This window comes from Chryseobacterium sp. RLHN22, from assembly GCF_051011795.1.
In the GTDB taxonomy this organism is placed as follows: domain Bacteria; phylum Bacteroidota; class Bacteroidia; order Flavobacteriales; family Weeksellaceae; genus Chryseobacterium; species Chryseobacterium zhengzhouense.
Genome location: NZ_JBPCHW010000005.1, coordinates 57537 through 258966, shown reverse-complemented (window position 1 = coordinate 258966; position 201430 = coordinate 57537). Strand labels below are relative to the sequence as shown.

Here is a 201430-nt window from a genome sequence, read left to right as displayed (position 1 = left end):
AGAAATAAAACAATACATCACTTATTACAACAACGACAGAATACGATTAAATCTAAATGGAAAGAGCCCGGTACAGTACCGAACTCTTTTCTTTAATAATTTTGTCTAAACTTTTGGGTGCAGTCTACTTTTAAAGCGAGAGTTTTGTATTTTAATTTTTAACGATTTGTGCATCCTGATCGACGATTGTTTTACCGTTTTGATCGATTACAACCAATGTATAAGGAGCTTTTTTGGCTGAAGCAGTAAGATAGTTTCTCCAAACCTGATAAATAGTTCCGTTGTTATTGAATTCAAAATGATAATTTCCTCCCGAGCCATCGGGAATTAATTCTCCGTTGCTGATAATCATAGCCGGTTTTGCAGTGATTTTCGTATTTGCTCCCCAAGATTGATACAGGTAGTTTCCGTTGGGTTGTTTGTCGATTCTTACCTTAAATTTTTTTGTTTTGATAATGACGGTTTTAGGAACGTTTTGAAAATATACGGTTCCGTTGTCTTTGATTGGGTTTGGTTTTAAATCATTAGCTGAAACCAATGAAAACTGAGCAATACATAAAGTTCCTAATAATAATTTCTTAATCATTTTTTATTTGTTTTTAAATTATAAAAGGACGAATCAAATTTAAAGCCAATAATAATATTTAAAATCTTTTTTAGCTAAAAATAAATGCTTAATAAGCTTTAATTTCAGCCTCCATCTCAACCTCAAAATTCTGTGTGTAATGTGCAAAAGCCTCTTCTAAGCTATTAAATTTACCTTTAAATTCATCAATATTACAGTCCTGAAGAATATTTCCTTTGTGAATAAGAATGACACGCGTACAGAGCGCCTCAACTTCCTGCATGATATGAGTAGAAAGTAAAACCGTTTTTTCTTGACCAATTTCCTTCACCACATTCCTGATTTCAAGAATTTGGTTAGGGTCTAATCCGTTGGTAGGCTCATCTAAAATCAACAAATCCGGCTGATGAATAATCGCCTGAGCTAAACCAACTCTTTGCTTGTAACCTTTAGAAAGCTGGCCTATCTTTTTTGATTTTTCAGGAGTAATTCCGACCAGTTCTATAACCTCATCAACTCTTGACTGTGCAATTTTGTGGATATTGGCTACAAACTGAAGGTATTCTTTCACATACATTTCCAGATAAAGAGGATTGTTTTCGGGAAGAAAACCAATTTTCTTTTTGCTCTCAATTTCGTTTTCGGTAATATTCTTTCCGTTGAAAATAATTTCACCGTTATCAATTTTCAAAGCACCGACAATCGATTTCATTAAGGTCGATTTCCCTGCTCCATTCGGACCTAACAGACCTATAATCTCATTTTTTTCAATCGAAATATTAATATTGTTAAGAGCGGTTTGCTCACCAAACATCTTTGTTAAATTATTTACCTGAAGAGACATAATACAATGAAATATTTTCACAAAAATAGAAATAAAAAAACTCATTCAATAAGAATGAGTTGCGATATCTTGAAAAAACAGAAATTATCTTCTTTTTTTTGTTGTTTTGGATGGAGTTTTTGTTGAAGCAGGAGTCTGATTTTGGTTATATTGAGTCTGAACTGCCGTACTGTTTACAGGATTTACAGGTGTTTGTTTTACTGCTGCTTTATAAAGAGCCGCTTTCTGAGTTCCGATTCCAAAAATTTTGTCGATCTGCTTTTTATTTAAAAACTGGGATTTGCCAACATATTTCTTATTCTTGTTGATATACTGAATAAACTGTACAGTGGGCTGTCCGTAATTTCTTTCGTATTGAAGTTCGATAATGTCATTAGGAAGCTCAAGAGAGATGTTTCCTGCAGGCTGATCTATAAATCCATCGGTAATCATTTTGTAAAGCTCCTGTACATCACCATTCACATCATTGAAAGAGAAAGATCTGAATGTATTCAGATTACTCGTATTAATATCCTGATAATTGAAGGTAAATTTATTGTCTTTTTTATATAATCCGACAGAATTATCTTTTCCGATTTCTATTAAAGTTTCATTTTTCAGGACTTTAATCTGCCCAAAGGCAGTCATTCCGAAAAAACAGGTAAAGAGTAAAATTATCTTTCTCATGTGATTTTTTGTTTAATACTTTGGTTGGTAATGCTAATTTACAGATAAAAATAACACACACCAATTTTTTTATTGAGGCAAAAATAATGTTTTTTTTCAATTTGCATTTTTGATCGTTATGCTTGCCGTAACATCATTATGTTTAAAATTTAATACAAAAACGATATGTTTAGAAGTAAAATGACACTGTTAATCATTTATAATTGGCAGTTATTTAAGGTTTTTCAGTTAATAAGCTTCTGACTTACAAGCGCAATTTCTGATCCGGAATTAATATATATGTTATTTGTTATTAATAAATTGATTTTTAATGAATTATAAATAAGTATCCTATAATATCTTTACATTTTCAATTTTAATAAAAATTTAATGTAGAAAAAGTGAAATAGCTGGGGAAGCAAACAATAAATAACTACAGTCAAAAAATTATTTTAACTAAAGTGAGATTCCAATATTTCTTATACGTGTCTTTTTTTGTTCATTATCAATCAATTGTAAATTTTTGTTGTTAATTCAAAGTTTTATTTTATCTTTATTATGTGAATAATTTTACAATTAGTAACTATAATTTAATTATTTAAAAAAAACAAACAATGATGAATTTAAAACCAATTTTTCTGGTATCTGCATTGATGCTCTCTGCCTGCAATTTTCTATCGGCAAAAGCCAAAATCCCTATTGGCGAAAGAGAAGCACTCACAAAAGTTTATGACCTTCCCAATACCGAAGAATACAAACTTAACAATGGGAACTATCTCGATCTTGCCACCCTCCATAAAGAATTTAATATCGCTTATATCCTCCCGTTATATGTCATTGAAGAACCAAAATTAGTAGGTTATGATGAAAAAACGGATGAGTTCTATAATATTCCGGATAAGGAAATGGATGCGATTTTAGCCTCTCAAAAGCTCAAAAAAGATGACCTCAATAAACTTCCTTTTTATACAAGATATGGTGGAAAGCTGGTGGCATTGCTTCTTATTGCTTTTATGATCTGGGGCGTAATTCCTTCGAAGAAAAAAAGAGTAGAACCTACGAAAATATAAATTTAAAACACAAAAACTATGAGTACAATTTTTTTTATTATCGGATTTATGGTGCTTTTTTATGGCGGCGTGATGTATTTTATGTACGCTAAAAAGCAAAAAATGAAACAAACTCTGCAGAGTACAGATTTCAAATCAGAGTTTCAACGGGCAGAAACTTACAAATCCAATTTTCTGAACGGCGATTACAGTTATCTGAAAACCCAGATGAACGGAAAACCTATTGATGCATTCAATTTTGCAAACCTTGAATATTCCGGCGCAACTGCCATCAAAGACGGGATGAAAGATTCTTTGAAAAGTATGGCGACTTTGGGAACGGTAAGATACCAAACCGTTCAGACTCCGAAATATTTGATTTTGAGTAATGATGAACTTCATCTTTTGGATACCGATACTGATGGCGATATCAGCAATCATTTGGTGTTTGACAGTCATAGGCTTTCACAATCGAGCCTGGTGGAAATTCCGCAGCAAGGAACAATGAAAGCTTTTGCAAAACAGAAAGGTGATACGGTAAAAGCGTACAAAATCTCTTTAGCGACGGATGATAAACCGATAGAGCTGATTTTGTTTTCGGCGCTTGTTTTTACCCACGTGAATACGGCAAGCAATATGCTGTCGATGGATATGCAGAAAGTGGTACAGGAAAACGTCATCGCTAATGATTTCCTCAAAAAACTGGGTGACAAATATCCAAATCTGAAAGTTGATGTTCCTATTTTGAATTAATTGCAACAATAAAAATCTTATAAAAACGTGTAAACAATTCAATCCTGTTTATGCGTTTTTATCTTAAGAAATCAAAGTTTCAGCTGATTTGAATTTTTAAGAATTAACTTTTATAAATGAGAATTTTACCTTTACTGAAGAACTCAACGTTTTACTTTCTTGTCATTTTTGCAGGAACGTTTTTACAGGTTTATTGGGCAATGGGATTTTTGTCGGACAAACTTTCATCCAGTTGTTTGGATTGTAGTTTTGCTTTGGATACATTATTTATTTCTTTATTTTCAGCCATTTTTCTCAGTCTGATTTTTATCTTGATTTCAAGAATTAAGAATCTCTGTTTAAAACTAATTCCGGAATTTTTACTGTTTACCTCTTTATGGTTTTTTATAGATTATTCAGATTTTGTAGAAAGAGAATCGTCGTGGAGCACTTATCTTTTTAATGAGGAAATTCACGAAACTTTAAATCACAGTTTCTTCCCGATTTTAATAATGTCTGTTCTTGTAATTTTTATAATTAATTATCGATCAATTCTCAAAAGAAATGAAACAAGCTGATTATATTCACCTTCTGAAAATCATTGCGATTCTGGTGTTGTTCATTTCCATTCCGGCTTTACTGTTCTATCTTGGAATTGTCGTTCCTGAATACTGCGCTTGTGACAAAACGATGTATGAAGGCCAAAAAGGAGTTGATATTTGGGGCGATATAGTCTATTGCGATGGGGAAAGTCAGGATTTTGCTGAGTCATTTTTCCAGCTTTTTACGATTGTTCTTTTGGGCTGTTTGGCTCTTCTGGCTTTTATTCGCTTCTTAATTTATAGAATTAAAAAAAATAACAAATGAGAAAAATAATACTGACCTTTATTTTATTGAGTTTTTCATTTCTGTTCAAAGCGCAAAATACTTCTGAAGCAGACATCTGGAGTGGTAGTTACGCCGTTTATTCGGTGAAAGATGATAAAACAGCTTTAGATACATTAGTGATTGCAAAAACCAAAGATGTAAAACCCGAAAATGTTCCTTCCAGATTTGAGGTTGATTTGAAAAGATGGACAGTTATTTCCAAAAAAGATAAAAGGGGAGACTCAGAAGTGGTTCGCCGGTTTATTTTTAATCCTGAAGATAAGGATGATGAATACAAAGAATTCGGTTGGACAAGGCTTTATCAGGAAGGAAAAATGAACTGTATCGATGGCGGTCATTTTTTCATTTGTCAGACAAAACCAGATACAACGGTAGATTTTCAGAAAGAAGGAACATTTTTAACCAAAACAGGGTTTTTCGGAGTTTGGCTGCATTTTGGATTGGTAGAATTGAAAAAACTTAATTAAAAACTCAAACCAATGAAATCAAAAACACTTATAACCATTCTACTGACAGGAGTTATATTTTTTGCTTTAGGCTTTTTCGGTAAAGACTTTTATCAAAAAAAACAAAAGATTGAGGTTCCGGCTTCAAAAACTCCGGTAGAAAATCCCAAACAAACAGTTGATAAAAAAACTAATCAGAATACCGATTTTTCTAAAATACTCAAAGGCAAATTCATTCTAAAAGGAGCAGATTACGCGGGATTCGATTTCGTAGACAACCAAACGATTACCTGGACCAACGAAATGTTTCCGATGGATCCCGATACGATGCGGGTGAAATGGATTGATGAAAGAACTTTTGTGGCAACTTTTACCCAAAAAGTCAACGATGATTGTCCGCCGGCCAATTGGATCAGGAAAATAGAATCTTACGACGGTTACCAGTTGGTTATCAGGAATTATTGGACGGGTTGGGGAGAATCACCCGATACATCGGAAGTTTTTTACAAAGAAAATTAATTCCTGAAACGATTTCGTGATGTATTAATTCTAAACCACAACGAATATTTTAAATTGTTATTTCTAAGCTTACAAAAACCCTGAAAATGAAAAACTATCTATTCCTAATTATAATATTTTTCAGTCTGAATATTAAGGCTCAAGATCTGAGAGAAGAAATCAAACTAAAAAGCTCTTATTTCAAAGTCTATGATATCAATTCCAATGAAAAAGATTCTGATGTTACCAAATATCAGATCATCGATTCCAAAGGCAACAAATTGGAACACATTGCCAGAATTTTCGATAAGAAGCTGAACAAAGAAACATTTCTTGGGATTTACAGAAAAAACGATTCTGAAATTCATTTTATAGAATTCAATCAGACCCAAGAAACGTCGACGCTGGACCATTATGTTTATATTCCTGATGTGAACGGGAAATTGGTTTTAGCCAAAAAAGAAATCGGCTTAAAGGATTATCCGGCAGATTTGCCTCCAAAATTTAAAAACAATAAACCGATTCATCCGGAATTTGTTGGTGGCGATGCAGAACTGAACAAGTGGGTTGAGAAAAATATCGCACCAATTCTGAAAAAAGAATTGGCTACGAAAGATTTTGTTCTTACTCTGGAAATCGATGAGAACGGAACAGCAACTTTACAGAATCTGTCATTACTTTCATTAAAAAACGAAACCGAAAAAGCCTTGATTGCAAAAATCGGCGAAATGCCCAAATGGAATACGACTGTTCAAGGTTATAAAGTGACTGGTGTGGTTTATGTTCCGGTTTCTAAGCCTTAATGACTAAATATCTGTTTATGAAAATGTCAGGATATTTCACACTCACTTGGCTGATCATTATGATCGTCAGTTTTCTGGTTTCAAGATTGTTGCTCATCGATTATTTAGGATTAAGCGATGATGACAATGTGTCGTGGCTGGATATTTTTTCAGGCATTACCTTTGTGTTTACCTTAAGATTTGTCTTTTTCCTGACTTTATCTTCCATTACTATTTTCCTGAATTTATTTAAAAAAATCCGAAGCAATTGGTTCCTGTCATTGCTGACTTATTTGTTGATTCCGGTTGGTACTTTTCTGTCGATAGTTTTTGGGGATATTTTCGAGGAATCTTTCAAGTACGAGAATCTAAAGTCGGGTTTTAAATTTGCAGCTTGTGTGGTTTTACCTCATCTGACGATTAGTTTACTTTGCTTTCTGCATTTTAGGAGGCTGATGCAAAAAGTAAAACTGTATTAGCGATGACCATTTTGTTTCTTATTATATTAATTCCGCTTTTGGCCGGAGCTTGGTACGGAATAGATAATCTGGTAAAGCAAATAATGAAGGAAAAATACAATATCAACATTACATTAGTGTCATTTGTCGTTGCGGTCCCTGTTTTATTTGTAATATTCGTTTATATTTTATTTGCTTTGGCATTGATGTCGGGAGCTGAATTTAAAGATTGAAAATTATTGATATGAAAAAATTAATTGCTGTTTCTCTTTGTGTTATCACGATGGTCATCTGCGGATTTTTAATTGTAAAAAAGTTAGATTCCCTTGATATTGCATCCAATAAAACCGATTGGTATGTGATGGATTCTATTCGTAAAATAGAAGAGCGAACCGATATTGACGATTGTGAAAAGAAAATTCTGAAAAAAGAAATTCAGACAAAAAGACAAAATGAAAAAGATAATTCAGGTATTGCTTTTGAAACTCAGATATATGCTTTCGGAATCATTATGATACAGATTATCCTGCTGTTTTTCATCATAATGATGCCTTCTGAGAACCACAAAAAATTGAACTAATAAAAAAAGAAATGATTAAAACCTTTATATTGAACTTGTTCTTAAAGTGTTCAGTTATTAATTTTTACCTGATCGATTCGTTCAGAAATGATGATGATTTTCTGGCGGTACTTTTAATAATGGGTGCATTTTTTTGTCTGTTTGCCGTTATTATTGGTGTTGCTTTGGTATTGATATTTTTCGCAATTTTATTAGTGTTAATCAGCGGAGGATTGATTTCTGCATCAGTTTTGGTAGGTCTGCAGCAAAAGTCTGTGAGTAAAGGCTTCAAAACACTTTTCTTATCATCATCAATATTGGGTACAATTATTATTTCGGTAATTTTCTTTTGGTTTCTAAATAAGATTGAACATTGGTGGAGTAGTGATATTTCGATTTTTGCAGGAATTGTTTTCGGATTGATTTCCGGCTGGATTTTGGGTATAATAGTTTTTACAGCCGCTAAAAAAATGGTATTATTTCTGAAAATTAAATACGATAAAAAATTTAACCGAAACATAGAAGAGGTCAATAATGATTTAATTGATTTTAAAGATGAAAAATAACCCAATATTCATTATAACGATTTTGCTTTTTGCTTTTTTAAGCTGTCAGCAAAAGAATGAAATGAAAACTGAAGATTCACGATATCAGGAAAAAAAAGATTGCATCTGTCAGGAAGATTTAAAATCAAACGATGGAGTTTTGGCGTATCATCCCGTTTTGGTAAAGAAAAAAGATGGGGATTATCTGCAATTTCAGTGTGCATCGATGATGAGAATGTATATGGCAGATGAGAATGGAAACGAATTTGAGAAAAACAAAGTGGACTGTATATCTTCAGAAAAACTGGAATTGAAACTGAATAAATATTTTGTTTATTACATACCGACTGCAGACGAAAACGATAAGCCGCAATCAGAATCTTCCAGGCAAATATTTTTTGATCGGTTGAAAAAACAAAAAGACAGATTTTACCAATTAAGCTTATCAGATCAGAGACAAATCACCAATATCAATGATTTCTATTATGAATCTGATTAAAATAACGTTACCAAGATTGAAGTATCCAGATATGGCGGAAAGTTCGGAATAAATATGACATTAACAATAACCGCGGATTCGGTTAAATATTCTTCAATGAACATTCAACTGGTGTCAATATTTCTAAAAGCAAAGCAAACACGTATAAAATTGGGACGAGATTACTCACAGTTTTTTACCAGAAGATTTTTCCAAACTAAAAAACGGAAAAAGCAGACAGCCGACGGATGGAGTAGATGTGAAATTCACTATCATAACCAAGACAAAAACATACAGTGTAGTGAATTCTGAAGACGATACTTCTCATCATAAGATCAAGAACTTTTAAGGTTTTGAATGAATATGAGAAGGAAATTGGTTCTTCAGAAAAATAGCCAATTTTATAATTCCACAAACCAAATCTCAAACCGGCTTCCCTGTTCCAAAGGTTTATAATTCAAGTAGCCTTTATGGGCTTCGATAATACTTTTACTGAGCGTTAAACCAATTCCGGAACCATTGCTTCTTGTCGTGAAAAACGGAAGGAAAATTTTATACTGAATTTCCTTTTGGATTCCGGTTCCATTATCTTCCACACTTAGAATGATACGTTTGTTGTGAGTTTTGATTTCGGTTTTAATTGTTCTTTCAACATTATCGGAAACAGCGTAAATAGCGTTGAGATAAAGATTAATTAAACATCTTTCAATCATCTTTTCATCAGCAGAAATCAGATGATTTTCCAATGAATTGATAATGGTGATATGTTTTTTTTCAAATTCAGGCTTAAGAAAATTGAGTGAAGATTCTACAATATTAGATATAGAAATTGTTTTAAAAACAGGTTTCGGAAGTTCGGCAACCTGACGGTAATCATCCACAAAACTCAGTAATTGTTTTGATTTTGAATTGATAATCATCAGACTTTCCTTCATATCCTGCTGATCTTCCTTTTCGATAATTTCCTGATTGGCAATGTATTCAAGATTCTGAATCAGACTGTTAACAGGCGTTAAAGTATTCAGAAGTTCGTGGGAAATTACTTTCATCAGGTTATTCCAGGCTAATTTTTCTTTTTGTTCAATAATTTTCTGAACCGATTCTAAACTGATGATGCAAAAGCGGTTTTTTACATTCTGAACTTTTTTCGTCCTTAATGAAAACGATTGTTTTGTATTTTCATTAATCGAAATATCAAAAAATTCCTGAGAGTTTTCGTAATTCGTTTGTTTGATGATTTGGTAGAAATCGGGCGCTTTATTTTCGTAAAGATTCCACGAATTATACTTCGGGATTTCTAAAATTTCAAGAAAAATAGGATTCACATAAAAAACTTCCCAATCATCATTTTTCATTGACAAAATCATCAAACCTATTTCGAGTTGATTCAAAATTTCCTCATACAATAGTTGGTAAGATGATAACGAAAGATGCTCTTCTTTACTTTGATAATACAATTTCACAGCATTATCAACCAGACCGTTTTCCTCAGTTTTTGGAAACAATGAAAAATCCTTTTTCTGAATCGCCAAAAGCAGTTTTTCTGTTTTCTGGATGTAAGACAAAGCCGAGGCCTGCGCCAAAATAATGCAGACCAAACCGACCAATGAAAACAAAACGCAATTGATCCATTTATTTTGAGAATAAAAATCAAAAGCAAAAATTCCGCTGACAATCGAAAGCAGAATAAATATCAGCCAAAAAAACTGTTGTTTTTTCATAGTTTTTTATAAATATACTTTCCTTAAAGTTCTTAATTTCAATAAACTTGTTTATTCTTATTTAAACATTAAGAAATGAAGGAGTCATTGATTCTAAATTTAAGAATTGATAAATCAATTTGATTAAGAATTTTAAGTTGAAATATTTTACTTAACTTCTAAATGTTTTAAAATTAAAGCTCAAATTTCTCCATTCTTCTGTATAACGCCGCTCTCGACAATCCCAGATCTTCCGCCGCCAGAGAAATATTTCCACGGTGTTTCTTCAATGCTTTTTTAATCAGGATTTCTTCCATTTCTTCGATGTTCAGATTCACGATTGTATTTTCTGATTCTTCATCTTGTGGCATCAGCAATTTAAGATTTTTCTCGTTGGAAAGAATTACGCTTCGTTCGATGCAATGGTCGAGCTCACGGATGTTTCCAGGCCAGGAGTAATGGGTTAATTCAGAAATTAAATTCTCATTTAAAGCCAAATCAGGTTTGTGATATTTCTGTTTGTATTTTTCTAAAAAATAATCAGCTAAAGTTGAAATATCTTCAATTCGCTCTCTCAGACTCGGAATATTCAATTCAACCGTATTGATTCTGTAATACAAATCCTTTCGGAAACGGTTTTCAGCAACGGCTTTTTTGAGGTTTTCATTGGTTGCAAAAATGAATCTCACATCCAACAAACGTTCTTTGCTTTCTCCGATTCTCGAAAGTTTTCTGTTTTGAATCAAACTCAACAATTTAGTTTGGAGATGAAGCGGAAGATTTCCGATCTCATCAAGAAAAACGGTTCCGTTTTCGGCATTTTCGATTTTTCCGGCATAATCCTGATGCGCATCCGTAAACGCACCTTTTTTATAACCGAATAATTCCGATTCAAAAAGATTTTCCGAAAGACTTCCCAAATCGATATGAACAAAAGGCTGATTCTTCCTTTCCGACAATTCGTGAATGTGTTCTGCCAAAACATATTTTCCGGTTCCGTTTTCTCCCAAAAGCAAAACATTGGCATCGGTTGCAGAAACCCGTTCAATTTGGTCCATTACTTCCTGCATTGCCGGAGATTGGGTTTCCAATTGATATTGATTGGTTTTGATGCTGACATTTTCCCATTGATTCAGCTTCTTATTTTTTCGGGAAATATCGACAGCCAAATTTACGGAAGCGTAGAGTTTTTCGTTATTCCAAGGTTTTAGAATAAAATCGGAAGCACCATTTTTCAGGGCTTCAACGGCTAATTCCACTTCACCGTAAGCCGTCATCAAGATAATCGGAAGCTGAGGTTCCAAAGTTTTAATTTCCTGCATCCAATACAATCCGTCCTGTCCGTTTTCAAAACCTTTCCGGAAATTCATATCCAGAAGGACCGCATCCACTTGCTGTTCGGATAAAAATTTCAGAATATTTTTAGGCTGACTGAGACAGCTCACTTCCGTAAAAAACTTTTTGAGCCAGACTCTCGCCGAAAACAAAATATCTTCGTCATCATCCACAATTAAAATATGGGCTTCTTTTTTTCGCATTTTTTGATTTAAATTTTGGCTAAAGCCTTTTTGTTTTGTCCACTTTTTAAATGGGCTAAAGCCCATTCCTATTGATATTAATGCTAATTATTTTTTAAGCATTAATATTATATTTGTTTAAAAAAATCGAATTCTCGTGCCAGTGGAACGACAATTTTAATTTCTACATAACGTCAATTGTGTATCCGGTGGCGACACTATTTCCTATTTTCTATAGATTGTCGTGCCAGTGGAACGACAATTAAGTTATCAATTTTTCCCTAAAATAAAATGATTTATCACTTATAATTCATCATTTATAATTAATATGTCCGTTTCCGTACAAAAAGTGTCCGATAATGAACAGTTTTAAAATTAATAAAATTATATTTAATCACATTTACAGAGTGTTACAAGATTATAAATTTATGGCATTCACATTGTGTAATTATCTGTAAGTAAAACAGTTATCTAAATATGGATACGAAAATAGTAAAAAAGAAATCTAAACTAAAATTTGTCTCAATTATCATCGCATCTGCATTAGCGGTTTCGGTTTTCGGATGGTATTTTTTGAATCAGAAAAAAACGTATAATGTAAAATTAGAAGATATTACGATTGATGAAGTGACGAATGGAAAATTCGAAGATATGTTGATGGTAACTGCACAGACGCAATCTCTTAATTCTTCTCTTGTGAATGTTTTGGAAGGTGGCGCGGTAAAAGAAATTTTTGCGGAGGACGGACAAATGCTGACAAAAGGACAACCCATCGCAAGAGTTTACAATCCGAATACAGAATTTAACTATCTGAATCAGGAAACGGGAATTATGCAGCAGATCAGCCAGATGAGAAGTTCGCTTTTAGAATTAAAGAATCAGGAATTCAGTCAGGATAAAGAATTATTGCAGTCTCAGAATGATTATAATACGGCGTTGCAGACTTTTAATCTTCAGAAAAGATTGTACGATGCGGAAATCGGAAAGAAAACCGATTATGATATTGCTTTACAAAATCTGAATTATCAGAAAGACAGAAAACAAATTGTTGAAAAAGGAGCTTCTAATGAGAAAACTTCGAGAAATGCCCAGTTTGCGGCGATTAATAATTCCATTAATCAGATGGAAAAAAGCTTGAATATTCTTCGCTCCAACAAAAATAATTTCCTCATAATGTCGCCGGCTTCGGGAAGGTTGTCGTCATTCAATATTTCTCTCGGACAAAATCTGACAAGTGGTGAAAGCATCGGGAAAATAGATTTGATGGGCGGTTACAAGTTGGTCGCAAAAGTGGATGAATATTATATTAATAAATTAACTACAGGAATCAAAGGAACGCTTGACAACAACGGAAAAGAATATGAAGTTATCATCACGAAGATTCTTCCGGAAGTGAAAGACGGACAGTTTTCTGTGGAACTGAATTTCATTGATGCAAAAATTTCAACCCTGAAAATCGGGATGACTTTCGGCGTGAAACTGAAATTGTCTGCCGATACGCAAAGTATGATGATTCCGAAAGGGAATTTCTACAAAGACACGAATGGAAAATGGATTTTTGTAGTGAAAAATAACAAAGCTGAAAAGCGAAACATCAGTCTCGGAAGAGAAAATCCTCTGTATTATGAAGTGGTTTCCGGACTGAAGCAAGGCGAGTCTGTCATTACTTCGGATTATTCTGAATTGAAAAAATATGAATTATTAGATATTCAAAAATAAAAAAATATGATCATAATTAAAAAACTTTTGGGCTTAAGTATGCTGATGATTTCAATACTGAGTTTCTCACAGGAAAAATTAATGCCGAAAGTAGATGAGAGGATAGAAATTGTAAGTCTTGTTTTCCGGTTGGCGGGCGCGGATGAGTACACTCAAGATGATAATAAAAAATATGTGGTGGATATTAATACGTATTTTGATCGTCATAAAAATTCAGAAATTGTCGAGTTTATCCAGAAAAACAGAAATAACGGTTTGGGTTATGATGCGGTAATATCCATGGCTCTTCATCTGTCATTTGAAAACGGAAAATTCAGCTTAATTAAAGAAAAAGAAAATTCGTTGGATAAAAGATGGGAACAGGTTGATATCAGGCAGTTTGTTTCTTTACTGAATCGGTTTTATAAACAGTCTGGCTTCCAAAAGTTCTTCAAAGATCATTCAGAAGATTATAAAAAGGCAGAAAAAGAATATGAAAACTCTATCCTGTCTGATTTCAATCAGGGTTGGTTTTCTAAATTTTATGGAAAAGATGCAGATGAAGAATACAAGATTATTTTAGGATACGGAAATGGAGATACCAATTATGGAATTAAAACTCATCCTGAAAAACAGAACACAATTGTAAATGCAGTTATAGGGGTATCAAATTTCGATAAAGAAGGAAATGCAAGTTTTGAAAAAAGCAAATATCAACCTTTGCTGATTCATGAGTTCAACCATTCTTTTGTAAATTATATATTGGAACTGAATGGTAATAGATCTAAACTGGAAAATTCGGCTCAAAAACTTTACAAATTAATAGAAAATGAACTGAAAGATCAGGCTTACGGCGACTGGGAAACTATGATTAACGAAAGCATTGTGAGAGCCGTGGTGATTCGTTATATGATTGATAATCATTATTCTCAAAAAGATATTGAGACAGAAGTTTCTGCACAGGAAAAAAGAAAATTTTTGTGGATTAAAGAATTGGTAAATTTGCTGGCAACCTACGAAAACAACAGAAAACAATATCCTACATTGGAAAGTTTCTATCCCGAAATCATTGCTTTCTATAATGAGATTTCTCCTAAAATGCAGATGTTTATCCCAAAAGTTTTGTCAGTTTTCCCTGAAATTAGAGATAAAAATGACGTTAATTCTTCAATAAAAGAAATCACTATTAATTTTGATCAGGAAATGACAGGAAATGGTTCTTCTTTCTCAATGGGAAGCCTGGGTAAAGAACATTTTCCATTGAAAAAATTTGATGGGTATATCAATGAAAATAAAGGCATCAAACTTCAGGTGGAAATGAAACCCAACACAGAATATGAATTTGTGATAAATGGAGATAAATTTATTTCAAAAGATGGCTATCCGCTACAGAAAACCATTATAAAATTCAAAACAAAATAGAAAACAAGCTTTTAATCTAAAAACAATACTCAGATATGAAAACTCTAACATTATTATTTTGGGTAACTTTTATAGTGTTTCCACTGACATGTTTTTCGGCACAAAAACAGACTGCCAATATTTCTCAAACAGAAACAAAAACGATTTATTTAGAACATTTTGATTCGATAGATTCTGAAATGGTATTTGATATAGAAGTGGTAAAATCTAACGAAGAAAAGGCGGTTATTAAAAGTAACTATATTGATTTTGTGGAAATAAGCGTGGAAAATAAAGTCCTGAAGATTGATTACAAAAGAGGACAATCTATGGAGAATGTGGATGCCAAAATTGTAGTTTATGCGAAAAATCTAACATCGGTAACTGCAAAAACAGCTTCTGTAGTAAGAATTAAAGACAACTTTACGATTGAAAAGTTTGATGTAGAAAGCGCGGGAAAAATTTTCGGAGATTCTAATGCAAAAAAAATCCTTATCACAGCACAATCTGCGGGTGCTGTTAAGGGAACAATGAATACTGAAAGTCTTATTCTAAATACCAGATCCGGAAGTACGGTAGATATCCAGGGAAAAATCGCTAAAGCAATCATCAGTTCCGAACAGGCATCTAAAATTACGGCTACAAAAGCTGATATTCATGAAGCAATTGTAACGGCTGGGTCGGCTTCCTCTGTTCATCTAAGTATATCCAAAGAACTGACCGCTTCTGCAAGTTCATTAGCTAAAATCAGATATAAAACATTGTCAGGAATTAAATTTTCTGCAAGCAGAAGTTCTAGAGGAACAATCGATTCTATTTAAAAGAATAAACTATAAACTTAGAAAACTCAGATTAAAATGAAGACCTTGAAGATGATTAATAAAAGCATTTTGACTTTGATGATGTTTTTATTGGCTATGAATCTGAAATCTCAATCAAAAGTGGATGTGGAATTCAATCCCAATATCGCCACGTATTCCATTGTTGAATATCTTGTAGCGAAGCATCAGGGAAGGCTTTTCTACATCGACGGGAAAGCGGACATCGGTCATTTACCTTTGGCAGATTTGGCGAACAGGGAAATGGAAAAATATGATAATTCGAAAATTATCAAAGCGATGCAGGATTATCTCCAGGTTGCCGGTCAGCAACAGGATTTGACTTATCAGGTTTTACTGAAGCACAATATTTTTCCGGCAAAAGGCTACGCTTACCAGATTGAGGAAAATGATAATGCGAAGAAAAAAGCAGTGGAGAACTTCGCCGAACAGTTGAGAGAGTTTTATATCGAAAGAAATCTGGGAAAATTCTTCAAAGACCAAAACCGTTTTTTAGAAGGCGCAAAAAATGAAGTGAGAAAAAATATTCCGGCTGGCTATATGGCTAAAATGGAGCAATACTATGGCGAGAAGTTTCTTGCTTACAGATTCTGGATTAATCCGTTGGATATTATGCCTAATATTCCGGTCTTCTGGCACGGCAACGGCCCAATGATTAAGTCTGACAAAGGACAGATTGCCAATATGATCAGCAGTCCTTATCTTCCGCTGGAAAAGAAAAATAATATCAGGGATTATAAAGAATTTGGTTTCAATCATCCGGAAACGCTCAACTTTTTAATCACGCACGAGTTCGGTCATTCGTTTGTCAACCAGCATTTGGGCCCATATGAAGACAGGATTAACAAGAGCAGTAATCTGATGTCTGAGGCTCTTGTTGATAAGATGGCGATGCACGGTTATTCTTACTGGCCGTCTTGTGTTGCCGAGCATATCGTGAGAACAGGAGAAATCCGAATTGCGTTGGCTGATGGCAATCAGAAATTGGCTGAAAGCTTACGAAAACAACATATGAATGACTATTCCTTTGTTCTGATTCCTGAATTTGAAAAGAAAATGGAAGTATATGAAAACAACCGTAAAAAATATCAATCGTTTAAAGATTTTGTTCCTGAATTACTAAATGTTTTGGATGAAACCAGTGTCGAAAAAGTGAGAACAAAATTGGGTTTATCTAATGTAAAATACGAAGTGAATTTAACGGTAAATGTTCTCGAAAACAGCGGTGATGTTTATATTACAGGTAATCAGTCAAGCATCGGGAATTGGAATCCTAACGTCATTAAACTTAATAAAACCAGTGAAACAAGCAGACAAATTACATTCAAAACTTATCCTGATTTGAAATTCAAATTAACCAAAGGAAGCTGGGAAACCGAAGGGAAAATCGACGGGATCGAAGAAGGGAAAGACGTTTCTTTGTCACTGGATAAAAATACAAGTCTGAATTACACGGTGAAAAACTGGAAACAATAATTAAACAATCAATAAACTAAAATGCAAAATCGATTATTGTTTTTAATCACAGTCATTATAGGTCTTTTTGTTAAAGGACAAAGTATTGACTTTAAATGGGAAAAAGATTCTATTAACGGGAAATTGGTTGATAAAATCGCAATGAGCGTGCCTTTCACTATTGAAAACAAAACGTATCGGTTTCAATTTGATTTAGGCGCCAATACGACTTTAATCTATGATAAATGCTTTGAAAAAACAGAGTTTATTAAGAATAAGAAAGTAGATGAAGCAATGGAAGCAGCCGGACACAAAGTTTTCACTGTTGATCATCAGAATTTCAGTGTTGGAAAATTAAAAATTGAGAATTTTAAACTTAACGGGCTTTTGAACTTCGAACAGGAGGAAGCTTGTGGTGTCGTAGGAGCAGATTTGTTTCAAAATAAATATCTGATTATTGATTTTCCTAACCAAAAAATAACTGTAAGCGAACAATTAAAAACCACTAAAAAAATTGATTTTGTTGGCATCAAGATTATCAATAACAAACCGATTCTTCCTTTAGAGATTGATGGCAAAGTGTGTCATTTTCAATATGATACGGGCGCAAGTATTTTTCCAATGGTTTCTTATAAAAAGAATTTTCAAAACTTAATTGATTCATCCAAAATTATTGAAAACTTTAATATCAGAAATTTTAACAATCCTCTGGTTGTAAAAGCAATAGAAACCAATAAAAATGTGATCATCGGAAAATCGGCATTCAGTACCAAAGAGTTTTGGTTTACAGACGAAGATTACTTTTCCTTTGAACAACAGGGGCTCGACGGAGTAATGGGAAATGTTTTTTTCCTCGATAAAACGATAGTCATTGACTTTAAAAATAAAAAATTCGGAATCATAATTTAAAAAATATACTACAATGATAAACATTCAAAACCTTTCAAAAGTCTATAAAACAGAAGATGTTCAAACCAATGCGCTTAACAATGTAAGCCTGCAAATCAAAGAAGGCGAATTCGTTGCGATAATGGGACCTTCAGGTTGTGGAAAATCGACTTTTCTTAATATTCTTGGACTTTTGGATAGCGCTTCTTCAGGTTCTTATCAATTTGAATCGGTTGAAACCATTGGAACTTCTGAGAAGAAAAAATCAGAGATCAGAAAGAAGAACATCGGGTTCATTTTCCAGAATTTTAATCTGATTGATGAACTGACAGTTTACGAAAACATCGAATTACCATTAATTTACAACGGTGTTTCCTCCTCAGAAAGAAAAAGAAGAGTGGAAGAGATTATGGAGAAAATCAACATTGCTCACAGGGCAAAACATTATCCACAGCAGCTTTCTGGAGGTCAGCAACAGAGAGCAGCGGTTGCAAGAGCTTTGGTGACTAGACCAAAATTAATTCTGGCCGATGAGCCAACAGGAAACCTCGACAGCTCCAACGGAAATGAAGTAATGAATCTCCTTGCAGAACTTCACAGAGAAGGTTCTACGATTGCAATGGTAACGCACTCGTCTTACGATGCAGGCTACGCTTCCAGAATCGTGAATATGAAAGATGGTGAAATTTTCTCCGAAGAACACTCTTCTCAAAGAAAAGATGTTTTCGAAAAAGCAGACGCAAAAAACTTCGAATAATTGTTAAATAAGGATGTCTGATGATGGATGTTAGGTGAAAAATTTCCGACATCCAGCATCCTTCCTGCAACAAAAAAATAATTATGTTTAAAAATTGGCTCAAAATTGCCTTCATCAATTATAAAAAGAACTGGTTGTCTACCATCATTAATTTGTTTGGTTTAACCATCGGTTTGACAGGATTTATGCTCATCCTAATGCACTGGAATGACGAAGAATCCTTTGAAAAGTGGAATCCGAAAAAGGATGACATCTATTATTTCCAGACTTATTACAAAAAAGATAATGTTTATGGAGGTGCTATCTCAATTCCTTTGGCAGAAAATGCATTGAAACGAATCTCGGAAGTCGAAGATTATGTTTTGATGAACGGTTCTGATATGGCCTACAAAATGACCACCAAACATACGACGGCTTATCAGAAAGGCGGGATGTCGGTCTCAGAGAATTTTTTCAACTTGTTCCCATTCAAATTAGTTGCCGGGAGTTATAAAGACGTTCTCAAAAATGATAACAACATTGCTATTTCTAATGTTGTGGCAAAGAATCTTTTCGGAAAAACAGATGTTGCAGGCGAAACGATAAAAATTAACACCACAGATTATATTGTTACAGCAGTCTATGAACTGCCGGCCGGAAACAGCCAGATGAAGCCTGATTTTGTGTATAAACCTGCTGAGCAAATCAAAAATGATAAAGAAGCTTGGGGAAACTTCAATTATGCCAGCTTTTTTTTACTGAAGAAAGGTGCTGATCCTAGAAGCTTTGAGAAAAAATTCCTGGATATTATTATGCTTCGGGCAAAAATAAACTCTAAAGGTTCCGGAATGACACCTCAGCAGTTTATTGATACTTACGGACCGACAGATACATTGCTAACTCCGCTTGATAAGATAAAACTGCATTCAGAATCTACCTGGTTCGGGAAACCGGATTTCAAATCGTTGATGATTCTGTTTACTTTATCCGTTCTGATTGTGATTTTATCGGCCATTAATTTTATTAACCTTAAAACAGCGCAGGCTTCTCAACGTGCGAAAGAAATTGGGGTTAGAAAAGCGATTGGAAGTACAAAATCCAGTCTGGTTCTGCAATTTTTGATGGAAACTTTCCTGATTTGTTTTGCATCTTATCTTTTATCATTAGCGCTCACAGAAATTCTTTTGCCAAGTCTTAATAAGTTTTATAACAAGGAAATTGTGATGAACGACTGGCATATTTACTTCTATTCATTGGTGATGGTGGTTTTGGTTACGGTAATTTCCGGTCTTATTCCTGCTTTATATTTATCCAATTTCAAAGCCATAGAAACTCTGAAAGGAAACTTTGCAAGAAGCAGAAACGGCGTTTGGCTCAGAAACGGAATCCTGACTTTGCAATTAATCATTTCGTCATTCTTTATCATCGGTGGATTGATTGTCAACCAGCAGGTAAAACATATGATGAACAAAGATTTAGGTTTCAATGGAAATCAGATTTTTCAGATAAATTTCAATGAATTCAATAACGGGAAACCTTGGCTGAAATATGAAAGACTGAGAACAGAAATGGCTAAAATACCGGGTGTAGAAAGTATTTCTTTTTCAGAAGCGCCTCCGGGAAGCAATAATCAAAGCAGTTCTAATATGGATTATCTGAATACCAGTATTCAGGCTCGCCACGGTTCTATAGACTACAATTATCTTCAGTTTATGAATGTTAAACTTCTGAAAGGACGTTTTCTAAATCCTAAATTATCATCAGATACAATTGACAATGCATTGGTTAATGAAGCATTTTTGAGAAAGTTCGGATGGACCAATGAGCAGGCAATGAAAAGGGAAGTCAGACCGGGATTCGATAACAAACCTTATCATATCATAGGAATTGTGAAAGATTTCAACATCAGAAGTTTGAAAAGCGAAGTAGAGCCGATGATATTCTTCCACTACAGAGAAACCGAATGGAAAAGGTACAATGTAAGTAATATTCAATTAAAATTAAAAGCAGACGATATCGACGGAACTGTTAAAAGATTGAAAACCTATTGGCAGAATAATGTAGAACCGGGTTATCCGTTTGATTCTTATTTTATTGATAAGCAATTTGCCAAAACTTTTGAAACTTATCAGAAACAGCAGACACTTTTCACCATCCTGAACGCAATGGTTTTGATGGTAGCTTTATTAGGATTATTCGCTTTGTCTTCATTAATGATTGAGCAGAAACTGAAAGATGTGGCGATTAGAAAAACACTGGGCGCATCAGACGGAACTTTAATTTTTGGTTTGACGAAACAATTTCTTTGGATTACGTTAATTGCAGTTCTAATAAGTATTCCGATCAGTTATTATCTGATGAACGAATGGTTGAAAGATTTTGCCTACCGAATCGATATGCCGGTTTTACCATTCATTCTGAGTATGATTTTATTATTGATCCTGACGTTTGCTGTTGTGAGCATCAAAGCTTATCAGGCAACGAAAGTGAATTTAGTTAAATATTTGAAATACGAATAAAGATGGAAGCTAGAAGATAGATGCTGGAAGTTTTTCCATATAATAATTAACATCCATCTTCCCTCATCCATCTTCCAACCTAAAAACGAAACTATGCTAAACAACTGGCTCAAAATAGCATTCATCAATTACAAAAAAAACTGGCTTTCCACCATCATTAATTTATTTGGATTAACGATTGGACTGACAGGATTTATGCTCATCCTGATGCATTGGAATGATGAGGAATCTTTTGAAAGATGGAATCCAAAGAAAGATAGCATCTATTCATTTCAGTCATATAGTAAAAAAGAAAACTCTTATGGAAACAATATTTCCATACCGATAGCAAAGCACTCAAAAGAAGTTATACCGGAAGTTCAGGATTATGTTTTACTTAAAAGCTCTGGAATGGGCTTTAAGATGACCACTAAATATAAAACTGCTTATCAGGATGATGGAATGAATGTTTCGGATAATTTTTTTGATTTTTTTCCCTTTAAATTAATTTCTGGGACTTATAAAAATGCATTGAAAGATGGTAATGTAATTGCCCTATCTACAACTGCGGCCAAAAATCTCTTTGGCAAAACCAACGTTGCGGGAGAAACATTGAAGTTTAATGATAAAAGCTTTATTGTTACAGCAGTTTATGAATTGCCGAAAGAAAACAGCCAGATAAAACCTGAGTTTTTGCTTACGCCTGTAGAACAAATGAAGAATGACGAAAATGAATGGGGAAACTTCAATTACGGTTGTTTTTTTATGTTAAAAAAAAATGCAGATCCTAATGTTGTTCAACAAAAAATTGTAAAAGAAGTTTTCGAATACAAAGCTAAAGTAAACGCTGGAGGTTCTGGCATTACACCACAAAAATATTTAGAATTATATGGTCCCAATAATTGTTTGCTTACACCTCTTGATAAAATAAAGCTGCACGCAAAGGCTTCGTGGTTTGGTAATCCAGATTTGAAAACCTTGATGATTCTTTTTATACTCTCGGTTTTAATAGTTGTTTTATCAGCGATCAATTTTATTAATCTTAAAACAGCTCAGGCTTCTCAAAGAGCAAAAGAAATTGGAGTAAGAAAAGCAATTGGAAGTACAAAATCTAACCTTGTTTTACAGTTTTTACTGGAGACTTTTGTAATCTGTATAGCTTCTTATCTGCTTTCATTGGCCTTAACAGAGCTTCTTTTACCAAGCTTCAATAAGTTTTATGATAAAGAAATGAAGATGGATGACTGGAACATCTATTTTTATTCTTTTGCAATGGTAATAATAGTAACCTTAATTTCAGGCTTGATACCGGCAATGTATCTGTCAAATTTCAAAGCGATAGAAACACTAAAAGGAAACTTTGCAAGAAGCAGACATGGAGTTTGGTTAAGAAACGGAATTTTGACTTTACAATTGATTATTTCTTCATTCTTCATCATTGGCGGACTAATTATCAATCAACAAGTGAAATACATGATGAATAAAGATCTTGGGTACAGTGGAAAGCAGATTATGATGATCAGTTTTAATGAAGAAAATTCAAAACCTTGGCTAAAATATGAAAGGCTTAAAACTGAAATGAAAAAAATAGAGGGTGTTGTAGATATTTCATATGGAGAAGCTGTTCCCGGAAGTGGAAGAAGCAATGATTCAAATATTGATTATATGGATAAAAGCATACAGGCTCAGCACGGTTCTATGGATTATAATTACCTCCAGTTTATTAATGTAAAACTAAAAAAAGGTCGCTGGCTGAATCCGAATCTCGCATCTGATACGATAAGTAATGTTCTGGTGAATGAAGCTTTCGTAAGAAAATTCGGTTGGAGTGATGACGAGGCTTTGAAGAATGTTTTTCATCCAGGATTTGATTATGATAAAAACTATCATATTGTAGGTATTGTAAATGATTTTAATATCAGAAATCTAAAATCGCAGATAGAACCGGTTGTGTTTTTTCATTATAAAGAAACCGAATGGAAAAGATATGATGTCTATAATATTCAGCTAAAATTAAAAACCGACAATATTGATGATACAGTAAAAAGAATACAAACTTATTGGCAAAATAATGTAGAACCAGGTTATCCTGTAGATTATTACTTTATAGATAAACAATTTGCAAAAACTTTTAAAACCTATCAGAAGCAACGAACGCTTTTTACTATTTTGAATGCAATGGTTTTAATGGTGGCTTTATTGGGATTATTCGCATTATCTTCATTAATAATCGAGCAAAAATTAAAAGATGTAGCCATTAAAAAAACTTTAGGTGCTTCAGACAGAACTTTGATTATAGGGTTAACGAAACAATTTCTCTGGATTACTTTTACAGCAGTTATTGTGAGTGTTCCAATCAGTTATTATCTGATGAATGAATGGCTGAAAGATTTTGCCTATCGAATTGATATGCCGGTTTTACCTTTCATTCTGAGCATGATTTCATTATTGATCTTGACTTTTGCAGTTGTAAGCATAAAAGCCTACCAAGCTACAAAAGTGAGTCTTGTGAAATACCTGAAATACGAATAAAATTCCTCCTCTGGAGTGTGTTGAAAGTTCAAAAGAATTTTTTACGGATGGTCTATACAATCATCAAATAATTAAAAAAATGAAAAAAATATTCTTCATATTCATCATCAATCTTTTTCCTGCTCAGCAAACATGGACGCTCAAAGAATGTCTTGATTATGCCTCGGCAAATCATCCGCTTATAAAACAGGCAACAGTAAACATTCAGAAAAGCGACCACCAGATCGCAGCGTCAAAAGGTATGTTGCTTCCGTCAGTAAATGCAGGGGTGAACCATAGTTACAGTTTCGGTTCATCCATTAATCAATCCAATAATCAGAGAGAAGCGCTCAATACACAATATGATCAGATTTTTGCTCAGGCAAATGTTGAATTGTTTAACTGGAGAAATTATTTAAATATTTCTTTGTCTAAGCTTAATAAAACAACAAATACTTATAAGCTGAAACAGGCTCAGAATGAAGTGAAACTGAATGTTGTACAGACCTTTTTTGCTTATCAGAACAGCAAAAGCTGGCTTGAAGTTCTTCAGACACAAATTTCAGGAATCGAAGAACAGATCAGGCGAACAGAAAAAGAAGTCGAGATCGGAAACCGTCCTAAAAGCGATATTTACGATATCAAAGCAAACTTGGGAACATTACAGGAACAGTGGGTTTCTGCAAAAAATCAGCGTGATTTGGCCAAAATCAATCTCCTTAATGCTTTGAATATGAGAGATGATTCAATTGATTTTGTGATGACTGAAGAAAATTTACTGACTGAAAATTTTTCAGATTCGGGATTTACTCAGAAGCTTATAGAAAATAACCCTGCTTATAAAACCATACTCGCAGAAATTCAGGTAAAGGAAAAAAGTATCAGTGTTGAAAGATCTGCTTATTTACCTACATTAACGGGAAATTACAGTTGGTCCACTTTTTATAATCGGTTCTTAGGAAATAATCAAATGGTAAATACCAATTTTTCGGATCAGTTTAGCCAAAATAAAAATCAATCGGTTTCATTTGGGCTTAATATTCCGATATTTAACAGGTTTCAGATTAAAAATAATGTAGAAATAGCAAAACTGAATGTTATCAATTCAAATTACGATAAAGATTTAATCGTCAATGATCTTACAAAATCCATCAATTCAATAAAAGCTCAGTATCTCAATGCTCAGGAAAAATTCAATCTTTTAGAACTCAATTTCGAAAACCAGAGATTATCATTTCAAAAATCTGAAGAAAAATACAAAGAAGGTCTAATGGATGCCTACACTTTTTTTATTGTACGAAATAACTGGCTACAAGCAAATTTTAATCTTATCAACAGCAAAAATGACGTAATGCAGCAGACAGAATTGTTAAAGATTTTGCAAAATGGGTTTTAAAGATTGATTTACTTTCATAGAAAAAATAATGTTTCTTTACAAATAATGATGTTCATTAAAGTAAACTAACTTTATATCCGAATATAAAAAACAATTTCGCAACTTTACTTTTACAAAATTTTCCAACTACAGTTAAAATTGTGATTTTGAATATTAATAAAGGAGAATCAAGAGTGATTTTATTCAACTCTTCGGTAAAATCTGATTCGGATTGTCATTTTCTCCACAGGAATTTAGCTTAAAAGGCGATGGTTCTTTGCTGAAAATATTGTTCTATATGTAAATTAAACTATGCATTACACAAAAATAAAGCCTTGCAGGGAATTAGAACCTTTTATTCATTTCTATTGGGAATTGAAAGGAAATGAGACGGAGAAACAGTGGGAGCGCGTTTTCCCGGATGGCTGTGCTGGTGTACTCATCAATTTAGGGAATACATGCTTGACGGATAACGGTTCATTTTCAATGGAATTTGGAAAAACGTATGTCGTAGGTGCCATGAATTCTTTCAAGGACAGCATTATTGATAGGGATACTCATTTACTGGGTGTGTGTCTAAAACCTGCAACATTTGCCAATTTCTATCATTATGCTTCACAAAATGAATTAACAAACGATACTGTTGAATTTGAAAAATCCAATTCTTTTAATATCGATAAAACATTTAATAATCCATTCAATTATTTTGATCAATTCTTTTCAGATAGGCTAAAGAGCAAAAATATCAGGCTGCAGTCCACACTTGAAAATATACATTCAACAAACGGAAAGCTAAGCATTGATGAGGTGGCTAAAAGAAATTTTACAACAGTAAGACAGCTTGAACGGAATTTTAAAAAGCTGATCGGATTATCACCCAAAGAATATTCAAATATTATCCGTTTTCAGCATGCTTTGCATTTGATTAAAAATTCAGACCAAAACCGGAACTTATTGGATATTGCATTTGAATGTGGTTATTATGATCATTCGCATCTTAGTAATGACATCAAGCGAAATACCGGACTTACACCATCCTTACTTTAATTTGTCGCATTTTTACAAAGTACAGGTAGTTGAGTAAAAGTAAATTTGCACAAATAATAAAATTAAATCAATGCGAAAATTATCACTTTTCATTGCTATGAGTTTAGATGGCTACATAGCAAAACCAAACGATGACCTGAGTTTTTTGAAAATTGTAGAAAAAGAAGGGGAAGATTACGGTTACGCGGACTTTACTTCCCAAATTGATACGGTAATAATCGGCAGAAAAACCTATGATTATGTACTTAAAGAAATAGGCCCATCTCATTATGACAATGGTCAGCGGGATGTTTACGTTATCACAAGAACCGAAAGACCAAAAGTGGGCAGAACGACTTTCTATACAGGAGATATAAAAGAATTAGTCACACATTTAAAGTCTGAAAAAGGAAAAAATATATATTGTGACGGTGGTGCTGAAATTATAAATGAACTACTGAAGCATCATCTGATCGACGAGTTTACAATTTCGGTGATTCCGATTTTATTAGGTGGCGGAACAAGGCTTTTTAAAGATGGAAGACCGGAACAGGCGCTTGAATTCATTACGGCAAAAACATTTGAAACAGGATTGGTACAGCTGAAGTATGAACGAAGAAAGTAATTAGTTTTCTAAGGGTGAAAATTCCACAGAAATGTAAAATTTTTAAGAATTTAATATATATTTAAGTATCTAAAATTTTGTATATGCTTAAAGACTTTGAATTTTATCTTTTCTTGGTTTTCTTAATTACGATGCTTATCATGCTGGCCAATAAGATTAAAGTTGCATATCCGGTTTTACTGGTGTTGGCAGGACTTGTTATAAGTTTTATTCCCGGAGTACCACCCATTAAGATAGAACCCGAATTATTATTTATCATTTTTTTGCCCCCGCTATTGTATGAAGCGGCATGGTCAACCTCGTGGAAGGAGCTTTGGCGATGGCGCAGGATTATCTTCAGCTTTGCTTTCGTAGTGGTTTTCTTTACCGCACTCTCAGTTGCTGTTTTTGCCAATTATTTTATTCCTGGATTTTCTCTGGCTCTTGGTTTTTTGCTAGGGGGGATTGTTTCGCCGCCGGATGCAGTGAGCGCCGGAGCAATTTTAAAGTTTGTAAAAGTTCCGAAAAGATTGGCTTCCATTCTGGAAGGTGAAAGTTTGCTGAATGATGCTTCTTCTTTGATCATTTTCCGGTTTGCGATGATTGCTGCTGCAACCGGACAGTTTGTCTGGCATGAAGCGGCCGGAAGCTTTGTATGGATGTGCTTCGGAGGTTTGGGAATAGGACTTGGGATTGCATATGTTTTTTTGAAAATGCATAAAATATTGCCTACTGATCCAAATATAGATATACTGCTGACCTTTATTGCACCATTCTCTATGTATCTGGCGGCGGAACAGCTTCATGCATCCGGAGTTCTGGCAGTGGTTACTGGAGGACTATTTCTTTCTTACCGCAGTCATGATTTTTTAAGCAGTGCGTCGCGAATACGTACGGTAACCGTTTGGGAAAGTTTTTGTTTCCTGTTGAACGGGATTGTTTTCATGCTGATCGGTTTAGACCTGCCGGAAATTGTTTCAGGCTTGGGCGAAACAGATATTTACACTGCCATCGGTTACGGAATTGCAGTTACCGTAGTGCTTATTATTGTCAGGATTTTAGCAGGGTATGGGGCACTCATTACAACCTTAGTGATGAGAAATTTCATTACTGTTGCCGATCCGCAATCACCTGGGTGGCAAACGCCTTTAATTATTGGATGGACCGGAATGAGAGGGGTGGTGTCTTTAGCGGCGGCGCTTTCCATTCCCTTGACTTTAGATGACGGCTCTCCGTTCCCACAAAGAAATATGATCCTTTTCATTACTTTTATCGTGATTCTGTTGACGCTGCTTTTACAGGGGCTTACACTTCCTTTTTTACTTAAAAGATTTCCGCCGGTAGATAGGGATTTTATAAGAAGTGCAAAAGAAATCGATTATGAAATTCTAAACAATCTGGCAAAAGTAGCTATTGATAAAATCCGAAGTGACTATGCAGACAAAATAGAAAGTTTTCCGGCGTTGAAAGATCAATTGCAGAAATACGAAAACCAGTTGAGCAGTTCTGAAATCATTCTGAATTATGAGGAATACAGACGTATTTATATTGACATACTCGACGCTCAAAGAAGCTGGCTTATCAATAAAAACCGTGAAGAGCTTTTACTGGATGAAAATATTATCAGAAAACATCTGAGATTATTGGATTTGCAGGAGGAAAGATTGAATATGAAAGGTTAATTTCGTTGAAATATTATTTTAACTTTTTGAATAAAAAAGAGTCCGTCTCACCACTCGTGAACGGACTTTTTTTGATATTGTCGATCCTTATTTTCAGAGAAAAGTTTTCTGATAAACGATTCTCAGACTTATACCATCAGGTTTTAGAAATACATTTTTGTGTATTTTATTCTGTCACTTTTAAGTGCTGGATTTTTCCGTCCGCAATTTCAAAATGAAATTTTAAAATAATCGGACTGCCCGGAAATGTTCCTGAAATTTTTGCTGACAAAATATTTTTTTTCTCCTCATAATCTACCGGCTCCATTGTGGCTTTATAATCTTTGTTGGATTTGTCGATCCATTGTTCGATTTCTTTTCTCCCTGTATGGGTTTTGCCTTCATCAAAAACTACGGCTGTTTCTGCAAAACATTGTGCATAAGCAGCACTATCAAAATTATTCTGTGTTTTTACTAACTCGCTGATTACATTTGGTAAGTTCATATTTTCTATTTTTTTAATGATTATTAAATGGTTGGTACTGTTCCGCCATCGATTACATATTCTGTTCCTGTTAAATAGCTGGCTCTTGGTGAAACCAAAAAGCCTACAAATTCGGCAACTTCGGCAGGTTCAGCAGGTCTTCCGAAAGGAATTCCTCCCAATGCATCCATTACGCCCTGTTGCGCTTCTTCTACCGTACTGTTCGAATTTCTTGCAATTTCGCCCAGCCAGGCTTCCGATGCTGTTGTATTGATCCAGCCTGGAGAAACCGCCAATACACGAACACCTTTAGGAGTAACTTCGTTTGATAAGCTTTTGCTGTAGTTTCTCAGTGCTGCTTTTGCGGCTGCATAAGGTAAAGTAGAATCGTATAGAGGCAGTTTACCTTGGATAGAAGCGATGTGAATAATAACACCCGTTTTTCGCTCGATCATTTGCGGTAAAAATCCCCTGTCTAGCCGAACCGGAGCCAAAAGATTAGCCTGTAGCGTTGATTCCCAATCTTGATCATTAAGCACGGCAAACCCGCCTGCAGGAGTAGATGATCCACCAAGGTTGTTAACCAAAATATCCAGTCTTCCGTAGCCCGAAAGCACTTCGCTGATTACTTTTTGGGTACCTTCTGCTGTACTCAGATCGGATGCAATGAAATGAAGATTACTGTTCTCTTGTTCAGGGGTATTTCTTGCGGTAATAATAACCGTTGCGCCAGCTTGTAGCAGTCTGTCTGCAATGGCTTTTCCTGCTCCTTTTGTACCTCCTGTTACCAATGCAATTTTGCCGGATAACTCATTGTTGTAATTAAATTGTTCCATTTTTTAGATTTGTTTATAGGACAAAATTGAGGTATAAAAACAGTTCATACAAGTACGGAGTTACGATTCAGATAGGGATAAATTATTCCCCTATTGTACAAATCGGAACATACGCTTACTTTTACATTATGTATGAGAGAAAAATAATTCCGAATCTGAATTGTGGTCTTGACCTAATCGGTGAAGTGCTGTACGGCAAATGGAAAATCCGTCTTCTTTGGTTTATTTATCAGGGACATAAAAGACCAAGCGAATTGCAGCGTAAAATTCCGGATGCATCACGAAGAGTTTTAAATATCCAGCTAAAAGAGTTGGAAGACCACGAGTTGGTTACGAAGAAAATTTACCCTGTCGTACCCCCAAAAGTAGAATATAGCTTAACTGAGTTTGGTGAAAGCCTGATCCCAGTTGTAGGAGCTTTGGGACAGTGGGGAGATCAGCATGAAGAACGGTTAAGAACCTTAATTTTAAAAAGAATTCAGGGATTGGTGGATCCGGAGGAAGATTAAAGGTTTTGTATTCCGGTAAAATTATTTCCGTTCCAATAGTTCCCAAATTTTCAGAAAATTCCTAATGAAGTGATAAATGACTTCATGGTTAGTATAAGTTTTTATAATTTAAAGAAATCATTCAGCAGTTACCAGTTTACAAATATGAATTTTTCCTGCCACGGGAGCTTCACGAGACCTATTCCCCAATCTAGTTTTTCTAATAAAATATCCTGTGTTTTTCGTTCCACAGTCAGGGTGTAGTCATGATCAGTAATAATTAACTTACCAGAACGCTGGAAAAATTCGTTTTGTAACAGGGCGACTGATGATTTTTTCATAGGTGCCCAATTGTGTTGAACACTTTCTATTACATTTTTAGCTTGTGTTTTATGTTTGCTCGAAAGTTTAATATGTTTGTTAATGGTTTTATTCACAGGAATATTACATAAGAATTTTTCGAAAGTCATTTCATACTCCGGAGCGTTTGTTTTTCCGGTAGCAATATAATGTAGCAAATGGGCACATAATTCAGGATCAATAAGTTGTTGGGTTTTGGGGTGAAGAAGCTGACAATGTTCAAAAAAAATTTTAATAAACGGATGTATTAAAATAAGTCCTGCGTTTTGAACATATTGCCCCTCGTTTTTAATTAAATCCTCATCACGCATGTTTAATTTGGCCTCTGTATCCTTTTGGGAAGTTGTTACGATCAAAATTTCTTCGTTCTTAGAGGCATTTTCTGAATTTTTTTTGATGATTTCTATAATTTCATTTTTATTAATAAAAGGGAATATCTCAACTATTGTTTTCACATTCTGATGATTCTTTTTTGCCTTTGAGAAAACAGCTGAAGCTGATTCTGCATTTGCTATTTGTTGTAGAAGATATTCCCTGATATTGCTATTTGATGAGCTTACATACTTTGATAAGACATTCAAAATTAAACGCCACATAATGATTCTTTCATTATGGCTCAGTTTAGATATGGGATGCGTAATACTGTCTCCCAAATTGATTTTTAACTCCTTATTTTTTAAAATTACCAGACATAATTGTGCGATCTGCTCGTTCGAAAGTTGATGGATAATCCGATCCTGAACATTTGGTTTAGATAAAATCGGGATGATGCTTTCTTGTAAGTCGTTTACCATAATGAGAGTGTCGAATACTTTTGGTTCTAAAAAAGCAATATGTTTTTCATCAGAATTCCACCATGGGGTATGTCCTTTTTCCAGAAAATAGATAAAAGTTTGAACTAATTTTTTTTGATGGTCAATCAGATATGCTTTAGAATCATGTTCTGTTTCTTCTGAAGTGTCAATTGATTTTGTAATTTCTTCAATTTCTTCTTTAAAGAGTTGAGTGATTTTCTCTTTTAACTCTGCATCTAACGAGCTGTTTTTTACATCCAGATTCAGTGCTAACCGGGGAATTTGCAAGATATGATTATCTAATTTGTAATCTAAAGCATTGATATACTTTTCTATTTCCGGAAAAACATCCATAGACAAAAAGCTATTAATATCTTCTTTTATACTAAATGCTTTTTCTTTATTGTTTACTGTAATTTCGATAAAAACTTTCTGAATGATATGATTCTGCTTCACACTAAATAGGATTAATTATAAAAAATAAGGTTATTAAATTGTTTAATTTTAATCAAACTCTCCTCCCCAAAAACCGGCAGGGCAAAGACTTAACGTTGATCTTTGTTTTGCGCTCAATCTGCATCCGCAACCTCTTACAAACCCATCTTTCGGATGATCTGCAACTTCCAGCGTATTGGGATTAAGCCATTTCATAGCATTACAATTATTACCATTTTTTAAAGGACATGCATTGCAGATTTCTTCTCTTATAGAGAAAACATACTCTTCACTTTGGCTGGCCATACCCATTTTTGAGCGTAATTCATTAAAGTGACCGTCAATGATTTCATTTCGTTTACTAAAAAGTTTTTTGATATTCATGTGATAAAGTTTTAAATTCTTGGACAAAATTAAGCGAACAAAAGACGTTTTTTATAATTATGAGGCGGTTGTATTCAGTCTTTGCAGTAAAAGAGAAAATTATTTTTCTGATGATCCGGATTTGTAATTTTTAAAGCTTATTTAACCGCATTTAGATAGACATATTAAGAAATGATATTTGCTTTTAAATATCACTAGTTTTAGATTTAATATTATTTTTATTTAAGTTTTTCTTTTTATGTGTGCTTTTAAATATTTGATTTTTAATTTATTGTGGTTTGTTTGTTTTTGTTTTTTCAATTATTAGTGAAAATTTTGTTTACTGCAAAGACAGGTTTGAGCCCCCGAAATATTTGTCTTTTGGTTGAGAACGATTGTATGTTTGCAGCATAACAATTAAGAACAGAATTATGATAAAAGAAGTATTGACCGTTTTAAAAGATCAACTGAATGATTCAGAAGGTTTAGAGGATATTGCTGTTGTTGATGACATAGCAAAACATGATGACGACACTTCAGGCTTGGGTGATAAGGTAGTCATTACCTTGCTAAACGTTGAAGAAGAATCAACATTAAAAAACAGATCAAGATATAATAAGGTTCCGGTAAGCGAAAATTCAACTCAATATGAAATAAAAATGGAGAGTCCGCCAGCTTATTTAAATCTATATGTGATGATCTCTGCAAACAGAGCCACCTATGAAAATGCTTTAATCAATATTTCAAAAGTTATTGAGGTGTTTCAGACCAACAGTGTACTGGAATATTCTGATCCGGCAGGTAATAAAGAAAATGACTTTAAATTCAGAATTGAACTGCATTCTATCCCTTTTGAACAGTTAAGCTATGTCTGGGGATTATTGGGCGGAAAAGTGATGCCTTCGGTTTTATATAAAATCAGTGTAATCAAAATTTCGGCTAAGGATGCTACTTCTATTGAATTAATTAATGACGTTAATATTCAAAGCATTAAAGTTAATTAACGATAAAAAATAAAAACTAATAACCATTTTTTCAAATTTTAAATCATGCCAAATCCAACAACCCCGGGTGTTTCAGTAGAGGAATTTACAAAGCTTCCCTATTCAATAGCCTTAGCGGATACCGCAATGCCAGTATTTATTGGGTATACAGAGTTAATTCCTGATGATTATGATATTAATGATAATCATAATGAAAAACTTAAAATCAGTTCTCTTTTAGAATATGAAGACAAGTTTGGAAAAGCAAAAAAGGAAAATATTCGGTTAAGAGACAGCAGAGATGGAGGAGTAGCCCTTGTAACTCCGGAAGCACAATTTCTAATGTATTATTCGCTGCAGATGTATTTTGCCAATGGCGGCGGTCCCTGCTATATTGTTTCTGTAGGAACTTATGCTTCAACTTTGGCTGGAGTGCAGCTATCTTCATTGAAAACCGGACTGGATAAAACCGAAACCCTAAAAGCTATTAAAGATCCAATTCTTATTGTGTTCCCCGATGCAGTATCGTTAAGCGAGCCCAGTTTTTACGAACTCTATAATTATACAATAGGAAAATTGGGGACGAAAAACAGGTTTGCCATTTTAGATACCTATGAAGGAAATTCTGTAATTACATCAAATGATCTTAATACCATTGGCCATTTTAGAGCCGGAATTCTCAATCCGACAAATCAGGCAGCAGCTTACTTCCCTCATTTAAAAACGATTTTGAATTATGCTTTTGATGAGGACGAGTTACCTATTGTACATACTGGTTTACAGGAAGAAGCACAAGATAGCACAATTTTTTATAAAGAAGAGATTGCTGCTTTGGATGAGTTAAAAAACTTAGCAGTCGATGAAGTTTCGGGTGAATCAGCAAACGGATTTATACTTGCCGATTTATTGGATCAGGCTATTGTAATTGCTGAAGAAGTAAATGAAACAGCTGACACGAAAAATGCTTTAACAGAGGCAATTAATGACGCAAAAGCCGTATTAAATGAGCTATATGACGCAACAATAGATGATTTTATTGTACCTGAAGATTTAGACGAAAATGCACCACTTTTTAGCAGAGGTTTTAATGCATTAAAAACAGCAATTCTGAATACAGAAGATAGGCTTGGGAGTGCAAATGGTTTAACATTGAAAAGCTTACAGACATCCGATTCTTTATTGTACAATCAGGTAAAAGAAGCCATTAAATCCTTAAAAGTTATTTTACCGCCATCATCAGCAATAGCAGGAATATATGGTAGAGTAGACAGTATTAGAGGAGTGTGGAAAGCTCCGGCAAATGTAAGCCTTAATTATGTAATTGCACCTACAGAAAAAGTTTCTGATCAGGAACAAGCAGATTTAAACATCCATTCTTCAGGAAAGTCTATCAATGCAATCAGGACTTTTGTCGGAAAAGGCAATCTAATCTGGGGAGCCAGAACCCTGGATGGAAAGGATAAAAAAGATGATGGAAATGACAATGAATGGAAATATATACATGTACGTCGCTATTATAATATGATTAAACAATCGATCAGCGAAGCACTTGTAAAATTTATTGACGAACCCAATATTCCCCAAACATGGCTTAGAGCAAAAACAATGTTGGAAAACTTTCTTAATCAGCAATGGATGGATGGTGCATTGGCAGGAAGTACGCCGAAAGAAGCCTACGAAGTAAAAGTTTACGGAACCAAAGATCCTATTACTGGAAATATTACCAATCCGATGAATGTGGAAATCAAAATAGCATTAATGCGCCCTGCAGAGTTTATCATCCTGAATTTCTCACACCAATTACAACAATCATAAAAGTAATAAACGAATAAAATACTTGAAGTTTTATTTCGAGATATAATATTAATTTAAAAATTTTAACAAATGAATTACAAAACCCCTGGAGTCTATGTGGAGGAGAAGGAAACATTTCCGCCTTCCGTAGCGCAAGTTGAAACAGCTATTCCTGCTTTTATCGGGTATACAGGAAAAGGTCAAAAAAACAAACCAACAAAAATAGCTTCGATGTTGGAGTACGAAGCTCTTTTTGGAAAAGCAAACCCTGAAGACTTCTTAATTGATGTATCAGGCGATTCCGTTACTGGATATTCAGTTGAGGCTAATATAACACCCAGCCCTTTTAAAATGTATTATGCTATGCAAATGTATTTTGCTAATGGAGGTGGAACATGTTATATCGTTTCAGTGGGACAGGAAAACAACTACTATTCAACAGTAAATTTTAATGAACTAATTGAAGGTCTTGATACTTTAAAGAAAGAAGATGAACCAACTCTTATAGTTTTCCCGGATGCTGAAGCTTTAGGATCAAATGCCAACATTTTATATAAATATGCTTTAGAGCAAGCGAGAGATTTAAAAAACAGATTCGTTATTTTGGATGTCAATTATCAAAATGATTGGAGTGAAGTTGGAGAGTTTAGAGCTATGTTAAATAGTGGCGAACATTTAAAATATGGAGCTGCTTATTTTCCAAAATTAGAAACAGTTTTAAGTTATAATTATGATGCAGAAACCATTATGGTTTTAGGTACTGCGTTAGATGATTTAAAATATTCAGATTCAGAATTATATAGCAAAGTTAAAAAAGCAATTGAATCTCAACCCGTAATATTAGGTCCATCATCAGCAATAGCAGGAGTTTACGCAAAAGTAGACAGTACTTTCGGAGTATGGAAAGCACCTGCAAATGTTGGGCTTAACTATGTGGTAGCACCTAAGATAAAAGTTTCTGATAGAGAACAAGATGTGCTTAATGTAGATGAAACAGGAGGAAAGTCTATCAATGTTATCAGAAATTTTACAGGAAAAGGTCCACTAGTTTGGGGAGCAAGAACGTTGGATGGAAATAGTAATGAATGGAGATATATCTCTGTACGTCGTTTCTTCAATATGGTGGAAGAATCGGTGAAAAAAGCGACAGAACGTTTCGTTTTCGAACCGAATACAGCCAATACATGGATCCGCGTACAGACTATGATCGAGAATTTCCTGAATCAGCAGTGGCAGGACGGAGCTTTGGCAGGAAGCAAGCCTGAAGAAGCGTATTATGTGAGTGTCGGTTTAAACAAAACTATGTCTGCACAGGATGTTCTGGAAGGAAGAATGAACATTGAAATCGGTATGGCAGCAGTACGTCCGGCGGAATTTATTGTCCTTCGTTTTTCACACAAATTACAGGAAGCATAAATAAATTAATAATAAATATACATACATTATGAGTACATATCCATTAGTAAAGTTTGCCTTTGAAGTAGATTGGGGTGGAACAAAAGTAGGATTTCAGGAGGTAAGTGGATTAAATTCCGAAGCCGCTTTAATCGAATACAGACACGGGGCAAGTCCGGATTTCAGCAAGATTAAAATGCCGGGCTTGAAAACTTTCAGCAACATTACTTTAAAAAGAGGAACTTTCAAAAGTGATAACGAATTTTTTGAATGGTTTCAGACGATTCAGCTCAACACAGTAGAGAGAAGATCGATTACAATCTCTCTTCTAGACGAAAATGGAGAGCCTGCAGTAACATGGAAAATAAAAAATGCATTCGTTCTTAAATTGAATTCAACCGATCTAAAAGCAGAAGGAAATGAAGTTGCCATTGAAACACTGGAAATTGCACACGAAGGATTAACGATCGAAAATAACTAATTATTAACTTAAAAATTAAAAAAAATGAATTACAAAACACCTGGAGTCTACGTAGAGGAAGTTGCAAAATTCCCACCCTCTGTAGCACAAGTAGAAACGGCTATTCCTGCTTTTATCGGATATACAGCAGAAGGACCAAAAAATGAACCGACAAGAATTTCTTCAATGTTGGAATACGAAACACTTTTTGGAAAAGCAAATGCAGAAACTTTTACAGTCACTGTAAATACTGATAATTCAGTTGGAGCCACTGTAGTTCCAAGTGGTTTCAAAATGTATTATGCTATGCAAATGTATTTTGCTAATGGTGGAGGACCATGTTATATTGTTTCTGTAGGAAATTATTTGTCTGCAGTGGAATTGGATGATCTGGAAGATGGTCTTGTTACTTTAGAAAGAGAAGATGAACCAACTCTTATTGTTTTCCCGGATGCTGAAGCTTTAGCGAATGAAGCGTATAGGTTATACGAAAAAGCTTTAGATCAGGCAGAATTATTAAAAGACAGATTTGTTATTATGGATGTGGTTGGAGATGTTGATGAATTTAAAGATATAACAGGACCTTCTGCAGGACCAAGCGGAGAGCGTTTAAAATACGGCGCTGTTTATTATCCAAAATTAGAAACTGTTCTAAGTTACAATTATGATGCTTCAACAGTGCAGGGCGTTAATTTAACTACATTGAAAACTTCAAATTCAGAATTATACAACAAAGTTAAAAAAGCAATTGAATCTACGCCAGTAGTACTAATACCATCATCAGCAATAGCAGGAGTTTATGCAAAAGTAGACAGCACTTCCGGAGTATTTAAAGCACCTGCAAATGTTGGGCTTAACTATGTTGTAGCACCTAAGGTGAAAATTTCTCATGAAGAGCAAATGACGTATAATGTAAATCCAACAGGAAAATCAATTAACGCCATTAGAACTTTTACTGGAAAAGGAAGTTTGGTTTGGGGAGCAAGAACCTTGGACGGAAACAGCAATGAATGGAGATATATCTCTGTACGTCGTTTCTTCAATATGGTGGAAGAATCGGTGAAAAAAGCGACAGAACGTTTCGTTTTCGAACCGAATACGGCCAATACGTGGATCCGCGTACAGACTATGATAGAGAATTTCCTGAACCAGCAGTGGCAGGACGGAGCTTTGGCAGGAAGCAAGCCTGAAGAAGCGTATTACGTAAGTGTAGGTTTAAACAAAACCATGTCTGCACAGGATATCCTGGAAGGAAGAATGAATATCGAAATTGGTATGGCAGCAGTGCGTCCGGCTGAATTTATTGTCCTTCGTTTTTCACACAAATTACAGGAAGCATAAAATAAATCAATAACATAAATATACATACATTATGAGTACATATCCATTAGTAAAGTTTGCCTTTGAAGTAGATTGGGGCGGAACAAAAGTAGGATTCCAGGAAGTGAGCGGATTAAATGCTGAAGCTGCTTTGATTGAATACAGACACGGAGCAAGTCCGGACTTCAGCAAGATTAAAATGCCGGGATTGAAAACATACAGCAATCTTACATTGAAGAGAGGAACTTTCAAGGGGGATAACGAATTTTTTGAATGGTTTCAGACGATTCAATTGAATACAGTAGAGAGAAGATCCATTACAATTTCTCTTTTGGATGAGAATGGAGAGCCTGCAGTAACCTGGAAAGTAAAAAATGCATTCGTTCTTAAAGTGAATTCAACAGATCTGAAAGCAGAAGGAAATGAAGTTGCCATTGAGACACTGGAAATTGCACACGAAGGATTAACTATCGAAAATAACTAATCATGGCTCTTTTATATCCTCCAACCAGTTTCTCTTTTATTGTTAATGGGATCTCGACAACAGAGGGTATTGACTCCAGATTTCAATCGATCTCCGGTTTATCAACAGAAATTCCAACTGAAGAATATGCCGAAGGAGGCGAAAACAGATTTACTCATCAGCTTCCTTTGAGACCAAAATATCCTAATTTAGTTCTTAAACGTGGATTGATCGTAAGTTCCGGATTGATCAGCTGGTGCAGAAATGCGATGGAAAACTTCGAGTTTGAACCCAGAGATCTGATCATTACCCTTTCGGGAGGTCTGCAATCTACAGCACCTTTAATGGTTTGGAATGTAGTTGGAGCGTATCCTGTAAAATGGGAAGTATCAGAATTCAACGCAGAAGAAAGCAAACTTGCTATTGAAACCATAGAACTGAAATACAGATATTTCACAATACCCTCATCATTAGCAAGCTTAGGCTTGTAATTTCTAAATCTAATCTAAGCACGAAAAGTGTGTTAGTTTTCAGATAACATTCAGCAAAACTTTTCAGATAAATAACAAGAGATTGGTCTATAGTAAGACTGAACGCACTTTTCATGTGCTTAGATTTTTTAAAATAAATATGTTAAATCATTGGTTATTAGTGTTTTTGGATATTAATAATTGATAAAAAAACAAACGAAATGCCAATAGAAATAAAAGAGCTTCACATTAAAATAAATGTGGATGAAAAAGCAGCAGCAACAACAAATGCAACATCAGTTGATGAAGCAAAAATTATGCGGGCAATTAGTGAAAGTGTAGAACAAATGTCAAATATTGAAAAACGTAAAAAAGAAAGATAATGGCAAAGTTAATGATAGATACGTATAAAGATAATAGTTTTTCACCTACTGCTTTGATTAAGGCTAATGCTTTTACAGCAACTATTAACCCTACAAGTTTTTCAATAGCGTATAAAACATTTCAAAATACAGAGCAAGCTGCAGGAACATCGAATACGAATACAAAATATGAAAAGTCACTTGCTCCAAGTTTACAGATCGAATTTTTATTTGATGATACGGGCGTAACCGATAGTAATCCTGGAAATACACTTGTAAATAAGCTGAAAAAGCTAAAAAAAGCAAGTAAAAGTATAACTGAAGAAAATACAGTAACACAGCAAATTACAGACTTTTATGCAGCAACAGGAAAGTTTATAGGGAATATACATAAACCTAGCAATGTAATCCTTCGATGGGGTTCAAGTTTGGCTTCAGGTGCAAGTTCTAACTCTGCCTACGAATTTAAAGGTATACTTACTGACCTGACGATGGAATACAAGTTATTTGATAGTGAAGGGAAACCTTTAAGAGTAGTAGCAAAAGCAACATTTAGTGAATCTATTAGTCCGGAGCTAATGAAGACCATAGATAATACGAACTCTCCGGATCTTACTCATAAAAGAACAGTCCAGGACGGAGATACATTGCCCTTAATGACCGAAAGAATTTACGGAGATTCTAAATACTATCTGGAGGTAGCTAAAGCAAATGGTCTTATCAATTTCAGACAGTTAAAACCAGGGAGTGAGCTATACTTTCCACCAATAGAAAAAACATCATAAAATGAACAACAGTGGATATATAAAAACGGCTAAAACCCCGGACTTAATAACTTTTAAAGTGATGTCCGGAGGTACCGAATTGCCGGGTAAATATGGAGTTAAAAGTATTGTTGTAGAAAAAGAAGTCAACAGAATTCCATATGCCCGCATCGTTATTTTAGATGGAAGCGTACCAGAACAGGATTTTAAGCTAAGTAATGAAGAACTGTTAATTCCCGGAAAAGAAATTGAAATTACAGCAGGATATCACTCTGAAGAAGAAACCATTTTTAAAGGAGTTGTTGTAAAACATAATATAAAAGTTAGAAGTGGCTTTTCTTACCTCATTATCGAATGCAGAGATAAAGCTGTGAAAATGACTTTGGGAAGAAAAAGCAAATATTTCTACGACAGCAAAGACAGTGATATTATCGAAGAACTGATTGGTAATAGCGGTGCAACTGCCGATGTTGAAGCTACTTCAAATTCACATAAAGAATTGGTTCAGTATCAGGCTTCTGATTGGGATTTTATGTTAACCAGAGCACAGGCAAACGGTAAATTGTGTTTTGTTGATGACGGAACGGTGAAAATAGCGAAACCCGATTTTAGTGGAAAAGAAGTGGAAACCGTTGTTTACGGATCCTCAGTACACGAATTTGACGGTGAAATTGACGCAAGAGATCAATTCAACAAAATTACAGCTAAAAGCTGGAGCTATACCGATCAGGAACTGACAAAAGTGGAAGCTCAGAATCCGGCTATTAATCTGAATGGAAATCTTTCATCCGGAGATTTAGCGAAAGTTTTCGGAATTGAAGATCTTCAGCTTAAACACGGCGGAAATCTTACTCAAAACGAATTACAAGATTGGAGTGATGCAAAAGCAACCTTTCAGCAATTGGCTAAAACAAGAGGAAGAGTAAAATTTCAGGGAATTCCTTCTGTGAAGCCGGGAGTATCTTTAACGCTACAAGGAGTAGGAAACCGATTTAATGGAAAAATTTATGTTACAGGTGTTCGTCACGAAATAGCTGAAGGAAATTGGCTGGTTGATGCACAATTCGGACTTTCTCCAACATGGTTTTCAGAAACTTATGATATAAGCGAGATACCGGGCTCAGGAATTATTCCCTCCATAAACGGATTGCATATCGGTATTGTATCACAATTAGAATCGGATCCGGATGGTGAAGACAGGATTTTAGTACAAATCCCAATCATCAATAACGAAGAGGAAGGAATTTGGGCAAGAGTTGCTACACTGGATGCCGGAGAAAACAGAGGATCATTTTTCAGGCCGGAAATCGGTGATGAGGTCATTATCGGTTTCATTAATGATGATCCTAATGATGCTGTGGTACTTGGAATGTTAAACAGCAGTACCAAGCCTGCTCCAATTGTAGCTTCTGACGATAATCACGAAAAAGGATTTGTTACCCGAAGCGAAATGAAAATGATCTTTAATGACGACAAAATCTCTTACACCCTTGAAACACCAAAAGGAAAAAAAGTGATCCTGGACGAAGATGCAGACATCATTAAAATAGAAGATGAACATTCCAATATCCTTACGCTTAATAAAGACGGCATTAGTATAGAAAGTGGGAAAGACATCAAGATGAAAGCAAAAGGTGACATTAAGATGGAAGGAACTAATATCAGTATCAAAGCAAGTGCTCAGTTGAAAGCAGAAGGAAGCTCTGGTTCGGAACTTAAATCCGGGGCTGTAACCATAGTAAAGGGATCTCAGGTAAAAATTAATTAATCATGAAACCGGCAGCAAGAATTACAGATATGCATACCTGTCCTATGGTGACAGGAAATGTTCCGCACGTAGGTGGCCCAATAATTCCCGCAGGAGAACCGACTGTATTAATCGGTGGAAAACCCGCAGCCAGAGTAGGAGATAAAGCAGTATGTACAGGTCCGCCAGATACTATTGCATCGGGATCTTCAAGTGTAATGATAGGCGGAAAACCTGCCGCAAGAATGGGGGATTCCACTGCTCATGGAGGCGTAATAAGCGCAGGTGAACCTACTGTTTTAATAGGTGGATAATAAGAGAAAGGTTTTATATGATAATAGCCGCCATTTAAATAAACATCAATAATAAAACGGTTAGAACAAACCAAACTCTATGCTACAGATGCAAGATGTTATAACTAAATATAATACAAAATAACGTATGAAATCGCTATGGTTAAGTCTAAATATACGAAATATGAAGGGTAAGCGATTGTATATGACCTTGAAAAGAATAAATATCTACATATGAAAATAAATACAGATTTTTTAGGAATAGGCTGGAGTTTTCCGCCTGAGTTTAATGAAACTGAAGGAAAACTGGCAATGACTACCGATGTGGAAGACATCAATAATAGTCTTATGATTTTATTATCAACACGACCAGGTGAACGTGTAATGTTCCCAAATTACGGATGTGACTTGCAGGAAATGCTTTTTAAACCTCTGGACTTAACGCTGATCACTCAGATGAAAGGAATTGTTGAGCGTGCAATTTTATATCATGAACCTAGAATAAACATTTTGAGTATTGATATTGATACCCAGGATGAGCTTGAAGGAGAGGTTCTAATAACAGTTGACTACGAAGTAAGAAATACGAATACAAGAAGCAATATGGTTTTTCCTTTCTACAAAGGAGAAGCAACAGAAATATAATGAATTACGGAATGTCTGTAGCCATTTTAAATACGACCAAACACTACAATAAGTATTGCATCTGACCATAGAAAGATAAATATAAAACAAATGAAAAAAACAGATACATTTTCACATTATCGTGAAGGAAAATCACAAATGCAGCGCTTTTTAGCAGAATTAGATCCGGGTAATCTTGAATTACACGATTTCGATTTGTTTGATTGGCTATTATTTGCAAACAATTTTGCGAAGCGTGTAAACTATTTTGATAAAGATGATAATACAACACCAAAAGGAAACTGGGGAAACTTTTTCTTGGGTGATGATGATACTGATACTATACCACGTAGAGAGAGTGTTGAGTATAAAAGTATGAAAAAACAGGTTGCAGATCTTATGTCACAGTTTGAACAAGACAGCAACTTGACTCCTCATTTAACATTATTTGTTTGCTTTTTAAAATTATTAGATTTCTCTAAAAAAGCCTTTAATAATTTAACGAAAAGGCATTTGGATTTCTATTATAATGAAATACTTCAAATTGAAAAAAATGATGCTAAATCAGATAAAGTCTATGTCATTTTTGAATTGGCCAAAAAAGCAATTCAGGAGAAAATTCCGACCGGTACATTGCTGGATGGTGATAAAGACGCTGGTGGAAAAAAACGTGTTTACAAAACAGGCGAGGAGCTTATTGCCAATCAGGCAAAAGTAGTTGAAGTAAAAAGTTTTTTAAACGACGTAAAAGAAAGGGAGCTGAAAATGGCTCCGATCGCAAATTCTTCCGATGGTTTGGGTGATAAATTACCTGAAGAGAGCAATTATTGGTGGCCTTTTGGATATAACGCTAATGAAACAATTGCTGATAAAAAATCTATCTACAAAGAACTTCCAAAAGCTAAACTGGGCTTTTCGGTGGCATCATCATTATTTGATTTAAAAGAAGGTGAAAGAACAGTTACTCTTAAAATTGATTTTAAGAAAAATTCAACACAAAGACTGCAAAAACTTCCGGAGGGATATATTGAAAACACTATCAAAGTGCTTTGTAGTGGCGAAAAAGAATGGTTATCCGGAATTCCTTTAAAATGTAACAGAAAGGAAGAAGACAGATTAGAACTTTCTTTCACATTACCCAAAGATTTTCCCGCGGTGGTAAAATACAATAAGGAAGTACTTTTAGAAACATTCCAGACCAATTTCCCTGTTGTAAGGTTTATGATTGAAGGAGAAAAATACTACGATGTCTACGAAGCTCTTTCGGATACACTGGTAAAAAATATAGAAATATCGGTTGATGTAAAAGGAGTAAAATCGATTCAGATCGAAAACGACAACGGGGCATTAAATTCAGAAAAGCCTTATTATCCGTTCACGGCACAACCCATTAAAGGATCTAATTTTTTTATTAAATGCCCTGAAATGTTTTCTAAAAGATGGCAGAATGCAGACATTACCATCAACTGGAAGAATACTCCGGATTCTATAAAAGATTTATACTCCGGATATATCATTCAACCCAACCAAAACATCAGTTTACAGGAGTTTGAAGGGCTGGAAAACACATCAATTGTAAGCTCTGATAGTTATTTTAAAGCAGATACAGCTTTACTGGATAAAGAAATATGGCATACGAAAGCTAATGATATTGATTTATTTAAAAAAATAGAGAACGGTTATCAAACTCAGTTTTCTATCAATAATGTAAGTGATGAGTCGGGAACAAGTGAGGTGATCAGATTGACGCTGAACCAGTCGTCATTACATGACGTGTATCCCAAATTGTACACTTTGGCATTATCTGCCGGTTCTAATAGTAAGAAAAAGATTCCAAACGAACCTTATATTCCTTTTGCTGAAGATATTGAGCTGAATTACAGTGCAAAAGAAGATGCTTATTCATATTTAAACGAAGATTCCGAAGGTGAGGCTTCAAAAAGTAAAGAAGTGCAATTGTATCATGAAGATGCATTCGGGCAATACGAAAAAGAAGTTAAAATACAGAATATTGTTCCGATACACGAAAATGGAGGTGAGTTATACATCGGTCTTGAAGCGAAAACACAAACGACAGTTTCTCTCCTAATTCAGATGTTGGAAGGAAGTGAAAATCCTTTAGCCGATACTTTCCAGAACAAAGAGTTTATAGAATGGAGCATTCTTTCAAAAAATACATGGATTGATCTGTCAAAGGATATGTTACAGAATGAGACCAGAAGATTCCTGGAATCCGGTATCGTAAAGTTTAAAATTTCCAAAGATATCGATACCAACCATACAAGATTTACCGACGGATTGGTTTGGGTAAGAGCCAGAACGAAAAGAAGTTACGATGCAGTATGTAAAATTCAGGGAATTTATACTCAGGCAGTTTTGGCAACGTTCCAGAACCAGAACAATGATCTGTCTCATTTAAATGATGGATTAGCCGCAAAAACCATTGCTAAACTCATTACAAGAGTTCCTCAGGTAAAATCTGTTAACCAGCCTTACAATTCGTTTGGCGGTAAATACAAAGAAACAGATCCTGAGTTTTACAGACGTGTAAGTGAAAGATTGAGGCATAAGCACAGAGCCATTACCCAATGGGATTACGAGCATTTGGTTTTACAGGAATTTCCGGAGGTTTTTAAAGTAAAATGCTTAAACCATACTTCTGAAAAATCTTATATGGATCCGGGTTTTGTAACCTTGATGGTGGTGCCGAATATTAAAAATAAAAATGCTTTTGATGTTTACCAGCCAAGAGTGAGCAGAGCTACCCTGAATAAAATTCAAAACTATGTAAACGAATTAAATACAATGCATGTTGATGCTCAGGTAATTAATCCAAATTATAAAGAAGCAAAAGTAGAGGCGAAGGTGAAATTCTTCGAACAGTATGATGAAACATTTTACCTGAAACAATTAGATGAAGATATTAAAAAATATATCTCTCCTTGGGCTTTTACAGACACTAAAGATATTGATTTTAATGTGGTATTGAATGTTAATCAGCTCGTTACCTACTTAGAGCAGCTACATTACGTAGATTATATTGACGAAGTGAAAATAAAGGTTAATGATGAGCTGCAAAAACAGGCTTTGATAGAAGTAGATCCAAAATCAATCTTGGTATCATCTAAACAGCATAACGTGAGTATTACAAATCAGGTATGTATTTAATAATAAACAGAAGAAAACATAATCATGTCAGAAAATAAGCATATTAGTATATCAAAAAATATAGAAACTGAAGATCAGACAGATTTTCACTTTCTACGAAAAACAGGTATTGAATACATAGAAAAGTTAGGAGGAAAGCTCTGGACCGATTATAATTCTCATGATCCTGGTATTACCACTCTGGAAGTTTTAAGTTATGCCATCACAGATCTTGGGATGAGAATGAATCTGAATATGGAAGATATCCTGTCTTCTGATGAAGAAGAGAAAGATATTCATACACAGTTTTTAAAAGCTACTGAGATTCTGCCTTCAAAACCATTAACCGAGCTTGACTATAGAAAATTATTTATCGATATCAACATGATTTCAGGACATAAAAGGCCAATCCGTAATTGCTGGCTGGTTCCTAAAACTGAAACATTATATGTTGATTGCGAAACCGGAAATCTTGACTTTAAACCTATCGGAAAAAAGACAAAAGATTTTAAGGTAAAAGGAATGTATGATCTTTATGTAGATTATGCTGAAGATATTGATGCAAAAGGAGGATGCGAAAAATCTAATATCAATACCAAAATATTAGACCGTTATCATGCTAACAGAAGTCTTTGTGAAGATTTGGCAGAAATTAAAGAAGTTGAAACCCAGAAAGTTGCTGTATGTGCCCGTATCGGACTTGTAAATAAAGCTGATGAAGAACTGGTGCATGCTAAAGTAACCAGAGCAATCAATAATTATTTATCTCCGGAGGTTCATTTTTATTCACTGAAGCAAATGCTTGATAAAGGTTTAACTACAGATCAAATCTTTGAAGGACCTCTTTTGGATAACGGTTTTATCGATACTGAAGAACTCAGAAATAGCCAGTTAAGAAGAGAAGTTCGTCTTTCAGATATCATTAGTGAAATAATGAAAATTGATGGCATTAAAGAAATTCATGAAATTTCTATTGCTGGTTGTGATAGTGTAGTAAAACAAAACAACGATTGGTTGATCTGTATTGAAAAAGGCAGAAAACCGGAATTGTGTGATCTAAGTTCTTTCAGCTATAGCAAAGGTTCCCTGCCATTAAATATTAATGACCAAAAAGTTAAGAATTATCTGGAAAATCTTAAAAGAGAAGAAGAAATTCTTAGAGAAGATGCAAGACAGAATAAAGAACTGGCTTTACCACAGGGAACGTCTTATGACATAGCCAATTATGCGACTATTTTGAATGAATTTCCGGATACTTATGGAGTAGGAATATCAGGAATTATAGGAAATCAGAATCCTGAAAGAGAAGCATTGGCAAAACAATTAAAAGGTTATTTATTATTTTTTGATCAGATTCTTGCCGGTTACTTCAAACACCTGGAAAAAATAAAAGAAGTATTAAGTGTGAATGGTGATTTAAAGAGAACTTACTTTACACAAGCTCTTAAAAATATTAAAGGTTTTGATGAACTGGTTTCTGATTATGATACCACTAATGACGATAAGCTTACGGATTCTTTATACGAAGAACTTGATAATAGTGTAGAACGAAGAAATGAAGTTTTAGATCATTTAATTTCCCGTTTTGCCGAAACATTCAGTGATTATACTTTCTTAATGAAATCGCTGTATGGAAATTCAGCCGATGAAATTGTTTTAAGTAATAAAGAGAGTTTCTTAAATGAGTATCAGTCATTAAGTAAGGATAGAGGATTAGGTTATAATTACACATTGTTTTCAGATTCAGATATTTGGAACACCAATAATATTTCCGGGGCTCAGAAAAGAATTGCCCGTTTGTTGGGACTTAAAGATTATACGCAAAGAAGTTTGTCTCAATCACCGGTATCCATTATTGAAACTCAGGATATTAATGGAAAAAGTACATACACCTGGAAGGTAAAAGATAAAGGTGGCAATATTGTTTTATCGTCTGTGAATGCTTACAAAATTGAGTATAATGCAAATAAAAATCTGAATGATGCAATTTATCAAACGATTCAGGTAGATCAGGAAGACCTTAAAAATGCATTAAACAGATTAAATGAAGAAGAACTTGAAGATACATTAAAGCAATTAAGAGATTGTGAAAATAATTTCTGTTTAATTGGAAATATAAAAATTCGTGTTTCATTGGGAGGTAACTTCTATCTTGAGATTGTAGATGATCCTGTAAAGCAAAACGTAATCGCTACCCATAAAAAAACAAATCCTTATTCAACACTCAAAGAATTGAAGGCAGGAATTGTGAAATTGGTTGATTATCTGAAATATGAGTTTACGGAAGAAGGTATTTTCCTTGTTGAGCATCTATTGTTAAAACCAACAGCTAAAGATTACAAACTCATGGGTGGGATCGGCTGTATGTCTATTGGTGAAACTTTTAGAGTGGCTTATGATCTTCAGGCAGACTCATCTGTCAAAGATCCGATAAAATATTCGGAAGCCTTTATGAACTCTTGTGAAGATTGCGAAATAGATGTTTATGATCCTTATTCTTTCAGAGTAAGTGTTGTTCTTCCGGGCTTTGCATATCGTTTTCAGGATCCTGATTTCAGACGTTATGCAGAAACAGTGATCAGACAAGAAATTCCGGCTCATGTTTTAGCAAAAATTTGCTGGGTTGGGGATCGTATGAGCGAGACAGAAATAGCTCAGGACGACTTGTCGAAATTCGAAGTTGCGTTCAAAAAATACCTTTCAGATAAAGCAAAAAACAATACTGCTGAGTTAGGAAGCAGCATTCATGAACTTGTCTTGGCTCTTACTTATTTAAACAATATTTATCGACCTGGAAGGCTTCTGGATTGTGCCGCAGAAGAGGATGACGACACAGACGGAAAAATCATAATAGGACAATCGAACTTATCAAAAAAAATTGAAAAATAATGAATACTAAATTAGACAAAGTAACAACCCAATATAGAAAGTTCAACGATAATCAAGCGTTAACAGAAGGGCAACTAAACGAATTTTTAGACTATTTTGAAGATCAGGACAGGTTATCAAGAACCCGTTTGAGCGGGGTAGGTATAGTGTGTGGTTTTAAATCTTCATATGTAGATTTAATTTTACAGCCTGAAGCTAATCTGGAGGAGAAAGCTGGAAGTATAGAGCTTGATTTTAATCTTGATACTATTGAAATCACGCAAGGCTCCGGAGTTACCACAGACGGAGATTTAATAACATTACGTCAAAAAGGAGCCGCATCATCAGAGGTTACTGTAGATTTTGGTGTTAAAAATTATAAATATTATAGAGAATATACTGATGAAATCGGTTACAAACATTTTCGTATTAATGGTCAGCAAATACCTCTTTTAGAAGTAATCACACAACAGGAATATGAAGATTTAGGTGCGAATGCTGGAGATTTCAAACCCTTAGCTGACATTCGTGATACTGTATATAACAAAGTGATCATTCTGTATTTAGAAAGTTATTCTAATGACGAAAACCCCTGTCAGGATGCAGACTGTGATCATGTCGGATCTGAGCAGGTGTCCAATCTTAAAGTGCTTTTAGCAGATTCTTCCTCTGTTTCGGAACTTATGGCGAATGGCGATGCCAAAGACAGTATTTATACAGCTCATAATGTCTATGAAGAACTTTTTGATAAATTACCTAAAATAGAAGCTAAAAGAGTTATTTTGGATGCTACTATTGTAAATGCGCCCCAACTAAAAATTAAATTTCAGGAAGCGAATGCTGTTGCAAGAAATTTAAGTAATGGTTTTGAAGCTATTGCGCGTACTCTCGGAGTAAATATGAATTTCGGAGGGCAAACACTCTTTGATAAGCTGAATTTTTTATTGGATGGTAGAGCGTCCAGATTAGAAGATTATCAATACCGATATGATTTATTAAAGGACCTGATTGATACTTACAACGAAATAAAAGCATTGCTATTGCATTTGAATGCTGAATGCTGTCCAAGCATAACTTCGTTCCCTAAACACCTTATGTTAGGTGCTGTTGGAGCAAAACTGGAATTAGGAGAACGTATCGATTTCCGTCACAATTTTTATAACTCGCCAATAACTACGAATGACGATGAAAATTACGAAAGAGTAATTATGCTTGCCAATCGTTTTATTCAGAAAATAAACGGGTTTCAATCCTATATCGGAGCTATTAAGATTACGCCTTCCAATCTCAATGTAAGGTTGGGTGAAAAAGCAATTCCGTATTACTATAATGTAGATAAACCATTATTGAATCAGTGGAACTTTGAAAAAACTAAAACCGATAGAGAAAAATATAATCTAAGTTATCATACAGCCAATTTAGCAGATGATGATTTCGTCCAGGATCCATTGAATTATAATATCGATAACAATGACTTTTACAGAATTGAAGGACATTTAGGATTGCCTTATAAAACAGCATTACAAAACATCACAGATCTTAAAGTAAAATACGGATTGGCTTTTGATGTTATCGCATTGGTTTTGCATAAAGAGGAAAAGCCTGGTGGAGAGGTTCCAAAAGAAAAAACAGTATCTATTGACGAGCTCAGAAAACAGTTGGTATCTATTTCCAGCGATATCAGTAACCGAAAAGTTGATTCCCAAAATACTTTACTCAACATCTCCAGATTAGACGAGAAATTAAGATTGTTAAACAAGGCTGAATTCGCAAAAGAAGTGCCATCAGAAGGTGTTAATGTTGTAAAACAGGATCCTAGAAAAGATGATGTAGTAAGCGAACTGTTAAGTGAATTTTTAGAGAGAAAATCAGGATTAGAGCATGTAGCCGGTGTAGAGCCGGGTGGAACTTTTGTCCTAATTTATGAAAATGAAACAAAAAATCAGATTCTTGCAGATTTCTCATTACCGTATCTGTGCTGCTCTAAAAAAGAGCCGGTATTCTTAATATTACCGGATAGCAAACTGTGTCAGAAAGATGCTCCGATGGCTATGACGGTTGTTCCGGAAAACGGAGAGGTAAAAGCATTTGTAAATGGTGTTCAGATACCTGTAATTACACAATCCGGAGGTCAGAACTTCTTTAATCCTGGTTTGGTTAATTCAAATTACTTGGATCAGACCATTACGTTTACTGTTAATGACGATGCTGTAGAAGCTCAGATGACTGTACATAAAAATCCGGAAATAACGTCTGTAACTGCAGGTAATGTAACTTATGAAGCTCCTACAACAAATCCAGATACCACAAATCCTGATGCAAAAGTTGAATTTGATGTGGTTGGAAATCTTACAGGTCTTACGTTTACTTGGAATTTTGACGATGGTAGCCAGATTATTCATAACGAAGCGCCAACTAATAAGAAAACTCATGTGTACAAACTGATTGCAGGGCAAGAAGATACTTTCAACCCGACACTTACGGTAACTAATGTTAACGGATGTAGTACAGTTTATAGATTAGCGCCATTAACATTAACCGGACAGTCTACCATTGCTTGTTTAACTGGGATGAGAATTCTTGTTCAGTATATACATGCGAAAGAAGGAGGAAATCATACTTGTAATAATGCTACATTTAATTTAAAAGGAAACGGATTAATCATAGGTGGCAGTGCAAATGGAAATGTTTTCTTAAGTAATACAGGAGGATCTAATGATAAAAAGAATTTCCCTCATGGGTATCCACAAAATTATACAGGATATGACAGAGCGAGTGAAATTATTATTAATCAGGATGAGGCACAGCAAATTGCGGCATTATCACCGGACGGGTTTATTTCATTCTCTCTTGAATGTGCATTGAATAATTGTCATACAGGTGTTGCCTGGACTCAGATATTCCTTGCTGATAGTCTGGTTCCGATTTATGATGGTTATCCGCAGAATAATTTCCTATCAATTAACCCTTGTACAGGCGACACAAGAAAATAATTCAAGAAAGGAGAAACAGTTTAATAATCACTCCATAGACGGAAATACTGTCTGTGGAGTGTATTAAATGACCTTAAGAATCATTAAAAAATTAATAATAATGAAGAATCAATTAAGTAATATAACGGTCCAATACCGCAAGTTTAGTAAAGGGCAATATATAGATAATATTCAGTTCAATGAGTTTTTAGATTTCTTTGAAGATCAGGATCGTTTGTCTAGAGTAATGTTACAGGGGGTAGGTATTGTTTGTGGACTCAAACCAAAACTTATTTATGTAGATAATCAATTAAATAAAATACAGCTTTCTCAGGGAGCAGCTCTTACAACTGATGGAGATTTGCTAACATTAAATAAAACAAGTGAGGTAAGTAAGGAGCTGTATGTAAGTGATTTAAAAACAATTAAGATTGAAAGTAAAGATTATACACATTTTAAAGAATATGATAATTCTAAAGTAGAATATCCGGCATTTAAGGTTGGAAGTGCTGATCAGATTGAGCTTTGGGAACTGGCAACAAGTGAAGAAGCGGGTTCTGATTTTCAACTTATCGATAGCCTTTCAAATTTAGAAGAAAAATATTTATTACTGTATTTAGAAAGCGACGAAAAAGAGATTAAACCTTGCAGAGGAGTTGACTGCGACAATCATGGAATTCAACAGATTCGAAACCTTAAAGTATTAGTTACTACAGCGGCAGGAATTGAACATATTCTTGAAAGCGATCAGATCCATCCTCATCCTTTGTTTATAGATGGGGTAATGGGGGCCGCCAATCAGGAGCGAGTAATTGTGGAGCGACTTATTTTAGAAAAAGGAGTCGACGCACAGTTTTTCTCTTCAGACCTGCAAGAAATGTACAAGGTTGCTCTGGAAAAAAATGGGTATGGTGATATTGTTTTTAAAAAAATCAATGAAATTGCTAAGCTAATAGGAGTGTCAACTGTTGACTATCAAAGTTTCAGAAATTTAATTGAAGAATGTCTTGCTCAAAAAACGGGTTTTCAGTATGCTTATGATGTAATGAAAGATTTAAACGAAACCTATTCTGAAATCATAAAATTACTTCCTAAAGCATTTGCCAAGTGTTTTCCTGATTTGGTTTCTTTTCCTAAACATGTAATGCTTGGAAAATTAGTATCAGATAAGCAATTAGATTCTACAAGACACCAATTTTATAATTCGCCTGTTTTAGATGATGATAAAGCGACGCAAAGAGTCAGAGTATTAATTGATCGTTTTAAACAGCAGGTACAAAATTTCAGGTATTCGAATGGTTTTGAAAATGAGGTGAAAATTAAAATTACTTCGTCGCAGAAATTATCTCCTTTAAGCAATAAAGCGATTCCTTTTTATTATGAGACTACAGAAGAGTTTTTAAAAACCTGGAATTTTGATAAAACAAGCAATCGGTCAATTCTTGATAATGTAAGATACGACACAGCATTTTTACCTTCAGACCAAAGGGTACAAGGACCTGTAAATTTTAGTGTAGATAAAAGCTCATTCTATAATATAGAAGGTCATCAGGGAATGGATTACAGAATGGCTTTTGATCATATAAAAGACATCAGAGATAAGCATCAGCTGGGATTTGATATTATGCTTTTGTCTTTAGATAAATTGGTGAATAACAAAGATCTGTCAAAAGCTTATTTCAATGAATATTTAGAAAAGCATCCGGGGCTTGAACATAAACGCGGAGTTGAACGTGGAGGTACTTTTGTAATGGTGTATGAGAATATAGATGCAGAAACAAAAGTTGTCGCAGATTTTTCGCTTCCGTATATCTGTTGTACTCCAAAAACTGAAGTTAAATTAAGCTTACCAAGTACTGTTATTTGTGCTGAAGCGCATCGTATACCGTTTACTGTAATTCCTGTGAATGGTGAAGTTGTAGCGAGTGTTGGTGCGGGTGTGGAGATAGATAACGGACAGTATTTCTTTAATCCAAAATTGGTGGATAAAAGTTTACATGGTCAGGAAATTACCTTTACTGTAAATGGAAAACCTACAAACTGCAGAATAAAAGTTATTCCACAACCGGAGGTGAACATAGCTGTTGATTTTGTCTTTTATCCTGAAGGAGAGTCAGTAGCAACAACGGTAAAGATGCTTGTTACAGATAAAAACTTTAAAGATTATACCTATAGCTGGGATTTCTGGGATAATGGAAGCTTCATTACGCAGAATCCGGATGCAAACGGTTATGTTTATTATACCTATTATAATCTGGTGCCAACGAGGATTCCGACAATAAAAGTGAAAGTGAGTGGCAACGGATGTACTCAGGATGTTGCCATAAGAGATTGGTACAAAGCTCAGGTTCAGTTAAGTTTGCCGGCAGCTGTTATTTGTTCTGAATCACCTTCTATACCTTTTACAGTTTCTCCTGTTGGGGGAGTTGTGAAAGCCAGTGTCGGTGGAGGTGTGGAAATGGATAATAATGGAAAGTATCATTTTAATCCGCAATTGGTAGACGCGAGTTTACATAATCAGGTCATTAATTTTACTGTAGACGACCAGCCAACCAACTGCAGTATTAAGGTTATCACGCAGCCGGAGGTTAAGGTTAAAGTGGTTTCTGTTGATTATCCGAGTGGCGGTTCAGGTACGACAACAATCAACCTTAATTTTTTTGAAGGTTATGTTAAAGATTATACCTATAGTGGAAATTTTGCAGGTATTTGGGAAAGTATAAGACCAGATGATAAAGGTAATGTGAGCTATACTTTCACTAATCTGGATCCGAAAAATATTCCGGTAATAAAAATAAGAGTAAGCAACAATGGCTGTGATCAGGAAATTTCTATAATTAATGATTGGTACAATCCGCCGGCTCCAACAGTGATGATAGATAATATCAACTTTTTAAGGGATAACTGTTGTGAAGGTATTATTCCTGTTGTTAAAGCAGAAATTACAGGTCCTTCAGAAGCTGTTCCGTTGTCTGCTAGGGAATTTGTATTAGTTGGGAAAGGTGATGGGCCTTCGACACTTATTTATTCATGGGTTAAGATAAAAGGTCCGACAGTAACACTTTCCGGAGCCAATGACTCTAATCTAAAGGTTACAAATTTAGTTGTTGGAGATTATACATTCCAGCTTACGGTTCTTCATGTTCAAAGCGGTGTATTTGCTAAAGCTGAAATAGCCGTGGAGGTAAAGGAGAAATAATCAGTACTGTAAAAAGGGATGGTTTTATGATTGTAAGATCATCCCTTCAACATCAATAAAATATAATAACAACAAAAATATAATAGAATGGCAGCAGCGGCAAAATGCAACATTTCATTTCAGATATATTATACATCCTCTATACCAACAACGGGAGCGACTGCATTGCTTGAATATAGAATTAAAAACTCAACAGATCCGTATATTCAGTATAATATAACTTCGGTGCCCGCAAGTGGAGGATTGATAAGTGTTCCAAACTTTCCGGCTTCCGGTGAGTATGAATATAAACTAAGGTTAACTGCAAATGGAGTATCTGCTAATCAGACAGGTTCTTTTGTGGTGGGAGAGTGTAGTCCTCCATCATGTGAAACTCCTAAAATTGATAAAGTGTATTTGGGAGAGAAAGACCAAATAATAATGGACTATTCAACAGATCCGCAAAATCTTTATGCGGTAGAATATCAGATAGCAACAGATGATAAATTTACTAATATTATTCACGTAAGGGTAATTATGGGAAGTGATTACAAGCCAACAGAATATATTGAAATGAATGATGGAACTATTGTTAATAAGACTACTTATTTCATCAGAGTAAGAAGACATTGTTCATCATCTGTAGTTTCACCTTGGTCGGGCTTCGTTGAGTTTCAATCCGGAGAATGGAGAAATTTATTAGAATCCTTCTGGTTAGCTCATGGTGATGATCTAAGCCCGGATATTTGTAACGGATTAGAAAATTACGCATGGAAGACAAATGTAACTTTAAGTACACCTGAACCAAAGTCAGGAAGTTTAATTTATCTGACTAACGGTATGTTGGCAACACGGGAAAACATAAGAATTCTTGGGCAGGGTGTACCAGGCAGATTCACAGATAACGGAATTGGATGGATCAGGTTTTCAAATATCACTCCAAGTGTGGTTTATATTGTAGATCCAAAAACAGCTCAAATATTGAATGTTGAATCCCAGTTAGAGTGTCCGACACCTTGATTTACTTATCTGAAAAGAACTGATAAAATCCTCAGTTTTGAGGATTTTATTTAATCAGTATTTCTTTTATCGTCTGTTATTTTTACGTCTCGTACTTATAATATTGAAGAGCTTTGCAACGTCTTTCAGATGGATTTCGAAATCTTCATAATATTCATTTAAAGAGTGAAGGGTAATAATGCCTTTTTCAACATCATGATTAATGATTCGCTTTACCAGAATCCCTTTTTCTTTGTGAACGATCACAAAATCCCATTTATCATAGTGTAGTTTACTTAGCCAATAATCCTGTCTGATATTTCTGCATAATATGATGTCACCTTCCAGATAACTTTCGTAAGATCCGTTGTCCATGCTGTCTCCTTTCACTTCAAAACACATGTACTCGCCCCGGTGCTCCACATCATCCGTAAAAGGAATGGTAGGTAAGCTTTCTATATATTCTTCATCCGCAAAATTATGCAGATATCCGGCTTGTGCATACTGATTGGCAAGCGGAACATTCATGATCTTTAAATCTGAAAAAACGACAGGAGAAGCGCCGTCTTTACGCTTTTTTTCCTGCTCCTGAAGTAAATTGTTTACAAAGTAAGCAGTGGTTTCAGGGATCTTTCGTTCGCCTTTTTCCCAGTATTGTACGGCTCTGGTTCCAACTCCTATAGATTCTGCTATTTCAGACTGCTTCATGTTCAGCTTTTTTCTGATTTCTTTGAATTCTAAATGGTTCATTTTGATATGTTTAGAGTTTTAAATAAAAATAAATATGAAAAAAATCATTTTTTATTTTTAAAACACGAACATTGTTCGTATATTTGTCCTGTTGATAAAGTTGAACAATACAAAGATACATATTTATATGGAATGAAAAACTATTTTTTTTAATGTTTATATAGGACTAAACACTAAATAATCTTTTTAAAATTAATAGTTTGATGTGTTTTTTGTAGGCTTGGTGCGGCTTTTAACAGATTTTTAAATAGGGTAAGAATAAATAAAATACGACAATATTTTTTATAATAGATGTGTGAAAATTGCGTTTCAATGATTTTTAAAATGTAATTTGTTCGTTTTTATTTGTTTGTAAAATTTAGAATCCGTTTATCAGCCGAAAATAAAGCAGTCGATCTAGCTGTTTATCTTTCTGAAAATATAATACTGCTAAGTTAGTGTATAAAATATCGATTCATTATACCTGACTATAGATTAGAAACATTCAGATTAAACAGAAGTTGAAAAAAACTTTATCAATTATAGAATCATTTAAAACCCAAACACAATGTTATATCCACCATTCCTACAGAAAAATTACCGACTCAGCAGATATTGAAATAAATTCATCTTGCTGGAAGGTAAATCCTGAAATCAGGAAGTCGTCAGCTTTCTCTTGCAAATACGGAAGTTTGGCTTCTTGAAAATCAAAATTAAACGACGGTCAGATCTCTGTTTAAAGGCTTAAAAATAAGTCTTGAGGATTTTTATTGACTTAACCTAACTGAAAAAAATAAGAATCTGAACACTTGTCTGAGAAAAAAACAAACCTTTTAACATATAAAAATTAACCAAACATGAAACGAAGCAAAGATTTAGTAGAAAAAAGAAAAGATTTTGTCATTGATTATGTAAAGCGTAATCAAAACAAACAGATGAAAGTAATTGTAACAGAATTAATGGAAATGCTGTTCCTCTCCGAAAGAACGATTTACAATATTATTCAGGGCTAAAAACAGAATGAAATGAGAACCGGAAAAATTAAACTGAAGAGAAAGCAGCAATTAAAAAAATTAGAAGCCATGAAAGAAAAAAGAATAAAAAAAATAAAAAAGAACAGAGCAAGACGGCGCATCCCGGTAAGAGACATCAGTGATGTGATCGATGAATTAGCTTACCTAAATGAAGATGAAAACATTCTGAAAAGCATCAGATTTTTAGATGATATGTACATTCTGGATATGGAATAACAGCATCTGAAAATTAAAAACCAAAACTTTTAACCAGGAAATAATAAATAATGAATTTAGATAGTATAAAAGCACTCTTCATCGGAACAGCAATAGCGTTTTCGGGTGGATTACTAAGGGTGCTTATTTCCATACAGAACAAAGAAAAAAAACAGCCGTGGGAACACTTTATCACATTGCTGATTGTGGTAATTGTAGGCTTTACCATGAGCTATTTAATGAACAGAGCTGAGCTGCACGACAAATGGTACTCTACAGGAGTACTGTTTGTTCTGGGCTATGGTTATGATAAGTTTTTAAAAATGATCACCAATAATCTTCCAAGCTGGATTGATACATCGGTGAGTCTTTTTATTGAAACCAGATATGGGGTAAAAACAGAAAGGCATTTTGATAAGGACGATGAGAAGAAAGATGATCTAATCGAATAAAAATAGATTATGAGAAATTCTTTACTGCAGCTAAAGAATCCATCATCCAAAAAACAAGTAATTCTCCTCAAAAAGAATGAATTTTAAACCTTGAAAACCTGAAAACTCAAATAAACGAGAAATAAAAACTACAAGTGGTTCAGCATTACCTGTTTCTTGTCACTTAGTTGAATAACCACTTCTAATTACTCATTTCTTTTAAAAAAATCTGCCGTTCCCGGTTTGATTTTCACTTCAGCAGGTAGATATAAAGCACAACAAGACGAGTTGTGCTTTATATACCTTTTAAAATAATATGTAATTTAAAAAATACCAAGTCAATGAAAGCAGCAAAACCTGTAGAAATAGACAATAAATCCCACCAAAATCAGCTCAAAAAGCAAAAGGAGAAAGAGCCTGTGGTTGTTCATCAATCTGAGGAAGAAGTGGGTATGCAAATGCAAAAACCGACCAACCCGACTATGTTGAACGGATCAGTAAATCCTAATGGTAACTTAAACCTTAATGGTGGTACCATTGCGGGTGCTCATGATTTACAAAATATTTATGGACAGGGAGCAGAAAAAAATTATGGAAAACTCCAGGAGAGTTTGACACAAACTGGCGATCTCAATAATCCCGAGACAAAAGAGATTGAAAAAGGCTATATGACAACCTTAAATGTTGATCAGGCACGGAATTATAATGATCTTAAATCGGGAACTTATTTACCAAAGACGATGCAGGAGCAGGCAATGGTTCGTCAACAAAGTAAAAAGATTGAAGAAACAAATCCTGATGTAAAACCTTCCCACAAAAAAGGAATACCGATGAAATCTGATGTTGCAGATGTGGATCAAGCTCAATTAATTAGTGATAAAGCAGGAGCTGCAGATATTGAAGATAAAGTATCACCAAATGCAAATAGCAATCCTGAATTTACGGCATTAAGCGGAAAAATTGGCAGTACGGCTAAGCAGCAAAGACAGCATGAGCCATCAAGCAAAGCAACAAACGATGCGCAGGCTGCAGCTCCATCACCAAGCAACGAGCGCCAAAGTTTGGCACAGGCGAGCCAGGTAAATTTCATGGGTACAAAAGAAGCAGGAATGTTCAAAAAAGAAGATTTCAAAGCTTTGTTGAGTGAGAAAATACATAATATTGAGCTTCCAGCCAATGAAAAGGAAGCGGATGAGTTCGAAAAACACAACAATATAAACGAAGTCAATCAAAAAGCAGTCGGCGACGTGAAGAAGGAAAAGGATGTCGCAGCATATGATATTGCTTCCGCAACTGCAGCAAAACCGGATATTACAGCACATCCTGAGCGTAAAGCTGCAAAAATGCCGACACCGAATATTGGTAAAGCTCCTTCTACTCCAAATGCTGCTAAAGCGATGCCTGTAAAAAGAACTGTGGCAAGCGTAGAACAACCTATTAAGGAGCAAACCGCAAGTATCGACAGCGAAATGAAAGCGAATGGAGTAACCGATAAGATGTTGGAAAATTCCAATGAACCATCATTTACAGATGCTCTAGACCAAAAGAATAAAGCAAAAACGCAAAGTATTGAAGCAACTCAGCAGTTTAGAGACAATGAAGCGAAGGAGCTGTCAAAAACCCGTAATGATGCACAGGCACAAGCAGTAAATCATATTAGCGGGATGCATGGCGCAAGAAAAGGTGGATTAGGCAATGTACATGGTGATCAAAAACAAACTTCATCTAAAGACAGCCAAAAACGAAAAGAAATTGCCGATCATATTAATGGGATTTATGTCAGCTCAAAAGCAGATGTAAACAACATTTTAAAGAATTTGGATACATCGGTGGCAAAACAATTTGATGATGGGAGTAAGGAAGCTAAGAGAAGATTTGAAGATCATGTTGAGAAAGAAATGAGTGCTTATAAACGCAGACGTTATGGAGAGGCGTATGCAAAACATGGTGCTTTGGTTACAGCTGCAACATGGTTGTGGGATAAACTCACCAGCTTACCTGATGAAGTCAATCAATACTTTGAAAGTGGTAAAAAACAGTACATTAAAATCATGGATGGTCATATTGATAAAATTGCCGGTCATGTTACCACCCAGCTTAATGCTGCCAAAACCAGAATTGTCAAAGGCAAAAAAGATGTAAAGACTTATGTTAACAGTTTATCTCCGAGCTTAAGGAAAATCGGGAAGGATGCTATTGCAGATATTCAAAGCAAATTCAATGCATTGGAAGAAAGCGTAAACAGTAAAAAAGATGCCTTAATTGATGTATTGGCTAAAAAATATGCCGACAATATTGCAAGTATTGATACCCGAATTGCAGATCTTAAAGCACAAAACAGCGGATTAATAAACAAAGCCCTTGATGTGCTAAAAACAAGTGTGTTCGCTATTATTATCGAAATTAAAAATACGTTGACCAATTTATTGTCCGGTGTTATCAGTGCAATTCAGGCGATTATTATGGATCCGATTGGATTCTTCAAAAACCTTATTGCCGGAGTTTCGCAAGGGTTTACCAATTTCGGAGCCAATATCTGGACGCACCTTAAAACAGGTTTCTTTGGATGGTTAACCGGGGCAATGAAAGGTATTTCTTTAACAATGCCGGAGGATGTATTCTCATTAAAAGGAGTTTTCTCCATTACTTCGCAGGTGCTTGGTTTAACATGGGGTGGAATCAGAGCCATCGGAGCCAGAGTAATAGGTGAACCTGTCATGAAAGTTCTTGAAACCGCTTCCGAGAAAGGTCTTGAAATCGTACAGGTTGTCCGTAAAGACGGTGCAGCCGGACTTTGGGAATATCTGAAAGATCAGTTTGCCGACCTTAAAACAACGGTGATGGATGCCATTATGGATATTGTTCAAACGCAGGTGATTCAGGCGGGAATCAAATGGGTGATGGGATTGCTTACTCCAGTTGGCGCATTTATAAAAGCAGCAATGGCAATTATAGATGTGGTGAAATTCTTCATCCAGCGTGCAGCGCAGATTATGGAACTGGTAAAAGCATTTACCGATAGTATCAAAGCAATTGCGAGCGGAAATGTAGGCGCTGTAGCCAAATCAATAGAAAATGCATTGGGAAGAGCGGTTCCTGTACTGATTGGCTTTTTAGCTTCTTTATTAGGAATTGGCGGATTGGCAGACAAAGTATTGGGCGTTATCCGAAAAATACGTCAGCGTATTGAGAATGCGATTGTGAAGTTCTGGAATTTTATTAAAGGAAAGGCTAAAAAACTACTTGGGAAAATTGGTTTTGGAAGCAAAAAGGAAGCTATTAAGGATAGTAAAGCAAAAGAAATTGAAAATGACCCTAATAAAGATTGGGATGATATTCAAATACCTTTTGAAGGAGAAGATCATCACAGACATACATTATATTTCCAAAACAGAGGAGGTCAAACGGTATTGATGGTAGCAAGTACACCTACTTCATTTACTGACTTTATTGAAAGTATAAAGCCTAGGAATGAAGATGATCATACAAAAGATGCTAAAACTAATGCCATATCTATAGCGGCAAAGATTGATGCACGTAAAAAAGAGAGAACTGGTGGAGTTAAAGAAAATGAGCAAAAGAAAAAAGAGGATATTGCAAAAATGACTAGAGATCTTTCTAAACATGTTGCGATACTCTTTGGTACGGATAAAGAGGGCGGACTTCCGGATTCTATTATCAAACATATGTCAAAGAGTATAGGGGGTGGTGTTTTGGCGACAGCAATGGGAGCTTCTCCTCTTACAAGAAAGGGAATTGAAGGTAGTGACCCTGAAGAGACTAATAATGTATATGATGATTTATTTTACAGAAAAGAAGGCAAGAGAGCTTATTATGTAAGAGGGCATTTGCTAAATGAACACATGCACGGGGAAGGTATATTGACTAACTTGACTCCATTGTCACAAAAAGGAAATAGTAACCACTTGCGTGTGGCAGAAGAACCTATAAAAACGGCTGTTTTGGGAGGAGCTATTGTTGACTATTTCTTAACTGTAAATTATGGACGTTCTGTGCCGAATGTTACAGATGATCAACTTGAAGAAGCGGGCTTTGAAAGTGAAAGAGATAAAAAAATTATACGTAAGATACGTGATGCTGAAAAATTTGTGCCACAAGGTTTAGCGTTAAAATCGAGTTATCTCAAAAAAGAAGGTGGTAAGTATGTAAAAGATAAAGAATTGCTTAACAAAAACTCGATTATCAATCCTGTTGATTTAGAACTGAAAAATTATAAAATTGATAGTGATAGACAGATACAGGTGAGTGTTAAAGATAGTACACCGGAAGAAATAAAAGATAACACAAATTTAAATTTGGCTCAAGCTACGATTATGCATAAAGCAGCAAATTTAGTTTCTAATTTAAACAGATTTTCACAAATAATTCCTAAATTGTCAGAGGTTACTAATGATGATATAATGATTGAGTATCTGACAGGTTTGATTGAAAATAAGCAATATGGTAATAAGCTAAAACTAAAAAAGTAAAACAAAATTAAAATAATGGAACATCAATTCAATCTTTATTTAGTACATTATATTCTGCAGTCTAAAAAAAATAAAAGAGTAGCAGGAACTAATCTTAAAGCTCCAGGAAATTTAAAAACCAATTTACCAGAGCTCAGCCAATTGGATGCGGTACATAAAGGAATAGAAGACTTTTACAAAAATGAATCAGATGGTTACAGTTTTGAATGGTGGAGTGATAAAGATAATGGGATAGGGGGAAAATTAGAATTTGCCTCTAGTAAATATTTGTTTGCTGATGCAGGCTTATATGATGGTGAAGGAGATGAGGAACTTAAATATTTTCATCCTCTAGATTATCCAACTCCTGAGTCTTTTGTCGGATTTATTATAATGCCCGATGATACCATATATGAATCATTGTATTATATGAGTGTAAGCGATTATGAATTAAATAATTTAGATTTGGACTATGAAGGCTACACTCAAATGGCACTTGAAGCTCGCATATTCAATCACTGGCAACGAGTTTTATTATATTATATGGATGGAGAAGGTATCGGTTCTGTAGAAACAGAAACCTTCAAAACAGAGATGCCAAAAATATTCCCCGATTGGACATGGGAAAATTTCATTGCTAAATTTGAAAGTTTGAGGCTTTCTAATAAAAACAAATAAGTTAAAAAACGGTATAGCGAAGTTTCTATCTTTTAGAAGCTTCCCCCCGCTGCCGCACGAATCCTTTCGTGTGGCATTTTTATTTTTCAGACTTTCTTAAAAGTTTTTATCTTTATGAAAACATAATTGATGAGTTGTAATTATAATTTCTACAATACTGAAAGATTATATTTCATAAGTTTTAGATTGGGTGTAAGTTTTAAAGAGCTTTAATCATATTTTTGTTTTTAGAATGTTTGATTTATAATAGTAACCACACGATGCAATCGTGCGGCAGCGGGGGGCCAAGTCTTATGAAGAGTTTTTATCAGAATATAATAATGAGAATAATTATCATCCTGAAGACCCTAAAGAAAATATGAGTCACAGACAGGAATAAATAACAAATTAAAATATAATAATTTATGGAAATTGAATTACAAAGAAAATTAGCAGCGATGATTCAGGCTGATAAAGACATTAATGATGTTATTAAAACGCTTGATGAATATCAGACTGAAATAGATTTGGTTGGTGGAACACCATTAAATCATGCGGTTAATTATAAAAGAAATGAAATAATTAAGTATTTAATTTATAGAGATGCAAATGTTAATGCTTTGTTTGAAAAAAATTATTCTCCTTTAATGTCAGCAATTGATGGAAAGAATATGGAAATAGTAAAATTGTTATTAGAAAAAGGTGCCAATGTTAATCTAAAGGACAAATATGGGAATGATGCATTATTTAAAGCTGTAGATACTCTTAACCTTGATTTAATAAAATTACTTATAGAAGCGGGATCTAATCCTTTTATTGGAGATAATCCTGAAAATTATAGTGCTTACGATTCAGCGAAGGATATTGGTGCTGATGAAATAGTTAGATATTTTGATAGTTTAAAGTAAATTCCCCACAAAGCAATATTTTATAATTACATAACAAGCAAGCCTTCTACTCAAAAGTTTCCCCCCGCTGCCGCACGAATCCTTTCGTGTGGCTTTTTTTCTAAACACTTTCTCAAAAAGTTTTTATCTTTATAAAAACATGAAATCTCTCCAAAACCATTTACAATGAATGAGGAAAATATACTCTGACTTTTGAAAAAAGAAAGGTTTTTGTGTTATAAAACTTATTATCTTTAGACAACAATGTAAAATATAACTAATACTAAAAAAATACCCGTATAAAATAATCGACTCCAAAATTGTAAACCATGAAAAAAAAACTATTCATTTGCACTCTTCTATTCAGTTTTTCCTTCATAAGCGCTCAAACTATTGAATCAGGAAGTCATAATACGACAGGTTACATCAAAAGCGATGGAACAATTGAAAACAGCAGTCATTCCACAGTAGGATATATCAAAACTGATGGCACGATAGAAAACAAAAGCTACAGAACAATTGGTTATATCAAAAGCGATGGCACTATTGAAAACAAGAGTCATTCTACCGTTGGTTATGTTAAAAAAGATGGAACGGTAGAAAATAGCAGCCATTCCACCATTGGTTATATTAAAGATGATGGAACGGTCGAAAACAGCAGCCATAGTACGATTGGTTATGCGAGAGGAGTTAAAAAAGAATGGGTAGCGGTGGCTTTTTTCTTCTTTAAGCTTGATTAAGTATATCGAGGGAAGATTCTCGTTAAAATATATAAGTCAAAACAAAGGCTCGGATTTTTATAATCCGAGCCTTTGTTTTTGGATGAATGTGAATATATATAAAATATCCAACGTGATCAAATAGTTGCTTCGGCGGTTTATTCTAGTTACTGCAACTACAGGATCTAGAAGATAAAAAGCTTTAATAAGAAAGAAAAAAGAGTGAATTTTGAGCTTTAAAATAAAAGGCTATTACCAGGCTGTTTGGAAATAACCTTCAATTCAAGGATTTGAGCTTGGAATGCTGAATGAGAAAAAAATGCCGATGCAAGTTTTCAGATAAAATTTTGGAAAACAAATCAATGTTGTAAACATGAACATTAATCCACTACTTCACTGATGACAGGACAGAACAGTACCTATTGGGATGGTGGTCAATACTTAAGAAATCAGAAATATAAGAATTGAATGCAACTATTATATATAAGAAAAATAATAAGCAAAATGTTTTAAAAATAATTACACATAATTACAGATTAAAATTTTCAGGAGCTACTGCAACTACAGAATAGTGAAGTCAAAAAACTTTTATAATAGGAAAAAAAGAAAGAATTTTGAACCATTAAATAATCAACCAAATCCTATTACTATAAATTATCTGGAGATCGTATGACGACTTCATAAGTCAGATCATAACTATTCATAACACTTCAATCATTTCTTTTAAAAGTGAAATTGACTTCTTAAAAGTAGAATTCCGATGAGAGGAAACTTTCTTAAGACAGCTGCAACAGCAATTGGGTAAGGTTTTCCAAAGCGAGCCATTTTTCAGTTGAAGTAACTTTCAGTGAGCAATCAATGGATTTTTAAAAATTTAAACCTCAGATAATAAGTGAGTTATTTAGATTCTAGAAATAAACAGAATACAAATATTATGGAAGAAATAAACAAATTAACCGAAAGAGAGAAATTAAAAACCTATTTTGAAACAGGTAAATATCCCACACAAATTCAGTTTGCAGAACTGATAGATTCTTTAAGGCATAAAGGCGATGCCCTAAGTTATAAAGACATCGTAAATATTGCTAATAGGTTAGAAACTTTGGATAGTAGAACTATTGAATACTATTCCTATGGTATCGAAGATTTAAAATTTCCGATAGTTATAAGTCAGAATGATGCAGACGATTTAGTAATTGAGGTGGGAAATAATGAAGGGGCGTTTAAAACACAAAAAATATTTGGTAACGCCCCATTTATTATTACAGCAAAAGAATTTCCTGTAGAAATATTAGGAAGTAATGAATATTATACCTTGAATTACTATAGTTATGATAACATTACAGGTTCTTCTTCAGAATTACAAAGAATATTTGGAAATAATCTTCCTACAATTCCAGATGGATTTGAAATTGGAACGATAGAAGGTGAACAATCTGGCTTGAATGTTTATAAACAAGACATGGGTCAACAAGTATATATCTTAAATACAGATATTCAATTTATTAATAAAACAGAGGTTGAGATTCAATATAAAGCACACTCAGGCTATTGGAGTAGCAGTTACACAAATAAAGATATGATGACAGATCATTATAATTTAGCGGATTATCTTAATTTTATTTTTAGAGCTGATCTTCGGAATATTGAACGGTCTATAGAATGTAAAGTCTTTAATACATATAATGAAGAACTTTTGATGACGGTACACTTAAAACCAATGGAAAATAACACTCAAGCCTGGGGTGACAAATTGGTGGAGAAAATCAGAAATATTAGAATCGAATGTGATTATCAATAAACCAGGAAATGTACTGTATGATATAATGTGATTCCTAATTATAAAAGGTATTATACTCCAAAAAGCTGTAAAAAAAGATTTTACTAAACAGCATTTTACTATTCGGAAAACAAAATCGTCATAGCAAAGGCCAGCAATTTCTCATTTGTAGTATTCTCATTCATATCCAATTATTAACCTGCACAAGAAGCTTAAAACAATAAAAAATGAGATTTAAGTTTAAACAATAGTCGTAAAAATAGCATAAGTGAAAACATTAATACCATGGAAAAAAGTAAATTAACAACAAGAGAAGAATTAAAAACCTATTATAAAACAGGAAAATATCCCACACAAACTCAGTTTGCAGAACTGATAGATTCTTTAAGACATAAAGATGATGCTTTTAGTCATAGAGATATTGTAAATATTGCGAATAGGTTGGAAGCTTTGGATAGTAGAGATATTCAATACTATATTTATGACGTTGGAGATCAAAAATTTCCTATAGTTATAAGCTCACAGGATGCAGAAGACTTAGTGATAGAATTGATGGATACCACCAATAGTACTGGAAAGTTAAAAATCTTTGGTAAGACACCTTTTAGCATTAAAACAAAAGAATTTCCAGCAGAAGGATTGGGAACAAACGAATACTATCGCTTTATTTCTTATATAGATTCCGTTTCTGTTAATAGAATGTTCGGAAATAATTTGCCTACAATTCCTGAAGGGCTTGAACTTGGAACATATAAAGGTGTAGACTTTTTCTGTAATATAAGGAAGATTGAAGTGGATCGGCAGATTAACATCGTAAATACAAATATTAAGTTCGTTAATAAAACAGAAGCAGCAATTCAATATAGGATAGAGGCAGACTATTGGGCGAATGGATACACAGCTAAGGATATCATTACAGATCATTATGACATTGGGGATAGTTTGTATTTCTATTTTACAGCAGATCTACAGAAAATCGATCGGAATATAGAATGCAAGATCTATAATGCAGATATTGATCAGTTTTTGATGACGGCCACGTTATTGGCAGGACAAGATAATAAGGAAGTTGGGGGGAATGGTGAAGCCAAACAAACCAGAAATATTAGAATAGAATGCGATTATCAGCAAAATACATAAATTACAACCATAAATACATGGCATAATACAATCCTTAACAATAAATATTATGCTTCTTCAAGATAAAATTACAAAACTACATTTAAAATTTATACTGGTGTTTAATTAACCAATGATCTCATGAATCGGTAAAAAGATTCTCCTGTGAATGATGAAATATTTCAAAAAACAAAATCATTACAGCAAATACAGATAGTAGTTTCAATCTGTAATCCATATCCAAATCATCATTTTTTCATTAAAATAAAATTTTCAATACATGACAGATTTAGAAACAATATTAAGTTGGTTTCAGACTGGCGATATGGGGGAGAAGCAGGAGACGATTAATTATCGATTTATAAAAAATAAATAAAAATAATTTCAGTAAAATCAAAACAAAATACTCCAGTTACCGGCATCTTACAGAGGAACTGTAGCAATGGAAACTGATATGATTATCAGACCTAAAGAAAAAACTTGTAAATGAAAATTATTGATACCTGTACAAGAACTGTAATGAATTACTTTTATTTAGGATAAAATAAATTTCAGCTTAACCAAATCTCAATAGTATAATAGAGTTTTCGAAGCTTATTTCCCTTCTTGCTTCATCATCAAATTATCAATTTTAAATACCAAATTTTCAAGACATGACAGACTTAGAAACAATATTAAGTTGGTTTCAAACCGGCGATATACCTACAGAAGAAGAATTTCGACAGACGCTTTCTTCTTTTAGACACAAAAACACTAAAATTCCAATTTCAGAAGTTGATAAACTGGAATCATTATTAAACAGTAAACTTAACGTCAGTGATATTCCTGATAATATGGCCTTAGTAGATAAAGGCCAGCCGAAAGGTGTTTTTAATAAAGAACAGATTACGGCAATGACGATGATGCTTTCCGATTACGTTAAAGACGGAAAAATCAGAGCTGATAAAATTGAAAAATTGGGCCTTACTGATGCAAATGATATGATTAAAGCTATGAGTTTAGCTACAGATGCTCAAAAAGATGAGTGGAGAATAGCACAACGTAAAGCTAATGAAACTTATAATCTTAACCAGCCAAGAATAGATTTTATCAATCCCCCAATTATAGATAAAACAAAAACATTTGTACAGTATGTAAGCTTAATTGGTCTTAATATGTTTCTTCCACCAGCCTCTTTAATTTATGTATATAGAAAAGCTGATGATACTCTGTATAAAACCATTACCAATTTTCAAGTATATCAAAGCCAAGCTGGTATTGTAACATTCGCAGAAGATTTTTCAACATGGTATGAGGGGGAATACTATTTTGTTATTTACAATGCTGCAAGTAATTTAACATCCATACCAGACACCAATAAAATTTTAATTTTATCTGAAAATGTAGACAATCTGCCTATTCCTAATCTTACCTACACTTGTAGCAATCCTGATGTTATTATTACGGGGAATTCTACAGCCGCTTATGAACAGCCTTTTGTTCTTAAATCTGTTGAACCTATTATTACTGAACAAGAATTAACAGAAGGTGTAGGAGTTGAAATATCTTTTAACTATGCAGGTTGGTCTTGGGGAAGATACCCTTCTAGATTTAGTATTGGTTTGTGCCAATATGACAAGACTATTAATGATACTGTAATCGATTTGGGGGTTACTGCTTTACCTGTAAATAGACTTTCATCGGTACCTAACTTTATTGAAAATGGAACATCTTTAATGGGAGATACTCCGAAAACAGATAAAAATTTCAAACTTTATATTGGAGTGAAAAATGGAATTTGTACAATTTTTTGTTCAGAATTATCTTTTATTGTTACTCTTAATTACGGGTATATAAGCGATTTATTCTTAAAAGTTAGTTTGATTGATGGCTCTAATGCAAATGATGGCGGAAGGTTAGCATTGATGGGTATAACAAAAAAAATGAAATTATAATAACTAACTATATAGACCTTGTTTTTAAAATATTGGAGTTTTCGTGTATATACATTAAAATTTCTACGTGGAAATATAATGATTTGCTATTTTCAAGAGTAACTAACGGTTCCGTGAAAAACAGAATACTGTTCTTTAAAAAGTAGGAATTCTACTACAAAAAAACTTTTTTAAACAACTGCAACAGCAGCTTTCGTTAATACTTTCCAATATCATTTAACGATACTTAATGGATGTTGAAAATAATATCCAAGAAACAATTGTTTTCCTAAAACATCAAAAAATACTAACAAACAAAAACCAATGCAACCAGAACAGATACAAAAACTATTTACTCATTTAGGAGAAGTTATAACATGGCGCATCAACAATCCATCAGAAAACTTTGATGAAGCACCGGATTTAAAAAAAAGTGATTACGAAGGTTTTCAGCTAGGCAATTATATTTCCAAGAAGAATCTTTCCCATCCGGAACTTATTATTCTGTTGATGGCTCTATTACCTCGTTTAGATCCTTCTCTGCTGAAACGTATTTTTTTAGAATTTCCAAGTAGTGCGCTGTTTGATTATTGTTCAACCAATGATAACGGAAGGCTTTTTTATCCGACAATTCAGGCTGTTCAATATGTTTTAGGTGGAGAAAGTATTTCAGAACGTTTAAAGGCATTGGATTATTTCAATCCAGACTCAGTTTTAATGAAAGAAGAGCTCATTATTTTTCAAAGTTCAGCTCAGGAGTATGTGTCAATGAATGGTCAATTAAGTGTTCATCAGGAAGCTTTTAATACGATTGTTTTAGGAGTAGAATCATTACCAAAAATGAGCAATGATTTTCCGGCAGAATTATTACATACCGGTAGATCCTGGAATGATTTGATACTTCCTCAAATTACATTAGACGAACTTCAAAGTATTGAAGCCTGGTACAACAGCAGCCGAATTCTTATGGAAGATTGGGATATGCAGAAAAAACTTAAACCGGGTTTCAGAGTGCTGTTTTACGGAGAACCGGGAACCGGAAAAACTCTTGCAGCGAGTCTTTTAGGAAAATATACTCAGCGTCCTGTTTTCAGGGTTGATGTTTCTATGTTGGTTTCAAAATACATCGGGGAAACAGAAAAACAGTTGGCAAAATTATTCGATAAAGCGGAAAATAAAAACTGGATTCTGTTTTTTGATGAAGCTGATGCTATTTTCGGAAAACGAACTTCTGTAAAAGATGCTCATGATAAATATGCCAATCAGGAAGTTTCTTATTTGTTACAGAGAATAGAAACGTTTTCAGGACTTATTATTTTGGCATCCAATTTTAAAAATAATATGGACAAAGCCTTTACGCGACGTTTTCATAGCTGCATCAAATTTAATAATCCAAAACATGAGGAGCGCCTGCGTATTTGGCAACAAAATTTACCAGTGCAACTGCAGCTTGAAGGGATTAATTTAGACCAAATTGCCAAACGATATGAGCTAACCGGCTCTAATATTATGAATATAATTCAGGATGTGAGTTTAAAAACAATAGCATTAAATAATCCTGATTACAAAGTAAATTTAGACATGCTTTTAGAAAGTATCAAAAAAGAGTATGTGAAGGAAGACAAAATATTTACATAAAAAACTTGGACTTCAGTTATCTCTTAAAAACAGTCGGAAGCTCTGTTAGTCTATAATTTATGAAGATTGCAATAACTTAATGAAGTCACTATTCTAAAAAAATAAAATTGTAAAAAGTTGTTTTTTTATAAACACAATAACTTCTCTCTTCCGGCTTCCTAATTTAATAATTTCAAAAAATAAAGCTTATGAAAGCAAAAATTCTGCTGCTGATATTATTCAGCGGTCTCATATTGTGTTGCCGAAGTAAACATAAAATTACAACAACTTATAGTGAAAACAAAAAAGAAACTGAAACTGTAAAAGTTGATTCTTTTAGTTTACAAAACGTGAAATCTACACAGAATAACTCTGTTGATGCATTTTTAAAGGAAAAGAAAAATGAAACATCCGGAGAAATATTAATCACAGGAAAATCTGATCCATCCAATCCTTTTATTTTTCATAATGTTATCGGAAACGACACCATTCAAAGTATTTCCATTATCGGAAATGCAGAATATGCAATCAGTAATTATTATGCAAAGGCTGATAATGCAAAGTCGCATGTTGTAAAAAAAGAATTTGCAAATATCATTCAGGATTCAGCTCAGAAAACTATTTCAAAAAAAATATCCAATGAAGTCACATCCGAAGTGAAGCAACAAACAAAAGAGATTAAAGCAAAAGGCTTTCAGGCAGGAAGCTGGGTTGTAATTACAATTGTTGTGACCTTTTTAATATTCATCTTTTTCACCTACAAATACTTTAAGAAATGAAAACATCACAAAAAGGAATCAACCTGATTTTATCATTCGAAGGTTTCAGCGCCAAGCCTTATCTGGATTCAGCAGGGATTCCGACAATTGGCTACGGGAATACTTACTATCCGGGTGGCAAAAAAGTAACGATGAAAGATCCTTCAATCAGCAAGGAAAAAGGAATTGAATTATTTTCATCTGTTTTACCCGTTTATGAAAAAATTGTGAACAGTAAAATTAAAGTAAATCTTACTCAAAACCAATTTGATGCTCTTGTATCGCATACTTATAATACCGGAGGATCTGATACTTTATTTTCTCTAATCAACAAAAAAGCAAATCCCGAAGTTATAAAAGACTGGTTCATTTCAAGATATATTACTGCAGGAGGTAAAGTTTTGAATGGCTTAATCAGGCGTAGAAAAGCTGAAGCTGATTTGTTTTTTTCAAAATAAGACTTTTATGCGCTTTCCAATATTTATACTTGAAATAGGAAGTGAAAGAGAAAATTTAATTCAATGAGGCTTTCTTGTAAATCACTCATAAGCAAAGGTAAAATGAGGCAAGTGATATTCTAAAAAAATTAAATCAAAAATAACTAATGACAAAGAAACTCAAACAAAACCTCAAATGATCATGAAAGTACCATTAACAACAATATTTAGCTGGTTTGAAAAGGGTGATATCCCCACAGAATATCAATTTCGGCAGACCTTTTCTTCATTCCGTCATTTAGATGATGAAATCGAAATGGATGATGTGAAGGGTTTAAATGAAGCTTTTCAAAAAACGCTGTCTACCATAGCTTTTACAGATCATCTGGAAGATGAGAGTGCGCATAATTCAGTTTTGGCAAAGCTTAATGCGTCCAATCTTACCGATGTTAATGTAGATGAATGGAGGGAAAAATTAAAAATCAAATTAACAGCTACGATAGACGGAGAAGGTGAGCCCGGAAACGTCTTTACGAAAGAGCAGATCGGGGAAATCGTGAATATATTTCAGGCAAAAGATGATGAAATGCTTGAACGTATTGCGAGAATTAACGAATTACTGACCTCTGATGATGTAAATCTTGATGAGCTTCAGGAAATCGTAGACTATATAAAAGAAAACAGGGAGCAGATAGAATTGCTTAAAGAGGCTGTTATCAACAGTTCAGATGATAAAATAAGTCTTGTTGGAAGTTATTCAAACTGGGGACCTGTCACTTACCAAAATCAGTTCAATGATTTGGTGTATGATAAAATTAAAACGATCGAAGATGACACCAGTTCCGAAAAAAACAAATATGAAGAGAGAATTAGGGGAGACTCTAAAATAGAACATAATCTTGATACATTAAGTTTTGTGATCGATGCCTATGACACGGTTACCATGTTTACAATACCCCTTAAGGTGAGAAGAATTGACACCAATACTATTGAAGTGCTGTTTGATTCTGTACCACCCAATATAATTCAGTTAACAATTAAAAAAATATAATTATGGACATTAAATACGCTTATTACAGTAGTTCCGTAGGATACAAAATCGAAGGAAAAACAGACAATGATATTTTAACCGCAGGAGGGGGTACAAGATCAATCAATTCTTTTTGGCATGACGGAAACTTAAATCCGCTGGATTATGTACCCAAAACCCGAACGTTAACAATTAACGGTACAGCTTATGATTTGTCAGCAAACAGATCATTTACAACACCGGACACAATTACACGTCTGAAAGGTGGTGCATCAGGATCTTTGGTATCCGGGGATGTTACCCTTGCAGCAGGTTCTAACGTGACGATTAATCAAACCGGGAATACCATCACATTAGCTGCTACAGATACAACGTACAGTGCAGGTAATGGTTTGACATTGACAGGAACTTCATTTTCCTTGTCAGTCACCACTTTAGGTACAGGAAATGTGGTTACAGGAATTACTCAGACGGTTAACGGAATAACGGTGAATCTTGCCTCTATGCCTACTTCAGCGGATTTGGCTAATTATATCCAATTATCTCAAAAAGGTGCGGCAAACGGAGTTGCTACGTTGGATGGAGCAGGGCAGGTTCCGGCATCCCAACTGCCATCGTATGTGGATGACGTTTTGGAAGGATATTATAAAGCTGCTGACGGAAAATTTTATAAAGAAGCAGCATATACCAACCTTATTGCCGGTGAGACAGGAAAGATTTATGTGTCTCTTGATAATAACAAAACCTACCGATGGACCGGGTCAACGTTCGTCTATATCACTTCAGGAGCTGTAGATTCTGTAAATGGATTGACAGGTGTTGTCGTTTTAAACAAATCTCACGTAGGTTTAAGCAATGTTGATAATACGGCAGACGCCGCGAAAAATGTTCTTTCCGCAACAAAATGGACTACGGCCCAGACCATTACGCTTTCCGGAGTTACCGCAACGGCACAAACCATTGATGGTTCCGGAAGTGTGACCATCCCTATTACTGCAGTTCCTGCAACACTTTTAACGGGAACCGCAGCAATCAATACAACCGGATCGGCGGCAAAACTGACAACACCGAGAACAATTTCGGCTACAGGTGACGCTTCGTGGACGACAACCTTTGACGGTTCGGTAAACGTTACCTCAGCATTAACATTGGCTGCAACAGGAGTAACTGCGGGAACTTATGATCAGGTTACAGTTGATGCTAAAGGTAGAGTTATTGCCGGAAGTAGTACTTTAAAATCGTACACGACTGCTATTTCCGGAACGGCAAGTATAGCGCACAATTTAGGAACTAGAAATGTAGATGTTGTAATGTATGATACTGTAACATTTTACAAAATTGAAGGCAGGATAAAATTAACCGATCCGAATAAAATAGATATTGAATTTGATTCTGCTTTACCTAATACTGTATCAGTAACAGTAACCCGTAAAGATATTTAACATGGACATAAAATACGCATATTATAATACCTCTAAAGGCTACAGGGTATTGGGCGGTACAGCCGTCCACTTTTTAAAGGCTGATGGTTCTTTAGATGGTACAGAGTATATTGATAAAACTTCATTCCAGGATATAACAGGTATTAAATCATTTACTACCTATTTAGGTGGAGATGTAGGGAATAACAGATTATGGGTAAGATCTAGCGATGGTTCAAACCCTGCAATGTCATTTACTAAAGATGGTGTAGATAATGCACAGTTATCATTTAGTGGATATGAATTTCAATTTATAAATACAAATAGTACAGGATATTTTCCAGTTAAAGCAAATGGATATACAAAGAATGGTTCATCTGATTCATATTTACTTACGGGAGGAGGAGGCCATAAATTAATCTCTGACTTTGCTTTAGCTGGTAATTTATCAGGATATGTTACGTTATCTACAGAACAAAATATTAATTCTCAGAAAACATTTTTAACAGGATATGATACTTATACACCAGATGGTTTATTTGATGTTAATGCAAAGCCATTAAGAACAACTACTCCATCAAGCAATAGAATTCTATTAGGTTATAAAGATTATGGCGGAGGTCAGTATTATCCAAGAATGGGATTTAAAAATGACCCAACTTTATTTAATTGGAGTTTAGGCCCTCTAGGTAATGATTTTGTTATAGGAATTAATAATGATGGTACAGAAACATTTAAGATAAGACCTAGTGGTGCTATATCTAAAAACCAGAATAATACTCAGATATTTAATAGAGTTTATCAAGGTTATTATGACTTTGGAACTAATCAAGGTATTTTGGCTATTAAGATGCCACAAGCTTCCCTTGACCAAGCTATGTTTAGTATTGACATTAATATCTATGGATATCAAAATAAATATGTAGGAAAAATAAATGTATCTTTTTATAAATATGTTTCTGGAACAATCATAAATGAAGGTTCTGTAGCTTTATTAGATGTAACAGATAACTTTCCTACAGATATAGTAAGAGTAGGTATTGGGACTGATGGCTATGTTAGTATTCTGTTAGGAAATCCTAATACAGTTTGGGAAGGTTATTTTTCATTTGAGGTTGCAAGAGTTCAGGTTCAATATGGTAACTGGTATCAAGACTGGAGTTTAGGTTGGTCTCATGCAATAGAATCAGATTTAAATCAATATAGTGGTTCTAATAAATTAATTGATTTACCTGTTCATAGAGTAGCTACAATAAGTAATTTGAATAGTTATGTGAAGAAATCAGGAGATACTATGACAGGCCAATTAAATGCTCTTACAATTTCTGCTCAGAATGCTACTGATAAACTTATTTATGATAACATAGAAAACTATGGCTCACCATTAACTATTAATGCAAATGCAAGTTTAGGAATATATTTACAAGCTAATGGTAATAACATGTTTTATGTTGGACCTTCTTATTCTGAATTCTTTAATGACCTGTATATAACATCAGGAAGAGTTATTTCTAATTATAATACTAATTCTAATCAATGGGGAAGAGCATATACTCATGGTTTAGTTGATAGAGGAGTTGCTTTTGTATCTAATGTTGACGCTAATAATTTAGCTAATGAGACAGGAATCACTTCAATAGAAACAGGGAATGGTTCAGGAAATACCAATTTTCCTTTTTATGGTTATGGGAATTTTCTGAAAATGTCAAGTAGATCATTTACGTCTGAATTTGTTCATCAAAATGACGGGAATTTATATCATAGGAACTGGTATTTAGCTGGTAATCCAAATGATTATCCTTTTAGAAAAATTTGGGACGATATAAATTTAGAAGACTATCATCAATATGGTTTAGGTAAACTCTATTTAGAATCTTTGGCTGATGCTGATACATACTCTGGAAGAAATACAGGATTTTATTCTCTGAATGTTTCCTTACATGCACCATTTCAATATGGTACAGTTCTGAAAATGATGAGAGATGGTAATGAAGGCGGAGAAATTGCAGTTTCAACTTATGGTGGTCAATTTGCTTTTAGAGAATATGTAGGTGGAACTTACTCACAATGGTATTATACATGGCATACAGGGAATTTTAATCCGGCACAGTATGTTACACAAACTTCTTTAAATACACAGTTAGCTAATTATGCAACATTGAATGGAGTACAGACCTTTACTAATACTAACACATTTACACAAAGTCCTGTTATTCCAAATGGTACTTTAGGAACTCATGCGGTTAATTTAAAGCAGCTTAATGATAAAGCAGATAGAAATGGTTCTAATGCAACTGATACCTGGGCTAATGCAGCTAAGATGTTAGTTACTAACCCATATATTCCAGGTAGAACGATGAATGGTTCAGGTACTGCATATCTTAATGAAGCTACCTATGGTGATGTACATGGTTTTTTAAATAGTAGTGGAACTGCCCAAGGAAATCCTACAGATAATTGGTTCCATAGAATTAAAATGCTTCACAGTAATTCTAGTGGTTACTTCACTGAAATTGGAGTACAAATGACAGGTGGTAACTCTATGCACTATAGAAGATATGAAAATGGTACTGATTATGGTTGGGTTCAAGTTTGGGATAAAGAGAATCTTTCTCAAGCAAATATTAATAACTGGAATATAGCTTATGGTTGGGGTAATCATGCTAATGCAGGATATGCAACTGGAACATGGGTTAATACTAATTTTATTCCTAAGTCACATCCTGTATATAATATAACTCAGGCAAATATTAATTCATGGAATGCAGCAGCATCAGGAAGCTCTCATACACATTCCAATTTGTTTTATATAAATAATATTGATCAATGGCTAGGAGTAGGTCAAGCACCAAGATTTAACAGTGTTTTTTTAATGGATGCCTTTGGGTATGGCCAATTAGTTCTTGGAGAAGGGAATATAGGAGGAGAGTCAGGATTAGTTGATATAAGTAATAAAAGGTTTTATGCTGGTAGAATAAATGAATATCTTAAATATGGTTCATCAATTGACGGGTTTGAAGGATTAAATATTCATTTTGATGCACAGTTACTTGGTATAGGAAGAGAGTTAGGTAACCACGAAGACAAAGTTCAATTAGCAGGAGATCTATCAGTAGATACTATTGATATTAATCACAATTCTAGGCAGTTGATCCTTAATCCTCTGTACAATACAGATGGAGATGTAAGACATTCAAGAAATGCTCATATTTATATTGTAACAAGAAATGCTGTAAGCTTACCAGACAAACCAATATTAGGACAAAGAATTGAGATCTTTAATGATAGTGACAGTGGTATAGAAGTAACTCATAGTAATGTAGGGACAATGTTTAAGATTCCTGGTTTTTGTAAAGTAACAGGTATAGCGGCTAATAAAGGATTCAGATTTGATGCAGAACCAGTTTATACAAAGCAATATGATATCTAAATTAAGAAGTATGTAAGTACTGTTTTTTAACTTTTGCTAAAAATCATAAAGAAGTAAAAATAGTATAAGAGACAGACGAGATTTAGTAATGAGTAGATTGAATCAAATAATTATTTATCAGAAAAATACTGGATACTCCAACTACAGAATAGGAGGCCAAAAAACTATTATGATAACTAAACAAGCTTGAACTCTGAAGAGTTATACTAAGACTCGTTTAGCAATAATAGTATGATAAAGAGGAATGAAATTGAAAATTAATGAGGAATTAGATTAAATTTCTTAGTCAAATTATTTTAACAAAAGCCCCAGTAAGAAGACAAAAGTTTTCTCACTGTGGCTTTGTATTATTTTAGTATATCATACTACAGCCTTTAAAATAATCTGTTACCTTACACAAAAAAAACGCTCTTGTTAAATGATATCTCCGATGTACATTAAGGTGGCAAGATAGTTGTAATTGTTTACAGATCAAATTACAAACTATGAAAATTCATTTAGATGAAGATCTTTCGATCGATAACACGGCAAAGTCTGATTTTTACACAGACGTTCTCAAAGGATTAAAGCAAAATCCCAAAAAATTATCTTCAAAATATTTTTACGATAAGCAAGGCGATAAATTATTTCAGAAAATAATGGATATGCCGGAATATTACCTTACCAATTGTGAGCTTGATATTTTTAAGAATAAAAGTAACGAGATCACTCAAAATCTACAGTTGGAAAACCAGCCATTTGATGTTATTGAATTAGGTTCTGGAGATGCTACCAAATCAAAACATTTACTGAATTTTTTAAAGAAAAATAGTTTTGATTTTAATTATATGCCGATAGATATATCCGGAAATATACTTCATGAATTACAAAAAGATTTGGCGACCGAAATGCCCGATCTTACAGTTATTCCTTTAGAAGGTGAGTATTTTGAAATGCTTGATAAGGTATCCGGAATTTCTACAAGAAAAAAAGTGGTGCTTTTTCTGGGAGCGAATATTGGTAATATGACTAAAAAAGAGGCATTGCAGTTTTGTGCAAAAATAAGAAGCAGACTTAATGCCGGAGATGTACTGTTAATCGGCTTTGATCTTAAAAAAAATCCTCACACTATACTTAACGCTTATAATGATCCGGCTGGAATCACAGCTGCATTCAACCTTAATTTACTTACAAGAATCAACCGCGAGCTCGATGCAGATTTTAATATTGAAAATTTCAGGCATTATCAAAGCTACGAGCCTGATTCAGGAGCCTGCAGAAGTTTTTTAGTTAGTTTACAAGCTCAGACTGTAAACATTTGTGATGAGAAAATTTTATTTGATGAAAATGAGCTTATTGATATGGAGGTTTCTCAGAAATATTCAATTGAAGAAATTGCGAAAATGGGGCAGTCTGCTGGATTTCATGTTGTTGAAAATATTTATGACTCCAAAAAATGGTTTGTTGATTCAATCTGGCATGTTATATAAATGATTCCAAAAATGAAAGAAAGTTCAAAACATACAATCGAAGAAAATACAGACTATTGGCTTCGTCGTTATCATGATATACGGAAACAGTCAGAGCATATCTGTGAGCCTTTACAGACCGAAGATTACGTTGTGCAGCCTGTGGTTGATGTAAGTCCTCCCAAATGGCATCTGGGACATTCGACTTGGTTTTTCGAAACATTCATTCTGGTACCCAATTATTACGGTTATAAAGTTTTTGACCCGCAATACAATTTCGTTTTCAACAGTTACTACGAAACAATAGGAGCCCGCGTAATCCGCACTGACAGAGGCAATTTAAGCCGTCCTTCAGTATCTGAAATTTATGAATACCGAAGATATGTAGATGAAAAAATGACTGAATTTTTACAGGGTGACTTTTTCAGGCCTGAACATACTGAATTATTAGAGTTAGGCCTTAATCATGAACAGCAACATCAGGAATTGTTGGTAACAGATATCAAATTTATTTTAGGACATAACCCTCTTTTTCCGGCGTATAGAAAAGAATCTTTTTTAAAAAGTTCAACCGCTTCAGAGGAAATTAAAATGCTTAAATTTTCAGAAGGTGTCTATGAAATAGGTTTTCAGGGTAAAGGTTTCTGTTTTGATAATGAACTGGGAAGGCACAAGGTTTATCTGAATGAATTTGAAATAGCAGATCGTCCCGTTACGAACAGAGAATATCTGGAATTTATAAAGTCGGGAGGGTATCATGATTTTAAATATTGGCATGCTGAAGGCTGGGATTGGGTGAAAAATACAAAAGCTGAATCTCCGTTGTATTGGCATAATATCGATGATATCTGGATGATCTACACTTTAGAAGGACTCAAGGAAATCAACTTGGATGATCTTCTTTGCCATATTAATTTTTTCGAAGCCTCTGCTTTTGCTGCTTGGAAGGGGATGAGATTACCAACAGAAGCAGAATGGGAAGTCGCCTCCGGTCTTCTAAACTGGGGAAAAAGATGGGAGTGGACCAACTCAGCATATTTGGCTTACCCGGGTTATAAAAGAGCATCCGGAGCAGTGGGAGAGTATAATGGAAAGTTTATGATTAATCAGATGGTTCTGAGAGGTGCATCTGAAGCTACTCCGGAAGGACACAGCAGAAATACGTACCGCAATTTCTTTCCTGCAAATTTACAATGGCAGTTTACAGGCATTAGACTGGCAAAATAGATTATGGTAACGATAAACCATTATTTTATTGTAGATTTGGAAAAGTGATCACAGGTACGAAATATAGTAAAAGAATTTTCCATTTAGTTTTTATCGGGCTGATTGTTTTTTCACTTACTCCATGTAAAGTGAAAGAATATTGGCTATCAATCATACAATGGGAGTATTCTAAACCGTTGAACAGGTCACAAACTACTGCTTCAGGGTCGTTTTGCCAGTATTCAGCAATAGATTCTTATCATCAGATCACTAATAAACGGCAAAAAAGGGATATTGATTCCCGGAATTCTTCCACAAATAAGGTTCTGTTTAGAAGGATCTTTTCTGAACCGATCTTTTCAGCCGTAATAATCTTCTCGGGCAACAGTCCGCCATTGTATATTTTATACAGACGTTTAAAGCTTCATATGTAATGGTTTGAAATTCATACTATTCATATATAAACGTTTAAAACAAAATTACATGAGATTACATAATACAGGTTCAGCAAATTCTGCCGGACTCTTCACATTGTCTTTACGCTGGGTTATAGGATGGACCTATTTTTCAGCATTTTGGAGGAGATTAGTTCTTGAAAACAAGCTTATTCCGGACGAGGCAGGATATATTGGTGAAAAATTCAATCACTTCCTTCCTAATGCTTTAGGAATAAAACCGGTTATTGAATATCTTGTTTCTAATCCTGATCTGCTGCAGATATCTATGATTTCCTTTACCATAATAGAAGCTGTTTTGGGACTGTTTCTTATTTTAGGGCTATATACCCGATTGGTCAGTATAGGAATAATAATGCTGGCTACAGGAATTCTTTTGGGATCTGGCTGGTTGGGGACAACATGTCTTGACGAATGGCAGATCGGTGTTCTCGGTATTGCCGGAGGCTTTACATTGTTTTTAAGTGGAAGCGATGATTTTTCTGTAGATAATTATCTTTATCATAAAGGTATTTTCAAAACTAAAATGGATAATCTTTGCCGTTTAGATTCAATCATAATGCCAAGAATCTATAACCGCACATTTATTCTGATTTCCTCTATTGCTATTTTTAGCATTACGTTATTTACCAATCAATATTTTCACGGGGGTGTTTTCGGGAAACTTCACAATAAATCTGTAAAGCCCAAGATAGAAATATCAAATATTCGTTATCATGACGATGAGGTTGTTTTTCAGCTGTTCAGAACAGAAGGAGCAGATGTTTACGGATCTTTTTTGATAAAAATTGAAATACTTGATCAGTATGGAAATACCGTTAAGATAATAGATCAAAAGGAGCTTTCAAACCTTCCTGAAAATAAGATCCGTAATTATTATATTGCTAAAATCAAATCGGGAAAGCATAGTTTAGTCCTACCACTTGGAGCAAAGGCAGATCTGTCGATTGATACACATGGATTAGTTATTGAAGATAATTATTCCATAAAATTAACTGATATCAGCGGCATTGAATGGCAGGAAAAGATAAATATATAAAAATCTCAATTCTTCATAAAGCAAAGTTTAACGACTTTGCTTTTTTTATCCTATCAAAAATACGCAGATTATCTTAAGAAATATATTTCGATACTTTGATATTTGTTTTATAAAAAAGTGGGTAACCAAATTGTTTACAATGCCCTTGGATAGGCACGCAAAAGGTTATTAATGCTACAAAATTAAGGGATTGGAAGACTGATAAAAATCATGCTACTACAGCGACATAAAATTAATCATATTAAAATACGATTAAAAAATTGATCAATAATATGCTATCTAAATGATTTTGTGTACTTTTGTGCTGAAATTAAAACTGAATGAAAAATTGTAAACCATTCTTTCAGCATCTTTCCCGAGATGTTGTAAAGTATTCGTGCGCTTCTCTGCCGCCTCCGCTCCCTAATGACTTTTTTATTTCAAAATGTTACACAGTTTCGTGAATGTTTAAACTCTGTCATTTTTGAAATGATATTTTAAAAACCTATTGGCTTTTTAGAATATAACAACACAAATCTTAACCAATAAATCTCATAACCCAAAACAGGTTATGGCAATTCAGCATGTACCCCATGAAAAATTTATGTCAACCCAAAAGAAGGATGAGCCTCAAATTATGCTTAGCCTTGCTTGTTTCCCTATTGTGCAATAATTATTTATTTGCAGATGGTTCGAAAGACCTTTATCCAAACGGAAAACCAGGATATCGTGCCTATCTTAGATCTAGCTTAACAGCCGATACTGAACGATGGCCTTTTCCTACAACCGGAACCCACTATGTTTATGCAAAAGCAGGTGAGCGAATTACTCTGGCTTCAAGTGCCCAGCTCGGTGGGAATGCAAAAATTATGATGTATAGTCCGTCAGGTGCAGTTGTTGTAGATAATAATAATGCGGGTCAGATCCCAAGTAGAGATCAGGAAAAAAACGGTCCTAAATTACTGGGCGAAAGCTCAACTACTAAATATACTCCTATATATTATCAAGTGCCTAGCGGAGGTACGGGTATCTATCGTGTAGAATTTCTGGCAAGAGGTATTACAATTCCCAGTACCACTGTTCTTGCAGATGCAGCCTGGACGCAAAACAGTTCGGCCGGTATCTTTGCATGGGATATATCGGTTATCAACACAACGAATACAGGATTTATCGGTGGTCGTGTTTATGCTAATTTGCTTAATATGAGCAACGGAAACCAAAATCCAAGCTCCAATGGATTCTATGGAATTGTATATGGATTGACGGACGATGGTTTTATTTACAGAATTAATAATAATGGTAATAACGGGTTGTATTTTTCCTTTTTTATCAACAATAACGGGTTTACAAATTCTAGCGGAGTATCGGTTTATAAGAGTTTAAGTATTACAAACCTGTCTAGCAGTGATGTGCATGATCCGAGATCTGCCGATATCTCAAACTCCACAACGCAGCAGATTACACATAAAATCTTTTATACACTTCCTTCTTCAGATCTTCCTGAAGCAAGTACTGGTGCAGTTCCCGGAAACAGCACCTGGTTGAGAAAAGTACCCATTGTACCCGTAGTGACCCAATTAAATACACAAGGTGTTGAAGGTACAAACGGACAGATTAGCTCGAAAGGTGGTTACATTAAATTTAACTCAAACAGACCTGCAAAATATACAATCATCATTAGAAGCAGTACAACTCCTGCATCTTTTACTGAGAGAGTTTTACTGGGATTTGCCAACGCAAATGCCAATAGCATATTATGGGATGGAAAAGATGGGGCAGGTCAACCTCTTCCGGAAGGAACTCATCAGGCAGATGTTTCAGTTCAGTTACAGGGAGCAGAGGTACACTTCCCTTATATTGATATGGAATACAACAAAAACGGAACTATTATTGAGCTGTTAAATAAAGATAATCTTTCTCAGGTTGCTTCAAGTATTGTTTACTGGAACGATACCGATATTCCCAATGTTACCAACGGTAGCAATTCTTCACCAAAAAACAATTCTCATTTGCCGCCTGTAAATAGCGCAGGCCTAGACAGTAATATTAATGGTCATATTTGGGGGGTAAATGGTACAGGAACCGGAGATCAGTTTGGTGATTTAAGATCAATGGATACCTGGGCATTTGTAAAAGGTCCTATTGAAACACAGCCTCTACCTATTGTTACACGTATTGCAGATCTTAAAATTTCTCAGGTTGTAGCAGATAAAACGGCTATTGTTCCGGGAGATGTTGTCACTTTTTATGTAAAAGCTAAAAACGACGGACCAAGTGCAGTTACCGGAGCAAAATTTAGCTTTACACTTCCTGTTGGGTTTAATCCTCAATCAGTTGTATTTGATGGCAAAGGCTGTGGAACTGAGTCGGTAGCTATTACTTATAATGCTTCCACAAGAACCTATACGTCATCTGTTGATCTTCCCAACGGTTGTGAAATCGGTTATACCATAAAACTAAACGTAACGACAGGAGTAAATTCCGGAAACCAAAATTTTATAGCCGGTATTTTACGTCCTAATGACGTAACAGACCCTGATGCAACAAATCCTGATCCTACAGTACCGCCTACGGATGCACAAGCTGAATGTACTAACAATGGCGTGGGAGGAACTTGTAATAATATCAAGAGTTTATTGCTTTCCTATACGGCAGCAGCAGTATGTACAGAACAAGTAGGAGGTGAAAACTTTACAGCTACAGGAGGTGCTTCCAAAACATTTGTTCAGCCTGCAACGAATTACGGATTTGTATTGGATGTATATTCTCTTGACAATTCCTTTAACATGACTGTAAATGGGGTGAAAATCGCATCATCGGAGATAGAATTTCAGTCGGGTGCAGTTCCGGGAATTAATATTCGTTTTGCTGATGGCGATCAGTATGAAGCCAATACACCTTTGATCTACAATTATTCAGGATCAGCAGCAGCGCCGCTAATAAGAGTAGTGATAAGTCCTACAGGTACTGTCTCGATGTATGGAAGTAAAACGGCAGGTGGTGCACTTTTCCCGCTTGAGCTGTTCAACGGTAACTCATTTAATACTATACCATGGAATACGTCGTCAGGTAACACAATTACTATCAGTCAGGTTGTTATAGGAGCTACCAATATTACCGGTAGAGGTTACGGACAAAATATTGTTCAGTGTGCATGCTACAATCTTCCGAATACAACGACCACTGGTATTGCTGCACGGCACGGTATTACACTTCTTAACAGAGCGGGGTCTTCTGAAGGAAATTGGCCGATGATCAGAACCGGGGCACATACTGTTTTAGAGTCTAATACTAAAGGCTTCGTAATTACGAGAGTTCCTACATCGGGTCTTTCGGCGATTACTCAGCCTGTTGACGGAATGATGGTATACGATACCACTGCGAAATGTCTTAAAATCTATACAGTAGACACTTCTGTTCCTGCCAATACAGGATGGTCATGTTTTTCTACACCTGCATGTCCTTAAAATATAAAATGGATTTGGGTTTATTATTTAAAGATCAAACAATAAAAATTAAGAAATGAAAAAAATATGTATAGCTGTGTGTATAACAGTATTCGCGATATTCAATGCTCAGATTGTGATTGGTGATGCTGTTGGTACAGCGCCTGCAAATCAGAAGGCTTCAGTACTTTTAGAGTTTGCGGCAGGACAAAATAAAGGATTGGTGCTTCCTTATGTAAGAACAATGCCGACTACACCTACAGAAGGAACTATTGTACTGGATGCAACTTCAGGAACAGGGGCAAGAGTAAAATATTTTAATGGCTCATGGACCGATCTTAGCGGACAGGACGGAAATATAACCTCTGCTTTAGCTTCCCAACCTACAGCTTCCCAGACGGCAGAAGTTGCCGGAGCAAAAGCAATTATAGGTAGCGCTACTACCAGTGCAGATGGTGTGTTGGTTCTCGAATCTTCATCAAAGGCAATGGTTTTACCAACCGTGGAAGATGTACAGAATATTGTAAGCCCTGCACCGGGTATGATGGTATACGTGAATAAAGCAGGTGCAAAAAGATTAGCAGTATTTAATGGTACTGTATGGAGTTTTTGGAGAGCTACTCCAAATTAAAACAATGTATGGTTTTTTAATGTTTAAGGGGAATATCTCTTTAGAATAGTCTACTATAAATGAAAAGCGTTCCGAAATTTCCGGAATGCTTTTTATTTGTACTAATTTGAAAATTTTACTTTCCCCATTTCTTTTTCCATTTTTTCTATCATTTTTTCGGCATTACCGTTGGTTCCGCCAAGAATGATTGCTTTTTTATAACTCTCTAATGCTAAATCGTATTGCTTATCTGTAAAATAAGCCTCTCCCAAACTATCCAAGTTAAAATATTTGAGGTTTAATGAATTTTATTCATCAGCAGAAATTACCTTTTAGGGATGTAGCTGTTCGTCCATAATATCATCATTATTGCCTGTGTAAGAATTCCATATAATTAATATGATTGAAAATTTAGTTAAATAAAATCTTTGATACTCATATCAAAAATTATTAATAAATTGAGACTGTTTGTTGTAATGTTTACGATATTTATGAAAACTGCAATCATACTATACGGGAAATCGAAACTATGATGATATGGAGGCACATAACTTAATGTGAATACATAACTATCAGAAAAAATTAAGATTAATGCTATCCATTTAGAAGACTTTTCAGATAAAACTTATAAAAGGATTGCATAGTTATAGCAAAAATATAAGAAAATTAAAATGAATAAAAAATAATTGCTGCGAATAAGGCGTTCTCATCGTTTCGGTGGTCGCTTTGTGGTTTATTTAGGCTGTTGAAGTGCAATCAGAAGTTCATTTCAATTGAACTTTAGCTATAATATCAGCTTTGCGCTTGAGATTTTCAACACGAATTAATGACCAGCTAAACAGACACCATATTTAAAAATGAAAGTCGAGAATTTAAAAGCATTTGACGGACAACATTGCGAAACAACAGCAACCGGAACATTGTTGAGACAACTTGGAATTGAACTTTCAGAACCAATGTTGTTCGGACTTGGGCAAGGATTGGGTTTTATTTTCTGGAATATGAAAACAATGGATTTTCCATTTGTTGGCGGGAGAATAAAGCCGGATTTATTAACTGAAAATATTGCCAGAAATCTAAACCTTGAGCTGAGAGTGAAAGAGACTTCATCAACTCAAAAAGCCTGGGATAATGTAAAAAAACTGATTGATAATGGACAAGTTGTCGGCTTAAAATTAGATTGTTTTCATCTAGAATATTTTTCACGTCCATTTCATTTTGCAGGACATTATACAGCACTTTATGGTTACGACAACGATGATGCTTTCCTGGTAGATACCAAACAACAAGGCGGATTAGTAAAAACGAGCTTGAAAAGTCTGGCATTGGCAAGAGCAGAAAAAGGACCTATGTCATCTAAAAATTTGTATTATACTTTGCACAAAACAGATAAAGAATATGACCTAAAGACGGCGATAATTACGGCAATTAAAAATAATGCAACAGAATATATACATCCACCCATTACAAATATCGGTTACAAAGGAATATATAAAACCAGCTCTGAAATTGTCAAGTGGTTTAAGACAAGTAAAGACGTTGAAAACGACTTTAAAACATCCGCAATGCTTATGGAAAAAGCAGGAACAGGTGGTGCATTATTCAGAAATCTGTATCGTGATTTTTTAAAAGAAAGTTACGACTTGCTAAAACTTGACAAATTAAAGGAAGGACATGAAGCGTTTCTTGAGATAGCGGAACTTTGGACATCAGTTTCTCAACTCTTCGAAAAAGTAGGTGAAACAAAAGACTTTAAATATATTCAACAGGCATCGGAAATTTTAAAAGCAATATCGGACAAAGAAAAGAAGACAATGGAAATATTGGCAACAATATAGTCTAAAGTATGCGATTGCAGATGTAATAGAGCTTTTTAGTTAAAATTAATGGAAAATCTTCGGTATTGAGTGTTAAAGATATCTTCATACTGATAATTAGTTAGTTAATAATAATGAAAATTTTGGTCATGTCAGATAATGTTATTAGATTTGACGGTAATGATATTTGTTAGCACAATCAATTTTGAATAACAATATTTATTGCAATCCCTTTAAATCATCCAAATCATGAAAAAGCAAATCTTTATCGCTGCGTTGTCTTTGGGAGCAATCTCCTTAGGAACCGATCTGGTTCTGGCACAAAATTCTGAACAGGTTAGTAAATCAGTAAATATTATTTTATCAGACGTTATTGCAATGGACTTAGGTTCTGCTGCTTCAGAAGGCTCTGTAGATTTTAATTATGGGAGCACAAAAGATTATAATTCATCAAAAAATGTAACTGTTCCCAACAGTTTAGTCATCATTTCCTCCAAAAATTTTGATGTAAAAGTAAAATCTGAGGGTACACATTTTGTTAGTGGTGCAAATCTAATTCCGGTAGATGTTTTACAGGTAAAAGCAATACCGGGTGGAAGTGTAGTGGGAACCATGAATGAAGTCACTTTATCTACAGCTGATCAGGTGCTGGTAAGTAATGCAAATTCAGGTGCCAAACAGTCTTTAAATATTACCTACTCTATTTCAGCCGAAAAAGCATCAAAAGTACTTTTGGGAAAACCACAGGGAACTTATACACAAAAAGTAACTTATACTGCCACTGCATTATAAACAACACTAATTTTTTCAAAAGAAAATCCCTCAATATGAAAGTGTTGAGGGATTTTCTTTTTACCCGGACGAATAATCCTTGTAGTTATTTTACTACATGAACTTCCAATTTCAACTACAAAGAAACTTTTATCACCACCGTAGATTTGCAGTATACAAAACAACAATTAATAACAATAAATTAAATATTACTGCCATGACAAAACAAATCGTAATCACAGCCTTAACTATCGGAGCAATCATATTAGGAACTAATAATGTTCAGGCTCAAAATACAACTGCAACTACAACGGTAAACATTACCCTGAATGATGTAATATCTATCGACGCAGGAAGTACAGCCATTGGTAATACGGTTGACTTCAACTATGCTACTGCAGCAGACTACAACTCTGATCAAACCATTACCAAAGCAAATTCTCTTAAAGTAACTTCAACGAAGAACTTTAACGTTAAAGTAAAAGCAGGAGGTGCTAATTTCTTAAACGGAACAAATACAATTCCTGTGAATGTTTTAACAATCAAAGCAGCTGCCGCTGCCGGAACAATGGGCGGAACAAAAACAGCTGTCGTTTTATCTGCAACAGATCAGAATTTAGTGACAAATGCCCCTCTTGGAAGCGCTTTAACATTGAATTTAGATTATGCGATTCCTGCCGTAAAATCATCATCTTCTGATATCTTAGGTAAACCGGCCGGAACTTATACGCAGACAGTTACATATACTGCAACAGCTTTATAAATAAATTTTTTTCATATTAATATTTTGTGATTTGGTGTTTCGAAGGCTTCCTCAGGAGGCCTTTGATTTTGTATGTATTGTACCGATCAATAAAATTCAAAACCTGAGAATAAGTATATAAATAACAGAAATTTATATACGCCTTCAACGCTTAGAAAGTTTGAGGGATTTTCTTTTTACCCAGACAGATAATCCTTGTAGTTATTTTACTACATGAATATCCAATTTCAACTACAAAGAAAGCTTCCTGGCCGCTGTAGATTTGCAGTATACAAAACAACAATTAAATAACAATAAAATTAAATATTACTGCCATGACAAAACAGATCGTAATCACAGCCTTAACTATCGGAGCAATCATATTAGGAACTAATAATGTTCAGGCTCAAAACACAACTGCAACAACTACGGTAAACATTACCCTGAATGATGTAATATCTATCGATGCGGGAAGTACTGCAATCGGTAATACGGTTGACTTCAACTATGCCACTGCAGCAGACTACAACTCTGATCAAACTATTACTAAAGCAAATTCTTTGAAAGTTACTTCAACGAAGAACTTTAACGTTAAAGTAAAAGCAGGAGGTGCTAATTTCTTAAACGGAACAAATACAATTCCTGTGAATGTTTTAACAATCAAAGCCGCTGCCGCTGCCGGAACAATGGGCGGAACAAAAACGGCTGTCGTTTTATCTGCAACAGATCAGAATTTAGTGACAAATGCTCCTCTGGGAAGCGCTTTAACATTGAATTTGGATTATACGATTCCTGCCGTAAAATCATCATCTTCTGATATTTTAGGTAAACCGGCAGGAACTTATACGCAGACTGTTACTTATACAGCAACAGCTTTATAAATTATTTTTTTCATATTAATATTTTGTGATTTGGTGTTTCGAAGGCTTCCTCAGGAGGCCTTTGATTTTGTATGTATTGTACCGATCAATAAATTCAAAACCTGAGAATAGGTATAGAAATAACAGAAATTTATATACGCCTTCAACGCTTAGAAAGTGTTGAGGGATTTTCTTTTTAACCAGACGGATAATCCTTGTAGTTATTTTACTACATGAACTTCCAATTTCAACTACAGAGAAACCTTCCTGGCCGCTGTAGATTTGCAGTATACAAAAGAACAATTAAATAACAATAAAATTAAATATTACTGCCATGACAAAACAAATCGTAATCACAGCTTTAACTATCGGAGCAATTATATTAGGAACTAACAATGTTCAAGCTCAAAATACAACAGCAACTACAACGGTAAACATTACCCTGAATGATGTAATATCTATCGACGCAGGAAGTACAGCCATTGGTAATACGGTTGACTTCAACTATGCTACTGCAGCAGACTACAACTCTGATCAAACCATTACCAAAGCAAATTCTCTTAAAGTTACTTCAACGAAGAACTTTAACGTTAAAGTAAAAGCAGGAGGTGCTAATTTCTTAAACGGAACAAATACAATTCCTGTGAATGTTTTAACAATCAAAGCCGCTGCCGCTGCCGGAACAATGGGCGGAACAAAAACGGCTGTCGTTTTATCTGCAACAGATCAGAATTTAGTGACAAATGCTCCTCTTGGAAGCGCTTTAACATTGAATTTAGATTATACAATTCCTGCCGTAAAATCATCATCTTCTGATATTTTAGGTAAACCGGCCGGAACTTATACGCAGACTGTTACTTATACTGCGACTGCTTTATAATAAAATTTTTAGTTTGTAAAGGTTCCTTTTGCTATGTTTTCAGTAGTTTTGGGAATCTTTATTATTAAACTGTTTACACCATGCACAAGCTTATTCATCTTTTCATTTTCTTTATTCTCACAGGCTCTTCCTCACTTCTGGCGCAAAGTATCTCTATGTCACCTACACGTCTGTTTTTCACAGGTAATCCGGGAGAAAAAGTGACAAAGACAGTCACACTTCAAAACAGTTCAGATAAGGATTATGTTTTTAATCTCAACTATAAAGATTGGATTAGAGAGGAAGATGGAAATAAGGTTTATCTTGATGCAGGCAGTTCAAAAACTTCTAATGCCTCTTGGGTGTCTACCTTAGAAAACGCTGTAACAGTTCCTGCGAAAAGTACGAAGGAGATTGTAATAACCATGCAGATTCCGGCAAACGCTTCAAAGTCTGCTGTTACCAACAGTATGCTGTTTTTCACTCAGCTTCCTCAGCAGGCAGATAAGGCACGTATTCAGAATGGTATTGGTATTATCACCTTATTTGAAGTGGGACTTCACATCTTTTATACACCGCCTGGAAACCAGACAAAAAGTTTGGATATTACCAATATATCAGAGGTGAATAATGAGAAAGCAGCAAACAGAAAAGTCGCAGTAAGCATCCATAATGATGGAAATACCATCAATGATGCGACTGTTGAGTTTGAACTGACCAATACCGACAACGGTCAGGAAATAAAATTACCGGCAATTTCCATCTCCATGCTTCCGGATACCAACCAAACCGTTCAATTTTCTTTACCCGAGAACCTTTCAGGAAACTTTCTTGGAGTGGCTATTATCAAAATGGCAGGGTCCAATGATTTACGAGTAGGAGAAAAAAACTTTAAATTTTAAAATTAAGTCTTGAAACCACAAAATGGAATACTGATATCAATCTTAAGAAGAACAATCTTATTTTTTGCAATTGTTCTTCTGCATGTGTCGTTGGCTTTTGCGCAGGAAAAGAAGGATATAGAAATTCATTTTGAAAATAACAGTGTAGCTGTTGAGAAAGGTTCTACTTTTACTAATTTCCTGGTCATTGAGAATAAAAGTTCTGAAGAAATTACAATTCAGAATATCATTCCTCAGGAAAAATATCCGGGATTGCTTTTTTATCCTAAAGGCGACTTTACTTTACGTGCTGGTCAGTCTAAAAACCTTCCTGTGAAACTGATCGCCAATGTAGATTTTATGAAACTGAGATCCAATGAGATCCAATTCCAGGTTTCGTACACCAGTCCAACGGTCACTAAAACTGAAAGCACCTCGTTCTTCGTTAATAAAGAGGATAACAAAAACATTGCAATTTATACGGCTACATACGAAAATTTCATTAATCCTGCTGTACCCGAATCCTCAATTCTGCTGATTGTAGAAAACCAAAGCTATAGCAAACGAACCGTTAAGATTGATTTACAGTCAATTCCTGATGGTCTGGAAATGATGCCAAAACAACAAACCTTATCTCTGGAAGGTTTAGAAAAACAAACAATTGAGATTAAAATCAGAGTCAGAAAACAGAACACACTTTATCCTGAATTTAATATTAATGCAACCGCCACGGACCTGCTTGATAATAAAACAGTGGGAAGTAACACACTTTATTTAGTCATTTTATCGCACAACAGACAAATTGCTCGGGGAAACGAAACGGTAAGCGGAAGTAATTTTGCGGAATTGAGCTATAATGAAAACAGCTCGGGATTCAATTTTCTTCAATTGAGGGGAAACACAACATTTCGTGTGAATGAAAATTTGAAATCACGTTTCAATATAGGTGCGGATTACTATCATGAAGACGGTCTTTATAATCTATATGACACTTGGCTGGAACTGGAGAGAAAAAATACAGTGTTACGGGTGGGAAATGTTAACAGTAACGATTACGATTACCCGGTTTTCGGAAGGGGCGGGAAAGTTTCTACTAAATTTGGTGAAAATAATCAGGTTGAAATTCTTGCACTGGAAAATAATTATAACCTGTACGGTACTTATTTCCAACAAGCAAAAGGATCTACCATAGTGGGTGCAAAATATGGTTTTGGCAATTCTAAAAACTTAAATGGTAAAGTCTCATATTTATTCGACCATGATCCGCGCTTTAACGTAGATACACAGGTGGCGAATGCAACGGTATCATTATTAATTAACACTAAAAACATAATCCGTACGGAGGTGGGTCTGAGCCAAGAAAAAGGCCTTGTGAACAAAGATGAGAACGCAGGAGCTTCTATGGGAGCCAATTACGAGGGAAAATTTGGGAAATGGGATATACAATCTGTGAATTCATTTGCCACGAAAAGTTATGCGGGAATTAAAAGGGGAACTTTTTTTTCAAATCAAAGAATCAGCCGACAGTTTTCCGAATCTCAACGTGCTTTTATTCAATATCAGAATTCGCAGATAGATCCCGAGTTTCTGAGCTTCCAGAGTGCACCCATCCAATCTGGGAATACTGCAAATCTGCGCTATTATTTCAACAGTACAGAAGCTTTGGGGTCAGGCTACCAGTTTTCTTTAAAAAAATGGAATTTCCTACTGTCTCCGAAAGTCGAAAAACAAAAAACAGCCAATTTTTACACGTCGCATGAACTTTTTTCCTACCGAATGGAAGCAAACATAAGCACAACATTTGGTGCTCATGGATTGAACTGGACGGCGGAATATTCTTATTCAAAAGAGAACAATAAGGCCGATTGGTTCAATAGCCTGAGAACAACATTGTCTTATAGGTATAAATCTTTCTCCCTCAACGGCACAGCACAATGGAACGCAATTAATGTATTTGATTTAAATTCTTATTACGATGTAGACCGTAATTTTGCCAACTATAATGTGTACGCATCATATAATTTTCAGATGCTTCATAATAATCTTATTGGATCTTTTACGGCCGGAACTTACTATTCAGAACTTTATAAAAATTTAAACAGCAACATCAGTGGCAATCTGGAATATAAAATTTCGCCTTCATGGTCTGCCACAGGTTATTTTAATTTTTCGGGATATAAATCTACGTCTGCTTACGCAAGCAGTGGTAATTTTTACCAGTTCAGATTGGGGATTAAAAGATCTTTTACCGCAGCAACGGCTCTCGGAAATCATAAAGTGACGTTCCAGTTATTTGAAGATAAGAATTATAATGGACTTCTTGAAGCAGGCGAGTCGGTTCTTGCGAATGAAATTGTGAAACTGGACAATTTTGTTGCAATGACAGATAAGAACGGTAAAGTAGTTTTTCAGAATGTACCTGAAGGTATTTACACACTGAAGGTAAACGAAAGTGCGGGTGCCCGATTGATGATAGATCCTGTCATTATGGTAAATAACAATATCAACCGCAAAGTGAGCCTTGTAAAAAACATCAGGGTAAGTGGGAAATTAAAAGAGATTAGACAAGCTTACGATGAGGTGGAAACAGATGTAACCGGAATAGTAGTGTATGCCAAGAGTGAAGATGGCGTGATCTACACAGCTGTGGTAAACCAGAAAAATGAGTTTGAGTTTTTCCTGAAAGACGGAAAATATGACCTCTATATTGAAAATGACAAATATAGCTATATACAGCCCACCCAAACTATTCAGGTGGCAAAAGAAGGGTATCCAGAAACCGTGATTTTTGAGTATAAGAAGAAAGACACCACTATAAAGGTGAAAAAGTTTTAAATTTAAAAGGTATGAAAACGATGAGGAATTTTTTAATTGGAATTTGTACCGTGTTCTGCGGATCTACAGTCATAAAAGCTCAGGATGTGTATCTGTCAATTCCTGAAAATAACATTTTTAACAGGAGTGAATTTACTTCTGTACCTACAAGGGTAATGACAAACGCCAACAGAACAAATTGGGATTATGCATTTTTGGGATTTGGTCCAACAGCTCCTACATTTACCTCTGTGTCCGGACCTAATTTTACTCATTCTTCTTCCTCATTTACTTTACCTGGTTCCACTCTTCTATGGCAGTTAGAAAGTATGGGCGGACAGTTGCCGGCTACCGGAATTTCAGGATATTTGCCGGGCTTTCAGGCGTTCAGTACAAGTGCTATAAAATGGTATGAACCGCCAACTTCCATTCTTTTTGGAGGGGGATTCAATCGTGGAAATATCAATTTTACATTTAAAATTCCTGCCTCGCAGTTTGCTGCCAATGCCTTTCGAGCCGGGAATTACACCATGGATATCAGTCAAAATTATAATGATTTTGCACCGCGTAATTTTAAAACAATTTTAGTTATTCCTTCATCTATCAGATGGCTCACAACGTCTTTAACGAAGTACATCGAAATATCTTCTTTGAATGATTACCGGATAACAGGAACAAAGGTTTTCAGTCTGGATAATACGGAAATTGCGAATACGGTCGATTTTAATTTTTGGGCGAAAGCTGCCTCCGCAAATATTCAGTTCACTTCTTCGAAAGGTGTCCCAGGAACCAGAAGTATAGCAAGCATTAAACTAGGTAGTAATGGTTCCGCGCTTATGACCAAAGCTTTATCTGCCAATTTTCAGAATTTTTCAGCGGCTAATTTCAATGTTGTAGCTGGGAACAGAACCAACTTCACCCCAGAACTATATGTTTCTGCGGAAGATTTTAAGAACAATTTTTTTGAAGCCGGAACTTATACTTTTGAATTGAACCTTAATGCCATAAGTGCAGATAATTCAATTAACAGTTTGCAAAATACAGCTGTTCAGTTAAAGGTGCTTCCTCGGTCGGAGATTACCATTCCTAGTTCCGGTAGAAATGTAAACTTCAATTTTAATACAGCTGCCCAGTATACCAATGGCCAGTCACAAATGATTCCAAACCAAATCATATTGTCCAATAACGAAAATTTTGAAATGTATGTAAAATCGGACGAAAATTATTTTAAGAAAGGCGGTTTGCAGACCAATATCAATTCCAATATACTACAAATTGGCGTGGATGGAAGTTCTGTAGATATTCCCTTATCCAAAACTCCGCAAAAAATACTTTTTAACGGAACCCCGGTTTTGGACCGGGAGCTGAACGTAAGATATACCATTCCACCTGCAGGTGCTCAAAGTCTGGTAGGAAAGGAAAATACGACTTACTCTATCAATGTTTATTATAGTTTTACTGCAATTTAACAATACTAACCTTTTACAATTGAAATCAATGACGGAAGAAGAATTTTATAGATCAATTTGATTCGAAAACATATTGTGATGTTTTCAAATTATCATTAAGATTCCAAATGTCCAACTTATAACTTCGTAGTAAGAGTACACTATGAAGAATAGTTCTATGTCTTCTTTTTTAGTCATTCTTCTTGCAAGCCTCATTTTATGCATGATCAGACTTCTCTTTATTAATTTAAATTTCACATAAAATTATTTATGAGTGAAAATAAAAGCCAAATCAGATAAAATATTCAATAACTAATTAGTACGAAAAAATTTCCAACTGCCGGATATATGCTGTTAATACACTTTTTATTACGACATGTTTAATAGATTCATTTCTATAACTTTGTCCGTCGAAGTAAATGCTATAGCTGCTAAAAAAACAAAAAGAAGGTTTCTGATCCTATTTTACTCAATATTCATGTCTTCATCGATGTGGTACTAAAACAAAAAAATAGTCTTGGAAAAGACAATCGAATTACCTATTATTGCACCAACGGCAAGGTCTCTTCTTTGTGAGAAAGAAAATTGTCTGCAAGTCTGAAGATAAGACATTTTAATCAACCGTTACTATAACAAATACTATGATGAGTAAACTATGTTAAAAAAATACGATAGTAGATTTTTTAAGCATTAATACTAAGCGTATGAATGACTATATTAACGAACTACAATTAAAAATCGAGAGACTGGAAAGTGAAATTAATTTCAAGAACGGACTGATCTCAATATTGTCTCATGATTCAAAAGAACTGTTTGGGAATTTTCTGTGGCTTGTGGAAGCTTTGGAGCAGAAGATGATAAACAATGAAGATTTTTATAAGTTATTGCCACAGGTAAAAAGCGATGCCCAGAAGAATCTGCAAACCGTTCAGGACAGCGTTGCATGGCTAAAAACACAATATGGGGACTTTAAGGTAACCCCCGGGAAAATTAAGGTAATTGATCTTTTTTACTGTTTACAAGAAAAATATGCTGCTCAGTTACAAGAAAAAAATCTTAAATTTCATTTTAAAGGAGATTCTGACGCATTTCTTGAGACCGATCGGATACTGCTCGAATATGTATTAGACAAAATTTTTAATAATGCAGTGAAGTACTCTTTTCATGGGCAAGATATCTACCTGCAGGTAGCGACAGAAGGTGATCAGGTGATAATTTCTGTGATTGACTCCGGAACGGGAATAAATGAAAAGTACCTATCAGCAATTTACACCTATGGTAACCCAATATTCAAAGGGACTGCCGGCGAGAAAGGAGTAGGATTAAGTTTGAAAATTGTTAAAAATTTTGTATCATTGATGCATGGAAACATCCAAATCATTTCCGCTGAAAATGCAGGCACTACGGTTTCCATCTTTTTAAGTAAATTTAGTGAGTAATGGCTTCAAAAGTAAACGTTCGTATTATTGTAGCAGACGATCACGGCATCGTAAGGATGGGTTTGATACAAACTATTAAACGACTCTTACCTGCTGCAACAGTTTCAGAAGTTGAGGATTATAAATCTCTTTATAAAGCAGTTCTGAAAGAAGAATTTGATCTGGCCATTATGGACGTCAATATGCCTAATGGTTCTGTTCAGGAGGCGATCGATTACATTAAAATACACCAGCCTAATTTACGAATTCTCATTTTTTCTTCTCAGGATGAAGAGTTGTACGCAATACGTTATCTGAAGATGGGCGCCGGTGGCTATTTAAGTAAACAAAGTTCGTCATCAGTAATTGAGACTGCTTTGAGGGCGATGCTTAATACCGGCCGATATGCCAGTGACATCGTAAAAGAAGCAATGTTTTTAGGATCCTTAACCGGCACAACAAAAGACTCACCTTTTGAATCACTATCAGACCGCGAATTGCAAATTGCCAATAAGATTGCAGAAGGTCTTCCCCTTAAAGAAATTTCTAATCAACTTAATCTCCATTCATCGACAATCAGTACCTACAAAAACAGGCTGTTCGAAAAGTTGAATATAAAATCCGTACCTGAATTGGTGGAGATTCTTAGGCTGTACAATTAATAAACGTTCTGTTCACAAAATTTGAATACAATTCAATGAAATGAAGGGACACGCTGCTTTTCTATTCACCTTTAGATTATGTATTTTAAATGGTTATAGATTTCAAATAAAAAATTCGAACCATAAAATATCAAGCTGTGAAAGTTTAATAAATAATTTGTTATGCCTATAAAAAAAGAGAGACAACTATCAAATAGTTGTCTCCTTAAGTGACCTTGACGAGCGCCTATTCAAACTCTTTTGTCGATGATTTAATTCGTTTGAGCCAAATTAAAAAGGATTTAGCAATTCTTAATTTAGAATTTAGTTTTTTATAGTTGTTATTTTTTTGCAAGATGATTTTAAACATTTGAAGCAATCGAAATGGGAATCGCTTGACTTCATTTTACTTCGATTGGTTCCCCTTTTTGTCATAAGGATTTTAAGATCAGTATTTAATTTTTATATAGTTAATAGGATTTATACAAAGATGAAACTTGGTACATTAAAATATATTGGTGCCAATTTTTATAATTCTTGTTTAATACAATTTTAATTTATTATAAACGAGCGTTATGAATATTAAATTAATAGTTGTCTTCAACTTTCTTTTAAATATGTTATCATCTAAATTTTTATCAAATAGAGTTTCATGCTTTGTGATTATCTTAGTTATATTATTTGAGTAATTTTTATATATTGAAACAACTAATAATCTAACTAATTATCATGGAAAATAATCTAAGTTATTACTGCGTTGGCTTTACCTGGACAGGATCAACACCCCAAAATAAGTTACCTGAATTTCTTAATGAGGGAATGTGGGGTAGTGGTCATGTAGACCGATATCATGCGCTTGTCAAAACAATTAAAATAGGCTCAAAAATCGCAGCAAAAACTACGTTTACAAAAAAAATTGACGAAAGAAGAATTTCTATATTAAAGATCCATGCTGTTGGAATCGTAACTCATAACAGTGGCGATGGAATGTGGCTAGGAGTAGATTGGGAAAGTTCTTTTGAACCAATTGAAATTCTGAATAAGGGAAGCTACAGATCCACGATTTCTAAAATTAATGATATAGAATTGATCAGAGAAATATTTGGTGATTCGGAACTTGTGGTCAAAGAGAGAGAAATTCCATTCTATTTACAATCAAAAGGAAGTACTGATGAAAGTCTATATCCATGTTTTAAATTAAATAGAGATGACTGGGATGATTACGGTTATAAAACTCAATATAAAATTTCCTATCATGAAGATAGTAAGTCCGGTATTCAAATTGGCACGGCGAAGTTCTTCAATAAAAATGAAGACATAGGTGATCTTCCAGAAGTCTTCACTAAATTAGAAGATTTTTATTGCTCTTTGGGACAAGATAACAGATATTATCTGAACCTAAGAGAAAAACTTGATAAAAGAGTATCTGATTATTATTTGGACGCTGTAAATGACCTCGCCATTAATAAAGGGATGCGTGATGAATTTGAACATACTTCAGGATTTAAGGATTCGTTGATGAGAAGCAGTGAGGCTCAAAAAGCCTTTCGAGAAGGTGGGTATGTTTTTAGGGGTGAGAAGATGAAAAATACTTTTGATTTCGAATTTACGACGCAGATTGGAAAGGCCTTAACTCCACACAGTATAAATTTTGATTTTACTGAAAAGGGGAACCTACCTTTCCGCATAAAGGTTTTAATCGGAAAAAACGGTACTGGTAAGACCCATTATCTAGCAAGACTAGCCAGTACTTTGAGTGGTTATCGTGCTGAGGGTGAATTTAATACGAAATTAATGCCTGCTTTCAGCCGTGTTATAACAATATCCTATAGCTTATTTGATAATTTCCCACGACCTGAAAAAACAAAAGGGTTTAGTTATTATTACTGTGGTTTTAGAGGAGGAAAGGGTTTTCTGACACCTAAACAAATGAATAGCCGATTTATAAAGGCTATGCGTGTTTTAGAAACTTCGAGTAGACTAAACCATTTTGGTCGTTATTTGTCTGATATTCTCAATGAAGAATTAGTTTCGGAAATTCTTGATGAGGATTTTTTGGAACTGAAAGATAAATCTTTTTCGTTATTTGACGTGAGTGATTATTCAAAGTTTAGTTCGGGGCAATTGATTATGATTTTAGTTCTTGCTGAACTTACTGCATATATTACAGAAAACTCTCTTATTCTGATTGACGAACCTGAGACGCATCTACACCCCAATAGTATATCACTGTTCATAAATGTCATTAATAAGATATTAAATAGGTATGAATCTTTTGCAATCATTGCAACACATTCACCCCAGATTGTACAAGAGGTACCAGCTAAAGATATTGTGGTGGTTGAAAGACACGGTAATGTATCAAGTACAAGGTCAGTAGGACTTGAAACATTTGGAGAAAACCTTAACTCGATTACGCAACGGATTTTTCATACAATCAACAGTGATGAATATTATCGAACTTTTCTAAGTAATCTTTCGAGAAGTAAATCATATGATTCGATTATAAAATCATTCGAAAAATATAGTCAACCTTTGAGCCTCAATACAAAAATGTTTTTACAGTCCAAGTATGAAGAATCTGATACCATTAACTAGAAAAATAAGTTATTGGGACAATATTGTGAACTCAATGAACTTGGTAAATAGGACACCGCTTCAAAACATCCGTTCTTCAGTTGCTCAACGATTTGAAGTCTATAAACGTTACAGTTTGCCCAATACGCTTTCACAGATACCCGCATCGACTTATGCAGGAACGCTCTCAGCAAGTTTAAAAAGCTGTTATGACAGTGGTTCAATTGGAATTGAATTATTAAAGCAGAAGGTACGTGATAGGCAACTGGATATCTTTAAGGGTGAATGTCAATATTGTAATATGGGTGAACCTCTTACAATTGATCATTATCTTCCACGTTTCTATTTTCCCGAGTTTTCAGCTCTGTCAATAAACTTGATACCTTGTTGTGCTACCTGCAACAATAAGAAGGGTGAAGAATGGCTTGTGGGAGGAAGTAGAAAGATTATAAACTATTATTATGATGAGCTTCCGAATACAGAATACTTAGTTTGCAAAATTGTATTCAGAAGAGGAGTGGCAAAAGCTCGATTTTCACTTGATACCAGTGCGATTGGCAATGAGATGGCAGCTGTTATTGATAATCACTTTGAGACCCTTGGACTTTTGGACCGCTACACTGACAGGAGTGGAGGAGAGATTACAGAAGTACTTGATGCGATCATACAAAGGGTTGGATCGAAGACATTGCTTGATATGAGGAATGAATTGATTGCTGATGCCAACGACCTGAAGAATAGAAGGGGAGATAATTACTGGCGTGCGATCCTTAAGATTGCACTTGCAAATTCTGATAGATTTCTCAGAGATGTCGGGTTTCGTTAAAATAATATATAAGTAAAGAAATGGAGTCAAGCTACAAATAGTTCAGTCTCAAAAAATGTAGAATACTGAAACAGATACAGAAAAAATCATAAAGGATTTCAATATAAAAGTTTATGTAAAGTGGTTTTTAGGTTGTTGAACTGAGACTTTTGAGACTTTATAATGAGTGGGGGATATATGTTTTTTTTAATATATGCCCGTTGAGACTTTTTTATTTAAATAAAAGACTTGTATGTGGAGCTATTTTAATACTCATACTATAAGGCTATATTAGAATTACAATACTTAGTTTCAAAAAACTACAATAAGTCAAAAGAAAGAAAAAGCTCTAACCTTAATGAGATTTCGAACACTTAAGAATTGCAGATTACAAGCCGGTTGTGGTGCTTTCAGACTGTTTTTTCAAACAGACTAAGTATTTTACATGTAAAATATCGAATATTAATTGTCAGATTACAAAAATTTGATAAATAGATATTTATGGAAAAAAAAGAGACAACTAATAAATAGTTGTCTCGTTAAGTGATTGACTATGAGGACTATATTTGATTTCAGTATAGGAATGTTTGTAGTGTACAGCTCAATATTATGCAGATAACTTCACTTATTAAAAACAGAAAAACTCCAATCATCAAAAATATGAAAGCCAAGAACGGTAAAAACTTCAGTGCATTTTTAGTACTGAAAGATGATTGCAAAACAATATTTGAATTTCCTGATACCTAAAATTTATGCCATCAGTACAGATCATATTTATTAGAATAGTTTATTTAACATAGTTTGGTTTTTAAATCCCCAATTATTCTGTTCTCGCTAGAAATAAAATATGATCCACTAATTTCCAGCATTCCGACATAGTCTTCTCTAAATGTTCTTCCTCCAATAATCTGTTTTTCGCCAAGTACAGTCCATAATACCTTCAGTTTATTTTCGCTCAGATATTCTAAAAACGCGTTCTTTCTAATTAAAAAAAATGATCTTGAATTATCATGATATACATTTGTGTCGAAACAAACTAATTCATTTTTTACATCTGCAAATACACCTTCTCTGTCTGAATATTGTAACTTCATTCCATTAAACAATTGAATACTTGGTTTTAAGAAACTGATTGTATTTTCTTTTGATTTATCAAACTCTTCCTCCCATCTGTAATTTTCAACTGGAACAATTACCGATGTAATGAATTCTCCTGTTTTTTTATCATTGACATATCTTTCTTGTTCTCCTCCATAATATTCAGTTCTGAAATATTCATAGGCTGGTGACCAATAATATTCGCGATTAAAAATTTCATATCTATCTCTGCTTTCAGGCATCCATCTGCCCATAAAATCTTGTTTTTCAGACCAATGTTGAAAATTGTCAAATTCCTCTTCTTTAACAATATAACTTCTTATTTGAAACCACAAACGTTTGTGAGCATAATTCCATTTTTCTTCTCCAATTTTTTTGGGTTCTGCCCATTCGGGATATCCTTCAAGAACTAACCATTCTTCATTATCATTATCAACAACACATATCATATTTTCTCCAGATGGCAAATCATCATTTGTTTTAACCCAGTCAGAATTAGAGTAATCCCAGTTGAATTCATTTTTGCTAGACCACCAAAAATCTGACACGATATCTTCATCAAAAGACGCCGTATCTTTTATAAGAATTGTTGGATCAATATCTCTAATATATGGACTCCAAGGGCCTTGATATTCTTCTTCCTTATCAGAGTCAGATCCCCATTCTTCATGTTTTTTAAAATTATCAGAAACCCGTGCAATCATTTCATACAATGCCAACCATTGGTATTTTTTACCGATTCTTTCATTTGGAATTGAGTCTCTTCCTCTACCGGATCCAATTTCACTATCAAAGTCTCCATGTTTTTTTGGATCGTATCCGTATTTTTCGAAGATCCATTTGATTGCTAAATTGCTTAAGGCATTTGAACTAACGTTCCAACTGCGTAAGGCACTTTGAAAAGTATATCGCCCAAAGTCGCCATAAGAATGTCTACCATGTTCAACACCCATGGACATCAAAATGGCAGTATTGCCCCATTTTTCTTTTCCCCAGTAACCTTCTTCTTTAGGATCAAATTCGTTATCTATTGCTTCATCAGTGGGAAATTCTTCTTCAAAATCACTTTCGTAAGGAGGTCTTATTTTGTCCACATTAATGTGGAGATTTGGTTCAAGATAGAGCGTATACTCTATGACTCCTCTTGCATAGTCTCTTAATAATGCATGGGGGTATATTTCTCCATCTTTATTAAAGATTGTTTCAAATATATATTCACTTAATTCCTTAAGAATTTCTTTTTGATTCGTTCTCAGTGCGCAACCATAGGCAACAGCAAAAAGCCTTTCATAAACCGAAGGGTCGTTTACTTTTTCAAACATCTTTAAGATTTCTAACAAAACATGCAATCTGTTTTGTAATAAACTTACTAATGCTTTTGTAGCGCAATCTCTCAATTGTCTATTAGTTGATGTGTGAAACCAAGCTAATGTGATGCCAGCTAATTTAATAGATTCATCTGAAATATAATCTCTGTCAGTTTCGTTCCAAGCCCAATCAATTAACCTTTTTACTGCCGAATCGTCATCATATTTATATTTTAAAATCTCAGTCCATTGTGCATCTCTATCTGCCATTGAAAAGCTCATTAAATGTTCGTGCAGTGAGTAAGCGTTGAAATAGTGTTCGGGTATAGAAGATACAGATAAAATAGTTTCCCAAAATAAGTTAGAAGTACCTTCATAATTAAAAACAAAATTATTTACGTAATCTCTAGATCGTTCGTCAATAGTATTCATTTTTCTCCATAATAGACTCTCTACAAAAGATTCAATGATAGAATAATTATCTTTTAAATGAGGAACAAATTCATAAAATTCCTTTTCTGTTTTTTCGGGTATCTGTATTGAGAAAGCGTCTATCAGACCTTGATTATAATACAAATCATTTTCTTCTTTGACATATTTAAAAAGGTTTCCTCCGTCTTTAAATTCTAATTCTGAATCAGGGTATTTTGTAAGTAAATACTTACAAAATAAATGGTCTTCAAATCTTTCGTAAGCTAAGTAAATACCCTCCTCGTACTCACCTTTTTGTTTCCAAAATAAATTTTTAGAAAATATGCCTTCGGAAATGAGTTCATCAAGGAAGGTTCCTTTTTTTGATATATATTTCGATACGGTGTCCTCAATTAATTCAATTGCCTTCTCGTAAGCTACATATTTTATATCATTATCAATTTTATATTGAATAATTGCAGAAATTGATTTGTCAACTAAATTCAGTCCATTTGAATACTCAAACCTTTTTGGTGTTGCTAGTACTTCATTTACGTTTTTTACAAAAAAATCAATTATTGAAGTTATACCTTGAATTCCTTCGGGGATTTTATTTTGCCCTGACTTATATATTCCCTCACAAAAGAGCTTTAGAAATAATGGATTTTGAAATTCGGGGTGTAAAAGAGGAACATTTGGTAGCTGTATGTTATAATTTGTAAAGAATAATTTGCTTGCTTCATATTCATTACTTCGAAATCCATATAATCTATGTTCTATAACATCTAGTGCTTTTATTTCATCCTTGGGAAAGATCAGATTTTTATACGAAGAGCGAATGCTTAATGCAAGACCTAAATGTTTATACTCTTTTATTTCATGAATAAAGCTTTTAATATTATCGTTCCAAAAATATTTTCCTCTACCCTCATTTATTGCATCAATAAATATTATTATTTTTTTTTGACGATCTCTAGCTCGGTCATCAAGCGTTTTTAAGAAATCTTTAGATGAACTGTTAATTTGTAATTTCTTAAATATTTGAACCCATGGACTTTCGTCTGATGTAAAATGTTGACCGAGAAGAAAAATACTTTCATAATTATTTTCAATTCTTTTGGAAACTATATCTCCAAACATATGGGATTTGCCAATTCCTGCCTCTCCATCCAATACTAAATAAGGATTGTTTACTAATTTACATATTGCACTATTGATGAAACTTTTGAAACTATATATAGAACTTTCAAATTCCCTTATGTGTCTTAACTCATATCCATATTTGTGATAGAACTTGTAATCCTTCTTTTCTTCTTGTATTTTTCTCTCTTCATTTACATAATAATTTTCTATTTCCCGAATTAATTTTTCAATTGATAGTAGATTAGATTCAATTTCTTCGAAGTTAATTTCTAAACTACCATCATAATCAATTTGTGAACAAATTTTAAATAGACTATCAAGCTGTTTTTCCAACAATTGGATTTGTTCTTTCGTTTCTTCATTTTTACTTAATATTTTTTTGCCCTTAATGAGCAAGTCATCATATTGTTTAGTAATTAGATTTTTGAAGTCATAAGTTCTTCCAAGCCCCTCAAATATTTTTGTTATTTCAAGCTCAAAATTTAATTCAGGTGTATATCTTTTTCCTAAGTCAACAATGGATTGTTTACAATGATTTCTAAACCAATTGTCATCTGGATTAAAAGTAAGAACAGACTGTATTATTGCAACATTTAATCCAACTTTGTCAATCTTATTTTCAATTGTATTTAAACTTTCAGCTATTTCATGAATTTTGGATTTATAATTCTCATTTATAAAAATAGATTTGAGTTTTTTATCCGCTTTTACTTTGGAAGAAAACAATGTATAGAAGCTATTTAGTTCCTCCGTGGTTGGGACTTTTATTCTTGGATTTTCTTTAAATTTTTCAATTAAATAATTGTTTTTTGGTTGTTTCTCTTTAAATAGCAAGTATTTATTTAACTCTTCAAACAAAACTTGAGAATGAAAAAAAGGAAATTTATCACCTCGTATTTTATCTGGGTATAAACTATTATATTCTTCAATCGTACTGTATATTACTTTGGTAAGTTGATTTTTATATTTTGTTTCAGGGAAAAACCATTTTTTAAATCTTCCATATCCTTCTTCTTTTAGAAATTGGTCGATAAATTTCAAAGCTACATATGATATTATTGTTATTGATACGGGCTCCATAATAATGTTAAATAATTTAATGATAGTTGTTTGCTGTTTATTTTACGAAAGCTTTGCACTACAAAGATTGGCTAATAACTAAATTACTAAAATGTAAAATTAAAACAGTTGAAAATAGAAGAATTTGTTTTCAATTCTACACTCGCTGAAAGTTTTTTAAATGTACTCATGTATGGTTACTAATTTGATCAATTTCATTAGATTTTATTACTAAAGTTTTTATTTTTAATTTTTCAAATGTTTTTTCAGCCTTATATTTACACCTGTCATCATTTGTTATAAATACATCACAATGTGAGGCATAGAATGTATGTAGCCCATCATCAAACATATTATTAAAATTGGCATCACTTTTATATCCTTGCAAGTCAAATGTGTAAAATGTTTCAATTACTTTGTAGTAGGATTCATTGTCATTCTTTTTAATTTCAAATTTTGGTTTGTAGGTTTCAGCAATTGAGAAAAAATCGTTTTTCAAATGTTTAGGAATTTGATCATTGTTCCTCATGTAATTAACGACATCTTTGTTCCCTTTTAAGGAAGAAATATTTTTAGATAATTGAGCCTTAAAAATTTTATAAAAGCTGTAGTCTGACTTAAGCTTTATTTGAAAACTGTATAAGTCAGCAAACAAACTGTACAATGAATTTTCCTGAATTGTTGTTGGAAACATCAATTGGGCAAACTTATCTTTAACGATTTTAGACACCCACTCATAAGGTAGAGGAATATTTTTCGTTAAATGGATAGGACTTTTATCACCTAAACCAAAATCGAAAAGTTCATCTAAAGTTTCATCAAAAATATCTAATTCATCTTTTTTCGAATTGAAAAATTCAAAAATATCTCTTTTATGCCACCATACATTCCTTTCTCCCCAGTACTGACAAATGCACAAATCTTTTGTTAATTTCTGTATGTTTTTTAGATGTCCATCAATATATGTAGGATTCTTTTTCCAACCTCATAATAAATCATTTAGATGTGCATTGGAGTAGGGAACATCAATGTTGTTGTTAGAAACAAAATTTAATAATTCAAGATATTCATCCTTTTGATTTCCATCCAGTAAATCAATTTTTTCCAATCTATCAAATATGTTTAAGTCAAGGTATAGTATCATAGTGAAAGTTTATTCTAAAATATTAATTATAAAAATATCTCAAATAGTTGTATAAAGGTAGCAATTCATAGAGGTAAAAATCATTTATAGTATTGATTAGGGTCATAACTATTACTCGATATGGTGTCTTTAATATCAATGTGGAAAAATGTCCTGTAATTAAAAATAAGATTTTGAAGCAGTTAGCTAATTTCGATCTTTTTAACTACTGTCTTTAAATTATAAACAAGGTAGTAAGTTAACATTACAATAATCATTGATTTAGAACTTTCATCTTTGTCGTTTTGGAACTTTAAAACAATAGCTTGATTCCGAAATCTAAAATAAAATTGTTCATTTTGATACTGACTTCTTATGTGGGTACATAATGGTAGTTCTATATTATCACCAATATCAATTTTCCGTTCTAGTTTAGTCCATGTAGTTGGATCATTTTGTCAAACCTTCTAACTTATCTAAGAGAATCACTTTCTTTTTTTTAAAATTTATTTGTTAATTTTAGATTTAAATATTTAAATTTGAGTAAGTTAAAAAAATATAATATGGGAATTAAAACAGGACCTAAGAGAATTGCTAAATCAACAGGTAAGCCGGACAGACGTCAAAGAGATAATAAGGAAACACCTAAAAATGATCCAACACTGAAGCCACATAAGCACAAGAAAGGTGATTAATAATTATTAATATCGATTAAATGCTAATAGAACTCTTCTAAAACGAGTTTAATATGTCATTACTGCGAACTATACGTGTAATGTATTTTAATAACCATTCAGAAAACTAATAACTCTTCTCTTACCGACAGCTATGTGTAGCTGTTATTATAAATTCAATTTTGGAGTTGCTAACTTTGTTAGGACACAATTCTTATACTCTTATATTAAACAAATGAAGTATTCAAAATAGAATTTGCGAGTCAAGTATTTTGAGTGAAGATTAAGATAACTCAAAATTTGGTATCTAAAGTACGGGAAATTAATTGAAAGCTTCGTTTGGATATTTGTGAACTTAACAGGACTCTATCGAAACCATTTATTAGCAGATATTGACAGTATTTTGAAAGTGTTAAAAGGTATGTGAGTGATAATTTGGTATATAAAAATAAATTAAAAAATCTGTAATTGCATTTGAACTTTTTCTAATAAATTACTTGGTGATATAATTATTTTCTTACAGATGGAGTTCAAAAGCTATTAAAATTAAACGTACACTAATATATAATTGCCTTTTTTGTAAATTAGTGATTTCTAAATTAAAATGTCTGAATTTAAACTAATTGCCATCACTCCTTTAAAAGGATGTAGTAGTGAATTTTCTAAAAAATTAAAGATTGGTCATCCTTACCAATTTTATAAGAACTATGCCATTGAATTAGAAGATTCGGGAGATGAGATAAAAAGTATAGTCAAATTAGATAGGAATACACTTCCTGATCATCTTTATAATTTAAGTAACGGGATTTCTTTGAGTATTTCTTCTGTAATAGGGAAGAACGGCACTGGAAAGAGTACTTTAATGGAATTATTATATCAGGTTATATACAGGCTAGCTGTTCAGGAGAAGTTTTATGGAAATACATTACTGAAAAGTCCCACAGTTGATTTAGAATTTGAGTTAAAGAATTTAAAAGGGGTATTATTTGACCTCTGTGAAAGTGTTTCATATCTGAATTTTAAAGATTATGGCTTGTCCTCAAAGACTAAATTTGTTCGTGAAGGTCATAAGGGACTTAATCTCTATTTATTTCAGTTGGTCCGTCGGTACAGACTTGATATTGACATAGATAATATCCCATCTGATAAGGATCTCGTTAAACGGATTGCTGCAAGACTGCAAAGTAAAATTAGTGACACTGAGAATTTAATAATCCAGACTATTGAGAAAGAAAAACGTTTCAAATCTAAATTCAATGTTTCAGTGATATATGAAATAAAGAATGAAATAAGAGAAATCCAGATTAAATCCGGTGAGATCAAGTATTTTAATTTTACAGATCATATTGAACAAAAAAAAATCGAATCTAATTCGGAACCAAACTTAAAAAACCTCTTTTATACAATTTCCCTTAATTATTCGCACCATGGTCTGAATTCAAAAGTTATGGGTTTATGGGTCAATAAACTTTTTCATAAAAATGATGCGTATAGAACACCATTGGTTCTTAATCCAATGCGTGACGAAGGTAATTTTAATATCAATCATGAAATTAAACTTTCTAATGAACGTTTAATGTCAACATTAATTTATGATTTGGTCAATAAAAAAGAAAACTGGATTTTAGATAAATACAAAATTTCATCTTTTATTTTTACCATAAAATCTCCACACCTTTATAATTTAGTCGATGAACATGATTTTAAAAAGTTACCTTATGCATCAATCATCGAGAGGCGTTATAAAGTACCTTCAAGTAGTAGAGAACTTCCTCACGCACACGTAGCCCTAAGTTACCTCAACCGAAAAATAGGTAAGGTAGCTGACCAATATGGCTTCTTATTTCAGAAAACTAACGATTCTATTTTTGATCTAAATCAGTTTTTAGAAGATGAGGATAGTCATATCACTAAAAAAATAAAACAGACAACCAACTATTTATGCCGGAGCATAGAAGAACTAAATCCTATTTGGAATAATACAAAACGAGGTCGTGGATTAGAAATTCATCTTTCTCCAAAAGAACTTCTTAACTATATTGATTTATTTAAACCTGAGAATGAACTTGGCCCTTCAGAACTCATAGAATATGCTCTTCCCAGCTTTTTTAATATAGATTTTGAATTTCAAGAACGGAATCATAAGAAGATAAGATTAAGTGCAATGAGTTCGGGAGAGCAGCAAATGATATTCAATGTGAATGCTATTATGTACCATCTTTATAATCTTGAATCTGTTCACAAATCTGAGGATAATTCAGAAACGAAAAAGATTAGGAGGCGACCTGCTTATCCAAATATAAATATAGTTCTGGATGAAATGGAGTTGTATTACCATCCAGAAATGCAACGCCGGTTTATTTCAGATATGATCAAAGCTTTTGAGAATTTACGACCAGGAAAAATTGAAGCTATCAATGTCTGTATTTTAACACATTCTCCATTCATACTTTCGGATATCCCATTACAGAATATCTTAAGATTAACTGAAGATAGCCTTAACGGAAGTGCAGAAAATCGTCAAACTTTTGCGTCAAATATTCATGAATTGCTTCGGAAAGAATTTATGTTAGAAAAGGGTTTCTTTGGAGAGTATGCACGTCAAAAAATCGAACAGGTAATTAATTCTCTAAAAATTCATGCAATTATCATTAAATCTGGCTTAAATGAATTGTCTGAAATAAAAAATATAAAAAAAATCCTTATTAAAGAAGATGAATTCAAAGATTTTGATATGAATGATTTTTTAACAGAGAAAGAATGTAAAGAATTGATTGGGCTTGTAGGTGAGCCTGTTCTTTATAAAAGTTTAGTAGAATTTTACTCCGAAGTATTTCCAAAGAAAAAAAAGTCTTTTATTGAACAACAAATAGAGATGCTTCAAAAACTACAAAATGAATAAAAATGATTTCTATAGAAATTAGTGAGGTACAAGCTGTCCAACAAAAATATTTAAAAAATATTAAGAATCAATACGAAAGAGGCTTTGAGAAACTGAAGCATCTTAAGACTAAAACGGAAGATGTTAATGATTGTGACTACCTAGATAAAATCATCGATTGCTTTAACAAAAATAAGGGGATATTAACCGATTTACCTTCTGTTCTTGATCAATACAAAATACAAATTGGTGATGTTCCTAAAATTAAAGTAAAAGATGAACAGGGTATATGGACAACAAGAACTAGTTCCATCAAAGATGATATTGTTAATGCTTTAAATTATACTTATTTACGAAGAAGCTTTTATCCAAAATATTTTCGGGATCTCGGTGTAAAGACATGCATCTATTGTAATTCTCAGTTTGCATTATCAATTGAGACAGAGAAAAAAGTTTTAGCTAAATTTGAATTAGACCACTATTGGCCAAAAGATGTCTATCCTTGGTTAAGCATTTGTCTCTTTAATCTTTATCCTGCATGTAAATCCTGCAATAATGTTAAGGGCATAAAAGAAGTAGATTTTAATTTTTACAGCGATAATAATAAAGAATTGTTAAAATCTAATTTTAAGTTTGCACTCACAAAGGGTTCAAAAGCGACTTACCTGACATCAAAAAAAATTGATGATATTGAAATAGATTTTACTGAACCTGTTGTAAAAGAAGGAAAACATACTTTTAATGATGTGTTTCATATAAAAAAAATTTATGAAACACAGCTTGACATTGTTGAAGAATTAATCCTAAAGAGTGAAATGTATGACGATTCTTATAGAAAATTGCTTGAAGAAAAATATTCTGCAATTGGTGTTGATGAGGTTTCAATTAACCGAATTATATTAGGTAATTATAGGGATATATCAGATATTCATAAACGCCCATTGAGCAAATTTATGCAGGATATTGCTGAGGATGTAGGCCTATTAAAACCTTCAGACAATCTAATATAGATGAAATAATTGATTAAAATATGGAATTAAAAGAAGACAGGGCTTTTGAAGAAAAGGTTAGAGATATTTATCATGACGTTAGGTATGAGCTTAAATTTAAACAGGAGGGGCAAGAGATAGACAGTGATAAATTAAAGGAAATTCATCGAGAGATTATAGCCGGTTTTAAGTCTGGTCAAAAGAAAATTTTGACTGAATTAAAATCACTTCAAATTCTAGCAAAAGAGAATCAAGTTTTATTAAAAACCGCACGCAGAGAAGGCAATAAAAATAGAACTGATGAACTTATTTTAAATTCAAAAAATATAGAGTACCAAGATAGTATTTATAGAAATCTTGCTGATACAATTGCTTGGCAAATGTTAAATGGTGAACATTATTTGTATCGCAGATTTTATACGGGAGAAACAGGTGCTAAAGATTTGTCTGATAAAGCTTTTTCACATGTAGTTGATTTCTCTGATCGTGTTAATGAAGATCCAGATGCATTTTGTCTTATTGCTGATATTACCAATAATATTCAGTTAGGAGATTGTTTAATAAGAGATAATGATGGAATAAAAGTATCAGAAATAAAGTCTGGCGAGATGAACTTCAAAGCTATTGATATTATAAATGACCGAAAACTTACAGATGATGATTTTAATGAAAAGAAATTATCTGAGGAGTTTGAAGATAAATTTATCAAACAAATGAAGAGAATGGTATCACAAAAGGGTAAAACAGAACGAGCTGCTAAGATTGTAAAGGAGAACAGCGGTCCAGATCCCAAATATAAAGATACTAACATACATATTGTTGAAAATAATTTTCAAATAGATACTTACCATATGGAACTTCTTGGATTACTGAGTCAACTTAAGTCTCAGGATTGGGCGTACACCTGCGTCGGTGCAATCGTGCACATTGGTGTATATAAGAATGATTGGCGAGTATATGGACAATTTGCAATGGAGCAGCTTTGTGATCCTTTTCCTTTTATCGATCTGATGTCTAGCCGAGGAGTTATGATTTGTGAACCGATTTTTTTAAAACCTTTTCCAGAAGATGTAATTATGGATATAGTATTTGGTAGAATTAAAGTATTTATCGGAATAGATTATAACAATTTCATTAAATTTTCTAATGATTTAGGTGTAGACGCATCTTGGTCAACAGCAAAAGAACTTCAGAAATATCTCCAGAAATTTACATACGACAAACGTGAAATATTTTCAATTGATAATAAAGGTATAAAATTAGAAATTGACGGAAATGAAATTTTTGTTGGACATGGTTTTTTTAGCAAAATACTATTTGATCATTTTTTGCCGGAAACAATGATACTTAAGTATGTTGGAATGATTTCTAACATTGTCAATCGAAAAAAGCAAGATTAAAATCAGCAGGACATTAATAATCATAATATTTTTTTCTTAGAGTCTCATAAATATATTTTGTTAAAGATTCATAGACTTTCCAATCAAGATTATTTAGTTTTTCCATATTATTTTAATTATTAACAAATCATTGTAACGCTATATAATAGGATCTATTTCTTCACCGATTTTATCAAGATATGTTTGCAAGTTGATCGCGGGCACCGTTCCAATAGCTTGCTGAAGATATCGGGTCAGCTGCATAAAGAATGTTACCAATGAATTTTCTGGCTTACTAAAAGTTAGCTCTTTGAATATTCTTGAATTGTAGTAGTCATAATAGCGTTTCTCAAAATCACTTTCGTTTCTCAAGTTGATATCCTCTTCACCATCATAATCAATTGAGAAGCTTCCGTAATCGGCTATACAACCAAAGTCTATGGTTTTAAAACCTGTTTGAGCTTTTAGATGTTTTTCTATGGTTGATGTTTGCTTGATAGTATTGGTGCTAGTTAATATTCCTCCCAAAATTTTGGTTAAAGGTCTTGCCGAAACCACTGCCCCGGAATTAATCATTTTTGTTGTAGTTCGTTTCAAAACTCTAACGCTTTCAATTTTTTCTGCTGCATACTCAATATAACTTTTACCTTCTTCTACTGTTCCCTTAAGATCCGGTTTGACTTCAAATACTGCGTACACGCCCTCTGCTGGTATATAATGAAAGCCATTCTGCGAAAATATAAAAGGAGTAAACCAATTATCATAGATTACGATGTCGATCTGATGACTAGTATTTCCTTCATGATCAATAACAATTGCTTTATCTACGCTATATCGATTGGGTAAATATTTACTCAGCCATTCGATCCAAGCATTTTCCAATGAATCTCCTTTAGATCCTGGATGATTAATGAATTCTCTATTGGTGCTAAGTTGTGAAATCATTTGGCTTTGAAGACCATTGAATAACATTTTAAGATCAATTTTTTTACTCATATGCAAATAGTTTTTTTTCTGAGTAATAGTAAAAAGTAAAATTTTGCATTTTCTTTTTACTAATACTTATAATTAATAGTAATGGGTTTTTAATTTGGACTTCATCTGATTCTGCTGTTTCTATCATGGCATTGAGATCAGTACCGCTATACATCGTGGAACCATCAGGATGAGAATGCCATTCGCCAATATAATACCTGCTGTTTTCATGATATTCTTTTATAAAAAATTTTTCAAGATCTTTGGTAGACCTCTGAAATAGGACAGGAGATGCTTTGTATTTATAAGGTAGAATAATAGATTCTATAACTACAGATTTAAAATCTTCAGAATATTTTCCCAGCAGGAAACCTCCGAATTCGTTAGGGTAATGTTGAACAGCAATTGTTTCAATTTCCTTTAATACAGACTCTTCCAATATGATCTCTAAATTATTATGTCTATTTTTAAGTATCAATATTCTATAATTTTGAAGGAACTATTGTTTTCCTGGATAATGAAATTGTTGAATGCTTTCTCTCCCGAAAAAATTCTGTTGATTTGCTTTAAAGCAATTTGAACCAATAATGCAATATCGTTATACGATGCTTTGAATGTCGGACTCCAACAACCCGTCGGTTCGTACATGTCATTCACATCGTTTTCGAGAACGTGCGAGAACTGATTGTTTACAAAATTATATATGTTTGGATAAAAGGCACAGACTAACTCTTTAGCGTGATTGGTCAGCGATATATTGATAAGCTTTGATTTAAGCGTAAGTTCGTTTAATACATACATCAAATCATTGTCCGTCGAACAGTCAAAAATAATATCGTATTTATCCAGATCTGATGTAATATTGGCTCGGAAATTTTCATCTGTATAAAATGATTTAATATACTTTTCGAAATAATCATTGTTAATTTGATGGGAAGTTACAAAAGGTGAGATCTCATAAAGTGAGCCTGCTAACTCAAAAATCTTATTATTGATTCCTTTTGAAAAGCGATATTCTGATCTACAGACATTTTCAGGCTCTTTAACATCATGATCAATGAAATCAATAAACCTGCATCCTGACCTTGTTAACGTCGTTGCTATCATACTGCCAACGGCTCCTACACCTATAATAAGAATTTTTGCTTCAGTAATTGTATCACAAAATTTACCGCGTCCAAAAAAATATTCGTACGAGGCATTCTTGGAAATACCCCATTGAATGGGCGCATCATCAATCCCAGTATACCATCGCCCCGTTTTCCTTCCTTCATTTCGTTCAGGAATACCCTTAATCGGAAATTTTCCCACTTCCATTAACGCTACCTGCCAATGAATTTCCGTGCTGTTAATTTTATATCCTATAAAAAATGGGATGACCTTTCCGTAATCTTCTTTAGCACATTTATCCTGAAATTCACGAAGCATGGTTAGAATATTTTGAGGGAGATCAAGCTCTGCCCAAGTGGAGTAGGCAAATCGATTATACTTTGCAGGCGGATTTTCTCTGAAAAGATAAATTCCTTCCCGGTCTGTAGGTTGCTCAAAATAAAAATCGTTCCAGGAACATTTCTTTTTTAAATCAGGAAATGTCTCAAAGGATTTTATATAAAAATTATAAATGTGATCTTTTTTGTGATGTCCATCATGCAGTAAAGACAATTTTACAATGCCTATTTCTCCCTCATAAAATACTTTACCGGTTGATGTGAAAGTAAATGAATATTTATCACCATTGACTGCAGAGTCCTGTACAACCAGATGTTCATATTTTTGGTCTTTCTCCTTGTTAATATAGTATTTAATAATCCATGCCTTCAGAGCATTAAAGTCAATCCAAATCTTATTCTCAAGATCCTCACTATGTGCGGTATGTATACATATGTTTCCGTTTGCCATTACGTGATTGTATTGAATCAAATCAGAATTAAAAAATGTAATGGATTCGGAACTATATGTTTTTAAAGGGTATTCCTGAGTTATTAAAAAATCAAAGAATAATTGATTTTTAAGTTCTTCGAAAGCAATTTCTATATTTCCACTAATAAAGAATTCCCCTTGTTCTATGCGATTGATTTTGCTTACAAAGGGAATTTCTGATATTGTGGATTTTATTTTTTCTAATCTCACTCTATCCAAAACGTTGATCATCTTTTGGAATTGACAGTCCCGTAGACCCTTTCAGTCCATACGATTCAGTTGTGTCAAAATCCTTGTTGACAGGAAAATATGTTTTAATGTTTTCAGAATTTTCCGTAATCCTATCTATCATATTTCCCATTTTGTTAGATAAGTTTTGACGATCAAACCCAGTGAGGTTTTTCATCAAGTCGTTACTTGGGTTGCCAGGATCCTTTAATGTGAAATCCTCACGAGTTACATTATCTTTTATGTACCTTAATACGCCCTCCGTTTTCTCCCATAAATTTCCTGTAATTGTTGACTTATCAAATGCTTTTAACGTAAAAAGCTCCATCAAAAAGGATTTGTAAGATTCACTGTTAGAGTGCTTCCAGATTTTTAATAACCTGATTATTTTTCTTTCGTCGTCTCTAGATTTAATTGTGTCTATTTGTGACTGAATATTTGTTTTCATGTAGGTGCCTTTACTGAAACCCCAGGTATCTTTGTTGAAGTAAATATTTAGATCCCTTACATCTAAATAAGAATCTACGCTGATTTCTCGTCCCGGAACAACATCAATGCTGATCTGATCTCCGTCTTTATCCGCTTTAAAGATAACGCCAATTGAAACCTTCTGTTTTCTCACCTGCGCAAGCCCTGTATTCTCATATTTATCATATAGGAAGTCGTAAACAGCATTGTACATTTCTTCAATCGTAGCAAAACTGTTTCTTTTGAACGGAACAACAATATCCAAATCAAATTTTATGTTGATAGCTGTATGCTTTCCGAAAGAACCGGAATTTAAAGGGCTATAAATATCGGAAGTGTAATGCTCCTCCAATGCTTCTTTAATATCCCCTCTCTTATCTCTAAATTTTTGCACTAATTTATCAATATGACTCATTCGATGGGTCTCCAGTACATTAGCCAGATGTTCACTTCTGTTAACTGCCATAAATTTTTATTTTTTTTAATGATGAATTTCTCAAATCTAATACCGATTTTAATTATTTATATGATTTGTGTCATACATTTTCATTTTCTGACATCATGTCTGATAATCTACTGTAAAATGCTATTTATCAAACGTTTGTTTAGTTGTTTTTGTCACATAAGAAGGAGTATACTACAATATTAGTAATATTTTCAATTGTAACTTTGAATTTAGTTTATCAAGAAATATTGGAATCACGTTTCGGAATTTCAAAAAAATCTTTGGTCAGCAAAACCATTTTTAAAGTAATCCACCATACATAAATTCCATAATGATAACTTTCTGTAGGCGATGCAAGACCATGACAAATTTTATTACGGAAATTTGCGCTGTTACCATCAATCAAAAAACTGTTTAATTCAGATAAAAGATCTTTGTTGCATATTCCATCCAACATATTTCCTGATTCTTTTAAAGAAAGTATCGAACCCAAAGTGTTATCGTGCTGAACTGGTTCATCAAGTTTAATCGTATTTCTACCGTTTACTTCGATGATGTTTTTCAAACAATTTTCGATTTGAGGAATTAAGAGATGCCCTGCTGTCATAAAGTTGTTCTGAAAACCCATGTAAAGTCCTTCAAGGAAAAATACTTCACGACCTTCCGGAATAAATGGGCTTTTGTCCATAATTAAAAAATTGGCAAGAGCATTCTTGGAGATGGGATCCTTCTGGATCATTCTATCTGTAATCTTAATGACTAAATCAATGATAACATTTCGACAATGGTTCCTAGCTAAATTAACAGAGAACTGTTTTTCATCTGTAGAGCCACTTATTGTACCTTTATCAGTAATATGAACATAATTGTCGAAGAATTGACCCAAAGATGAATTGGGATTATTTTCTGACCAGGCTGATAGGCTTTTCTCATCCAAAATTGGAAGATGTAGTAATGCTGATAATCCACTTTGGAAATCAATAATTTCTAAACTATCAAGCCATTGTGTATAATCAGATTCTAATGTAGTGCTTATTGTCATCTTTTTGAGTAGTTCAAAAAAATCTTTCTGTTCATTTTTTATTTTCTCAGAAAGCCGATCCTTTAAAACTGTCTGATCTGCAATTCCTTTTATTCCTTTTAGTGCTTCTGTGTATAAGGCAAGAATGGTTGGATAATAAGTTCTTTCCTTTTTTTTCGAGGTAAGAAAGTCTCCTTCTTTTTCAAGATAGAGGGCATTTTGTATCCTCATATCGTTGTTGGTAAAGTGTTTTAATTTATTTAGAATCTTAATCTGCCATTTTATTGCACTGTAATTGTTTTCACTTTCATACTTGCTTAAAAGCCTTAAAGAAATACTAGTCATTAAATTCTTTGAATCACTCTCAAGCAAAAATTCTGACGTATCGACTAGTGAAAATTGATAATAAGAAGAATCCAAATTACTAAAAATCGTAATGACTTTTTCTTCAAAATCAACTAGCCTATCTTTAAATACAGATTTTACTTTTTTGACTAATTGCAATAACCGCAAAAAGTAGTTTAATTCTTGTGTCTTATCATACAATTCTTCATATAGCCCAATAGCTTTTTTAATACTGTTGATTTTATCATCGTCACCGCGGACAAAATTGAAATCATTCATTATAGCTACGATTTCTTTATTATTGGTTTTTATTGATGATATAGTGAAATTTTTATCGTCAATAAAAATTTTAAAGGACTCGTCAGTTATTGGACTTCTTATAAGCGAAAGTAAATTTTTTATTTCCTGATTTTCCGGAAACAATTGAGCGATGCGGTAAAGTTCACTGCATAATTCTCTTGAGTATATATTTTCAGGTATTTGATAATCGTTGGACATTTTCTATTGTTTTTAAATACAAGAAGATTGCATTTTGCAATCAATTTTAGCCTGTAACCCTTTGGGTTTAATTGTAAAATTAATAAGATAAATTTGATAGAAATTACGGTAAACCGTAAGGATTTCATTTGATTTTTATTATAAACCTATTTAAACTTTTATTTTTCTGAGGAACAAAATTAGAGAAAGCTAAATAATGTAGATTCGTCCTAGTTATATTCAATGTTTTAAACCTTACTAATAAAGCTTTGAAGCTATCTCTAAATAAGTTTAAACAGGTTCGATATATAATTAGCTCTTTTAGAAACTTGTTATTGGTAGGAAAATATATACTAAAATTACTAGTTTGAGTGTGTAAATATTCCAGATTTACTACTAGCTGGTCTATTTTGACTTAAAAAGTACAATTAAGTTTTAATTTGTATCATTCAATTATAGTGATATTATTGTTGATAAGTTTTTTATAATGTCTGTCAACTTTTATTTTTTTTGGTTTAGCCACTAACATACTTATTTTTCTAATAAGGAGTTTTTTTTGTTCTTAACTTTAATATGATAAAACTATAGATTAATAAAATGAAAACAGCTTACCTATATGTTCGTGTAAGTACGGACGAACAAAAAAGAAAAGGTTACTCTTTGCCGGAGCAGGAGGATAGATTACTGAAATATTGTAAATATAACGATATAGAAGTCAAAGGAATCTATCGAGAAGATTACTCTGCCAAAAGTTTCAATCGACCTGAATGGAAAGAATTATTCTCCGAAATTAAAAAGAAGCTAACAGGAGAGGATAAGAACATATTATTCATCAAATGGGATCGATTCAGCCGTAATGTTGAGTGTGCGTATGAAATGATTGGGAAGCTTCGGAAATATAAAACAACCGCAATGGCTATTGAGCAACCCATAGATTTTTCTGTACCCGAAAGTACCGTAATGCTGGCTGTATATTTAGCTGTTCCGGAAGCAGAAAATACCCGGAGAGCTCAAAATACTTCGAATGGTATGCGGCGTGCAAAATTGTTGGGCAGATATCCTAATAAAGCACCTATGGGTTTTATGAATATCACCTTAATGGATGGCAGAAAAGCAATTGTACCTAAAGAACCAGAAGCCGAAATTATAAAATGGGTATTTCAAGCCGCCCAGAATAATCATAGAATATCTGAGATTAGAAAAATAGCTATTGAGAAAGGATTGATATGTTCACGATCATACTTTTTCAGAATTTTACGCAATTCTCTTTATTGTGGACTTATAACGATTAAATTAGATGCTAAAGAAGAGCAAATGATTCAAGGTTTACACGAACCTTTGATCTCTAAGTCATTGTTTTATCAGGTTCAATCTATAATTAATACAAAGAGAAAAATTACGTCTAATAGAGATGATTTAAAAGAAATCTTTTTCCTTAGAGGTTTTTTGATCTGTCCTGTTTGTGGTCGAAAACTTACGGGGAGTTTTTCAAAAGGTAAGCGGAAAAGATATCCCTACTACCATTGCCACGATGGTTGCAGAACCAGGATTGATGCAGTTTTACTTAATAATTGCTATCAAAATAAGCTTCAAAAATTGGTATTGTCAAATAGTTCAATCGGATTATTTAAGAATATTTTAGAAGATCATAATATTAGAACTCGGAGGGCAAATTATTTGTACGCTCAACAGTTATTAGGCAGGAAAATAAAAGAGGAAAAATTAACTCTTTCTCGAGGTAGGAAATTGTTGATAGCAGGAATATTAAAGATTGATGATTATAATGAATTAAAAAAAGAAAGTCAAGACAATACAAAAAATCTGAAAAAAGAAGAACGGGACGTTACTCTTAAATTAAGAGTAATCGATAAAATGAATCAGAATGAAGATAAAACACTCGTTGAGGTTTTTCAAAAGTTTACTGATTTTGATACTTCAGATAAAACGCATATAGTCAATCTTATTCCTCCAGTTGATATTGATTATAAAACTGGAAATCTTTCTTTAAATTTAAATCCAGCATTTTCAAAAATATTATCAGCTAAAACTCACCGAAAAAACAATAAAAAAAATGAACTTCATTGATAGGAATGTTTCAGTACAACAAGCGATGATTATTCTGGCCAAGAATGGTGTTCAGGTAAATGAGAAAGAAGCTAAGGATATATTAGAATTGCTATACTTAGTAGCAAAAAACTACAATAAGTCAAAAGAGAGAAAAAGCTCTAACCTTAAGGAGATTTCGAACATTAAGGGATTGTAGATTGCAAGCCTATTGCGGCACTTTAAGACTGTTTTTTTCAAACAGACTAAGCATTTTACGTTGAAAATGTCGAACACTAAAAGTCAGATTTCAAAAGTTTGATAAAGAGATATTTATGAGTAAAAAAAAGAGACAACTATCAAATAGCTGTCTCATTAAGTGACTCGACGAGCGTATCTTCAAACACTTTTAGGGATGATTTGATCCGTTTGAGCCAAATTAAACAGGAATTACATAACTCCTATAATTTTGGAAAACCTTTTTAAATGGTTCTATTGCAACTTAATTTTATTAAATGTCAATAAGAATAATTTTGTACTGCTATGCGTATTTGGCTTTGATTGTCTTTATACTAAATAAGCTTTGATAAGACAATCATGGTTGATAAAATAATTTTAGAATTTCTTACTAGGATTTATAGTAACTTCGGAACATCATTCTTGTTAGTTTCTTTTTTGTAGAAAATTAAGTTTCCTCATAATAATAGGTTTGGCATTGATAAAAGTCAAAAGATTGCAGGAAATACACTTTGCTCAATTTCTCAAATGACATATCTTAAGTTCTATTATAACGGCAAATGCTAAAAAAGTTCGGTAAGCAATTTCATTATAATCATCATCATCCTTATTTAAGTTTAAGTTTTCAAATGGCGAATTCTCTATGTCATCAGTATGAATTACAAAGTCTATGTTTTCAGAAGATATACCAGTAAGAACCTTTTTTATTCTTTTCAAGTAAGACTCTTTTTGTTGGCTCAAATCACTTTGGGTTTGTATTTTTTTTAAATTATTAATATGCTTCACGAACACAATGAAACCATTTTCTAAAGAATTTTGAAAACCGGGTATGCTAGAATTCAAATACTGCTGTATTCGATCATAATCTTCCTTTAGTTTTGCTATTGGGGGATTAATTGATTTGACTTCAATAATACTTGTAGATATATTTCTATTAGCAATTTCTTTTGAAATTGTTATATCAATTCTCCCTTTTCTTATGGATGATATATTTTTTAAGAAATTTTCGTGACTATAGACGCATATTTCATCAGGAAAATAAGATTCATTTGTTTTGAATATTGAAGACTCAAAACAGTTTCTGTAAAATTCAAATGTTTCTTTTTCAGCTTCTATTTTGTAGGGATAATTATTTTTAGAATTCCATTCAAAAAGCTGTTTACATAAATTGACAGTGATAAAATACTCTGTTATTTTTGTAACATTTCGATCAAATGATAATCTAAATAACTGACTGTCTGAATATGATATGCTTAGTGCTTCAAAAGCAATGTCTTTGAATGCAGTGATTTTCATTATTCATATTTTTAATCTGAATATTTTGACTAGGGGACGAATAGATGGATGTGGATTCACTTAAGAATCATACTTAACATATTATTGATATAAGAAATTTGGAAGTTTTATATAGCAATTTTTTTCAATGTTGAGTTGTATTTTCCAAATTCGATATCTTCAAAATCTCGGGAAGCTTTTTCGTGAACATCTACATCCTTTGTGTGTAATATATGAGACATGTAGTGTAGCTTTCTTCGTACATTTTCAATGAGTTCAGACCATTTCATTACCCAAATTTCTACGTTTTTATTTTCGTTTCTAAAGTAAAAATATGGATTGTCTTCTTTTTGTCTACTCCCATTTAGTCTATATTCTGCATCTGAGTTCACTGCAGAACTGATTAGTAAAATTTTAAAACTTACGTTTTTACTTATTGAATTTAGCTTGTCTATTTCAGTTGCATATTTCATTACCTGTTCAAGTTCTTTCGGACTGATTTTTACCCTTGGAGCCTTTAGCTCAACTACTAAAACTTCTCTTTTCTTGTGATCAATTACTCTTTCATTATACAAAAATAGATCTGTTATTGAAGAAATTGTCTTATCAATTTTTTCATAATTATCATCTTTTATGGACTTTTTGTAAACCATTGCATCATCTCTCAGTTGCAAAAGATTTTTTTCCAAGTTTTTATCTGATAACAGTTTTGTAGTTTCGTTATACTCTTCACCAAAAATCCAAAGCATTTTTTCCAAAAACTTATGCAGCTCCTTTCTTTCTTTAACATTTTTTGAAATCTCACTGTAGACTAATTTTTCTAAAAATTCTAAGTCTTCTATTTTACGGGCAACTTTGTCAGAAAATTCAATAACGTTTTCTAGATCTGTTTTTTGAAGAAGCTCTGAAAATTTAGAAATTGTTTTTGTATTGAGATGTAGAATATTTTTAAGAATATTATCTAATTCACCATTCGAAATTGTTCTGTCAATAAGTGGATAAATAATTTCTCTCAGCTTATTATTATCATTAAGTAGATGGTATTTATCTTCAACCAAATAAGCAAGCTTGTCAAAAACTACAATTTTAGATTGTGAACTGCTTTCTTTTTCTTTGAAGGGATAGTATTCATCGCTTTTTAATTTTTCTGAAAAGTTGTCAAACTCTGCATTAATTGATTTGTAGAATGAAGCAACATGTTCTTTAATAAAAGGTCTGTAATTTTTCCAATTTTCATCCATATCATCTAAATCCACATTTCTGTACAAATCTGTAGGTAGCGTATTCGATTCTATATACACATACCAACCACCCGTTTTAGGGCTTAGCCAAGCAGCATCAAATTCAAAACTATTAGCAATAGTTTGGATACCAGCATTATTAGTTGTTAAAAAAACTTTTATTTTCTCTATTTTTTTTATCTTAATAAAGTTAAACACAATTTTATGTTCATTACCTTTAAGATCAATATAGGGATGAATTTTGGTCACAGGGTTACCCACGATAAACTGCGATGGAACAATTTTCTCTCCATTGATATGAAATGTTATTTCCTTATTAAAGATTTTTAGTGGATATTTTTCAAAGATTGCATCTGCAATATTCTGTTTAAGAAATTTATCAATTATTTTCTTTTTGGGTTCTTTGTCTGTTATAATTGAAGAATAAAATTCAGAAATTGTAACCTTGTAGTATGTATTGTGTTTTTTACCGGATAATATTTCTTCTGTAGAATCAATATCAATCTCGGATACATTCAAATTTTTTCCGAACATATCAAAATGAAGTGGGATCTGCACTTTACTATACTCGTTCCTACTTTGTAAATAGCCTATCGTTTCTATTAAGATATTTTTGCCGAGCTGAAAACTGGCAAATCTTCCAATACCTTTACCTCCTTGTTTATTCGTTGTTCCAATATCCAATAGTTTTTTTTCGAGCTCATTTTTATGTACCCCGATTCCATCATCTTTGATACTAAGACGGTCAATAATTGTAGGATGTATCTCATTTTCATTTGTATAATTAATATCAATCCAAATATTTTCAGCTTTTGCCTGAATAGAATTATTAATCAATTCACAAAAGGCAGTGAAAGTGCTGATGTAATTGGCAAATAGTTCGTTGATAAGACGAGAGTTTGTAGTTAATTTTCTATTCATAATCAAAAGTTATTTATCTCAAAAAAGTTCAGATGAAAAACTGTAGTTCTTAGTAATTTAAATTAATTTAAATTAGTGAGCTAATTTAATAAATAATAAGTTCAATGATTGAGCGCAAAATTATATTTTGCTGCAGAATTTATTAAATTTTGTATCTGGGAAGGTTAATTTCATATTCCAGAGGATAAGGCTGCCTAAAAGTCATACTCAAATCTTCACGCAGACTCTGCTCAACTTCTTTGGCTTTGTCCTCATCCATGGAATATCTAGGATCAGCAATTAGCGGCATTTTAGCCATTTTGATAATAGTAACGGTAGGGAAATGGTAATCCACTTCAACTGTTCCCAATAAATAATAAACACCTCCTTCCTTAAAAGGAAACTGTCGAAGGCTGTCAGGAAAATGAGCGGTGTCAAAATATTGTCCTTCAGCATCAATCCATGTTCCAAAATACATATCATCCTTTTTATCGGGATGATTTCTCATTTTAATGGGGACGTGCTTCCTTGAAATCAGATAAGCCAGCATTTTTATCTGCTTCTTGTGATGCTTCAAAAGATCTCTAACCAAAACATCACCTCTGTATTTTGTTTTTAACAGATCAAAAATAGAGTAGGAGACAGGGAAGCCTAATATTTCAATTTCATCAAAAGCGTCTTCAAAAGGATTTCTTTCGATGACCGGTAGTTCATAATCTTTCTGAGGTTCATCGAACAGTGAGATGATCTTCGTATTATATGGAGTTTTTGATAAAAGAAATCGTGCTTCAATTAATAATTCGTGCTTCTTTTTTCCAGTAAATCTAAAAGCTCCAACAAAAATTAATATCTGTAAAGTCTCAATTCCAATCTTAACCCTTTTGACAAAATCTTCCAAAGATCTGTAATCCCCATTTTCTTTCCTTTCTTCTAGAATAAATAGTTTAACTGATGCTTCCAGTTTTTCAATATGCATTAATCCTAAATAAACATCAGTTCCATAAACTGTTGTATGGAATTCACTGAGGTTAATACACGGATTATGAATCTTTGCTCCAGCCATTTTTGCTTCATGAACATAGACTTCCGTTCTGTAAAAACCGCCACCATTATTGATGGCTGAAACCATAAACTCAATAGGGTAATATGCTTTTAAATACAGACTCTGATAACTTTCTACGGCATAGGAGGCTGAGTGTGCTTTACAAAATGAATATCCTGCAAATGATTCAATCTGTCGGTAGACTTCCTGAGACAATTGGTAAGGATGCCCTTTTCTTTTACAAGATTCGAAAAAATCATCTTTTAATTTTTGCAAAGCAGACAGCGATCTACCTTTACCACTCATTGCTCTTCGGAGGACATCACCATTAGCTGCTGAAACTCCTGCGAAGTGCATGGCAATTTTGATAACATCCTCCTGGTAGACCATGATGCCATAGGTTTCTCCCAGTTCTTTTTCAAATACCTCATGGAAGTATTCAAATTGTCCGGGATGATTGTGTCGAAAGATGTACTCCCTCATCATACCACTTTGTGCGACGCCCGGTCTAATAATAGATGATGCTGCGACCAATACTTTGTAATTATCACATTTAAGTCTTCTTAAAAGTCCGCGCATTGCAGGTGATTCAATGTAGAAGCAGCCTATGGTTTTTCCAATGCTTAAAAATTCATTGCATTTTTCTTCATTCTTCGAAAGAGTAGTATCTTCAATATTGACAGTAATTCCTCTTTTTTCTTCAATCAGATTAACGGCATCTTTAATCGTACCGAGACCTCTCTGAGAGAGAATATCAAACTTTTCCAGTCCTATATCTTCTGCAGTATGCATATCAAATTGAACAATCGGAAATTCTTTGGGAGGAAATTCTAAAGCGGAATAATTGGTAATGGGTTCCTCAGAAATCAGAATCCCACAAGAGTGCATACTTCTTTGATTGGGAAATCCGACCAATAACTGCTCATATTTATAAATCTCTTGAACTATGGAATTCTGATCATGTAATTCTTTAGGTTTTTTGGAAAGCTGATCCAATTCATCTTTAGGAAGTCCAAACACTTTCCCTAGTTCTCTGAATCTTGATTTTCTCTTGAACTCTACATTGGTTCCACAAAATGCGACATGATCTTTTCCGTATTTATTAAAAATATATTTTAAGATGATGTCACGGTTCTTCCAGCTCCAATCGATGTCAAAATCGGGTGGTGACTTTCGATTAAGATTCAGAAAACGTTCAAAATACAAATCCAATTCAAGAGGACATATATCAGAAATTCCCAAGCAATAAGCAATTATACTGTTGGCTCCGCTTCCTCTGCCAACATGCATAAAGCCTATACTGTTGCTGTATTGAATAATATCCCATGTAATAAGAAAATAACCACAGAAATTAAGCTGGTCAATGACAGCTAATTCTTTTTCAACTCTTTCAAGAGCAAGTTTATTATCATCAGAGTATCTTCGAGCTAAACCTTCATAAGCTAATTGATATAAAAGTTTTAAATCATTTTCTTTACTTTCAGTGTAATGCTTTTTATTCTTTGGGGTTCTAAAATCAAAGTCAAAACTGCATTCATTGACAATATATTTAGTATTTTCAATGATTTCGGGATATTGTTCATATTGATCCAAGAGCTTTTTCTTATCAGTAAAAGACTCATTATTTTTACAATAGTCATTTTCATTAAGTTTGGTGAAAAGCGTATTAAGATCAATTGCCGTTAAAACTTTGTGAAGATTATACTCCTCATCATTTTTAAAAGTTACAGGATGCAGGATAACCATTTTATGAATCATAGATTTCAAATTCGGATTGATTAAATAGTTTAACTCATCGTACCTGATACCTATAAATTCATGCTCTAATAATTTCTCAGGAAAACTTTGTATAGAATAAATCACGAAACAATTTTCCAATGGAGGATTTGTTTTTGGAATTTCAATACCCTCACAATTATAATCGGTCAACAGTCGATTAATCTCAGCAATGCCTTTTGGGTTCTTCGCTAAACATATAAAGTATTGCTCATTCGCAACCCTGACATCAACTCCAACAATTGGTTTAATGTTTCTTTTCTGACACAATTTATAAAACTGATAGATTCCTGTTACCGTATTAATATCAGTCAATGCCAAAACTTTCAGCTTATAATCTACAGCCTGCTGAACCAAATCTTCGACAGAAATGGTTCCATAACGTAAGCTGTGATAGGTGTGGCAATTGAGAAACATAAGCAATCTATTAATTTATAAAGCCTGAAGCTCTTCCGACACTTTTAGCTCCAAATCGGTCTTTAATTTTGTCTAAAGTCTGATATAAAGAGATCAGTTCTTCCGTATCTTCGAAAAGGTTCATTTGGTGATTTCCATGAACAAGCCCAGTAAACCTGATGCCAACGAGACGAATTCTCATTCTTCGGGTATATACCTTTTTAAATAATTCCAAAACATATTTTAGCAAAGTATGATCTGCTGAAGTATAGGGAATTTTACATTGTTTGGTCTCTGTATCAAAATTGGCATATCGAATTCTGACAGAAACCGTTGAGGTCAGCCATTTTTCGTTTCTCAGCTGATAACATAGCTGTTCCACCATGCCGGAAAGAATACTTCTTATGTTATCAACATCAATCGTATCTTCTGCAAAAGTTGTTTCCGTAGATATTGATTTTCTTTCTGAATATTGAATGACCGGATTGTTATCAATACCGTTAGCCTTTTTCGAAAGCTCAATTCCATTTTTTCCAATCAATTGCTGCAATACATCAGCAGGCATTTGCGAAAGAGTTTCTATTTTTCTTACACCCAGTCTTGAAAGCAATTCAAAAGTCACATTACCCACCATGGGAATCTTTCGGATGGACAGAGGATTTAAAAACGGTTGAATGAACTGGGGTTTTAATTCCATTTTTCCGGCTGGCTTTGCTTCTCCGGTTCCTATTTTTGATACTGTTTTGTTGGTAGACAATGCAAAACTGATAGGCAAGCCCGTATTTTTCCTCACTGCATCGGCAATCTCAGTTGTCCATTGATAGCATCCGAAAAATTTGTCCATTCCTGAAAGATCCAGATAAAATTCATCCACACTGGCTTTTTCCATCACAGGAACTTTCTCCTTAATGATTTCAGTCACCGTATGCGACATATTGGAATAATATTCCATGTCACCTTTGATGACCATTGCTTCAGGACATAAGCGCAAAGCCATTCTTATAGGCATTGCAGAACGAACACCGAATTTTCTGGCTTCATAGGAACAAGATGCAACAACACCACGGTCTCCACCTCCTATGATCACAGGCTTTTTCTCCAACACAGAGTCTCTCAACCGTTCACAGGAAACAAAGAATGTATCCAAATCCATATGTGCAATCGCTCGTTCCATTTTACAAAATTAGTTACGTTTTTAAACAATTTTTGTATTTTTACTGTCATAAATTATGACAATGTCAATTTTTGCAGATAACATCGTGTTTTTGAGAGGTAGAAAAAAGCTGTCCCAACATAAGTTGGCGGAAGAACTTATTCTGACCCGATCCAGATATGTTTCTTATGAATATGGAGCTGCTGAGCCTCCTATTGAAGTACTAATTAGAATATCAAAGTATTTCAATATCAGTATTGATCTTTTGGTCACTGTAGATATCAGGAAATTTCCATTGGAAGAGATGGTTAACCTTCCAGGAAATAAAATTTTGTTGCCCGTTGTTGTAGATTCCGACGGAAGTAATTTCATAGAAATTGTTCCGCAGAAAGCTTCTATGGGTTATTTAAAAGGGTTTAGTGATCCTGAATTCATTGAAAGCCTTCAAAAAATGCAGCTTCCTTTTCTAAAGAACGGAAAGTACAGGGCTTTCTTGGCAGATGGTGATTCAATGCCTCCGTTTGCGGATCAGTCGATTATTATTGGTGAATATGTTGAAAAATTAGAAGACTTAAAACCCAATAAGGAATATATTTTTGTTACTCGTGATGGAATTACCTACAAAACGTTTGTGAAAAGAAATAAAAACTTTATTACAGTGTCTGCAGACAATTCATTTTATGAACCATATGATATTGCTTTGGAAGATATAGTTGAAGTATGGCGTTATGTAAGAGGGATTTTACCACAGGATTATAAACCACATTCTCTACCTGATGAAAAAAACTTAAAAAATTTGGTGGCGGAAGCAAAGAGAAGTATCAGCAATCTGGAAAACAGCCTTCTGAAACTAAATCAATAGAAGAAATTAAGCTTTCCGAAGGGAAGTAAAAACACAAATGATGAAAAAAATCCCATAATTATGGGATAGGACTAAGATAAATATTTAAAAAAAAATCGCAATGACCCAGCTGAATTTATTTGATCCAGAAGAATTCTATGAATTTCCAAAAGACCTTTTGGAATACAAAGAGAATTTTTTAAGCAGGGAAGAAGCAGATCTTCTAAAAGATAAGCTTCTTAATACTGTATCTTGGGAGCAACGTACACAGAAAATGTATGATAAGATGTTATTGACACCACGCTTAACGGCTTGGTATGGTGATGCAAAGTCTTATGATTCAGCAGACAATAATGTCACTCAAAGTAATGAGTGGACTCCCGAGCTATACGCTTTAAAAGAAAGAATTGAAAAAGAGTTTGGTTATCGATTTAACGGTGTCTTGTTAAATCTTTATCGTGATAACAATGATTCTGTTGCTTGGCACAGAGATAAAGAAAGCCGATACGGAAAAAGACCCGTGATTGCGTCCATAAGCTTAGGGCAAACCCGAAACTTTGATTTTAGAAAAAGAGATCATCATCAAAGCAAATATAGTTTGCCACTTCCTCACGGATCACTGCTTATTATGAAAGGGGATCTTCAGGAAAACTGGGAACATCGAATTGCTAAGTCAACTTTACCAATGAAAGAACGAATTAATTTAACCTTTCGTTTCATAAATAATTTATAGTCTATATTTAATTCTTTATATATTATAGTTAGCCCTGAGTCACTTTAACATGTTGTAAGGGTATTGGATGTTTAATAGCTTCTAAAAGTAGTTTAATGCTATGAGTTAGTTCAAAATCGTCCCCTATTGAAAATATGAGACGTAACAAATATAAGAATTCGATGTTTTGTTGGTTAATAAAAGTTCTGTCAACTACTAACGAGTCAACAATTTTTAATATTTCAAAATGAAAATTATTCAAATCTGCATGTACCCTAAATCCTATTCCGTTAATTGTATTCCAGCCCTTCTTATAATCATAATTTTTCTCATCACTTAATGTAAACTCTTCCAAAGTATTTCTGAATTGACCATTTATAGTCTTTATAAAAAGTTCAGCAACGTCTAATGCCTCTTGAACTTCGACATTTGTAGGTCGTTGATAGAAATGCTCTAATTTATTACGAATATTTCTTGTTTAAGAAATGAGAAGAGTTGGTGCCAGATTTAAAGAATGAATGATTTTTAGATTGTATTGTATATCAGAATCTTTGTTAATTTTATTGATAAAATCTTTTATGTATTTATTCTCTTGACCAGTATTTAACGAAAGAGTTGTTAAAACTTCCTCAACCTGACAATCAATTGCTCTTTTTGAATTCGTAAGAGAATTTATTATTCCCCGTGTATCGTTTTCAAGAAAATCCTGTTTTGCAAATCTTAAAAAATCTTTTGGTGTTATTTCATAATTAGTATACATTAATTCGCTACCAGATAGCTCAGAAAAAAAAGTTTGTGTAAAATCTAATTTTACATCTTTTATAAATTGTAGAAGTGTACTCACTATCTTTATTTTGCAATTTCTTTAATAATTTATTTTCTGTAAATAAATTATTAAAGAAATAAGTTTTATAGTTTTTGTAATTTCTGTTCCGCACAATTGCTTAAAATCTTATCAATTTCTGCATCAATTTCAGCCGAGATATTTCTTGTTCTAAAGAATCTGATTCTACCACTTCCAGATTGTCCATATGAAATTATATATGAATCGCTTATAAGGTCAATGTTTTGTTCGGAAAGAAAGTTTTTATGCTTTTCGCTAAGTTCTTTTATTTTATTCTCAACACATATTGTAAATTTTTCGGCATCACTTCCAAAAAGATCTTCTGTCAGTCCCATTATATTTTATTTATATGTAAATGTCGATATTTTTTAACAAAATATTTACTTCTTAATCAAAAATTTCATCGTTACTACGAAAAAGTAGTGATTTTATCTGATATTCATTATTCAACTTTACCTCACAAAAGTTGATCAACTGTTCGAAACATTTTAACATCAAAAAATCACCGTTATGAATATCGAAAGAACAGAATTTTTAGCATGGATGGAACGAATCATGGAACGATTCGACATCCTTAAAGAACAAATTATATCCAATCAGTCTAAATTTATTGAAATCGATGGGGAAGTGTTGCTTGACAACCAAGATGTACTGCAACTCCTAAAAATAAGCTCAAGATCCCTGCAGCGTTATCGTACCAATAAAAAACTACCGTACTACACCATTAGTGGTAAGCTTTATTACAAGTTATCAGATGTTCACCAGCTGATCAGGGAATGCTTAAGTTCCTGATTAAAGAAAGACAACGAAAGCCAATGATGTAGCCATCCACTTAGTTTCATAAGATTCTAATTGTTCGAATCTAGTTTTACTGAATTAAATCTATTTATAATGGAAGAGATATCAGATAATTCACATAATGAAATTAAACCGGCATCAGATACACTTTTAGTCCTTAACATCCATAACAATAAAATCGAGATGGTTCAAGGCGTTGATGAGGAAGGAAATCTTCAAAAGTTCCCGCCTGAAGAAAAAAAAGAAAATAACCCGTTAATTAAAGTTGATAAACATGGAGATATTTTCTCGAATTTCTTTTCCAATTTCTACAGGCAACTTAAAAATCCCACTCGTTTCAACTTTTTCAAAGTTTCAGAATATGATGCATTGAAAACAGCTAAAGATTTACAGCAATTTGTCGATCAGGCCAGTCCCGAAGAAAAGGAAAAGCTGAAAGACTATGCTGTATCACCAAAAAATACAAACCCATTAAAAAATAAGAATACAATGGAAAACAACACAGACAATCAGGAATACCGTTTCCAGCCTGAGCAAATCGACTGGAAAACGATGGCAAAATTCGGGCTTAATCAGGAAAAGCTTGAAAAAATGAATGCAATGGATTCATTGCTCAGAGGTTATAAGACCAATACTTTAATTCCTATTACCATTAATCTGGGAACAGCGGTCAGTAAGATGGATGTAAGGTTATCACTTCAAACCAATGACAGTGGTGAAGTTGCCGTCAATATTCATGGTATAAGAAGGGAGCCTAATCTCAATCAAAAATTCTTAGGTCACGAGTTCAGTGATGAAGACAAGAAGAATCTCAAAGAAAGCGGCAATATGGGAAGAGTGGTGGATCTGGTCAATCCTAAAACCGATGAAATTATTCCCTCGGTCATCAGCCGAGACCGATTAACAAACGAGCTTGTCGCTTACAGGGCAGAGTACATGAAGATTCCTGATGAGATCAAAGGCGTTAAGCTGGACGAACATCAAAAACAAACTCTACTGGAAGGAAAGCCTCTTTATCTGGAAGGAATGATTTCCAAGAAAGGTGATCCGTTTGACGCCACTGTGCAGTTCAATGCAGATAAGCGTTATGTGGAATTTATTTTTGATCATAATCAGAACCAACAGAAATCACAACAGCAGTCGTCTCAACAGCAACAACAACAACAAAATAATGGAGAAGCTCCAAGAATTTTCAGAGGCAAAGAATTGGATGATGCACAGTATAACAAATTCAAGGCAGGAGAGACCGTTTACGTGGACGGGCTGACCGACAGCAAGGGAAAATCTTACCAGGGGTATATCACTTTCAATAAAGAAACATCCAAAACTGACTTTTCGTTTACTAATCCTAATAAGCTGAAAGAAAAAGCGCAGGCAGGAGAAGAACATAAAACCCAGAAAGCAGTCAATACCGATGGCAAGACGAATGAAGCGACAAAAAATGTGAAAGAAGCATTAGAGCCCAAACAGCAACAGCCCACCAGCAAACAGCAAGAGGTTCAACAGAAAAAGCCAACCCGATCACAAGGCCGTAAAATGTAGTCTAACTAAAAATCCAATCTTATGAAAGTAATTATTGCAGAAAAACCGAGTGTTGCCAGAGAGATTGCCCAGCTACTCAATGCCAATGAAAGGAAAGAAGGTTATTTAGAAGGTAACGGCTATTGTGTAACATGGGCATTAGGTCACTTGGTATCTTTAGGAATGCCGGAAGATTATGGAATAAGAGGTTTTGACAAAGCCTCTTTACCGATCTTTCCCAATCCTTTTCAACTCACGCCCAGAAAAATAAGACAGGCAAAACAATCCAATCCTGATCCTTCCGCACTTAAGCAGTTGAAAGTCATTAAAACATTAGTCAGTCGATGTGACAGTATTATTGTTGCAACCGATGCCGGAAGGGAAGGAGAGCTTATCTTCCGATATATTTACGAATATCTTGACTGCAACAAACCTTTTGAACGACTGTGGATCAGTTCCCTGACCGAAAAGGCAATACAGGATGGATTTAAAAATCTTCAGCCCGGAGCAAATTTTGACGGCTTATCTCAGGCAGCAAAAGCCAGAAGTGAAGCTGACTGGCTGGTGGGAATCAATTCTACCCAGGCATTGAGTATTGCTGCTCATCAGGATATTTATTCTTTAGGAAGAGTTCAGACTCCTACACTGGCTTTAATCTGTAAAAGATTTGAAGACCATAACCAATTTACACAGAGAAAATATTGGCAGATCCAATTACAGCATCGTAAAGATTATATCAATTTTACAAGTGTATCAAATCTGCAATGGGAAGAAAAGAAACAGGCAGAGCAGGTTCTTAAAGCCATAGAAAGAGAAGGGAAGGTTATTGTTGAAGATGTTGCTGTTAATCCCATAAAAGAACAGTCTCCCTTGCTTTTTGATTTGACAGAACTTCAAAAGGAAGCCAATAGAAAATTGGGACTATCGGCGGATGAGGTACTAAAAACTGCTCAAAGCCTGTATGAGAAAAAGTTTATTACCTACCCAAGAACAGGAAGCAAATACATTCCGGAAGATCTTTGGCCGGAAATTCCCGAACTTGTCAGAATACTGAATATGACCGAACAATTCAAACCGGCTATTTCAACTTTAAAATTTGGGAACTTCAACAAACGAATTGTCAATAATCTTAAAGTCACCGATCATCATGGACTGCTGCCGACCACAAAGCTTCCATCAGCTTTAAAAGCCAGTGAAAAAGCCATTTATGATATGATTGTTTATCGATTATTAGAATCTTTATCAGAACATTGCTTAAAAGAAGTCCGTCAAATAACAATCAAAATCCATCACTATGAATTCAGCATCAAAGGTTCAAGGATCATCCATAAGGGCTGGCGTTCCATCACAGGCATTTTGTCTGACAATAATGACTCAGATAAAAGTATTAATGATCATCAAAACACCCAAGAAACCCTGAAGGAACTTCCAGAATTCACCATTGGCGACGAGCTCAAAATCTCTCAAGCCGAACTACAGGAAAAAACAACCCAGCCACCAAAACTTTATACCGAAGCTGATCTCTTATCTGCAATGGAAAATGCAGGCAGACAGATTGAGGATAAAGACCAAAAAAAAATCCTTCAGAACATTGGTATCGGAACACCTGCGACAAGAGCTTCTATCATAGAGACCTTAATCAGCCGAAATTACATTATCAGAAAAAGCAAAACATTAGTTCCGACTACAAAAGGATTGCAAGTATATGAACTCACCAAAGACAAAAAAATAGCCAATGTAGAAATGACCGCAGAATGGGAAATGGCTTTACATCAAATCGAGAAGGGAGAACTCAACAAAGATCAGTTCATGAATAATATTCAACAATACACCAAAGAAATCACCCACGAACTCTTGTCACTCCACATACCCCAAGAAAATATTCCCCAAGTGAAATGTCCTAAATGCAATCAACACAACCTAATCATAAAGGAAAAAGTTGTCAAATGCCCTTATGAGCAGTGCAACTGGATTTTATTCAGAATTATATGTGGAGTTCAGCTCAATATTAATGATCTTACCCAATTATTGACTCAAAATATTACCTCACTCATCAAGAATATGAAGAGTAAAAACGGTAAAAAGTTCGATGCTTACCTAACTTTAGATGATACCTTAAAATTAAGTTTCAAGTTTTCTTAGATAATCAGCGATGAAAATCATTCATCTTTATAAAACTCTACCATAATATAGCAGTTTAATATTGATTCAAACAATTTTTTAACTGTGTATGTTGGAAGAGTTTTTTTCATATTATGATATTGCCCTCTCAAATCAATTTTAAGCTAATTCCTTACATAAACTTTTATATTCCTGAAATGAATTTGCAAACTGTTGGGCAAATTCAAAATTGCTTATTTGATATTCTTCATTGACACCATTACGGGATGAAAAACTCAGCCTTCCATACTGAACAACCGGAATTTGGTAATTGCTCTTAAATCTCTTGTCAGGAGTACCGTTTTTATTGACTTTTGCCCATGTTTTTCTAATAACTTTTGAATCACGAGGAACAGTGCTATTTTCAGTAAAACTTACAGAAGTAAATGTTACATTAAGCTCATCAAGACCAATAATTGCAAAGTTCTGATCATTTTTATACATTAGTATAAATGTTGGGTAAAAATATAAATCTGCTCCATTGACATTTTGAAAATAGATGGCTTCATAATTTGATGTAATAATGGGAAGTGACTTAAAACCAATTCTAGCATCTCGCCTGTTGACTAATGTACTGGCACTAGATCGGGCAGCCACACGATCCTGAAAGTGCGCTCCGGTAATATCCCATACTTTATGGGCTGTGGTCAGGTTTTTAAAAGAATGTTGTAATTGTTCATACTTTCTTTTTGAGGGATCATCAAACTGTATATTGACATTAACAGCGGAGTTATCAATTACAATCTGAGTTTCTTTCAGCGCTTCTTTTTGTGCATTAATATCTGTATTTAGCTGTTGAACAATATTTTTGTTTACCAACCCATAAATAAAGAGATAACTTGCAACTTTCTTGGTCTTCGTAAACGTTAACGCTTTTTTTATCTTCTTCAGATCCTTCTTCAGCTCCGCTTTTTGCTTTTGAGCCATGAGTATAGATTCTTTTATACCTGCCATATTTTGAGAGGTGATCTTATGAATATCAGCACTAAAAATGTTATCTGATAACTCAGTGTAAAAAGGTTGTGGCTCAGGATAGGACCGCGAGGGAGTCCTTGGTGATGAAGAACCTGAAAGATTGTATGAATTTGAAAAACCTGAAAAACTGGTATTAAGCCTTGTACCAGATGAACTTAAATTTACACTCAAACCTCTAACTCCGATACTGGTTGAAATTCCTCTTTTACTAAAATTCAAATGTACACCGGGAATTACTTTAATTCTTTTCTGTATGACCAAGCCATGATATAGATTTTTAGATATTTTCAATCACAAATCTAAACTTCTTCAAATAGAAACCTTTACGGAAAACCGTAATCGCAGAGATTATTTTCTAATCTCATTCAGTTTTTTAATCAACTTCTCCCTTTCTTCACTACCTGTCGTAGAAAATCTTAACAAACGAATATTATATTTGTTCAAAATCTCATTTTTCATCACATCTCTTTTAGTTTGCCTACTTTCTATTTATGATATTCATAATCGTACACTCACCAATACAAAATTTATTATTTCAATCTATTTGATAATATAATATTCAATTGATCTACATTTAAATCTTTTCTTACAAGATTTATAATATTTCTTAGACTTTTGTCAAGTTTTTCATGCGATTCGATTGTTAGTGCTTCATTTTTGTCAAATGCAGAGTCTATGAATTGCATTGAATCCTGACCAAAATTTATAAGCTCTTTGTAGATATCGCTCGGAATTGTTGGTAGTGCTCTAAATATTGATTTATAGAAATCAGTAACTAAACTGTCATAATATTCTGATTCCCTATTAAAAAATTTTTCCCATTTTATGGTTGAACCCTCATGATCTAGCAATTCATCCATTATGTCAAAAAATGATTCGAATATAAAATTAACATGAAAAATCAATTCTTTGTATGCAAGAATCTTTTCTTGAAAAAGAAAATCTTGATTTGACTTATTACGATCCCTGCGATAACTAAGAGCTGCCACCACAAGTGCACAGATTGAAATTGAAGTAGTTAATATTGTAGTTATATCTGACGGTGTCATGGCGCAAAAGCTATTATATTGTGAATTTTAAAATCAGTGAAAAAATAAAGAAAATCTTGGGAATGATAAATTTAAAAAAAAATTAGAGTAAATGGTTCGTAATTCAATAAAAGCTGTTACAAATTTTAATACGACGTGATTTGTCGTATTAAAGTTTTAGCTTCGCAAATACGAATTGAGATAAAAAGTTTCTTGTATGAAAATCACAGTTTAGTTATATTTGAAAATATATTATGAACACGACATTAGACCATAAAAAAATAATAGTAAAATCTACCATTAAAAAAGAGATTTTAGCTGTGTTGAATAATAAAGATAAAGATCCATTAAAGACTTTGCTAAGTGGCAGAATTATGGCTAAAGCATGGGCAAAACAGTTTGGTGATGATGTTAGATTGCAGACTGTACAATATTTCATGCAACGTGTTATTAATTCTTATTGGAATTCAAATCAAAATTTTTATTTACAATCTTTTCCGATACAACTCAGTCTAGTTGAGTTTCCATCTATAGAACTTGATGATAGCATCGAAGCAGTTGCAAATGTTATTGGCAAAGCCGCTGCAGAATTAGATGTTATTAAAGCATCATTTGAGTTAGGTAATTTATATACCAGTATTCTTCCAGAAAAGATGCGATCAGATAATGGTGTATTTTATACTCCTCCAGCACTCACAGACAGATTGTTAAATGCAGTTGAAAATGCTGGTGTTAATTGGTCATCATCTTCTGTGGCAGATCCTGCTTGCGGAGGTGGGGCTTTTTTAGCTCCATTAGCGCTTCGAATAATCTCTGCTACTCAACATTTAACGCCAGAAGATCAGCTACGACATTTAGAGCAGAACTTAAGAGGTTATGAAATTGATCCGTTTTCAGCCTGGCTGACAGAAGTTTTTTTACAAATTGCTTTAAAAGATGTAATGATATTGGCTGGTCGTCGTATTAATTCCATGGTTACGATTTGTGATACAATTTCATATTTTTCAAATAAAGCTAACCAAACAAAATTTGATGTTATCATTGGAAATCCACCTTATGGAAAATTGACATTAAGTAATGAAGTAAGAAAAGAGTATGAAGAAAGTCTTTTTGGTCATGCAAATCTTTATGGGGTATTTACTCATTTGGCCATCAATATGGTTAAGCCTGGTGGAGTTATTGGATATCTTACACCTACTAGCTTTCTTTCGGGTGAATATTTTAAGAAACTGAGAATGTTCATTAGAAAAGAAACGAATCCTTTAATCATTGATTTTGTTGCTGGTAGAAAAGGAGTATTTGAAGATGTACTTCAAGAAACCCTATTGGCAGTTTATAAAAAGAAAAGTGAATTATCAAGAAAAGACAAAGCTATAGAAATTAATGAGATTACTACCTTACCTAATGGTAAATTAAAAATTTCTGCTGCCGGTAGATATGAATTATCTCTCGATACTTGTTCTCCGTGGATACTACCAAGGGATATCAAGCATGCTAAAATTGTAGCAGCTATGTCAAACATGACAGATAGTCTTCGAACTTATGGTTATAAAGTAAGTACTGGACAATTGGTTTGGAATAGACTAAAGAAACAATTGTCAGATAAGAAAAGTAAAAATTCTTTTCCTATTATTTGGTCCGAAGCTGTTTCTAAAGATGGTAACTTTGAACTAAAATCAGAGAAAAAAAATCATAAAAAATGGTTTCAATTCAAAGAGGGTGATGATTTTTTACTGACCACAAAAGCTTGTGTCTTATTACAGCGGACTACTTCAAAGGAACAAGAAAAGCGTTTAATTACAACAGTGCTTCCAGATATAGTATTTGAAGAGCATAAATGTGCAATTATTGAAAATCACTTGAATATGATTATTCCAATAAATCCAGAGCCTATTGTGAATCTTAAAACGTTATCGATATTCTTGAATAGTAAAGTGGTAAATGATGCCTTTAGGACAATCAGCGGAAGTGTAGCAGTATCAGCATACGAATTAGAATCACTACCATTACCTGCACCATCAAGTTTGAAAGCCTTAAATACACTAATAAATAACAATGCAGACCCTGATATTATTGAAAGGGAATGTACGAAAATATATATAAAAACTAAATGAGCCAATTACCTCCTTACGTTACGAGAGAATTAATTCATGAACGTCTTCCTCTAATATTTCCTGAAGGTACTTCAAACAGATCTTATCTTATTAGAGAAATGGCTGCAAGTACAATTTTTACAATGTTATATATTGGAGCGATTGATGGAAGAGATGTTTATATAGGGCCTGTTCACGTTTACAGAATGACTACGGAACAATCGGTATTATCGGATGATGTAAGCCGTGAAGAGTATGGAAAAAATGCACAATCAAAAGGTTTTCAACCTGAAGGAAAAAGATGGTACGCAGATAATACCAGAGAACCCATCAGAGATGAAACGTTGAGAGAAGGATTAATTCCAGTAGGTGCAGTGATAACTAGAACAGGGCTTCCCACAACATCTAGTCGACCTCGCTATGCACTTCAGAGTGATTTTGCAAAGCTATTCGATCCATCAATCAACGAAGAGGAGTTATCAGCGGCTGTAGAGTCTTGGCAAACTAATAATTTATCGGCTAGTGCAAGAACAAGATTATCACTTGCAAGTCGAACAGGAAACGTGTCTGACGGAAGAGTTTTAGTTACTTTTCCAAATGGTGAAGCAAGAAATTTAAGTGCAGGCCCAAGTTCTATCATATCAAAAGCCGTTGTAGAAGTATTTGCCAATAAATTTCTAAAAGAACCTGCGGTATTATGGCTAAGTACGAGTGATGCTAAAGTTACATTTGTTGATGATTCTATCGCTAAAACTATTGGATTAGAAATAGAAGCAGATAAAAATTTGCCAGACTTGATCTTAGCAGATTTAGGTACACCGAATCCACTTTTAATATTTGTTGAAGTCGTAGCATCAGATGGGCCTATATCTGAAAGAAGGAAAGAAGCTTTGTATGAACTTAGCGATAAAGCAGGCTTCCAACGTAATCATATTGCATTTGTTACGGCTTACAAAGATAGGCAAGTACAGCCATTTCGTAAAACCGTTCCCGAATTAGCTTGGGGAAGCTTTGCTTGGTTTATGTCAGAACCAAATAATCTTATCTTTTTAAGTGATAGTGATAAAAAATTGAGTGATTTTTAGTTTGAGAATTGGTCAAATTAAAATTTGTTTATTGGTGATATTATATATTTATTGAATTTACGGAAAACCGTAATTATTAATAGTGTATTTTTAATATATTTGGCAATATGTTATCAATCATAACATTAGAAAAATTATTAACCATAATATATTTAAATGGCGGACAATAGCGCAGCGCAGCAAGAAGGAGCTTTTCCACAACGTGACCTTCAAATTCATAATATAGGTTCATATACCTTGGACTTAGATGCTAATAAACATATTAGTTTAGAAGCTGCTGATAATGAGGAAGATTACTTAAATTTTATTCATGGTATTGTTCACGAAATTTCAACTCAAGGAGGTAGGCAGTTTATATGTAATAGCATGCATACTGAGGTTGTTAATATTGTCAGCCAAATTGTTAAGGGTAATATAGATTTTAGTGAAGTAGAAGCAATTGCCGACAGATTACTAAGAATTGAAGTGGAAGCTCAGGAAAAAATTTCAAAAATGGGTAAACAATTGCACGAAGGTTTGCTTATCATCTCGCATATTACTGATAGAAATGTTGAAAAAATAATAATTTGTAAAGCTGAAACTCTTTCCTATATAGAAAGAAAGACGTTTACCCAACAAGATGGATTTCCATTAAAGAAAAAAATTTTTAAATCTGTTCAAATTATTTTTGACAATGACAAAAATATAGAAGAGATTTATGTTAATGATATTAATGCCTCAATATCAAAATATTGGTGGGATACTTTCTTGGAACTTGCAAAAAAATACGAAGATGAGGAAAATACGAAAAAAGCATTTTCTATCATAGAATCTAAAATACTCAATATTATTAGAAAGGAATCAAATACTGACTTTTGGAACTTAAGAAATACTACTATTCATTATTTCCGTTCTAATGAAGATTTTGAAATAGAGGATTATATTGAAAAATGTCTAGATGGATATGTTCCAGAGAAAGAAGATTTAGATATCGAAAAATTTACGGTGAAGGCCAGAGAGCTTCCTACAAAGTTTGCCTTTGATCCTCAGTTTAGCTTGGTTAAAAAGGCAATCACTGCGAAAATTAAAAAAATTATTAGTTTACATGAGAGTATTGATTTGGTTCTTAAGGGGGAAGTAAACCCTGGTACAATAGAAAGTGCTCGTAACGAGCGAAATGAGAAAGGTATATTTATCAAGACCTCAACGGGCTTCGATGAATTTGGTGGTTAATCTTTAAAAGTATGAGGTATCATAATTTTTTTAATAGTATTGGAACTCCTGACAAAATTGAAATTTTTGAAGAAGATTTCAATGAATTTACAATAGAATATTCATATCAGACAATCCTATTACCTACAGAGGAAACTATCAAAAATATTCTTGCGGAAGTCAAAAATTCTGATATTTGTTCTGTGTATTTATCTATTGATCAGGGTGAACCTGTTATAATCAAAGATGATAATAATTTTTCATCAAGTTTCAATGATCTAAATAATTTATTGTCAAGTCATGAAGAGGGAGAAAAAATCAACGTTAAAATCAATATTTATAAGACTTCAACCAATAACCAATTCCACTTTTATTCAAAAGACTGTTTTTTCAGTTATATAAAATCATTTGATAGTTTAAGTTTAGCAAACTTTTTCTCTAGCAGTGTTTTTAATCATACTACAAAGATTTATATATTAATAGAAGATTTTGTTGGTATATTAAATAGTAGTAGATTTTTTATTGCCGTACAATATCAAGCAGAAGAAGAGGATTATGATTATCGTGAAAAGAGAAATAGTAATATTATTTCTAATAATCATTCATCATTTTTTGGTAAACTAAAAGTTCTTCCAGAAGATTTTATTTTCGAAGGCAACGGTGAAATGGATTTGTCTACATTGAAGCGATTTCAAAGGTTGGGCAAAATTCTTTTGATATCATCAATTTTTGATATTACTGATCTAACAAAAGAAAATTTTTATTATAAATTAAATGGCTATAAGTCAATAAGTGAATCAATAGAAGTCAATAATATTAATACTGAAAATTTAGATGATTTTTACAATATATATTTATGGATATACAATAGCGGGAATATTTTAGATAAGATTGGATTAGCTAGAAATCTAATCTCTTTGCATCTAAAAAAAGGCTCTAGTTTAGAGCTTGAAGGAGATGTATTTGAATCGTTAAAATCTAGTTATAAGATTTATGAAAAACAAAATGTAAAACAATATATCGAAGTCAGAAACAAAATGTCTGACCAAATCCTAGATTACGGTAAGCGCGTAGCCAGTTTTACAGATAATTTTGCGAACGGATTTCAAAAGTCTGCGCTTTCGTTGGTTACATTTTTTTCTTCTTTAATAGTTACCCGAATTCTTGCTACACCAAAAAATAATTCTGATTTTATCATGTATAGTACTTTGATAACATTAGTGTTTATAGGAATTACATTAGTTTATATGGTGATCTCAAGATTTGAATTGACAGAGCAAGAAGGTCGATTTAAAAAAAGTTATGAAGATTTTAAAAAGAGGTATACCGATTTATTAACACAGGAAGATATTGCTCGTATTCTTAATAATGATGAAGAACATAATTCCGATTTATTATATATCAAAAAAAAGAAAAAATGGTATACAACTCTTTGGGTTGTAGTGCTAGTTCTAATATTAATTTCCACAATTGTATATTACATTTATGGAAATTCTAATACTACTTTACGAGAAAGCCTCATTCCTACGCCGAAATTTATATAATATCCAGATCGCCGCAGGAAAATTATTGTTGTAATACTTCTTGCGAACGTCATTATACTTTTTCATTGCCTCGATATCTGGTCGTCTACAAGTTTTCTTTTACCACGTTATCAAATGTAGTTTCATGATTTACCAGGACTACAGGTGTAGAGTTATTTGTTACAACACCAGAAATGTAAATGTCATTATCTACTTTGACTATTTGAGAACATCCCGCGTTGTTGTCCTTTGTTTTATCATTCCAATGCCATTTTTCTTTGCGAACCTTTCCCCTGTAAAAAAGTATTGCTGAAAGCTAAAAAAAGTCAGTAAAAGGAAATATTTCATAAAACTTTTTTTAAGTAATTTTATATTCTGCGCTACACGAATTTTTCATGGCAATAGTTTATAGTCGGATGATCATGGTCCGCCGTTTCGTTTTCTTCATTAATATACCTTCTTATATCTCCAAAGAAATAACAATCCAATATAGGCCAATCACGTTCCTACACGTACCAACATTTTACTAACTCTCTTTACTGAAAAACAGTCGGTGTAATTCTTCTTCTATGTCTAATTTCTTAAGACTGTTATATCGATCTTCATTTTCAGGACTGTCATTGATGTCTTTGCCGAGATATGCAGCCATGAATTCAGCAAAAAACCTGTGAAATGTTCTAACATAATTCTGTGCTAGATCTGCAATATAGGGATCACCAAAATTTACCAGACCATGTATAGCCAGATAAAGCCTGTAGAGCAGGTTGAAGTTCTTTTCTCCAAATCCATAATCGCAGAGCAATTTCATCTCATCAGGAATTACACGAAAGCATTTTTGCAGCGATACCACAATAGGTTCAATAATACCTTCTCTTGTACTTATGATTTGCCCGATACGTTCCCACTCATAACTTTCAAATGGTCTCATATTACGCAGTGACCTACTGTCAGCCCTGCGGACAAAATTGGGATTAGAAGCAATCTTGTACAATAAGATCAGATGGAAATTGTACTTTGTAATATTTTCGTCAATATCAGAATAATGAGACCCTAGAGGAAACGCGGAAAGTTGCGATAGTACCGCATATGGGAAGAAGTCAACAATAAATGATCCTGCTTCTTCATTTTCATCAACTTCAATATCAACTTTTATATGTCCCACGTCTTCCGTAAATAGAAGTGCCTTCATCTCTCCTGAAATGATTTCTTTTTTTGGAGGGATATTTAGCATTTTGTTAACAAGATCAGAAAATAACTGTGGTTCATCGCTAGATAGTTTAAGTAGTACCTCAGCCCCAACTATATCACAAAGTGGTAATGAAATGGCGAGTTGTGTAAAATAGTTTAAAGTCTCATCTGTACCAATTTCTTTTGACTTTTCTGCCACCATGTCAGAGATGATGGGAATACAGTAAAAAGCCAAAAGTTCAGGAAGTTTAGGATAGAGTATGCTCAGACCATTGTCGTAAAAATGGCGAGTCAGTGTTATGGATGATTTTAATAAAGTATCGTAATAATTCGGATATTTTTGTCTGAAGATTTCTACAGTTATTGATCCGCTTCCTGACGCTGCGATATTAAGATATGAATTTTGATGTCGCAGATCAAGCTCATCGATGAAGCACTGTGCCATCATCTCCATGAGTCGGTGAATTTCTCTAGAATAACTCCGGTTAGAGCATACGATTCTCAATAGTTCAACATTAGGAACAGCACTTATTTTTTCATATTTTTCTTCAGTCAGATTCTCGTCTTTATAAAACGAGACCATTTGCCTCAGTGTCCTAGGTTCACGATATTCAGGTGAATAATGTCCTCCATTCTCAATAAGTAGATGAAATTCATTATACATCAACTCGTTGGCAGAAATGTATTCATTATCATCAAGTTCATCCAGCTTGATTACTTTGCTTTTGTCACCAATGATTGTTTTATAATTTTTATAAGGTACATAGGCTATCTGCTCATAATTGAACTCATCAATAGTATACAAGATTCTGTGATGTCCATCATCAAAAATATCAATCAGCTCAACAATTTCTGTCATAATGCCCGACGGAATATTATCATTGAAGTTATCTAATAGAAGATAGAATCTCTTGTTGCCTTCAATTTCCAAAGAAGATCGCATCCATTCTAAAATTTGTGTTTCAGTGACCGTAACTCTTGTATTTTTTGAAAATGTATTGGCGAGTTGTCTATATATCGAATAATTCTGATCGTTACAGTCCAGATAGTAAACGAAATTTTCTTTTGAGCTGATTTTCTTAAAGAACTGGTAAAGTAATGTTGTCTTTCCGCTAAAGGCTTGACCCTGTATTCCTATAAGGTTATTGCCTTGCTCAAAAGATTCCATGATATCCAAAAGAACACTACGTTCGATATTAAAATCCAGACAAATTGGTTTTATAAGATCTTCAATACATCCGATCTGTCTTTTGAATTTCTCTTCACTAATCTGATTGATAACGTGAGAGAAGAAGATGGGGTCGTTATTTAGAAGCAGATTGACCGCATCCTTAAAATCATTGGCAGCCAGCCTGAAAGAATTATTAATATAATCCTGTATCATCTTATTATCAACTGTATCGGTATCGATTTCGTTGGCTGTATAGGTATTAAAAAATTTATTTTGCCTTCCGTTTGAAATTAAAGTAATTGGAGGCATTTGTTCCAGTAAACGAGCATAAGATAAGCCTTGCTTGATGTCAGCATCAGAGATATGCACATTTTCTTGTTTAAGCTCTAACATGATCACATTTTTACCGTCTATTTTCAAGATAATATCGGATATACCCCGAACACTGTTCTTGTCGGAGTATATTGAATCAAAAGGTATATTGTGATGACCAATTTTAAGCGTAAAAGAAGTTTGATGTTCAATCTCTACCTCTTTAAAAGTTGGAAATACATTCTGTAAAACTCTATCAATTCTCGCTTCTAATGTCGCTTCATTCATGGTTAGTGGGATTGCATTTTATTATTGGATTCGTTCTGCTTTTCTGTAGCTTAATATTTATTAGTATTTTTTTAAATTCCAATAAAACAATTTACTGTTTTTAGAAATATCTGTCTTTTTACTTTTCTATCATTTTTTTACCAACAATTCATTTTATTCGTTATACTTTGGATTATATTTACTAATATCATGACTAAGATATCTGCCAGTAATCTTTCCTTGCTCATCCCTTACATAAATAGCTGTGTAGCCCATTCGTATCAGACTTTTAATATATTCTCTAAAATTTACCACTCCCATCTTGCCATGTCGACCATCATATGTAGAGGGAGTCAAATTATAATGAGAAGTTTTCTTAAAAGCTACCAAGCGAGCTCCTCCTAATCTTATGACAGTCCTATAGTTTGTTGGCCTATGGTTTTCACCATCATCATATTTTTCGTAATAGTTTTCAATGTAGTCATGAGGTTTATAATCCCCCGATTCCAGCTGTATAAGTTCCTCACTTCCTTTATATGAATAATATATATGTTCTAAATCCTCTATTTCTAGATAAAAATAATTCCATTCATTATTATCACCAAAAGAGCAGAATGATAGTTTCTTTGGTTTAACCATATAGGGTAATCCAAAATCTACTTCAAGAAAATCGACATCTGCTATTTTGGCTCCCTTCAAATCAAGTCCACCTCCATTGCTAAAAAACATATGATTTAAAGAATCAATACTTCCTATGATATTTAGAATATTACAGATAGTTTCTAAATCTGTCCATTCAGCATATCCTGGTATATTAATAGGAAACAGCTTATATTGGATAGTCTTCCAGTCGAGGTCATTCTTCTTTAGAAAATCCGCCTGCGTAGCATTCCACTCAGATAATATTTCAATAAATTTATCTATGTCTGGTCGCCGATCTGCGGTATTTTCAGTGCACGCAACAAGTAGATCCTCAAGAATGTTCAAATAGATGTCTGGAACATGAAAACTAAGTCCAATGGAGCCTGTAGGAGAGTATTGCCCTTCAAATCCCTTTTCCTTTCCAGTCAGTAAAATCCATAAAGTCTTTGAAAGACTGTAAACATCAGCAGAAATACCTTCCGCATTTTCTGGATTTGCCCTCATTTCTGGTGCAATTGTCCATCTTGGCCCAAGAGAACTGCCTGCCAATGTAAGTTCTTCTTCCTTTTCAGGGTAATCTACTAATCCAAAGTCCCCAACAATAAACCTTTCCTGAAAAAACAAATTTTGTGGTTTTATATCCCTATGGGATACGCCTTTTTTATGTAATTCAGATAGAATTTTAGCAATTTCTAAAACTGCATTTACTTTGGTAATCGATGGCTTATCAGCAAGATACTTATTTAATGTCTGAACTTTAGGCATTATATACCATAAGTTTTTGTCTGAAGAGGCTGCATGGTCAAGAATCCGCATAACCCCAGTATTGTCTTGATTTTCTTTAATAATTTTGATTTCATCTAAGAATCTTTTCCTAGCTGTATTATGATCTTTTTTTAAAAGCTTGATAACTTGCTGTTCTCCTGTTTTCTGATTTTTGACAGTCCATACTACACTATTTCCCCCATGGGCAATATCTTTTAGCAGTTCCCAGTCTCCTAGGATTTGTCCTTTAGCAAATACTTTCTTTGGCATGCGTTTATGGTTTGTAATTAGTTTTTTATAAAGATATATATATTCAAGTATAAAATATTGCTCTCCATCTAAGATTATTTAAAATAATAACCTTCCTTGTCTAAAACAATATGTCGATTAAATATGTCATAAATAAAATACAAACTATCCCGCAGCATGCAGTAACTATAGTATAATTTTCACTATATGATAATTTATAGTTATTTAATTAAAATAACTATTGCCCACACATCCATCTAAAAATTGGTCATTATCTTTCAAATTTTTGTACATTATTGTTTGCCAATCAAGCATACCAACACTATTTAAGCAACCTAAATATGTTTCCTCAAGATGATGCCTCAATTCTTCCCTGCTTCTTTGTAAAAGATTTTTTAAATTTAATTGTCTTGTTCTTAGTTCTCTATTCGCTTCGTTGGCGAATAGTTCATCGATGTTGTAAGCATTAAAATGATTAACTGAGCGATTAAATTTGTTATCGTCCCAATGTGTTAGCCTACTAACCTTATAACTAAAACTTAGTGGTTCTCCAATTATAAGTTCAGCAACTATCCAAGGCTCTGTATCCACAATATCAAAGTAGGGATGAAAAGTCTGCGTTTCCTGATTGGACGGATAACTAATCATCTTTTCAGTATTGCAATCTCTACATGATGGTATTAAATTCACAGGCGTAATAGAAAGATATGGATATTCACTTTTGGGAAGGAAATGGTCAATAGTTTTAACTGTTTTAACGGTACAATATGGGCATATGTTAAATGGTGCAGAAAGAATAAGCCAGTCATAAAAAATTCTTGCATTTGGTCTTTTTAACATTCGGTATTCATAGTAACTTACTAAAGATTCTTTCGTAACAGTTAAGCTAGCTGGAATTCCTCTGGGAACTTCAAAAAGACTATTGTCTTGTACTTTTGTAATGTACTCATTTTCCAAAAGTGTAAAAGTTAATCTATTTGTATTAATCTGATTTCTAGTTGATTCTTTTACATTATCACTTATGAAAACATCTAAAATATTGTCAACTGTTTCTGCTGGTCTTGATATACTTTTCATTTATCTTTCTTTATCAAAAAATAGGCTTCTCAAAATTGATCTACCTTCTATACCTAATTGCTCATCAATTTTTCTTATTGCACTTTCGTAGTTATAATTTTCTTGCACCAACTCTTTTAATATTTTGTAAAAACCAGACTCAGTTACTTCAAGCCCAAAAACCTCATTTGTTAATACACCAATGTTTTCCCCAAAAGTTTCTAATCTAGGTCTTTCAAATTTTGAATAAGCTCCCATTCTCGATAGTTTATAAACACAAGAACTTGGAACTTCCTGTAGTACAATAGGAGAATGAGTTGTCATTATGCACACAGCATTTCTATCTAAAAGTAATGTAGATAATGCTCTAATAAATGATGATAGAAGGGGAGGATGGAGGTGAATTTCAGGCTCATCGAAAAATACTAGACTTTTCTCTTGTAATAATTCTACAAGCTTTGTTATTGTGAGCAGTATTATTTTATGTCCAGAACTCAGTTTTGTGAATTTTGATCGTAAGACGGCTGTATCATTGGTTTTATATTCTTTTTCTATAAATTCTATTAAATTTTCATTTTTGAAAACAGGATCACTTTCTAACTCTGAAACAATGTTTTTCCATCTAAAAAATCTTTTAGAACTAATAATCAAATTAATACTTGATAAAAAGTTGTCGGCGAAATCATTAAGGGAATGTTTGTTTTCAACTTCCATTTTTTTTAAGCCAACAAAATGATACTTTATTTCTTTATTTTCAAACTTATTGTGAAATTCATATTCGTCGAAGGCGCTGAAAGTGACACATATCACATTAGAAAATTTATCACTTTCGTATTGTGTATTAAAAATGAAACGTTCATCGCTTGTATCATTGCTTGGTTGCAAAACACTATTAAGCATTTTGTTTAATAGATACGATTTACCTACCCCATTACTGCCTATAATTATCTGAATATTTGTTGGTGGATATTGTTCTGCAATTACATTAAATTTGATAGGAGAGGAATGCTGATTCCCCGAAGAATAAGTAAAACTGTAGTCACTTAGCCTGGCTCCACCATTAGCAATTCTTTTAAACTGATTAGCTATTGTTGAATACGAAATGTCTCTCATAAGAGAATCGGTAGTTACTTCTTCAGTTATTGCAAGATTCAATTTTTCACTATTTAGAGCTATATCATTTAGTCCAAAGAGAACAAAATACTTAACTTCTTCTGGCAATTCATTTAAAGTTTCGTAATAAGAATCTTCAGTTCCCACAGAAAAATGTGTGTCATCAAGTGTTTGGAAAGATTCTCCGATCTTGATTTTTTTCTGATCAATACCTTTTCTTTGGCCAATATAACCGATTCTAACAGCTCCTATTGTACATTTTTCTCCTTTAGAATCGACATACTCAACACCGAATAATGTATAATAGGAATAATCATTCCAATCGTCCCAAGTTAAAAGAATTGTATTTTTTGTATTCTCTGGATAATTACCAAATTTATTTGTTACTAAAAAGTTCATTTCTGACATGTGCAAGTAGCTTAATTTTTATAAACAAATCGTTCTGTTCCTTTTAGTTTCTTTAGAGCCCTCTATCGGAAAATCCATAAAATATCTATCTGAAAGATCTACTGATGTAGTCATGTGAATAAGGTTTGATATAAAATACGAATGTGACAAATCTTCAAGTTCGTAGACATTATAAAAATTTGTTTTGCAATCAGCGTCAATTGGAGGTTCAAGACCTTCTCCGTTTATCCAATGTCGTATAAATATCTGTCCCCCTAGTGAAATATGATTAATTACACCGCGAGACAATCTAATTGAATCATCTATAATTTTAGAGTTAATTTTTCCTCTGTAATCAAACGATATTAATCCACGAAAGATTCTATGTTGATCTGTTCGACATAAAGAAGGAAATCGATTTATAAAATTAAAATTTTCAACGACTTTACTTAATCCATTTTTGTCAGTTCTGCTGGAAGAAATATTTGTCTTAACTTCAATTATAGCTCTCACAGAACTTGGAGTTACGATTACAAAATTACCCTCTTCTATTAAAGATCCGTGATTGTTATCGTATACAATAATGTCAATTTGCTTAGATAGCATATTCTCTGTTGGTGATATTGAATTTAGTATAAATCCAGTTCCCACTGATAGATTGTTTGACAGCTTACTTTTGATGATATTCCTTAGTTTGTCTTCTTTGTATCTACCATCCTCTCCCCAATGAGCATTCCCGATTAGGTTTCGAACTCTGTCCTCAAAAATGTCAAGTTCTCTATTTAAGGATTTTTGGTATTCTAGAGTGCTAATCATGGTTGGTATAGTTTTGTTCAAATATACAAAATTATCACATCCCATGGATATCTGTGATTTTTACTATATTTACAAAAACCACAAATATGAAAACACTAAAAATCTACAGCACAATTACAACAATCGCAATCATAACTTTATCTGTACTACTTTATCAAAGCGATGCAAAGCTTAAAGCGTCTAAGAATTCCCTGAAGCAAAATGAAAAAGAAATAAAGTTAAAAGAGAAATTTATAAAAGAATCTGAGGAAGTTTTACAGCAATGTTCTGATAGATATTACAGAGAAATTAGTAAATCAAGATGAAATGTTTTATGAGTTTTCATTCAGATATGTTTTTATTTCCTCATCTAAAATACTGTCAAACTCTTTACCAAAATCAGTCATCGTAAATTCCATAGCTTCAACAATACTTATTAAAGTTGTAGCTTTCGGTGATGTAATACCATTTAAGGTATCATTGATTGTTGCTTTTCGTAGGAGTGCGTTAGAAGCAACTCCATGATAGCTGTAAACAACTTTATTATCCTTAAGTTCCTTTTGCAGATTTTTACCTCTCTCCAAAAGTTTTTTTAAGGAAATAATGATTTTAATTTTGTAAATATTTTGTCAGTATTCACAAGTGCAATTAACAATTTCAAAAAAATAATATCGTTACGCTATGCCGTACCGATATTATTTGTATATTTGAAATTATTGTTGACAGATAAATATTTGTTTGTTAACTTTGCGATACTTCAAAGAATAATAGAAGCTATTGCTTAGAATCTTGTATTAGAAAACTGGTAATTTTTAGGAAACAAGAGGATAAGTATTAAGCTCACGACCTAGGCGTGAGCTCTCTTATCTGTTTCCAAGGTATACCAGTACCTCTAATACTGATAATGTAGAGTCTCATGCCGTCTTTTTCCAATGCAGTTCGCTTTATCTCTACATAAAAAATCTAAGCCCGCTTCCTAAAACATAGTATCAGATTACACGATACAATAGGAGGGTACAACCTATTGAGGCTTTAAATAGCTCACTTGGGACACAGATTTCATTCATATTAAATTCTTTCCGGTGCCTTGCGGTCACTGTTTACAGAACCTCACCAGTCCTTTTTCATACCAAAGGGCATCAGGAAAGTCTTTATTTAAAAATGAAAATCAAAAAACTACTCAACTTAAAAATCAGAAGAAAGAAAAAAGCCCCTTCCCATAGAGTTTGCAGACCAACGGGAAAGAGCGTAGTTCAGTAATTAATCTTTTAAAAAATTAAAAACCTTTACAAATCTATGAAAAATTCCTATTACCATATAGGAGGCATTTTCTTTGGGCTTATGTTTACCGCTGTAAGCATTAATACAAACGCCCAGACACGCACCATTTCCGGTACTGTTACTACATCAGGCAAACCTTTACAGGGAGTTATCATCTCCCAAGAAGGCAGTGATCAGGTAACTATGTCCGGCAACAACGGAACCTATACATTACAGGTTACAGCAGAAAATCCCATCCTATTGTTCAGACATCCTGAGTATGCTGAAGAACGAATTACAGCCACTACTCAGACCGTCATTAATATCAGCTTAGAACAAAAAGTAAAGGGAATCGAAGAAGTTATTCTCAACGCGGGCTACTACAAGGTAAAAGATCGAGAAAGAACCGGTAGTATTGCCAAAGTTTCAGCAAAAGACATAGAAAACCAACCTGTGACCAATGTACTGTCAGCAGCACAGGGAAGAATGGCAGGAGTGAGTATTACACAGAGTTCCGGGGTTGCTGGAGGTGGATATGATGTTCAGATTAGAGGAAGAAACAGCCTCAGAACATTATCCAACAGTCCTGTTGACGGAAATCAGCCTTTATATGTATTAGATGGTGTGCCCATGTCAACGTCAGTTGCTTCAACATTCTCCGCACAGATATTACCTTTCAGAAATATCAACCCTCTTAACAGCATTAACCCTAATGATATTGAAAGTCTTGAGGTACTTAAAGATGCAGATGCAACGGCAATCTATGGAAGCAGGGGAGCGAATGGAGTTATCTTAATTACAACAAAAAAGGGAAGTAAGAATAAATCCAATATAACATTCAATTCAAGTTTGGCTTTTAGCAGTGTAGCATCAAGAATGAAAATGATGAACACTGCAGAATATATGGCAATGCGTAAATCTGCATTTGCAAATGATAATATTACAGCATATCCGGCTACGGCATATGACGTGAATGGTGCCTGGGACGAATCCCGTTACACCGACTGGCAGAAGACATTGACCGGAAAAACGGCAACGACCTCAAATACAAGTCTTGGTCTGTCGGGAGGTTCGGATGGTTGGACATACCGAATCAATGTGACCCACAATGAACAGACAACTGTTTATCCTGCTGATTATCAATACAAGAATAATGCTCTGTCAATGGGTTTTACCCACAGATCAAAAGATAAGAAGCTGAATGTTGTGATGGCTAATAATTTTTCGCAGCAATTCAATAATGTCATCAATGAGGATTTAACAAATATTGGTTTGTTTCTCAGTCCAAATGCTCCGGCACTTTATAACAGTGACGGATCTTTAAATTGGCAGAACAATACGTTTACCAATCCTATGGCATCAACGGTGGCTACGTATCAGAATGATACCAAACAGATTAATAACAGTTTGAATATTTCTTATCAGATTTTTCCGAATATCAGCTTTAACATCAATTCTGGCTTTAATTATCAAAATTTTGAAGAGTTTAATTTGCGACCTCATACAAGGTATAATCCTGCCTTTAATTTTACCAGTTCGAATGGTTCAAGCACATTAACGAGTAGTTTTTCTTCATTTTCATACAATGTAGAACCACAGCTCACCGCTGATTACAGCTTCGGCAGAAATAAAGTAAGCTTCCTGCTGGGTGCAACCATCAATTCATTGGAGTCCAAACAATCTTCGATTCAAGGGTCAGGATTTGAAAGCAATGCTTTGATGATGAATATCAATGCAGCCAAAACGAAAATATTTTCTGATGTCATTTCTACGGAATATAAATATATTGCTGCTTTTGGACGATTGAATTATCAGTTTGACGGTAAATATATTGTCAATCTCACTGCGAGAAGGGATGGTTCAAGCAGATTTGGTCCCAACAACAGATTTGCCAATTTTGGAGCAGTGGGAGCAGCATGGTTGTTTTCAAAGGAAAACTTTTTAGCTGGCAGAAAATGGTTAAGTTTTGGAAAAATAAGAGGAAGTTACGGTATTGCGGGAAGCGATAATATTGGCGATGCACAGTTTCGGGATACGTATTCAGTAGCTTCTGCGAGTATCTACAATGGAGTAGTGGGGCTTGTTCCCACAAGATTATTCAACGGAAGCTTTAGCTGGGAAAAAACAAAGAAACTGGAATTTGCAGTTGAAACATCATTTTTAAAGGATGTTATTGGCTTGAACATCTCTTGGTTCAGAAACAGATCCAACAATCAGTTGGTAGGTCTGCCTTTACCGGCAACAACCGGTTTTACCTCTGTTCAGGCCAATCTGCCTGCTACTGTAGAAAACAAAGGCTGGGAATTCGAATTGAGGGCAGCTCCTATCAAAAGCAACAGTTTTTCATGGCAGTCAGATTTTAACTTAACCATTCCTCAAAATAGGTTGCTTGCTTTTCCTAATCTTGAAGGATCTACGTATGCCAATCAATTTGTTGTAGGCTATAGTACTTCTATTGTTAAGCTTTATGAGTTTAACGGGATTAATCCAGCTACAGGACTATATTCGTTTACAGACGTCAATGGAGACGGTAAAATCTCCTCACCGGATGATAACAAAAGCATTGAAGACCTTTCTGTACAATTCTATGGAGGCTGGTCTAACAGACTGCGCTACAAAAATTGGGATTTATCATTTTTATTTCAGTTTACCAAACAAAGAAATTATAATTATCACAACTATATGCCAGTTGGAGGAACAATGAATAATCAACCACAATTTGTTTCAGATGTATGGTATGCGGGAAATCCAAACGGTTACTATATGCCTTTTACAACGGGTGTAAATCCAACTAAAAATGCAGCTCACACTAATTTTACCCGCAGTACTGCAGCAGTCGGTGATGCTTCATTCATCAGACTAAAAAACATTCAACTCAACTATAGACTTCCTTTACAAAGTTCACTTGTTTCGGAGGTAATGATCTACCTACAGGGTCAAAATGTTTTAACATGGACAAAATATTTAGGTTTAGACCCTGAATTTATTTCGACCGGTTATTTACCGCCATTGAGAACATGGTCAATAGGAACCCAGATTAACTTTTAAAAATTGTAAAAATGAAAAATAATATAATTAATAAATTAAAAATTATTTCAGCAAGCATTATTTTATTGGGCTCTGTGTCTTGTGAAAAATTCATAGATACTGATCTTCCTTATAATCAGATTGGAACTCAAGAGGTTTTTGCTGATACCTCTTCTGCCAATGCAGCGTTAGCAGGACTGTATGCTGAACTGTGGAGCAACTCAATTTTTTCAGGAGACAGTTCGGGTTCGGCTGCTATTTTAGGAGCTTATACTGATGATCTCAACTGTTATTCGGCGTATGTTCAGAACGGAATAGTAGATATCTACAACAATGTACATATTCCTACCAATTCCATTATCTATAACTACTGGTCTAGAGCGTACAAGCATATTTATTATGCCAACTCGATTATCAAGGGGGTGAAGGAATCCACTTCAATTTCACAAACGCATAAAAACCGATTGATTGGTGAGGCGACTGTAATTCGTTCAATGATCTATTACAACTTATCGCAGGTTTTTGATGATATACCCTACACCGATACGACAGATTATGTTTATAACAGCCAATTGAAAAAAGTTTCCAAGATGCAATTAATGGCGACTCTTGAAAATGATTTGAAAGACGTACTCAATGGTTTGAGTGATCAGTATGCAAATCAGGAACGAATCTATGTTAACAAAAAAGTAGGTGAACTTTTACTGGCAAAAATATTTCTAAGTGCTGAAAAGTGGAACGATGCTGAGTTACTGCTTTCTCAAATCATTCAATCACCCCTTTATACTTGGGAATCAGATTTAAGTAAAGTTTTTACTAAAACAGGAAAGCATATTATGTGGCAGCTGAAACCGGCTAATTCTACCGATGCTACAAAAGAGTATCTGCTTTACAACTTTACAACAAGCCTACCTACATCTTTTTCCTTATCAGATGTATTGGTAAATTCTTTTGAAGCCGGTGATCAAAGAAAACAAGTCTGGATTTTGCCAACGGCAATCAATCAGAAGACCTATTTCCGTCCTATGAAATATAAAAATCCGGCAAACGCAAATTCCACCGAGAATTCAGTGGTATTCAGATTGGAGGAAGCCTATTTATTATACGCAGAAAGCCTTGCTAATCAGAATAAAATATCTGAGGCAAAAAATTACGTGGATAAAATCAGGCAAAGAGCAGGATTATCTTCACTTCCAGCAGGACTTTCAAAAGATGCTTTACTTGGTAAAATATCGGATGAGTTCAGGCATGAATTTTTCGCTGAAATGGGACATCGCTTTTTCGATTTAAAGAGAATCAATAAGCTTGATATTATAGGATTATCAAAACCGAACTGGAAAAGTTTTCATAAAGCGTTTCCAATTCCGGAAAGAGAGCTTCTGATAAATCCTAATCTTAATCCTCAAAATAGTGGTTATTAATGAAGAAAATTTTTTCACTCCTGTTGTTGAGCCTGTTTACGATGGTTTTTGCACAGGAGCAACCTGAAATGCCATCGGACGGAAAATATAAACCTTTTGAAATTAACTTTAAAGATGCTTCCGCCGATGGTCATTGGCTTGCTGTCTACAAAATCTATGACAATCAAAGTGACAGCCTTGTTATTGTTAATCGTCATCATCCTAAAATTTTCTATGAGAAAATAAAAGTTTTGGATTATAAATGGGCTCCTCAAGATTTGGTATTAAGATATGATAACAGAACTGAAATTTTTGACTATACTAAAGGTACATCCTTTCATCTACCAGTTTGTGAAAGCTTTGTTCTTAACAAAAAAGAAAATTTACTGATCTTATATGGTTCTGAGCAAGTGAAAGTCTACAACCTTAAAACTAGGACGTTAATGGATAGCATCAGTTCAGTGAAAAAAGTATTCTGTCGAGAGGATACTGTTTTGTTGTTGATTCAAAAGAATAACACTTATGAATTGGTGAAATTAAAAAGGAATTTAAAATCCATTTTGTATCAAACAAAAGACTTCATTTCCAATGTAACAGAGCTACAGAATCAATCATTGTTGATTTTTAAAAATACTAAGAATGGAATAAAGGATATAGTTTACTATAATGATCTTCAAAATAAGGTATTCAATTTTTCAGAACAACATGAAGTTGATTTTAATTTTGCAAAAGGTTATCAAAGAAATGACGGAAGTATTGTTTTAACTCTTGAAAAGCCGAAGAAAAAGCAAACATTGAGTGAGCCTGAAATTTGGCAAGCATCTGAAAATAATTACAAAGAAAAATTCTCTAACACATCAACAAGTCAATTGCTTTGGATTCCTGAGCAAAGTAAAGTCATTGATTTAGGATTTCAAAAAATGGACAGGGTTGTAGATACTAACAATAAAGATTATTTTCTCAGTTTTAGCTTTTCAGGGATGCGTGACTATACCAGTCTAGACGTTTCTCTAAAGTTATACAGATATGATTTCATTGCAGATACATATGATTATATAGATGTAGTAAAATCAGGTGCAACATATTCTCCTGATGGAGATTACATCATTTACAAAAAAGATGATTATTGGAAGCTGGTGAACGTTAATTCTTTAAAGTCAATTAGAATTGATAATCACGGTTTCTCCCAAGCATATTTCACAGAAAATAAAAAAATATTTTTTGATGGATCGGAAGGATTGTGGGAGTATGATTTAAAAAGAGACAGACTAAAATTAAATTTTAATCAGGAAAAAGGAAATTATAAGATATTGAATTCTAATTATTCAACCCATTTTTCAAGTAACCTGTTTGAACTTGCTTTTTTATGCAGAACTGTAGATGAAAATAACTTACTTTTTGAAATAAATAATAGAGCTGATCTTATCACGTCGATATATGAAAAATCTGAAAAGCGATATCATCATTTACTTAAAAACAGTACTTCAAAATTGGTCTACAAACAAATAAAAGCGGAAAAAGATTACTTTTTTTCAGAAGAAAATTTTAATCTTCCTAACCAAGTGATTTGTTTAAGTCGAAGTAAGGATAAAAAAGTAATCTATCAATCGAATAGTAAAGATAAAGCGCAATTCAAAATTCGTATTGAGACTGTCACTTTTGAAAATTCAGATCATGCAAAACTTAGAGGCATTCTTTATTATCCATTAAATTATAATCCTGAAAAAAAATATCCGATGGTTGTTCATGTTTATCAGTTACAAAGTCACAAAAGAAATGTATACCCATTATCCTTGGAGCGTCAGGTCAACGTTGGATTCGATCTTAGAGGGCTTTTAGAAAAAGGATACTTTGTTTATCTACCTGATATCATTAATAATGAAAAAGGAGTTGGGCTTTCGGCTTTATATTGTGTTGATAAATCTCTTGATGCTCTACAACAACATAAATCCATTAACTTTCAGAAAGTTGCTTTGATTGGTCATTCTTTCGGCGGTTATGTAACAAATTTTATTTCAACGCATTCCAATAGATTTACAACTTATATTTCAGGTGCAAGCGTCAGCGATATTGTCAAATCATATTTTTCAATGAGCTTCCACTATATGAGCCCTTTGTATTGGCAATATGAAGAAGGGCAGTTTAATTTTAATGCTCCATACATTTCGAATCAAGAATTGTATTTTAAAAATAATCCAATTTCTTATGTTCAAAACGTCAATAAGCCGATGCTCTTATGGGCAGGGAAAAAGGATTTAAATGTGGAGTGGGGACAATCAATGGAGTTTTATTTGGGGCTTAAAAGAAATTTTAAGCCAGCGACAATGATTGTGTATCCTGAAGAAGGACATTATTTAGCGTCCCGTGAAAGTGCTAAAGATCTTTTAAGAAAAGTTTCTGAATGGTTAGATTACTATCTGAAGGATTTTTCAAAACCGGATTGGATAGAATAGAAAGGAAAAGGATGCCTGTTGGCATCCTTCCTTTTTTAGTTTCTATACAAATTTTGTCCGCACTCAGTAGCACTGATTCGCTGATACATGACTTTTGATGTACCATCTACTAATTCAGTACAGACTGCACCGAAAGAAGTATTACAATCAACTTCTCCAAAAGGGATACATTGTTCATCTGGAGCAGATGCATCAAAATGATACGCTTGGATAAGCGCTTTTTTGTCTGTTTTTGCTTTGTTGGTAGCAAAAGCACTTCCGATACCAAATACCAAAATGGCTACGGGAATCATGATTGTTTTAAAATTTTTCATAATAATTGTATTAAGATGTGCCTACGATTAAATCAGGTTTTCGGCATTACCTGTGAAATTTTTCAAGTACCGGTTGCGCAAAATGGTATTTGACAATTTCATTTCCAATGAGGATATATAAGTATTCACCAGCAATAAGCATATCTTTCAGTTTTTCACCATGGCGATTAGGCACTAAAAAGCTTCCGGAATAATATTGCTGATTAATCTTATAAAAATCTATAATGCTTGCCTTATTCCACTGCATAGTTCCATCATGAATTGCTTTGGAATTTGAGTTTACAAACAAGATATTGTTTGAGACAAATGCATTTTTTACGCTTTGCTGTAACGGGTTTTTCACTTTTGTTGACCCATCGGGCAGCTTTACCGTTTCAGTTTTCTGATTTTTGATATAGCTTATAAGTTTAAATCTTTCTTTTTCACCAGAAGAACTGTTCATAACGATAAACTCATTTTTGTAGTAATACACATAAACCGATTTGTTTTGCTGTTCATCGAGTAATAACTGTCCATCATTTTCAATGTATCCGGTTTTTTGAGTACCGAGGATATCATATTTCAGATGTACATCGTTATTTTTGAAAGATCCAATGACAAAATTCTTGAATTGTGAGCCTTGTGACCGAAACAAAAAGTTATCTTCTGAAATAACATTCAGTTGATCGAAATACATATCTCTGAAGCTCGCTATACTCAAAGATTTGTTATTTTCGATAGTACCTTTATAAATAATTGGAACAGTTCCGTCGTAAATGTAATAATGAGGTGTTTTCCAAGTAACTTTTATACTTTTGAACTGATGAGATTTTGTATCTAAGGGTATTCTATATTTTGTGAAACTGCTTAGATCTTTTTTTACGATTGTAAGATTTAATGGAGCAGTGGTATTACCCAGATAAATATTCAAGGAATCCTGTCCCAAAAAGTAAAACGAATTGTAATTAATATCTAATTTTATTTCATCTTCAAGTGCATGAGGAATATATCTTCTTGTAAAATTATTGTTTTTTCTAAGTTCTCTCTCAGACTGCAAATACATGAGAAAAACACTTAGTGAACTTAATATTATTACTGCAAATGTTATTGGAATATATTTTATGAGTTTTTTGCCTGCTTTATTTTCGGTTATTATAACGGCTACCAAACATGCTATAACACAAATTGCATTAAAAAAAAGATGCTGTCGCCATCCCATGTTTTCAAGGACACCACCGCATGAACAAGGTACAAACTCACTGTATTCAAGAATTAAATAGATATAGACTGTAAATGCTGACATTAATCCTAAAGAAGAGTATAATCCTATAATTCTACTTTTGGGAAATAGTAATAATGCAACAATTATAAATTCAGTGATAATAACAAAGTACGAAACTATGCCTGCGTAGGAGCTCAACAATGGTGATTGAGCGATTTGTACCTGAAAATTTTCAAAATCAAGCAACTTACTGATGGATGCATAAATGAACAAAAGAATAAAAAAATAGGAAACGGTTTGTATAAAAATATTCAAAAAGGCTTTCATGATTAATGCATTAATAGTTTTAACAGATTTGGATTAATTGCCATTTTATTTTCTTCCCGCAGTAGTCAGGCATGGGTTCACCCTTAAGCAAGGGTACTGTAGTCTTAAAATTCCCCACACTCTCCCAGATGCCGCTTTCCGGACATGGTAGGCCTGTAACAACTGATATGGAGGTATGAGGAATCATAGTTTATGGAATTTTATTATTTTTTTGGAATTAGCCGCCAGTTGTCACCATCCCTTACTGGAGGATCGATGTCTGGATCTGGGTCTAATGTTCCTTCTGAAGATTGTGTAGAGTCTGCTGATTTCATAAATGTTTTTTGTAATTGTTCAGACTGATTAAAATCAGTGGTGATGTCTTCATCTCGGTTTGCGCAGTTTTGACAAGAAACTGAAGCTATTGCTATGCTTAAAATTGGGATCAAATTTTTCATTTTAATAATTTTAATTTGGTTATCCCGGCCGGATTGATTTAGAATTCTGAAGCCAAAGTTATCCGGCTGAAGCCTCAGAAAAAACCGTGTTGTGTGGTAATTTTAAAATTGAGACGGAACTATTTTAAAATTGACCCATTGTTTAAATGCCTTTAAAACCTCATTAATTAACATCAAATCCTGTTTTCTACTCTTTACACAATAGGACGAGGTAAAAACCCCTGTATTTAAACGCAAAATCATTATTTTTGGAATGGTGAGGTTCTTAATATCAGTATATGAAAAAGTTAAATTGCTTTCTCTTCCTCCTTTCTGTATTTTCACAATTACTATTTTCACAGCAAAAAAAAGAAAAGACCTACAGGGAGATCAGAGATTACTACCAGAAAATGACAATAGATGATGTCCGTGCGATGCCGTATGTAAGACTCTACATCCAAAAAGCAAAAAAAGAAAAAAACTTTTCTAAGCTGATTCAGGGATATAGAGATGCGAGACAGTTTGACTTAAACAATAAAACCAAATATGCTGATAGTGCTTTAACAATAAGCCTGAAGTACGGAACCAGAGATGACATCAGTAAAGAATATCTCAGTAAAGGAATTATCTATTATTTCTACCAAAAAAAGTACAGATTAGCTCTCAATGATTATTTGCAGGCTTACCAGTATTCTAAAGGATCTGAGGATCAATATCATCATTATAAAGTAATTTACCATTTGGGTATTGTAAAAGAACACTTAGGCTACTATGAAGAAGCTTTGAAACATTTTGAAGAATCCGGTAACTTCTACAGTTCTCAAATTCATAAAAACCAGCATGAAAATATTCAGTTCAATTATAAGAAGGCATATTTCAATTCGCTTCACCAAATGACGGTAATCAACCGTTATCTTAAAAATTTCTCAAAGAGCGACAGCCTTAGCAAAGTTGGTTATGATCTCACCAAAAATGATAATGATTTTCTTTTAGAAAACAGTTATTTTCTAAAGTGCATGGGTATTTCGAAGTTTTTAAATCAAAATTATGCTGGCGCTCAGTCAGATTTGGAAAAAGCACTTCCCAATATTCTAAAGCGCAATGATTTCGCTTGGGTATCGGTAATTTATTACTATCTGGGGAAAATCTTTGAAGTTAAAAAGGAAGAAAGTAAAACCATTACCTATTACAGTAAAATAGATTCTATTTTTGAGAAACATCAGTTTATTCAACCGGAGATTTACAGAAGTTATAATTATCTTATTGAGTATTACAAGAACAAAGATGTTCAGAAGCAACTTTATTATACCAATCAGTTACTAAAAGCAGACAGTTTAATCACAAGGGATTATCCCTATCTGTCTCATAAGCTTCATAAAGATTATGATCGAAATAAATTGATTGAACAAAAAGAAGATATTGAGAAAAAGAGTAGAACGAGAATCCTCATTTCACAGGTTTTAATATTTTCAGGTGTGGTGGTGCTCATTTTTTTTGTTATAAGAATCCGTAAAGACCAAAAAATAAAAAAGCAATACAACCTCCTTCAAAAGAGAATAGCGGAAGGCACGTATAATACACAGGATATTACAAACGAAGAATCGGAAGAATATTCCCTGCGAAAAACTTCGATTTCTCCTGAAATGGCTACCGAAATCAAGGAAAAACTTGAAAAATTTGAGAAAGAGCTTCAATTCGTTAAGAAGGGCATCACTCAGAAAAGTATTGCGAGTAAAATGGGAACCAATTCTCATTATTTATCCGTGTATATCAATGAAAATAAAGGAATGAACTTTAATAAATACATGGCTGAACTCCGAATTAATTATATCACAACCCTTTTAAATACCAACAGTAAATATTTAAATTATACTATAGAGGCTTTGGCGGAGGAATGTGGGATTGCAGCGAGACAGAACTTTTCAAAACTTTTTTTCGAGATTAACGGAATTAGACCAACAGATTACATCAAGAAGCGTAAACAGGAACTGAAAATCAGCTGAATGTGGCTTCAATAAACCATTTTTTGTAAATTTCTAAAAAAAGGACATGGTAACAAAAACTATTTTTAGAAAAATCACTCAATTACACGATGAGTTAGAATTAAAAATCAATGAAGTGTATGATGATGACGAAGACATGGTGAAAGTTGCAGAAAAATCTCTGCTTCATATAGACGAATCCATTCGTACACTCAAAGAAATGATTTCATCTCATCAATTTGAAACAGTTGCAGAAGAAGTTCAGTTCTTCAAAAAATTGAAACCGCCATTCATTGCAAAATTTATCTACTATTCAAAAATTTTAGAGGTTGAATCACATAAACCCAATGCAGGAATTAAGGTTTTAAAAAAATATTACGAAGCAGAACAGGAGAAACTAAAACTATTTTATTCTGAGCAATCGGAATTTTACAGTTATTATCGAAGAGAAGCAACCTACCTTGACCATAAAATATTTGTTAGAAATTCTTATGATCTCAAAATGAAATTATCATTCGGTTTTTATAATTTCGATTCAAACTTTACGACATCTCATGATCATATGATTGCTCGTTTTATAGCCAACCAACAGTATGATCAATATCTAAAAAGGCAGATTGAAAATATAGCTGATAATACTAATGGAAAAATTCAGTCACCCTTGGTTTGGTCTTCTTCTAAAGTTGGATTAATTGAGTTGGTTTACGCGCTATATCATATGCGATGCTTTAATGGTGGGAATATAGAGCTGAGTGAGGTTATTAAAAACGTGGAAAAAACTTTGGATACAGACCTTGGTAACTTCCATAAGACCATTTTTGAAATCCGAAACAGAAAGCAGGGACCTACCAAGTTTTTAAATTTGGTCAGTGACAATCTAAATCAGCATTTTCAGAATACTGAAGAAGAATAATCGCGGTTCCTTAGCAAAACCTCAATTGCTGATTCAGGGTTGAGGTTTTTATTCTTTATTAATTAAATGCTGTAAATCAGGATCATTTGAAATTCTATCCAATTCATCTGCAATGATTCTCTTAATATCGGACTTAATATTTTTATAGTTGGTGTCAATGTCTTGCTGCATAACATCAATACCATTATCGTCTAAAAAAGAACGGATTTGCGGTATTTTTTGGTAATTCTTTTCCTGAGCGGAGAGTTTTACAGTATCAACAACAATTTCTGAATGAAATATTTTCTGTTCGATTCTTTCATCAAAATTATCGGAAACTGCTCCCACAAAGAATCCCTGCGTTAGGGTTGAAATTTTAGAAGCTGGAATTAAGCTGTCTAATTGTGTTGAGATTGAAGTAGAAGTATCATTTCTATTAATAGAAATACTTTGTCTTTTTTGGAGTACTTTACCAAATCGTTCGGACAAAGCCTTTGCTGTTTCACCTACGACCTGTCCGCTGAAAATATTGCCGACAGTATTCTGAATAACCTTACTTTCTTTATCGCCGTAATCTCTTGTTAATTGAGAAAAATCCTGAAATCCTAAACATACAGATACTTTATTGCTTCTAGATGTAGCAATCAGATTATCAAGTCCTCTGAAGTAAATCGTAGGAAGCTCATCAATAATGACTGAGCTTTTTAACTGTCCTTTTTTATTGATCAGCTTAACGATTCTGGAATTGTAAAGTCCAAGAGCCGCAGAGTAAATATTCTGTCGATCAGGGTTATTCCCTACACATAAAATTTTGGGCTCTTTAGGGTTGTTGATATCTAAAGAGAAGTCATCGCCGGTCATAACCCAATAGAGTTGCGGCGAAATCATTCTTGACAATGGAATTTTTGCCGATGCAATCTGTCCCTGCAATTGATCCTGTGCTCCGCCTTGCCATGCATCCATAAAAGGAGAGAGGTAGTTCTCCAGTTCAGCGTATGAGGTTAAAATAGTAAAAACATCTTCATATTTTTTATTAAGAAGTTCAATAGCATGAGGAAAGGTACAATATCTACCATCTTTATAAATCTTCAAAAACCAAATAATCGCAGCTAAAAGAATAATAGGGGATTCTACAAAAAAATCTCCCTGTTTTTGTATCCAGCTTCTGTTCAGATTGAGCATGATGGTGTATGAAGCTTCATAAGCATCAGATATATCCTTCATAAAATTTGGATTCAAGGGATTACAGCGATGGCTTCTTTTAGGGTCATCAAAATTGATGATGTAGAACTTAGGTTTTACGGGATAAGCATCTGAATGACTTAATAAGTGATTGTAGGCAATAGTAGAAAGGTCATCAAACTTAAAGTCATAAATATATATCGAAAACCCTTTCTCAATATGCTGTTTAATATAGTTGTTGACGACAGCAAAAGATTTACCTGAGCCGGGAGTACCTAAAACGATGGTAGCACGAAAGGGATTCACAACATTAATCCAGCCGTTATTCCATTTGCCTTTATAATAGAATTTTGTAGGCAGGTTAATGGAATACTCATTGTAAAGGAATTTTGTTTCTTGCAGAAAACTTTCATTTTCACCATTAAAAACATCATCCATTAAATTATTACGCAATAATCTGCTCATCCACACACCAGCCATCAGCAAAGCTATGTACCCAATCGAAGTAGTAAGAATATATAAATGAGCACCTTCAGTTCCCCGTAGTTTTAATAGGGGTATGTTGAGAAAAAACAGCGTAAAACCAATACCTAATGCTAAATAAATTTTTCTCCACGTTATTTTTTCATTTTTTACACCCTTTGTTCCCAAGCAGCTTAACGCCAGTAAAAGTATTCCAAAAGCTTTAGTATAAATTGGATATGAAAACAGATTTGCAGTCCGGTTAAAGTTGTTTAAAATTTTGTTGACTAGCTCTAAAGTCCAGCCACGCTCTAAAAAGAAACCGTAGCAGAACCAATAAAGGTGCATCAGTACCAAAAGAATACTGACTGCCCGCATAAAACCCATGATTTTTGCCAATCCTCTTAAGTCGTCCTCTCCCTGCATTTTAATAATTTTAAAGTTCAGGCGTGAATTTATTATCTATATAATGTGATAGTCTGATTGCAGCATTCAAATGCAGTGTTTGGCTTTTTTTTGGCTATTTTTAAATAACTAGTAACGTTGCTTGCTTAGCCTTGCAAGAACTAGTGATTTATTATAAAGTAAGTTAAAGATACTGATGTAGCAAATATCTTATGTCAAACGAGTGTATCACGTCTCAACGAAAGGAGTTGAGTTTTTAGGATTTAATTAAAATTAAACTAAAAATAAAGTACTAGAAATATCCTAGATTTAAAAGCTTAAATTTTTTTAAATAATTTGAAATCAATGTAAAAATGATAAATTTGTAATAACCATTGAAAATAAATTAAAACATAATTCTATATCACATTGAGAATATTTTTTATTAGATAAGTAAATTTTGCTGTATAACATTTCGTTGGACAAAACTGGTTTTTAATATACTTCTTTTAATTACTTTTTTTGTCGTTTGGAGCTTGAGTGTTTTTGTTTAAGCAGAATTTTTTAAATAGTAATCACCAAAACTAATAATCATGTCAAAAATCTTCAAAGTCGTAACGAGCCTGTACGCTAATACATTTGCAAAAGTTGATGCTAAAGGCCAAGGAATCTCAAAAGTTAATACTCTTTTAATGGGATCATTCGTTAAACTGTTAAATCAGGAAATCAATGGATGGCAACAGATATCAGCTTTTAGTCAGGAAAGCTGGATTCGAAATACCGATATTGGCGAAAATCCCGCATTGAAATGTTTTTATGTGGATGTAGGTCAGGGTGATGGCGCTCTATTAGAAGTTGGAAATGATCAGGATGGACTAAAAATAATTATTGATGGTGGTCCAAATGATAATTTAAGCAGGTATCTAAGTAATTGGCAATACAAATATTATTTTAAGTACAATAAGAAAGTACATATTGACTATATCTTTGTAAGTCATTTTGATAAAGATCATTATCAAGGATTAATTGACATAATTAACGATGATCATTACACAATTGGAACAATTTATCATAATGGAATTGCAAAATTTAACAAAGAAAAAGAAAACTATCCAAAGGATAAATATAATTCTGCTTTAGGAGAGATTACAGGTGAAGGCGATGCAAGATATCTTGTGACTTCTTTTGATAATGTTATTGATTTTAGAGCGCTTAAAGAAACTGGTATGCAAGATCTAATGCAGAAATTCTTGTCATCAGTAAACAACGCTTTTGCAAGTGGAAGACTCGGTAATTTTACAAGGCTAGATCATACTTCTCCCAAGATTACAAAAACGATCAACAATAAAGAGTTTAGAATAGAGATATTGGGACCAGTTACTTCTATAAAGGATGGCAAAGTAGCATTTAAGTTTTTTGATGATTATTCACATACAATCAATGGGCATAGTTTGGTTCTTAAGATTGTTTATGGGAACAGATCATTTTTATTTGGTGGAGATTTAAATGTACCTTCGGAAGATCATCTTCTGCAGCATTATGGAGATGAAAATCCTTTTGAAGTGGACGTTGCAAAATCGTGCCATCATGGTGCATCTGAATTTACACTGGATTTTATGGAAAAGCTGAATCCTTTTGCTACAGTTATTTCGTCAGGCGATAATGAAACCTATTCGCATCCTCGTGCAGATGCTATTGGATGTGCAGGTAAATATTCTAAATCATTACGTCCTTTAGTCTTTTCAACCGAGTTAGCTAGATCTTATGCCAGTTCGGATAAAATACGATACGGGATGATAAATTTGAGATGCGATGGCGAAAGAATTATTATGGCTCAAATGAAAGAAGTTATTTCTGATGGAAAGGTTTGGGATCTGTATGATCATAATTTCTTTGAAACAAACCCTTAATTTTTTAAATTTATGATTGATACATATTTTCAATTTCATCCTGTTGGGCAAGGTGGTTTTTATTCCGGGCATTTTGGTCGTGAAAGAGATGCTTTTAATTTTGTTTTCGATTGTGGTAGCCTAAGTATCAAGACTGAGTTTAAAAATTTTGTTGATAACGTTAAAAGAGGATGGATACAAAATGAAAAGTTAAATATACTCTTTATCTCTCATTTGGATGACGATCATGTTAACGGAATTAAGTTTTTGCTTAAAAATAGCCAATGTGATAACATTTATTTACCTTACTTAACACCATTTGAAAGATTAGTAGTAATCACCAAACATAGTGAGAGTGCAGTAACAGACTATAATGACTTCATCACATTCATGGTTAATCCAAGCAATTATTTATTGGGAATTGATGGAGCAGAAATAGGTTCAATTAATTATATAAATGGAAATTCTGACGAAATTTTTGAAGAACGTCCTGCAGATAATCCAATTATTCCAGATGGTTTTAGCAGTAAATTATCTGATAATTTAGAGGTAATTCCTGACCATGATTTAACCGATCAGATGCAAACTTTAAAAGTCAAAGGTAAAGTAGTTTTCAAAAAGGCTAATCAAAAACTGATTTACGGAAATTTTTGGGAATTCTTTCTTTATCATATAAAGCAGGGAAATTCAAAATCCGCTGAATTCATATCTAAAATTAATGAAATTTATAATCTTAATGTTAATATAGATTTGACTCAGTCGGATTTAGAAACGATCCTTCAGGATAAAATAAGGCTGAAACTTCTAAGAAATGATTTCAAAACTATTTTTAAAAATATCAACAAAACGGGGTTGATTGTCCAGCATAAGCCAATTAATTATTCAAGATTATCAATCAGAAAGCAAAATACTTTTTCTCCATATTATCATAAATACCGCCACTACCGCCGCTCACTTTCTAATGAAACGTATTTTATAGATAGACATAATAATCAGATATTCTATTGTGGAGGCGTTAGTCTTCTCACTGGCGATATTCGTTTTGATGACATTGATAAAGCATCATATATTAGAGGTCACTTACAGCATCTTTCTGTACTTCAAGTTCCTCACCACGGGTCTTCAAACGGTTGGAATAGTACCAAACTTGAATCTTTCAATAATGATAACACAGATGTTATTATCAACTTTGGATTTGGAAATACATATGGTCATCCAAGACCTAATGTACTGCAAGATTTATATTCTGCAGAATTTGACGTACATTTTTGCAATCAGTTTGAAGAATATTGCTATTTAATCAATTTAAAACTTTAATAGTTAATGGATACAAAAAAAAGGATAGGTCTATCACTTTCAGGTGGTGGCTACAGAGCTACAATTTACCATTTAGGAACTTTGAAGAAGCTTCAAGATATGAAAATATTAGATAAAATTGATATTATATCGACTATATCTGGCGGGGCAATCACTGGTGCATTATATGGTTTAAACAATGGTGATTTTAACCATTTTGAAAATCAGGTTCGTTCTGCAGTAAAAAAAAATATTATAACGGGTATTTTAATTTCTTCAAGATTTTTGTTTGCTGCAATTCCAATATTATTAATTCTAGCTCTAATTCTACTTTCTGAATTGGAAAAAGGTTATTCATTTATCGCATTTTTTATTTTGATATTACTTATTTTAAAATTTCAGTTTCGACTTTTTCCAATTAGTAAAATAATAAATAAGCTATATTCAAAGTATTTTTTTAAGGACTGTAAATTACCAGCTCTTAGAGAATTTCCAATTATACTGATTAATACAACTAATTATGATACCGGAAGACCGTTCACATTTTCAAAAAATAGAATGGGTGATTCAGGGTATGATTACAAAGATGACGTACGTCAAGAAAAAATGTTTAATCACCAAGAGTTTCCAGTTTCTTTAGCTGTAGCATCTTCAACGTGTGTACCCTTTGCATTTACGCCTATTTATATTAACAAACAATATTTTGCTAATACCCAAAACTCTAAAAGTATAAAACCTTGCCTGGTAGATGGTGGGGTTTACGATAATCAGGGTTTACACAAGTTAACTCAGAGGAACAGTGCATATTCTTCTGATATTATTATTGTTAGTGATGCGGCAGCGGGTTCGTCCAAAAAGAAAGAGATGAATAATACAGTAAAATTGTTAATTGGTACAGGTGACGCTTTTATGAACAGGATTAAAAACTTCCAGATGGTCAGGAATGTTTATGAAAACAAGAAATATCTAAAAAGACCAATTGCTTACCAATCATTGGCTTGGGACTTTGATAACTGTTTTAAAAGTTTTATGAATAATTTGAAAAAGGGTTTGATACTTGACGAAGTTATTGAATGTCACGGTATCTCTCAATTGGTAATTGATGAGAATTGGAAAGAGATTGAGCAATATATGAAAGAGAGAATTAACTACGAAAAGATGAAAGCAGATAAGCCTACAAATGATGAACTTGTTATTGCTAGAAGTGTTTCAACAAATCTTTGGTCTTTAAAAGATAAGCAGATTGATGCATTGATGAAACAAGCATCTGTGCTTACTGAGCTTCAGATAAAACTTTATTGTCCATCTATCGTAGATGGTGGCTATTTTAGATGATAGCGTTTACTAAATATAATTTGAAATCTAAAATATTTAGTAGAGCAAATCATTTACAATAATAGCAATGTTTATCTTAAAGTAAATATCTTTTTATTCTGTCATTAAAAATTATTTGACTTTTGGAATTAATCTTTTATAGCAAAATTTTCTTTAGGTAAAAAATGGTTTTTCAAAAATTCGAGTAAAATTACCATTATGATCAATTTTCAAATACCATGTTTTTGAATCACTGTTAGAAACCTCAAATTTAAGCAAGTTTCGTTGAGACTTCATATAATTCGTGATATGTTCTGAAGGGTAATTTTTATTACCTTTAGCTGATACAAATACATATTGAGGATTAAAAATGTCAATCATCTTTTTTGACGTATTATTTTTACTGCCATGATGAGGCAAACTTAAAAAAAATAGATCTTTTAAGTCAGTATCCCATAAAGGTATCTCATTTTCAAATGATTCGATACCGGCATCACCAGTAAACAATATTTTTTTAGTACCCACCTGTAATAGAGTTATGATACTTACCATATTTGTTGCAGTGACTCCATTTTGTAGACTGCTTTTTTCTAATATACTACCATCATTTATTTGATTATCAGGGATTTTCTTGCGATCTGCTATAAATTCGGAGAATTTTCTTATCCCATCTATTTTATTGTTTTCATAATTTGCCTTAAGATCTTCTTTAATAGCTTCTTTTCTTAAAGCTGGCAGATTTCTTTCGTAGAAAGTATACGTTGGCCCCGCAACTTTAAACTCTGAAAATTTTTGAAAAATTTTTCCTTTAAAAGGCTGTGACATCTTTTCTTCAAGGTTGTATTCTCGGATTTTCTTCACAACCCTTAATAGGTCTTGATATGCTTCAATGACAAAGTTTGCAGAAATTTTGCTTGGGTAATCCACAAATATGAAATTTTTTTGCAAGCTATTTATTTGCTCGTTTAAAAAAATTACTTCTTGTTCAACTGTCTCTTCTATAGTATGTATCCAAATTTCTTGAATTTTGTCGTGGTACTCATCTAAGATTTTCTCGATACCACCAATATGGTCATTATCATAATGTGTACATATTAATAAATCTATTTTGTCGTCGAATAGAGGTAGAAGCTCTTCAATTCTTTTCTTAACTTTAGGATAATATTTTTTATATCCGCCATCAATTACAATCAAAGATTTCCTTTCCCCATCCTTCAACATTAACAGAATTGCGTCACCGTTTTCGACGTTTATCATATTAATTTCAAATTCCACGATCATAAGTTTTTTCAAATTTAACTTTTTTTGGTGTAAATATCCTTTTTTTATATCGCATAAAAACGATAACTAAAATTTCATGAATAAGCCCTATGTCATAGGTAATGAATCGGATCTTAATCAGGTATCAATGACTAGCTATAAATAATTTCTCAAAATATCTGAATAATACTAATTCGGAAGTATTTGACACATTAGAAAAATGCAGAAGTTATCTAGCCAGCCGACAGAAGTGTATGTGCTAGATTTGAAGAAAACTTAGCAACTCTTAATGCTTAGTAGATCTTAAGGAAAGCTCCGATTTCCCACCCAATATTGCTAAAGAATATTTTGAGCCGCGTGATTTTCTGAAAATGTATGTACAGATATTATGCGTGAACAATTTTTATAAGTGACATCTGGGTTACTATCAAAGTGTTATAGTACAACAAAATGATAATATTAAAAAATTAACAATTTCTATAAAATTATTACTCATGCTAATGAGCTTCTTTAAGTGTTCATTCAGATTTGCTTAAATCTGCGTTTCTTTTTTTTATAAAATCTGTAGGGCGGATCCCATTAATTTCCTGAAATAAGTTAGAGAAATTCGTTCTTGATGCAATTCCACATTCTTCAGCCAGAGTTTCAATCGTGTAGCTGAGATACTTTTTATCGTTATACAGTTTAGAAGTGATAAAGTTGATTCGTAATTCGCTCAAGTATCGGGCGAAATTAGCTCCCTTGTGATCATTTATAACTTGGGAGAGGTAATTGGAATTTGTTTTAAATTTTATTGCCAGCTTGTTTAGTGTAATTCCGCCTTTTGTGAATTCCTCCTTTTCTTCGAATTGCTTCAATTTCTTTAAAATATCATCAATAATTGCTTTATCCAAGTTAGAAGGATTATCGATTTCCTGAGTTGTATTCTCTTGAATTGCAATAGAAGAATCGGATAACTCGATATTGTTTAAAAGCTTCTCTTCTAATAACTGATACTTCTCCTTGATGTTCTTTTCTGACTTGAATCTTAAAACTACAATAATGATAAGAACCACAGTTAAGATTCCGAATGCCGCTATTATTAACATACTCCAGGAAGATCTTTTTTCAAGCCTGACCTTCTCTTCCTGTAGGGTTTTAGTGTCATAATCTTTATGAATTCTTGTAGATAGATAAGTGAAATCTTTTGATAGTAGACTGTCCGCCTTCAAAAGTTGTTTGGTATAGAAAAGTTCCTTTTCAGGTTGTTTTTCTTTTTTATAATAATCAATCAAAAGTTCATAATTCTGCCTAAGTTCGGGAAGAATAAAGTTATTTTGTTGAAAGATCGAATCAACCTTTTGAAAATAGCTAACAGCTTTGTCACGTTCATTCATTGCAAGAAATGTTTTGCCTATATAAAAATAATCCACACTTCCCCACGCAAAATCTTTGACCCCACTTATAGGCTTTAAGGATTTGTTAAGAGATGCTAACGCAAGCGTATATTTTTTCTTTCTGTAATTTGAAATCCCTGATTCTTTAAGAAAGTAACCATATTCTTGCTGATAGAGAGTGGAATTGTGTATTTGTTTTAAACTTAGATCAATGAGCGAATCAGCTTTCTCATATTTTTTTAAGTTCCGATAACAAACTGCCAATTGATGTAAGGAATTATAGTAGCCTTTCCTGTGATTAAAAATTAAATTTTCGTGGATGTTCTGATTGATTTTTGATTTGAAATAAATGATACATTCCTTAAATATATCTTCTGCTTCATCATAATAGCCCAAATAACTTTTTACTACACCTAAATGATAGAGATTCTGATATTTTTGAAAAGGATCCTTTGCGTTTTTTAGATATTCATAAGCTTTGAGGTACTGATCAAGTGCAGATTGATATTGGCGATAATTGAAGTAATAAACAATTCCCTTTCCCAGATATGAATTGCCGATAAGGTCATTGTCCTTTGTTTTTAATGCTGCAATAATTATACTGTCCGAATATCTTAATTTATTTGCCTTGGCAGATGAATAAAATAATGCATCCTGGTACGCTCTTGCCAACTGATAATGGTTCTGCTCTTTTTTAGATTTTGTGATTAAGGTGTTTACCAATGGTAGAGCACGCTGGTCATTCTCTGCATACTTCTCATATTTTGATCTGATTTTGTAAAATTCACTGTAGTTTTCATTTTGTGAAAAAATAGTGTTAAAAACAAGTAATAATAAAACTACATAAATTCTGCTATTCATTCTGCGTTTTTAAACGATGTTTAATAGGGTCAAAAATAATAAAAAAGAGGTGATTATGAGGAATATTATTATCTGTAATGTGAAATATTGAAAATTGATCAATGGCTCTTATAAGAGTAACATAATCAGTAGTATACGAAAGTGCTAATTCTTGAATTAGCACGTGCCAATTATGGAATTAGCGCAAATATCGTTTTTAGAGGAGCTAGGTTCAGTATAAATTTGACATCGAATTCAAAGCAACCGGCCGGGATAAACTCCAAATCTTTAAACAATGACAAAGCTTATCTCAATCATTTCATTTTTCTCAATTTTATTAACTACTGTATCGTGCAGGCAAAATGACGAAGTATTCTCTGAAGACAATCAATTTACAAACAATTATAGCTCTAGCTATTTAAAAAGAGAAATTCCTACGGACACAACTTATGTCAAAACAAGTAAAAAAGACTCACTTAAAAATGTTGGAATCGGTTTCGAAGGTGACCCACCGCCAAAAACAGGGCAGCAATGGAGAACAGCGAATGCAAAAAAATAAAGCTACATTAAAATGCTAAGGATTAAATCTATTTCCGCAATCTTTTTATTTGGTACGTTCAGCCTTTATCACTCTCAGACTCTTTCAGGAAAAGTTACCGATAACAAAGGGAAAGGCTTAGCCAACGTTGAGATTGTTATTTTAAAGAAAGATTTAAGTACGGCTGGGGAAGTTTTAACTAATAAACAAGGTGATTTTTTGTTGCCTTTACCAGTCAACGAATATCTACTACGTGTAAAGCAATCATCTAATATACTTTATGAAAGATCTCTGTTTATAAAACCTAATGGGCTTAACCTGGGCAATATAAAGGTATCTTCGTTCCAAAATATTCAGGAAGTAACGATTAAAGGTAAAAAGGGGATAATTGAAAGAAAAGTGGACAGAATGGTATTTGATGTTGAGAAATCGGTTTTTAGTCAGGGAACTGACTTATTAGATTTACTTTCAAATACTCCCTTGGTAAAGGCCACGGATCAAGGTATTAGTATTATAGGAAAAGGTTCGGTACAAATAATGGTTAATGATCGGATTATTCAAATCTCAGGAAAAGATCTAATAGCTTATCTAAAAACATTACAAACAAATGATATTTCAAAAGTTGAAGTAATTACATCACCATCTGCAAAATATGACGCCGAGGGTAACGGAGGTCTAATCAATATTATCACCAAAAGAAATTTAAAAGAAAATTTTAGTGGTAACCTCTCAACATCTTTTGTTAAAAATACAAAAGAATCTTTTTACAATAATGTAGCGATTAATTACAATAAGAAAGCCTTTAGTTCTTCAGTAAAATTTCGACATACGGATTATTCAGCAATGATTTATGAAAATCAGGATGCTCTATTCTTTGATGGCAGCGCCCTTAATAATCATACCGATCGCGAAGATAACTCAAAAACTGTCGGATTAAATGTTGATTTATCATATAAAACTTCGCAGAGAAATACTTTGGGACTGATGTACGACATCGGTAAGACAACAGTCAAATATCTGAATGATAACGAGACATCCTATTTTACCAAAAGCAGATTGGATTCAGTGCTGACAACTAATTCAACATATCGCAATCCAAATACAACACAGACTTTAAGTATTTATAATGATTTGAAAATTGGCAAAACGGGCTCCAAAATAAGTTTCACGGCAAACTATTTTAAAAGTAACCCATTAACCCAACTTGACTTTGTAACAAATAATTTCAACAATGATCAATTGTCAGTAAGAAATACGAGCGATTTAGGTTATCAGGTAATTTCTGGACAGTCGGATTTATTTTTATCGCTTGAAAAATTCAATTTTGAAGCTGGACTAAAATTTACACGTTTTAAAAATGATTCGGACATTGAATACTTTAATGTAATTGAAAGTGTTTATGTTATTGACCCAAATCAAAGTAACGAGTTTGGACTGAGAGAGGATAATTTTGCTGCATATGTTTCTTTGTACAAGCCATTTGGAAAATATTTGACCTTAAAGGCTGGTCTTCGTTATGAATATACTGATTTGCTATCTTCCGCAAGTGCAGTGTCGAGTAGTTATCATTCTCAGTATGGTAAATTTTTCCCAAATTTTAACTTAATGTATAAAAAAGGTAATAACAGTTTTACTGTGAATTATAATAAAAGGATTAACCGACCTCGCCTAGGTCAACTAAATCCATTCAGATGGTATTCCAACCCATTTGTATACATGGAAGGAAATCCCTATTTACAGCCTACTGTTAGCCATAATGCAGAGCTTAACTATTTATACAAGAATATGTTTATGGCCAGCGTATTTGGAACTCAGCAAAATGATGCCTATGGAGCTCTTATCAGAATTCAAGATGGAGTAAAGGAAACAAAGACGCAAAATGTCTACTCAATCAGAAATTATGGAATTAATCTTTCATATTACAGTGATATTTTGCCATTTTGGAATTTGTCTATAAATGCATCTGCTTACTATTCCGAATCTTCGTCAAAATATCAGGATATTGCTGCGTTTAATGGCCTTTCAGCAAATTACAGTCTCAACAATTCTTTATTATTAAAGAAGAAAAATGCTTGGTGGCTTTATGTAAACTTTGCACATAGCCTGCCAGGTAAGGAGTCAAATGTAATAACCAAGAACGTCAGCAATCTAACTCTTGGAACTAAGTTTAATGTTTTTGCAAATAAAATAACAGTCAACATTCGTGCGAGCGATGTTTTGAAGGGAACAGTCAGCAAAGGTTCACTTTCTTACCAAACATTTAATCAAGCGTACAATAACTACTACGATAACCAGAATTTTAGCGTGAGTTTCAGTTATAATTTTGGAACAAATAAAAATCAGTTCCGAAATACTCAGTTCAGTGAGCAATATCGAGCTAACTAAGTCATTTGAATATAGTAGGTTAAACTTTGTTCGATTCCAGGAGTTAACTCTACCTAAAATAACCATTTTACTGATGTATATACTAGGATAAGATTTACAAAATCAATTGCTCAATACCGATAGAATTCTTTTTAAAATATTGTTCTGTTTTAATATTAAAAAAAAATATACAAAAAGGTGGTATCCGAAAAGCCTTAATAGAGTAGGAATAATTAACAATTTTTTTTTATGAAAAAGCAAAAATTTGCTCCTTTGTCATTAGACAAAGAAACTGTAAGTCTTTTAGACAAAAAACAACTGCAAGGAATCAAAGGAGGTATCGGAATCGGAACTGACTTAGGTTTGGGATCTGGAACGTGTGGCTCTGGCGGTAGTGGTTGTGGTGCTGGAAATTCAGGAACTTGTGGTTCTGGAGGTAGCGGATGCAGCGTAGGTAATTCAACTGGTTGCGGATCTGGTGGTAGCCAGTGCATTGCTGGGTAATTAGAACCGTTTAAGAAAAATGTTCTAGGCACACATTTTCTGGTAATTTTCCAGATGATAACATTGTTATCGTCTGGATTTTAAAATTTTTTTCATGAGTTATAAATCCAACTTTTATCATCTGAACAAATGCATGGTGAGAAATCCCATGTTACCTTTAAACCACCCTTTACTGTCAAAGTGTGTAGATCTTACAAGCAAAGATGAACTGATTAGTGCAATTAATTCAATAATGAGTATATCTGAAATAGAGAATGCTTTGCAGGTAAGTCACCGTGATTTCTATGTAGAAATAAAAAAGAACACCAGTAGAGAATATCAGAAATCAGATGTCAATAAATTAACCAAGATTTATCTTTCATTGTATAAATATTTGAGCAGAATAACATTTAGAAGTACACCATACGGCTTATTTTCTGGTGTCTCTATGGCCGAAATTACTTCTGCGAACAAAAGCTTACCGTTAGATAAAAGCACAATGTTTATCAATGTGCAACCACAATTGCACGAATATATACAATTCATATCGAAATTAAATATTAATTTTCTTACAGAGCACAACATCAAGCTTTTTTTAAATCCAACTCTGTATTCGCTTCAAGACAAATTTTATTATGTGGAGAAAAACCTTGAACAATCACATAATGCCTCATTGATGACTGTGTCGAAGAATAAGATACTATCAAGAGTAATAAAGATGTGCAGGAAATCCATGCTTACGGTTGATGAAATTTCAATTGGTATTTTATCTTTCCTAAAAGGTTATTCTAGAGAAGAAATTTCTTCATATATTAATCAGTTGATTAAATCTCAAATTCTTTTGCCTGATTTATATATAAATCCCTCAGAAGAAGATCTCAGTTTAAATATTCAAAGAAAACTACATGCGTATAAAGATTTTCCTCAAATCAAAGAATATTTCAGATTTATAACATCTATTTGTGAAGCTAATTTAACTGGAAGTATTGAGTCTATTAAGGAAATTAAAGCAGTTTATCAGGATAAATCTATTGCAGTGGATGTTCGATTATCCAAAAATAAAGTGAGTATACCTTCAGAATTTGTAGAAAAAATCTCGGAGCAGTGTTATAGCCTATTTAAAAAAATGCCGAATAGAAATGCGCCTTTTCTAGAACGATTTATTGCACAGTATGTCAGTAAATATGAGAATGCTCAAATTCCTTTACTTGAAGCACTGGATCCAAATTTTGGAATTGGATATGCTGAATTTTCAATTGGTAATGCTGAATTTCAGCCTCTAACGAAAGGAATTGCTTTTAATGAAGGTACTATCTACAACAGTCAGAATTTAATTGATTCTGTTGTAGAAAAATCTTTTCAGAGATTTAAAGAACAAAGTAGTTCAGTTATTGATATTGAAGATGAGCTAAATTTATTACCGGACTTAAGTTCAGGTCAGATTCCAGTGAACGAAAGTTCATATATCTTTGGAAATATTTCTGCAGATCAGGATTTCCAAAATTTCACTTTTTTTCCAGATCAAATTTATGCTAATCAAGCTACTAAACTCTTTAAAAGGTTTTCGACATTGGGCGATGATATTATAGAATCAATCAATCAAATTTATCAGCTAGAGCAGGAAGTAAACCATAATTCAATCTTAGCAGAAGTGATTACCATTCCCAATAATCATTTCTCGAATATAGTACTCACTAAATCATTTAGGAAAAGTGAAATTCCTCATTTCACATTGCAAAATAAAAATACGAAGAATATTCAACTTAGTGATTTGGTAATTTGTATTCAGGAAGGAAAATTAAGATTGTATTCGAATAGCTTAAAGAAAGAAATAATTCCAGTTGTTTCTCATCCTTACAATACATATCTCGAAGATCCTATCTGTAAGTTTCTTTCTGATGTTGCAAACCAGTATACCGGAGGTGGTAGATTTTGGAGTTGGGGTAAATATGTGCAAGAAAAACATCTTCCCAGAATAACCTTCAAAAATATCATTGTTAGTCGTGAATCATGGTGTATTAAGAAGAAACCTAACAATTACAGCAATCCGATTGAGACTGAAAAACTTATTGAGTCACTTATTAAAGCCAGGAAACTTCCTGTTAAAATCATTCTCTCTAACATTATAAATTCTGACAACGAAGTGATGTTAGACTTATCTACACCAATTGCGCGTCAAATACTTGCAAAAGAAATTAACTTTAACACAGTCTATCTCTTTGAAGACATTTACAGTGAATCTAGATTGATCTCAGATGGTGCCGGTTATTATAATACAGAAATTGTTATTCCTTATTTAAACCGAAGGGAAAAATATGATTTTCCGTTAACAAGAATTGATAACTTGCAAAAAAGAACATTCTTACCTGGAGAAGAATGGTTGTATGTTAAAATTTACGCCGGAAGTAAATTAGCCGAAACTATATTATCAACTATTGTTTTGCCATTTACAAAACAACTGGTGAAAAGTAAAAAAATTGATAAGTGGTTTTTTATTAAATATAATGATCCGCAATATCACCTTAGAGTTAGATTTCACAAGTCGCCAGACTGTAGTAGCATCGAATGGAATGCTATTTTGTATAATTTAACTGCGGTAATAAATAAAAAACTGGGCAGTAATCTTCATTATAAAATTGTTGTTGATACGTATCATCGTGAATTAGAAAGATATGGTCAGTTGCCGCTTGATTTAAGTGAATTGCTATTTTATTATGACAGTACCTGTGTAGCCAACTTTTTAAAGGATATTTATGGGGACGAAGGTGAGATCTACAGGTATAAATTTTCACTGCTTAATGTTGACAATCTTCTTGATAGCTTTGGCTATTCAATCCATCAGAAGAAAGAAATTTTAGCGAGTATTAGCCAAGAATTTTTTAATGAGCATAAAGAATACTTTGATAAGGAAAAAACTTTAAGACAGTTCTTAAATAATAGATACCGCGAGCTTAGATCTGAGATTCAAGAAGTTTTCACTACCGGTTCGGAGTGCCATCAGGAGCTTTCGCCCTACCTTATAAAACGGAACAGATTTATTGCGAAAAATAGAAATTTATTTACTATTGCTATTGATCAATTGATCTACAGCTACATTCATATGACTCTTAACAGACTGTTTTTAATTAATCCACGACATCACGAATTACTGGTTTATCATCTACTAAATAAATATTATGAATCCGAAATTGCTAAACAAAGAATTGAATTTGCTGGATAATTCATTAAATGATATTATTCAGTGTATAGAAATGCATAGGAACCATAAAGCTCTTAGCAGCCCGTGTTTCGATACCGGCCTGCTGGGTACATCTTTTTTCTATACATTACTTTATGACTATGCAAATGATGAACGTTATCTTGACACTGCATTTAAATTTTTTGAACAGGGTTTGTACGCTATCAATGGGGATTTTCACCCGACCTACCTCAATGATTCTTTAGATAGCCATATTGGACAAATAGGCAGATACTTGAACTTTATTACGGAGCACAAAAATTTTTGTGATTATGATTTTTCAGATTATCTTAATCATTTAGATGAACTTTTGCAAAACTTGTATCCCTCAAAGATCCTCAAAGGTGACTTTGACATTGTATCTGGAGCTCTCGCCTCTGGAGTCTACTTTCTGACTAGAGATAGTAATATCGCTACACAGGCCCTCAATAATATAGTCAAAGGAATTTATAATGCAAAGAAGATTAATAGTAAAGGATATTATTGGACTGTGCCGACGTTAGGCAATAGAATCTATTTAGGTATTTCACACGGTTCTGCCATGTTAATCAACTTTTTATGCGCCGTTTATAAAAAGGGAATTGCTAAGGAAATGTGTGAAGATCTAATTTATAACGCTTCAAGATATCTTCTTAACAATAAAAGGATTAATAAATATACAGGTTTGTTTGATAACTATATAGGAGAAGAACCTGAACCCAAACAATTCTCTGTATGTTATGGTGATATAGGAAATGGGTTGGCTTTGCTGAAAGCTGGTAAAGCTCTTAAAAGCGATTTGCTTGTCAACGAGTCCTCTGCTGTTTTAAATAATTGTCTAACCAGAAATTTTGAAGACAATTTAACGCTTGATGCAAGCATATATTATGGTGCGGCAGGTCTTTATATTGCCTTCGCAGAGGTTTATTCCCTGACAGCTGATGTAAGGTTTTTGGAAAAAGCTGATTACTGGCTAAACTGTATACCTAAGTATAAAGTTCATGATAATGACTATGCTGGGTTTAAAACTAGATTGCTCGACCAGGTTTTGAGTTGGAATATTTGTTTTGGTTGGGGCATTACAGGTATAGGAAGTGTTATCCTTAATAATCATACAAAAAGTTTTAAATCTTTAACACCATTAACGCTTTTAACATAATGATTAATCATTCTCTAATACAGCGCTTTCTAAATGCTCCCGAATCATTTTCAAAGTCTCTAAATATATCAACTTACGAATACGATGTCACTTCATTAAGAAAAATTTTGCACCTGCGAGAACTTAAGGAAATAACAGGAGTAGACGATAAGATGATCGATTTTATTGATTCGCTTGATTTTGAATTGGGTAAATTACTTCCTGGAATCATCCAGGGCCATAATCTTTATAGCGAGTATTTGGCAATCGAGAGAAAAATATTAGATACAGTAGATGGTGTCCTTTACATTTATGCAAAACAATCTGCATTATCGGTTCTTTCCTTAATCTTATATAAAAGAAACGAGTTTGAACAAGCTATTAAAATAACACAGGAGTGTATAATTCTTAATGAATTCCTTGTTAATAAAGGAATGTTTACAATGAATGTTCGTATATATGAGCAGATAAAAAACATAACAAAAATTTATCACCGTGCCGGTCAGGATCAAAAAGGATTTCAACTCGCAGCTGATCTGTTTAAATATTTGTATTCAGGTAAGCCCACTTCTGTCAATTTTTATTCTACAATCATCAATAATGCAGAGTTATATAAAAAAACTCCCATTTTGAGAGAAACATATACAAATGATGTATTCTTAATCTATCTGCAGGAATACATGCGTTTTAAGAATCCTTCATTCACAGAACTGGACTGGATCGAAAATTTGGATTTTGAGGTCTTCAGTGAGGATAGAAAATTTATTTTCAACTGGATTTACATAACAAAACTATTCTACAAAAAAAATTACGATGAGTATTTAGAATGCCTTGAGTTCTTCCTTGATGATGATGTAACAACATATTATGATTTACTAAAAGTAAATTTATTGTTACACTTTAAGAACTTCATTGGGCAATCAGATATTTCTAAGCAGAATAAGGAACTGATAGCTGACAATATCGAATACTATTTTAAAAATAATATTGGTCTTAACAAAAACATTCTCCAAAATATATTAAATGAAAGTTATAATCCAGCATGATCAAATGGATTGCGGTCCTGCCTGCTTAGCTATGATTTCTTCTGAGCATGGTAAAGATTTTGGCATGCAATTTCTTCGTGATAAAAGTTTTATTACGAAGGAAGGGGTATCTCTTTTGGGAATGATTGAGGCTGCTGAAGAAATCGGAATGGAAGCTTATGCTGGAAAATTAAAAGTAGAAGGCTTTCAGAAAAATATGCTGCCTTGCATTTTACATTGGAATCAAAATCATTTTGTTGTTTTATATGATATAAAAAAGAAATGGTTCTCAAGGCAAACAAAGTTTAAAATTGCTGATCCAGGTTATGGCTTGATATCATTAACTGTTGATAAATTTAAAGAAGCATGGCTTTCAGATGAAAATAAGGGTGTTGCACTTTTTCTTCAACCCACTGAAAAATTTTATAATCAAGATCCGCCAAAAGAAGATAAATTATCAATAACCTATTTATTTCAATATCTAAAACCTTATAGAAAACAATTAGTACAACTTTTTTTTCTATTGATCTCCGGAACCTTGACGACTTTGGCTTTTCCAATTTTGACTCAAAAATTAATAGATGATGGAGTAATGAAAAAAAGTCTTTCAGCAATTACTTACATTCTTCTTGCACAAATTATGTTTTTTCTTGGCAATATGATTTTTAGTATTTATAGAAACTGGATTGTTTTGAAGGTAGGAACGAATATTAATATTCAGATAATTTCAGATTTTCTAAAAAATATTTTTAAGCTTCCAATCAAGTTTTTCGATACCAAGCACATGGGGGATTTTAATCAGAGGATACAAGATCACGAAAGGATTGAAAATTTTTTGACGTCAGAAAGCCTTGTTACACTATTCTCAATTATTACATTTTCGATTTTCTTCGGAATTTTATGGTATTATGATTTCAGAATATTGATAGTTTATGTTTTTTTTACTGCATTATCAATAGCATGGTCATTATATTGGCTTAAAAAACGCGCAATATTAGATTACTTCAAGTTTCAACAAAAAAGCGAAAATCAGGAATCTATTTACGAGATTATTAATGGGGTTTCAGAAATGAAGCTAAATCAGTTTGAACATTTTAAAAGAAAAGAATGGGAGGGAATTCAGCAGAAACTTTACAAAATTAATATACGTATTCTAAAAAATGATCAGTTTCAGCTTTCGGGATTTGATTTTATTAACCAGCTTAAAAATATTATGGTAACATTTTTAGCTGCTTCATTTGTTATTAAAGGAAATATGACTTTGGGAGCACTACTAAGTATCTCTTATATTATTGGTCAAATGAATTCTCCAGTTACGCAACTTATGTCATTTTTTAGATCACTACAAGATGCAAAACTTAGTCTTTCAAGACTTAATGAAGTACAAAAACACCCTGAAGAAGAATTAGAGCATCATATACCTCTAATCGCAAATACCCTTTTGGAGAACGAAGTTAATCAAAAAGGCATCACATTAAAAAATGTATCCTTTCAATATGAAGGCCCTCAATCTTCTTATGTACTAAAAAATATTAATTTACAAATTCCGGAAGGTAAAATCACTGCAATTGTTGGTGCAAGTGGAAGTGGTAAGACGACTCTATTAAAATTGCTTCTAAAGTTTTATCAGCCAGTAGAAGGAGAAATTTTATATGACAATTTTAATTTAGAAGATATCTCACCAGCAAGTTTAAGAAATAATTGTGGAGTTGTATTGCAAGATGGATTTATATTCTCTGATACCATTGAAAGAAACATCGCTACAAGTGATGAAGTAATTAATAGTGATCAACTAAACTACGCAATAAATACTGCTAATATAAATGCCTTCATAGATGATCTAGCTTTAGGATTGAAAACTAAGATTGGTGCTGCAGGAAATGGTATTTCCGGTGGACAAAAGCAAAGAATTCTTATTGCAAGAGCAATATATAAAAATCCAAAATATATCTTTCTGGATGAGGCAACTTCAGCACTTGATTCGGAAAATGAAAAAGTTATTCATAAAAATTTACAGTCATTTTTCAAGGATAGAACTGTTGTAATTGTGGCACATAGACTAAGCACTGTTAAGAATGCCGATAATATTATTGTTTTGAAAGATGGTGCTGTTGTCGAACAGGGTAAGCATGATTATTTAGTAGAATCAAAATCCAACTATTACACCCTGATTAAAAATCAGCTTGAATTAGGAGCTTAAGTCATGACCTAACATTTACCGAAGTTAATTAACCTATATAAATCCAATGATCCTATTTCAGTGCGCAATGTTGTAGTTTCATTAACAAACTAAAAAATGTAACATGAAAAACAAAAGATTAGTAGTAACTGCCTTACTTGGCATTTCTACTATTTTAGGCTCTTGCAGTGAAGAGTTAACAAATATTGATTCGACGTCTCCAGAATTGGAAATTAAAGATGCGTCAGTAAAGAATGGACGATTATATTTTCCAAATAAAGAATCACTGCAGTATCATTATGATCAAATTAAAAATGAAAGCGAAGAAGTAATTGCGCAGTACGTGGATGATAAAAACTTCATTTCACTGCGTCCCGTTTTAACAGAAAAAAATGAGAAGCTTATATCAACAAAACTTAACGAAAGAATTAACAAAATTCAACAACGAGCAAAAAATAATCCGAAAGGTTTTGCAGCAAGGTATATTTCATCAGTAACCAGCGATGAGGAAATTATTGATGATATCGATGATTTAGAAGAAATTGTTGGTGATGATGCTTATGGAGCTTTCTTAAATGACCAGGCAGAAATTCAAGTAGGTCCGGAAATTTACAAGTATACTGATGTCGGATTGTTTGTAGTTAATGAAGCAAAATATAATAGTCTGGAACCTTACTTATTGAGTCAGAATATCTCAACTGATATTATGGTAAGAACTGATGAAACGCAAAGATTAAATTATTTTCAAATGCATCCTTGTAATCAGTTAACTACTGTTTATGATGACATTAGCTATTATAATGGTTTAGATTGCGGCTCAACCGGAGGTGGATACAACCCTGGTGGTGGCGGAGGTGGATATACTCCTCCTCCTGTAGTTGATCCTAATATTCAAATGACGAACTTTATTAACGGACTTCAAAACTGCTCACCGAAAAATGGTCTTTTCGATGGAGTTTTCGGAGATAGTGATGTTTGTATTGATAAATATGAAAGCCGTTATAGAGTTAAAACAAAAGCATATAACTACAATTATTATTTAGTATATAATTTAGGAGTAAAGGTTAAACACCAATATAAAGGCTGGACCGGCATCTGGAGAAAAGAAAATGCACAAGAAATTAGACTGGGGGTAATCTCAGGTCAGTTTTCGTATGACTATGCATCACAGTTGCATCAGCCGGCTACACAGTATGGGATAACCACTATTTACAACAATAATAGTAGAATGATGTTTGATGCTAATGTAAATTGGTCACAGAACGGATTAAATATTATAGGGTATTCAACTCAAGCTTTTCCTAAAATTCTTAAAGATGATATCGTTATTGAACAATTTAGTAATAATCAGTATATCAATCAAGCTATTCAAGCTGGAAATAAACAGTTGACAGCTGATAAGTTGAGCCAGCATTTTTGGAATTATGTAGTACCAAATACAGGGGAGTGGTGGCAAAATTTAGGGAAGTCAAAACCGGCTGCGAACAATATTACATACACTTACAAAGCACCAGAATTCGGAAAAATACTGATTCAAAAAACGATGTACCAGCATAATTATAATGATGATAAACTTGAAAAATCATTTGACTGGGGTTTCCAAATTGGATTTAAGATGGGAGATGATGGAAACATTTCTCCTGATACTAGCGGTAGTGCACTAAAAAAACCACAGGAATTCAGAATTCTGATGTATGGTATTGCTAAAAGAAACGGCGTGTGGCATGGAAGTAAGATTAACACAATTAACAATTAATATAATATAATGCGTCTGATATTAATATTTATTTTAATCATATCTCTGCAATCATGTGAGAGAATTATTGAGCAAAATCGATTTAATAGTGAGCAGGAAAATTATACTTCACCATACCAGGGGACCTGGTATGGTGCTTATACTGGTTCCAGTGCAAATTCCACATTTTCTCTAAAAGTTTATAAAGCTGGTAATGTTGAAGTCATTAGAAGTTCAGGAAATACCAGCGAGACTTTTTATGGACAAGTATTAGATAATGGTTCGTTAACTTCTTTATATTCACAAAGCTCAGGATTTACCATGAATGGCAATTTGAATACGAAAAGCGGGACTTGGCAACAGGGTAATCTCTCTGGTAACTGGACCGTAAGCAAACAATAAATTTAAATCATGAAAAAATTAATAGGTGCTCTATTGTTAGTTACTTCAGCAACTCTATCAGCACAAGAGAATAATCCTGTCAAAAGAACATTCTTCGGAATTCAAGCAGGTCTTTTCGGTGCTAATATATACAGTGAAAGTCTTATTTCTGAACAATTCGGTATCAGAGGTGAAGTCAATTTTGAATCATCATTGTGGGGTGGGGACTTATACTCAAAGACAGGTTTTGCTCTCACGCCGCAAATCTCAGTTTCTGCTAAATGGTACTACAACATGACAAAGAGAAAGAATAACGAAGATAATGTAAGATACAATTCGGCAAATTACTTTTCGGGCAAACTGGCTTTTACCCCTGATTGGTTTGTAATATCTAATGTTGATGGTTTACAAATTAATCCGATGATTTCATTTGTACCGACATATGGCATCAGAAGAAGTTTTGCAAAACATTTTAATTACGAGTTTCAAGTCGGTCTGGGGATAGGGAAAATATTAAAGAAAGACTATGATGTCCAAGCAGTACCCAATCTGAGTTTAAGAGTAGGGTATGATTTCTAAAATAATTTTACCAGTAATAAATTGAATATCAATATCGATTAGTAGTGTATATATTATCAAATTAAAAAAATTAAACAAATAACTATTTATGAAATCATTTAAAATAATAGCAGCAATAAGTGTTGTTTCAACATCATTGTTCTATTCATGTGCCTCAGAATTGGAGACAGAAAATAACCAAACTGAGCTTACTTCCAATTCTCAAATGCAGGGACGATCAAGAGAAATTTGCGATCTTTTTAATAACGCAACGGAAAGCACTTTAATACCAGGTGTAAAAGCTGTGTATATTGATAATGGAGTTTCTACGACATGCCACAATAATATTTTGGTTTTTCCTACTGAGCAGTCGTACGAAGATGCAATTTTCCAATTAGATCATATGATTGATAATCACAATGACAGTTTTGATCAGCAAACTGCTGGTATGACTGATGAAGAAGCTGATGATTATTCTGATGCAATAGGTTTTGATGAAGACATGCCCCTCCATAAGTTTGAGGACGAACTAGGATTTTGTTCTTTAAGGCAAAATATTTTAACTTTAGAGGATGATTGGTTAAATCAACAAGGTGATGGAGCATGGAATTTAGAAACTAATCCAGATAGTCATTACGTGGAGGATGAAACTGAAAGAGCATTACTTAGTTTAGGATCTGAATTTATTGTTGGTAATTGTAAAGTCGGTTATAAATATTATAAAAGATTTGACTGGGGTACCGTTGAAATCGAAATCAACGATTTAGCTGCACTATCAACTTTAGTAACTGCTCTAAATAATATTGTAGGTCCTACTAACATTAATGGAGCTACATTGGCACAAGTTAATGAAGTTGTAAATGCATCTGACAGTCCTAATAAAGTTGATATTAAAGATATTGGTGCGATTATCGGTGCTTTACAACCTAGTACCGATTGTAGAGAAATAGCTAAAGAAAAAGGCGAAAAAGTATTTAGTAGTGATAGGAGAATTATATGGAAAAATAAGTTTGTAAGGAAAGCTGGATTCGGAAATTCATCACCACATGTCAGAGGAAAATCTTTAACTAAATCGTTTAGAAAGAAAAAAGGAAAATGGAAAAAATATAGAGCAACAATCAGTTCAGGTTTTGATGGAGTAATTTACAATAATTGCAGCAACACAGTATCTATGGTAACTTCTAAACAAAAAAAACGTAAAAGATTAAAAGAGCTAAAATCGGTAAGTGATCTAGGAAATTATCAGATACATAAGCTTAAGCCAAATGCACTGATAAGTCAACATAAACAAGAAGGAAACTATTTTCAAGATGAGGTATATTAGTATATATCAATATAGTCGTTTTATTAAAAGCATTGAGGGCAAGTTCCTCAATGTTTTATTCTTATTATTTTCATTAAGTTTTTTTTCACAAACTACCAATTTAAGAGTTGGGATCAAAGCAGGATGGAACTATTCAAATGTTAGTGCTGTAGATGAAAATGGAGAAAAGTCTGGCTATATCAGTGGTATTATAGATGAAGTTTACGGAGCTGTGGTTTTTGAGAAACAGATTTCCATGAGTACTTATTTGCAGGTTGCTCCCACAATATCATTTACTGATGCAGTCACCTTTATAGAATTGCCAATTTATTATAAATACAATTTTTACAAAGATTTGTCGTTACTCGTTGGTCCAAAAATTAATTACATACCTGATGAACAAAATAATAACTTTTATTATTTTCGGAATAGATTCGGTTTCAGTGCAGATATAGGTGTTGAGTATAAGTTGTCCAAACGTTTTAACATTGAAGGAACATTCTCAAAAGGTTTTACCAAACAATTTGATCAATTAGCATTAACATACTATGGAGCAAGAAGAGATGTTTATCGAGTTGGTTTAACTTATTATTTTGTTAATTAGTTTATCTAAATAAACTTAAATCAATATTTTGATCCTCTCCTACACTTATTAAAATTCTTTTCCGATACGTGTCCATAAAAAAAAACTTGATTTTCTTCCAATAAATCAGTTAAGGAATTTTTACTTAATATTCACATGATTATACATCTGCTCGAAAGTGAATAATTTTTATAGATGTTCGAAAAAGCTCGAGAAATTTTTCTCCGTAGTCTATTGTCACTGTACTTAAATGATATACTTTTTGGCAATTAGTAGCATGCATAACTAGCTTTATACTTGTAAAAAAACATGTAATTAATTGTTTATCAAAAGTTGTAAATCGTCAGCAAAAAGTAGACAGTATATAGTATAAAGTTAAGGAGTGTTTTCAAAAAAGAATTACATTTAATTATGGAAACACCTAAAAAGAAAAGTTCCGAAAAATTCGTAAAAGACATCCGTAAAAATACCAGACGGATCTTCACAGCCGAGCAGAAAATTTTAATCGTTATGGAAGGACTTCGTGCAGAAACTTCTGTAGCAGAGCTTTGCAGACAGCATAATATTGCCCAATCTCAGTTTTATTCTTGGAACAAAGAATTTATGGAAGCCGGTAAAAAACGGCTCAATGGTGATGTTGTTAGAGAAGCCACGAGTGATGAAGTGTCGGATTTGAAGAAAGAGAATGCCCGCTTGAAGGAAATGGTTGCCGATTTGGTTTTGCGCTACGACATCGTAAAAAAAAGCTTGGACATGCTGGATTAACTCATAAATACAGAAAGTTTATGAGACGATCAGCAGGAGAAAAGTACGAAATTATTCAAGCCGTAACCACAAGTGAAATTGGTGTTAAACGAACCTTGGAAAGCTTTGGGATTGCAAGAAGTACTTTCTACAAATGGTATCAGAAATACCTTGAAAACGGCTACGATAGCTTGGAGACAACCAAAAGAATATCTAAAAGACAGTGGAACAGCATTCCGGAAGAGCAAAAAGATTTGGTAGTAGAAATCGCTTTGGAACACACCGAACTTTCCTCAAGAGAACTGGCGCACAAAATTACCGATGAACAAGGTGTTTTTATCTCAGAATCCAGTGTTTACAGGATTTTAAAGCAACGGGATTTAATCCCCTCACCCAATCATTTTCTTCTTTCAGCAGCAAATGAATTTAAGGATAAAACAGAATTTGTGCATCAAATGTGGCAGACAGACTTCACTTATTTTAAAGTGATTGGCTGGGGTTGGTACTACCTAAGCACTGTTTTAGATGATTACAGCAGGTCATCCACTGGGAGCTATGCGATTCGATGAAAGCTGAAGATGTGAAAAGAACAGTAAATACAGCGATTGAAAAAGCAAAACTAAAGTCTAAAGCCAAACCAAAATTACTTTCAGATAATGGTTCCTGTTACGTATCAAACGAACTCAGAACATACCTGAAAGACGATTTAAAGATGAAGCAGGTTCACGGAAAACCGATGCATCCGCAAACTCAGGGCAAAATTGAACGATACCATAGAACGATGAAAAATGTGGTTAAACTCAATCATTTTTACCATCCAGAAGAATTAGTGGAAGCTGTAGAAAAATTTGTAGAAAACTACAACAACAAGCGATATCACGAATCTTTGAAAAACCTTCCTCCAGCGGATGTTTACTTCGGAAGATCGGAGCAGATTTTGGAAAAAAGAAAACAAATAAAATCAGATTCAATCCGAAAAAGAAGACAGTTGTATTTTCAACAGAAATTAATAAATTTATAAAACTAAATACTCCTTAAGGAATTATTACAAAATGTCCAAGTTAGTTTGAAGACTTACAGCAGTCCGGTTAAAGTTGTTTAAAATTTTGTTGACTAGCTCTAAAGTCCAGCCATGCTCTAAAAAGAATATATGACAGAACCAATAGATGTGCATTAATAGTAAAAGGATGCTCACTGCCCGCATAAAACCCATGATTTTTGCTAATCCTCTTAAGTCGTCTTCTCCCTGCATTTGATAAATATTTATTGAGGACTAATCTAGAGGCAGGGTGAAAATTATCAGGAAAGATGTCATTTAACGGCTTCAATTTGCTTTATGAGTCATGATATTTTAAAATATTGACATATACTCTTCATGTTGAATAAGAGTGTATAATGCTCTTCATCATATTTTTTTCTTTTTAGATTTTTTCTTCATTCTGTTAGCAAAATCTATTTCCTCAAAGTCTTCAGTTTGAACATCGGGAAGAAGTCCTCCCAATCCTTTAATAAGATCTAATTCAGGTCCTTTACGACTTAAAATATCAAAATAATTATGTATTTCGTGATTATTTAGGTCTTGAACATTGTTATAATGCTGATATTCAGATTTTTGTTCAATTTTATTTTCAGGTTTTTGCTGATTTGAATTCCAATAATCATTAAAGATATTCGCTGAAAATTCTTTTCCCAATCTTGAACCGTTCCATACTGTTTTTGATTGGTTGTCAATGAAAGTAATCCCATACATTTTTCCCTGATCATTCCTTCTTACGATACAGTCGATATTTTTTAATGATAATTGTTTTTTGAATTCCTTTTCTCCCTGAGAAGATTTTAAACAATTTAAAATTTCTTTTTTCAACTTTTGTTTGGAAGGATGATTTTTCAGTAACGATTTATTTTTTTCAAATTGCAACTGAATATTTTTTAGACCGGCCTCCTTCCCAACTCGGGAAGCTTTTATAGGATTGCCTGCTTTTTCACCTTTTTCGTTTAACGGGAAATATAATAATCCTTCTTGCATCTTTCCATCCAACTCACCTTGTACTTTCTCAGTGGTGATATTATATATAGAAAGTAAAGCATTGTATTCTCCTAAGGATTGAAATTGATAATAATGGGGTAGATGCCGTATGACGGATGCGATCTGCTTTTTTACATTTCCTTCATCATATTTTACTGGTTTGAAAATTTTATCATTTTGTTTTCCTATACTTTTTTCAGTATTTGTCAATCCGTATTGATTCTCAATTGCTCTGCAGGCTTTCATCGAGCGTATCCTCTCGAATTTATCCGAAATCTTTTTTCCATTTTCATCCACACATACAGACACAATGTGAATGTGGCTTCTTTCAATATCAGTATGTTTAAAAACTACATAGGGCTGATTGCCGTAACCCATCTCATTCATATATTCCTGAGCTATCTGCAAATATTTTTCATTAGACACCTGATCATCAGGGTGAGGATTTAAAGAAATATGGAGCGTATGTTTTTCAGTATTTTTGTTGGCTAAAAGATAAGGTTCAAATGATTTTGCTAATTGAGACACCGTATATTTTCCATCATAAGTTTCAATCATTTTATTGGTCATTATAATTTCACCTTTATCCTGTTCCATTTTAATGTTATTATAAGATAGAGTGCCAAAGAGATTGCTGCTTCTGCCAATTTTTGCGACCATTCTAATCTGTGTTTTTCAAATGTTTTTGATTAAACTCTTCCGTTAACTGAATGACTTTTTTAAAAATTTCAATCATTCCGAGCGTCTGTTTTTCTAATTTGTAAAGAAATGCAGCTGCTTTCTTCTCTGAAAAATTGCTGTAGAGTATCTTTACAACCTGATTGTAATTAACACCAACAACCCGAAATTGACTGTGAAAAGAAGTCAGTCTCATATAAAAATCTAAAGTTCCCTTATCAAATTTTACGGTCTTGATAGATTTATCAAATATACAGGCAGTAATAAAATGAGCTTTTACATCCATTCCTGATTGTTCAAAAAGTTCTAAAAATTTCGAATGTTCAACAGCATTAAATGAAATGGTATATCGAAACTTGGCAGGATCTGCCTTTGGTCGGCGACCTGTCTTTCTAACTGGCTTACTATTTTTATCGTCCATCATTAATCAATTTTAATTTAAAATAAACATCGACTTCGGAGATTGTTTTCTGCCCCCTGCAAGGGCAAGTTGTTTTAAGCATCCGAAAACGTTTCGAGATGCTCAAAACACAACTTGCCCCTTTCGGGTGAAAGGAAAAGTTCTTTATAGAAATGGATTTGTCGCCATTTTTATTGAGTAACCTTATGCTCTTTATGCCCTAAATATTTCTATAACAAAGTAAGCTGCTATCCTTTAGAATTGCAGCAAAGTATGAGGTGCCAATAGGAGACCTTTAAAGACAACATCGACCATGCATACAAACACAAAGAAGATATGATATTCATTTGCATTAGAATTAGAATGAGTGCAGGCATTCCCAGTTGCAGAGCTGATTGATTTACTGAAGTAATGATGTCTTGAAATCCTGCTTTCCAGCTTTCAGGAATTCAAGCCGTCAGGATCTAAGTATTGCCTGGGTACAAGAAGGAACTCTATCAGGAGGTATTGAAAACTTGATGGTCATCACGGATTATAGAATGCTCTTATGAGGGATAGCCAGACCATCGGCAAGCATTATTGACAACAAGATTTTTAGCTTGAAGTAATTCTTGACTTAGAGCCTGTGTCAGTCATTCTTTTAAATTAAGTTTAACAAAATTCATTAAAAATGGAAACAAAAAAACAAACAACCATTATTGCTTTTTCAACACAGAAAGGTGGGGTAGGAAAGAGTACTTTTACTACAATTATTGCCAGTATCCTTCATTACCGCTTGGGATATAATGTCGCCGTTTTTGACTGCGATTTTCCGCAATACAGTTTAATGCAGATGAGAGAACGGGATTTGAAGACGGTTATGCAGAATGAGGCATTGAAAAAAATGGCTCATAAGCAGTTCACCAGTCTTAAGAAAAAGGCCTATCCTATTTTCCAAAGCGGGGCAGAGACCGTTTTGGAAGAATTGTCGGAGTACCAATCTACTACAGAAATGATTCCTGACTTTATCTTTTTGGATCTTCCGGGAACCGTCAATACGGCTGGTATTTTAAGTACTCTTGCTAATGTACATTATATTTTTTCTCCAATCACAGCTGATCGGGTGGTTTTGGAAAGCACATTGAGTTTTACCGATGTGCTGACCAATGTCTTAATGAAGAAAAAGCAGACAGAAATTAAAAGCATTCATTTGTTTTGGAATCAGGTCGATGGCAGGGAAAAAACAGCCTTGTATGAAAATTACAGTAAAGTAATCAAAGATTTAGGGCTTCATCTAATGAAAACATCCATTAGGGACAGTAAAAGATTTCGTAAAGAGGGCGAGACGGTGGCAAAAACAGTTTTCCGTTCTACCTTACTTCCTGCAGACCTTAAGTTGATGGCAGTATGTGGTCTTGATCATTTCATCGATGAGTTTCTAAACATTATAAAATTGTAAGAAGATGGTCAATGATAAAAAGAATGATGAAGACAACAATATTGATGAACAATATTTGATGTCCATCATGGCAGGTAGTACAAAGAAAGAACTACCGAACCAAGAATCGGAACTGTCTAATGAAAAACCGATTACGAAACAAAAAGTAAAAAACAAAAAAAGTGTTGAAATTACCTATGCTCAGCAATTTCTTACCCATCATACAATGACGAAGCGAGGAGATAAAAGTATTTACATCCGCGCAGAATATCATGAGCGGCTTTCACGAATTATCCAGATTGTTGCCGGAGATCAGATTCCTTTATATGCCTATCTGGATAATATCTTAGCCTATCATTTTGAAATGTTTGAAAAAGAGATTACCGATGATTTCAACAGTAAATACCGTCCAATATTTTAAAATATCAATTATATGGAACAAATAATCATTACAGGTCTGTTATTCATTATCATCCTCATACTTTGGGATAAGAAATTCATAAGTAATAAGAAAAGCAGTACCGAAAAAGATTTGAAATTACCCTCAATTATGGGGGAAACAAAAATAGAAGAAAGAAATTTAAAGCCATCGGCTGCTGATCAAGGTCAAGAAGAATCCATTGTTTCAAATACAAATATTTTTGAATCAGAAACCAAAGGGGAGGAGTTTGAAAATATTCCATTAAAAAATGATTTAGATGAGATATTGATCAATAACAATGACTTGGAAGAAGAGGAGGATTGGTATAATCAGAATAATTCTGAAATTGAAAGCGGTTTTGCCACAGGGGTTACCTTTCAGGAATTAAGTACTGCGGGTCAGCTGCTTCAGGAAGAGATACTGGAGCCTGATTTAGAACAACAAGCGGTCGATATTATTCAAAAGATTCAGGGAACTGAGCTTTTCAATCTTTTAGAAAATTCATTGGGTGATGCTTCAAAGCGGATTGCCCATCTGTTAAGCCAAAGTACTTCTAATGATGAATCTCAGATTTCTTTTAGAGGAAAAAATGATGCTGAAGGTTTCGATATAGGGGAGTTTGTTTAGGCAAATTCCCCTTTTATATTTATGAAGTGTTATTAAAATTATGTAGTACAGAAACTTAAAATTGGCAAATAAATTTAATCCTTTTTATCAAATAGTTCGTGTAATTTCTGCTGTAGGATTTTTTTATCGGGAAGTTGGGTTTTGTATTCAGAAACCATCGTTGGGGAAAGACTTCTGCTAAGCGCATATTCTACAACCTCACTATCTTTATCCTTGCATAGAAGGACACCTATGCTTGGATTTTCATTTTGTTTTTTAACATCCCTGTCTAAAGCTTCCAGATAAAAGTTGAGCTGTCCCAGATGCTCAGGTTTAAATTTGTCTGCTTTTAGCTCGAATGCGACTAAGCATTGCAAACCTCTATGAAAGAATAAAAGATCAATATAAAAATCTGAATTTCCTACCTGTACTTTGTACTCTTCGCTGATAAAAAGAAAATCCCTTCCCAATTCAAGAATGAAATTTTTCATTTGCTGAATAAGACCTTTTTGAAGGTCACTTTCATTAAAAGTTTCCGGTAAATTCAAAAAATCAAAAATATAGCTGTCTTTAAAAGTATTTGCAATATCGGCATTAGATTCTCTCAGCGCTGTTGAGAGTTTTGAGTTTCCGATGATTGTCCTTTCAAAAAGACTGCTGGATATCTGTCTGTCCAGTTCTCTGACGCTGTAATTTTCATTCTTTGTCAGTTTGATATAAAACTCCTGTTCCTCAATAGATTTACATCTTGAAAAAATAGCCAGATTGTGAGACCAACTGATTTCTCTCAACAGTGTTGAGACTTTTGGAAATTCTTTATAGGATTCATAAAACTGTTTCATTCTCCATAGGTTCTTATCTGAAAAACCTTTTAAATCAGGCTCATTACTTTGAATATATTGAGAGAGTTCCTTGACCACTGACTGTCCCCATTCACTCAATTCTACTTTATTACTGATATAAGCACCAATATTCCAGTACAAATTGATCAATTCAGAATTGACCGCTTTTAAAGCATTGTTACGAGACTGCTTAATCAGTTCAATAATATCCGTGAATCTTTTATCCATAATTCCTTTTTTGAAATTCCCTGCAAATTTACAATAATTTGTAAGCGAACACGCTCGGGTTAAGTATCAGTTCACAGCCAAATGATTCCTCATTAACCCATTTACTTAAAAAAAATCGAGAGCTCCAACACCTTTGTCTCCAAAGCTCACATACCGTGAGTAATGCTAACAATTTAACCCATTTACATTATGGAAAAAGAAAGAAAAAAGATTCTGATTTCAGTATTTGCTTTAATCATGTCCATTCCTTTATCAGCACAAGGTAACGGCACCGCAGGAATCAATGAAGCCACGCAAATGGTAACTTCTTATTTCGAACCCGCCACACAACTTATCTACGCTATTGGAGCGGTCGTCGGACTGATTGGAGGAGTCAAGGTTTACAACAAGTTCAGCAGTGGAGACCCTGACACTTCCAAAACTGCTGCCAGCTGGTTTGGGGCCTGTATCTTTTTGATCGTTGCAGCAACCATCCTCCGTTCATTCTTCCTTTAAAATTGATGATTATGAATTCATATAATATCAATAAAGGAATTGGAAGAACGGTAGAGTTCAAAGGATTAAAAGCACAGTACCTGTTTATTTTTGCAGGAGGATTATTGGGAATTTTAGTATTCGTAATGATCATGTATATGGCAGGAGCTCATACGTATCTCTGCCTTTTCTTAGGAATATCGACGAGCAGTATTCTCATTTGGCAAACCTTCTCTTTGAACCGCAGGTATGGAGAGCACGGACTGATGAAACTTGGGGCAAAAAAAAACCATCCCAAATATATCATCAGCAGAAGATCAGCGAGTCGATTTTTGAAAATCAATTCTAAAAAGGTTGCCGTATGAGAAATCAATCCAAGGCAGCCACTTTAGAGAGCAAGTTTCCTTTATTGGCTGTAGAAGACAATTGTATTATTTCAAAAGAAGCTGATGTTACGGTATGCTTCAAAGTACGATTACCGGAACTTTTCACAGTTGCTTCTGCTGAGTATGAAGCCATTCATCAGGCTTGGTTCAAGGCAATCAAAACATTGCCTGATTACAGTATTGTTCATAAACAAGACTGGTACATCAAAGAAAACTATCAACCTGATTTGACTAAAGATGAGCAAAGCTTTTTATCAAAATCTTTTGAAAGACATTTTAACGAAAGACCATTCCTCAATCATTACTGCTATCTGTTTATCACCAAAACCACCAAAGAGCGGATGCGGATGCAGAGTAATTTCTCATCACTCTGTAAAGGATTTTTAATTCCAAAAGAAATCAGAGATAAAGAAGTGATTAATCGATTTATGGAATCCGTAGATCAGTTGGAAAGAATTATGAATGACAGCGGTTATATTTTTCTTGAAAAAATGACCGCTGATGAAATCACGGGAAGTGAAAAGCAATCAGGTTTACTTGAGCAATATTTGACCTTATCCAGAGAAGTCAATCCATCCTTGCAGGATTTACATTTGGGAGCTGAAGGGATGCGTATTGGAAACAGCCGTATCAGCATGCATACTTTGTCAGATACAGATGATCTTCCCGGAACGGTTTCTTCACACAGTCGTTACGAAAAACTGAGCACAGACCGGAGTGACTGTCTTCTGTCTTTTGCTTCTCCGGTAGGCTTGCTTCTGAATTGCAATCATATCTACAACCAGTATTTATTTATCGATAACAGTGATGACAACTTAAGCAAATTTGAAAAGTCTGCCAGAAATATGCATTCATTAGCTAAATACAGCAGAGCCAATCAAATCAATAAGGAATGGATTGAGAAATACCTCAATGAAGCCCATTCGTATGGACTTCAATCCATCAGAGCGCATTTCAATGTCATGTCTTGGTCTGACCAACCATCAGAACTCAAACAACTTAAAAACGATACCGGAAGTGCATTGGCATTGATGGAATGTAAACCCAGACATAACACTACAGATGTCGCCACTTTGTATTGGGCAGGGATTCCAGGCAATGGAGGAGATTTTCCGAGTGAAGAAAGCTTCTATACTTTCATCGAACCCGCTCTTTGTTTTTTTACGGAAGAAACCAACTATCAGAATTCTCCTTCTCCATTTGGAATTAAGATGGCTGACCGTCTGACCGGAAAGCCTATTCATTTGGATATTTCTGATCTTCCCATG

The 201430-nt window shown here is 33.6% G+C and carries 158 protein-coding genes and 3 pseudogenes (1 of these 161 running past the window's edge); 119 read left to right on the top strand and 42 right to left on the bottom strand.

Annotated elements, in window-relative coordinates:
• The first annotated feature begins 4 nt into the window (after positions 1–4).
• The gene (locus tag ACR1PN_RS07595; RefSeq protein ID WP_433979164.1) at positions 5–109 is read left to right on the top strand and encodes an IS3 family transposase; all 105 of its coding nucleotides are present in this window, start codon (positions 5–7) and stop codon (positions 107–109) included.
• Between the two features lie 42 nt (positions 110–151).
• Here ACR1PN_RS07595 and ACR1PN_RS07590 read toward each other — a convergent pair whose 3' ends face one another.
• The 3 genes from ACR1PN_RS07590 to ACR1PN_RS07580 form a co-directional block, all read right to left on the bottom strand.
• Positions 152–586, bottom strand: a complete 435-nt coding sequence (locus ACR1PN_RS07590) for a hypothetical protein (RefSeq protein ID WP_378180464.1) — start codon at positions 584–586, stop codon at positions 152–154.
• Positions 587–674: 88 nt separating this feature from the next.
• Complete coding sequence (locus tag ACR1PN_RS07585) at positions 675–1409, bottom strand: ABC transporter ATP-binding protein (protein ID WP_433979534.1); 735 nt, start codon at positions 1407–1409, stop codon at positions 675–677.
• Between the two features lie 84 nt (positions 1410–1493).
• A complete protein-coding gene (locus ACR1PN_RS07580) occupies positions 1494–2075 on the bottom strand; it encodes a hypothetical protein (RefSeq protein WP_378180470.1) in 582 nt (193 codons plus the stop codon).
• A gap of 593 nt (positions 2076–2668) precedes the next feature.
• Between ACR1PN_RS07580 and ACR1PN_RS07575 the strand changes: the two genes are divergently transcribed.
• From ACR1PN_RS07575 to ACR1PN_RS07525, 11 genes are all read left to right on the top strand, one after another.
• Positions 2669–3124, top strand: a complete 456-nt coding sequence (locus tag ACR1PN_RS07575; protein WP_120213082.1) for a hypothetical protein — start codon at positions 2669–2671, stop codon at positions 3122–3124.
• Between the two features lie 18 nt (positions 3125–3142).
• On the top strand, positions 3143–3856 hold the full coding sequence (locus ACR1PN_RS07570) for a hypothetical protein (RefSeq protein WP_120213083.1): 714 nt from the start codon (positions 3143–3145) through the stop codon (positions 3854–3856).
• A gap of 543 nt (positions 3857–4399) precedes the next feature.
• Positions 4400–4702 (top strand): hypothetical protein, encoded by a 303-nt coding sequence (locus ACR1PN_RS07565; protein ID WP_433979533.1) that lies wholly within the window; start codon positions 4400–4402, stop codon positions 4700–4702.
• Entirely contained in the window at positions 4699–5190 is a 492-nt protein-coding gene (locus ACR1PN_RS07560; RefSeq protein ID WP_433979532.1) for a phosphate ABC transporter permease, read from the top strand. Before ACR1PN_RS07565 ends, ACR1PN_RS07560 begins: the two co-directional genes overlap by 4 nt.
• Positions 5191–5202: 12 nt before the next feature.
• Positions 5203–5688: a hypothetical protein gene (locus ACR1PN_RS07555; RefSeq protein ID WP_433979531.1), complete on the top strand. Its 486-nt coding sequence runs from the start codon at positions 5203–5205 to the stop codon at positions 5686–5688.
• Positions 5689–5774: 86 nt separating this feature from the next.
• Positions 5775–6470, top strand: coding sequence for a hypothetical protein (locus ACR1PN_RS07550; RefSeq protein WP_433979530.1), 696 nt, complete (start codon positions 5775–5777; stop codon positions 6468–6470).
• A gap of 17 nt (positions 6471–6487) precedes the next feature.
• Entirely contained in the window at positions 6488–6928 is a 441-nt protein-coding gene (locus tag ACR1PN_RS07545) for a hypothetical protein (RefSeq protein WP_433979529.1), read from the top strand.
• A gap of 2 nt (positions 6929–6930) precedes the next feature.
• On the top strand, positions 6931–7140 hold the full coding sequence (locus tag ACR1PN_RS07540; RefSeq protein WP_433979528.1) for a hypothetical protein: 210 nt from the start codon (positions 6931–6933) through the stop codon (positions 7138–7140).
• A gap of 11 nt (positions 7141–7151) precedes the next feature.
• Positions 7152–7487 (top strand): hypothetical protein, encoded by a 336-nt coding sequence (locus ACR1PN_RS07535; protein WP_433979527.1) that lies wholly within the window; start codon positions 7152–7154, stop codon positions 7485–7487.
• 29 nt (positions 7488–7516) lie between these two features.
• Positions 7517–8032, top strand: coding sequence for a hypothetical protein (locus tag ACR1PN_RS07530; protein ID WP_433979526.1), 516 nt, complete (start codon positions 7517–7519; stop codon positions 8030–8032).
• A 61-nt stretch (positions 8033–8093) separates the two neighbouring features.
• Complete coding sequence (locus tag ACR1PN_RS07525) at positions 8094–8510, top strand: hypothetical protein (RefSeq protein WP_433979525.1); 417 nt, start codon at positions 8094–8096, stop codon at positions 8508–8510.
• A gap of 380 nt (positions 8511–8890) precedes the next feature.
• On the opposite strand, the gene ACR1PN_RS07520 is transcribed toward ACR1PN_RS07525, so the two are convergent.
• Positions 8891–10210 (bottom strand): sensor histidine kinase, encoded by a 1320-nt coding sequence (locus ACR1PN_RS07520; protein ID WP_433979524.1) that lies wholly within the window; start codon positions 10208–10210, stop codon positions 8891–8893.
• Positions 10211–10383: 173 nt separating this feature from the next.
• Positions 10384–11727, bottom strand: a complete 1344-nt coding sequence (locus ACR1PN_RS07515) for a sigma-54-dependent transcriptional regulator (RefSeq protein ID WP_378180504.1) — start codon at positions 11725–11727, stop codon at positions 10384–10386.
• Positions 11728–12183: 456 nt separating this feature from the next.
• Between ACR1PN_RS07515 and ACR1PN_RS07510 the strand changes: the two genes are divergently transcribed.
• The 12 genes from ACR1PN_RS07510 to ACR1PN_RS07455 all read left to right on the top strand — a co-directional run bounded on the left by ACR1PN_RS07510 (position 12184) and on the right by ACR1PN_RS07455 (position 28419).
• Positions 12184–13425, top strand: coding sequence for an efflux RND transporter periplasmic adaptor subunit (locus tag ACR1PN_RS07510; protein WP_433979523.1), 1242 nt, complete (start codon positions 12184–12186; stop codon positions 13423–13425).
• Positions 13426–13431: 6 nt separating this feature from the next.
• A complete protein-coding gene (locus ACR1PN_RS07505; RefSeq protein WP_433979522.1) occupies positions 13432–14826 on the top strand; it encodes a DUF4932 domain-containing protein in 1395 nt (464 codons plus the stop codon).
• Between the two features lie 35 nt (positions 14827–14861).
• On the top strand, positions 14862–15626 hold the full coding sequence (locus tag ACR1PN_RS07500) for a GIN domain-containing protein (RefSeq protein ID WP_433979521.1): 765 nt from the start codon (positions 14862–14864) through the stop codon (positions 15624–15626).
• A 36-nt stretch (positions 15627–15662) separates the two neighbouring features.
• A complete protein-coding gene (locus ACR1PN_RS07495; RefSeq protein WP_433979520.1) occupies positions 15663–17120 on the top strand; it encodes a DUF4932 domain-containing protein in 1458 nt (485 codons plus the stop codon).
• 21 nt (positions 17121–17141) lie between these two features.
• Positions 17142–18008 carry a hypothetical protein gene (locus ACR1PN_RS07490; protein ID WP_433979519.1) on the top strand — a complete coding sequence of 289 codons (867 nt, stop codon included), beginning with the start codon at positions 17142–17144 and terminating at the stop codon, positions 18006–18008.
• A gap of 13 nt (positions 18009–18021) precedes the next feature.
• A complete protein-coding gene (locus ACR1PN_RS07485; RefSeq protein WP_120213337.1) occupies positions 18022–18744 on the top strand; it encodes an ABC transporter ATP-binding protein in 723 nt (240 codons plus the stop codon).
• A gap of 83 nt (positions 18745–18827) precedes the next feature.
• Positions 18828–21242, top strand: a complete 2415-nt coding sequence (locus ACR1PN_RS07480) for an FtsX-like permease family protein (RefSeq protein WP_433979518.1) — start codon at positions 18828–18830, stop codon at positions 21240–21242.
• 93 nt (positions 21243–21335) lie between these two features.
• Positions 21336–23753, top strand: coding sequence for an ABC transporter permease (locus tag ACR1PN_RS07475; RefSeq protein WP_433979517.1), 2418 nt, complete (start codon positions 21336–21338; stop codon positions 23751–23753).
• A gap of 79 nt (positions 23754–23832) precedes the next feature.
• A complete protein-coding gene (locus tag ACR1PN_RS07470; protein WP_433979516.1) occupies positions 23833–25128 on the top strand; it encodes a TolC family protein in 1296 nt (431 codons plus the stop codon).
• Positions 25129–25419: 291 nt separating this feature from the next.
• Positions 25420–26154 carry a DUF6597 domain-containing transcriptional factor gene (locus tag ACR1PN_RS07465; RefSeq protein ID WP_433979515.1) on the top strand — a complete coding sequence of 245 codons (735 nt, stop codon included), beginning with the start codon at positions 25420–25422 and terminating at the stop codon, positions 26152–26154.
• 70 nt (positions 26155–26224) lie between these two features.
• Positions 26225–26758, top strand: coding sequence for a dihydrofolate reductase family protein (locus ACR1PN_RS07460; protein WP_433979514.1), 534 nt, complete (start codon positions 26225–26227; stop codon positions 26756–26758).
• 83 nt (positions 26759–26841) lie between these two features.
• Positions 26842–28419, top strand: a complete 1578-nt coding sequence (locus ACR1PN_RS07455; RefSeq protein WP_433979513.1) for a Na+/H+ antiporter — start codon at positions 26842–26844, stop codon at positions 28417–28419.
• Between the two features lie 166 nt (positions 28420–28585).
• On the opposite strand, the gene ACR1PN_RS07450 is transcribed toward ACR1PN_RS07455, so the two are convergent.
• Positions 28586–28903: a nuclear transport factor 2 family protein gene (locus ACR1PN_RS07450; protein ID WP_433979512.1), complete on the bottom strand. Its 318-nt coding sequence runs from the start codon at positions 28901–28903 to the stop codon at positions 28586–28588.
• 23 nt (positions 28904–28926) lie between these two features.
• Positions 28927–29718, bottom strand: a complete 792-nt coding sequence (locus ACR1PN_RS07445; RefSeq protein WP_433979511.1) for an SDR family oxidoreductase — start codon at positions 29716–29718, stop codon at positions 28927–28929.
• Between the two features lie 26 nt (positions 29719–29744).
• Between ACR1PN_RS07445 and ACR1PN_RS07440 the strand changes: the two genes are divergently transcribed.
• A complete protein-coding gene (locus tag ACR1PN_RS07440) occupies positions 29745–30227 on the top strand; it encodes a winged helix-turn-helix transcriptional regulator (RefSeq protein ID WP_433979510.1) in 483 nt (160 codons plus the stop codon).
• Between the two features lie 128 nt (positions 30228–30355).
• Here ACR1PN_RS07440 and ACR1PN_RS07435 read toward each other — a convergent pair whose 3' ends face one another.
• Entirely contained in the window at positions 30356–31816 is a 1461-nt protein-coding gene (locus tag ACR1PN_RS07435) for a contractile injection system tape measure protein (RefSeq protein ID WP_433979509.1), read from the bottom strand.
• Between the two features lie 48 nt (positions 31817–31864).
• Positions 31865–32179, bottom strand: coding sequence for a hypothetical protein (locus tag ACR1PN_RS07430; protein ID WP_433979508.1), 315 nt, complete (start codon positions 32177–32179; stop codon positions 31865–31867).
• Positions 32180–32589: 410 nt separating this feature from the next.
• On the opposite strand from ACR1PN_RS07430, the gene ACR1PN_RS07425 reads away from it, so the two are divergent.
• The 17 genes from ACR1PN_RS07425 to ACR1PN_RS07345 all read left to right on the top strand — a co-directional run bounded on the left by ACR1PN_RS07425 (position 32590) and on the right by ACR1PN_RS07345 (position 56018).
• Positions 32590–33162, top strand: a complete 573-nt coding sequence (locus tag ACR1PN_RS07425; RefSeq protein WP_433979507.1) for a DUF4255 domain-containing protein — start codon at positions 32590–32592, stop codon at positions 33160–33162.
• A 45-nt stretch (positions 33163–33207) separates the two neighbouring features.
• On the top strand, positions 33208–34956 hold the full coding sequence (locus ACR1PN_RS07420; protein ID WP_433979506.1) for a phage tail sheath family protein: 1749 nt from the start codon (positions 33208–33210) through the stop codon (positions 34954–34956).
• Between the two features lie 69 nt (positions 34957–35025).
• The gene (locus ACR1PN_RS07415) at positions 35026–36351 is read left to right on the top strand and encodes a phage tail sheath family protein (RefSeq protein ID WP_433979505.1); all 1326 of its coding nucleotides are present in this window, start codon (positions 35026–35028) and stop codon (positions 36349–36351) included.
• 28 nt (positions 36352–36379) lie between these two features.
• Positions 36380–36811 carry a phage tail protein gene (locus tag ACR1PN_RS07410; RefSeq protein ID WP_433979504.1) on the top strand — a complete coding sequence of 144 codons (432 nt, stop codon included), beginning with the start codon at positions 36380–36382 and terminating at the stop codon, positions 36809–36811.
• 24 nt (positions 36812–36835) lie between these two features.
• Positions 36836–38131: a phage tail sheath family protein gene (locus ACR1PN_RS07405; RefSeq protein ID WP_433979503.1), complete on the top strand. Its 1296-nt coding sequence runs from the start codon at positions 36836–36838 to the stop codon at positions 38129–38131.
• A 31-nt stretch (positions 38132–38162) separates the two neighbouring features.
• Positions 38163–38594, top strand: coding sequence for a phage tail protein (locus tag ACR1PN_RS07400; RefSeq protein ID WP_100376177.1), 432 nt, complete (start codon positions 38163–38165; stop codon positions 38592–38594).
• A 2-nt stretch (positions 38595–38596) separates the two neighbouring features.
• The gene (locus tag ACR1PN_RS07395) at positions 38597–39064 is read left to right on the top strand and encodes a phage tail protein (RefSeq protein ID WP_100376176.1); all 468 of its coding nucleotides are present in this window, start codon (positions 38597–38599) and stop codon (positions 39062–39064) included.
• 200 nt (positions 39065–39264) lie between these two features.
• Positions 39265–39426 (top strand): DUF5908 family protein, encoded by a 162-nt coding sequence (locus tag ACR1PN_RS07390; protein ID WP_169925741.1) that lies wholly within the window; start codon positions 39265–39267, stop codon positions 39424–39426.
• Positions 39426–40190 carry a CIS tube protein gene (locus ACR1PN_RS07385; protein ID WP_433979502.1) on the top strand — a complete coding sequence of 255 codons (765 nt, stop codon included), beginning with the start codon at positions 39426–39428 and terminating at the stop codon, positions 40188–40190. Before ACR1PN_RS07390 ends, ACR1PN_RS07385 begins: the two co-directional genes overlap by 1 nt.
• A gap of 1 nt (position 40191) precedes the next feature.
• Positions 40192–41937, top strand: coding sequence for a type VI secretion system tip protein VgrG (vgrG, locus tag ACR1PN_RS07380; protein WP_433979501.1), 1746 nt, complete (start codon positions 40192–40194; stop codon positions 41935–41937).
• Positions 41938–41939: 2 nt separating this feature from the next.
• On the top strand, positions 41940–42230 hold the full coding sequence (locus ACR1PN_RS07375) for a PAAR domain-containing protein (protein ID WP_378183452.1): 291 nt from the start codon (positions 41940–41942) through the stop codon (positions 42228–42230).
• A gap of 213 nt (positions 42231–42443) precedes the next feature.
• Positions 42444–42854: a GPW/gp25 family protein gene (locus ACR1PN_RS07370; protein WP_378183449.1), complete on the top strand. Its 411-nt coding sequence runs from the start codon at positions 42444–42446 to the stop codon at positions 42852–42854.
• A gap of 90 nt (positions 42855–42944) precedes the next feature.
• Positions 42945–46001 carry a baseplate J/gp47 family protein gene (locus tag ACR1PN_RS07365; protein WP_433979500.1) on the top strand — a complete coding sequence of 1019 codons (3057 nt, stop codon included), beginning with the start codon at positions 42945–42947 and terminating at the stop codon, positions 45999–46001.
• Positions 46002–46025: 24 nt separating this feature from the next.
• Positions 46026–48869: a hypothetical protein gene (locus ACR1PN_RS07360; RefSeq protein ID WP_433979499.1), complete on the top strand. Its 2844-nt coding sequence runs from the start codon at positions 46026–46028 to the stop codon at positions 48867–48869.
• Positions 48869–51841, top strand: a complete 2973-nt coding sequence (locus ACR1PN_RS07355) for a hypothetical protein (RefSeq protein ID WP_433979498.1) — start codon at positions 48869–48871, stop codon at positions 51839–51841. The genes ACR1PN_RS07360 and ACR1PN_RS07355 overlap by 1 nt, the downstream gene beginning before the upstream one ends.
• A 100-nt stretch (positions 51842–51941) precedes the next feature.
• Entirely contained in the window at positions 51942–55019 is a 3078-nt protein-coding gene (locus ACR1PN_RS07350) for a PKD domain-containing protein (RefSeq protein ID WP_433979497.1), read from the top strand.
• Between the two features lie 87 nt (positions 55020–55106).
• Positions 55107–56018, top strand: a complete 912-nt coding sequence (locus tag ACR1PN_RS07345; protein WP_433979496.1) for a hypothetical protein — start codon at positions 55107–55109, stop codon at positions 56016–56018.
• 66 nt (positions 56019–56084) lie between these two features.
• Here the strand turns inward: ACR1PN_RS07345 and ACR1PN_RS07340 are convergent, their stop codons facing one another.
• On the bottom strand, positions 56085–56747 hold the full coding sequence (locus tag ACR1PN_RS07340; protein ID WP_378183431.1) for a S24 family peptidase: 663 nt from the start codon (positions 56745–56747) through the stop codon (positions 56085–56087).
• Between the two features lie 836 nt (positions 56748–57583).
• Between ACR1PN_RS07340 and ACR1PN_RS07335 the strand changes: the two genes are divergently transcribed.
• The 22 genes from ACR1PN_RS07335 (at position 57584) to ACR1PN_RS07230 (ending at position 86827) form a co-directional block, all read left to right on the top strand.
• Entirely contained in the window at positions 57584–57739 is a 156-nt protein-coding gene (locus ACR1PN_RS07335) for a hypothetical protein (protein WP_378183428.1), read from the top strand.
• Between the two features lie 12 nt (positions 57740–57751).
• Positions 57752–57976, top strand: a complete 225-nt coding sequence (locus ACR1PN_RS07330; protein ID WP_433979495.1) for a hypothetical protein — start codon at positions 57752–57754, stop codon at positions 57974–57976.
• Positions 57977–58026: 50 nt separating this feature from the next.
• A complete protein-coding gene (locus ACR1PN_RS07325; RefSeq protein ID WP_433979494.1) occupies positions 58027–58407 on the top strand; it encodes a hypothetical protein in 381 nt (126 codons plus the stop codon).
• Between the two features lie 320 nt (positions 58408–58727).
• On the top strand, positions 58728–62876 hold the full coding sequence (locus tag ACR1PN_RS07320) for a phage tail protein (RefSeq protein ID WP_433979493.1): 4149 nt from the start codon (positions 58728–58730) through the stop codon (positions 62874–62876).
• A gap of 15 nt (positions 62877–62891) precedes the next feature.
• Positions 62892–63533: a hypothetical protein gene (locus tag ACR1PN_RS07315; protein ID WP_433979492.1), complete on the top strand. Its 642-nt coding sequence runs from the start codon at positions 62892–62894 to the stop codon at positions 63531–63533.
• Between the two features lie 268 nt (positions 63534–63801).
• Positions 63802–63912: a GH-E family nuclease gene (locus ACR1PN_RS07310; protein ID WP_433979491.1), complete on the top strand. Its 111-nt coding sequence runs from the start codon at positions 63802–63804 to the stop codon at positions 63910–63912.
• Between the two features lie 25 nt (positions 63913–63937).
• A complete protein-coding gene (locus ACR1PN_RS07305; protein WP_433979490.1) occupies positions 63938–64420 on the top strand; it encodes an ankyrin repeat domain-containing protein in 483 nt (160 codons plus the stop codon).
• A gap of 308 nt (positions 64421–64728) precedes the next feature.
• Complete coding sequence (locus tag ACR1PN_RS07300) at positions 64729–65139, top strand: 5-fold beta-flower protein (RefSeq protein ID WP_433979489.1); 411 nt, start codon at positions 64729–64731, stop codon at positions 65137–65139.
• A 913-nt stretch (positions 65140–66052) separates the two neighbouring features.
• On the top strand, positions 66053–66919 hold the full coding sequence (locus tag ACR1PN_RS07295) for a hypothetical protein (RefSeq protein ID WP_433979488.1): 867 nt from the start codon (positions 66053–66055) through the stop codon (positions 66917–66919).
• A gap of 264 nt (positions 66920–67183) precedes the next feature.
• A complete protein-coding gene (locus ACR1PN_RS07290; protein WP_433979487.1) occupies positions 67184–68038 on the top strand; it encodes a hypothetical protein in 855 nt (284 codons plus the stop codon).
• A gap of 632 nt (positions 68039–68670) precedes the next feature.
• Positions 68671–69951, top strand: a complete 1281-nt coding sequence (locus ACR1PN_RS07285) for a hypothetical protein (protein ID WP_433979486.1) — start codon at positions 68671–68673, stop codon at positions 69949–69951.
• A gap of 303 nt (positions 69952–70254) precedes the next feature.
• Positions 70255–71568: an ATP-binding protein gene (locus tag ACR1PN_RS07280; RefSeq protein ID WP_433979485.1), complete on the top strand. Its 1314-nt coding sequence runs from the start codon at positions 70255–70257 to the stop codon at positions 71566–71568.
• A 188-nt stretch (positions 71569–71756) separates the two neighbouring features.
• Complete coding sequence (locus tag ACR1PN_RS07275) at positions 71757–72326, top strand: hypothetical protein (protein WP_433979484.1); 570 nt, start codon at positions 71757–71759, stop codon at positions 72324–72326.
• Positions 72323–72763, top strand: coding sequence for a lysozyme (locus ACR1PN_RS07270; protein WP_433979483.1), 441 nt, complete (start codon positions 72323–72325; stop codon positions 72761–72763). Before ACR1PN_RS07275 ends, ACR1PN_RS07270 begins: the two co-directional genes overlap by 4 nt.
• Before the next feature lie 181 nt (positions 72764–72944).
• Positions 72945–73793 (top strand): hypothetical protein, encoded by an 849-nt coding sequence (locus tag ACR1PN_RS07265; RefSeq protein WP_433979482.1) that lies wholly within the window; start codon positions 72945–72947, stop codon positions 73791–73793.
• Positions 73794–73795: 2 nt separating this feature from the next.
• The gene (locus tag ACR1PN_RS07260) at positions 73796–75214 is read left to right on the top strand and encodes a hypothetical protein (protein ID WP_433979481.1); all 1419 of its coding nucleotides are present in this window, start codon (positions 73796–73798) and stop codon (positions 75212–75214) included.
• Position 75215: 1 nt separating this feature from the next.
• Positions 75216–78623, top strand: coding sequence for a hypothetical protein (locus ACR1PN_RS07255; protein WP_433979480.1), 3408 nt, complete (start codon positions 75216–75218; stop codon positions 78621–78623).
• Positions 78624–79108: 485 nt separating this feature from the next.
• Positions 79109–80092 (top strand): L-histidine N(alpha)-methyltransferase, encoded by a 984-nt coding sequence (gene egtD / locus ACR1PN_RS07250; RefSeq protein WP_433979479.1) that lies wholly within the window; start codon positions 79109–79111, stop codon positions 80090–80092.
• 12 nt (positions 80093–80104) lie between these two features.
• The gene (egtB, locus tag ACR1PN_RS07245) at positions 80105–81298 is read left to right on the top strand and encodes an ergothioneine biosynthesis protein EgtB (protein WP_433979478.1); all 1194 of its coding nucleotides are present in this window, start codon (positions 80105–80107) and stop codon (positions 81296–81298) included.
• Positions 81299–81760: 462 nt separating this feature from the next.
• Positions 81761–82771, top strand: coding sequence for a TQO small subunit DoxD (locus tag ACR1PN_RS07240; protein WP_433979477.1), 1011 nt, complete (start codon positions 81761–81763; stop codon positions 82769–82771).
• Positions 82772–83373: 602 nt separating this feature from the next.
• A complete protein-coding gene (locus ACR1PN_RS07235) occupies positions 83374–86217 on the top strand; it encodes a hypothetical protein (RefSeq protein ID WP_433979476.1) in 2844 nt (947 codons plus the stop codon).
• A 55-nt stretch (positions 86218–86272) separates the two neighbouring features.
• Positions 86273–86827 (top strand): hypothetical protein, encoded by a 555-nt coding sequence (locus tag ACR1PN_RS07230; RefSeq protein ID WP_433979475.1) that lies wholly within the window; start codon positions 86273–86275, stop codon positions 86825–86827.
• A 101-nt stretch (positions 86828–86928) separates the two neighbouring features.
• Here the strand turns inward: ACR1PN_RS07230 and ACR1PN_RS07225 are convergent, their stop codons facing one another.
• Entirely contained in the window at positions 86929–87087 is a 159-nt protein-coding gene (locus ACR1PN_RS07225; protein ID WP_433979474.1) for a hypothetical protein, read from the bottom strand.
• Positions 87088–87663: 576 nt separating this feature from the next.
• On the opposite strand from ACR1PN_RS07225, the gene ACR1PN_RS07220 reads away from it, so the two are divergent.
• The 13 genes and pseudogenes from ACR1PN_RS07220 to ACR1PN_RS07160 all read left to right on the top strand — a co-directional run.
• Positions 87664–88644, top strand: a complete 981-nt coding sequence (locus tag ACR1PN_RS07220) for a BtrH N-terminal domain-containing protein (RefSeq protein ID WP_433979473.1) — start codon at positions 87664–87666, stop codon at positions 88642–88644.
• A gap of 228 nt (positions 88645–88872) precedes the next feature.
• Complete coding sequence (locus ACR1PN_RS07215) at positions 88873–89415, top strand: peptidoglycan-binding protein LysM (RefSeq protein ID WP_433979472.1); 543 nt, start codon at positions 88873–88875, stop codon at positions 89413–89415.
• Between the two features lie 196 nt (positions 89416–89611).
• A complete protein-coding gene (locus ACR1PN_RS07210) occupies positions 89612–90157 on the top strand; it encodes a peptidoglycan-binding protein LysM (protein WP_433979471.1) in 546 nt (181 codons plus the stop codon).
• 314 nt (positions 90158–90471) lie between these two features.
• Complete coding sequence (locus ACR1PN_RS07205) at positions 90472–91017, top strand: peptidoglycan-binding protein LysM (RefSeq protein ID WP_378182359.1); 546 nt, start codon at positions 90472–90474, stop codon at positions 91015–91017.
• A gap of 313 nt (positions 91018–91330) precedes the next feature.
• Positions 91331–91876 (top strand): peptidoglycan-binding protein LysM, encoded by a 546-nt coding sequence (locus ACR1PN_RS07200; protein ID WP_378182359.1) that lies wholly within the window; start codon positions 91331–91333, stop codon positions 91874–91876.
• A gap of 80 nt (positions 91877–91956) precedes the next feature.
• Positions 91957–92757, top strand: a complete 801-nt coding sequence (locus ACR1PN_RS07195; protein WP_378182363.1) for a hypothetical protein — start codon at positions 91957–91959, stop codon at positions 92755–92757.
• Between the two features lie 9 nt (positions 92758–92766).
• Positions 92767–95571, top strand: coding sequence for a hypothetical protein (locus ACR1PN_RS07190; RefSeq protein WP_433979470.1), 2805 nt, complete (start codon positions 92767–92769; stop codon positions 95569–95571).
• Between the two features lie 20 nt (positions 95572–95591).
• On the top strand, positions 95592–97019 hold the full coding sequence (locus tag ACR1PN_RS07185) for a hypothetical protein (RefSeq protein WP_433979469.1): 1428 nt from the start codon (positions 95592–95594) through the stop codon (positions 97017–97019).
• 683 nt (positions 97020–97702) lie between these two features.
• Positions 97703–98437: a sensor histidine kinase gene (locus ACR1PN_RS07180; RefSeq protein WP_433979468.1), complete on the top strand. Its 735-nt coding sequence runs from the start codon at positions 97703–97705 to the stop codon at positions 98435–98437.
• Positions 98437–99078: a response regulator gene (locus ACR1PN_RS07175; protein ID WP_433979467.1), complete on the top strand. Its 642-nt coding sequence runs from the start codon at positions 98437–98439 to the stop codon at positions 99076–99078. The genes ACR1PN_RS07180 and ACR1PN_RS07175 overlap by 1 nt, the downstream gene beginning before the upstream one ends.
• Positions 99079–99786: 708 nt before the next feature.
• Positions 99787–101655: an ATP-dependent nuclease gene (locus ACR1PN_RS07170; protein WP_433979466.1), complete on the top strand. Its 1869-nt coding sequence runs from the start codon at positions 99787–99789 to the stop codon at positions 101653–101655.
• On the top strand, positions 101630–102460 hold the full coding sequence (locus tag ACR1PN_RS07165; RefSeq protein ID WP_433979465.1) for an HNH endonuclease: 831 nt from the start codon (positions 101630–101632) through the stop codon (positions 102458–102460). The genes ACR1PN_RS07170 and ACR1PN_RS07165 overlap by 26 nt, the downstream gene beginning before the upstream one ends.
• A gap of 567 nt (positions 102461–103027) precedes the next feature.
• Positions 103028–103186 (top strand): annotated as a pseudogene (locus tag ACR1PN_RS07160) (topoisomerase C-terminal repeat-containing protein); the annotation flags it as partial.
• Between the two features lie 44 nt (positions 103187–103230).
• On the opposite strand, the gene avs2 reads toward ACR1PN_RS07160, so the two are convergent.
• Both avs2 and ACR1PN_RS07150 read right to left on the bottom strand, forming a co-directional pair.
• Positions 103231–107478, bottom strand: coding sequence for an AVAST type 2 anti-phage system protein Avs2 (gene avs2 / locus ACR1PN_RS07155; protein WP_433979464.1), 4248 nt, complete (start codon positions 107476–107478; stop codon positions 103231–103233).
• Between the two features lie 166 nt (positions 107479–107644).
• Positions 107645–108376: a hypothetical protein gene (locus tag ACR1PN_RS07150; protein ID WP_433979463.1), complete on the bottom strand. Its 732-nt coding sequence runs from the start codon at positions 108374–108376 to the stop codon at positions 107645–107647.
• Between the two features lie 743 nt (positions 108377–109119).
• Between ACR1PN_RS07150 and ACR1PN_RS07145 the strand changes: the two genes are divergently transcribed.
• The 4 genes from ACR1PN_RS07145 (at position 109120) to ACR1PN_RS07130 (ending at position 114524) form a co-directional block, all read left to right on the top strand.
• Complete coding sequence (locus ACR1PN_RS07145) at positions 109120–109275, top strand: hypothetical protein (RefSeq protein WP_433979537.1); 156 nt, start codon at positions 109120–109122, stop codon at positions 109273–109275.
• A 583-nt stretch (positions 109276–109858) separates the two neighbouring features.
• On the top strand, positions 109859–112156 hold the full coding sequence (locus tag ACR1PN_RS07140; protein ID WP_433979462.1) for a hypothetical protein: 2298 nt from the start codon (positions 109859–109861) through the stop codon (positions 112154–112156).
• A 2-nt stretch (positions 112157–112158) separates the two neighbouring features.
• The gene (locus ACR1PN_RS07135; RefSeq protein WP_433979461.1) at positions 112159–113145 is read left to right on the top strand and encodes a hypothetical protein; all 987 of its coding nucleotides are present in this window, start codon (positions 112159–112161) and stop codon (positions 113143–113145) included.
• 20 nt (positions 113146–113165) lie between these two features.
• Positions 113166–114524: a hypothetical protein gene (locus tag ACR1PN_RS07130; RefSeq protein WP_433979460.1), complete on the top strand. Its 1359-nt coding sequence runs from the start codon at positions 113166–113168 to the stop codon at positions 114522–114524.
• Positions 114525–114662: 138 nt separating this feature from the next.
• Here the strand turns inward: ACR1PN_RS07130 and ACR1PN_RS07125 are convergent, their stop codons facing one another.
• The 5 genes from ACR1PN_RS07125 to ACR1PN_RS07105 form a co-directional block, all read right to left on the bottom strand.
• Entirely contained in the window at positions 114663–115499 is an 837-nt protein-coding gene (locus ACR1PN_RS07125; protein ID WP_433979459.1) for a DUF6602 domain-containing protein, read from the bottom strand.
• The gene (locus ACR1PN_RS07120) at positions 115492–115956 is read right to left on the bottom strand and encodes a Mov34/MPN/PAD-1 family protein (protein WP_433979458.1); all 465 of its coding nucleotides are present in this window, start codon (positions 115954–115956) and stop codon (positions 115492–115494) included. Before ACR1PN_RS07120 ends, ACR1PN_RS07125 begins: the two co-directional genes overlap by 8 nt.
• Positions 115953–117629, bottom strand: coding sequence for a ThiF family adenylyltransferase (locus ACR1PN_RS07115; protein ID WP_433979457.1), 1677 nt, complete (start codon positions 117627–117629; stop codon positions 115953–115955). The genes ACR1PN_RS07120 and ACR1PN_RS07115 overlap by 4 nt, the downstream gene beginning before the upstream one ends.
• Positions 117610–118560 (bottom strand): nucleotidyltransferase, encoded by a 951-nt coding sequence (locus ACR1PN_RS07110; RefSeq protein ID WP_433979456.1) that lies wholly within the window; start codon positions 118558–118560, stop codon positions 117610–117612. Before ACR1PN_RS07110 ends, ACR1PN_RS07115 begins: the two co-directional genes overlap by 20 nt.
• Positions 118561–118777: 217 nt before the next feature.
• Positions 118778–120403 carry a DUF4209 domain-containing protein gene (locus tag ACR1PN_RS07105; protein WP_433979455.1) on the bottom strand — a complete coding sequence of 542 codons (1626 nt, stop codon included), beginning with the start codon at positions 120401–120403 and terminating at the stop codon, positions 118778–118780.
• 576 nt (positions 120404–120979) lie between these two features.
• Between ACR1PN_RS07105 and ACR1PN_RS07100 the strand changes: the two genes are divergently transcribed.
• Positions 120980–122467: a recombinase family protein gene (locus tag ACR1PN_RS07100; protein ID WP_433979454.1), complete on the top strand. Its 1488-nt coding sequence runs from the start codon at positions 120980–120982 to the stop codon at positions 122465–122467.
• Between the two features lie 711 nt (positions 122468–123178).
• Here the strand turns inward: ACR1PN_RS07100 and ACR1PN_RS07095 are convergent.
• The 4 genes from ACR1PN_RS07095 to dinB all read right to left on the bottom strand — a co-directional run bounded on the left by ACR1PN_RS07095 (position 123179) and on the right by dinB (position 130466).
• On the bottom strand, positions 123179–123958 hold the full coding sequence (locus ACR1PN_RS07095; RefSeq protein WP_433979453.1) for a hypothetical protein: 780 nt from the start codon (positions 123956–123958) through the stop codon (positions 123179–123181).
• A 107-nt stretch (positions 123959–124065) separates the two neighbouring features.
• Positions 124066–126099, bottom strand: a complete 2034-nt coding sequence (locus ACR1PN_RS07090) for an ATP-binding protein (RefSeq protein ID WP_433979452.1) — start codon at positions 126097–126099, stop codon at positions 124066–124068.
• Between the two features lie 142 nt (positions 126100–126241).
• Positions 126242–129313, bottom strand: coding sequence for a DNA polymerase III subunit alpha (locus ACR1PN_RS07085; protein WP_433979451.1), 3072 nt, complete (start codon positions 129311–129313; stop codon positions 126242–126244).
• 10 nt (positions 129314–129323) lie between these two features.
• A complete protein-coding gene (gene dinB, locus ACR1PN_RS07080) occupies positions 129324–130466 on the bottom strand; it encodes a DNA polymerase IV (RefSeq protein ID WP_433979450.1) in 1143 nt (380 codons plus the stop codon).
• A gap of 61 nt (positions 130467–130527) precedes the next feature.
• Between dinB and ACR1PN_RS07075 the strand changes: the two genes are divergently transcribed.
• The gene (locus ACR1PN_RS07075; protein WP_433979449.1) at positions 130528–131307 is read left to right on the top strand and encodes an XRE family transcriptional regulator; all 780 of its coding nucleotides are present in this window, start codon (positions 130528–130530) and stop codon (positions 131305–131307) included.
• 100 nt (positions 131308–131407) lie between these two features.
• On the top strand, positions 131408–132019 hold the full coding sequence (locus ACR1PN_RS07070) for an alpha-ketoglutarate-dependent dioxygenase AlkB family protein (RefSeq protein ID WP_433979448.1): 612 nt from the start codon (positions 131408–131410) through the stop codon (positions 132017–132019).
• A gap of 457 nt (positions 132020–132476) precedes the next feature.
• Here ACR1PN_RS07070 and ACR1PN_RS07065 read toward each other — a convergent pair whose 3' ends face one another.
• Complete coding sequence (locus ACR1PN_RS07065) at positions 132477–132842, bottom strand: hypothetical protein (RefSeq protein WP_433979447.1); 366 nt, start codon at positions 132840–132842, stop codon at positions 132477–132479.
• A 65-nt stretch (positions 132843–132907) separates the two neighbouring features.
• On the bottom strand, positions 132908–133177 hold the full coding sequence (locus ACR1PN_RS07060) for a hypothetical protein (protein WP_433979446.1): 270 nt from the start codon (positions 133175–133177) through the stop codon (positions 132908–132910).
• Positions 133178–133352: 175 nt separating this feature from the next.
• Between ACR1PN_RS07060 and ACR1PN_RS07055 the strand changes: the two genes are divergently transcribed.
• From ACR1PN_RS07055 to ACR1PN_RS07045, 3 genes are all read left to right on the top strand, one after another.
• Entirely contained in the window at positions 133353–133634 is a 282-nt protein-coding gene (locus tag ACR1PN_RS07055; RefSeq protein ID WP_433979445.1) for a helix-turn-helix domain-containing protein, read from the top strand.
• Between the two features lie 99 nt (positions 133635–133733).
• A complete protein-coding gene (locus ACR1PN_RS07050) occupies positions 133734–135182 on the top strand; it encodes a DUF3945 domain-containing protein (RefSeq protein WP_433979444.1) in 1449 nt (482 codons plus the stop codon).
• A 21-nt stretch (positions 135183–135203) separates the two neighbouring features.
• Complete coding sequence (locus ACR1PN_RS07045) at positions 135204–137303, top strand: DNA topoisomerase 3 (RefSeq protein WP_433979443.1); 2100 nt, start codon at positions 135204–135206, stop codon at positions 137301–137303.
• 138 nt (positions 137304–137441) lie between these two features.
• Here the strand turns inward: ACR1PN_RS07045 and ACR1PN_RS07040 are convergent, their stop codons facing one another.
• Together ACR1PN_RS07040 and ACR1PN_RS07035 are read right to left on the bottom strand one after the other, a co-directional pair.
• Complete coding sequence (locus ACR1PN_RS07040; protein ID WP_433979442.1) at positions 137442–138587, bottom strand: DUF4236 domain-containing protein; 1146 nt, start codon at positions 138585–138587, stop codon at positions 137442–137444.
• Positions 138588–138826: 239 nt separating this feature from the next.
• Positions 138827–139345 (bottom strand): hypothetical protein, encoded by a 519-nt coding sequence (locus tag ACR1PN_RS07035; protein ID WP_433979441.1) that lies wholly within the window; start codon positions 139343–139345, stop codon positions 138827–138829.
• Between the two features lie 233 nt (positions 139346–139578).
• Between ACR1PN_RS07035 and ACR1PN_RS07030 the strand changes: the two genes are divergently transcribed.
• From ACR1PN_RS07030 to ACR1PN_RS07015, 4 genes are all read left to right on the top strand, one after another.
• The gene (locus ACR1PN_RS07030) at positions 139579–141438 is read left to right on the top strand and encodes an HsdM family class I SAM-dependent methyltransferase (RefSeq protein WP_433979440.1); all 1860 of its coding nucleotides are present in this window, start codon (positions 139579–139581) and stop codon (positions 141436–141438) included.
• Positions 141435–142502: a BsuBI/PstI family type II restriction endonuclease gene (locus ACR1PN_RS07025; RefSeq protein ID WP_433979439.1), complete on the top strand. Its 1068-nt coding sequence runs from the start codon at positions 141435–141437 to the stop codon at positions 142500–142502. Before ACR1PN_RS07030 ends, ACR1PN_RS07025 begins: the two co-directional genes overlap by 4 nt.
• Positions 142503–142658: 156 nt before the next feature.
• Positions 142659–143714, top strand: a complete 1056-nt coding sequence (locus tag ACR1PN_RS07020) for a hypothetical protein (RefSeq protein ID WP_433979438.1) — start codon at positions 142659–142661, stop codon at positions 143712–143714.
• A gap of 11 nt (positions 143715–143725) precedes the next feature.
• Positions 143726–145237 (top strand): hypothetical protein, encoded by a 1512-nt coding sequence (locus tag ACR1PN_RS07015; RefSeq protein ID WP_433979437.1) that lies wholly within the window; start codon positions 143726–143728, stop codon positions 145235–145237.
• Between the two features lie 505 nt (positions 145238–145742).
• On the opposite strand, the gene ACR1PN_RS07010 is transcribed toward ACR1PN_RS07015, so the two are convergent.
• The 5 genes from ACR1PN_RS07010 to ACR1PN_RS06990 form a co-directional block, all read right to left on the bottom strand.
• Entirely contained in the window at positions 145743–148175 is a 2433-nt protein-coding gene (locus ACR1PN_RS07010) for a hypothetical protein (protein WP_433979436.1), read from the bottom strand.
• A 153-nt stretch (positions 148176–148328) separates the two neighbouring features.
• Positions 148329–149831, bottom strand: coding sequence for a protein kinase domain-containing protein (locus ACR1PN_RS07005; RefSeq protein WP_433979435.1), 1503 nt, complete (start codon positions 149829–149831; stop codon positions 148329–148331).
• 204 nt (positions 149832–150035) lie between these two features.
• Entirely contained in the window at positions 150036–150887 is an 852-nt protein-coding gene (locus ACR1PN_RS07000) for an HNH endonuclease (RefSeq protein WP_433979434.1), read from the bottom strand.
• Positions 150888–152387 carry an AAA family ATPase gene (locus ACR1PN_RS06995; protein ID WP_433979433.1) on the bottom strand — a complete coding sequence of 500 codons (1500 nt, stop codon included), beginning with the start codon at positions 152385–152387 and terminating at the stop codon, positions 150888–150890.
• A gap of 18 nt (positions 152388–152405) precedes the next feature.
• The gene (locus tag ACR1PN_RS06990) at positions 152406–153182 is read right to left on the bottom strand and encodes a DUF6602 domain-containing protein (RefSeq protein WP_433979432.1); all 777 of its coding nucleotides are present in this window, start codon (positions 153180–153182) and stop codon (positions 152406–152408) included.
• An 86-nt stretch (positions 153183–153268) separates the two neighbouring features.
• Between ACR1PN_RS06990 and ACR1PN_RS06985 the strand changes: the two genes are divergently transcribed.
• Positions 153269–153487 carry a hypothetical protein gene (locus tag ACR1PN_RS06985; RefSeq protein WP_433979431.1) on the top strand — a complete coding sequence of 73 codons (219 nt, stop codon included), beginning with the start codon at positions 153269–153271 and terminating at the stop codon, positions 153485–153487.
• Positions 153488–153493: 6 nt separating this feature from the next.
• Here ACR1PN_RS06985 and ACR1PN_RS06980 read toward each other — a convergent pair whose 3' ends face one another.
• A complete protein-coding gene (locus tag ACR1PN_RS06980) occupies positions 153494–153745 on the bottom strand; it encodes a hypothetical protein (protein ID WP_433979430.1) in 252 nt (83 codons plus the stop codon).
• Positions 153746–154457: 712 nt separating this feature from the next.
• On the opposite strand from ACR1PN_RS06980, the gene ACR1PN_RS06975 reads away from it, so the two are divergent.
• From ACR1PN_RS06975 to ACR1PN_RS06965, 3 genes are read left to right on the top strand one after another with little or no spacing between them, the layout of a single operon-like run.
• The gene (locus tag ACR1PN_RS06975) at positions 154458–157469 is read left to right on the top strand and encodes a SusC/RagA family TonB-linked outer membrane protein (RefSeq protein WP_433979429.1); all 3012 of its coding nucleotides are present in this window, start codon (positions 154458–154460) and stop codon (positions 157467–157469) included.
• Positions 157470–157480: 11 nt separating this feature from the next.
• Positions 157481–158869, top strand: coding sequence for a RagB/SusD family nutrient uptake outer membrane protein (locus tag ACR1PN_RS06970; protein ID WP_433979428.1), 1389 nt, complete (start codon positions 157481–157483; stop codon positions 158867–158869).
• Positions 158869–161301 (top strand): alpha/beta hydrolase family protein, encoded by a 2433-nt coding sequence (locus ACR1PN_RS06965; RefSeq protein ID WP_433979427.1) that lies wholly within the window; start codon positions 158869–158871, stop codon positions 161299–161301. Before ACR1PN_RS06970 ends, ACR1PN_RS06965 begins: the two co-directional genes overlap by 1 nt.
• A 35-nt stretch (positions 161302–161336) precedes the next feature.
• On the opposite strand, the gene ACR1PN_RS06960 is transcribed toward ACR1PN_RS06965, so the two are convergent.
• From ACR1PN_RS06960 to ACR1PN_RS06950, 3 genes are all read right to left on the bottom strand, one after another.
• Positions 161337–161615, bottom strand: a complete 279-nt coding sequence (locus ACR1PN_RS06960) for a DUF6520 family protein (protein ID WP_433979426.1) — start codon at positions 161613–161615, stop codon at positions 161337–161339.
• Positions 161616–161661: 46 nt separating this feature from the next.
• Positions 161662–163143 (bottom strand): DoxX family protein, encoded by a 1482-nt coding sequence (locus tag ACR1PN_RS06955; protein WP_433979425.1) that lies wholly within the window; start codon positions 163141–163143, stop codon positions 161662–161664.
• A 203-nt stretch (positions 163144–163346) separates the two neighbouring features.
• Positions 163347–163580, bottom strand: coding sequence for a hypothetical protein (locus ACR1PN_RS06950; RefSeq protein ID WP_433979424.1), 234 nt, complete (start codon positions 163578–163580; stop codon positions 163347–163349).
• A gap of 278 nt (positions 163581–163858) precedes the next feature.
• On the opposite strand from ACR1PN_RS06950, the gene ACR1PN_RS06945 reads away from it, so the two are divergent.
• Both ACR1PN_RS06945 and ACR1PN_RS06940 read left to right on the top strand, forming a co-directional pair.
• Positions 163859–165562 carry a helix-turn-helix domain-containing protein gene (locus ACR1PN_RS06945; RefSeq protein ID WP_433979423.1) on the top strand — a complete coding sequence of 568 codons (1704 nt, stop codon included), beginning with the start codon at positions 163859–163861 and terminating at the stop codon, positions 165560–165562.
• A 46-nt stretch (positions 165563–165608) separates the two neighbouring features.
• Entirely contained in the window at positions 165609–166454 is an 846-nt protein-coding gene (locus ACR1PN_RS06940) for an RteC domain-containing protein (RefSeq protein WP_433979422.1), read from the top strand.
• Between the two features lie 48 nt (positions 166455–166502).
• On the opposite strand, the gene mobC is transcribed toward ACR1PN_RS06940, so the two are convergent.
• The gene (gene mobC, locus ACR1PN_RS06935; protein ID WP_433979421.1) at positions 166503–168503 is read right to left on the bottom strand and encodes a conjugal transfer protein MobC; all 2001 of its coding nucleotides are present in this window, start codon (positions 168501–168503) and stop codon (positions 166503–166505) included.
• 551 nt (positions 168504–169054) lie between these two features.
• Between mobC and ACR1PN_RS06930 the strand changes: the two genes are divergently transcribed.
• The 3 genes from ACR1PN_RS06930 to ACR1PN_RS06920 are packed head-to-tail and all read left to right on the top strand — an operon-like array spanning position 169055 to position 172981.
• On the top strand, positions 169055–170371 hold the full coding sequence (locus ACR1PN_RS06930) for a ComEC/Rec2 family competence protein (protein ID WP_433979420.1): 1317 nt from the start codon (positions 169055–169057) through the stop codon (positions 170369–170371).
• 12 nt (positions 170372–170383) lie between these two features.
• Positions 170384–171667, top strand: a complete 1284-nt coding sequence (locus tag ACR1PN_RS06925) for a hypothetical protein (protein ID WP_433979419.1) — start codon at positions 170384–170386, stop codon at positions 171665–171667.
• A 6-nt stretch (positions 171668–171673) separates the two neighbouring features.
• Entirely contained in the window at positions 171674–172981 is a 1308-nt protein-coding gene (locus ACR1PN_RS06920) for a patatin-like phospholipase family protein (protein WP_433979418.1), read from the top strand.
• Positions 172982–173134: 153 nt separating this feature from the next.
• Here the strand turns inward: ACR1PN_RS06920 and ACR1PN_RS06915 are convergent, their stop codons facing one another.
• Together ACR1PN_RS06915 and ACR1PN_RS06910 are read right to left on the bottom strand one after the other, a co-directional pair.
• Entirely contained in the window at positions 173135–174235 is a 1101-nt protein-coding gene (locus ACR1PN_RS06915) for a ComEC/Rec2 family competence protein (protein WP_433979417.1), read from the bottom strand.
• A 503-nt stretch (positions 174236–174738) separates the two neighbouring features.
• Complete coding sequence (locus ACR1PN_RS06910) at positions 174739–176457, bottom strand: helix-turn-helix domain-containing protein (protein ID WP_433979416.1); 1719 nt, start codon at positions 176455–176457, stop codon at positions 174739–174741.
• A 274-nt stretch (positions 176458–176731) separates the two neighbouring features.
• Here ACR1PN_RS06910 and ACR1PN_RS06905 point away from each other — a divergent pair, with 274 nt between their 5' ends.
• The 13 genes and pseudogenes from ACR1PN_RS06905 to ACR1PN_RS06845 all read left to right on the top strand — a co-directional run bounded on the left by ACR1PN_RS06905 (position 176732) and on the right by ACR1PN_RS06845 (position 193705).
• The gene (locus tag ACR1PN_RS06905) at positions 176732–176995 is read left to right on the top strand and encodes a hypothetical protein (protein WP_433979415.1); all 264 of its coding nucleotides are present in this window, start codon (positions 176732–176734) and stop codon (positions 176993–176995) included.
• Positions 176996–177007: 12 nt separating this feature from the next.
• Positions 177008–179359 carry a TonB-dependent receptor domain-containing protein gene (locus tag ACR1PN_RS06900; protein ID WP_433979414.1) on the top strand — a complete coding sequence of 784 codons (2352 nt, stop codon included), beginning with the start codon at positions 177008–177010 and terminating at the stop codon, positions 179357–179359.
• 228 nt (positions 179360–179587) lie between these two features.
• Positions 179588–179842 carry a class I lanthipeptide gene (locus tag ACR1PN_RS06895; protein WP_433979413.1) on the top strand — a complete coding sequence of 85 codons (255 nt, stop codon included), beginning with the start codon at positions 179588–179590 and terminating at the stop codon, positions 179840–179842.
• A 232-nt stretch (positions 179843–180074) separates the two neighbouring features.
• Positions 180075–183041, top strand: a complete 2967-nt coding sequence (locus ACR1PN_RS06890; protein WP_433979412.1) for a thiopeptide-type bacteriocin biosynthesis protein — start codon at positions 180075–180077, stop codon at positions 183039–183041.
• On the top strand, positions 182998–184197 hold the full coding sequence (locus ACR1PN_RS06885; RefSeq protein WP_433979411.1) for a lanthionine synthetase LanC family protein: 1200 nt from the start codon (positions 182998–183000) through the stop codon (positions 184195–184197). Before ACR1PN_RS06890 ends, ACR1PN_RS06885 begins: the two co-directional genes overlap by 44 nt.
• Positions 184197–185222, top strand: a complete 1026-nt coding sequence (locus ACR1PN_RS06880) for a hypothetical protein (RefSeq protein ID WP_433979410.1) — start codon at positions 184197–184199, stop codon at positions 185220–185222. Before ACR1PN_RS06885 ends, ACR1PN_RS06880 begins: the two co-directional genes overlap by 1 nt.
• A complete protein-coding gene (locus ACR1PN_RS06875) occupies positions 185200–187401 on the top strand; it encodes a peptidase domain-containing ABC transporter (RefSeq protein ID WP_433979409.1) in 2202 nt (733 codons plus the stop codon). Before ACR1PN_RS06880 ends, ACR1PN_RS06875 begins: the two co-directional genes overlap by 23 nt.
• Before the next feature lie 103 nt (positions 187402–187504).
• On the top strand, positions 187505–189136 hold the full coding sequence (locus tag ACR1PN_RS06870; protein ID WP_433979408.1) for a hypothetical protein: 1632 nt from the start codon (positions 187505–187507) through the stop codon (positions 189134–189136).
• A 9-nt stretch (positions 189137–189145) separates the two neighbouring features.
• Positions 189146–189517, top strand: a complete 372-nt coding sequence (locus ACR1PN_RS06865) for a hypothetical protein (protein WP_433979407.1) — start codon at positions 189146–189148, stop codon at positions 189515–189517.
• A 9-nt stretch (positions 189518–189526) separates the two neighbouring features.
• On the top strand, positions 189527–190075 hold the full coding sequence (locus tag ACR1PN_RS06860) for a hypothetical protein (RefSeq protein ID WP_433979406.1): 549 nt from the start codon (positions 189527–189529) through the stop codon (positions 190073–190075).
• Positions 190076–190163: 88 nt separating this feature from the next.
• On the top strand, positions 190164–191378 hold the full coding sequence (locus ACR1PN_RS06855) for a hypothetical protein (RefSeq protein ID WP_433979405.1): 1215 nt from the start codon (positions 190164–190166) through the stop codon (positions 191376–191378).
• Complete coding sequence (locus ACR1PN_RS06850; protein ID WP_433979404.1) at positions 191365–191961, top strand: hypothetical protein; 597 nt, start codon at positions 191365–191367, stop codon at positions 191959–191961. Before ACR1PN_RS06855 ends, ACR1PN_RS06850 begins: the two co-directional genes overlap by 14 nt.
• Positions 191962–192351: 390 nt before the next feature.
• A pseudogene (locus ACR1PN_RS06845) lies at positions 192352–193705 on the top strand (IS3 family transposase).
• A gap of 57 nt (positions 193706–193762) precedes the next feature.
• On the opposite strand, the pseudogene ACR1PN_RS06840 reads toward ACR1PN_RS06845, so the two are convergent.
• The 3 genes and pseudogenes from ACR1PN_RS06840 to mobA all read right to left on the bottom strand — a co-directional run.
• A pseudogene (locus ACR1PN_RS06840) lies at positions 193763–193936 on the bottom strand (YWFCY domain-containing protein); the annotation flags it as partial.
• Between the two features lie 153 nt (positions 193937–194089).
• The gene (mobB, locus tag ACR1PN_RS06835; protein WP_433979403.1) at positions 194090–195370 is read right to left on the bottom strand and encodes a conjugal transfer protein MobB; all 1281 of its coding nucleotides are present in this window, start codon (positions 195368–195370) and stop codon (positions 194090–194092) included.
• Between the two features lies 1 nt (position 195371).
• Positions 195372–195809 carry a conjugal transfer protein MobA gene (gene mobA, locus ACR1PN_RS06830; protein WP_433979536.1) on the bottom strand — a complete coding sequence of 146 codons (438 nt, stop codon included), beginning with the start codon at positions 195807–195809 and terminating at the stop codon, positions 195372–195374.
• A gap of 649 nt (positions 195810–196458) precedes the next feature.
• Between mobA and ACR1PN_RS06825 the strand changes: the two genes are divergently transcribed.
• From ACR1PN_RS06825 to ACR1PN_RS06815, 3 genes are read left to right on the top strand one after another with little or no spacing between them, the layout of a single operon-like run.
• On the top strand, positions 196459–197226 hold the full coding sequence (locus ACR1PN_RS06825) for a ParA family protein (protein WP_433979402.1): 768 nt from the start codon (positions 196459–196461) through the stop codon (positions 197224–197226).
• A 4-nt stretch (positions 197227–197230) separates the two neighbouring features.
• On the top strand, positions 197231–197626 hold the full coding sequence (locus ACR1PN_RS06820) for a DUF3408 domain-containing protein (protein ID WP_433979401.1): 396 nt from the start codon (positions 197231–197233) through the stop codon (positions 197624–197626).
• Positions 197627–197638: 12 nt separating this feature from the next.
• The gene (locus ACR1PN_RS06815) at positions 197639–198253 is read left to right on the top strand and encodes a hypothetical protein (protein ID WP_433979400.1); all 615 of its coding nucleotides are present in this window, start codon (positions 197639–197641) and stop codon (positions 198251–198253) included.
• 74 nt (positions 198254–198327) lie between these two features.
• Here ACR1PN_RS06815 and ACR1PN_RS06810 read toward each other — a convergent pair whose 3' ends face one another.
• On the bottom strand, positions 198328–199302 hold the full coding sequence (locus tag ACR1PN_RS06810; RefSeq protein ID WP_433979399.1) for a PDDEXK nuclease domain-containing protein: 975 nt from the start codon (positions 199300–199302) through the stop codon (positions 198328–198330).
• 189 nt (positions 199303–199491) lie between these two features.
• On the opposite strand from ACR1PN_RS06810, the gene ACR1PN_RS06805 reads away from it, so the two are divergent.
• The 3 genes in view from ACR1PN_RS06805 to ACR1PN_RS06795 are tightly spaced (at most 11 nt apart) and all read left to right on the top strand, a layout consistent with a single transcriptional unit that may run on beyond the window.
• A complete protein-coding gene (locus tag ACR1PN_RS06805) occupies positions 199492–199797 on the top strand; it encodes a DUF4134 domain-containing protein (RefSeq protein ID WP_433979398.1) in 306 nt (101 codons plus the stop codon).
• A gap of 11 nt (positions 199798–199808) precedes the next feature.
• Positions 199809–200141 carry a DUF4133 domain-containing protein gene (locus ACR1PN_RS06800; protein WP_433979397.1) on the top strand — a complete coding sequence of 111 codons (333 nt, stop codon included), beginning with the start codon at positions 199809–199811 and terminating at the stop codon, positions 200139–200141.
• On the top strand, positions 200138–201430 hold the 5' portion of the coding sequence (locus ACR1PN_RS06795) for a TraG family conjugative transposon ATPase (RefSeq protein ID WP_433979396.1). It continues 1218 nt past the right edge of the window; only the first 1293 of its 2511 coding nucleotides appear in the window; the start codon lies at positions 200138–200140; the stop codon falls past the right edge of the window. Before ACR1PN_RS06800 ends, ACR1PN_RS06795 begins: the two co-directional genes overlap by 4 nt.

What these genes read in the sequence shown, in the direction of transcription:
- mobC (WP_433979421.1), bottom strand. Translation starts at nt 168,503, where the DNA reads ATGCAGGGAGAGGACGACTTAAGAGGATTGGCAAAAATCATGGGTTTT.
- ACR1PN_RS06895 (WP_433979413.1), top strand. Translation starts at nt 179,588, where the DNA reads ATGAAAAAGCAAAAATTTGCTCCTTTGTCATTAGACAAAGAAACTGTA.
- ACR1PN_RS07220 (WP_433979473.1), top strand. Translation starts at nt 87,664, where the DNA reads ATGAAAGTCGAGAATTTAAAAGCATTTGACGGACAACATTGCGAAACA.
- ACR1PN_RS07545 (WP_433979529.1), top strand. Translation starts at nt 6,488, where the DNA reads ATGAAAATGTCAGGATATTTCACACTCACTTGGCTGATCATTATGATC.
- ACR1PN_RS07175 (WP_433979467.1), top strand. Translation starts at nt 98,437, where the DNA reads ATGGCTTCAAAAGTAAACGTTCGTATTATTGTAGCAGACGATCACGGC.
- ACR1PN_RS07580 (WP_378180470.1), bottom strand. Translation starts at nt 2,075, where the DNA reads ATGAGAAAGATAATTTTACTCTTTACCTGTTTTTTCGGAATGACTGCC.
- ACR1PN_RS07375 (WP_378183452.1), top strand. Translation starts at nt 41,940, where the DNA reads ATGAAACCGGCAGCAAGAATTACAGATATGCATACCTGTCCTATGGTG.
- ACR1PN_RS07010 (WP_433979436.1), bottom strand. Translation starts at nt 148,175, where the DNA reads ATGAATGAAGCGACATTAGAAGCGAGAATTGATAGAGTTTTACAGAAT.
- ACR1PN_RS07000 (WP_433979434.1), bottom strand. Translation starts at nt 150,887, where the DNA reads ATGAAAAGTATATCAAGACCAGCAGAAACAGTTGACAATATTTTAGAT.
- ACR1PN_RS07535 (WP_433979527.1), top strand. Translation starts at nt 7,152, where the DNA reads ATGAAAAAATTAATTGCTGTTTCTCTTTGTGTTATCACGATGGTCATC.
- ACR1PN_RS06880 (WP_433979410.1), top strand. Translation starts at nt 184,197, where the DNA reads ATGATTAATCATTCTCTAATACAGCGCTTTCTAAATGCTCCCGAATCA.
- ACR1PN_RS07055 (WP_433979445.1), top strand. Translation starts at nt 133,353, where the DNA reads ATGAATATCGAAAGAACAGAATTTTTAGCATGGATGGAACGAATCATG.
- ACR1PN_RS07285 (WP_433979486.1), top strand. Translation starts at nt 68,671, where the DNA reads ATGACAGACTTAGAAACAATATTAAGTTGGTTTCAAACCGGCGATATA.
- ACR1PN_RS07235 (WP_433979476.1), top strand. Translation starts at nt 83,374, where the DNA reads ATGAGCCTCAAATTATGCTTAGCCTTGCTTGTTTCCCTATTGTGCAAT.
- ACR1PN_RS07470 (WP_433979516.1), top strand. Translation starts at nt 23,833, where the DNA reads ATGAAAAAAATATTCTTCATATTCATCATCAATCTTTTTCCTGCTCAG.
- ACR1PN_RS06820 (WP_433979401.1), top strand. Translation starts at nt 197,231, where the DNA reads ATGGTCAATGATAAAAAGAATGATGAAGACAACAATATTGATGAACAA.
- ACR1PN_RS06925 (WP_433979419.1), top strand. Translation starts at nt 170,384, where the DNA reads ATGATTGATACATATTTTCAATTTCATCCTGTTGGGCAAGGTGGTTTT.
- ACR1PN_RS07465 (WP_433979515.1), top strand. Translation starts at nt 25,420, where the DNA reads ATGCATTACACAAAAATAAAGCCTTGCAGGGAATTAGAACCTTTTATT.
- ACR1PN_RS06905 (WP_433979415.1), top strand. Translation starts at nt 176,732, where the DNA reads ATGACAAAGCTTATCTCAATCATTTCATTTTTCTCAATTTTATTAACT.
- ACR1PN_RS07330 (WP_433979495.1), top strand. Translation starts at nt 57,752, where the DNA reads ATGAGAACCGGAAAAATTAAACTGAAGAGAAAGCAGCAATTAAAAAAA.
- vgrG (WP_433979501.1), top strand. Translation starts at nt 40,192, where the DNA reads ATGAACAACAGTGGATATATAAAAACGGCTAAAACCCCGGACTTAATA.
- ACR1PN_RS06955 (WP_433979425.1), bottom strand. Translation starts at nt 163,143, where the DNA reads ATGAAAGCCTTTTTGAATATTTTTATACAAACCGTTTCCTATTTTTTT.
- ACR1PN_RS06965 (WP_433979427.1), top strand. Translation starts at nt 158,869, where the DNA reads ATGAAGAAAATTTTTTCACTCCTGTTGTTGAGCCTGTTTACGATGGTT.
- ACR1PN_RS06940 (WP_433979422.1), top strand. Translation starts at nt 165,609, where the DNA reads ATGGTAACAAAAACTATTTTTAGAAAAATCACTCAATTACACGATGAG.
- ACR1PN_RS06805 (WP_433979398.1), top strand. Translation starts at nt 199,492, where the DNA reads ATGGAAAAAGAAAGAAAAAAGATTCTGATTTCAGTATTTGCTTTAATC.
- ACR1PN_RS06885 (WP_433979411.1), top strand. Translation starts at nt 182,998, where the DNA reads ATGAATCCGAAATTGCTAAACAAAGAATTGAATTTGCTGGATAATTCA.
- ACR1PN_RS07520 (WP_433979524.1), bottom strand. Translation starts at nt 10,210, where the DNA reads ATGAAAAAACAACAGTTTTTTTGGCTGATATTTATTCTGCTTTCGATT.
- egtD (WP_433979479.1), top strand. Translation starts at nt 79,109, where the DNA reads ATGAAAATTCATTTAGATGAAGATCTTTCGATCGATAACACGGCAAAG.
- ACR1PN_RS07265 (WP_433979482.1), top strand. Translation starts at nt 72,945, where the DNA reads ATGAAAGTACCATTAACAACAATATTTAGCTGGTTTGAAAAGGGTGAT.
- ACR1PN_RS07075 (WP_433979449.1), top strand. Translation starts at nt 130,528, where the DNA reads ATGTCAATTTTTGCAGATAACATCGTGTTTTTGAGAGGTAGAAAAAAG.
- ACR1PN_RS07050 (WP_433979444.1), top strand. Translation starts at nt 133,734, where the DNA reads ATGGAAGAGATATCAGATAATTCACATAATGAAATTAAACCGGCATCA.
- ACR1PN_RS07115 (WP_433979457.1), bottom strand. Translation starts at nt 117,629, where the DNA reads ATGATCAACGTTTTGGATAGAGTGAGATTAGAAAAAATAAAATCCACA.
- ACR1PN_RS07275 (WP_433979484.1), top strand. Translation starts at nt 71,757, where the DNA reads ATGAAAGCAAAAATTCTGCTGCTGATATTATTCAGCGGTCTCATATTG.
- ACR1PN_RS07170 (WP_433979466.1), top strand. Translation starts at nt 99,787, where the DNA reads ATGGAAAATAATCTAAGTTATTACTGCGTTGGCTTTACCTGGACAGGA.
- ACR1PN_RS07025 (WP_433979439.1), top strand. Translation starts at nt 141,435, where the DNA reads ATGAGCCAATTACCTCCTTACGTTACGAGAGAATTAATTCATGAACGT.
- ACR1PN_RS06865 (WP_433979407.1), top strand. Translation starts at nt 189,146, where the DNA reads ATGCGTCTGATATTAATATTTATTTTAATCATATCTCTGCAATCATGT.
- ACR1PN_RS07045 (WP_433979443.1), top strand. Translation starts at nt 135,204, where the DNA reads ATGAAAGTAATTATTGCAGAAAAACCGAGTGTTGCCAGAGAGATTGCC.
- ACR1PN_RS07540 (WP_433979528.1), top strand. Translation starts at nt 6,931, where the DNA reads ATGACCATTTTGTTTCTTATTATATTAATTCCGCTTTTGGCCGGAGCT.
- ACR1PN_RS07410 (WP_433979504.1), top strand. Translation starts at nt 36,380, where the DNA reads ATGAGTACATATCCATTAGTAAAGTTTGCCTTTGAAGTAGATTGGGGT.
- ACR1PN_RS07325 (WP_433979494.1), top strand. Translation starts at nt 58,027, where the DNA reads ATGAATTTAGATAGTATAAAAGCACTCTTCATCGGAACAGCAATAGCG.
- ACR1PN_RS07070 (WP_433979448.1), top strand. Translation starts at nt 131,408, where the DNA reads ATGACCCAGCTGAATTTATTTGATCCAGAAGAATTCTATGAATTTCCA.
- ACR1PN_RS07585 (WP_433979534.1), bottom strand. Translation starts at nt 1,409, where the DNA reads ATGTCTCTTCAGGTAAATAATTTAACAAAGATGTTTGGTGAGCAAACC.
- ACR1PN_RS07485 (WP_120213337.1), top strand. Translation starts at nt 18,022, where the DNA reads ATGATAAACATTCAAAACCTTTCAAAAGTCTATAAAACAGAAGATGTT.
- ACR1PN_RS07095 (WP_433979453.1), bottom strand. Translation starts at nt 123,958, where the DNA reads ATGAAAATCACTGCATTCAAAGACATTGCTTTTGAAGCACTAAGCATA.
- ACR1PN_RS07270 (WP_433979483.1), top strand. Translation starts at nt 72,323, where the DNA reads ATGAAAACATCACAAAAAGGAATCAACCTGATTTTATCATTCGAAGGT.
- ACR1PN_RS07255 (WP_433979480.1), top strand. Translation starts at nt 75,216, where the DNA reads ATGGACATAAAATACGCATATTATAATACCTCTAAAGGCTACAGGGTA.
- ACR1PN_RS07365 (WP_433979500.1), top strand. Translation starts at nt 42,945, where the DNA reads ATGAAAAAAACAGATACATTTTCACATTATCGTGAAGGAAAATCACAA.
- ACR1PN_RS07390 (WP_169925741.1), top strand. Translation starts at nt 39,265, where the DNA reads ATGCCAATAGAAATAAAAGAGCTTCACATTAAAATAAATGTGGATGAA.
- ACR1PN_RS06890 (WP_433979412.1), top strand. Translation starts at nt 180,075, where the DNA reads ATGAGTATATCTGAAATAGAGAATGCTTTGCAGGTAAGTCACCGTGAT.
- ACR1PN_RS07060 (WP_433979446.1), bottom strand. Translation starts at nt 133,177, where the DNA reads ATGGGACTGACAGAAGATCTTTTTGGAAGTGATGCCGAAAAATTTACA.
- ACR1PN_RS07315 (WP_433979492.1), top strand. Translation starts at nt 62,892, where the DNA reads ATGGAACATCAATTCAATCTTTATTTAGTACATTATATTCTGCAGTCT.
- mobB (WP_433979403.1), bottom strand. Translation starts at nt 195,370, where the DNA reads ATGGTCGCAAAAATTGGCAGAAGCAGCAATCTCTTTGGCACTCTATCT.
- ACR1PN_RS07320 (WP_433979493.1), top strand. Translation starts at nt 58,728, where the DNA reads ATGAAAGCAGCAAAACCTGTAGAAATAGACAATAAATCCCACCAAAAT.
- ACR1PN_RS07425 (WP_433979507.1), top strand. Translation starts at nt 32,590, where the DNA reads ATGATAAAAGAAGTATTGACCGTTTTAAAAGATCAACTGAATGATTCA.
- ACR1PN_RS07085 (WP_433979451.1), bottom strand. Translation starts at nt 129,313, where the DNA reads ATGTTTCTCAATTGCCACACCTATCACAGCTTACGTTATGGAACCATT.
- ACR1PN_RS07430 (WP_433979508.1), bottom strand. Translation starts at nt 32,179, where the DNA reads ATGAATATCAAAAAACTTTTTAGTAAACGAAATGAAATCATTGACGGT.
- ACR1PN_RS07215 (WP_433979472.1), top strand. Translation starts at nt 88,873, where the DNA reads ATGAAAAAGCAAATCTTTATCGCTGCGTTGTCTTTGGGAGCAATCTCC.
- egtB (WP_433979478.1), top strand. Translation starts at nt 80,105, where the DNA reads ATGAAAGAAAGTTCAAAACATACAATCGAAGAAAATACAGACTATTGG.
- ACR1PN_RS07455 (WP_433979513.1), top strand. Translation starts at nt 26,842, where the DNA reads ATGCTTAAAGACTTTGAATTTTATCTTTTCTTGGTTTTCTTAATTACG.
- ACR1PN_RS07090 (WP_433979452.1), bottom strand. Translation starts at nt 126,099, where the DNA reads ATGAATAGAAAATTAACTACAAACTCTCGTCTTATCAACGAACTATTT.
- ACR1PN_RS07130 (WP_433979460.1), top strand. Translation starts at nt 113,166, where the DNA reads ATGGAATTAAAAGAAGACAGGGCTTTTGAAGAAAAGGTTAGAGATATT.
- ACR1PN_RS07550 (WP_433979530.1), top strand. Translation starts at nt 5,775, where the DNA reads ATGAAAAACTATCTATTCCTAATTATAATATTTTTCAGTCTGAATATT.
- ACR1PN_RS07415 (WP_433979505.1), top strand. Translation starts at nt 35,026, where the DNA reads ATGAATTACAAAACCCCTGGAGTCTATGTGGAGGAGAAGGAAACATTT.
- ACR1PN_RS07290 (WP_433979487.1), top strand. Translation starts at nt 67,184, where the DNA reads ATGGAAAAAAGTAAATTAACAACAAGAGAAGAATTAAAAACCTATTAT.
- ACR1PN_RS06850 (WP_433979404.1), top strand. Translation starts at nt 191,365, where the DNA reads ATGAGGTATATTAGTATATATCAATATAGTCGTTTTATTAAAAGCATT.
- ACR1PN_RS06900 (WP_433979414.1), top strand. Translation starts at nt 177,008, where the DNA reads ATGCTAAGGATTAAATCTATTTCCGCAATCTTTTTATTTGGTACGTTC.
- ACR1PN_RS06960 (WP_433979426.1), bottom strand. Translation starts at nt 161,615, where the DNA reads ATGAAAAATTTTAAAACAATCATGATTCCCGTAGCCATTTTGGTATTT.
- ACR1PN_RS06860 (WP_433979406.1), top strand. Translation starts at nt 189,527, where the DNA reads ATGAAAAAATTAATAGGTGCTCTATTGTTAGTTACTTCAGCAACTCTA.
- ACR1PN_RS06945 (WP_433979423.1), top strand. Translation starts at nt 163,859, where the DNA reads ATGAAAAAGTTAAATTGCTTTCTCTTCCTCCTTTCTGTATTTTCACAA.
- ACR1PN_RS07300 (WP_433979489.1), top strand. Translation starts at nt 64,729, where the DNA reads ATGAAAAAAAAACTATTCATTTGCACTCTTCTATTCAGTTTTTCCTTC.
- ACR1PN_RS06910 (WP_433979416.1), bottom strand. Translation starts at nt 176,457, where the DNA reads ATGAATAGCAGAATTTATGTAGTTTTATTATTACTTGTTTTTAACACT.
- ACR1PN_RS07185 (WP_433979469.1), top strand. Translation starts at nt 95,592, where the DNA reads ATGAGGAATTTTTTAATTGGAATTTGTACCGTGTTCTGCGGATCTACA.
- dinB (WP_433979450.1), bottom strand. Translation starts at nt 130,466, where the DNA reads ATGGAACGAGCGATTGCACATATGGATTTGGATACATTCTTTGTTTCC.
- ACR1PN_RS07030 (WP_433979440.1), top strand. Translation starts at nt 139,579, where the DNA reads ATGAACACGACATTAGACCATAAAAAAATAATAGTAAAATCTACCATT.
- ACR1PN_RS07035 (WP_433979441.1), bottom strand. Translation starts at nt 139,345, where the DNA reads ATGACACCGTCAGATATAACTACAATATTAACTACTTCAATTTCAATC.
- ACR1PN_RS07510 (WP_433979523.1), top strand. Translation starts at nt 12,184, where the DNA reads ATGGATACGAAAATAGTAAAAAAGAAATCTAAACTAAAATTTGTCTCA.
- ACR1PN_RS07335 (WP_378183428.1), top strand. Translation starts at nt 57,584, where the DNA reads ATGAAACGAAGCAAAGATTTAGTAGAAAAAAGAAAAGATTTTGTCATT.
- ACR1PN_RS07005 (WP_433979435.1), bottom strand. Translation starts at nt 149,831, where the DNA reads ATGCCAAAGAAAGTATTTGCTAAAGGACAAATCCTAGGAGACTGGGAA.
- ACR1PN_RS06870 (WP_433979408.1), top strand. Translation starts at nt 187,505, where the DNA reads ATGAAAAACAAAAGATTAGTAGTAACTGCCTTACTTGGCATTTCTACT.
- ACR1PN_RS07165 (WP_433979465.1), top strand. Translation starts at nt 101,630, where the DNA reads ATGAAGAATCTGATACCATTAACTAGAAAAATAAGTTATTGGGACAAT.
- ACR1PN_RS07555 (WP_433979531.1), top strand. Translation starts at nt 5,203, where the DNA reads ATGAAATCAAAAACACTTATAACCATTCTACTGACAGGAGTTATATTT.
- ACR1PN_RS07575 (WP_120213082.1), top strand. Translation starts at nt 2,669, where the DNA reads ATGATGAATTTAAAACCAATTTTTCTGGTATCTGCATTGATGCTCTCT.
- ACR1PN_RS06950 (WP_433979424.1), bottom strand. Translation starts at nt 163,580, where the DNA reads ATGAAAAATTTGATCCCAATTTTAAGCATAGCAATAGCTTCAGTTTCT.
- ACR1PN_RS06920 (WP_433979418.1), top strand. Translation starts at nt 171,674, where the DNA reads ATGGATACAAAAAAAAGGATAGGTCTATCACTTTCAGGTGGTGGCTAC.
- ACR1PN_RS07500 (WP_433979521.1), top strand. Translation starts at nt 14,862, where the DNA reads ATGAAAACTCTAACATTATTATTTTGGGTAACTTTTATAGTGTTTCCA.
- ACR1PN_RS06815 (WP_433979400.1), top strand. Translation starts at nt 197,639, where the DNA reads ATGGAACAAATAATCATTACAGGTCTGTTATTCATTATCATCCTCATA.
- ACR1PN_RS07195 (WP_378182363.1), top strand. Translation starts at nt 91,957, where the DNA reads ATGCACAAGCTTATTCATCTTTTCATTTTCTTTATTCTCACAGGCTCT.
- ACR1PN_RS07295 (WP_433979488.1), top strand. Translation starts at nt 66,053, where the DNA reads ATGGAAGAAATAAACAAATTAACCGAAAGAGAGAAATTAAAAACCTAT.
- ACR1PN_RS07480 (WP_433979518.1), top strand. Translation starts at nt 18,828, where the DNA reads ATGTTTAAAAATTGGCTCAAAATTGCCTTCATCAATTATAAAAAGAAC.
- ACR1PN_RS07135 (WP_433979461.1), top strand. Translation starts at nt 112,159, where the DNA reads ATGATTTCTATAGAAATTAGTGAGGTACAAGCTGTCCAACAAAAATAT.
- ACR1PN_RS07445 (WP_433979511.1), bottom strand. Translation starts at nt 29,718, where the DNA reads ATGGAACAATTTAATTACAACAATGAGTTATCCGGCAAAATTGCATTG.
- ACR1PN_RS07355 (WP_433979498.1), top strand. Translation starts at nt 48,869, where the DNA reads ATGAATACTAAATTAGACAAAGTAACAACCCAATATAGAAAGTTCAAC.
- ACR1PN_RS07475 (WP_433979517.1), top strand. Translation starts at nt 21,336, where the DNA reads ATGCTAAACAACTGGCTCAAAATAGCATTCATCAATTACAAAAAAAAC.
- ACR1PN_RS07140 (WP_433979462.1), top strand. Translation starts at nt 109,859, where the DNA reads ATGTCTGAATTTAAACTAATTGCCATCACTCCTTTAAAAGGATGTAGT.
- ACR1PN_RS07280 (WP_433979485.1), top strand. Translation starts at nt 70,255, where the DNA reads ATGCAACCAGAACAGATACAAAAACTATTTACTCATTTAGGAGAAGTT.
- ACR1PN_RS07590 (WP_378180464.1), bottom strand. Translation starts at nt 586, where the DNA reads ATGATTAAGAAATTATTATTAGGAACTTTATGTATTGCTCAGTTTTCA.
- ACR1PN_RS07450 (WP_433979512.1), bottom strand. Translation starts at nt 28,903, where the DNA reads ATGAACTTACCAAATGTAATCAGCGAGTTAGTAAAAACACAGAATAAT.
- ACR1PN_RS07230 (WP_433979475.1), top strand. Translation starts at nt 86,273, where the DNA reads ATGAAAAAAATATGTATAGCTGTGTGTATAACAGTATTCGCGATATTC.
- ACR1PN_RS07100 (WP_433979454.1), top strand. Translation starts at nt 120,980, where the DNA reads ATGAAAACAGCTTACCTATATGTTCGTGTAAGTACGGACGAACAAAAA.
- ACR1PN_RS07015 (WP_433979437.1), top strand. Translation starts at nt 143,726, where the DNA reads ATGAGGTATCATAATTTTTTTAATAGTATTGGAACTCCTGACAAAATT.
- ACR1PN_RS07105 (WP_433979455.1), bottom strand. Translation starts at nt 120,403, where the DNA reads ATGTCCAACGATTATCAAATACCTGAAAATATATACTCAAGAGAATTA.
- ACR1PN_RS07525 (WP_433979525.1), top strand. Translation starts at nt 8,094, where the DNA reads ATGAAAACTGAAGATTCACGATATCAGGAAAAAAAAGATTGCATCTGT.
- ACR1PN_RS06975 (WP_433979429.1), top strand. Translation starts at nt 154,458, where the DNA reads ATGAAAAATTCCTATTACCATATAGGAGGCATTTTCTTTGGGCTTATG.
- ACR1PN_RS07560 (WP_433979532.1), top strand. Translation starts at nt 4,699, where the DNA reads ATGAGAAAAATAATACTGACCTTTATTTTATTGAGTTTTTCATTTCTG.
- avs2 (WP_433979464.1), bottom strand. Translation starts at nt 107,478, where the DNA reads ATGGAGCCCGTATCAATAACAATAATATCATATGTAGCTTTGAAATTT.
- ACR1PN_RS06855 (WP_433979405.1), top strand. Translation starts at nt 190,164, where the DNA reads ATGAAATCATTTAAAATAATAGCAGCAATAAGTGTTGTTTCAACATCA.
- ACR1PN_RS07395 (WP_100376176.1), top strand. Translation starts at nt 38,597, where the DNA reads ATGGCTCTTTTATATCCTCCAACCAGTTTCTCTTTTATTGTTAATGGG.
- ACR1PN_RS07180 (WP_433979468.1), top strand. Translation starts at nt 97,703, where the DNA reads ATGAATGACTATATTAACGAACTACAATTAAAAATCGAGAGACTGGAA.
- ACR1PN_RS07240 (WP_433979477.1), top strand. Translation starts at nt 81,761, where the DNA reads ATGAGATTACATAATACAGGTTCAGCAAATTCTGCCGGACTCTTCACA.
- ACR1PN_RS07020 (WP_433979438.1), top strand. Translation starts at nt 142,659, where the DNA reads ATGGCGGACAATAGCGCAGCGCAGCAAGAAGGAGCTTTTCCACAACGT.
- ACR1PN_RS07515 (WP_378180504.1), bottom strand. Translation starts at nt 11,727, where the DNA reads ATGCGAAAAAAAGAAGCCCATATTTTAATTGTGGATGATGACGAAGAT.
- ACR1PN_RS07260 (WP_433979481.1), top strand. Translation starts at nt 73,796, where the DNA reads ATGGACATTAAATACGCTTATTACAGTAGTTCCGTAGGATACAAAATC.
- ACR1PN_RS07460 (WP_433979514.1), top strand. Translation starts at nt 26,225, where the DNA reads ATGCGAAAATTATCACTTTTCATTGCTATGAGTTTAGATGGCTACATA.
- ACR1PN_RS06825 (WP_433979402.1), top strand. Translation starts at nt 196,459, where the DNA reads ATGGAAACAAAAAAACAAACAACCATTATTGCTTTTTCAACACAGAAA.
- ACR1PN_RS06990 (WP_433979432.1), bottom strand. Translation starts at nt 153,182, where the DNA reads ATGATTAGCACTCTAGAATACCAAAAATCCTTAAATAGAGAACTTGAC.
- ACR1PN_RS07385 (WP_433979502.1), top strand. Translation starts at nt 39,426, where the DNA reads ATGGCAAAGTTAATGATAGATACGTATAAAGATAATAGTTTTTCACCT.
- ACR1PN_RS06930 (WP_433979420.1), top strand. Translation starts at nt 169,055, where the DNA reads ATGTCAAAAATCTTCAAAGTCGTAACGAGCCTGTACGCTAATACATTT.
- ACR1PN_RS06985 (WP_433979431.1), top strand. Translation starts at nt 153,269, where the DNA reads ATGAAAACACTAAAAATCTACAGCACAATTACAACAATCGCAATCATA.
- ACR1PN_RS07405 (WP_433979503.1), top strand. Translation starts at nt 36,836, where the DNA reads ATGAATTACAAAACACCTGGAGTCTACGTAGAGGAAGTTGCAAAATTC.
- ACR1PN_RS07400 (WP_100376177.1), top strand. Translation starts at nt 38,163, where the DNA reads ATGAGTACATATCCATTAGTAAAGTTTGCCTTTGAAGTAGATTGGGGC.
- ACR1PN_RS07370 (WP_378183449.1), top strand. Translation starts at nt 42,444, where the DNA reads ATGAAAATAAATACAGATTTTTTAGGAATAGGCTGGAGTTTTCCGCCT.
- ACR1PN_RS06995 (WP_433979433.1), bottom strand. Translation starts at nt 152,387, where the DNA reads ATGTCAGAAATGAACTTTTTAGTAACAAATAAATTTGGTAATTATCCA.
- ACR1PN_RS07345 (WP_433979496.1), top strand. Translation starts at nt 55,107, where the DNA reads ATGGCAGCAGCGGCAAAATGCAACATTTCATTTCAGATATATTATACA.
- ACR1PN_RS07570 (WP_120213083.1), top strand. Translation starts at nt 3,143, where the DNA reads ATGAGTACAATTTTTTTTATTATCGGATTTATGGTGCTTTTTTATGGC.
- ACR1PN_RS07305 (WP_433979490.1), top strand. Translation starts at nt 63,938, where the DNA reads ATGGAAATTGAATTACAAAGAAAATTAGCAGCGATGATTCAGGCTGAT.
- ACR1PN_RS06970 (WP_433979428.1), top strand. Translation starts at nt 157,481, where the DNA reads ATGAAAAATAATATAATTAATAAATTAAAAATTATTTCAGCAAGCATT.
- ACR1PN_RS07495 (WP_433979520.1), top strand. Translation starts at nt 15,663, where the DNA reads ATGAAGACCTTGAAGATGATTAATAAAAGCATTTTGACTTTGATGATG.
- ACR1PN_RS07350 (WP_433979497.1), top strand. Translation starts at nt 51,942, where the DNA reads ATGAAGAATCAATTAAGTAATATAACGGTCCAATACCGCAAGTTTAGT.
- ACR1PN_RS07420 (WP_433979506.1), top strand. Translation starts at nt 33,208, where the DNA reads ATGCCAAATCCAACAACCCCGGGTGTTTCAGTAGAGGAATTTACAAAG.
- ACR1PN_RS07110 (WP_433979456.1), bottom strand. Translation starts at nt 118,560, where the DNA reads ATGGCAGTTAACAGAAGTGAACATCTGGCTAATGTACTGGAGACCCAT.
- ACR1PN_RS06800 (WP_433979397.1), top strand. Translation starts at nt 199,809, where the DNA reads ATGAATTCATATAATATCAATAAAGGAATTGGAAGAACGGTAGAGTTC.
- ACR1PN_RS07360 (WP_433979499.1), top strand. Translation starts at nt 46,026, where the DNA reads ATGTCAGAAAATAAGCATATTAGTATATCAAAAAATATAGAAACTGAA.
- mobA (WP_433979536.1), bottom strand. Translation starts at nt 195,809, where the DNA reads ATGGACGATAAAAATAGTAAGCCAGTTAGAAAGACAGGTCGCCGACCA.
- ACR1PN_RS07125 (WP_433979459.1), bottom strand. Translation starts at nt 115,499, where the DNA reads ATGAGTAAAAAAATTGATCTTAAAATGTTATTCAATGGTCTTCAAAGC.
- ACR1PN_RS07565 (WP_433979533.1), top strand. Translation starts at nt 4,400, where the DNA reads ATGAAACAAGCTGATTATATTCACCTTCTGAAAATCATTGCGATTCTG.
- ACR1PN_RS07200 (WP_378182359.1), top strand. Translation starts at nt 91,331, where the DNA reads ATGACAAAACAAATCGTAATCACAGCTTTAACTATCGGAGCAATTATA.
- ACR1PN_RS07340 (WP_378183431.1), bottom strand. Translation starts at nt 56,747, where the DNA reads ATGAACCATTTAGAATTCAAAGAAATCAGAAAAAAGCTGAACATGAAG.
- ACR1PN_RS07205 (WP_378182359.1), top strand. Translation starts at nt 90,472, where the DNA reads ATGACAAAACAGATCGTAATCACAGCCTTAACTATCGGAGCAATCATA.
- ACR1PN_RS07490 (WP_433979519.1), top strand. Translation starts at nt 17,142, where the DNA reads ATGCAAAATCGATTATTGTTTTTAATCACAGTCATTATAGGTCTTTTT.
- ACR1PN_RS07505 (WP_433979522.1), top strand. Translation starts at nt 13,432, where the DNA reads ATGATCATAATTAAAAAACTTTTGGGCTTAAGTATGCTGATGATTTCA.
- ACR1PN_RS06875 (WP_433979409.1), top strand. Translation starts at nt 185,200, where the DNA reads ATGAAAGTTATAATCCAGCATGATCAAATGGATTGCGGTCCTGCCTGC.
- ACR1PN_RS07210 (WP_433979471.1), top strand. Translation starts at nt 89,612, where the DNA reads ATGACAAAACAAATCGTAATCACAGCCTTAACTATCGGAGCAATCATA.
- ACR1PN_RS06810 (WP_433979399.1), bottom strand. Translation starts at nt 199,302, where the DNA reads ATGGATAAAAGATTCACGGATATTATTGAACTGATTAAGCAGTCTCGT.